The 225153-nt window shown below is 68.2% G+C and carries 217 protein-coding genes, 5 tRNA genes and 1 other RNA gene (2 of these 223 only partly in view); 118 read left to right on the forward strand and 105 right to left on the reverse strand.

What is annotated here, in order from left to right; translation table 11 throughout:
- The 5 genes from ACT54R_RS14345 to ACT54R_RS14365 form a co-directional block, all read left to right on the forward strand.
- Positions 1–246, forward strand: partial view of a formate dehydrogenase subunit gamma gene (locus ACT54R_RS14345; protein ID WP_476327353.1) — the 3' portion only. 249 nt of this gene lie to the left of the window's left edge; only the last 246 of its 495 coding nucleotides appear in the window; the start codon falls outside the window, past its left edge; it ends in the stop codon at positions 244–246.
- Positions 246–1808 carry a formate dehydrogenase beta subunit gene (locus ACT54R_RS14350; protein ID WP_476327355.1) on the forward strand — a complete coding sequence of 521 codons (1563 nt, stop codon included), beginning with the start codon at positions 246–248 and terminating at the stop codon, positions 1806–1808. Before ACT54R_RS14345 ends, ACT54R_RS14350 begins: the two co-directional genes overlap by 1 nt.
- An 18-nt stretch (positions 1809–1826) precedes the next feature.
- Positions 1827–4658: a formate dehydrogenase subunit alpha gene (gene fdhF / locus ACT54R_RS14355; protein ID WP_476327357.1), complete on the forward strand. Its 2832-nt coding sequence runs from the start codon at positions 1827–1829 to the stop codon at positions 4656–4658.
- 225 nt (positions 4659–4883) lie between these two features.
- The gene (gene fdhD, locus ACT54R_RS14360; RefSeq protein ID WP_476327359.1) at positions 4884–5750 is read left to right on the forward strand and encodes a formate dehydrogenase accessory sulfurtransferase FdhD; all 867 of its coding nucleotides are present in this window, start codon (positions 4884–4886) and stop codon (positions 5748–5750) included.
- Entirely contained in the window at positions 5740–5970 is a 231-nt protein-coding gene (locus tag ACT54R_RS14365; protein WP_168456475.1) for a formate dehydrogenase subunit delta, read from the forward strand. Before fdhD ends, ACT54R_RS14365 begins: the two co-directional genes overlap by 11 nt.
- Positions 5971–5973: 3 nt before the next feature.
- Here the strand turns inward: ACT54R_RS14365 and ACT54R_RS14370 are convergent, their stop codons facing one another.
- The 6 genes from ACT54R_RS14370 to ACT54R_RS14395 all read right to left on the reverse strand — a co-directional run bounded on the left by ACT54R_RS14370 (position 5974) and on the right by ACT54R_RS14395 (position 11583).
- Positions 5974–6969, reverse strand: a complete 996-nt coding sequence (locus tag ACT54R_RS14370) for a cation diffusion facilitator family transporter (RefSeq protein ID WP_476327361.1) — start codon at positions 6967–6969, stop codon at positions 5974–5976.
- An 82-nt stretch (positions 6970–7051) separates the two neighbouring features.
- A complete protein-coding gene (gene pcaD / locus ACT54R_RS14375) occupies positions 7052–7825 on the reverse strand; it encodes a 3-oxoadipate enol-lactonase (RefSeq protein ID WP_476327363.1) in 774 nt (257 codons plus the stop codon).
- A gap of 247 nt (positions 7826–8072) precedes the next feature.
- On the reverse strand, positions 8073–8459 hold the full coding sequence (locus ACT54R_RS14380) for a DUF3126 family protein (protein ID WP_024279618.1): 387 nt from the start codon (positions 8457–8459) through the stop codon (positions 8073–8075).
- 68 nt (positions 8460–8527) lie between these two features.
- Positions 8528–9427 (reverse strand): serine O-acetyltransferase, encoded by a 900-nt coding sequence (cysE, locus tag ACT54R_RS14385; protein ID WP_476327365.1) that lies wholly within the window; start codon positions 9425–9427, stop codon positions 8528–8530.
- A gap of 78 nt (positions 9428–9505) precedes the next feature.
- Positions 9506–10258, reverse strand: a complete 753-nt coding sequence (locus ACT54R_RS14390; RefSeq protein ID WP_476327367.1) for an alpha/beta fold hydrolase — start codon at positions 10256–10258, stop codon at positions 9506–9508.
- Positions 10186–11583, reverse strand: a complete 1398-nt coding sequence (locus tag ACT54R_RS14395; RefSeq protein ID WP_476327369.1) for a hypothetical protein — start codon at positions 11581–11583, stop codon at positions 10186–10188. Before ACT54R_RS14395 ends, ACT54R_RS14390 begins: the two co-directional genes overlap by 73 nt.
- A 166-nt stretch (positions 11584–11749) precedes the next feature.
- On the opposite strand from ACT54R_RS14395, the gene ACT54R_RS14400 reads away from it, so the two are divergent.
- A complete protein-coding gene (locus tag ACT54R_RS14400; RefSeq protein ID WP_476327371.1) occupies positions 11750–12385 on the forward strand; it encodes a glutathione S-transferase family protein in 636 nt (211 codons plus the stop codon).
- Positions 12386–12409: 24 nt separating this feature from the next.
- Here ACT54R_RS14400 and ACT54R_RS14405 read toward each other — a convergent pair whose 3' ends face one another.
- Both ACT54R_RS14405 and ACT54R_RS14410 read right to left on the reverse strand, forming a co-directional pair.
- Positions 12410–13159, reverse strand: a complete 750-nt coding sequence (locus ACT54R_RS14405; protein ID WP_476327373.1) for a sulfite exporter TauE/SafE family protein — start codon at positions 13157–13159, stop codon at positions 12410–12412.
- A gap of 137 nt (positions 13160–13296) precedes the next feature.
- The gene (locus ACT54R_RS14410; protein ID WP_476327375.1) at positions 13297–14004 is read right to left on the reverse strand and encodes an aspartate/glutamate racemase family protein; all 708 of its coding nucleotides are present in this window, start codon (positions 14002–14004) and stop codon (positions 13297–13299) included.
- A 252-nt stretch (positions 14005–14256) separates the two neighbouring features.
- On the opposite strand from ACT54R_RS14410, the gene ACT54R_RS14415 reads away from it, so the two are divergent.
- The 9 genes from ACT54R_RS14415 to ACT54R_RS14455 all read left to right on the forward strand — a co-directional run bounded on the left by ACT54R_RS14415 (position 14257) and on the right by ACT54R_RS14455 (position 23455).
- Complete coding sequence (locus tag ACT54R_RS14415) at positions 14257–15951, forward strand: ABC transporter substrate-binding protein (protein ID WP_476327377.1); 1695 nt, start codon at positions 14257–14259, stop codon at positions 15949–15951.
- 215 nt (positions 15952–16166) lie between these two features.
- Complete coding sequence (locus tag ACT54R_RS14420; protein WP_476327379.1) at positions 16167–17111, forward strand: ABC transporter permease; 945 nt, start codon at positions 16167–16169, stop codon at positions 17109–17111.
- A complete protein-coding gene (locus ACT54R_RS14425; protein WP_476329186.1) occupies positions 17108–18001 on the forward strand; it encodes an ABC transporter permease in 894 nt (297 codons plus the stop codon). The genes ACT54R_RS14420 and ACT54R_RS14425 overlap by 4 nt, the downstream gene beginning before the upstream one ends.
- Positions 17998–19059, forward strand: coding sequence for an ABC transporter ATP-binding protein (locus tag ACT54R_RS14430; RefSeq protein ID WP_476327381.1), 1062 nt, complete (start codon positions 17998–18000; stop codon positions 19057–19059). Before ACT54R_RS14425 ends, ACT54R_RS14430 begins: the two co-directional genes overlap by 4 nt.
- The gene (locus ACT54R_RS14435) at positions 19056–19271 is read left to right on the forward strand and encodes a hypothetical protein (protein WP_476327383.1); all 216 of its coding nucleotides are present in this window, start codon (positions 19056–19058) and stop codon (positions 19269–19271) included. Before ACT54R_RS14430 ends, ACT54R_RS14435 begins: the two co-directional genes overlap by 4 nt.
- The gene (locus ACT54R_RS14440) at positions 19268–20710 is read left to right on the forward strand and encodes an amidase (RefSeq protein ID WP_476327385.1); all 1443 of its coding nucleotides are present in this window, start codon (positions 19268–19270) and stop codon (positions 20708–20710) included. The genes ACT54R_RS14435 and ACT54R_RS14440 overlap by 4 nt, the downstream gene beginning before the upstream one ends.
- On the forward strand, positions 20707–21735 hold the full coding sequence (locus ACT54R_RS14445; protein WP_476327387.1) for an ABC transporter ATP-binding protein: 1029 nt from the start codon (positions 20707–20709) through the stop codon (positions 21733–21735). The genes ACT54R_RS14440 and ACT54R_RS14445 overlap by 4 nt, the downstream gene beginning before the upstream one ends.
- On the forward strand, positions 21735–22985 hold the full coding sequence (locus ACT54R_RS14450) for an allantoate amidohydrolase (protein ID WP_476327389.1): 1251 nt from the start codon (positions 21735–21737) through the stop codon (positions 22983–22985). Before ACT54R_RS14445 ends, ACT54R_RS14450 begins: the two co-directional genes overlap by 1 nt.
- The gene (locus ACT54R_RS14455; protein WP_476327391.1) at positions 22982–23455 is read left to right on the forward strand and encodes an ureidoglycolate lyase; all 474 of its coding nucleotides are present in this window, start codon (positions 22982–22984) and stop codon (positions 23453–23455) included. Before ACT54R_RS14450 ends, ACT54R_RS14455 begins: the two co-directional genes overlap by 4 nt.
- Positions 23456–23462: 7 nt before the next feature.
- Here the strand turns inward: ACT54R_RS14455 and ACT54R_RS14460 are convergent, their stop codons facing one another.
- The 11 genes from ACT54R_RS14460 to ACT54R_RS14510 form a co-directional block, all read right to left on the reverse strand.
- Positions 23463–24626 carry an acyltransferase family protein gene (locus ACT54R_RS14460; protein ID WP_476327393.1) on the reverse strand — a complete coding sequence of 388 codons (1164 nt, stop codon included), beginning with the start codon at positions 24624–24626 and terminating at the stop codon, positions 23463–23465.
- Positions 24627–24805: 179 nt separating this feature from the next.
- Positions 24806–25750 (reverse strand): NAD(P)H-dependent flavin oxidoreductase, encoded by a 945-nt coding sequence (locus tag ACT54R_RS14465; RefSeq protein WP_476327395.1) that lies wholly within the window; start codon positions 25748–25750, stop codon positions 24806–24808.
- 173 nt (positions 25751–25923) lie between these two features.
- Positions 25924–26841 carry an enoyl-CoA hydratase-related protein gene (locus tag ACT54R_RS14470; protein WP_476327397.1) on the reverse strand — a complete coding sequence of 306 codons (918 nt, stop codon included), beginning with the start codon at positions 26839–26841 and terminating at the stop codon, positions 25924–25926.
- A gap of 3 nt (positions 26842–26844) precedes the next feature.
- A complete protein-coding gene (locus ACT54R_RS14475; RefSeq protein ID WP_476327399.1) occupies positions 26845–28053 on the reverse strand; it encodes an acetyl-CoA C-acetyltransferase in 1209 nt (402 codons plus the stop codon).
- Between the two features lie 24 nt (positions 28054–28077).
- Positions 28078–29883, reverse strand: coding sequence for an AMP-dependent synthetase/ligase (locus tag ACT54R_RS14480; protein ID WP_476327401.1), 1806 nt, complete (start codon positions 29881–29883; stop codon positions 28078–28080).
- A 10-nt stretch (positions 29884–29893) separates the two neighbouring features.
- Positions 29894–30712 carry an ABC transporter ATP-binding protein gene (locus ACT54R_RS14485; RefSeq protein ID WP_476327403.1) on the reverse strand — a complete coding sequence of 273 codons (819 nt, stop codon included), beginning with the start codon at positions 30710–30712 and terminating at the stop codon, positions 29894–29896.
- Between the two features lie 147 nt (positions 30713–30859).
- Positions 30860–32041 (reverse strand): ABC transporter substrate-binding protein, encoded by a 1182-nt coding sequence (locus tag ACT54R_RS14490; RefSeq protein ID WP_476327405.1) that lies wholly within the window; start codon positions 32039–32041, stop codon positions 30860–30862.
- Between the two features lie 44 nt (positions 32042–32085).
- Complete coding sequence (locus ACT54R_RS14495) at positions 32086–33129, reverse strand: branched-chain amino acid ABC transporter permease (RefSeq protein ID WP_168456453.1); 1044 nt, start codon at positions 33127–33129, stop codon at positions 32086–32088.
- Positions 33129–34007, reverse strand: a complete 879-nt coding sequence (locus ACT54R_RS14500; RefSeq protein ID WP_029557956.1) for a branched-chain amino acid ABC transporter permease — start codon at positions 34005–34007, stop codon at positions 33129–33131. Before ACT54R_RS14500 ends, ACT54R_RS14495 begins: the two co-directional genes overlap by 1 nt.
- Entirely contained in the window at positions 34007–34861 is an 855-nt protein-coding gene (locus ACT54R_RS14505; protein ID WP_476327407.1) for an ABC transporter ATP-binding protein, read from the reverse strand. Before ACT54R_RS14505 ends, ACT54R_RS14500 begins: the two co-directional genes overlap by 1 nt.
- Before the next feature lie 126 nt (positions 34862–34987).
- Positions 34988–35749 carry a FadR/GntR family transcriptional regulator gene (locus tag ACT54R_RS14510; RefSeq protein ID WP_476329188.1) on the reverse strand — a complete coding sequence of 254 codons (762 nt, stop codon included), beginning with the start codon at positions 35747–35749 and terminating at the stop codon, positions 34988–34990.
- Positions 35750–36132: 383 nt separating this feature from the next.
- Between ACT54R_RS14510 and ACT54R_RS14515 the strand changes: the two genes are divergently transcribed.
- The 3 genes from ACT54R_RS14515 (at position 36133) to ACT54R_RS14525 (ending at position 38020) form a co-directional block, all read left to right on the forward strand.
- A complete protein-coding gene (locus ACT54R_RS14515; protein ID WP_476327409.1) occupies positions 36133–36831 on the forward strand; it encodes an alpha/beta hydrolase in 699 nt (232 codons plus the stop codon).
- Entirely contained in the window at positions 36800–37468 is a 669-nt protein-coding gene (locus ACT54R_RS14520) for a cysteine dioxygenase family protein (protein ID WP_476327411.1), read from the forward strand. The genes ACT54R_RS14515 and ACT54R_RS14520 overlap by 32 nt, the downstream gene beginning before the upstream one ends.
- Before the next feature lie 66 nt (positions 37469–37534).
- Positions 37535–38020 carry a YybH family protein gene (locus tag ACT54R_RS14525; RefSeq protein WP_476327413.1) on the forward strand — a complete coding sequence of 162 codons (486 nt, stop codon included), beginning with the start codon at positions 37535–37537 and terminating at the stop codon, positions 38018–38020.
- 20 nt (positions 38021–38040) lie between these two features.
- Here ACT54R_RS14525 and ACT54R_RS14530 read toward each other — a convergent pair whose 3' ends face one another.
- From ACT54R_RS14530 to ACT54R_RS14550, 5 genes are all read right to left on the reverse strand, one after another.
- Positions 38041–38250, reverse strand: a complete 210-nt coding sequence (locus tag ACT54R_RS14530; protein WP_476327415.1) for a hypothetical protein — start codon at positions 38248–38250, stop codon at positions 38041–38043.
- Positions 38219–38512, reverse strand: a complete 294-nt coding sequence (locus ACT54R_RS14535; RefSeq protein WP_476327417.1) for a BrnT family toxin — start codon at positions 38510–38512, stop codon at positions 38219–38221. The genes ACT54R_RS14530 and ACT54R_RS14535 overlap by 32 nt, the downstream gene beginning before the upstream one ends.
- A gap of 142 nt (positions 38513–38654) precedes the next feature.
- Positions 38655–39674 (reverse strand): ketol-acid reductoisomerase, encoded by a 1020-nt coding sequence (gene ilvC, locus ACT54R_RS14540; RefSeq protein WP_168456447.1) that lies wholly within the window; start codon positions 39672–39674, stop codon positions 38655–38657.
- A gap of 148 nt (positions 39675–39822) precedes the next feature.
- Positions 39823–40338 (reverse strand): acetolactate synthase small subunit, encoded by a 516-nt coding sequence (gene ilvN, locus ACT54R_RS14545; protein WP_168456446.1) that lies wholly within the window; start codon positions 40336–40338, stop codon positions 39823–39825.
- A 136-nt stretch (positions 40339–40474) separates the two neighbouring features.
- The gene (locus ACT54R_RS14550; protein WP_476327419.1) at positions 40475–42235 is read right to left on the reverse strand and encodes an acetolactate synthase 3 large subunit; all 1761 of its coding nucleotides are present in this window, start codon (positions 42233–42235) and stop codon (positions 40475–40477) included.
- A gap of 425 nt (positions 42236–42660) precedes the next feature.
- Between ACT54R_RS14550 and ACT54R_RS14555 the strand changes: the two genes are divergently transcribed.
- The 7 genes from ACT54R_RS14555 (at position 42661) to lpxK (ending at position 48410) form a co-directional block, all read left to right on the forward strand.
- Positions 42661–43146 (forward strand): hypothetical protein, encoded by a 486-nt coding sequence (locus ACT54R_RS14555; RefSeq protein ID WP_168456443.1) that lies wholly within the window; start codon positions 42661–42663, stop codon positions 43144–43146.
- A 10-nt stretch (positions 43147–43156) separates the two neighbouring features.
- Positions 43157–44122 (forward strand): 4-hydroxybenzoate octaprenyltransferase, encoded by a 966-nt coding sequence (gene ubiA / locus ACT54R_RS14560; RefSeq protein ID WP_476327421.1) that lies wholly within the window; start codon positions 43157–43159, stop codon positions 44120–44122.
- 85 nt (positions 44123–44207) lie between these two features.
- A complete protein-coding gene (locus ACT54R_RS14565) occupies positions 44208–45059 on the forward strand; it encodes a 3'(2'),5'-bisphosphate nucleotidase CysQ (RefSeq protein ID WP_476327423.1) in 852 nt (283 codons plus the stop codon).
- The gene (locus ACT54R_RS14570; protein WP_476327425.1) at positions 45056–45301 is read left to right on the forward strand and encodes a DUF4170 domain-containing protein; all 246 of its coding nucleotides are present in this window, start codon (positions 45056–45058) and stop codon (positions 45299–45301) included. The genes ACT54R_RS14565 and ACT54R_RS14570 overlap by 4 nt, the downstream gene beginning before the upstream one ends.
- Before the next feature lie 60 nt (positions 45302–45361).
- Positions 45362–46060, forward strand: a complete 699-nt coding sequence (locus ACT54R_RS14575) for a lysophospholipid acyltransferase family protein (protein WP_476327427.1) — start codon at positions 45362–45364, stop codon at positions 46058–46060.
- Between the two features lie 38 nt (positions 46061–46098).
- Positions 46099–47394, forward strand: coding sequence for a 3-deoxy-D-manno-octulosonic acid transferase (locus tag ACT54R_RS14580; protein ID WP_168456438.1), 1296 nt, complete (start codon positions 46099–46101; stop codon positions 47392–47394).
- Positions 47394–48410: a tetraacyldisaccharide 4'-kinase gene (gene lpxK / locus ACT54R_RS14585; protein WP_476327429.1), complete on the forward strand. Its 1017-nt coding sequence runs from the start codon at positions 47394–47396 to the stop codon at positions 48408–48410. Before ACT54R_RS14580 ends, lpxK begins: the two co-directional genes overlap by 1 nt.
- Positions 48411–48417: 7 nt before the next feature.
- Here the strand turns inward: lpxK and ACT54R_RS14590 are convergent, their stop codons facing one another.
- Complete coding sequence (locus ACT54R_RS14590; protein WP_476327431.1) at positions 48418–48789, reverse strand: DUF423 domain-containing protein; 372 nt, start codon at positions 48787–48789, stop codon at positions 48418–48420.
- Positions 48790–49067: 278 nt separating this feature from the next.
- Between ACT54R_RS14590 and acs the strand changes: the two genes are divergently transcribed.
- Complete coding sequence (acs, locus tag ACT54R_RS14595) at positions 49068–51020, forward strand: acetate--CoA ligase (RefSeq protein ID WP_476327433.1); 1953 nt, start codon at positions 49068–49070, stop codon at positions 51018–51020.
- 303 nt (positions 51021–51323) lie between these two features.
- Here the strand turns inward: acs and ACT54R_RS14600 are convergent, their stop codons facing one another.
- From ACT54R_RS14600 to ACT54R_RS14610, 3 genes are all read right to left on the reverse strand, one after another.
- Positions 51324–51596, reverse strand: a complete 273-nt coding sequence (locus tag ACT54R_RS14600; protein ID WP_024279661.1) for a hypothetical protein — start codon at positions 51594–51596, stop codon at positions 51324–51326.
- A 105-nt stretch (positions 51597–51701) separates the two neighbouring features.
- Positions 51702–52103 carry a TIGR02301 family protein gene (locus ACT54R_RS14605; protein WP_476327435.1) on the reverse strand — a complete coding sequence of 134 codons (402 nt, stop codon included), beginning with the start codon at positions 52101–52103 and terminating at the stop codon, positions 51702–51704.
- Between the two features lie 59 nt (positions 52104–52162).
- On the reverse strand, positions 52163–52627 hold the full coding sequence (locus tag ACT54R_RS14610) for an NUDIX hydrolase (protein WP_476327437.1): 465 nt from the start codon (positions 52625–52627) through the stop codon (positions 52163–52165).
- A gap of 185 nt (positions 52628–52812) precedes the next feature.
- Between ACT54R_RS14610 and ACT54R_RS14615 the strand changes: the two genes are divergently transcribed.
- The 3 genes from ACT54R_RS14615 to ACT54R_RS14625 all read left to right on the forward strand — a co-directional run bounded on the left by ACT54R_RS14615 (position 52813) and on the right by ACT54R_RS14625 (position 55265).
- A complete protein-coding gene (locus ACT54R_RS14615; protein ID WP_476329190.1) occupies positions 52813–53376 on the forward strand; it encodes an HD domain-containing protein in 564 nt (187 codons plus the stop codon).
- Positions 53373–53879, forward strand: coding sequence for a tyrosine phosphatase family protein (locus ACT54R_RS14620; RefSeq protein WP_168456432.1), 507 nt, complete (start codon positions 53373–53375; stop codon positions 53877–53879). Before ACT54R_RS14615 ends, ACT54R_RS14620 begins: the two co-directional genes overlap by 4 nt.
- A 201-nt stretch (positions 53880–54080) precedes the next feature.
- Positions 54081–55265, forward strand: a complete 1185-nt coding sequence (locus tag ACT54R_RS14625) for an MFS transporter (protein ID WP_476327439.1) — start codon at positions 54081–54083, stop codon at positions 55263–55265.
- 5 nt (positions 55266–55270) lie between these two features.
- Here ACT54R_RS14625 and ACT54R_RS14630 read toward each other — a convergent pair whose 3' ends face one another.
- Positions 55271–56200, reverse strand: coding sequence for a methyltransferase domain-containing protein (locus ACT54R_RS14630; protein WP_476327441.1), 930 nt, complete (start codon positions 56198–56200; stop codon positions 55271–55273).
- Between the two features lie 77 nt (positions 56201–56277).
- Between ACT54R_RS14630 and ACT54R_RS14635 the strand changes: the two genes are divergently transcribed.
- From ACT54R_RS14635 to ACT54R_RS14645, 3 genes are all read left to right on the forward strand, one after another.
- Positions 56278–57327 (forward strand): ligase-associated DNA damage response exonuclease, encoded by a 1050-nt coding sequence (locus tag ACT54R_RS14635; RefSeq protein ID WP_476327443.1) that lies wholly within the window; start codon positions 56278–56280, stop codon positions 57325–57327.
- The gene (locus ACT54R_RS14640; RefSeq protein ID WP_476327445.1) at positions 57324–57620 is read left to right on the forward strand and encodes a GIY-YIG nuclease family protein; all 297 of its coding nucleotides are present in this window, start codon (positions 57324–57326) and stop codon (positions 57618–57620) included. The genes ACT54R_RS14635 and ACT54R_RS14640 overlap by 4 nt, the downstream gene beginning before the upstream one ends.
- Positions 57621–57806: 186 nt before the next feature.
- Positions 57807–59438: a cisplatin damage response ATP-dependent DNA ligase gene (locus ACT54R_RS14645; RefSeq protein WP_476327447.1), complete on the forward strand. Its 1632-nt coding sequence runs from the start codon at positions 57807–57809 to the stop codon at positions 59436–59438.
- 148 nt (positions 59439–59586) lie between these two features.
- Here ACT54R_RS14645 and ACT54R_RS14650 read toward each other — a convergent pair whose 3' ends face one another.
- Complete coding sequence (locus tag ACT54R_RS14650) at positions 59587–60264, reverse strand: S24 family peptidase (protein ID WP_168456427.1); 678 nt, start codon at positions 60262–60264, stop codon at positions 59587–59589.
- A gap of 221 nt (positions 60265–60485) precedes the next feature.
- Here ACT54R_RS14650 and ACT54R_RS14655 point away from each other — a divergent pair, with 221 nt between their 5' ends.
- On the forward strand, positions 60486–60836 hold the full coding sequence (locus tag ACT54R_RS14655) for a DUF952 domain-containing protein (protein WP_476327449.1): 351 nt from the start codon (positions 60486–60488) through the stop codon (positions 60834–60836).
- A 3-nt stretch (positions 60837–60839) separates the two neighbouring features.
- On the opposite strand, the gene ACT54R_RS14660 is transcribed toward ACT54R_RS14655, so the two are convergent.
- Both ACT54R_RS14660 and ACT54R_RS14665 read right to left on the reverse strand, forming a co-directional pair.
- A complete protein-coding gene (locus ACT54R_RS14660; RefSeq protein ID WP_476327451.1) occupies positions 60840–62162 on the reverse strand; it encodes an MATE family efflux transporter in 1323 nt (440 codons plus the stop codon).
- A 4-nt stretch (positions 62163–62166) separates the two neighbouring features.
- Positions 62167–62436, reverse strand: coding sequence for a DUF6460 domain-containing protein (locus tag ACT54R_RS14665; protein ID WP_168456425.1), 270 nt, complete (start codon positions 62434–62436; stop codon positions 62167–62169).
- A 149-nt stretch (positions 62437–62585) separates the two neighbouring features.
- On the opposite strand from ACT54R_RS14665, the gene ACT54R_RS14670 reads away from it, so the two are divergent.
- Positions 62586–63155, forward strand: a complete 570-nt coding sequence (locus ACT54R_RS14670; protein WP_476327453.1) for a hypothetical protein — start codon at positions 62586–62588, stop codon at positions 63153–63155.
- A gap of 3 nt (positions 63156–63158) precedes the next feature.
- Here the strand turns inward: ACT54R_RS14670 and ACT54R_RS14675 are convergent, their stop codons facing one another.
- Positions 63159–64049 (reverse strand): alpha/beta fold hydrolase, encoded by an 891-nt coding sequence (locus ACT54R_RS14675; protein WP_476327455.1) that lies wholly within the window; start codon positions 64047–64049, stop codon positions 63159–63161.
- A gap of 388 nt (positions 64050–64437) precedes the next feature.
- Between ACT54R_RS14675 and ffh the strand changes: the two genes are divergently transcribed.
- The 3 genes from ffh to ACT54R_RS14690 all read left to right on the forward strand — a co-directional run bounded on the left by ffh (position 64438) and on the right by ACT54R_RS14690 (position 68173).
- Entirely contained in the window at positions 64438–65985 is a 1548-nt protein-coding gene (gene ffh, locus ACT54R_RS14680; protein WP_476327457.1) for a signal recognition particle protein, read from the forward strand.
- 89 nt (positions 65986–66074) lie between these two features.
- Positions 66075–66440: a 30S ribosomal protein S16 gene (gene rpsP, locus ACT54R_RS14685; protein ID WP_168456422.1), complete on the forward strand. Its 366-nt coding sequence runs from the start codon at positions 66075–66077 to the stop codon at positions 66438–66440.
- Positions 66441–66673: 233 nt separating this feature from the next.
- Positions 66674–68173 (forward strand): leucyl aminopeptidase, encoded by a 1500-nt coding sequence (locus ACT54R_RS14690; protein ID WP_476327459.1) that lies wholly within the window; start codon positions 66674–66676, stop codon positions 68171–68173.
- Positions 68174–68478: 305 nt separating this feature from the next.
- Here the strand turns inward: ACT54R_RS14690 and ACT54R_RS14695 are convergent, their stop codons facing one another.
- A complete protein-coding gene (locus ACT54R_RS14695; RefSeq protein ID WP_476327461.1) occupies positions 68479–68718 on the reverse strand; it encodes a hypothetical protein in 240 nt (79 codons plus the stop codon).
- Between the two features lie 80 nt (positions 68719–68798).
- On the opposite strand from ACT54R_RS14695, the gene ACT54R_RS14700 reads away from it, so the two are divergent.
- The 5 genes from ACT54R_RS14700 to ACT54R_RS14720 all read left to right on the forward strand — a co-directional run bounded on the left by ACT54R_RS14700 (position 68799) and on the right by ACT54R_RS14720 (position 74491).
- The gene (locus ACT54R_RS14700; RefSeq protein ID WP_168456420.1) at positions 68799–69251 is read left to right on the forward strand and encodes a DNA polymerase III subunit chi; all 453 of its coding nucleotides are present in this window, start codon (positions 68799–68801) and stop codon (positions 69249–69251) included.
- Positions 69252–69413: 162 nt separating this feature from the next.
- Complete coding sequence (gene leuS / locus ACT54R_RS14705) at positions 69414–72089, forward strand: leucine--tRNA ligase (RefSeq protein ID WP_476327463.1); 2676 nt, start codon at positions 69414–69416, stop codon at positions 72087–72089.
- The gene (gene lptE, locus ACT54R_RS14710; RefSeq protein ID WP_168456418.1) at positions 72076–72660 is read left to right on the forward strand and encodes an LPS assembly lipoprotein LptE; all 585 of its coding nucleotides are present in this window, start codon (positions 72076–72078) and stop codon (positions 72658–72660) included. The genes leuS and lptE overlap by 14 nt, the downstream gene beginning before the upstream one ends.
- A 4-nt stretch (positions 72661–72664) precedes the next feature.
- Positions 72665–73690, forward strand: a complete 1026-nt coding sequence (holA, locus tag ACT54R_RS14715) for a DNA polymerase III subunit delta (protein WP_476327465.1) — start codon at positions 72665–72667, stop codon at positions 73688–73690.
- 348 nt (positions 73691–74038) lie between these two features.
- On the forward strand, positions 74039–74491 hold the full coding sequence (locus ACT54R_RS14720; protein WP_476327467.1) for a hypothetical protein: 453 nt from the start codon (positions 74039–74041) through the stop codon (positions 74489–74491).
- A 6-nt stretch (positions 74492–74497) separates the two neighbouring features.
- Here the strand turns inward: ACT54R_RS14720 and ACT54R_RS14725 are convergent, their stop codons facing one another.
- The 3 genes from ACT54R_RS14725 to ACT54R_RS14735 form a co-directional block, all read right to left on the reverse strand.
- Positions 74498–75856, reverse strand: a complete 1359-nt coding sequence (locus tag ACT54R_RS14725; protein ID WP_168456415.1) for an AmpG family muropeptide MFS transporter — start codon at positions 75854–75856, stop codon at positions 74498–74500.
- 133 nt (positions 75857–75989) lie between these two features.
- Positions 75990–76664: a response regulator transcription factor gene (locus tag ACT54R_RS14730; protein ID WP_168456414.1), complete on the reverse strand. Its 675-nt coding sequence runs from the start codon at positions 76662–76664 to the stop codon at positions 75990–75992.
- A 105-nt stretch (positions 76665–76769) separates the two neighbouring features.
- Positions 76770–77249, reverse strand: a complete 480-nt coding sequence (locus ACT54R_RS14735; RefSeq protein WP_476327470.1) for a secondary thiamine-phosphate synthase enzyme YjbQ — start codon at positions 77247–77249, stop codon at positions 76770–76772.
- 100 nt (positions 77250–77349) lie between these two features.
- On the opposite strand from ACT54R_RS14735, the gene ACT54R_RS14740 reads away from it, so the two are divergent.
- Positions 77350–78306 carry an alpha/beta hydrolase gene (locus tag ACT54R_RS14740; protein WP_476327472.1) on the forward strand — a complete coding sequence of 319 codons (957 nt, stop codon included), beginning with the start codon at positions 77350–77352 and terminating at the stop codon, positions 78304–78306.
- A 260-nt stretch (positions 78307–78566) separates the two neighbouring features.
- On the opposite strand, the gene ACT54R_RS14745 is transcribed toward ACT54R_RS14740, so the two are convergent.
- Both ACT54R_RS14745 and ACT54R_RS14750 read right to left on the reverse strand, forming a co-directional pair.
- Positions 78567–79049: a hypothetical protein gene (locus ACT54R_RS14745; protein ID WP_476327474.1), complete on the reverse strand. Its 483-nt coding sequence runs from the start codon at positions 79047–79049 to the stop codon at positions 78567–78569.
- A gap of 99 nt (positions 79050–79148) precedes the next feature.
- Positions 79149–79790: a DsbA family protein gene (locus ACT54R_RS14750; protein ID WP_476327476.1), complete on the reverse strand. Its 642-nt coding sequence runs from the start codon at positions 79788–79790 to the stop codon at positions 79149–79151.
- Between the two features lie 190 nt (positions 79791–79980).
- Here ACT54R_RS14750 and ACT54R_RS14755 point away from each other — a divergent pair, with 190 nt between their 5' ends.
- The 3 genes from ACT54R_RS14755 to ACT54R_RS14765 all read left to right on the forward strand — a co-directional run bounded on the left by ACT54R_RS14755 (position 79981) and on the right by ACT54R_RS14765 (position 82328).
- Positions 79981–80232, forward strand: a complete 252-nt coding sequence (locus tag ACT54R_RS14755; RefSeq protein ID WP_168456409.1) for a hypothetical protein — start codon at positions 79981–79983, stop codon at positions 80230–80232.
- Positions 80229–80678 (forward strand): phage holin family protein, encoded by a 450-nt coding sequence (locus tag ACT54R_RS14760; RefSeq protein WP_168456408.1) that lies wholly within the window; start codon positions 80229–80231, stop codon positions 80676–80678. The genes ACT54R_RS14755 and ACT54R_RS14760 overlap by 4 nt, the downstream gene beginning before the upstream one ends.
- Positions 80679–80894: 216 nt before the next feature.
- The gene (locus ACT54R_RS14765) at positions 80895–82328 is read left to right on the forward strand and encodes a sodium:proton antiporter (protein WP_210254246.1); all 1434 of its coding nucleotides are present in this window, start codon (positions 80895–80897) and stop codon (positions 82326–82328) included.
- A gap of 260 nt (positions 82329–82588) precedes the next feature.
- Here the strand turns inward: ACT54R_RS14765 and ACT54R_RS14770 are convergent, their stop codons facing one another.
- The 6 genes from ACT54R_RS14770 to ACT54R_RS14795 form a co-directional block, all read right to left on the reverse strand.
- On the reverse strand, positions 82589–83863 hold the full coding sequence (locus tag ACT54R_RS14770; RefSeq protein WP_476327479.1) for a class I SAM-dependent methyltransferase: 1275 nt from the start codon (positions 83861–83863) through the stop codon (positions 82589–82591).
- A 346-nt stretch (positions 83864–84209) separates the two neighbouring features.
- Positions 84210–84791, reverse strand: a complete 582-nt coding sequence (rplI, locus tag ACT54R_RS14775) for a 50S ribosomal protein L9 (RefSeq protein WP_168456405.1) — start codon at positions 84789–84791, stop codon at positions 84210–84212.
- 40 nt (positions 84792–84831) lie between these two features.
- Positions 84832–85785: a YybS family protein gene (locus tag ACT54R_RS14780; RefSeq protein ID WP_476327481.1), complete on the reverse strand. Its 954-nt coding sequence runs from the start codon at positions 85783–85785 to the stop codon at positions 84832–84834.
- Positions 85786–85928: 143 nt separating this feature from the next.
- Positions 85929–86189, reverse strand: coding sequence for a 30S ribosomal protein S18 (gene rpsR / locus ACT54R_RS14785; protein WP_168456403.1), 261 nt, complete (start codon positions 86187–86189; stop codon positions 85929–85931).
- On the reverse strand, positions 86189–86641 hold the full coding sequence (gene rpsF / locus ACT54R_RS14790; RefSeq protein WP_476327483.1) for a 30S ribosomal protein S6: 453 nt from the start codon (positions 86639–86641) through the stop codon (positions 86189–86191). Before rpsF ends, rpsR begins: the two co-directional genes overlap by 1 nt.
- Positions 86642–87139: 498 nt before the next feature.
- Positions 87140–88210 carry a polysaccharide deacetylase family protein gene (locus ACT54R_RS14795; protein ID WP_476327485.1) on the reverse strand — a complete coding sequence of 357 codons (1071 nt, stop codon included), beginning with the start codon at positions 88208–88210 and terminating at the stop codon, positions 87140–87142.
- Between the two features lie 217 nt (positions 88211–88427).
- On the opposite strand from ACT54R_RS14795, the gene fabD reads away from it, so the two are divergent.
- The 4 genes from fabD (at position 88428) to ACT54R_RS14815 (ending at position 93711) form a co-directional block, all read left to right on the forward strand.
- Positions 88428–89414: an ACP S-malonyltransferase gene (gene fabD, locus ACT54R_RS14800; RefSeq protein ID WP_476327487.1), complete on the forward strand. Its 987-nt coding sequence runs from the start codon at positions 88428–88430 to the stop codon at positions 89412–89414.
- Between the two features lie 139 nt (positions 89415–89553).
- Positions 89554–90297, forward strand: coding sequence for a 3-oxoacyl-[acyl-carrier-protein] reductase (gene fabG, locus ACT54R_RS14805; protein WP_209488715.1), 744 nt, complete (start codon positions 89554–89556; stop codon positions 90295–90297).
- Positions 90298–90427: 130 nt separating this feature from the next.
- On the forward strand, positions 90428–92929 hold the full coding sequence (locus ACT54R_RS14810) for a hypothetical protein (RefSeq protein ID WP_476327490.1): 2502 nt from the start codon (positions 90428–90430) through the stop codon (positions 92927–92929).
- Between the two features lie 362 nt (positions 92930–93291).
- Complete coding sequence (locus ACT54R_RS14815; RefSeq protein ID WP_476327492.1) at positions 93292–93711, forward strand: hypothetical protein; 420 nt, start codon at positions 93292–93294, stop codon at positions 93709–93711.
- 6 nt (positions 93712–93717) lie between these two features.
- Here the strand turns inward: ACT54R_RS14815 and ACT54R_RS14820 are convergent, their stop codons facing one another.
- Complete coding sequence (locus ACT54R_RS14820) at positions 93718–94047, reverse strand: DMT family transporter (RefSeq protein ID WP_476327494.1); 330 nt, start codon at positions 94045–94047, stop codon at positions 93718–93720.
- A gap of 410 nt (positions 94048–94457) precedes the next feature.
- Between ACT54R_RS14820 and ACT54R_RS14825 the strand changes: the two genes are divergently transcribed.
- From ACT54R_RS14825 to ACT54R_RS14850, 6 genes are all read left to right on the forward strand, one after another.
- Entirely contained in the window at positions 94458–94916 is a 459-nt protein-coding gene (locus tag ACT54R_RS14825) for a PaaI family thioesterase (RefSeq protein WP_476327496.1), read from the forward strand.
- Positions 94916–95629, forward strand: a complete 714-nt coding sequence (gene sfsA, locus ACT54R_RS14830; RefSeq protein ID WP_476327498.1) for a DNA/RNA nuclease SfsA — start codon at positions 94916–94918, stop codon at positions 95627–95629. Before ACT54R_RS14825 ends, sfsA begins: the two co-directional genes overlap by 1 nt.
- Positions 95630–95687: 58 nt before the next feature.
- Positions 95688–96728: a L,D-transpeptidase gene (locus tag ACT54R_RS14835; RefSeq protein ID WP_476327500.1), complete on the forward strand. Its 1041-nt coding sequence runs from the start codon at positions 95688–95690 to the stop codon at positions 96726–96728.
- Positions 96728–97609: a penicillin-insensitive murein endopeptidase gene (gene mepA, locus ACT54R_RS14840; RefSeq protein ID WP_476327502.1), complete on the forward strand. Its 882-nt coding sequence runs from the start codon at positions 96728–96730 to the stop codon at positions 97607–97609. Before ACT54R_RS14835 ends, mepA begins: the two co-directional genes overlap by 1 nt.
- A 123-nt stretch (positions 97610–97732) precedes the next feature.
- The gene (locus tag ACT54R_RS14845; RefSeq protein ID WP_476327504.1) at positions 97733–98020 is read left to right on the forward strand and encodes an HdeA/HdeB family chaperone; all 288 of its coding nucleotides are present in this window, start codon (positions 97733–97735) and stop codon (positions 98018–98020) included.
- Between the two features lie 89 nt (positions 98021–98109).
- Positions 98110–99021 (forward strand): alpha/beta fold hydrolase, encoded by a 912-nt coding sequence (locus ACT54R_RS14850; RefSeq protein ID WP_476327506.1) that lies wholly within the window; start codon positions 98110–98112, stop codon positions 99019–99021.
- A gap of 5 nt (positions 99022–99026) precedes the next feature.
- Here the strand turns inward: ACT54R_RS14850 and ACT54R_RS14855 are convergent, their stop codons facing one another.
- Positions 99027–99470, reverse strand: a complete 444-nt coding sequence (locus ACT54R_RS14855; protein ID WP_476327508.1) for a nucleoside deaminase — start codon at positions 99468–99470, stop codon at positions 99027–99029.
- A gap of 79 nt (positions 99471–99549) precedes the next feature.
- On the opposite strand from ACT54R_RS14855, the gene ACT54R_RS14860 reads away from it, so the two are divergent.
- Both ACT54R_RS14860 and rsmD read left to right on the forward strand, forming a co-directional pair.
- Positions 99550–101523 (forward strand): pseudouridine synthase, encoded by a 1974-nt coding sequence (locus ACT54R_RS14860; protein ID WP_476327510.1) that lies wholly within the window; start codon positions 99550–99552, stop codon positions 101521–101523.
- Positions 101524–101539: 16 nt separating this feature from the next.
- On the forward strand, positions 101540–102091 hold the full coding sequence (rsmD, locus tag ACT54R_RS14865) for a 16S rRNA (guanine(966)-N(2))-methyltransferase RsmD (RefSeq protein ID WP_476327512.1): 552 nt from the start codon (positions 101540–101542) through the stop codon (positions 102089–102091).
- A 9-nt stretch (positions 102092–102100) separates the two neighbouring features.
- Here rsmD and ACT54R_RS14870 read toward each other — a convergent pair whose 3' ends face one another.
- Positions 102101–102376 (reverse strand): metal-sensitive transcriptional regulator, encoded by a 276-nt coding sequence (locus ACT54R_RS14870; RefSeq protein WP_024279715.1) that lies wholly within the window; start codon positions 102374–102376, stop codon positions 102101–102103.
- A gap of 141 nt (positions 102377–102517) precedes the next feature.
- On the opposite strand from ACT54R_RS14870, the gene ACT54R_RS14875 reads away from it, so the two are divergent.
- The 5 genes from ACT54R_RS14875 (at position 102518) to ACT54R_RS14895 (ending at position 107783) form a co-directional block, all read left to right on the forward strand.
- Positions 102518–105067, forward strand: a complete 2550-nt coding sequence (locus tag ACT54R_RS14875; protein WP_476327514.1) for a heavy metal translocating P-type ATPase — start codon at positions 102518–102520, stop codon at positions 105065–105067.
- 53 nt (positions 105068–105120) lie between these two features.
- Positions 105121–105912, forward strand: a complete 792-nt coding sequence (locus ACT54R_RS14880) for a ComF family protein (RefSeq protein ID WP_476327516.1) — start codon at positions 105121–105123, stop codon at positions 105910–105912.
- 64 nt (positions 105913–105976) lie between these two features.
- The gene (gene grxC, locus ACT54R_RS14885; protein WP_168456384.1) at positions 105977–106231 is read left to right on the forward strand and encodes a glutaredoxin 3; all 255 of its coding nucleotides are present in this window, start codon (positions 105977–105979) and stop codon (positions 106229–106231) included.
- 146 nt (positions 106232–106377) lie between these two features.
- Positions 106378–107295 (forward strand): carbon-nitrogen hydrolase family protein, encoded by a 918-nt coding sequence (locus ACT54R_RS14890; RefSeq protein WP_476327518.1) that lies wholly within the window; start codon positions 106378–106380, stop codon positions 107293–107295.
- Positions 107292–107783, forward strand: coding sequence for a DUF1178 family protein (locus ACT54R_RS14895; protein WP_476327520.1), 492 nt, complete (start codon positions 107292–107294; stop codon positions 107781–107783). Before ACT54R_RS14890 ends, ACT54R_RS14895 begins: the two co-directional genes overlap by 4 nt.
- Before the next feature lie 3 nt (positions 107784–107786).
- Here the strand turns inward: ACT54R_RS14895 and ubiG are convergent, their stop codons facing one another.
- From ubiG to tkt, 13 genes are all read right to left on the reverse strand, one after another.
- On the reverse strand, positions 107787–108530 hold the full coding sequence (gene ubiG / locus ACT54R_RS14900) for a bifunctional 2-polyprenyl-6-hydroxyphenol methylase/3-demethylubiquinol 3-O-methyltransferase UbiG (protein ID WP_476327522.1): 744 nt from the start codon (positions 108528–108530) through the stop codon (positions 107787–107789).
- An 81-nt stretch (positions 108531–108611) separates the two neighbouring features.
- Positions 108612–109646 carry a tryptophan--tRNA ligase gene (gene trpS / locus ACT54R_RS14905; protein ID WP_476327524.1) on the reverse strand — a complete coding sequence of 345 codons (1035 nt, stop codon included), beginning with the start codon at positions 109644–109646 and terminating at the stop codon, positions 108612–108614.
- A gap of 130 nt (positions 109647–109776) precedes the next feature.
- Positions 109777–111315, reverse strand: a complete 1539-nt coding sequence (gene murJ, locus ACT54R_RS14910; protein WP_476327526.1) for a murein biosynthesis integral membrane protein MurJ — start codon at positions 111313–111315, stop codon at positions 109777–109779.
- A gap of 154 nt (positions 111316–111469) precedes the next feature.
- Positions 111470–113392: an ATP-dependent zinc metalloprotease FtsH gene (gene ftsH / locus ACT54R_RS14915; RefSeq protein ID WP_168456378.1), complete on the reverse strand. Its 1923-nt coding sequence runs from the start codon at positions 113390–113392 to the stop codon at positions 111470–111472.
- A gap of 113 nt (positions 113393–113505) precedes the next feature.
- Positions 113506–114612 (reverse strand): tRNA lysidine(34) synthetase TilS, encoded by a 1107-nt coding sequence (gene tilS, locus ACT54R_RS14920; RefSeq protein WP_476327528.1) that lies wholly within the window; start codon positions 114610–114612, stop codon positions 113506–113508.
- Between the two features lie 50 nt (positions 114613–114662).
- The gene (gene ybgF, locus ACT54R_RS14925; protein WP_476327530.1) at positions 114663–115616 is read right to left on the reverse strand and encodes a tol-pal system protein YbgF; all 954 of its coding nucleotides are present in this window, start codon (positions 115614–115616) and stop codon (positions 114663–114665) included.
- Positions 115617–115814: 198 nt separating this feature from the next.
- Positions 115815–116306 (reverse strand): peptidoglycan-associated lipoprotein Pal, encoded by a 492-nt coding sequence (pal, locus tag ACT54R_RS14930; RefSeq protein ID WP_024279727.1) that lies wholly within the window; start codon positions 116304–116306, stop codon positions 115815–115817.
- 416 nt (positions 116307–116722) lie between these two features.
- Positions 116723–117757, reverse strand: a complete 1035-nt coding sequence (locus ACT54R_RS14935; protein WP_476327532.1) for a tetratricopeptide repeat protein — start codon at positions 117755–117757, stop codon at positions 116723–116725.
- A gap of 92 nt (positions 117758–117849) precedes the next feature.
- A complete protein-coding gene (locus ACT54R_RS14940) occupies positions 117850–118482 on the reverse strand; it encodes a thiamine phosphate synthase (protein WP_476327534.1) in 633 nt (210 codons plus the stop codon).
- A gap of 127 nt (positions 118483–118609) precedes the next feature.
- Positions 118610–119632 (reverse strand): class I fructose-bisphosphate aldolase, encoded by a 1023-nt coding sequence (locus tag ACT54R_RS14945; RefSeq protein ID WP_476327536.1) that lies wholly within the window; start codon positions 119630–119632, stop codon positions 118610–118612.
- A 222-nt stretch (positions 119633–119854) separates the two neighbouring features.
- Positions 119855–121048 carry a phosphoglycerate kinase gene (locus ACT54R_RS14950; RefSeq protein WP_476327538.1) on the reverse strand — a complete coding sequence of 398 codons (1194 nt, stop codon included), beginning with the start codon at positions 121046–121048 and terminating at the stop codon, positions 119855–119857.
- A 21-nt stretch (positions 121049–121069) separates the two neighbouring features.
- Positions 121070–122077 carry a type I glyceraldehyde-3-phosphate dehydrogenase gene (gap, locus tag ACT54R_RS14955; protein ID WP_476327540.1) on the reverse strand — a complete coding sequence of 336 codons (1008 nt, stop codon included), beginning with the start codon at positions 122075–122077 and terminating at the stop codon, positions 121070–121072.
- Between the two features lie 105 nt (positions 122078–122182).
- Entirely contained in the window at positions 122183–124189 is a 2007-nt protein-coding gene (gene tkt, locus ACT54R_RS14960; RefSeq protein WP_476327542.1) for a transketolase, read from the reverse strand.
- Between the two features lie 375 nt (positions 124190–124564).
- Here tkt and ACT54R_RS14965 point away from each other — a divergent pair, with 375 nt between their 5' ends.
- The 6 genes from ACT54R_RS14965 (at position 124565) to ACT54R_RS14990 (ending at position 127895) form a co-directional block, all read left to right on the forward strand.
- Complete coding sequence (locus ACT54R_RS14965; RefSeq protein WP_476327544.1) at positions 124565–124870, forward strand: DUF4164 domain-containing protein; 306 nt, start codon at positions 124565–124567, stop codon at positions 124868–124870.
- Positions 124871–124874: 4 nt separating this feature from the next.
- The gene (locus ACT54R_RS14970; protein ID WP_024279734.1) at positions 124875–125258 is read left to right on the forward strand and encodes a cell division protein ZapA; all 384 of its coding nucleotides are present in this window, start codon (positions 124875–124877) and stop codon (positions 125256–125258) included.
- A gap of 54 nt (positions 125259–125312) precedes the next feature.
- A non-coding RNA gene (gene ssrS / locus ACT54R_RS14975) (6S RNA) lies at positions 125313–125467 on the forward strand.
- A gap of 32 nt (positions 125468–125499) precedes the next feature.
- Positions 125500–126111 carry a 5-formyltetrahydrofolate cyclo-ligase gene (locus ACT54R_RS14980; protein ID WP_476327546.1) on the forward strand — a complete coding sequence of 204 codons (612 nt, stop codon included), beginning with the start codon at positions 125500–125502 and terminating at the stop codon, positions 126109–126111.
- 42 nt (positions 126112–126153) lie between these two features.
- Complete coding sequence (locus tag ACT54R_RS14985) at positions 126154–126975, forward strand: TIGR00282 family metallophosphoesterase (RefSeq protein WP_476327548.1); 822 nt, start codon at positions 126154–126156, stop codon at positions 126973–126975.
- A gap of 173 nt (positions 126976–127148) precedes the next feature.
- Positions 127149–127895, forward strand: a complete 747-nt coding sequence (locus tag ACT54R_RS14990) for a YebC/PmpR family DNA-binding transcriptional regulator (RefSeq protein ID WP_168457010.1) — start codon at positions 127149–127151, stop codon at positions 127893–127895.
- Positions 127896–127987: 92 nt separating this feature from the next.
- Here ACT54R_RS14990 and ACT54R_RS14995 read toward each other — a convergent pair whose 3' ends face one another.
- Positions 127988–128428: a MerR family transcriptional regulator gene (locus tag ACT54R_RS14995; RefSeq protein WP_476327550.1), complete on the reverse strand. Its 441-nt coding sequence runs from the start codon at positions 128426–128428 to the stop codon at positions 127988–127990.
- 594 nt (positions 128429–129022) lie between these two features.
- Between ACT54R_RS14995 and ACT54R_RS15000 the strand changes: the two genes are divergently transcribed.
- The 4 genes from ACT54R_RS15000 to ruvA all read left to right on the forward strand — a co-directional run bounded on the left by ACT54R_RS15000 (position 129023) and on the right by ruvA (position 133250).
- The gene (locus ACT54R_RS15000; protein ID WP_476327552.1) at positions 129023–131581 is read left to right on the forward strand and encodes a tetratricopeptide repeat protein; all 2559 of its coding nucleotides are present in this window, start codon (positions 129023–129025) and stop codon (positions 131579–131581) included.
- 66 nt (positions 131582–131647) lie between these two features.
- Positions 131648–132157 (forward strand): crossover junction endodeoxyribonuclease RuvC, encoded by a 510-nt coding sequence (ruvC, locus tag ACT54R_RS15005; RefSeq protein WP_476327554.1) that lies wholly within the window; start codon positions 131648–131650, stop codon positions 132155–132157.
- 30 nt (positions 132158–132187) lie between these two features.
- Entirely contained in the window at positions 132188–132619 is a 432-nt protein-coding gene (locus ACT54R_RS15010) for an anthrone oxygenase family protein (protein WP_374250242.1), read from the forward strand.
- 10 nt (positions 132620–132629) lie between these two features.
- On the forward strand, positions 132630–133250 hold the full coding sequence (gene ruvA, locus ACT54R_RS15015) for a Holliday junction branch migration protein RuvA (protein WP_476327556.1): 621 nt from the start codon (positions 132630–132632) through the stop codon (positions 133248–133250).
- 6 nt (positions 133251–133256) lie between these two features.
- Here the strand turns inward: ruvA and ACT54R_RS15020 are convergent, their stop codons facing one another.
- Entirely contained in the window at positions 133257–133787 is a 531-nt protein-coding gene (locus ACT54R_RS15020; protein ID WP_476329192.1) for a flavin reductase family protein, read from the reverse strand.
- A gap of 168 nt (positions 133788–133955) precedes the next feature.
- On the opposite strand from ACT54R_RS15020, the gene ruvB reads away from it, so the two are divergent.
- The 9 genes from ruvB (at position 133956) to ACT54R_RS15065 (ending at position 141737) form a co-directional block, all read left to right on the forward strand.
- Positions 133956–134987: a Holliday junction branch migration DNA helicase RuvB gene (ruvB, locus tag ACT54R_RS15025; RefSeq protein WP_029557872.1), complete on the forward strand. Its 1032-nt coding sequence runs from the start codon at positions 133956–133958 to the stop codon at positions 134985–134987.
- Positions 134988–135032: 45 nt separating this feature from the next.
- Positions 135033–135665, forward strand: a complete 633-nt coding sequence (locus ACT54R_RS15030) for a TetR/AcrR family transcriptional regulator (protein WP_168456362.1) — start codon at positions 135033–135035, stop codon at positions 135663–135665.
- 83 nt (positions 135666–135748) lie between these two features.
- Complete coding sequence (locus ACT54R_RS15035) at positions 135749–136156, forward strand: DUF2852 domain-containing protein (RefSeq protein WP_476327558.1); 408 nt, start codon at positions 135749–135751, stop codon at positions 136154–136156.
- A 133-nt stretch (positions 136157–136289) separates the two neighbouring features.
- Entirely contained in the window at positions 136290–136799 is a 510-nt protein-coding gene (gene ybgC / locus ACT54R_RS15040) for a tol-pal system-associated acyl-CoA thioesterase (RefSeq protein ID WP_029557870.1), read from the forward strand.
- A gap of 292 nt (positions 136800–137091) precedes the next feature.
- Complete coding sequence (gene tolQ, locus ACT54R_RS15045; RefSeq protein ID WP_476327560.1) at positions 137092–137895, forward strand: protein TolQ; 804 nt, start codon at positions 137092–137094, stop codon at positions 137893–137895.
- A gap of 3 nt (positions 137896–137898) precedes the next feature.
- A complete protein-coding gene (tolR, locus tag ACT54R_RS15050) occupies positions 137899–138357 on the forward strand; it encodes a protein TolR (protein WP_029557868.1) in 459 nt (152 codons plus the stop codon).
- A 12-nt stretch (positions 138358–138369) separates the two neighbouring features.
- Positions 138370–139314, forward strand: a complete 945-nt coding sequence (locus ACT54R_RS15055) for a hypothetical protein (RefSeq protein ID WP_476327562.1) — start codon at positions 138370–138372, stop codon at positions 139312–139314.
- A 190-nt stretch (positions 139315–139504) separates the two neighbouring features.
- Complete coding sequence (gene tolB / locus ACT54R_RS15060) at positions 139505–140797, forward strand: Tol-Pal system beta propeller repeat protein TolB (RefSeq protein WP_168457007.1); 1293 nt, start codon at positions 139505–139507, stop codon at positions 140795–140797.
- A 151-nt stretch (positions 140798–140948) separates the two neighbouring features.
- Positions 140949–141737, forward strand: a complete 789-nt coding sequence (locus ACT54R_RS15065) for an inositol monophosphatase family protein (RefSeq protein ID WP_476327564.1) — start codon at positions 140949–140951, stop codon at positions 141735–141737.
- Between the two features lie 35 nt (positions 141738–141772).
- Here ACT54R_RS15065 and mutL read toward each other — a convergent pair whose 3' ends face one another.
- On the reverse strand, positions 141773–143620 hold the full coding sequence (gene mutL, locus ACT54R_RS15070) for a DNA mismatch repair endonuclease MutL (RefSeq protein WP_476327566.1): 1848 nt from the start codon (positions 143618–143620) through the stop codon (positions 141773–141775).
- Positions 143621–143817: 197 nt separating this feature from the next.
- Here mutL and map point away from each other — a divergent pair, with 197 nt between their 5' ends.
- Both map and radC read left to right on the forward strand, forming a co-directional pair.
- Positions 143818–144645 (forward strand): type I methionyl aminopeptidase, encoded by an 828-nt coding sequence (gene map, locus ACT54R_RS15075; protein WP_168456357.1) that lies wholly within the window; start codon positions 143818–143820, stop codon positions 144643–144645.
- A 9-nt stretch (positions 144646–144654) separates the two neighbouring features.
- On the forward strand, positions 144655–145359 hold the full coding sequence (radC, locus tag ACT54R_RS15080) for a RadC family protein (RefSeq protein WP_476327568.1): 705 nt from the start codon (positions 144655–144657) through the stop codon (positions 145357–145359).
- Between the two features lie 23 nt (positions 145360–145382).
- Here the strand turns inward: radC and ACT54R_RS15085 are convergent, their stop codons facing one another.
- The 4 genes from ACT54R_RS15085 to petA form a co-directional block, all read right to left on the reverse strand.
- Positions 145383–145919: an adenine phosphoribosyltransferase gene (locus ACT54R_RS15085; protein WP_476327570.1), complete on the reverse strand. Its 537-nt coding sequence runs from the start codon at positions 145917–145919 to the stop codon at positions 145383–145385.
- Between the two features lie 189 nt (positions 145920–146108).
- Positions 146109–146954, reverse strand: coding sequence for a cytochrome c1 (locus ACT54R_RS15090; RefSeq protein ID WP_168456354.1), 846 nt, complete (start codon positions 146952–146954; stop codon positions 146109–146111).
- Positions 146955–146974: 20 nt separating this feature from the next.
- Positions 146975–148249: a cytochrome b gene (locus ACT54R_RS15095; protein WP_476327572.1), complete on the reverse strand. Its 1275-nt coding sequence runs from the start codon at positions 148247–148249 to the stop codon at positions 146975–146977.
- A gap of 37 nt (positions 148250–148286) precedes the next feature.
- A complete protein-coding gene (gene petA, locus ACT54R_RS15100; protein ID WP_168456352.1) occupies positions 148287–148814 on the reverse strand; it encodes a ubiquinol-cytochrome c reductase iron-sulfur subunit in 528 nt (175 codons plus the stop codon).
- Positions 148815–149277: 463 nt separating this feature from the next.
- Here petA and ACT54R_RS15105 point away from each other — a divergent pair, with 463 nt between their 5' ends.
- The 4 genes from ACT54R_RS15105 to ACT54R_RS15120 all read left to right on the forward strand — a co-directional run bounded on the left by ACT54R_RS15105 (position 149278) and on the right by ACT54R_RS15120 (position 152283).
- On the forward strand, positions 149278–150489 hold the full coding sequence (locus tag ACT54R_RS15105) for a beta-1,3-glucanase family protein (RefSeq protein WP_476327574.1): 1212 nt from the start codon (positions 149278–149280) through the stop codon (positions 150487–150489).
- A 42-nt stretch (positions 150490–150531) separates the two neighbouring features.
- Positions 150532–150996 carry a tRNA (cytidine(34)-2'-O)-methyltransferase gene (locus ACT54R_RS15110; protein ID WP_476327576.1) on the forward strand — a complete coding sequence of 155 codons (465 nt, stop codon included), beginning with the start codon at positions 150532–150534 and terminating at the stop codon, positions 150994–150996.
- Between the two features lie 66 nt (positions 150997–151062).
- Entirely contained in the window at positions 151063–152001 is a 939-nt protein-coding gene (gene hemF, locus ACT54R_RS15115) for an oxygen-dependent coproporphyrinogen oxidase (RefSeq protein ID WP_476327578.1), read from the forward strand.
- Between the two features lie 72 nt (positions 152002–152073).
- Positions 152074–152283, forward strand: a complete 210-nt coding sequence (locus ACT54R_RS15120) for a DUF2158 domain-containing protein (protein WP_168456348.1) — start codon at positions 152074–152076, stop codon at positions 152281–152283.
- 3 nt (positions 152284–152286) lie between these two features.
- On the opposite strand, the gene ACT54R_RS15125 is transcribed toward ACT54R_RS15120, so the two are convergent.
- The 4 genes from ACT54R_RS15125 to ACT54R_RS15140 are packed head-to-tail and all read right to left on the reverse strand — an operon-like array spanning position 152287 to position 155037.
- Entirely contained in the window at positions 152287–153525 is a 1239-nt protein-coding gene (locus tag ACT54R_RS15125) for a CCA tRNA nucleotidyltransferase (RefSeq protein ID WP_476327580.1), read from the reverse strand.
- The gene (locus ACT54R_RS15130) at positions 153522–153782 is read right to left on the reverse strand and encodes a DUF6111 family protein (RefSeq protein ID WP_476327582.1); all 261 of its coding nucleotides are present in this window, start codon (positions 153780–153782) and stop codon (positions 153522–153524) included. Before ACT54R_RS15130 ends, ACT54R_RS15125 begins: the two co-directional genes overlap by 4 nt.
- Positions 153782–154459 carry a CoA pyrophosphatase gene (locus ACT54R_RS15135; RefSeq protein ID WP_476327584.1) on the reverse strand — a complete coding sequence of 226 codons (678 nt, stop codon included), beginning with the start codon at positions 154457–154459 and terminating at the stop codon, positions 153782–153784. The genes ACT54R_RS15130 and ACT54R_RS15135 overlap by 1 nt, the downstream gene beginning before the upstream one ends.
- Complete coding sequence (locus ACT54R_RS15140; RefSeq protein ID WP_476329195.1) at positions 154459–155037, reverse strand: DUF1285 domain-containing protein; 579 nt, start codon at positions 155035–155037, stop codon at positions 154459–154461. The genes ACT54R_RS15135 and ACT54R_RS15140 overlap by 1 nt, the downstream gene beginning before the upstream one ends.
- Positions 155038–155546: 509 nt before the next feature.
- Between ACT54R_RS15140 and ACT54R_RS15145 the strand changes: the two genes are divergently transcribed.
- The 5 genes from ACT54R_RS15145 (at position 155547) to ACT54R_RS15165 (ending at position 162992) form a co-directional block, all read left to right on the forward strand.
- Positions 155547–156512, forward strand: a complete 966-nt coding sequence (locus ACT54R_RS15145; protein ID WP_371745107.1) for an AAA family ATPase — start codon at positions 155547–155549, stop codon at positions 156510–156512.
- 20 nt (positions 156513–156532) lie between these two features.
- On the forward strand, positions 156533–157495 hold the full coding sequence (locus tag ACT54R_RS15150; protein WP_476327586.1) for a DUF58 domain-containing protein: 963 nt from the start codon (positions 156533–156535) through the stop codon (positions 157493–157495).
- Positions 157495–160326, forward strand: coding sequence for a DUF4159 domain-containing protein (locus ACT54R_RS15155; RefSeq protein ID WP_476327588.1), 2832 nt, complete (start codon positions 157495–157497; stop codon positions 160324–160326). Before ACT54R_RS15150 ends, ACT54R_RS15155 begins: the two co-directional genes overlap by 1 nt.
- 16 nt (positions 160327–160342) lie before the next feature.
- Positions 160343–162409, forward strand: coding sequence for a hypothetical protein (locus ACT54R_RS15160; protein WP_476327590.1), 2067 nt, complete (start codon positions 160343–160345; stop codon positions 162407–162409).
- A 100-nt stretch (positions 162410–162509) separates the two neighbouring features.
- Positions 162510–162992 (forward strand): META domain-containing protein, encoded by a 483-nt coding sequence (locus ACT54R_RS15165; protein ID WP_476327592.1) that lies wholly within the window; start codon positions 162510–162512, stop codon positions 162990–162992.
- A 37-nt stretch (positions 162993–163029) separates the two neighbouring features.
- On the opposite strand, the gene ACT54R_RS15170 is transcribed toward ACT54R_RS15165, so the two are convergent.
- The 3 genes from ACT54R_RS15170 to ACT54R_RS15180 are packed head-to-tail and all read right to left on the reverse strand — an operon-like array spanning position 163030 to position 165938.
- On the reverse strand, positions 163030–163845 hold the full coding sequence (locus ACT54R_RS15170; protein ID WP_476327594.1) for an ABC transporter permease: 816 nt from the start codon (positions 163843–163845) through the stop codon (positions 163030–163032).
- Entirely contained in the window at positions 163842–164759 is a 918-nt protein-coding gene (locus tag ACT54R_RS15175; RefSeq protein WP_476327596.1) for an ABC transporter permease subunit, read from the reverse strand. Before ACT54R_RS15175 ends, ACT54R_RS15170 begins: the two co-directional genes overlap by 4 nt.
- Positions 164760–164771: 12 nt before the next feature.
- Positions 164772–165938 carry an ABC transporter ATP-binding protein gene (locus ACT54R_RS15180; RefSeq protein WP_168456339.1) on the reverse strand — a complete coding sequence of 389 codons (1167 nt, stop codon included), beginning with the start codon at positions 165936–165938 and terminating at the stop codon, positions 164772–164774.
- A 247-nt stretch (positions 165939–166185) separates the two neighbouring features.
- On the opposite strand from ACT54R_RS15180, the gene ACT54R_RS15185 reads away from it, so the two are divergent.
- Positions 166186–166260, forward strand: a tRNA-Thr gene (locus ACT54R_RS15185).
- A 347-nt stretch (positions 166261–166607) separates the two neighbouring features.
- Positions 166608–167012: a nucleoside diphosphate kinase regulator gene (gene rnk, locus ACT54R_RS15190; protein ID WP_476327598.1), complete on the forward strand. Its 405-nt coding sequence runs from the start codon at positions 166608–166610 to the stop codon at positions 167010–167012.
- Between the two features lie 67 nt (positions 167013–167079).
- Here rnk and ACT54R_RS15195 read toward each other — a convergent pair whose 3' ends face one another.
- Positions 167080–167496 carry a hypothetical protein gene (locus ACT54R_RS15195; RefSeq protein ID WP_476327600.1) on the reverse strand — a complete coding sequence of 139 codons (417 nt, stop codon included), beginning with the start codon at positions 167494–167496 and terminating at the stop codon, positions 167080–167082.
- Between the two features lie 267 nt (positions 167497–167763).
- Here ACT54R_RS15195 and ACT54R_RS15200 point away from each other — a divergent pair, with 267 nt between their 5' ends.
- On the forward strand, positions 167764–169587 hold the full coding sequence (locus tag ACT54R_RS15200; RefSeq protein WP_476327602.1) for an amidohydrolase: 1824 nt from the start codon (positions 167764–167766) through the stop codon (positions 169585–169587).
- 30 nt (positions 169588–169617) lie between these two features.
- A complete protein-coding gene (locus tag ACT54R_RS15205) occupies positions 169618–169956 on the forward strand; it encodes a hypothetical protein (RefSeq protein WP_476327603.1) in 339 nt (112 codons plus the stop codon).
- Between the two features lie 42 nt (positions 169957–169998).
- Here the strand turns inward: ACT54R_RS15205 and ACT54R_RS15210 are convergent, their stop codons facing one another.
- Positions 169999–171021: an LLM class flavin-dependent oxidoreductase gene (locus tag ACT54R_RS15210; protein WP_476327605.1), complete on the reverse strand. Its 1023-nt coding sequence runs from the start codon at positions 171019–171021 to the stop codon at positions 169999–170001.
- Positions 171022–171197: 176 nt separating this feature from the next.
- Here ACT54R_RS15210 and ACT54R_RS15215 point away from each other — a divergent pair, with 176 nt between their 5' ends.
- The gene (locus ACT54R_RS15215) at positions 171198–173231 is read left to right on the forward strand and encodes a YgiQ family radical SAM protein (protein ID WP_476327607.1); all 2034 of its coding nucleotides are present in this window, start codon (positions 171198–171200) and stop codon (positions 173229–173231) included.
- A gap of 6 nt (positions 173232–173237) precedes the next feature.
- Here ACT54R_RS15215 and ACT54R_RS15220 read toward each other — a convergent pair whose 3' ends face one another.
- The 15 genes from ACT54R_RS15220 to ACT54R_RS15290 all read right to left on the reverse strand — a co-directional run bounded on the left by ACT54R_RS15220 (position 173238) and on the right by ACT54R_RS15290 (position 192671).
- Positions 173238–174527 carry an RsmB/NOP family class I SAM-dependent RNA methyltransferase gene (locus ACT54R_RS15220; protein ID WP_476327609.1) on the reverse strand — a complete coding sequence of 430 codons (1290 nt, stop codon included), beginning with the start codon at positions 174525–174527 and terminating at the stop codon, positions 173238–173240.
- A gap of 109 nt (positions 174528–174636) precedes the next feature.
- Positions 174637–175125 carry a J domain-containing protein gene (locus tag ACT54R_RS15225; RefSeq protein ID WP_476327611.1) on the reverse strand — a complete coding sequence of 163 codons (489 nt, stop codon included), beginning with the start codon at positions 175123–175125 and terminating at the stop codon, positions 174637–174639.
- Between the two features lie 144 nt (positions 175126–175269).
- Positions 175270–176616, reverse strand: coding sequence for an APC family permease (locus ACT54R_RS15230; protein WP_476327613.1), 1347 nt, complete (start codon positions 176614–176616; stop codon positions 175270–175272).
- 172 nt (positions 176617–176788) lie between these two features.
- Positions 176789–180973, reverse strand: coding sequence for a DNA-directed RNA polymerase subunit beta' (rpoC, locus tag ACT54R_RS15235; protein ID WP_476327615.1), 4185 nt, complete (start codon positions 180971–180973; stop codon positions 176789–176791).
- Between the two features lie 103 nt (positions 180974–181076).
- Positions 181077–185153 carry a DNA-directed RNA polymerase subunit beta gene (gene rpoB / locus ACT54R_RS15240; protein WP_168456328.1) on the reverse strand — a complete coding sequence of 1359 codons (4077 nt, stop codon included), beginning with the start codon at positions 185151–185153 and terminating at the stop codon, positions 181077–181079.
- A 274-nt stretch (positions 185154–185427) separates the two neighbouring features.
- A complete protein-coding gene (rplL, locus tag ACT54R_RS15245; RefSeq protein ID WP_168456327.1) occupies positions 185428–185802 on the reverse strand; it encodes a 50S ribosomal protein L7/L12 in 375 nt (124 codons plus the stop codon).
- An 81-nt stretch (positions 185803–185883) separates the two neighbouring features.
- Entirely contained in the window at positions 185884–186402 is a 519-nt protein-coding gene (gene rplJ, locus ACT54R_RS15250; RefSeq protein WP_168456326.1) for a 50S ribosomal protein L10, read from the reverse strand.
- Between the two features lie 735 nt (positions 186403–187137).
- Positions 187138–187836, reverse strand: a complete 699-nt coding sequence (gene rplA, locus ACT54R_RS15255) for a 50S ribosomal protein L1 (RefSeq protein ID WP_024279834.1) — start codon at positions 187834–187836, stop codon at positions 187138–187140.
- Between the two features lie 5 nt (positions 187837–187841).
- Positions 187842–188291, reverse strand: coding sequence for a 50S ribosomal protein L11 (rplK, locus tag ACT54R_RS15260; RefSeq protein WP_168456325.1), 450 nt, complete (start codon positions 188289–188291; stop codon positions 187842–187844).
- Positions 188292–188470: 179 nt separating this feature from the next.
- Positions 188471–189001 (reverse strand): transcription termination/antitermination protein NusG, encoded by a 531-nt coding sequence (nusG, locus tag ACT54R_RS15265; protein ID WP_029557789.1) that lies wholly within the window; start codon positions 188999–189001, stop codon positions 188471–188473.
- Between the two features lie 14 nt (positions 189002–189015).
- Positions 189016–189213: a preprotein translocase subunit SecE gene (gene secE, locus ACT54R_RS15270; RefSeq protein WP_168456324.1), complete on the reverse strand. Its 198-nt coding sequence runs from the start codon at positions 189211–189213 to the stop codon at positions 189016–189018.
- A 276-nt stretch (positions 189214–189489) separates the two neighbouring features.
- Positions 189490–189566 (reverse strand) — tRNA-Trp (locus ACT54R_RS15275).
- Positions 189567–189744: 178 nt separating this feature from the next.
- Positions 189745–190287, reverse strand: coding sequence for an AAA family ATPase (locus tag ACT54R_RS15280; RefSeq protein WP_476327618.1), 543 nt, complete (start codon positions 190285–190287; stop codon positions 189745–189747).
- A 243-nt stretch (positions 190288–190530) separates the two neighbouring features.
- The gene (gene tuf / locus ACT54R_RS15285; protein ID WP_229645841.1) at positions 190531–191721 is read right to left on the reverse strand and encodes an elongation factor Tu; all 1191 of its coding nucleotides are present in this window, start codon (positions 191719–191721) and stop codon (positions 190531–190533) included.
- A 173-nt stretch (positions 191722–191894) separates the two neighbouring features.
- Positions 191895–192671: a substrate-binding periplasmic protein gene (locus ACT54R_RS15290; protein WP_476327620.1), complete on the reverse strand. Its 777-nt coding sequence runs from the start codon at positions 192669–192671 to the stop codon at positions 191895–191897.
- A gap of 257 nt (positions 192672–192928) precedes the next feature.
- Here ACT54R_RS15290 and ACT54R_RS15295 point away from each other — a divergent pair, with 257 nt between their 5' ends.
- From ACT54R_RS15295 to ACT54R_RS15320, 6 genes are all read left to right on the forward strand, one after another.
- Positions 192929–193765, forward strand: a complete 837-nt coding sequence (locus ACT54R_RS15295) for a helix-turn-helix transcriptional regulator (protein ID WP_476327622.1) — start codon at positions 192929–192931, stop codon at positions 193763–193765.
- A gap of 299 nt (positions 193766–194064) precedes the next feature.
- Positions 194065–196836: a xanthine dehydrogenase family protein molybdopterin-binding subunit gene (locus tag ACT54R_RS15300; protein ID WP_476327624.1), complete on the forward strand. Its 2772-nt coding sequence runs from the start codon at positions 194065–194067 to the stop codon at positions 196834–196836.
- Positions 196837–196849: 13 nt separating this feature from the next.
- Complete coding sequence (locus tag ACT54R_RS15305) at positions 196850–197365, forward strand: (2Fe-2S)-binding protein (RefSeq protein ID WP_476327626.1); 516 nt, start codon at positions 196850–196852, stop codon at positions 197363–197365.
- A gap of 10 nt (positions 197366–197375) precedes the next feature.
- Positions 197376–197990: an Isoquinoline 1-oxidoreductase subunit gene (locus tag ACT54R_RS15310; RefSeq protein ID WP_476327627.1), complete on the forward strand. Its 615-nt coding sequence runs from the start codon at positions 197376–197378 to the stop codon at positions 197988–197990.
- A gap of 58 nt (positions 197991–198048) precedes the next feature.
- Complete coding sequence (locus ACT54R_RS15315; RefSeq protein ID WP_476327629.1) at positions 198049–199146, forward strand: hypothetical protein; 1098 nt, start codon at positions 198049–198051, stop codon at positions 199144–199146.
- Positions 199147–199204: 58 nt separating this feature from the next.
- Positions 199205–200167, forward strand: coding sequence for a polysaccharide deacetylase family protein (locus ACT54R_RS15320; RefSeq protein WP_476327631.1), 963 nt, complete (start codon positions 199205–199207; stop codon positions 200165–200167).
- 12 nt (positions 200168–200179) lie between these two features.
- Here the strand turns inward: ACT54R_RS15320 and ACT54R_RS15325 are convergent, their stop codons facing one another.
- A complete protein-coding gene (locus ACT54R_RS15325; RefSeq protein WP_476327633.1) occupies positions 200180–201196 on the reverse strand; it encodes a helix-turn-helix domain-containing protein in 1017 nt (338 codons plus the stop codon).
- A 121-nt stretch (positions 201197–201317) separates the two neighbouring features.
- Between ACT54R_RS15325 and ACT54R_RS15330 the strand changes: the two genes are divergently transcribed.
- Both ACT54R_RS15330 and ACT54R_RS15335 read left to right on the forward strand, forming a co-directional pair.
- Positions 201318–202748, forward strand: coding sequence for a DUF1254 domain-containing protein (locus ACT54R_RS15330; RefSeq protein WP_476327635.1), 1431 nt, complete (start codon positions 201318–201320; stop codon positions 202746–202748).
- A 159-nt stretch (positions 202749–202907) separates the two neighbouring features.
- Complete coding sequence (locus ACT54R_RS15335) at positions 202908–203510, forward strand: hypothetical protein (protein ID WP_476327637.1); 603 nt, start codon at positions 202908–202910, stop codon at positions 203508–203510.
- 281 nt (positions 203511–203791) lie between these two features.
- Here ACT54R_RS15335 and ACT54R_RS15340 read toward each other — a convergent pair.
- Together ACT54R_RS15340 and ACT54R_RS15345 are read right to left on the reverse strand one after the other, a co-directional pair.
- A tRNA-Gly gene (locus ACT54R_RS15340) sits at positions 203792–203865 on the reverse strand.
- 133 nt (positions 203866–203998) lie between these two features.
- Positions 203999–204083: transfer RNA gene (locus ACT54R_RS15345), tRNA-Tyr, on the reverse strand.
- A gap of 300 nt (positions 204084–204383) precedes the next feature.
- Between ACT54R_RS15345 and rlmB the strand changes: the two genes are divergently transcribed.
- The 9 genes from rlmB to ACT54R_RS15390 all read left to right on the forward strand — a co-directional run bounded on the left by rlmB (position 204384) and on the right by ACT54R_RS15390 (position 212257).
- Positions 204384–205241 (forward strand): 23S rRNA (guanosine(2251)-2'-O)-methyltransferase RlmB, encoded by an 858-nt coding sequence (gene rlmB / locus ACT54R_RS15350; protein WP_476327639.1) that lies wholly within the window; start codon positions 204384–204386, stop codon positions 205239–205241.
- Positions 205242–205568: 327 nt separating this feature from the next.
- Positions 205569–207236 carry an MFS transporter gene (locus ACT54R_RS15355; RefSeq protein ID WP_476327641.1) on the forward strand — a complete coding sequence of 556 codons (1668 nt, stop codon included), beginning with the start codon at positions 205569–205571 and terminating at the stop codon, positions 207234–207236.
- Between the two features lie 126 nt (positions 207237–207362).
- Positions 207363–207437 (forward strand) — tRNA-Thr (locus ACT54R_RS15360).
- Positions 207438–207603: 166 nt separating this feature from the next.
- A complete protein-coding gene (locus tag ACT54R_RS15365) occupies positions 207604–208806 on the forward strand; it encodes a tyrosine-type recombinase/integrase (protein WP_476327643.1) in 1203 nt (400 codons plus the stop codon).
- A 4-nt stretch (positions 208807–208810) separates the two neighbouring features.
- A complete protein-coding gene (locus tag ACT54R_RS15370) occupies positions 208811–209392 on the forward strand; it encodes a hypothetical protein (RefSeq protein WP_476327645.1) in 582 nt (193 codons plus the stop codon).
- 108 nt (positions 209393–209500) lie between these two features.
- Positions 209501–209746, forward strand: coding sequence for a helix-turn-helix domain-containing protein (locus ACT54R_RS15375; RefSeq protein WP_203197057.1), 246 nt, complete (start codon positions 209501–209503; stop codon positions 209744–209746).
- A gap of 347 nt (positions 209747–210093) precedes the next feature.
- The gene (locus tag ACT54R_RS15380) at positions 210094–210396 is read left to right on the forward strand and encodes a hypothetical protein (protein WP_476327647.1); all 303 of its coding nucleotides are present in this window, start codon (positions 210094–210096) and stop codon (positions 210394–210396) included.
- Complete coding sequence (locus ACT54R_RS15385) at positions 210393–211016, forward strand: hypothetical protein (RefSeq protein ID WP_476327649.1); 624 nt, start codon at positions 210393–210395, stop codon at positions 211014–211016. Before ACT54R_RS15380 ends, ACT54R_RS15385 begins: the two co-directional genes overlap by 4 nt.
- Complete coding sequence (locus ACT54R_RS15390; RefSeq protein WP_476327651.1) at positions 211013–212257, forward strand: AAA family ATPase; 1245 nt, start codon at positions 211013–211015, stop codon at positions 212255–212257. Before ACT54R_RS15385 ends, ACT54R_RS15390 begins: the two co-directional genes overlap by 4 nt.
- A gap of 753 nt (positions 212258–213010) precedes the next feature.
- On the opposite strand, the gene ACT54R_RS15395 is transcribed toward ACT54R_RS15390, so the two are convergent.
- The 3 genes from ACT54R_RS15395 to ACT54R_RS15405 form a co-directional block, all read right to left on the reverse strand.
- A complete protein-coding gene (locus tag ACT54R_RS15395) occupies positions 213011–213481 on the reverse strand; it encodes a hypothetical protein (RefSeq protein ID WP_476327653.1) in 471 nt (156 codons plus the stop codon).
- Positions 213478–214089 (reverse strand): recombinase family protein, encoded by a 612-nt coding sequence (locus ACT54R_RS15400; RefSeq protein ID WP_476327655.1) that lies wholly within the window; start codon positions 214087–214089, stop codon positions 213478–213480. The genes ACT54R_RS15395 and ACT54R_RS15400 overlap by 4 nt, the downstream gene beginning before the upstream one ends.
- 603 nt (positions 214090–214692) lie before the next feature.
- Entirely contained in the window at positions 214693–215544 is an 852-nt protein-coding gene (locus ACT54R_RS15405; protein ID WP_476327657.1) for a LysR family transcriptional regulator, read from the reverse strand.
- Between the two features lie 102 nt (positions 215545–215646).
- Between ACT54R_RS15405 and ACT54R_RS15410 the strand changes: the two genes are divergently transcribed.
- Both ACT54R_RS15410 and ACT54R_RS15415 read left to right on the forward strand, forming a co-directional pair.
- A complete protein-coding gene (locus tag ACT54R_RS15410) occupies positions 215647–216627 on the forward strand; it encodes a quinone oxidoreductase family protein (RefSeq protein ID WP_476327659.1) in 981 nt (326 codons plus the stop codon).
- 347 nt (positions 216628–216974) lie between these two features.
- Positions 216975–218408 (forward strand): amidohydrolase family protein, encoded by a 1434-nt coding sequence (locus tag ACT54R_RS15415; RefSeq protein ID WP_476327661.1) that lies wholly within the window; start codon positions 216975–216977, stop codon positions 218406–218408.
- A 346-nt stretch (positions 218409–218754) separates the two neighbouring features.
- Here the strand turns inward: ACT54R_RS15415 and cynS are convergent, their stop codons facing one another.
- The 7 genes from cynS to ACT54R_RS15450 all read right to left on the reverse strand — a co-directional run bounded on the left by cynS (position 218755) and on the right by ACT54R_RS15450 (position 224493).
- Positions 218755–219243 carry a cyanase gene (gene cynS, locus ACT54R_RS15420; protein WP_476327663.1) on the reverse strand — a complete coding sequence of 163 codons (489 nt, stop codon included), beginning with the start codon at positions 219241–219243 and terminating at the stop codon, positions 218755–218757.
- Positions 219244–219277: 34 nt separating this feature from the next.
- Positions 219278–220789, reverse strand: coding sequence for an AMP-binding protein (locus tag ACT54R_RS15425; protein WP_476327665.1), 1512 nt, complete (start codon positions 220787–220789; stop codon positions 219278–219280).
- A gap of 110 nt (positions 220790–220899) precedes the next feature.
- Complete coding sequence (locus tag ACT54R_RS15430; protein ID WP_476327667.1) at positions 220900–221196, reverse strand: YciI family protein; 297 nt, start codon at positions 221194–221196, stop codon at positions 220900–220902.
- An 8-nt stretch (positions 221197–221204) separates the two neighbouring features.
- Positions 221205–221870, reverse strand: coding sequence for a DJ-1/PfpI family protein (locus tag ACT54R_RS15435; protein ID WP_476327669.1), 666 nt, complete (start codon positions 221868–221870; stop codon positions 221205–221207).
- A gap of 11 nt (positions 221871–221881) precedes the next feature.
- Positions 221882–222652 (reverse strand): ABC transporter ATP-binding protein, encoded by a 771-nt coding sequence (locus ACT54R_RS15440; protein WP_476327671.1) that lies wholly within the window; start codon positions 222650–222652, stop codon positions 221882–221884.
- Complete coding sequence (locus ACT54R_RS15445; protein ID WP_476327673.1) at positions 222640–223395, reverse strand: ABC transporter permease; 756 nt, start codon at positions 223393–223395, stop codon at positions 222640–222642. The genes ACT54R_RS15440 and ACT54R_RS15445 overlap by 13 nt, the downstream gene beginning before the upstream one ends.
- Positions 223396–223458: 63 nt before the next feature.
- Positions 223459–224493, reverse strand: a complete 1035-nt coding sequence (locus tag ACT54R_RS15450) for an ABC transporter substrate-binding protein (RefSeq protein WP_476327675.1) — start codon at positions 224491–224493, stop codon at positions 223459–223461.
- A 126-nt stretch (positions 224494–224619) separates the two neighbouring features.
- Between ACT54R_RS15450 and ACT54R_RS15455 the strand changes: the two genes are divergently transcribed.
- Positions 224620–225153, forward strand: the 5' portion of a protein-coding gene (locus ACT54R_RS15455) for a LysR substrate-binding domain-containing protein (RefSeq protein ID WP_476327677.1). The gene runs 372 nt beyond the window's last position; only the first 534 of its 906 coding nucleotides appear in the window; it begins with the start codon at positions 224620–224622; its stop codon lies off the right edge, out of view.

Raw genomic sequence — 225153 nt, forward strand, 5'->3', positions numbered from 1 at the left:
GCCGAGGCGTGCCAGTCCATGGGCAGCACCGCTCTCACCGCCTATGCGGAAGAGAAACTGGGCGTCGCCATGGGCGAGACCTCGGCCGACGGCCGGGTGACGCTCGAACCCATCTACTGCCTCGGCCTGTGCGCCTGCGCCCCCTCCGCCCTGGTGGACGGGCAGCTGGTCGGCCGCCTCGACCGCGCCACCGTCGACGAAATCGCCGAGTGCGTCGCCGCCGGCAAGCACTTCGGAGAGGTGTGATGAAGTCCCCCCGCATCTTCGTTCCCAACGACGCCACTGCCATCGCCTGCGGCGCCGACCGCGTCGCCAAGCGGCTTGAGGCCGGCCTCCTCGCCCGCGGCATCACCGCCGACATCACCCGCAACGGCTCGCGCGGCATGTTCTGGCTGGAGCCGCTGGTGGAGATCGAGACCGAGCGCGGCCGCATCGGCTACGGCCCCGTCACGCCCGCCGAGGTGGACGAACTTCTGCACGCCGGCTTCCTGCACGGCGCCGATCACCCCAAGTGCATCGGCGTGGTGGATGAGCTGCCCTGGCTGAAGAAGCAGACTCGCCTGACCTTCGCCCGCATCGGCATCATCGATCCGCTCTCCCTCACCGAATACGAGGCGCACGGCGGCTATCGCGGTCTCAAGCGCGCGCTGGAGCTGGGACCGTCCGGCACGGTGGAAGAGGTGTTCGAGAGCGGCCTGCGCGGCCGCGGCGGCGCCGGCTTCCCCACCGGCATCAAGTGGCGCACCGTCGCCGCTGCGCCGGCCGACCAGAAGTACATCGTCTGCAACGCCGACGAAGGCGACTCGGGCACCTTCGCCGACCGCCTCATCATGGAGGCAGACCCCTACTGCCTCATCGAGGGCATGACCATCGCCGGTCTCGCCGTGGGCGCGACCAAGGGCTTCGTCTACTGCCGTTCGGAATATCCCATCGCCTTCGTGGTGATGGAGAAGGCCATCGAGAAGGCGCGCATGGCGGGCCTGCTCGGCGACAACATCATGGGCTCGGGCCTTTCCTTCGATATGGAAATGCGCATGGGCGCGGGCGCCTATGTCTGCGGCGAGGAAACCTCGCTGCTGGAGAGCCTTGAGGGCAAGCGCGGCCTCGTGCGCGCCAAGCCGCCGCTGCCGGCGCACGTGGGCCTGTTCGGCAAGCCCACCGTCATCAACAACCTCGTCTCCCTCGCCACCGTGCCGATCATCCTCGACAAGGGCGGCAAGTTCTATCGCGACTTCGGCATGGGCCGCTCGCGCGGCACGATGCCCATCCAACTCGCCGGCAACATCAAGCACGGCGGCCTGTTCGAGACCGCCTTCGGCATCACGCTGGGCGAGCTTGTCGAGGAAATCGGCGGCGGCACGGCCTCCGGGCGTCCGGTGAAGGCGGTGCAGGCGGGCGGACCGCTCGGCGCCTACCTGCCGGTGCACCAGTTCGACACGCCGTTCGACTACGAGGCCTTCGCGGCCAAGGACGCGCTCATCGGCCATGGCGGCATCGTGGTGTTCGACGACACGGTGGACATGGCCCACATGGCCAAGTTCGCCATGGAGTTCTGCGCCCACGAAAGCTGCGGCAAGTGCACCCCCTGCCGCATCGGCTCCACCCGGGGCGTCGAGACCATCGACAAGATCGTCGCCGGCGAGAAGCGCGAGCAGAACCTCGCGCTGCTGGAAGACCTTTGCCACACCATGAAGCTCGGCTCGCTCTGCGCGCTCGGCGGCTTCACGCCCTACCCCGTCGTCAGCGCCCTCACCCATTTCCCGGAAGACTTCGGCGCCACGCCGAAGCTCCCGGCCGCGGCCGAATGACCGTAAAGGAACGCCCCCATGTCGCTCGTCCATGAAATCGACTACGGCACGCCGGCTTCCAAGTCGGAGAAGCTGGTCACGCTCACCATCGACGGCATGAAGGTGCAGGTGCCGGAAGGCACCTCCATCATGCGCGCCGCGATGGAGGTGGGGAACCAGATCCCCAAGCTCTGCGCCACCGACATGCTCGACGCCTTCGGCTCCTGCCGCCTGTGCCTCGTCGAGATCGAGGGTCGCAACGGCACCCCCGCCTCCTGCACCACCCCGGTGGCGGACGGCATCGTGGTGAAGACACAGACCGAGCGGCTCAAGAAGATCCGCAAGGGGGTGATGGAGCTCTACATCTCCGACCACCCGCTGGACTGCCTGACCTGCTCGGCCAACGGCGACTGCGAATTGCAGGACATGGCCGGCGTCGTCGGCCTGCGCGACGTGCGCTACGGCTACGAGGGCGAGAACCACACGAAGCTGGGCAAGGACGAGTCCAACCCCTACTTCACCTATGAAAAGTCGAAGTGCATCGTCTGCAACCGCTGCGTCCGCGCCTGCGAGGAAGTGCAGGGCACGTTCGCGCTCACCATCTCCGGCCGTGGCTTCGACAGCCGCGTCTCGCCCGGCATGGACGAGAGCTTCCTCACCTCCGAGTGCGTCTCCTGCGGCGCCTGCGTGCAGTCCTGCCCGACCGCGACGCTGAACGAGAAGGCCATGTACAACATCGGCACCCCCGAGCACTCGGTGGTGACGACGTGCGCCTATTGCGGCGTCGGCTGCACCTTCAAGGCAGAGATGCGCGGCGACGAGCTGGTGCGCATGGTGCCCTACAAGGATGGCAAGGCGAACCGCGGCCATTCCTGCGTCAAGGGCCGCTTCGCCTATGGCTATGCCGTCCACCAGGACCGCATCCTCAAGCCCATGATCCGCTCCTCCATCCACGAGCCGTGGAAGGAAGTGAGCTATGAGGAGGCGATCGCCTACGCCGCCTCCGAGTTCAAGCGCATCCAGGAGAAGTACGGCAAGCGCTCGGTGGGTGGCATCACCTCCTCGCGCTGCACCAACGAGGAGACCTACCTCGTCCAGAAGCTGATCCGTGGCGGCTTCGGCAACAACAACGTGGACACCTGCGCCCGCGTCTGCCATTCGCCCACCGGCTACGGCCTCTCCGTGACCTACGGCACCTCGGCCGGCACCCAGGACTTCGACAGCGTCGAAGAAACCGACGTGGTGCTCATCATCGGCGCCAACCCGACCGACGGCCATCCGGTGTTCGGCTCGCGCCTCAAGAAGCGGCTGCGCCAGGGTGCCAAGCTCATCGTGATCGATCCGCGGCGCACCGACGTGGTCCGCTCGCCCCATATCGAGGCGGCCTACCACCTGCCGCTGCGCCCCGGCACCAACGTGGCGATCGTGACGGCCATGGCCCACGTCATCGTCACCGAGGGGCTGGTGAACGAGCAGTTCGTGCGCGAGCGCTGCGACTGGGACGAGTTCCAGGAATGGGCCGCCTTCGTCGCCGAGGAGCGCCACTCCCCCGAGGCGGTTGAGAAGTACACTGGCGTGTCGGCCGAGGCGGTGCGCGGCGCGGCTCGCCTCTATGCCACCGGCGGCAACGGCGCGATCTATTACGGCCTGGGCGTGACCGAGCATTCGCAGGGCTCGACCACCGTCATCGCCATCGCCAACCTCGCCATGGCCACCGGCAACATCGGCCGCAACGGCGTGGGCGTGAACCCTCTGCGCGGCCAAAACAATGTGCAGGGCTCCTGCGACATGGGCTCGTTCCCGCACGAGCTGCCGGGCTACCGCCACATCTCGGACGACGCCACCCGCGCCTCGTTCGAGGCCCTGTGGGGTGTCGGCCTCGACGATGAGCCGGGCCTGCGCATCCCGAACATGTTCGATGCGGCCGTGGAAGGCACCTACAAGGGCATGTATGTGCAGGGCGAGGACATCCTCCAGTCCGACCCGGACACCAAGCACGTCTCCGCCGGCCTTGCCGCGCTGGAGTGCCTGGTGGTGCAGGACCTGTTCCTGAACGAGACCGCCAACTACGCCCACGTCTTCCTGCCGGGCTGCTCCTTCCTCGAGAAGGACGGCACCTTCACCAATGCCGAGCGCCGCATCCAGCGCATCCGCAAGGTGATGGCCCCGAAGAACGGCTATGCGGACTGGGAAGTCACCCAGATGCTGTCGAACGCGCTGGGCTTCCCCATGAACTACAGCCACCCCGGCGAGATCATGGACGAGATCGCGGCGCTGACCCCCTCGTTCGCCGGCGTGAACTACAAGCTGCTCGACGAGATGGGCTCGGTGCAGTGGCCCTGCAACGAGAAGGCGCCGGAAGGCACCCCCATCATGCACATCGGCGGCTTCGTGCGCGGCAAGGGCAAGTTCATGCTCACCGAGTATGTGCCCACCGACGAGAAGACCGGGCCGCGCTTCCCGCTGCTGCTCACCACCGGCCGCATCCTCAGCCAGTACAACGTGGGCGCCCAGACCCGGCGCACCGAGAACGTCGTCTGGCACGCCGAGGACGTGCTTGAGGTCCATCCCCACGACGCCGAGCTGCGGGGCATCCGCGACGGCGATTTCGTGAAGCTGGACAGCCGCGCCGGCTCCACCTCGCTGCGCGCGGTGATCTCGGATCGCGTGGCGCCGGGCGTCGTCTACACCACCTTCCATCACCCGGTCACCCAGGCCAACGTGGTGACCACCGACTATTCCGACTGGGCTACCAACTGCCCGGAATACAAGGTGACGGCGGTGCAGATCTCGCCTTCCAACGGCCCGACCCAGTGGCAGGAGGAATACGAAGACCTCAGCCGCAAGAGCCGCCGCATCGCGGCGGAGTGAGGGGCGGGGGCGTCCGCCTCCGGCTGATGGCCGCCCTAAACGTTCGCGCCCCCTCTCCCCTTGCGGGAGAGGGCCGGGGTGAGGGGTATTCCGCCGCTTAAGCTGGTGCCGGACGGATAGGCCCTGCCCCCCTCACCCCCAACCCCTCTCCCGCAAGGGGAGAGGGGAGCCTTGGCTGAACTGCCCCTTCCAGCCGTCCTCAGGTGCCCCCATCTAGATGAAACGATGACCGACGAGCCCGCCTGCCCGCTCCCCTCCGATCTCCCCGCGCCCCCTCCGGCGCGGCGGGTGGAGCGCGTGCAGTTGAGGGACGGCGCGCTCTCTTCCGGCACCCGGGCGGTGCCGGAGGAAGTGCCGGTGGCCCTCACCTTCAACGGCACCACCCATGCGGTGATGATGGCGAGCCCCACCGACATCGCTGCCTTTGCGCTGGGCTTCGCGCTCACCGAAGGCATCGTCGCGGCGAAGGAGGAAATCCTCTCCCGCGACGTGATCGTCGTCGATGAGGGCATCGAGGCGCGCATGTGGATCGCCGAGGAGAAGATGAAGCATCTCTCCGCTCGGCGCCGCGCGCTGGCGGGTCCCACCGGCTGCGGCCTGTGCGGCGTGGAGAGCCTGGCGGAGGCGGTTAAGCCGGCCGCCCATGTCACCGCGACATCCGTCTTCGCGCCGGACGTGGTGCTGGGTGCCATGGCCACCCTTGGCCCGCTTCAGGCGCTGAACCGCGAAACCCGCGCGGTGCATGCCGCCGCCTATTTCGAGCCCGGCCGCGGCATCCTCGCTCTGGCGGAGGACGTGGGCCGCCACAATGCCCTCGACAAGCTCGTCGGCATGGCAGCCGACGCCGGTTTCGACACCGCGCGCGGCCTCCTCCTGCTCACCAGCCGTGTCTCCATCGAGATGGTGCAGAAGGCGGCGGTGCTGGGCGTCGGCGTCATCGCCGCGGTGTCCGCCCCGACTTCGCTCGCCATCCGCACGGCGGACGCGGCGGGCATCACCCTTGCCGCCATCGTGCGCGATGACGGCTTCGAGATTTTCACCCATCCCGGGCGCATCGCGCCCGCGTCATCGGAACGGGACCATGTCGCATAACTCCACCGAGAAGCTGGTCTACATGGCCAACCAGATCGCCACCGCCTTCGCCGCGCAGAAGCACGAGGCGGCGGTCGAGGCGACGCGCACCCACATCCGGAAGTTCTGGGACCCGCGCATGCGCACCAAGATCGCCGAGCATGTGGCCCATGGCGGCGAGGGCCTTCTGCCCATCGCCCGCGAGGCACTGGAAGGATTGCAGGCGCCGAAGGCAGCCTGATCCCTACACCACGTCCTTCGGCGCGAGGGCGCACTTCATGCGCCCCTCCTCCACCTGGAGCACCGGGTGGATAATGCCGAAACGGGCCTTCAATCCTTCGCACGTCTCCGACAGGAAATCGTCGTCGAGGTCGGCCCCGGGCCGCACCAGATGGGCGCTGAGCGCCACCGAGGTGGTGCTGAGGCCCCAGATGTGCAGGTCGTGGACCTCGCTCACCCCCGGCCGCGCTGCGAGATAGGCCTCCACCGCCTCGGCGTCGATCCCCTCCGGCACCATGTCCATGGCGAGGTTCACGCTGTCCTTCAGCAGCCCCCATGTGCCGGCGATGATCGCGACGGAGATCGCCAGCGACACCACCGGGTCCAGCCACAGCCAGCCGGTCAGCGCGATCACCGCGCCGGCGATCACCACGCCGAGCGAGATCGCGCCATCGGCCACCATGTGGACGAAGGCGCCGCGCACGTTCAGATCGCCCTTGCGCCCGGCCATGAACAGCAGCGCCGTGCCGATGTTCACGCCGACGCCCACCAGCGCCACCACCATGACGATGCCGGTCTGGATGGGTTCGGGGTCGGCGATGCGGCCGAAGGCTTCCAGAATGATGCCGCCGGTGGCCACCAGCAGCAGCGTCGCATTGGCGAGTGCGGCGAGGATGGAGGAGCGGCCGTAGCCGTAGGTGCGCTTCGGCGTCGGCGCCCGGCGCGACAGCCACGCTGCGCCCCAGGCGAGCAGCAGGCCGAGCACGTCCGAGAGATTGTGCCCCGCATCCGCCAGCAGCGCGAGCGAGCCGGACATGAAGCCGAACCCCGCCTCGATGATGACGAAGCCGAGGTTCAGCCCCGCGCCAATGGCGAAGGCCCGGAGCGAGTCGGGCGGGGCGTGGGAATGACCGTGGCCACCGTGGGCATGGGAGTGGCCGGCGTGATCATGGCGACCGTGTTCATGATCGTGATCGTGGTCGTCGTGATCGTGGCCGTGACCGCTCTGAAAGGATGCCATGCCGCGCCTCCACGCATTCGCGCGGCATCTTCCACAAGCGAGGGGCGATGTCACGCGGGACCGGCGCGGCGTGAGCGCACGGCTATCCCAGAAAGGCGGAAACGGTCCTTGCAAACGCCTCCGGCTGCTCGATGGCAGAGAGGTGCCCGCCCGGCAGGCGCGCCAGTCTGGCGCCCGGAATGGCGGCGGCGATGGCCTCGCCCCAGGCCGGCGGCGTCGAGCGGTCGCCGTCGGAGACGATGACCAGCGTCTGGGTCGAAATGCGCGCCACGTCCGTGCGGAAATCCATGTCACGCATGGCGGCACTGGTGCCCATGTAGCCGGAGGGCTTCGTGCCCGTTACCATCGCCCGCACCTCCGCCACCCGCGCCGGACGCTGGGCCTTGAACTCGGGCGTGAACCAGCTGTCGATGACGGAATCGGCGATGGGCCCGGTGCCGTCCTTGCGCACCGCCTTGATGCGGTGATCCCAGAAGCGCGCCGGGCCGGCATGGGCGGTGGTGTTGGACAGGATGAGGCGGGTGAGGCGCTGCGGCGCGTTCAGCGCCAGCCACTGGCCCACCATGCCGCCGAGCGACAAGCCACAGAAATCGGCGGTGTCGAGGTTGAGCCGGTCCATGAGCGCCAGCACGTCGCGGCCGAGATCGCCCATGGAATAGACTTGGTCGGGCGCCGCGCTCTCGCCATGGCCGCGGGCGTCGTAGCGGATGAGGCGGCGGCTCGCGAACAGCGGCGCCACCTCGTCCCACATGCCGAGCGTGCAGCCGAGGGAATGGGAGAGGATGAGCGGCGGCGCGCCCTCCGGCCCCGTCACCTCCACCCTGAACCGCTCCCCGGAGACCTCCAGCAGCGCCACGGCGCCCTCCCCTCTGGATTCAATATGCCAGAGGTGTAGCGCGTTCGGGCCAAGGCGCAAGCAGGATGGTGGGAGCTATATATCAAGCCGTCGTCCTCCGGCTCGACCGGAGGACCCATCTCTCCCCCGCAGGGGCGCCCGGCCGCTCGATAGGCCCTCCGGTCAAGCCGGAGGGCGACGGCGGCAAAAGGGGCAGAGCTGCGGAAAAAGGACCTGGGGGTTTGCGTCAGAAACCCTTACCGAGCGCTCACTCGAGGTCGGTCTCGAAGATAGCCATGCGGAAGTTCTGCGTGGCCTTCCCCTTTTCCTCGTCCTTGGTGAGGGTGCCGATGGCATCATCGCCGAGATAGACCTCGGCCGTGTCCTTGGACTTGGCGAAGGCGACCACTTTGAACTTCGGGTTGCCGAACTTGGTGCGGAGGTAGCTCGGAGCGTCTTTATCGAGAACCGGCATGCGGAAATGATAGGAAAGCTCGCCGTCCTCCTCGTCCTTGTCCAGAGTGCCGATGGCTTCCTCGCCGAGGAACACCTCGGCGCTGCCCTTCGGCTTCGCGCGGGCCGCCACGTTAATTTGCGGATTGTTGAAGAGGTTCCGCATATAACGCTGCACCTGCTCGATCTCGGTCTTGTCCAAGGGGTGTCCTCCTGAGAGCGGATGGCCGCCTTATGGCCGCCATCGGGCGCGCGTTCAAGCCGGCCGGGTCAGATGTCCGCACCGGACCAGATGTTGTCCTCGAACATCTGGTCCATGGAGCGCGAGGGCTCGGCGCAGCCGGCCTCGCCCACCACCTTGGCCGGGATGCCGGCCACGGTTGAGTTGCGCGGCACCGGCTTCAGCACCACCGAACCGGCGGCGACACGGGCGCAGCGGCCGACCTCGATGTTGCCCAATACCTTGGCGCCGGCGCCGATGAGCACGCCGCGCCGAATCTTGGGATGGCGGTCGCCGCTCTCCTTGCCGGTGCCGCCCAGCGTCACGCCCTGGAGGATGGAGACGTCATCCTCGATCACCGCCGTCGCGCCGACGACGATGCCGGTGGCATGGTCGAAGAACACGCCGCGGCCCATGGGCACCTGCGGATGGATGTCCACGGCGAAGACGGACGAGGCGCGGCTCTGGAGGTAGAGCGCAAAGTCCTTGTGGCCGTTGTTCCACAGGGAGTGCGCCAGCCGGTGCGACTGGATGGCGTGGAAGCCCTTGAAATAGAGCACCGGCTCCAGCGTGCGGTCGGCGGCGGGATCACGGTCCACCACCGCCATCACGTCGGCGCGCAGGGCCTGGGGGATGTCTTTGTCGCGGGCCACCGCATCGAGCCAGGCGGCGCGGATGGCCGAGCCCGGGAGGTCGGTATCGCCGAGGCGGGCGGCGATGCGCTCGCCGATCACCGCTTCGAGGCTTGGCTGGCCGAGGATGGCGCTGGTGAAGAAGCCGGCGAGCAGCGGCTCGCGCTCGGCGGCCTCCTCGGCTTCGTTGCGCAGGCGCGCCCACACCGGGTCCACCACATCGTGCCAGCGCTCGGTGCCAAGGCGCGTCACGCGCGGCCCGGCGATCTCCGGAACCTGCGAAACCGGCGCCTGTGAAACCATCGGCAATTGCGGCATCTCTGCCTCCTCGGGGATCAAACTTGCCCCTGTTCTAGCACATGCTGCGGCAAGGCGAGAGGTTCCCGCCGGCCGGCGTCAGGGGCGCGCCTTCAGGAAGTCGAGAGCGCCCTGCTTGAACACCTTGTCGCCCACGGCGGGATTGTGGTCACGGTTGGGGATGTCGAGCTGTGTGCCGTCCGGGAGCAGCGCCACCAGCGGCGCGGCTGCGCCGGCAACCGTGTCGCGGGTGCCGATGGCCACCATCACCGGCTGGTAGATACGCCCCACCTCCTCCCGCGTCAGCACCTGCCGGGAGCCGCGGATGCAGGCGGCGAGGGCCTTGAGGTCCGCCTTGTTTGCATCGGCGAAGGCGCGGAACATGCGCCCCATGGCGTCCTTGACGTCATCGAGGCTCGGCGCCTCCAGCGCGTCCGCCACCGTCTGCGGCAGGCCAGCGCCTTCCACGAGATGGATGCCAAGGCCCCCGAAGATGGCCGAGCGCACGGCGTGGGGGAAATGCAGCGCCATCTGGGCGGCGACCCGAGCGCCCATGGAATAGCCGATCACGTCCGCCCGCTCGAGGCCGAGGTGCCGCAGCAGGTTGTGGGCATCCTCCGCCATCAGGCGGGTGTCGTAGAGCGCGGGATCGTAGAGCTTCTCGGATTCCCCATGGCCGCGATGGTCGAAGGCGATGACGCGGTACCCGGCCTCGGTGAGCGTCTTGGTCCAGGAGGGACCGACCCAGTTGATCTCCTTGGTGGAGGCGAAGCCGTGGATCAGGAGGACCGGCTCGCCGGCACCCTGGTCGAGATAGGCGATATCGACACCGTCGGAGGAGAAGTGGGGCATGAGGGACCTTCGCGGGGAACAAGAACAGGCGGGGGCTCACGCCGGTCGGGCGCGCGGGCCGGGAAACTAGAAGGTCCCTCCCCGCCTGCCAACTCCCCGCCGGTCTCGTCCTGTCCCAGCGCGCGCACCGCCTCCGTGGCCGCGAGCACGTCCCGCGTCGCGGCGGCGATGACATCGGCGGCGGCCGGGGCCGGAATCGCGACCTCCGCTGTGGGTACAACGGGCGGAGCGCGCCGCACGAACTGTTTTCCGCGCAACGTTCCGCCGTAAGGCTCCCGCCGGCGCCGCTTGCGCCGCCACGTCCGCCGGGCGCAGGCGACGCAGAAGGAATTGAAGCTCGACACCAGCGCGAAGAGATAGAAAACCGCGAGGAAGCCCCACCAGATGAGGTGGAACAGCAGGCTGGTGATGGCGATGGCCCCGCGCCCCAGCGTCTTCAGGATGGCAAGGGTTTGCACGCCCTTGGCATCGGCGAGCCGGGCGACGCGGGAGAGGTCGCGTCCGCCCTCGGCCACCTTCAGCCCTTCCAGCGCGGCGCGGGTCCCGGCCTTGGTCTCGATGCGGGCGGTATCGTCCAGCATGCGCGTGAGGGTGGCGAGGTGATCGGTGCGCACCACGCTCTTCACCGCCGCCCCGTCCACCGCCGTCGTGCCGGACAGGAGGCGGCGCAGGGCCACAAAGTCCACGCTCTCCCGTGCGGCACGGGTGAAGCTGCGCAGCAGGCCGGCGGAAAGGCGGCCCGTGCGCTTCGCCACCTTCACCAGCGAGATGCCCACGCGCACCGGCAGGCTCGCGCCCACGGTGGCGTAGGTGCCGGCCGTCACCGCGATGCCCACCGCCGACAGGCCGAGAATGAGCTGGTCCGGCTCCTCGCCGCGCGCCATTTTCAGACCCTCGCGGCCGGCGTCGCGGATGTCGCCCCAGACCATGAGGTCGCTGGTCGCCGCCCCCGCGAGGCCGGCGAGGTCTGTGGGCTGGCCGGTGAGGAAGCCCAGGCCGAACGCCTTGGCGGAATGCAGCGCCTGCGCGCCCGCGCCATTGGCTGCTTCCACCTGTTTGCGCAGCTCCGGGGGAATTGCGAGGTGCCGGGCATCGGCCAAAGCGAGATAGGAGGTGGCGAGCGCCGTGTCGTCCTCCGCCAATGCGGCCTCGATGGCGCGCGTCGCGTCCTCCCCCGTGAAGCCCTTGAGGCCGAGGGCGGCGAGGGCGGCGGGATCGTCGCGGGCAGCGATGAGCTTCGCGCTCTCCTTTGCCACCGGCACAAGCCAGGGCGCCGCGCCGAGCAGCGAAATGAAGACGACGAGGAAGGCGAAGATGCGGGCCATGGTCTTTCCGTGCCGTCATCCTCGCATCCCATTGTGGCGAAGTCGAAAGCATTCGCCGGAAACGCTTGAGGCTCGCACCCATGGCTCGTACCCATGGCTCGCACTCCTGGCTCGCGCCCGCCGGCGAACGGCGCTAGAAGCGCCCCGCACGAGGGAAGGACACCACATGCTCAAGGTCTGGGGCCGCATCAATTCGGTGAACGTGGAGAAGGTGATCTGGACCGTGCGGGAGCTCGGCCTGCCCTTCGAGCGGATCGAGGCCGGCGGTGCCTTCGGCGTGGTGGATACGGCCGAATTCCGGGCGAAGAACCCCGTCGGACGGGTGCCGGTGATCGAGGATGACGGCTTCGTGCTGTGGGAATCCAACGCCATCGTGCGCTATCTCGCCACCCGCCACGGGCTCGGCACGCTGATGCCCGCCGATCTCCAGGCGCAGGCCGAGGCGGGGCGCTGGATGGATTTCCAGCTCGGCACCGTCGCCGCGCCGCTGAGCGCGCTGACCTGGGGCATCGTGCGCACCGCGCCGGACAAGCGCGATCCGAAGGCCCTCGCCCCCGCCTTCGCCAATCTCGGCACGGCGCTGGCGATCGTGGACGCGGCGCTCGTCGGCCGCGATCATCTGGTGGGCGATCGCCTCACCGTGGCCGACATCCCCCTCGCCTGCTGCGCCCACCGCTGGTTCAACATGCCGCTGGACGGGACCGGGCTGGAACGGCCGGAGCTGCCCAACCTCGCCGCATGGTACGGGCGGCTCAAGGCGCGCCCGGCGCTTGAGGGGCTGATGCCGGTGCCGCTGACCTGAGCGGCCCCGATGGGGGACGTACGCTCAGAAGTGCGTCACCCCGTCATAGATCAGCTTCAGGCCGACCACGGCGAGGATCGTATAGACGAGGCCGAAGAAGCGGGCCGGCGAGACCCGCCGCACCAGCCAGACGCCGGCCATGGTCGATACCACGGCGATGGGAAACAGCACGGCCGAGGTGGCGAGGTTCTCGAATGAGACCTGCCCCAGCGCGAGGAAGAACGGCAGCTTCACCCAGTTCACCACCGCGAAGAAGGCGGTGGCCGTCGCCGCGAACTGCTGCACGGGCAGCGGCCGCCGCAGCAGGTAGATCATCAGCGGCGGGCCACCCGCGTTGGCGATCATGCTGGTGAAGCCGGAGACCACGCTCCACACCACGCCCGAGACCGGCCCCGCCACACCGGGTTCGCGCTTCAGCCGTCGCGACAGGAAGGCGCGCGCCGCTTCCGCCACCGAAAGCACGCCGATGCCGAAGGCCACCGCCGCATCGGACACCGAGGCCGCGAGCAGATAGCCGAGAATGATGCCCGCGACGGCGCCCGGAAGGGTCCGCAGCAGTTCCTTGCGGCTCCAGCGGCGCCAGTAGGCGTAGAGGCTGACCACGTCCTGCACGATGAGCACCGGCAGGATGATGGCGGCAGCCTGGATGGGCGACATCACCAGCGCCAAGATGGGTTGGCCCAGCACCGACAGGCCGGTGAAGCCGCCCTTGGAGAGCCCCACCACGATGGTGGCGGGAACGGCGGCGGCATAGAAAAGCGGATCGACGATCAAGGGGGAACTCGCTGCGGCAGCCGCCCCTCGCGCGGGACGGGCGCCGGTCGCGCGGAGGCGCCGGCCCGCCGCCTATAGCAGTCCGCCCGGTGCGGCACGACATAAAACGCCCGACAAGGCCAAGCCCCCGCTGTTCTTCAGCCCCTCTCCCTGCGGCACGGGCCGAGCCGCGCGAGGGCGAGCGCCTGCTCGAAGCCGGCTTCGAGGGAATCGATGATGGGCACCGGCGCCGCAACCTCGATCTCCGCCGCATAGCCGGCCAGCGCCGCCCCGCCGAGGATCACCACGTCCGGCGCCTGCGCCGCGATGGTCTCCTCCACCACCCGGGCCACGGCCCAGGTCTTGTCCGAGGAACCATCCGCGTGGCGTGCGGACAGGCCGAGGGCGTCGCCGGGGACCATGGCGATGCCTGCGCAGCGCCCGTCCAGATGGGTCCGGCGCATCAGCTCGCGCAGCATGGCGGGCCATTCGCCGTGGGGCACGACGATGGAGAACCGCTCGCCCAGCTGGAGCGCGGCGAGGATGCTCGCCTCGGCCATGCCGGCAAAGGGGAAGGTGAAGGTGCCCCGCAGCGCCTCAAGGCCCGGCTCGCCGAAGCACGCATAGAGGGCGGAATCGAACGGCGGACGTCCCTCCTGCGCCTCCTGCGCCACCGCCGCCGCTGCCGCATCGAGAGCCGCATGGCCGGCCACGGCCGCGGATTGGCGTGTGGTGACATAGGGCTCGCCGAAGGTGGCGGTGACGCCGGCAAGTTCGACTCCCGCCGGCGCGCGACGCTGGAGGGCCGCCACCATCCGGTCTGTGACGGCCGCGCTGGTGTTCGCATTCAGGACCAGAATCTTCAAAGCGCCCTCCCCATGCCCGCCCCAAAGGAAGCATCGGGGCGCCGCCGTGAAAAGCGGCAGGGTCGTCTTTCGACCCAAAAAGCATGCGCCCGACCCGACATGCCTAATTGGTGGGCATATATGCAATTCATCGATGATTTAACGATAAACTGTCCCTTCCATTCCCTAGCGGCATAAAGGATCGGGACGGCTCCGACCGCATGGCACAGGGGTTGCTAGCCAGCATGGGCATCCGCCGAAGAGGACTCGACGATGCCCATCACCCATCTGCGCAACAGCCCGGCCCGCCGCCTCCTGAGGACGGCCGCCTTTCTTATGGCCACGGGCGGCGCCTTCGCCGTGCCGGCCCTTCTGGCACCGGGGTTTGCCGCTGCGGAGACCACCCTGCGCATCGGCATGACGGCGGCCGATATTCCGCGCACCCTCGGCCAGCCCGATCAGGGTTTCGAGGGCAACCGCTTCACCGGCCTCACCATGTATGACGCGCTGGTGCTGTGGGACCTGTCCTCGGCCACCAAGCCCAGCGTCCTCGTTCCCGGCCTCGCCACCGAGTGGAAGGTGGACGATCAGGACAAGACCAAGTGGATCTTCAAGCTGCGCCCCGGCGTGACCTTCCATGACGGCTCGCCGTTCAACGCCGATGCCGTGGTGTGGAACGTGGACAAGGTGCTCAACAAGGAGGCACCCCAGTTCGATGCCAGCCAGGTGGGCGTCACCGCCTCGCGCATGCCGACCCTGCGTTCGGCGAAGAAGATCGACGACCTGACGGTGGAGCTGACCACCGCCGAGCCCGACTCCTTCCTGCCCTACAACCTCACCAACCTGTTCATGGCGAGCCCCGCCCACTGGCAGAAGCTCTATGAGACGGCGGAGGGCGCCGACGCCAAGGCGAAGGCCGCCGCGGCCTGGACCATCTTCGCCCGCAGTGCCTCCGGCACCGGCCCGTGGAAGATGGCCGCCTTCGTGCCGCGCGAGCGGCTGGAGCTGGTGAAGAACGCCGCCTACTGGGACAAGAACCGCATCCCCAAGACCGACCGCATGGTGCTCCTGCCCATGCCCGAGGCCAACGCCCGCACCGCCGCCCTCCTCGCCGGGCAGGTGGACTGGATCGAGGCCCCTGCGCCCGACGCCCTGCCGCAGCTCAAGTCGCGCGGCTTCAAGATCGAGGCGAACGAGCAGCCGCACGTCTGGCCCTGGCAGTTCTCCCGCATCGAGGGCTCGCCCTGGAACGACATCCGAGTGCGCAAGGCGGCGAACCTGTGCATCGACCGCGAAGGCATGAAGGAGGGATTGCTCGGCGGCCTGATGGCGCCCGCCACCGGCACGGTGGAGCCCGGCCACCCCTGGCGCGGCAACCCGACCTTCCAGATCAAGTATGATGTGAAGGAAGGCCAGAAGCTGATGAAGGAGGCCGGCTTCGGCCCCGACAAGAAGCTGACGGTGACAACGCAGACGTCGGCCTCCGGCTCGGGCCAGATGCTGCCGCTGCCCATGAATGAATACCTGCAGCAGGCGCTGGCCGAGTGCTATTTCGACGTGAAGCTCGATGTCATCGAGTGGAACACCCTGTTCACTAACTGGCGCAAGGGCGCGAAGGACCCCTCCGCCAATGGCTCCAACGCGGTGAACATCACCTATGCGGCCATGGACCCCTTCTTCGCCATGGTGCGCTTCCTCCAGTCCGGCATGGCGCCGCCGGTGTCCAACAACTGGGGCTACATCAACAACCCGAAGTTTGACGAGCTGGTGAAGAAAGCGCGCAACGCCTTCGATCCCGCCGCCCGCGACGCCGCCCTCGCCGAACTGCACGCCGCCTCGGTGGACGATGCCGCCTTCCTGTGGGTCGCCCATGACGTGGGTCCGCGCGCACTGAGCCCGAAGATCAAGGGCTTCGTGCAGCCCAAGAGCTGGTTCGTGGACTTCTCGCCGGTGTCCATCGGGCAGTGAGGTGATGCCCTTCGCCCCTTGCGGGAGAGGGGTGAAGGCGAAGAACCGTCATGCCCCGGCTTGTCCGGGGCATCCACGGGGCGGCCGGGGCAGACCTGGGGAGGCTTCTCCGGTGGCACGGTGGTTCCCCCGGACAAGCCGGGGGATGACGGCAGCGAAAGACCTAAGCGCGGAGCCGCCGCCCCGCGCTCTTCCGACACAAGCAAGGTGGCCCCGTGCTCCTCTATATCCTGCGGCGCATCGTCTATGTGATCCCCATCGTCGTCTCGGTGGCGCTGGTGTGCTTCCTGCTGGTCCACATCACCCCCGGCGATCCGCTGGTGGCGGTGCTGCCGCCGGATGCCTCCGCCGAGCTCGCGGCGCAGATGCGCGCGGCCTACGGCTTCGACCAGCCCCTGCCGGTGCAGTTCGGCATCTGGGTCTGGAAGGCGCTGCACGGCAATCTCGGCACCTCCATCGCCACCGGGCGGCCGGTGCTGAGCGAAGTGACGGCGGCGGTGGGCAACACCTTCATCCTCGCGGTGACGGCGGCCTTCATCGGCTTCGTGCTGGGCGCCTTCTTCGGCCTGATTGCCGGCTACTTCCGCAACACCTGGGTGGACAAGCTCGCCACCTCCATCGCGGTGGCCGGCGTCTCCGTGCCCCACTACTGGCTGGGCATGGTGCTCGTCATCATCTTCTCGGTGTGGCTCAACTGGCTGCCCGCCGTGGGCATGGGGCCGGGCGGCTGGGCGTGGAACTGGGAGCACCTGCGCTTCCTCATCCTGCCGGCCGTCACCATGTCGGTGATCCCCATGGGCATCGTGACGCGCACGGTGCGGGCGCTCACCGGCGACATCCTCTCGCAGGATTTCGTGGAGGCGCTGCGCTCCAAGGGACTGCGCGAAACACAGGTGTTCCGCCACGTGGTGAAGAACGCTTTGCCCACGGCCATCGCCGTGATGGGCCTGCAACTCGGCTACCTGCTCGGCGGCTCGATCCTCATCGAGACGGTGTTCTCCTGGCCGGGCACGGGCTTCCTTTTGAACTCCGCCATCTTCCAGCGCGACTTGCCCCTCTTGCAGGGCACGATCCTCGTGCTGGCGCTGTTCTTCGTCTTCCTCAACCTCGTGGTGGACATCGCCCAGGCGGCGATCGACCCGCGCATCAAGAGGGCCTGAGCGTGACCGCCACAAGCGACGCCGCCCTCGAGGCGGCCCCCGTCGAGAAGGCCCGCGGCTATTGGGCGACGGTCGCCCGCCGCCTTTCCCGCGACAAGGTGAGCATGGCCTGCGCGGCCATCCTCCTCCTCATCGTGCTCGCCGCCATCTTCGCCCCCTGGCTCGGCCTCGCCGATCCCTATCAGGGCTCCATGATCAGAAGACTGCGCCCCATCGGCACGCCCAACTATCCGCTGGGCAGCGACGAACTCGGCCGCGACATGCTCTCCCGCCTCGTCTATGGCGGGCGGCTCTCGCTGCTCATCGGCATCCTGCCGGTGATCCTCGCCTTCGGCATCGGCACCAGCCTCGGCCTGCTGGCGGGCTATCTCGGCGGCAAGGTCAACACGCTCATCATGCGTACGATCGACGTGTTCTACGCCTTCCCGTCGGTGCTGCTGGCCATCGCCATCTCGGGCGTGCTCGGGGCCGGCATCGTCAATTCCATCGTCTCGCTCACCGTGGTGTTCGTGCCGCAGATCACCCGCGTGGCGGAGAGCGTCACCACCTCGGTGCGCTCGCTGGACTTCGTGGATGCGGCGCGGGCGTCCGGCGCCTCGGCACTCACCATCATGCGCGTCCACATGCTGGGCAATGTGCTGGGGCCGATCTTCGTCTATGCGACGGGCCTCATCTCCGTTTCCATGATCCTCGCGGCGGGCCTCTCCTTCCTCGGCCTCGGCACGCGGCCGCCGGAGCCCGAATGGGGCCTGATGCTGAACACTCTGCGCACAGCCATCTATGTCAATCCGGGCGTCGCGGCGCTGCCGGGCGTGATGATCTTCGCCGTCTCCATCTGCTTCAACATGCTCAGCGACGGGCTGCGCAGCGCCATGGACATCCGCAATTGAGCACCATCGAACCTCTTGAGGATCTCGGCGGACCGGCCCAGCCGCTGCTCGCCGTCAAAAGCCTCACCAAGCATTTCCCCATCGGTGGCGGCCTGTTCGCCGAGAAGAAGACGGTGCGGGCGGTGGACGACGTGTCCTTCGCCGTCGCCAAGGGCGAGACGCTGGGCATCGTGGGCGAGTCGGGCTGCGGCAAGTCCACTACCGCGCGCCTGCTGATGCACCTGATGCCGCGCACATCAGGCGAAATCCTCTTCGACGGGCAGGTCGTCGGCTACAGCCTGTCCATGCGCGAGTTCCGGCGCGGGATGCAGATGGTGTTCCAGGACAGCTATGCGTCCCTGAACCCGCGCCTCACCATCGAGGAGAGCATCGCCTTCGGCCCCAAGGTCCACGGCATCGCCGACAAGGAGGCGCGGGCGCTCGCCCGCGAGCTGATGGGCAAGGTGGGCCTGCGGCCCGAGGTTTTCGCGAACCGCTATCCCCACGAGGTCTCCGGCGGCCAGCGCCAGCGCGTGAACATCGCCCGCGCCCTCGCGCTGAAGCCGCGGCTCGTCATTCTCGACGAGGCGGTCTCGGCGCTGGACAAGTCGGTGGAAGCGCAGGTGCTGAACCTGCTGACCGACCTCAAGCGCGAGTTCGGCCTGACCTATGTCTTCATCAGCCACGATCTCAACGTGGTCCGCTACATCTCCGACCGCGTCCTGGTGATGTATCTCGGGCAGGTGGTGGAGGTGGGTCCCGTGGATGCGGTGTGGGAGGCCCCCGCCCACCCCTATACGCGCGCGCTGCTCGCCGCCATGCCGGCCCTTGATCCGGACAAGCGGACCGAGACGCCGCCCTTATCGGGCGATCCGCCAAACCCCATCGATCCGCCCGCCGGCTGCCGCTTCCACACCCGCTGTTCCTTTGCGGAAGAGGTGTGCGGGCGCATCGGCCCGGCGCTCTCTCCGGCGACGCCGGGCGATACGGCGCCGGACGCCCATCTCGCCGCCTGCCACATGGTGATCCCGGGCTCCGGCCACAGCCGCGCGCCCGCCGCGACGGAGGTCGCCGCATGAGCCAGCATCTTTCGCCGGAAGACGCCGCCGCCATCATCCGCGCCGCCGGGCTCGATCTCTCCGCCGCCGATGCTGCGCGGATCGCCGCCGGCATCTCGCCCGGCCTTGCCGCCTTCTCCACCGTGGCCGGCACCCTGCCGTTCGATCTGGAGCCTGCGACCTTCCTCACGGTGCAAAGGCCCCGTGCGGAGCCGAAGGAGGGCGGCAAATGAGCCTGTCGCTCCGCCCCTCCGCCGGCGCCCCGGCCGATCCAGCGCTGATGACGCTGGCGGAAGCCGCCATGGCCATCCGCGCCGGCGTGCTCTCCTCCCGCGAGGCGACGGAGGCCTGCCTCGCGCGCATCGCGAGGCTCCAGCCGGCCATCAACGCCTTCATCGCCATCGAGCCGGAGGCAGCGCTGGCCGCCGCAGATGCAGCCGACGCGGCACTGGCGCAGGGTGAGGAGAAGGGCTTGCTGCACGGGCTGCCCCTCGCCCACAAGGACATGTTCTACGAGGAAGGCCGCGTCTCCACCTGCGGCTCAAAGATCCTGCGGGAAAAGGTGGCGACGACCGATTCCACCGCGCTCGCCCGCATCAAGGCGGCGGGCACGGTGCGGCTCGGCGCGCTTCACATGGTGGAATTCGCTTACGGCCCCACCGGCCACAACGCCCATTTCGGCGCGGCGCGAAACCCGTGGAACACCGCCCATGTCACGGGTGGCTCCTCCTCCGGCTCGGGGGCGGCGGTGGCGGCGCGGCTCACCTACGGCGCGCTCGGCTCGGACACCGGCGGCTCCATCCGGATGCCCGCCCATTTCTGCGGCGTCACCGGGCTGAAGACGACCGTGGGGCTCGTGAGCCGCTACGGCGCCATGCCGCTCTCCTTCTCCCTCGACACCATCGGCCCGCTGGCCCGCACGGTGGAGGATTGCGCCATCCTGCTCAGCCTCATGGCCGGGCACGACCCGCTGGACCCCACCACCGCCACCGCCCCGGTGCCGGACTATCTCGCCGCCGCCGAGGGTCGCCTGAAGGGCCTCACCATCGGCATCCCGGATGCCTTCTATGTGGACGATCTCGACCCCGAGGTCGCCCGCGTGCTGGACGAGACCATCGCCACCCTGAAGCGCGGCGGCGCGCGCATCGTCACGGTCTCGCTGCCCGACCAGACGAAGCTCTCCGGCGCCTCGCAGGTGGTGCTGAACTGCGAGGCCTCCGCCAGCCACAAGGCGTGGCTTCTGGAACGCCCGCAGGACTATGGCCCGCAGATCCGCTCCCGGCTGGAAAACGGCTTCGCCATCCCGGCAGTGACCTATCTGGAGGCGCTGCGCTGGCGCGGGCCGGCGCTGGCCGAGCATCTCGGCGCCGTGGCGGAGGTGGATGCGGTGCTCGCGCCCACTGCGCCCATGCCGGCCCCCACCATCGCCGAAACCGACACGGACGGCGGGCCGGGCGCGGAAGCGATGATCCAGCGCATCACCCGCTTCACCCGGCCGGTGAACTATCTCGGCCTTCCCACGGTGAGCCTGCCCTGCGGCTTCACCCGCACGGGGCTGCCCGTCGGGCTTCAAGTGATCGGCCGCCCGTTCGCCGAGGCGACGCTGATCCGCATCGGCGCCGCCTTCCAGCGCGAGACCGACTTCCACGAACAGATGCCGGAGGAAGCATGAGCGAAGCTGCAAGCGAAGCGACCGGCGCGAAAATCGTGGCTGAGGCAGCAAAGCCCCTCGTCGACATCCGCGACCTCACCATCCGCTTCACCGGCGAGCGCACCGTCCATGCGGTGAACGGCGTGTCCCTCTCCCTCGGCGAGGGCGAGGTGCTGGGGCTGCTGGGTGAGTCCGGCTCGGGCAAGAGCGTCACCATGCGCGCGCTCATGCGCCTGCTGCCCAAGCGGCGTTCGGTGATCTCCGGCAGCGTGCATGTGGCAGGGCAGGACGTGCTCGCCATGGACGACGCTACCCTCTCCGACTTCCGCGGTCGCACCGTTTCCATGATCTTTCAGGAGCCGGCTCTGGCGCTGGACCCGGTCTACACCATCGGCCGGCAGATCTCGGAATCCGTGATGCGCCACGAGGGCCTGAGCCAGCGCGATGCCACCGCCCGCGCGCTGGAGATGCTTGAGCTGGTGCGCATCCCCTCGGCCAAGCGCCGGCTGGACGCCTATCCCCACGAGATGAGCGGCGGCATGCGCCAGCGCGCCATGATCGCCCTCGCCTTGGCCTGCCGCCCCAAGATCCTGCTCGCGGACGAGCCCACCACCGCGCTCGATGCCACCGTGCAGATCCAGATCCTGCTGCTGCTGCGCGAGCTGCAGCGGGAAATGGGCATGTCGGTGATCTTCGTCACCCACGACATCGGCGTCGCCATCGAGATCTGCGACAAGGTGGCGGTGATGTATGCCGGCCAGATCGTGGAGACCGGCACGCTGGGCGAGATCGTGCGCACGCCGGAACATCCCTATCCGCGCGGGCTGCTCGCCTCCACCGTCCACGGCGCGGCGCGCGGGGCGCGGCTGGAGACGATCCCCGGCACGCCGCCCTCCCTCGACAAGGCGCCCGTCGCCTGCTCCTTTGCCCCCCGCTGTGCCTATGCCCAACCGCGCTGCACCGCCGCGCCGCCGCCCTACGTCCATCTCGGACCCGGTCGCGACGTGCGCTGCATTCTGGCTGAAACTTCCGTACCGGTGACTTGATGTCCGCGCCCGCCACCAACCTCACGATCAACGCCGACCGCCTCTGGAGCACCATCATCGAGACCGCCCGCTTCGGCGGCACCGAGAAAGGCGGCGTGCGCCGCCTGACGCTGAGCGAGGAAGACCGGCAGGTGCGCGACTGGTTCCGCGCCGCCTGCGAGGGGGCCGGCTGCACCGTGAGCGTGGACGGCCTCGGCAACATGTTCGCCCTGCGGCCGGGCAAGGACATGACGAAGCCGCCGCTCGGCATCGGCTCCCACCTCGACACCCAGCCCACCGGCGGCAAGTTCGACGGCATCCTGGGCGTGATGGCGGCGCTGGAAGTGGTGCGCACGCTCAACGACGCCGGCATCGAGACCGACGCGCCTCTCTGCGTCTGCAACTGGACCAACGAGGAAGGCTCCCGCTTCGCCCCGGCCATGATGGGCTCGGCGGGCTACGTGGCCGACCTGCCGGTCGCCGATATCCTCGCCCGGACCGATGCGGATGGGATCAGCGTCGGCGCGGCGCTGGATGCCATCGGCTATCGCGGGCCGGAGGCGGTGGGCGCGCAGAAGTTCTCGGGCTTCCTCGAACTCCACATCGAGCAGGGGCCGATCCTGGAGGCGGAGGGCCTTCCCATCGGCGTGGTGGAGCACGGCCAGGGCATCATCTGGTACGACGGCCGCATCACCGGCTTCGAGAGCCACACGGGCTCCACGCCCATGCACCTGAGGAAGGATGCGCTCGCCGCCTTGTCCGAGATCGTGCTCGCCATCGAAAGCCTCGCCAAGGCGCACGGGCCGAATGCGGTGGGCAGTGTCGGCGAGGCCGTGATCGCGCGGCCCTCGCGCAATGTGATCCCCGGCGAGATCGCCTTTTCAGGCGAGTTCCGCACGCCCGACGCCGCCATCCTCGACGCCCTCGACAAGGGACTTCAGGCGCAGGTGAAGGAGATCGCCGCGCGGCGGAAGGTGGAGATTCACCTCGACACCATCTGGCGCAAGGAACCCACCCATTTCGATCCGGCCATGACCGGTGCCATCGCCGCCGCCGCCGACCGGCTCGGCCTGCCGCACCGGCCCATCGTCTCCGGCGCGGGGCATGACAGCTTCCACCTCGCCACAGTGGTCCCCACGGCCATGATCTTCGTGCCCTGCAAGGACGGCGTGAGCCACAACGAGCTGGAATCCGCCAAGCCGGAGGAGTGCGCCGCCGGCGCCAACGTGCTGCTGCACGCGGTGCTCGCGGTGGCGGGCGGCGGCGCGTGACGCCTCTCGTTCCGCGCCCGCTGACGGCGGAGGCCTTCGCGCCCTATGGCGAGGTGTTCGCCGTGCCCGAAACGGTGGGTGTGCGCACCTCGTTCGACACCGGTCTCGCGAACCTGCGGCCGGGTGTGCCCGCGAGCCTCTCCCTCATCCTCGCCGCACCGGTGCCTCAGCCGGTGGCGGTTAGCGTGATCGAGCGGCACGTCTTCACCTCCCAGAGCTTCGTGCCCATGGCGCCCGCGCGCTGGGTGATCGTGGTGGCGCCGGGCACGGCCGAGGGCGGGCCGGACCTCGCGGCGGCGGAAGCCTTTCTGCCCGCGCCGGGACAGGGCATCACGCTGGCACCGGGCACCTGGCACGCGCCGCTGACTGTGCTCGATGCCCCGGCCCCGTTCGCGCTGCTCATGTGGCGCGACTACGGGCCGGACGACGAGGAGGTGATCGCCATGCCGCCGCTGGCGGTGGCGATCTGACCGGCGCTTACGCCGCGGCGAGCCGCGCCCGTCCCCATTTGCGCACGGCGTGCAGGCCATCGAGCACCGGCCGCTCCACCGCCGCGAGGAACACGCTGGCGAGGGCGAACGTCGCCAGCGCCGTGAGCGCGAAGAGGAGCGCGAGCCCTCCCACGCCGAGCGGCGCGAAATGCACGAAGGCCCAGGCCGCCGGCCCCACGATCAGCGGCACATGCACCAGATAGAGCGGGAAGGAGAGCGCGCCGAGATGCTGCAGCGCCGGCCGCTCGAACAGGTCGCGCAGCCAGGGCGTGGTGAGGAACGCGACGATGACGAGGAGCGCCCCCGCCTCCCGCCATCCTGCGCCGCCGAGGCGCGAGAGAACGGCATCGGCGAGGCCCGGCCCATCCGCATGGCCGGGATAGGTGGCGCCCAGCACGAGGCCGAGAAGCGCGAGCAGCGTGCCCGCCACCGGCATGGGCCGGAGCCAGCCACGCAGCTCGAACACCAGCGCGCCGCCGCAGAAGGCGGCGAGCGAAAAGTTGCCGGCGATGGCGAGGCCAAGGAGCCCCGCCACCAGCGCCGGCACCCGCGCCGGCCCTCGCACCAGGGCATAGCCGCCATAGATGAGGAACGAGCCCATCAGCTCGATGCGCATGGTCCAGAGCGGATTGTCGAACAGGGGCTTGCCGGTCCCCACGAACACTTGAACCGCCCCCTCCCAGGCCGCCTGCCATAAGGGCGGGATGGGCGGCTGGTGGGTCCAGCGGAACCAGGAACTGCCGGTGAGCGCCTGCGCCGCCTTGCCGGCCTCGGGAAAGCCGGCGATCCAGAACCACGCAATCAGCGAGCCGGCGAGCGCCGGCAGGGCGAGGCGGAAGTAGCGCAAGCCGATCAAGAGCGGCGCTTCCTTCAGCGTGCGCGGCGCCGAGGCGGCCAGCACGAAGCCGCTCAGAGCGAAGAAGACGGCGACCGAGAAATGCCCGTTCCACAGCACCGCCAGCGGCGTGTCGGACACCGAGAACCCCTCGCGCCCCCAGGAGCGGAAGGGGCCGGGCACGAAGGCATAGAAGAAATGGAAGATCGCGACGGTACAGGAGGCAAAGCCCCGCAGGCCGTCGAGGCTCGTCACGCGCCCCAGTGGAGGATCGGCGTGGGGCGGATCGATGAGGTGTGTTCCGGAAACGGGCATCAGGCGGGCATCGGGGCAGCAAGCAGAAGCCGGACCGTAGCGCCGTCATGGGCGCAGGTCCATGCCAGGCCGCCGTGCGCCCGGCTCGAACCGAGCCCTATTTCCGCCGTGTGGCCCGACCCCCGCATGGGCCCTCCGGTCGAGCCGGAAGGCGACGATGGACCAAGCCGCTTGCCCGCTCAGGCCCCTGCGAACGCGTCCGACGTCAGCGCCTTGAGCGCTGCGCGATATTCCTCCCTAAGCCGCGCGCACAGCTCGGCCGCGCCGGGCAGGTCGGCGATGCCGCCCACCCCCTGCCCGGCCGACCACACGGTCTTCCACGCCTTCGCCTCGTTGGACATGTCGAGCTTGGCATGGCCCTGGAGATTGTCCGGGTCGAGCCCGGCGGCGCGGATGCTGGGCTTCATGAAGTTGGCGTTCACGCCGCTGATGGCCGGCGTGTAGAGGATGTCCGCCGCCGAGGAGGACAGGATCATGTCCTTGAATTCCTGCGGCACCATGGCCTCGCGCGTGGCGATGAAGCGCGTGCCCATGTAGGCGAGGTCCGCCCCCACCGCGCGGGCGGCGAGGATCTGGGCGCCGGTGTTGATGGCCCCAGCCATCAGGATGGTGCCGGCGAACACCTGCCTTATCTCGGTGACGAGGGCGAAGGGGCTGATCTGCCCCGCATGGCCGCCCGCCCCGGCGGACACGGCGATGATGCCATCCACGCCGGCTTCCGCTGCCTTCTCCGCATGGCGGCGGCTGATGACATCGTGGAAGACGACGCCGCCATAGGAATGCACCGCCTTCACGAGGTCCGGCACCGCGCCGAGCGAGGTGATGATGAGCGGGACCTTCTCCTCGACGCAGATGGCGAGGTCCGCCTCCAGCCGCGGGTTGGACTTGTGGACGATGAGGTTGACGCCGAACGGCGCCGCATCCGGCGTGGCGGCGAGCCGCTCCTTGATCTCGCGCACCCAGTCGCGGAAGCCCTCGCTGGTGCGGGCGTTGAGCGCCGGGAAGGTGCCCACGAGCCCCGAGCGCGAGACTTCCACCACGAGATCCGAGCCGGAGGTCAGGAACATGGGTGCGGCGACCGCGGGGATTTTCAGGCGGCCCTCGAAGGCGGCGGGAAGCGGCATGGGTTGGTCCTTATCCTTGGGGCGGCGGGGCCGCCGTCTCGTTTGTGAATTTCGAACCGTCATGCCCCGGCTCGTCCGGGGCATCCACCGCGCCGCCCGGTCGGTGCTTCGCAATCGGGCACTCTTCTAGCGGCCAAGTGGATCCCCCGGACAAGCCGGGGGATGACAACCGCCTAAGGCGTCGCTCCGCCCCCCTTCGCGGCCTGGCGGGCGAAGAAGGCGGCGATCTTCTCCTGCGCCTGTGCGCTTTGGATAAGGCCGGCGCAATAATCGCGCTCCACCTTCAGCGCCGTGTCCATGGGCAGGCGCGCGCCCTCGAACACGCAGGAGAGGATGGCGCGCGGGGCGGGGTCTTCCCCCTTGGTGCGCGCCAGCACGCGGGCGTTCCAGAGGGCGAAAAGGTCTCCCGCGGCGGTGCTTGTAGGCGCGAGGCCGGGCAGGCGGAAGCCCTTCACATCCCATGCCGCGACGGCGCTCACCCGGCCCTCGCGCAGGGCCGCCTTCGCTGCGGGGATGAGATCGTCCGGCGCCACGACCGCATCGATCAGCCCCGCCGCCTGCGCCTCGGCGGCGCTCATGGGGCGACCCTCCAGCAGGATGGGCAAGGCGGCGGCCATGCCGAGGCGGCGCAGCACGCGCTGGGTGCCCCCCGCGCCCGGCAATATGCCGAGGGTCACCTCTGGCAGACCGAACAGCCCCTTCGGATTGGCGGCGGCGAGGCGGTGATGGCAGGCGAGCATCAGCTCCAGCCCTGCGCCTAGCGCGGTGCCCGGCGCGGCGGCGACCACCGGCTTGCCGCACGTCTCCAGCCTGCGGAACAGCGCGCCCATGCGGCCGATGCGGCGCGCCGCTTCCGGCAAAGTCACGTCCGGCGCCGCGAGGCCGTTCATGATCGAAAGGTCCGCCCCGGCGAGGAAGGAGGACTTTCCAGAGGTGACGATGACGCCGGAGACGGCGCCATCCGCCGCCAGCCGTTCCACCTCGGCCTCCAGCGCATCCACCAGCCCCCAGCCGAGCGTGTTCACCGACCGGCCGGGCTGGTCGAGGATGAGAATGGCGATGCCGTCGCCGTCGATCTCGGTGCGCAGCATGGCTCAGACCCGTTCGATGATGGTGGCGACGCCCATGCCGGCGCCGATGCACAGGGTGGCGAGCGCCGTGGCCTTCCCCGTTCGCTCCAGTTCGTCGAGCACCGTACCAAGGATCATGGCGCCGGTGGCACCGAGCGGATGGCCCATGGCGATAGCACCGCCGTTCACGTTCACCTGCGCGGGGTCGAGGCCCAAGGCGTCGGTGAAGCGCAACGCCACGGCGGCGAAGGCCTCGTTGATCTCGAAGAGGTCGATGTCCGCAACCGCCATCCCCGCCCGCTTCAGCGCCTTGTCGGCAGCGAAGGAGGGAGCGGTGAGCATGATGGTGGGCTCAGAGCCAATCTCCGCGAAGGCGCGGATGCGCGCGCGCGGCCTCAGGCCCGCCGCCTCGCCGGCCTCGCGCGTGCCGATGAGCACAGCGGCGGCGCCATCCACGATGCCGGAAGAATTGCCGGCGTGATGGACATGGGCGATCTCCCCGACTTCGGGATAGCGCAGGCGCGCGATGGCATCGAAGCCGGGGTCGGCGCCCATGGCGGCGAAGGCGGGCTTGAGACGGGCGAGATTCTCCACGCTGGAATTGCCCCGCACCGTCTCGTCGCGGTCCAGCATCACCTCGCCGATAGTGTCGGTGACGGGCACGATGGAGCGGGTGAAGCGGCCTTCCGCCCACGCCCGCGCGGCCCGGTGATGGCTCTCCACGGCAAAGGCATCCACGGCGGCGCGGTCATAGCCCCATTTCGTCGCGATGAGGTCGGCGCTGATGCCCTGCGGCACGAAGCGGGTGGCGAAGGCCACGTCCGGATCCTGGCTCCACGCCCCGCCGTCCGAAAGGATGGGAATGCGCGACATGGATTCACAACCAGCGCCGATCACCATGTCCGCCTGCCCCGCCATCACCTTGGCGGAGGCCATGTTCACCGCCTCCAGCCCGGAGCCGCAGAAGCGGTTGATCTGAACGCCCGCGACCTCCTCGTCATAGCCCGCACGCAGAGCCGCGATGCGCGGCAGGCACTGGCCCTGCTCGCCGATGGGCATGACGACGCCCATCACGATGTCGCTCACCTGCGCCGTGTCCAGTTGGCTGCGGTTGCGCAGCGCGGATAGCACGGTGGCAGCAAGATGCACGGGCGTTGCCGCATGCAGCGCGCCATCCGGCTTGCCGCGGCCGCGCGGGGTGCGCACGTGATCGAAGATGTAGGCGTCCGGCATGGAGAATCCTTGCAGCCCCGAAGGTCAGGCGTAGAGGCCTTCGATCTCGGTGGCGTATTTCTTCTGGATGTTGGAGCGGCGGATCTTCATGGTCGCCGTCACCTCGTCGTCGTCGTGGTCCAGCTCCTTGGTGAGGAGGTGGAAACGGCGGATGTGGGAGACCTGCGCCAATTCCCCATTGGCCTTGGCGATCTCGCCCTCGATCAGCGCGCGGACCTGCGGGTTCTCCACGAGATTGCGGAAATTGGTGTAGGAAATCGCCTTCTCCTCCGCCCATTTGCCCACCGTCTCGAAATCGATCTGGATGAGGGCGGAGACATATTTGCGCGCCTCGCCGATGACGATGCATTCCTTGATGAAGACGCTCGATTTCGCGACGTTCTCGATCTCCGACGGGCTCAGGTTCTTGCCGCCCGCCGTAATCATGATGTCCTTCAGGCGATCCACGATCTTCACCTGATCGCCCACCATCTCCACCACGTCGCCGGTGTAGAGCCAGCCGTCGCGGAGCGCCGCCGTCGTCGCCTCCTCATTGCGGTAGTAGCCGGCGAACACGAGGTCGCCTTTCACGAGCAGTTCGTTGTGCGGGCCGAGCTTCACCTCCACGCCCTCCGCCGCCGGACCGACGCAGCCGGGGCGGAGATCGGTGAGGCGCTGGCCGGTGCACATGCCGGTGGTCTCGGTGGCGCCATAGACTTCCACAAGAGGCACACCGAGCGTGCGGAAGAAGCGCACGATATTGGGCGAGATCGGCGCCGCGCCGGTCATCGCTACCTTGGCGCGCCGGAGGCCAATGAAATTCTGCAGGGCACGGAAGAAGAGCAGGTAGGCCACCAAGAAGATCGCCCGCTCCTTCAGCGAGCGCCGCGACGGATGCTTTTCGGCGAACGGCTCGCACGCCTTCACGAGGCGCTCGTACAGCGCCCGGCGCAGGCCGCCCGCCTCCATCATCTTGATGGTGATGGAGGCCGCGAGCTTCTCCCAGATGCGCGGCACGCCGAGGAACATGGTGGGGGCGACCTCGCGCAGGTCCTCCTGGATGGTGCGGATGCTCTCGCCGAAATTCACCTGGGAGCCGAGATAGATGGGCGCCATGGTGGTGAGCATCTGCTCGGCCACGTGGCAGAGCGGCAGATAGGAGACATGGGTGGTGGTTTCGTCGAGGCGAAGGCGCTCCGTGAGCGCGATCGCCTCGGCGCGCAGATTGCGATAGGTGAGCATCGCCCCCTTGGGCTTTCCGGTGGAGCCGGAGGTGTAGATCATCAGCGCCACGTCGGTGAGCGACTGGCGCGCCAGCGCGGCGTCGATCAGGCCGGGGTGCGCGGCGCGGTGGGCGGCGCCCATCTCGATCATGGTGTCGAAGGCGATCACCTCGCCGCCCACATAGGTGCGCAGACCCTTCTTCTCCACCACCACGATGCGCCGGAGCTTGGGCAGCTCGTCGCGCCGCTCAAGCACCTTGTCCACCTGCTCCTGGTCCTCGCAGACGACGATCTCCGCCTCCGCGTGGCCCAGCACATAGGCCACCTCGTTCGCCGGGCTGGTGGGATAGACACCCACCGTGACCGCACCGAGGAGGCCGGCGCCCAGCTGCGTCAGCACCCATTCGATGCGATTTTCAGAGAGCACCGCCACATGCCCGCCCTCCGGCAGGCCGAGCGCGCGCAGGCCGTGGCCGGCAAGTGCCGCGCGCTCGAAATAGGCCTGCCACGACACCGGATTCCAGATGCCGAAATCCTTCTGGCGGATGGCCGTGCGCGCGCCGACGCGCTCCGCGTTGAGACGCAGCATCTGCGGCAAAGTGAGGTCGGGAAAGGTGGGTGCGGTCATGGTCGCGCGCTCACGAAAGCCAGCGCTTGCGGCGCTTGTAGTGCTTGATGTCGCGGTAGCTCTTCGCCCCCGCCTCCCCGGCCATGCCGAGGTAGAATTCACGCACGTCCTGGTCGGCCATCAGCCGCTCGGTGGGGCCGTCCAGCACGATCTTGCCGGTCTCCATGATGTAGCCGTAGTGCGAGACGGCGAGCGCCACCGCTGCATTCTGCTCCACCAGCAGCATGGAGACGCCCCGCTCGCGATTGATGCGGGCGATGATGGTGAAGATCTCCTCCACCAGCTTCGGCGACAGGCCAAGCGAGGGTTCATCCAGCAGGATCAGCTTCGGCTCCGCCACCAGCGCACGGCCGATGGCGAGCATCTGCTGCTCGCCGCCGGAGAGATAGCCGGCGCGACCGTTGCGGCGCTCGTGCAGGCGGGGAAAATACTCGTACACCGCATCGAAGGAGGAGGGCTTCGCCGCCCGCCCGGTGAGGGCGTAAGTGGCGGCAACGAGGTTCTCCTCCACTGTGAGATCCTCGAAAATGCGCCGCCCCTCCATCACGTGGAACAGGCCGCGGCGCACAAGCATGTGCGGCTTCTCGGCTCCGCTCGCCGCCCCGTCGAAGGTGATGGCGCCGGAGGTGACGTCGCCGTCCTCCAGCGCGAGAAGGCCGGACACCGCCTTGAGGGTGGTGGACTTGCCGGCGCCGTTGGAGCCCAGCAGCGCCACAACCTTCCCGGCCTCCACCTTCAGCGACAGGCCGCGCAGCACCTGGATCGTCTTGTTGTAGACGACCTCGATGTTGGAGATGTCGAGGATGGGGGCGCCTGGAGTCTCAGTCATTGTTCCCCCCGCCCACCGCCGTCATGCTCCGGCGCGACCGGAGCATCCATGCCCCCGCCCCGCGCCAGCACCCGGAGGCCCGATGGGCCCTCCGGTCAAGCCGGAGGGCGACGGCGGGAGGAAAGATGAGCAGAGCGGTCATCGCCATCACTTCTTCAGGCTGATCCAGTCGGACGCCGGCTTCATCTGTTTTTCGGCGGCATTGAACTGGTAGATGCGGCCGACCGGAACGGAATTTCCGGGTACGGAGATCGGAACGCCGATGATGCCGCCGGTGTCGAAATCCTTGATGGAGTTGAGGGCGGCCTTCAGCGTCTTGCCGTTCAGCTCCTGACCGGCAGCGAGCGTGCGCTTGGCCGCCTCGCCCATGAGCATGGCGGTGAGGAAACCCTGCATGTAGCCCGTTGCCTGATAGGTCGGGCGCAGCTTGCGGATCTTCTCGAGGATCGGCGCGTCGGGCGCGGTGTCGTAATAATAGCGGTACGGCATCACGCCCATGAAGCCGTCCGCCGGGGCGCCCACATTGGCCCAGAGCGAATTGTCCATGGACCAAAAGGTGCCCATGAACTTGGTCTTGAGCCCGAGTTGCTTGGCCTGGGACATGAATTCCGGCAGCGGCGCCAGCACGTAGCCGTGGAAGATGGTGAAATCCGGATTGGCGCGGCGCAGCTTCAGCACTTCGGTGGAGACGTCCACGGCGGAGGGCGGGGTGACGATCTGCGCCACCACGTCGAGACCCAAGGCCTTCGCCCGCTTCACGCTCGCTTCGATGGGGTCGCGGCCGAACTCGGTGTCCGAATTCACGAAGACGAGCTTCGCGCCCGGCTGCGCCTTGGCGATGTATTCGAGCAGGATGGCGAACATTTCCACATAGTCCGGCCCGGCCATGAACTGGAACGGATACTTCGCGGGATCGTTCAGCTCGCTGCCGAAGGAGGCGCCAGCCATGAGGATGGTGCCGCGGCGGTTCAGCTCCTCGTTGATGGTCTTCGCGAAGCCGGTACTGTCGCCATAGTAGAGATGGATGTCGTTCTGCGTGGTGAGCTTGTTGAACACCGCAACGGACGTATCCACCTTGTACGCGGTGTCCTCATAGGCGAGGCGCAGCTTGCGCCCGGCGATGCCGCCGGCCTCGTTGGTGAGCTTCACATAGTCCGACATGCCCGCCTCGATGGCGACGCCGGCGAAGGCGAACACGCCGGTAAGCGGGATGGAGCCGCCGATGACGATCTCCTTCTCCTGCGCATAGGCGGTGAAGCCGGGGAAGGCCGAGGCGAGGCCGGCGCCGGCGGCGAGGCCCATGATCTGGCGTCTGTTGAGACTGGTCATTGGCGTTTTCTCCCTTGGATCTTTTTACTTGGTCTTTTCTGGTGTCACGTGCGGAACGGCCACAGATGGAAGAACCGGCGCGCACGGCGCACCATTTCCGCCAGCCCATGCGGCTCGAAGACGAGGAAGAGGATGATGAGCGCGCCGAACACGATGGTACGCACGGGCGAGAGCGCCGCGCCCGCATTGGGGAAGATGGGCGCGAGCCAGTCCACCACGTACTTCAGCAGCTCCGGCACCAGCGTCATGAAGGCTGCGCCCAGAACCGAGCCGATGATGGTGCCGAGCCCGCCCACGATGACCGCCGCGAGGAAGAATATGGAGGTGGCGAAGGGAAAGCTTTCCGGCGTCACCACGCGGAAGAAATAGGCCCACATGCCGCCCGCCACGCCCGCATAAAAAGACGAGAGGGCGAAGCTCATGAGCTTGTAGCGCAGCAGCGGAATGCCCAGCACCTCGGCCGAGATGTCCCGGTCGCGGATGGCGATGAAGGCGCGGCCGATGCGGGTGCGGAAGAGGTTCGCGGCACCCAGCACCATGAGGCACGTGATGGGCACGATGACGAAATAGAGCGCGAACGGGCTCGCCAGCTCCAGCCCGAACAGCCGCGCCGGCGCGACATTGATGCCGCGCACGCCGCCTGTCACCGACACCCAGTGGGTGAAGACGAAATGCAGGATCACCGAGGCTGCGATGGTGGCGATGGCGAGATAGAGCCCCTTCACCCTGAGGCTCGGAATGCCCACCAGCACGCCCACGAAGGCCGCGACGAAACCGGCCGCGAGGATGTTGAGAAGGAACGGCGTTCCGACCTGCCCCTCGAAGAAGGCAACCGTGTAGGCCCCCACCGCCATGAAGGCCGCCTGCCCGAGGCTGACGAGGCCAGTAAAGCCGGTGAGAATATTGAGCCCCGTCGCACTCGCCACGTTGATCGCGACAAGACAGGCCAGATAAAGCCAGTATTGGTTGAGCACGAAGGGCGCGAGCACCAGCATCGCGAGGAGCACGCCCATCCACGCCCGCTGCGTCGCGGTGACGAGCAGCCCCTCGTCGGCGATATAGGTTTCCTTGGCGGTCGCGATGCGCATCAGAGCCGCTCGATCTCCACGGTGCCGAACAGGCCGTAGGGCCGGATCATCAGCGCCGCGATGAGGATGGAGAAGGTGGTGACGAGCTTGTACTCGCCGCCGAGGAAGGTGCCGGCCCAGGCCTCCACGAGGCCGATGAGAATGCCGCCGACGAGCGCGCCGAGCACGCTGTCCAGCCCGCCGATGATGACCACCACCAGCGCCGAGAGGCCGAACACGCCCATGGTAGGCGAGATGCCCCCGATGGCGCCCACCAGCAGTCCCGCCCCGGCGGCGGTGGCGCAGGCCACCATCCAGGCCAGCGAAAAGACGGCCGGCACGTTGATGCCGCAGGAATAGGCCGCCGCCTGGTCGGTCGCCGTGGCACGCAGGGCGACGCCGCCGCGCCAGAAGCGGAACAGCAGCAGGAACAGGGCGATGACCAGCGCGGACACGACAAAGCCGATGGCGATCTTGCGCGACACATAGGCCTCGCCGATGAACACCGGCGCCTGCCCCATGAAGTCCGGCAGCGCGCGGGGGTCCGTGTTCCAGATCAGCTCCGTGGCGCCGATGAGCACCGAGCCGAGCCCCACCGTGAGCATCAGCACGGAGATGGAGCTCTCCCCCAGCATGGGCCGGATGAGCGTGCGCTCCACCACGAAGCCAAACAGCGCGCCGCCGGCGATGGCGAGCGGAATGGCAAGCCAGGTGGCGAGGCCGAAGGCGGTGACGAAGGCGAAGAAGAGATATCCCCCCAGCATCAAGATCTCGCCCACCGCGAGATTGATGACGCGCGTTGCCTTGTAGATGAGCACGAAGGACAGAGCCGTCAGCGAAAGCAACGCTCCGGAGCCCAGCCCCGCCAGCGTCACCTCGGTGAAGAAGAGCCAATCCATCAGGCCGCCTCCCCGACGCCCGAGAGCCGGCGCATCAGCTCGGCGGGATCGCCCGAGCCGAGATAGGCGGCGGCGACCTCGGGATTGGCCTGCACCTGCGCTGGCAGGCCTTGCGCGATGACCTTGCCGAAATTCAGCACCACCACATGGTCGGAGATGTCCATCACCATCCCCATGTCGTGCTCCACCATAAGGATGGAGATGCCCCACTCTTCCTTCACGTCGAGGATGAAGCGGGCCATGTCCTCGGTCTCTTCGCGGTTCATGCCGGCGACGGGCTCGTCCAGCATCAGGAGGCGCGGGCGCATGGCCAGCGCGCGCGCCAGCTCCACCCGCTTCTGGAGGCCGTAGGAGAGCGAGGCGACCGGCTTGTTGCGGATGTGGTCGATCTCGAGGAAATCGATGATCTGCCGCTCCACCTCGGCGCGCAGCTCCATCTCTTCAGCCCGGGCCGCCCCCCAATAGGCGAGCGCCTGCAAGAGGTTGGTCTTCATGTGGGCGTGCCGGCCGAGCTTGATGTTGTCGAGCACGGTCATGCCCTTGAAGAGCGCGATGTTCTGGAAGGTGCGCGCCAGCCCCGCCTTCGCCCGCTGCGGCGGGTGGGTGTGGGTGATGTCCGTGCCATCGAGCCGGATGGCGCCCGCGCGCGGACGGTAGAAGCCGGAAATGCAGTTGAAGAGCGAGGTTTTGCCGGCGCCGTTGGGGCCGATAAGGGCCGTGATGGAGCCGGGCCTCACCTCGAAGGACACATCGGTGAGCGCCTTCAGCCCGCCGAACCACAGGCCGAGGCCATCCACCGCCAGGTGCGCGGCGGCCGGCGCAGGCGTTGCCGCGGAGGCGGGCGCGGCGCTCATGCCCTCTCTCCCGGATGCGGGCCGGCGCACGCGCGCCGCCCGGCCGCAGGGACCGAGTTGACCTGTTCCAAGGCATTCCCTCCAAAGCCGCCGGTTTTCCGGCGGTCGTCTTGGCTTTACTTCACTTCAACTCTGCGACTTGCTCAGCGCGTAGCGCGCGAAGATGCGCTCCACCGGCTCGTCGATCTCGCGGCCCGCCCGCACGAAGCCCTTGCGCCAGTCGATCAGGTGCCGGCGCATCCAGGTGCGGGAAAGGTCGAGGTCGCGCGCCTTGACGGCGTCGATGATGAAGCGGTGCGCCTGCGCCATGCGCGCGGCGCCCTCCGGCACCCGACGGCAGATCATTTCCGTCGAGGGAAAGAACAGCAAGGCGGCGGGCTCGCGCGCCATCTCCAGCACACGGTTGCCGCAGGCGCGGGCGAGCAGGGCGTGAAACTCGGAATCCAGTTCCGCCACCACGACCGGATTGTTCACCGCCGCTTCCAGGCGCTCCTGATTTTCCTCCAGCGCGGCCAGCATGTCCGCGTCCGCATGGACCACCGCGCCTTCGACGACCCCCACCTCCAGCACCATGGCGGTGTCGAACAGCTCGCGGAACGTCACGTCCTGCAGCACCAGCGCGCGGCTGATGCGGGTGGAAAGCGCCGCCGGCCGGGGCTCGCAGACGAACAGCTTGCGGCTCGCCTCCCGCCGAACGAGGCCGCCCTGCTCCAGCACGCGGATGCCCTCGCGCACCGTGGAGCGGTTCACCCCGAACTGCCGCACCAGCGCCGCCTCGGTGCCGATCTCATCCCCCGGCCGAAGCCGGCCGGACACGATCTCGGCCTCGATGGCCTCGGCGACCATCTCGTAGGCGGAAGGGACCTTGATGCGGTCGAACCGTTCCATGAGCACCGGGAAATCCGCGAAAGGACACTTTGTCGGACAAAAGGCTATTTATGGGTCAGAGGGTTGTCAACGGGCATTTCGCGGAATGAATGGAGAATTTAAGTTGTTGAAAGTATTATGTTTTAATCGAAAAATATCGAAAGACCGACATATTGTGCATTGCGACATCGCAGGCGCACCAGGCGGACCGCCGGAGGCTGAAGCTCGCCCGGCCCTGTTCTTGCGTGGGCCACGGCTACGTGGCCGGAATTGCCCGGCGTGTGTCGGCGGCGGGTGAACATGCCCTTGATTTTCCGTGATGAATGCGAACGGGCCGGACGCCTTGGCGCCGCGTCGCAAACCCGACAGAGCGTCCCCCGCGACGGATTCCGGGCAACGGCAGGATGACGGCCGCCGTCACCGCCGGGCCGAAGATCGCCGCGCTGTCCTGCGGCAAGCCGGTCTATCTCGTGGTGCTGCTCCATGCCGAGGGCAGTTGCGGGCAGGAGGTGATCGACCTCGCGCTGAATTTCGCGCCCGAACTGCCCAAGGCGGATTTCCTCGCCGCCGAGGCCCCCTTCCCGGCCGCGACGGGCCGCCGGTGGTTTCCCGGCGAGGGCTTTTCCACCGAGGCCATCGTTGCCGGCCTCGCGACCAGCGCCCCGCTGCTCGACGCCTTTCTCGACGAGATGCTGGCGGCGCGGCGTCTGCCGGGCGACCACCTCGCCCTCGTGGGCTTCTCGCAGGGGGCCATGCTGGCTCTCGAGGTGGGCTTGCGCCGCGCCGTGCCGCCCGCCGTCATCATCGCCTTCGGGGGTGCCCTGCCCGAGGCGCGCGACATCGGTCCGCCGCGGGCGAAGCCGCCGGTGGTGTTCATCCATGGCGAGGACGATGCCGTGGTGCCGCTCGCGGACATGATTGCCACCCGCGACCGCCTGAAGGCCCTCGGCCTGCTGGTGAAGAGCATGCGCCGGCCCGGCCTCGGCCATGGCGTGGATGACGATGGCATCGTCGCCGCCGGCAGCGTGCTGGCCGCGACCCTCGTGAAGCCGAAGAAGGCGAGCGATGACCATGACCACGACGACCACGACCATGACCACTGAGACCGGAGCCGCCCCCGTGCCGGACGTCATCGCCCCCCCGCCCGAGCCGCTGCGCCGCTTCTCGTGGGACATCCAGTCCATGGTCGAGCTGGCGGACGATCCCCGCGAAATCCTGATGATCGGCCGCGACCTGATAGGTCGGCTGGTGGCGCAGGACGACTGGCTACCGGAGGTGTTCGCCCGGCTCGATGGCGCGCCGTTCCGCCAGTACCAGCTCTATGCGGACCAGATGACGCGCTTCACCGTCGTCGCCACCGTGCTCGCCCCAGGTGCCGCGCTGCCCCTGTGCGAGCAGACGGTGTGGGAGCTGGCCGGCGTGCTGCGCGGCGAGGTGGTGCGCCAGCGCCTTGCGCTGCCCGAAGGCGCATCGCCGGTCGTGCGGGCGCCGGAGAAGCGCCTTGGCGCGGGCGCGGTGGATGCCTTCTCGCCCAGGGACGGCGATGGACTCGCCATCGCCAACGGCTCGGCCACCGCACCGGCGATCCTGATCGAGGTGCATGGCGCCGAGATCGGCGGTGCGGCGCGCCGCACCGCCGCGCCGGATGGCAGCGTGGGCAGCTTCACCACCGTCTACGCCAACCCGCCCGAGGCGCCGGCGTGGGACATCCTGACCATTCAGGCGCGCATCACGGACTGACTGTTGCCGGGCGACATGCGCCGGTGGTCTAGTCGCCCTGCGCCCGCCGGCGCGGAGACCTGCAAAATGCTGCGCCGCGCCGTCCTGATCCTCGCCCTTCTGCTCGCACCGGCCATCGCACGCGCTGGGGACGGCGCCGCACCGGATCGCGCAGCAGAGGCCGCCATCCGCGCCCGCCTCACCGCCTGGGTCGAGGCGTTCAACCGGGGCGACGCCGCCGCCACCTGCGAACTGTTCTCCGATGATCTGCGGGCTGATGTGCAAGGCGCCCCGGCGGGCGACAAGGCGACCGTCTGCGGGCGCATCGCCAGGGTGCTGGCGAAGTCGGCCGGCAAGCTCGCCTATACTTGCGTGGTTCACGAAATCCTGGTGTCCGGCGACCTCGCCATGGTTCGCCTCACCTGGGTGCTCACCGGGCGGCCGGACGGCAAGGAGATTTCGCAGGACGAGGGCCTGGACATCTTCCGCCGCGACGCCGACGGCGTCTGGCGCATCGCGCGCTATATGGCGTTCACGGTGGATCAGACAGAGCGCGCGGCTCCGGGAAAATGACAGGGCGCGCTGACGGGTCGTTATTCCGCAGCTTCCTTGGGCGGCTTGCGGCGGCTCTTCGCCGGAATGACGAGATCGAACTCGGCAAGTTCCTCGTCGGTGGGCCAGGTCATGTCCTTATCCCACGCCCAGTGCGCGCGGATGTCTTCGTCGCTCATGGCGCGCAGCTTATCCCAGTCGACCTCCTTGATCGCCCGGTCAGCTTCCTCCAATTGCTTCTTGGTAGGCACGCCGCTCGCTCCGCTTCGCCATTCTGAGGGATATGGCCCGCCGCCTCCGGCCTCGCCACGTCCACACACACAATAGCACATCTTCGCCGATGGCAGCCACGGACTCGAAACGCAGCTCGGTCTGGGGCGGCTTGAGGGAACGGCGGTCGAGGCGCGGTCGCCCGTCGAACAGACGACCGGAAATGGAAAGCGGCAAACCATGCTTGGCACGGTTCGCCGCATCCTTGTCGTCATCCCATTCGAGGTCGTCTGTCTCGCCCATCGCGGCCCCCGTCGCCTTTAGATTCTGACATATCCTGGCTTCGCGGCCCAGACTTCGCTCCGGTGACAGTGTCACCGGCCCCGCCAAAAAAAAGCCCCGGAGCAGCGCGGGCTGCTCCGGGGCCTGCCTCAACGAAAGAGGATCAGTTCTTCGACTTGTCCACCAGCGCCTTGGCCTTGATCCAGGGCATCATGGCGCGCAGCTTCTCGCCGACTTCCTCGATGGGGTGGGCGTTGGCGCGGGCGCGGGTGGCCTTGAAGGAGGCCTGGTTGACCTTGTTCTCCAGCATCCAGTCGCGGGTGAACTTGCCGGACTGGATGTCGTTCAGCACGCGCTTCATCTCGGCCTTGGTCTCGGCGGTGATGATGCGGGGGCCGGTGACATACTCGCCGTATTCGGCGGTGTTGGAGATGGAGTAGTTCATGTTGGCGATGCCGCCCTCATAGATGAGGTCGACGATCAGCTTCACCTCGTGGAGGCACTCGAAATAGGCCATCTCGGGGGCGTAGCCGGCTTCCACCAGCGTCTCGAAGCCGGCGCGGATCAGCTCCACGAGGCCGCCGCAGAGCACCACCTGCTCGCCGAAGAGGTCGGTCTCGCACTCTTCCTTGAAGGTGGTCTCGATGACGCCGGCGCGGCCGCCGCCGATGGCGGAGGCGTAGGACAGGCCGAGGTCATGGGCGTTGCCCGAGGCGTCCTGGGCGATGGCGATGAGGGTCGGCACGCCGCCGCCGCGCTGGTACTCGGAACGCACGGTGTGGCCGGGACCCTTGGGGGCGACCATCAGCACGTCGAGGTCCTTGCGGGGCTCGATGAGGTTGAAGTGGACGTTGAGGCCGTGGGCGAACAGCAGCGCCGCGCCGTGCTTCATGTTGTCCGCGAGGCTCTCGCGATAGATGTCGCCCTGCAGCTCGTCGGGGGTGAGCATCATCACCACGTCGGCGATCTTGGCGGCCTCGGCGGGCGCCATCACCTTGAAGCCCTCGGCCTCGGCCTTCTTGGCGGACGCGGAGCCGGGACGCAGGCCGATGATGACATCCTTCACGCCCGAGTCGCGCATGTTGAGCGCGTGGGCATGGCCCTGGCTGCCATAACCGATGACGGCGACCTTCTTGCCCTTGATGAGGTTCAGGTCGGCGTCGCTGTCGTAATAAACGCGCATCGTGGTCTCCTTATGGGCGTTATCTCGAATTGGGGGATGGCCGCGGCTCCTTTGCACCGGATCGCGGCAAATGGAAACAGGCGTTTCGCCCGGCACCGCTGCCGGCGAACGCCTGTTTCCGATTGGTCACATTGTCAGGCCGCGGCCCTCACATGGCCTCCGGCCCGCGGGAGATGGCCACCACGCCGGTGCGCGCCACCTCCACGAGGCCGAGCGGCTCCATCAGCCAGGCGAACTGGTCGATCTTGTCCGACTTGCCGGTGATCTCGAACACGAAGCTTTCGCGCGTCGCGTCGATGACGCGGGCGCGGAAGGCCTCGGCGAGCCTGAGCGCCTCGCCCCTGGCATCGCCCACGCCGCGCACCTTCACCATGGCCAGCTCGCGCTCCAGCGCCGAGGCCTCCACGGTGAGGTCGCGCACCCGGTGGACGGGCACGAGGCGGTCGAGCTGGTTCTTGATCTGCTCGATCACCATGGGCGTGCCGGTGGTGACGATGGTGATGCGCGAGAGGTGGCCCTCGTGGCTCACCTCGGACACCGTGAGGCTGTCGATATTGTAGCCGCGGCCGGAGAACAGGCCGATGACGCGCGCCAGCACGCCCGGCTCGTTATCGACCAGGACGGAGAGGGTGTGGCGCTCGATGGGCTCTTGGGTGTTGGGCATGGATGTCTCGGATGGAAGGGCGTGAGGGCGGCGATGCGCCGAGAAGAGGCTCCCACTCCCCTTGCGGGAGAGGGTTGGGTGCGGGGGTTACGTCCGTCTGGCCAGCGCCGGGCGGCTCCGCCCGGCGCTTCGCGCCTCACACCAGCATCTTGCCCTCGTCGGTGATGGCCTCGTCGAGATCGATCGCCATGTCGCCGAGGATCATCTCGTTGTGGGCGCGGCCCGACGGGATCATGGGGAAGCAGTTTTCCTGCTGGTCCACGATGCAGTCGAAGATCACCGGCCGCTTGATGGCGATCATCTCCTCGATGGCCGCGTCGAGATCGGACGGCTTGTCGCAGCGGATGCCCACGCCGCCATAGGCGTCGGCGAGCTTCACGAAGTCGGGCAGCGCCTCGGAATAGGAGTGCGAGTAGCGCGCGCCGTGCAGCAGTTCCTGCCACTGGCGCACCATGCCCATGTACTTGTTGTTCAGGATGAAGATCTTCACCGGCAGGTCGAACTGCACGGCGGTCGACATCTCCTGCATGTTCATGAGGATGGAGGCCTCGCCGGCGATGTCGATGCACAGGGCGTCGGGGTGCGCCTTCTGCGCGCCGATGGCGGCGGGCAGGCCGTAGCCCATGGTGCCGAGGCCGCCGGAGGTCATCCAGCGGTTCGGCTCCTCGAAGCGGAAGAACTGTGCCGCCCACATCTGGTGCTGGCCCACCTCGGTGGAGATGTAGACGTCCTTGTCCTTGGTGAGATTGTAGAGCCGCTCGATGGCGTACTGCGGCTTGATGATCTCGTCCGAATGCCGGTAGGCGAGGCAGTTGCGCCCCCGCCAGCGGTCGATCTGCGCCCACCAGGCGTCCAGCGCCGCCTTGTCCAGCTTCAGGCCGCGGGCCTTCCAGGCGGCCAGCATGTCGGCGAGCACGCGGGTGCAGTCGCCGATGATGGGCAGGTCCACCTTGACGTTCTTGTTGATGGACGAGGGGTCGATGTCGATGTGGATCTTCTTCGAGCCCGGCGCGAAGGCGTCGAGGCGGCCGGTGATGCGGTCATCGAAGCGCGCGCCGATGCAGACCATCACGTCGCAGCCGTGCATGGCCATGTTGGCCTCGTAGGTGCCGTGCATGCCCAGCATGCCAAGCCACTGGCGATCGGCCGCCGGGAAGGCGCCGAGGCCCATGAGGGTCGAGGTGACGGGCACGCCGGTGAGGCGGGCCAGCTCGCGCAGGATGCGGCTCGCCTCCGGCCCGGAATTGATGACGCCGCCGCCGGTGTAGAAGATCGGCTTCTTCGCGCCCGCCAGCATCTCCACCGCCGCCGCGATCTGCGGCGCCTCGGCGTCGAGCTTGGGACGGTAGGTCTTGTGCTGGATGTTCTCGCGGCCGACATAGGTGCCGGTGGCGAACTGCACGTCCTTGGGGATGTCGACGACCACCGGGCCCGGCCGGCCGTTCTGGGCGACGTAGAAGGCCTCATGCAGTGTGCGCGCGAGGTCATTCACGTCCCGCACCAGGTAATTGTGCTTGGTGCAGGGGCGGGTGATGCCGACCGTGTCGCATTCCTGGAAGGCGTCATTGCCGATGAGGTGGGTGGCCACCTGCCCCGTGATGCAGACGATCGGGATGGAATCCATCAGCGCGTCGGTGAGGCCGGTGACGGCATTGGTGGCGCCGGGGCCGGAGGTGACGAGCACGACGCCGACCTTGCCGGAGGAGCGGGCATAGCCCTCGGCCGAATGCACCGCCGCCTGCTCGTGGCGCACCAGGATGTGCTCGATGTGGTTCTGGTGGAACAGCGCATCGTAGATCGGCAGCACGGCGCCGCCCGGATAGCCGAAGATGTGCTCGACGCCCTGGTCGGCGAAGGCCTGGATCACCATCTCGGCGCCGGTCATCTGCTTGCTCATGGTCCAACTCCCTGCGGGATGCTCTCGGTCCCGGCCGGCGCGCTTCGCCGGACTTTTATCCTTGTCTCCGCCCGGCCTGCGGCCCGGCTCGATCCCGAATTCCGCGCCGGCGCCCCGGCTCAGAAACGACGAAGGGGCCCGAAGGCCCCTCGTCACGCGCCACCTCGTTCGTCACGGCCTTCAGGCCGGACGGAAAGTGGCGCGCCACCCTACGAGAAGAATAATGATCTTGCGCATGTCCGCGCCGTCCCTTTCAAAAGTTGCGCGAAACTACCCATGCGCAGGGGGATCGTCAAGCGCCGATGCACTCCGTTAGGGAATGCGTGGTAGCTTTCCGCAGCTTCCGCCGTGATATTGCCCAAAGTTGGGGGTCTGTATATCAAACCTGCGGTCCCGAAGGATCCGATGAGGAGGGGCACTGCCTCATGAAGAAGTTCACGCTCGCGATTTCGGCCACTCTCCTCGCGACGGCGCTGTCTGCCGGCGCCGCGCTGGCGGATTGCCAGACGGATGTCGCCTCCGTGCGCGGTGAACTGGAAGAGAAGGGCAAGGCCCTGCAGTCGATCGTGAACAAGAAGGAGAAGAACCCGCAGGTCCTCTGCCCCGCGTTCCGCGCCTATGCCGCGGCCGAGCAGAAGTGGGTGAAGTTCCTGGCCGACAACAAGGATTGGTGCCAGGTTCCGCAGCAGGCCATCGATACGGCCGCCGCCTCCAACAAGAAGACCATCGATCTGCGCAACAAGATCTGCGAGGCCGCGGCCAACGGTGCGACCGGCGTCGAGGGCGGCGGCGGCAAGCCCCCGCCGCAGGGCTCCATGTCCAGCGCGCTCGGCATCACCACCGGCTACAGCATCGATGCCGGCAAGAACTCCGGCGTGTTCGGTACGCTCAACGGCAACGCCCTGAAGTGAGGCTGCCCGATTGAGTTCCAGCGAAGGGGCGTCCGCCCCGCCGATCGCCGATGCCCCACGCGGTAACTGGGTGGAGCGCCTGGCCCCTGGCCCGGTGCGTCCCTACCTGCGACTCGCGCGGATGGACCGGCCCATCGGCTCATGGCTCCTGCTCCTGCCCTGCTGGTGGTCCACCGCGCTCGCGGCCATCGCCAATGACGATCCCTACCCCTCGGTGAAGCTGCTGGTGCTGTTCGCCATCGGCGCCGTCGCCATGCGCGGGGCGGGCTGCACCTGGAATGACATCCTCGATCGCAAGATCGACCGGCAGGTGGCGCGCACCCGCGGCCGGCCCATCGCGTCCGGGCAGGTGAGCGTCCCCGCGGCCTTCGCCTTCCTCGTGTTCCAGGCCCTCGTCGGCCTCGCGGTGCTGCTGTCCCTGCCGCATTTCGCCATCGTCACCGGCATCGCCTCCCTCGGCGTGGTGGCGGTGTACCCGCTGATGAAGCGCGTCACCTCCGTGCCGCAGCTCATCCTGGGCATCGCCTTCTCCTGGGGGGCGCTGATGGGCTGGGCGAGCGTGATGCGCACCATCGCCGATCCCGCCTTGCTGCTGTTCGCCGGCTCGGTGCTGTGGGTGTTCGCCTACGACACCATCTATGCCCATCAGGACAAGGAGGACGACGCCATCGTCGGCGTGCGCTCCACAGCCCTCCTGTTCGGACGCAGCACCGGACTTGCGGTGTCGCTGTGCTACGCCATGGTGGTGTTTCTGTTCGCGGCGGCGCTCATGTCCGTGCCGGTGGGGCCGCTTGCGTATCTCGGCCTGATCGGCTTCGCCGTTCACCTGTGGCTGCAGGTGCGCCGGCTCGACATCGATGATCCCGAGCGCTGCCTCGCCGTCTTCAAGTCGAATCGCGACGCCGGCCTGATCCTGTTCGCGGGCCTCGCCCTCGACACCCTCCTGCCCAACACCATCGCGCCGCTGCTGCCGTAAGGACAGCCCGCGGGGCGGTCCGATTGACGCGGTGCAGCATCAGATGGCTTGCCTCGCGGCGTCCGCGCCCCTATTTGGCAGGGCAATGAGCACCGAACCGACGCGCGCCGGCGGCGGGGATCATCCCCGGTTCGCCATCGAAGACGCCTTTGCCCGCCGTATGGTCGATACGGTGGCGCAGGCCGGCGAGATGGCGCGCAGCATGTTCGCGGCCGGCGTGAAGACCTGGACCAAGGGCAACGATTCCCCCGTCACCGAGGCCGACATGGCGGTGGACGCCTTCCTGCGGCAGCATCTGACGGCGCTCGATCCCGCCGCCGGCTGGCTGTCCGAGGAATCGGCCGACACGCCCGCGCGCCTGTCCGCCCAGCGGCTGTGGGTGGTGGACCCCATCGACGGCACGCGCGCCTTCATGGCCGCCGGCAGCGACTGGGCGGTCTCCGTGGCGCTGGTGGAGGCGGGACGCCCCGTCGCCGCCGCCCTGTTCGCCCCGGCCACCGACGAAATGTTCACCGCCATGGCCGGCGCCGGCGCCTTCCATAACGGCCGCCGCCTCGCCGCCCCGTCACGCGCGCGGCTCGACGGCGCGCGGGTCGCCGGCCCGCCGGCCGATCTCGACCGCATCGCCCGCGCCGCCCGCGTGGAGCGCCTGCCGCGCATTCGTTCGCTGGCGCTGCGCCTCGCGCGGGTCGCCACCGGCGAGATCGACGTCGCCCTCGCCGGCGGCAATTCCAACGACTGGGATCTGGCCGCCGCCGATCTCGTGGTCACGGAGGCGCAGGGGCGCCTCACCGGCCACGACGGCGTGGCGCTGCGCTACAATGCGCCGGTCCCCAGCCACGCCCCCCTCGTCTGCGCCGGTGCCCCGCTGCACCCGGCCGCGCTCGAGGCCATGGGCGCACCCGTTTCTTTCAAAGCCGCATTGGATACGCCATGACCGACATGAAGAAGCAGTTGCCCCACCTGGTATTCGGCGGGGAGCTCACCGCGATCGACAGCTCCGAATTCAAGGATCTGAGCAAGCTCGACATCGTCGGCATTTATCCCGACTATGCCAGCGCCACGGCCGCCTGGAAGGCGAAGGCGCAGCAGACGGTGGACAACGCCATGATGCGCTACTTCGTGGTACATCTGCACCGCCTCCTCGATCCGGAAACCGGCAAGGTTCAGGGCGGGTGAGGATCAGGTCTCTCGTTCCGCATCCCCTGCGGGACGCAACAACAGTGGGCAAACCATAAGATGTGGCGGCGACTGAGGACCAACCGCGCCTTCAAGGTGGCAGCGGGGACGACGTTTGCGTCCTATTTCAAGCTGGTGGCGCATACGACGGATTTCGTCATCGAGCCGCCGGACGTCTTCGAGGCCATCGACGAGCACCTGCCGGTGATCGTCACCTTCTGGCACGGGCAGCATTTCCTGACGCCGTTCGCCATGAAGCCACACCACAAGGCCAAGGTGCTGATCTCCCGCCATGCGGATGCGGAGATCAACGCCATCGCCGCCGAGAAGCTGGGCGTCGGAACCATTCGCGGCTCCGGCGCCACCTCCAAGCGCGACTTCCACCGCAAGGGGGCGGTCTCCGCCACCTACCAGATGCTGGATACCCTTGCGGAAGGCATCAATGTGGCGATGACGGCCGATGTCCCCAAGATCGCGCGCAAGGTGGGGATGGGCGTCGTTACCATTGCACGCTACTCGGGACGCCCTATCATCCCGGTCGCCATGGCGACCCGTAATCGCATCACCCTGAAGAGCTGGGACCGCGCCAGCCTGAACCTGCCGTTCGGGAAGGGCGCCGCCGTGGCCGGCGCGCCCATCTGGGTGGCCCGCGACGTGGACGAGGCCGGCCTTCTCGCCGCCCGCGATCAGGTGCAGGCCGCCCTCGAGGACGTGACCCGCCGGGCCGAGGCTCTCGCCGCACGGACCTCGCGCCGATGAAGGGCCAGCCATGAAAGGCGAGCCATGAAGGCCGCGGCATGAAGGGGCGCAAGCTGCCTCTCACCCTCCGGGCCTACCGGCGGGCGAGTTCCGTGGCGGCGCTGCTGGCGCCGGCGTGGCTCTCCTATCGCGTCCGAAAGGGCAAGGAAGACCCGGCGCGCCTCGCCGAGCGGCGCGGCTATGCCAGCACGGAGCGCCCCCCCGGCCCGCTGGTGTGGGTGCATGGCGCCAGCGTGGGCGAAGTCATCTCCGTCCTGCCGCTGATCGAGCGGCTGACGCAGCGCGGCTTCCGCGTGCTGCTCACCTCCGGCACGCTCACCTCCAGCCGTGTCGCCGAGCGACGGGCGCCGCCCGGCGTCATCCACCAGTTCGTGCCGCTGGATGCCCGCGCCTTCGTCGCGCGCTTCCTGGACCACTGGTCGCCCGACCTCGTGCTGCTCGCTGAATCCGAGCTGTGGCCCAACCTCCTCGCGGAACTGGGGCGGCGCGGCACGCCCATCGTGCTGGTCAACGGCCGCCTCTCCGAGCGCTCCGCCAATCGCTGGAAGAAGCTGCCCAAGAGCGCGCGGGCGCTGCTCTCCCGCGTCGATCTGTGCCTCGCCCAGAGCGAGGAGGACGGAGCGCGCTTCCAGGCGCTGGGCACGCCGCGGGTGGAAGTCTGCGGCAATCTGAAGTTCGACGTGCCACCCCCTTCCGCCGATTCCGCCGAGTTGCAGCGGCTCGACAAGGCGCTGGGCAAGCGGCCCATCCTGCTCGCCGCCTCCACCCATGAGGGCGAGGAGGCGCTGATGCTGGAGGCGCACGAAATCCTCACCTCCAAGATCCCGGATCTGGTGACGGTGATCGCCCCCCGCCATCCCGAACGCGGGCTGGATGTGGCGGCCCTCGCCCAGGCGGCCGACCTCGGCACCCGCCAGCGCAGCCTCGGCGAACTGCCGGACCGGGAAACCGACATCTATATCGCCGACACCATCGGCGAGCTGGGCCTGTTCTATCGTATGGCGCCGGTGGTGTTCATGGGCGGCTCCCTGGTGGAGCACGGCGGGCAGAACCCCATTGAGCCGGCGAAGCTCGGCGCGGTGGTGCTGCACGGCCCCCATGTGTGGAACTTCGCCAACATCTACGAGCGGCTGGACGCCGACGAGGGCGCGGCGGAAGTCACCGACGCGCTGGGCATCGCCCGCGCCGCCTATGCCCTCATCAAGGACCCGCAGTTGCACGGCGAGATGGCGGACGCGGCCCATGCCGCCGTGACCTCGCTGGGCGGCGCGCTCGACCGCACGCTCACGGCCATCGAGCCTTATCTGGTCCACATCCGCCTGCAGGCCCGCTGATGCGGCGCGCGCCCGCCTTCTGGTGGCACGACCGGCCGGGCCTTGCCGCCGCCCTCCTCTCGCCGGTGGCGGCGGTGATCGGCGGCGTGGCGCTGCGCCGGCTCGGGCAGGCCGGCGGCACGGTGGACGTGCCGGTGATCTGCATCGGCAATCCAACGGTGGGCGGTGCGGGCAAGACCCCCACCGCCATCGCCCTTATCGAACGGCTCAAGGCGCGCGGCGCGCAGCCCTTCGCCTTGCTGCGCGGCCACGGCGGCAAGGCGAAGGCGCCCCTTCGCGTGGATCTCGCCGCCCACACCGCCGCGGACGTGGGCGACGAAGCCCTCCTGCTCGCCAATCATGCGCCCACCATCGTCGCCGGTGGCGACAGGCTGGGCGGCGCGCGACTGGCGGTGAAGGCCGGCGCGAGCCATGTGGTGATGGACGACGGGTTCCAGAACCCCTCGCTGCACAAGGATTGCAGCCTGCTGGTGATCGACGCCGGCGTCGGCGTCGGCAACGGCTGCGTCACACCCTCCGGCCCCCTGCGCGCGCCGCTGGCACCGCAGCTTGAGAAGGCCGATGCGGTGCTGGTGATCGGCGAGGGTGCCCCCGGCGAGCGGGTGGCCGGCGCGGCACGCGCGGCCGGGCTCGCCTTGCTGCGGGGACATCTTGCGCCGGAGCCCTCGGCCGTCGCGGCGCTGAAGGGCCTGCCACTGGTCGCCTTCGCCGGCATCGGACGTCCGGAGAAGTTCTTCGCCACGCTAGTGGGGGAAGGTCTCGACGTGGTCGCCCGCCACCCCTTCGCCGACCACCACCCCTACCGGCCCGACGAGATCGCCCGCCTCGCGTCGGAGGCGGCGCGCCTCGGGGCGCGGCTGGTGACGACGCAGAAGGATCTGGCGCGCCTTGAGCCCGAGATCGCGCGCGGGGCGAACATTGCCTCCCTGCCCGTCCGTCTCGCGCTGGACGTCGCGGATCAGATCGACGCCCTCATCGACCGCGCTGAAGCCCGCGCGGCCACGCGGCGGGCCTGACGCTCCCTCAGTGCCGCCGGGCGAGGAGCGCGGTCGCCGCCACCATCAGCCAGCCGAGGATCATCAGGCTGCCGCCGAACGGCGCGCTTCCGCCCAGGAGCTTGACGTCCATCAAGGCCCGCGACGCCAGATCGCCCGAAAAGAGAAGCGTGCCGAGCGCGATGGCGCTGGCCCCCACCTTCAGCAGCACGCCCCCGCGGGCGAGCTGGAGGGCAAGGGCGACCAGCGCCGCCAGCGCCGCGGCATTGAACAGCAGGAAGTGCGACGCGGTCTCGAGGTTGGTGCCCCCGCCCACGTGGGCCGCCGCAGCCGCGGCGCCGACACCGGCCGCACCGAACAGGCCGGCAAGAAGAACGAGAAGACGGGTCCAGAGGTCCATCGGGCGTTTCCTTGAAGCGCCCGCGGCCGATCGCGGGCAGCCCGTCTATACGCCCGCCGGAAGGGTCGCGGTGCATGACATCGCGGCGCAGGGTGTGGCAGCGCCCGACACGACCCCCGGGCATGCCCGGGGCCAACCAAGGGCTATGAGCCCAAAGTCTGGCTGGGCGGTGCCTTGTGGAGCGTCGAGGTGCTCAGCATAATCCGCCCCAACCAAGGCGGGTACCGCCATGAATGATGGACAGCGGCCAAAGCGGTCCGCGCGAGGGAGGCAGAAGAATGTCCGACAAGGTCTATGACGTTCCGTCCCAGTGGGCTCAGAAAGCCTATGTGGACGACGCGCACTACCAGTCCATGTATGCCGCCTCGGTCAACGACCCGAACGCCTTCTGGGGCGAGCACGGCAAGAGGATCGACTGGTTCACGCCCTACACGAAGGTGAAGAACACCTCGTATGATCCCGGCCACGTCTCCATCAAGTGGTTCGAGGACGGCGTGACCAACGTCGCCTACAATTGCGTGGACCGGCATCTCGAGACCCGCGGCGACCAGGTGGCCATCATCTGGGAGGGCGACAGCCCCGACGAGAGCCGCAAGATCACCTATCGCGAGCTCTCCTCCGAGGTGAACAAGCTCGCCAACGTGCTGCGCAACCGCGGCGTGGAGAAGGGCGACCGCGTCACCATCTATTTGCCGATGATCCCCGAGGCGGCGTTCGCCATGCTCGCCTGCGCGCGGCTCGGCGCCATTCACTCCATCGTGTTCGGCGGCTTCTCGCCGGACAGCCTCGGCGGACGCATCGCCGACTGCGGCTCGAAGGTGGTCATCACCGCCGACGAGGGCCTGCGCGGCGGCCGCAAGGTGCCGCTGAAGGCCAATGTGGACGCGGCGGTGAGCCAGATCGACGGCGGCGTGGACCATGTGATCGTGGTGCGCCGCACCGGCGGCAAGGTGGACATGGTTCCCGGCCGCGACGTCTATTACGACGAAGCCGCCGCCATGGTGACGGACGAATGCCCGGCCGAGCACATGAACGCGGAAGATCCGCTGTTCATCCTCTACACCTCCGGCTCCACCGGCAAGCCGAAGGGCGTGCTGCACACCACCGGCGGCTATCTCGTCTATGCGTCCATGACGCATCAGTACGTGTTCGACTATCACCCCGGCGACATCTACTGGTGCACCGCTGACGTGGGCTGGGTGACGGGCCATTCCTACATCGTCTATGGCCCGCTCGCGAACGGCGCCACCACGCTGATGTTCGAGGGCATCCCGAACTATCCGTCGGTCTCCCGCTTCTGGGACGTGATCGACAAGCATCAGGTGTCGATCTTCTACACCGCCCCCACCGCCATCCGCTCGCTGATGCAGGCGGGCGAGGAGCCGGTGAAGAAGACCTCGCGCGCCTCGCTGCGCCTGCTCGGCTCGGTGGGCGAGCCCATCAATCCGGAAGCCTGGGAGTGGTACTACCACGTGGTGGGCGAGGGCCGCTGCCCGATCGTCGATACCTGGTGGCAGACCGAGACCGGCGGCATTCTCATCACCCCCCTGCCCGGCGCGACGAAGCTCAAGCCCGGCTCGGCCACCCGTCCCTTCTTCGGCGTCCAGCCGGAAGTCGTGGATGCGGCCGGCGGCGTGCTGGAAGGCGCCTGCGAGGGCAACCTCGTGATCGCCGACTCGTGGCCGGGCCAGATGCGCACGGTCTATGGCGACCATGAGCGCTTCGAGCAGACCTACTTCTCCACCTATCCCGGCAAGTACTTCACCGGCGACGGCTGCCGCCGCGACGCGGACGGCTTCTACTGGATCACCGGCCGCGTGGACGACGTCATCAACGTCTCGGGCCATCGTATGGGTACGGCGGAGGTGGAAAGCGCCCTCGTCGCCCATCCGAAGGTGTCCGAGGCCGCCGTCGTGGGCTTCCCGCACGACATCAAGGGCCAGGGCATCTATGCCTATGTCACCCTGATGGACGGCGTCGAGCCCACCGAGGAGCTGCGCAAGGAGCTGGTGGCCTGGGTGCGCCGCGAGATCGGCCCCATCGCCTCGCCGGACCTGATCCAGTTCGCGCCGGGCCTGCCCAAGACCCGCTCGGGCAAGATCATGCGCCGCATCCTGCGCAAGATCGCGGAAGACCAGTTCGAGAGCCTCGGCGACACCTCGACGCTGGCCGATCCCGGCGTGGTGGAAGACCTCATCAGCAACCGCCAGAACAAGCGCGACGCCGCCTGAGGATCGCCGCACCGCGCCCCCCTCGTCACCGTCATGGCCCGGCTCGTCCGGGCCATCCACCGGGCCGATGGAGCGGTGTGAGCGACAAAGACCCGGCCCGGCCGCACCGTGGATCCCCCGGATGAACCGGGGGATGACGGCGGCAGGGGGCGGTGAAAGCGAAACCAAGACCAAGCCGGCGTCCCTCGGGGCGCCGGTTTTGTTATGGGCCGGGGCACAAAGAAAAACCGGGCGCTCGCGAGAGGCCCGGCGGGAGGAATGCGACGAAGATAAAGGCTCGGCGAGGGGGGCTCGCCGCGCTGCTCAGTGCGAGCGGCTGACCACGGTGTATTCGCCGGCGGCGACGCGCTCGGCGACGCGGGCCATATATTCGGAGCTGGCGGCCTCGCCATAGGTGGCGACGAGGCTGCGCAGGGCGGTGAAGAGCGCGGCCTGCACCAGACAATCCTCGTCCAGCCCTTCGCGCACGGCCTCGACCCACGCATCGTTCAGGTAGGTCAAAGCGGCGTGGCGGTCATCGGCGGCCATGTCCGAGATTTCCGGCAGGTCGATGACGGGGTTGGTCAAGGTGGACACGTTTGGCTGCCTCCGCGCCGCAGAACCGAACGGCGCACTGGATATCTAGCACTTCACGCTGGGGGATTCAGGCGAGTTCTGACCAAAAGGTTAACACGAAAGGGGTCAATTCCCCCCATACCGCACCACGATTTCGTGAGTGAGCCGCCCGCCCTCGTCGAGCTGGCGATCCACCGCCATCCGGGCGGCCGGCGTGCAGCTGCGGTAGACCTCGGCGTAGCTGGAATAGCCGCGGTTGAAGCTGGCGATGATCTTGGAGCGGCGGGCGTCCGAGGGCTGCTCGGTGTCGATGAGCGCCTGCATCTCGTTGCGCCAGCGCTGCGCCTCGGCGGTGACGCCGCACAGGGGCCGCAGGTAATGAAGGGCGCCGAGAATCTCCGCGAGCCGCATCAGATCGCCGTCATAGGGCGGCGGCGCGCCTTCCGTCGGACCGGCGGCGCGGGACGATGCGGGGCCGGCGAGCACGAGGCCGGCGGCGAGAAGGAGAGAAAGGGCGCGCTTCAGCATGGTTCCGCCCTAACTCCTGCGGCCCGCGGCGCGCCGGGTCAAGGGGGCGAAGCCGCGGCTCACATCTCGCCCATCAGCAGCGCGGCCTTGGCCACCACCTCGGCAAGCCCCTCGGTGGTGGTGAGGCTCGCGACCTCATTGGGACGGAACCAGCCCACCTCCGCCGCCTCCTCGCCCGGCATGGGCTCCCCGCCGCGCCAGCGGGCGGCATGGGCGAGCACCACGAAATGGGCCTTCAGCTCGCCGTCCCGGCTGCGGACGATGATGTCGCGGGCGGCGGCAAGGCCGACGATCTCGGCCTCCACGCCCACCTCTTCCATCACCTCGCGCACGGCGGCCTCGGCCACCGTCTCGCCCGGCTCCACCCGCCCGCCGGGCAGGCTCCACAGCCCGGCGCCGGGATTGGCGGCGCGGCGGGCGAGCAGCACGAGGGGGCCGCGGAACACGGCGGCGCTGGCGGCGAGCGTCGGGCGCACCTCGACGCGCGGGGTGGCCGGCGTCTCGCTCTCAAGGGTGTCGGACATGGCGAATCTCGGACCGAAATGGGCGGCGTCCACCCGTGACGGGCGGCTTGTGGCGTTTCGGCCGGAGCTTACCTTTCCCCGATCCGAGGAGCACGCGATTCGTGACCGAGCCTGACGTCCCCGCCAAACCTGTCCCCAAAGCCGCCCGCCCCCGCACCGGTGCCGCGCCGCGCGCGTGGCAGCGCATGCTCTCCGGCCGCCGGCTCGATCTGCTCGACCCCTCCCCCCTCGACGTGGAGATCGAGGACATCGCCCACGGCCTTGCCCGCGTGGCGCGATGGAACGGCCAGACCTCGGGCGCCAACATCTTCTCCGTGGCCCAGCATTCCCTGCTGGTGGAGAAGATTTCCCGCCGCACCCATCCGGATCTCGACGCCCGCTGGCGCCTGTGCGTGCTGCTGCACGACGCGCCGGAATACGTCATCGGCGACATGATCTCCCCCTTCAAGGCGGTGCTGGGGGGCGACTACAAGGCGGTGGAGGCGCGCCTCCTCGGGGCCATCTGCGTGCGCTTCTCGCTGCCGGTGGGGTGGCCCGATCAACTTTTGAAGATCGTCAAGGCGGCGGACCGCGCCTCGGCCTATTTCGAGGCGACGCGGCTGGCGGGATTCGCGGAGGAGGAGGCCAAGGCCTTCTTCGGCCGACCCGCCCGCCTCGACGCTGGGGTGGAAAAGGATTATCTCACCCCCTGGGAGGCGGAAACGGCGAAAGCCCGTTTCCTCAAGAGATTCGAGGAGCTTGCGCCATGATCCATGTCTGCTCCCTCGCCAAGCTGCACGAAACGGTGGAACAGACCGGCGCGCGGCATGTCATCACCCTCATCAATGGCGGCACGGTGCTGACCCGGCCGAGCAACGTCGACCCCACCAACCATCTCTTCCTCGGCATCAACGACATCGCAGAGGAGATCGAGGGGCTGGTGGCGCCGGGCGAGGCGCACATGCTCGAGCTGTTCGAGTTCGTGCGCGCCTGGCCGCGGCAGACGCCGCTGGTGATCCATTGCTACGCCGGCATCTCGCGCTCCACCGCGGCGGCCTATGCCACGCTCTGCGCCCTGCTGCCGGATCGCGACGAGATGGAGCTGGCCCAGCGGCTGCGCCATGCCTCGCCCACCGCGACGCCCAATCCGCGCATCGTCTCCCTCGCCGATGCCGCGCTGCAGCGCGACGGCCGCATGGTCGCCGCCATTCATGCCATCGGCCGGGGCGCCGACGCCTTCGAGGGCGAGCCCTTCGCCTTGCCGGTGGCCTGACGAGCGGGATCGCTCCTCTTAGCTCTGCATCGGACGCGCGGCATGGAGGCCGGCTGCGCGCGCCCGCCACTCGCGAGCGTGGCGGGCTTGGGCTATGTTGCGTCGCAACTTGCCCCCGACAGACTGAGCAGCGGGCCTCTGGCGCCTCTCCGCCAGCCCGCGCCGTCTCCCCGCCCCGGCCGGTCCGGCCAGAGACCATTCATGCCCGCTTCCGCACAGAGCCCCAACCAATTGGGCTTCGCCCGCATCTTCGCCATGGCCGCCGCCGCGGGCGTCGCCGTGGCGAACATCTATTACAACCAGCCGATGCTGGCGGTGATGGAAGCGGACCTGCCCGGCCCTCTGACGCCGCTGGTGCCCACCGTGACGCAGCTCGGCTATGCCGCCGGCCTCTTCCTGCTGGTGCCGCTGGCGGATCAGCTGGAACGGCGGCGGCTCATCGTCCTGCATTTCGTCGCCGTCGCCGCAGCGGCCGCCCTCTCCGCCCTCGCGCAGGGCGCGCTGGCGCTGCTCGCGGCTTCGCTCCTCCTCGGCCTCGGCTCCACGGTGGCGCAGCAGATCGTGCCCTTCGCCGCCCATCTCGCGCCGCCGGAGAAGCGGGGGGCGACGGTGGGAACGGTGCTCTCGGGCATCCTCGCCGGCATCCTGCTCAGCCGCACGCTGGCCGGCTTCGTCGCCGCCCATGCGGGCTGGCGCGCCATGTTCTGGCTGGCGGTGCCCATGGCGCTCGCCGCTGCGGCGCTGATGGCGGCCATGCTCCCGCGCAGCAAGCCGGAAGGGGGGCTGAGCTACCGAAGCCTCATGGCCTCCCTCGTCGGCCTGTGGATGGAATTCCCGACGCTCCGGCGCGCGGCGATCACGCAGGCGCTCATCTTCGCCTCCTTCATCGCCTTCTGGACCATCCTCGCCTTCCGGCTGGAGGGGCCGCCTTTCGGCCTCGGCTCGGAGGCCGCTGGCCTGTTCGGCATCCTCGGGCTCATCGGCGTGCTGGCGGCGCCCCTGTTCGGCCGCTTCACCGACCGCCGCGGTCCTGCCAGCGTGGTGATTCTGGGCGTCGTCCTGGCACTCGCCGCGTGGGTGTTCTTCTCGGCATGGCCGCAACTGGCCGGTCTGGGCGTTGGCGTGGTGTTGATCGACCTCGGTATCCAGAGCGCGCTGGTGGGCAACCAGCACCGCATCTTCGCGCTGCGGCCGGCGGCACGGGCGCGGCTCAATACCATCCTCGTGGGCACCATGTTCCTCGGCGGCGCCTTCGGCTCGGCCGTGGCGACGATGGCGTGGACCTGGGGCGGATGGGCCGCCGTCTGCGCCACCGGCCTCAGCCTGTGCGTCGCGTCGCTGGTCCTCACGCTGCTGGCCGGGCGCGCGGGGACGATGAGGGGCTGAACGCCTCAGCCGGCCGAAAGCACGCCCACGAGGCCCGGCACCGGCGCACCTTTCTCCGAGCGGGTGGAGGCCCGCTCCAGCAGCACGACGTCGAGGCCGGCGTCCTGCGCCAGCGCGCGGACATATCCCTGCTCATGGGCATAGCGCAGCGTCTCGCGCAGCAGCACGCGCGCGCCGTCGTGCGTCTCCAGCGTGAAGGCAATCAGGCCGCCGGGCGCCAGCGCGGCGCGGGCGGCGTGGAAGATGGGGGCGAGATCGCCCACATAGCAGAGCGCATCGGCGGCAAGGACGAGATCGAGGCTTGCGGCCGGCACCGCCCCCAGCGCCGCGCCCATCTCGCCGGCTTCGAGCGCCGCATAGAGGCCGAGGACCCGCGCCTTCTCCAGCATCGCGGGGGACAGGTCCACGCCATCCAGCCGATCCACCAAGGGCGCGAAGAGCACACCGGCGAGGCCGGTGCCGCAGCCAAGGTCCAGCGCCGCGCCGAAACGCAGCTCTCGGGCCTGCGTGGCGCAGGCGGCGCGCACCGCCTCCAGCAGCAGTTCGGGGCCGCGATAGGCCAGCTTCTCGCGCAGCGCCGTATCGAAGCGGTCGGCATACTGGTCGAATAGCGTGCGCACATAGGCCGCCGACATGGCGCCCTCGGTTGCCCCACCCCCGAGCCGGGCGCGCCTGAGCCCCGCCCCCAGCCGGTCGGCGGGATCGAGATTGAGCGCCCGGCCATAGGCTTCCCGCGCGGCGTCACCTTCCCCCTGCCCTTCCCGCGCCTCGCCCAGCAGGAACCAGGCGGCGGCGAAATGCGGCGCCGCCTCCACCGTCTCGGCCAGAAGCTCGGCGGCGGCGGCGAATTCGCCCTCGCCAAGGAAGGCACGCGCCCAGTCCAGCCGGCGGTCGAGGACGGGATCGCCTGATGTATCGAAGGCAGCAGCGGACACGTTCGATCTCGCAGTTTGGGAACCTCGCGCAGGCGCGCAAGTCTCCCCATATAGTGGTGAACCCGCCCGATAAAGTGATGCGCCCGGAAGACCTCCTCTGCCCCTCGCCCAAGGGCCTCTACAGCCCCATCGGCGACTTCTACGTGGACCCGACGCGCGCCGTGCCGCGGGCGGTGATCACCCACGGTCATTCGGACCATGCCCGCGCCGGCCACGCCCATGTGCTCGCCACCCGAGAGACGCTGGACATCATGGCCCTGCGCATGGGGCCGGGCTTCGCGGGTGGGACGCAGGCGCTGGCCTATGGCGAGGCGATCACCATCAACGGGGTGAAGGTGAGCCTCCATCCCGCCGGCCATGTGCTCGGCTCGGCGCAGGTGCGCCTGGAGAAGGACGGCCTCGTGATCGTGGTCTCCGGCGACTACAAGGACGCCGCCGACCCCACCTGCGCGCCGTTCGAGCCCATCCGCTGCCACGTCTTCGTCAGCGAGGCGACCTTCGGCCTGCCGGTGTTCCGCCATCCCCCCGCGGCGGGAGAAGTGGACAAGCTGCTCGCCTCGGTGCGCATCTTCCCCGAGCGCACGCACATCGTCGGCGCGTACTCACTCGGCAAGGCGCAGCGCATGATGGCGCTGATCCGCCGGGCAGGCCACGACGCGCCCATCTACGTCCACGGCGCGCTCATCAACATCACCGATTATTATCAAAGCTGCGGCATGGATTTCGGCGAGATCCTGCCGGTGAAAGGCGCGCCGAAGTCGGCCTTCGCGGGCGCCATCGTCATCGCCCCGCCCTCCTCCATGACGGACCTCTGGGCGCGCCGCTTCGCCGATCCCATCACCTGCTTCGCCTCCGGCTGGATGCGCGTGCGCGCCCGTGCCAGGCAGCGCGGGGTGGAACTGCCGCTGGTGGTGTCGGACCACGCCGATTGGGACGGCCTCTGCGCCTCCATCCGCGCCACCGGCTGCGAGGAATTGTGGGTGACGCACGGTGCCGAGGATGCCCTCGTCCACTGGGCCCACACCCATCAGCTCCGCGCCCGCCCTCTCCACATGGTCGGCTATGGCGAGGAGGACGAGGAGGTCGCGACAGCGGCGCCGGAGGGGGAAAAGGAAGCGGGGGGATGAGCGCCGCCTTCTTCGTCTACATCCTCGCCAGTGAATTCAACGGTACGCTCTACATCGGGATGACGAACGATCTCGTGCGCAGGGTTTTCGAACACCGGAGCAAAGAAGCAAAAGGCTTTACGAAAACTTACGGCATCAAGCGGCTCGTCTATTTCGAACTGCATGACACGGCCTACGCTGCCATCACACGGGAGAAGCGACTGAAAAAATGGCCGCGCGACTGGAAAAAGAATCTCATCGAGCGAGAAAACCCGCACTGGCTGGATCTATACGATGACATTGCCCGGCCTTGAGCGCGATCTCTCCAGCTGTCATCCCCCGGCTCGTCCGGGGGATCCACCGCACCCCAATAAGCGTGCCCGAAATGCTGGCACCCCACCAGCGGAGGCGTGGATGGCCCGGACGAGCCGGGCCATGACGGCGGAGGGGGTGGTGCGTCAGGGAGCGACGTCGGTCGCGTTTGGACAAGGCAGGCGCCTATGAACCGCTTCGCCGCGCTGCTCGATCGCATGTCCTACGAGGCCGGGCGCAATGCCAAGATCCGGCTCATGGCGGACTATTTCCGCTCGACGCCGGACCCGGAGCGCGGGCTCGCGCTGGCGGCGCTCACCGGGGCGCTGTCGTTCGCCAATGCCAAGCCCGGCGTGGTGCGCGCGCTGATCGCCGAGCGGGCGGACCCGGTGCTGTTCGAGATGTCCTACGATTATGTGGGCGATCTCTCCGAAACCGTCGCCCTCATGTGGCCCCGGCCGGAGGGCGCGCGGCCCCACGCGCCGCTTTTGTCCGAGATCGTCCACGGCCTCTCCACCTTCTCCAAGGTCTCCCTGCCCCGGCATCTGGCCGAGTGGCTGGACGGGCTCGATGAAACGGGCCGCTGGGCGCTCCTGAAGCTCATCACCGGCGCCATGCGGGTGGGCGCCTCCGCGCGCCTCGCCAAGACCGCCGTCGCCAGCCTCGGAGAGGTGACCCCGGACGAAGTGGAGCTGGTCTGGCCCGGGCTGGAGCCGCCTTACGAAGAGCTGTTCGCCTGGGTGGAGGGGCGCGGGCCACGGCCTCAGACCTCCAATCCCGCCCCGTTCCGGCCGGTGATGCTGGCGCACGCCATCGAGGAGACGGATTTCACCGCCCTCGACCCGGCCGATTTCCGCGCCGAATGGAAGTGGGACGGCATCCGTGTGCAGGCGGTGGCCGGCACCGGGCCGGATGGCGCCCGGGTGGCGCGGCTCTATTCGCGCACCGGCGAGGACATCTCCGGCGCCTTCCCCGACATGGCGGAGGCCATCGCCTTCGACGGCGCCATGGACGGCGAACTGCTCATCGTCCGGGACGGCCGGGTGGAGCCGTTCAACGTGCTGCAGCAGCGGCTGAACCGCAAAACGGTGACGGTGAAGATGCTGGCGGAATTTCCCGCCCACATCCGCGCCTATGATTTGCTCGTGGACGGCACGGACGATTTGCGCGACCAGCCCTTCGCCACCCGCCGCGCCCGGCTGGAAGCGCTCGTCGCCCGCCTCGACACCCCGCGCATCGATCTCTCCCCCATGGTGCCCTTCTCGACCTGGGACGAGCTGACCGCCGCCCGCCGCGATCCCGCCTCGGCCGGCGCGGGCGCGGATGCCGGGGCGGTGGAAGGAGTGATGATCAAGCGCGCGGATAGCCTCTATCTGCCCGGCCGGCCCAAGGGGCCGTGGTGGAAGTGGAAGCGCGATCCGCACACGGTGGATGCGGTGCTCATGTATGCCCAGCGCGGGCACGGCAAGCGCTCGTCCTTCTATTCGGACTACACCTTCGGGGTGTGGACGATCGGCGATGAGGGCGAGGATGTGCTGGTGCCGGTGGGCAAGGCCTATTTCGGCTTCACCGACGAGGAATTGAAGCAGATCGACGCCTTCGTGCGCCGCGCCACCATCAACCGCTTCGGCCCGGTGCGCGAGGTGGTGCACGAGAAGGACGAGGGGCTGGTGCTGGAAGTGGCCTTCGAGGGCCTCGCCCGCTCCACCCGCCACCGCTCCGGCATCGCCATGCGCTTCCCCCGCATCGCGCGCCTTCGGTGGGACAAGCCGCCGGGCGAGGCGGACCGGCTGGAGACGCTGGAGGCGCTGCTGGGGTGAGGCGGCGGCACGCCCAGGGATTGTTGCGCGCCGTCGCCCTCCGGCTCGACCGGAGGGCCCATACCGCCGCCGGGTCAAATGTCGAAATGGGTGCTCCGGTCGAGCCGGAGCACGACGGCCCTGTCTCTCGTCGAGCGTTCTTCCGCCCCTACTGGCTCGCCCACACGATCCGCGCGATCCAGTCCACCTGATCCAGCGGAATCTGCCGGTCCTCGTGGGCCGGGTTGAGAGAGCGCAGCTCGATGTGGCGGGTGGTCTTGCGCACCAGTTCCTTGGCCAGCACCTCGCCCTCCTTGGTCTTCAGCACCACCCGGTCGCCGCGGCGCGGCTCGGAGGCGGGGGAGACCACCACCACGTCGCCGTCGCGATAGACCGGCTCCATGGAATCGCCGGCGATCTCCAGCGCATAGGCGTGGGCGTCGTGGACATCGGGAAAGACGACCTCGTCCCAGCCGCCGCCCACCGGAAAGCCCGCATCGTCGAAGAAGCCGCCCGAGCCGGCCTGGGCGAAGCCGATCTGCGGAATGGCGTTGAGCGGCCGCGTCGGGGGCGCGGGCGCCTCTTCGGCAAAGCCGCCGCCGTGGGCCGGGCGCCCGGACTCGTCCAGCAGGGAGAAGAACTGCTCCGGGCTGGTGCCGGTGGCGGCGAGGGCCTTGGCGATGCTCTCGGTGGAGGGCCAGCGGGGCCGGCCGTCGATGGTTACGCGCTTGGAGCGGTTGAAGGTGGTGGGGTCGAGCCCCGCCCGCCGCGCAAGGCCGGAGGTGGACAGCCCGTGCTGCTCGGCGAGCTCGTCGACGGCACGCCAGATCTTACCGTGGGTCAGCATGGGAAAGACGTTCCTTGCTCGACGTGCCCTCGACAGCGATATGCGGACCGGACTCCCGTGCCACGCCGCGCCCCCCGACCGGATGAAGATATGAATTTGTTCCCCCTTTGTACAGGACTTCAGTCCGCATGCAACCATAAGGCGAACACAGTTGCCCTTTCGTTCGTCCGGGCCTATGTGCGCGCCGTGCCCGTTCAAAGTCCCCGCGAGGAGCATCGCCCGTGACCGCCGCCACCCTCATCTACAAGATCGCCCCCGCCGCGCTCTGGGCGGCGGCCGAACAGGCGGGCGTGTTCACCGGCGCGCCGGTGGATCTGGCGGACGGCTACATCCATTTCTCCACCGCCGCGCAGGCGCGCGAGACGGCGGCGAAGCACTTCGCCGGGCAGGCCGACCTGAAGCTGGTGGCGGTGGAGGTGGCGGCGCTCGGCCCGGCGCTGAAATGGGAGCCCTCGCGCGGCGGCGCCCTCTTCCCGCACCTTTATGCACCGCTGCCGCTCACCGCCGTGCGCTGGGCGCGCGACCTGCCGCTCGGCGCGGACGGGGCGCATGTCTTTCCGTCCCTCGACTGAGGCTCACCCGAAGGTGCGCCGCACCAGCGCAGGCAGGCGCAGAGCCTGGAAGCCGCCGCGCGCCAGCAGGAAGGCGAGCATGGCAAGCCACAGGCCGTGATTGCCGAGCGGGCGCAGCGCCAGGAAGACGCCGAGATAGACGACGAGCGACGCGAGCATCAGGTTGCGCATGTCGCGCGACCAGAGTGCGCCGATATAGACGCCGTCGAAGGCATAGGCCGTCACCCCCGCCACCGGCAGCAGCGCGGCATAAAGGAGATAGATGCGCGCCTCGGCCCGCACCTCGGGGCTGGTGCTCATGGCATCCACGATGGCCGGGCCGGTGACGAGATAGACCACCCCCGCCAGCGCCGCGAAGACGAACCCCCACACGATGGAGAGCCGCACCCCGGCGGAGAAATCCGATTTGCGCCGCGCGCCCACGGCGGAGCCGCAGATCTGCTCGGCGGCGGTGGCGAAGCCGTCGAGGAAATAGGCCGCCACCATCACCATGTTCTGGAGCACGGCATTGGCGGCCAGCGTCACGTCTCCCGCCCGCGCGCCCTGCGCGGCGAAGAAGGAGAAGGCGAACATCAGCGCCGCGGTGCGGATCATGATGTCGCGATTGAGCATGACGGTCTGGATGAGGCGCGCCTTGTCGAGCAGCACCGCCTTCGCCACCCCGAGCCGCCCGCCGAGCAGGCTGGCGCACACCAGTACGCCCGCCACCGCGCCGGCGATCTCGGCCACCAGCGTGCCCGCCGCAGAGCCGGCGACACCCCATCCGGCGCCGAGCACGAGGGCGGCCGAGAGCACCATGTTGAGGGCGTTGATGCCCACCTGCAGCGTCAGCGCCCGCCCGGTGCGGCCGAGCCCCACCAGCCAGCCCAGCACCACATAGTTGGCGAGGGTGAACGGCGCAGCGAAGATGCGAATGGCGTAATAGTCGCGTACCGCCGCATTCACTTCATCGCTCGCCCCGGCCAGTGACAGGGCCGCGCTCTCGATGGGCGTGCGCAGCAGAACGATGAGGAGGCCGAGCGCCCCGGCCACCAGCAGGCCGCGCGCCAGCACCGCCCGTTCCTCCACCGCGTCCCGCCGCCCCACCGCCTGCGCGGCGAGGCCCACGGTGCCCATGCGCAGGAAGCCGAACACCCAGAACAGCATGTCGAAGATGACGGCGGCGAGCGCCACGCCGCCGAGCAGCGAGGCGCTGCCGAGCCGGCCCACCACCGCCGCATCCACCACGCCGAGGAGAGGCGTGGTGAGGTGCGCCAGCGTCATGGGCAGCGCGATGGCGAGCACGCGGCGGTGTGTGACGCCCCCCGAAACGGCCGCGAGCGACACGGCCTCAGCGCCGGCCGAACACGCGCATCAGAATCCAGAGCGGGATGACGATGACGGCGCCGAGCAGGAAGTAGCGCCACATGCGCTCCACCGCCTCGAAGCTGAAGCTGAACAGGTTGCGGATGAGCCGCTGCAGGCTGTTGAGGATGTTCATCGGGTCGAGCCCGAGGGCGGCGAGAATCACGCCCACCACCACCGAGAGCAGAACGAGGCGCACCAGCACCCAGGCCGGCGAACCGCCGAAGAAGCGCGTGAGCTCGTTGTTCTCGGACATGGGTCCTCTCTCCTCTTGGTCCCGTCCTTTAACATAGCTCAAGGCGCGCCGGGAATGGCGCGGCTAGCAGGGTGGATGCGACGCCGGCGGGGATCGACTCGGCCGGCAAGGTCTTTCAGAAGCCATTCCGCAACGGAATTTTCTCGCCCATGGGCACCGCCGCCTTCCTGTTCGCCATCTGGGGCCTGCTGCTCACGCCGGGGCCGACCAACACGCTGCTGGCGCTCTCCGGCGCCTCGGTGGGGCTCAAGCGGTCGGTGCGGCTGATGCCGGCGGAGCTTGCTGCCTATCTGATGGTGACGGTGCCCCTCGCCACGGCCGGCGCGGACCTCCTCGCCGGCGCACCGTGGGCGGCCACCGCCGTGCGATTGGCGGCGGCGGCATGGATCGCCTATCTGGCGGTGCGGCTGTGGCGGCTACCCGCGCCAGGGCAGGCGGCGGGCGAGGTCACGCCCGGACGGGTGTTCACCACGACGCTTCTGAACCCCAAGGCCCTCATCATCGGCCTGACCCTGTTGCCGCGTGGCTCCGAGCCCGATTTCCTGCCGCATCTGGCGCTCTTCGCCGGCTCCGTCCTCGCCGTGGCGACGATCTGGGCGGGTGGCGGCGCGCTCGCGCAGAGCGGGGATGGCGCGCCGCGCCCCCTCTACCGGCGCGCGGCCGCGGTGTGGCTCGCCTTCCTCGCCGCCGCGCTGGTGGGCGCGGCGATCCGGGCCTGAGCCTTACTTCCCGTCGAGGAAGTCCGTCACCAGCGCGATGGTGGCGGCGGGGTTCTCCTCCATGATCCAGTGGCCGCTGCCGGGCACCACATCGCCTGTCACGTCGCTGGCGGCGAAGCGCATCACCTCGGCCATGGTCAGGCCGAACGAATGCTCGCCGCCGAGCGCCAACACCGGCATGGCGAGCTTGCCGGCCTTGAGGAATTCAACATTGTCGACGGCGTCCTGGTCGAAGGCCGCGAACTGGGCAAAGCCCGCATGCATGGCGCCGGGCTGGGCATAGAGCGCCGCGTAATGCTCCCGCGCGGCCTCGGAGAAATGGCTCGGATCGGCGGAGAATTCATTCCAGAAGCGGTCGAGATAGATGCGCTCGCGCCCGGCGACGAGGCGCTCCATGTCCGGCCCCCCGAAGCGGAAATGCCAGAGCAGCGGGTTCTTGAGAATCTCCTCCCACGGGCCGACGCCCGGCAGCGGCGCATCGATGAGGACGAACTTCGTCACCCGGTCGCGGTGGAGCGCGGCGAAGGCGAAGCCCACCATGTTGCCGATGTCGTGGGTGACGAGCGCTGCCTTGTCGATGCCGAGGGCATCGAGCACGCCGGCCATGTCGGCGCCCTGGGTCTTCTTGTCGTAGCCACCCTCCGGCTTGGCCGAGAGGCCCATGCCGCGCAGGTCCGGCACGACAACCGTATGGGTCGGCGCCAGCGCCTGGGCAAGCGCGCCCCACATGTCGCCGGTCTCGCCATAGCCGTGGATGAGCAGCACCGCCGGCCCCTGCCCGCCCGTGCGGACATGGAGGGTGGTGCCGTTGGTCGCGATTTCCTCAACGCGGAAATCGGCGGGAAAGGGAACGATCTGGCTTGCCTCGGGGGCAGTCGAAGGCGTTTGGGGCATGGTTTCCTCCCCGCCAGTGGTCGGCGGATGCGCGAGATGCGCTAAGGGAAACATGCGCTCTTCCGATGACGCCTAGTAGTGGCGCTCTCCGCAAACTTCGCGTGCAGGGCGAAACTTGCCGCAGCGGCGGCCCCGGCGCGGGATGCTGGTGCGCGATGGCATTTCCGCCGGGAAATTTGCCTCGCGGGACCAAACCTGCTAACAGCCCCAGCTTCACACGGACGGCCATGCCGATCCCGCCGACCGGACCGAGAGCCCGGAGGCCCCCGCCCGACAGCGCGATGCGCCCTCGGGCGTGCTTTGCGTTGGCTTGATGCAGCGTCATCGGGTTCCGCGCAGCGCGGGAGATCATAGCGGTCCGGTGTGAACCCTCAACGCATGGGTGCCCATGTTCGACAACCTTTCCGACCGCCTCGGCGGCATACTCGACAAGCTGAAGCGGCGCGGCGCTCTCACCGAGGCCGACGTCGGCGAGGCCATGCGCGAGGTGCGCCGCGCGCTGATCGAGGCGGACGTGGCGCTGGACGTGGTGCGGTCCTTCACCGACCGGGTGCGCCAGCGCGCCGTGGGCGTGGAGGTCATCAAGTCCGTCACCCCCGGCCAGATGGTGGTGAAGATCGTCCACGACGAGCTCGTGGCGACGCTCGGCTCCGACGCCGACCCCATCGACCTCAACGCCCCCGCCCCGGTGCCGATCCTGATGGTCGGCCTGCAGGGCTCGGGCAAGACCACCTCCACCGCCAAGATCGCCAAGCGCCTCACCGAACGCGGCAAGCGCAAGGTGCTGATGGCTTCGCTCGACACCCGCCGTCCGGCGGCCATGGAGCAGCTGGCCACGCTGGGCAAGCAGGTGGAGGTCGCGACCCTTCCCATCGTCGCCGGCCAGTCTGCCGTGCAGATCGCCAAGCGCGCCATCGAGGCGGCGAAGCTCGGCGGCTTCGACGTGGTGATGCTCGACACCGCCGGCCGCGTCACCCTCGATGAGGGGCTGATGGCCGAGGTGGCCGAGGTGAAGGCCGTGACCAAGCCGCACGAAGTGCTGCTGGTCGCCGACAGCCTCACCGGCCAGGACGCGGTGAACACCGCCAAGGCCTTCGACGGCCGCGTGGGCCTCACCGGCATCGTGCTGACCCGTGCGGACGGTGATGGCCGCGGCGGCGCCGCGCTCTCCATGCGCGCCGTCACCGGCAAGCCCATCAAGCTGCTCGGCACCGGCGAAAAGATGGACGCGCTGGAGGATTTCGATCCCCACCGCGTGGCCGGCCGCATCCTCGGCATGGGCGACGTGGTCGCCCTGGTGGAGCGGGCCGCCGAGAATATCGACATCGAGAAGGCGAAGATCACTGCCGAGCGCATGCGCAAGGGCACCTTCGACCTCGACGACCTGCGCGGCCAATTGGAGCAGATGTCCAAGATGGGCGGCCTCGGCGGGCTCATGGGCCTCATGCCCGGCGTCGCCAAGGTGAAGAACCAGATCGCCGCCGCCAATCTCGACGACAAGGTGTTCAAGCGGCAGGTGGCCATCATCAATTCGATGACCCCCAAGGAGCGCCGCGCCCCGAAGCTGCTCGACGCCTCGCGCAAGCGCCGCATCGCCGCCGGCTCCGGCACCAAGGTGGAAGAGATCAACCGCCTCCTGAAGATGCACCGCCAGATGGCCGACGTGATGAAGGCCATGGGCGGCGCCGCCGGCAAGCGCGGCCCGCTCGCCGGCCTCGCCGGCATGATGGGCTTCGGCGGCGGCGGCCCCTCGCCCGAGATGCTGCAGGAGATGGCGGAGAAGATGGGCAAGGGCGGGCCCGGCAGTGCCGGTGGCGGCCTCCCGCCGAACTTCCCCGGCCTGCCCGGCGGCGGCCTGCCATCCAAATTCCCCGGCGGCCTGCCCGGCCTGCCCAAGGGCTTTCCTGGAGCGGGAGGGCCCGGCAAGAAGAAGTAACGCCAACGCCCCCTGCCTGCCCGGGCGCCGGCAACAGCAATCACCCCGAATACCAAACGCAAGACACTGACTTAAAAAGGAAGAAGACCATGTCCCTCAAGATCCGTCTCGCCCGCGGCGGCGCCAAGAAGCGTCCCTACTACCGCATCGTCATCGCCGACGCCCGCGCCCCGCGCGATGGCCGCTTCATCGAGAAGATCGGCACCTTCAACCCGCTGCTGGCGAAGGATGCCGCCAACCGCGTGGTGCTCGACACCGAGAAGGCGAAGGCCTGGCTCGAGAAGGGCGCCCAGCCCACCGACCGCGTGGCCCGTTTCCTCGACGCCGCCGGCCTGCTGAAACGCGAAGCCAAGAACAACCCGAAGAAGGCCGAGCCCGGCCAGAAGGCCCAGGAGCGCGCCAAGGAGAAAGCCGACAAGGCCGCCGCGGCCGCCGGTGGCGAAGCTGCCGAGTGAGGCTTCCCTTTCGGGAGCATGAGGAACGGGGGCGCCTGGCGCCCCCTTTTCTTTTTGGGACAACGGTTCACAACCGCGCTCCGGCACCTATCTAAGCCCCAGCCCCGAAAGCTCGGGCGCGGCGGCACCAGCGTGACGCTGCGGGCGGTTTCCCCTGTCCGCCGGCCGGGCTAGAGAAGGGCGACGCATCTTTTGAATCCATTCTGCCCCCTTTGCTGCTTCTGGAGCGCCTGATGTCCGATCCCGTCACCGTCTCGTTCGCCCGGCTCACCGCCGCCGCCAAGGGCGTCCTCGTGGTGCTCACCGACGAAAGCCTCGCCTTCGGCACGCAGGCGCAGAAGCTGGTGAAGGGGGCGGACAAGGCGCTGACCCGCGCGTTCGATGCGGAGAAGTTCAAGGGCAAGGCCTGGAGCGCGCTGGACCTGCTCGCCCCCGCCGGCATCGAGGCGCCGCGCCTCATCGTCATCTCGGTCGGCAAGGCGGCGGACCTGAAGCCCAAGGACTTCCTGAAGCTCGGCGGCCTCATCGCCGGCAAGCTCCCCGCCTCCGCCCGCGAGGCGAGCGTGGTGCTCGATCTGCCCGGCACCAAGATTTCCGCCGATTCTGCCGCCGAGGTGGCGCTTGGCATCTCCCTGCGCAGCTACAGCTTCGACCGCTACAAGACGAAGAAGAAGGACGATGCCGCCGAGCCGGCCGCCCGCGCCGTGACCCTCCTCGTCTCCGACGAGGCCGGCACGAAGCGCGCCTATGCCGCCCGGCAGGCGGTGGGCGACGGCGTGCTGTTCGCCCGCGACCTCGTGAACGAGCCCGCCAACGTGCTCGACCCGCCGGAATTCGCCCGTCGCGCCGAGGAGCATCTTTCCGGCGTGGGTGTCGAGATCGAGGTGCTGGACGATGCCGCCCTCGCGGAAGCCGGCCTCAAGGCGCTGCTCGGCGTCGGCCAGGGCTCCATCAAGGAAAGCCGCGTCGTGGTGATGCGCTGGAACGGCGGACCCAAGGACGAGGCGCCGGTGGCCTTCATCGGCAAGGGCGTCACCTTCGACACCGGTGGCATCTCCATCAAGCCCGCCGCCGGCATGGAGGACATGAAGGGCGACATGGGCGGCGCCGCCTGCGTCACCGGCCTCATGTATGCCCTCGCCGCCCGCAAGGCGAAGGTGAACGCGGTGGGCCTCATCGGCCTCGTAGAGAACATGCCCGACGGCGCCGCCCAGCGCCCCGGCGACATCGTCACCTCGCTCTCCGGCCAGACCATCGAGATCATCAACACCGATGCCGAGGGCCGGCTCGTGCTGTGCGACGTGCTCTGGTACGCCAAGGAGCGCTTCAAGCCCAAGTTCATGATCGACCTCGCCACCCTCACCGGCGCGATCCTGGTGGCGCTGGGCTCGGAATATGCCGGCCTCTTCTCCAACGACGACGAGCTGTCGGCGCGCCTCACCCAGGCGGGCCAGGAGACCGGCGAGCGGGTGTGGCGCATGCCGCTGGGCCCGGAATACGACAAGCTGATCGATTCCAAGTTCGCCGACATGAAGAACACCGGCGGCCGCAATGCCGGCTCCATCACCGCCGCCCAGTTCCTCCACCGCTTCGTGGACAAGACCCCGTGGGCGCACCTCGACGTCGCCGGCACGGCCATGTCCTCGCCGGCGAGCGACATCAACAAGAGCTGGGGCTCGGGCTGGGGCGTGCGCCTGCTCGACCAGCTGGTGAAGGATCACTACGAGGGGTGAGGGCCTAGCTCTCGTCCGTCGCCTCTCTCGGACCCGTTGCTCTCTCATAACCGTCGCCCTCCGGCTTGACCGGAGGGCCCATCCCTCCGCTTGAGCTGCCGCGGGGAGTGAGGGGCAAACGGCACCATGGGTCCTCCGGTCAAGCCGGAGGACGACGGCGACTGCAGGCGATGGAATGCGGAAACGGCCCTATTCCGCCGGCCCGGCGTGCGGCGGGTGCTTGGGCTCGGTCAGGCGCACGGCGGCGTAGCCCATCGCGATCACGACGAGCGGCATCACCACATATGCGTAGAGCCAGAGGCCGGTCATATCAGTCGTCCAAGCACGCTTCTTGCCATGAAATGTAGCACACCCGCAGCCGCCAGCCAAAAGACGCTGCCGAGGGCGATGAGCAGGCCATGGGACGGCCCCGCCGCGCCGATGCCGCCGAGCCCGTAGAGCGAAGCGACGGCCGGCCCCAAAGCACCCACCGTCAGGCAGGCGGTCGACGCCCGGTCTAGGGCGTTGGCGGTCAGCTTGGTGCGCTCGTTCTGGATGAGGCTCATGGCCGGCATATGGAAGGCGCGTCCGCGCCGGTCAAGCCGGAGCGCGACGCGGTGCGAGCCCGCGTGCTAGCCTTGCCCCGATGACCGAAATCCTCTTCTACCACCTAGAGCGCCGCCCGCTGGAGCAGGTGCTGCCGATGCTGCTGGAGAAGTCGCTGGAGCGCGGCTGGCGGTGCGTGGTGCAGTGCGGGTCGGCGGAGCGGCGGGATGCGCTCGATTCCCATCTGTGGACCTATAGCGAGGCCTCCTTCCTGCCCCACGGCACGGAGGCGCAGCCTTTGCCCGAGCGCCAGCCGGTGCTGATCGCGACGTCGGAGGCGAACCCCAATGGCGCGCAGGTGCGTTTTCTCGTCGATGCGGTGCCGCTCGCCGATGCCTCGCCCTATCAGCGCGTGGTCCACCTCTTCGACGGGCGTGACGACGAGCAGGTAGCCAAGGCCCGCGAACGCTGGCGCGAGGCCAAGGCGGTCGCCGGCAACGAACTCACCTACTGGCAGCAGGACGAGAACGGCCGCTGGGTGCGCAAGGCCTGAGGCCGGGAGGGCGGAGGCCGCACGGACAACGGCGCAGGATAGGCGATGGCGGACCTGCCGCACGCCGGTTCCGGGCAGAGCTTCGCCTTCGGCGGTGCGGGAAGGTTGACCGCAGGGCCTGTTTCTGTCCTAGTCCCGGCCGTTTCGACCCCTGACGGATCCATGACCGAAGATCGTATGCCGGAGCGTGCCGCCGAGCGCGCGCAAGATCGCTACAACGCCCGCGAAGCCGAGCCGAAGTGGCAGAAGACCTGGGCCGAGCGCGGCATCTTCCGCACGCGCAACGACGACCCGCGTCCGAAATTCTTCGTCATGGAGATGTTCCCCTATCCGTCGGGGCGCATCCACATCGGCCACGGCCGCAACTATGTGATGGGCGACGTGCTCGCGCGCTACAAGCGCATGCAGGGCTTCAACGTGCTCCATCCCATGGGCTGGGACGCCTTCGGCCTGCCGGCGGAGAATGCCGCCATCGAGCGCGGCATCCACCCGAAGGCCTGGACCTACGAGAACATCGCCTCCATGCGCGAGCAGCTCCAGCTGCTCGGCCTGTCGCTCGACTGGAACCGCGAGATCGCCACCTGCGACCCGTCCTATTACGTGGAGCAGCAGCGCATCTTCCTCGATTTCCTGGACAATGGCCTCGCCTATCGCAAGGAAAGCGAGGTCAACTGGGACCCGGTGGACAACACCGTGCTCGCCAACGAGCAGGTCATCGACGGCCGCGGCTGGCGCTCCGGCGCCATCGTGGAGCGGCGCAAGCTCTCCCAGTGGTTCCTGCGCATCACCCAGTTCGCCCAGGAATTGCTCGACGCCATCGACACGCTCGACCGCTGGCCCGACAAGGTGCGCCTCATGCAGCGCAACTGGATCGGCCGCTCGGAAGGGCTCGAAGTGCTGTTCGAGTTTGCCAAGGCGGGCGCCCAGAAGCTGCCGGCCGGCACCAAGGCGGTGAAGGTCTACACCACCCGCCCGGACACCCTGTTCGGCGCCTCCTTCCTCGCGCTCTCGCCCGACCATCCGCTGGCCAAGCACCTCGCCGGCACGGACGGGCAGCTCTCCGCCTTCATCGCCGAGTGCAAGCGCGGCGGCACCTCGGCGGAAGAGATCGAGACGCAGGAGAAGAAGGGCTACGCCACCGGCCTCAGTGTCGTCCACCCGCTGGACGCCACCCGCACCGTACCCGTCTATGTCGCCAATTTCGTGCTGATGGACTACGGCACCGGCGCCATCTTCGGCTGCCCGGCCCACGACCAGCGCGATTTCGACTTCGCCACCAAATACGGCCTGCCCATCACCCCCGTGGTGCTGCCCGAAGGCGCGGACCCCGCCACCTTCTCGGTGGCCGAGGGGCCCTATGACGGCGACGGCACCCTGTTCAATTCCGCCTTCCTCGATGGCATGAGCGTGCCCGAGGCGAAGGAGGCAGTGGCCCGCCAGCTGGAGCGCTTCCGCGTCGAGGGCGAGCCGCAGGGCACGCGGCGGGTGAACTTCCGCCTGCGCGACTGGGGCATCTCGCGCCAGCGCTATTGGGGCTGCCCCATCCCGGTCATCCATTGCGATGACTGCGGCCCGGTGGGCGTGCCCCGCGACCAGCTGCCCGTGGAGCTGCCCGACGACGTCACCTTCGACCGTCCCGGCAATCCGCTCGACCGCGCCAAGGCGTGGCGCGACGTGCCATGCCCCAAGTGCGGCAAGCCGGCCCGGCGCGAGACGGACACCATGGACACCTTCGTGGATTCGTCCTGGTACTTCCTGCGCTACGCCTCGGACAATGTGGAGAAGCCGCTGGACAAGGCGGCGGTGAGCCACTGGCTGCCGGTGGACCAGTATATCGGCGGCATCGAGCACGCGATCCTGCACCTGCTCTATTCCCGCTTCTTCACCCGCGCGCTGAAGCATTGCGGCCGGGTGGACCTGGAGGAGCCGTTCGCCGGCCTCTTCACCCAGGGCATGATCGTCCACGAGACGTACAAGGATACCGAGGGCAAGTGGCTCTTCCCCGAGGAGGTGAAGCTCCTCGGCAACGGCAAGGCGGTAAGGATCTCGGACGGCTCGCCCGTTACGGTCTCCCCGCCGGAGAAGATGTCCAAGTCCAAGCGCAACGTGGTGGCGCCGGAGGTGGTGGCGGATACCTACGGCGTGGACTGCGCCCGCTGGTTCATGCTCTCCGACACCCCGCCCGAGCGCGACAGCGAGTGGACGCAGGGCGGCATCGAGGGCGCCTGGCGCTTCGTGCAGCGCGTGTGGCGCCTGGTGAACGAGGCGGTGGAGCTGGGCGCCAAGCCGGGTGCTTCGCGCCCGGAGACGTTCAGCGAGCAGGCCCTCGGCCTGCGCCGTGCCGCCCACGGCCTCGTCGCCACGGTAGCCGAGGACATCGAGCGGCTGCGCTTCAACGTGGCCGTGGCCCATGTCCACGAGTTCGCCAACGTGTTCGGCTCGGCCATCGCCGCCGCCCGCTCGTCGCCGGAGGTGCCGGCAGACCTCGCCTTCGCGCTGCGCGAAGCCGCCGAGATGCTGACCGGCGTGGTGGCGCCCATGACGCCGCATCTGGCCGAGGAATGCTGGGTCGCGCTCGGCCACGGGTCGGAGGGCACGCTGGTGGCGGAGGCCCGCTGGCCGGCCACCGAGGCCGAGTTGCTGCGCCGTGACACGGTCACACTTCCGATCCAGATCAATGGCAAGAAGCGTGACGATATCGTCGTCCCGCGCGCGGCGACCCCCGCCGAGGTCGAGGCCGCCGTGCTCGCGCTGGAAAGCGTCCAGCGGGCACTCGACGGACGCGCGCCGAAGCGTATCATCGTGGTGCCGCAGAGGATCGTGAATGTCGTTGCCTGATCCTGCCCTTCCCATGCGCCCCGCCGGCCTTCTGGCTCGGCTGATGCTGGTGTGCGCCCTCTCGGGGGCGCTCGCGGGCTGCTTCCAGCCGCTCTATGCCGAGAATTCGACCACCGGCGGCCCGGCGCTGATGGACAAGATGCGGGATGTGGAGATCGTCCAGATCCAGGGGCGGCTCGGGAACGACCTGCGCAACGACCTGATCTTCGCGCTCACCGGCGGCGAGGGGAATCCCAAGGGCGCCCCGCTGCAGATGATCATCACGGTGGATTCCTCCACCTCCACGGCGCTCATCAATTCCGCCTCGGGCCTGCCCGAGAACCAGATCGTCCGCGTCACCGCCAACTGGCGCATCATCAAGGCGGACGACAAGAAGAAGGCCACGGTGACCGAAGGCGCGGCCACCGGCTCCGCCACCATCGACACCAGCGACCAGCGCTTTGCCAATTACAGCGCGCAGATCGACGCCGAGAAGCGCGCTGCCCGCTCCGTGTCGGACCAGATCAAGGCGCAGCTCGCCGCCTGGTTCATCCGCACCGGCAACGCGCCGCCGGCCCGCTCGGCGAGCTAAGCGGATGGTCGCGGTCCGGCCCGGCGACGCCGACGCGGCGCTCGCCCGGCGCGACCGGTCCAAGAGCGTCGTCCTCATCTTCGGCCCCGACATGGGCCTCGTGCGCGAGCGCGCCGAGGGGCTGGTGCGCCGCGCCGTGCCCGACGCCCATGATCCCTTCGCCCTCGTGCGGCTGGAGGGCGACGAGATCGCCTCCGACCCCCGCCGGCTGATCGACGAGACCTCCACCATCGGCCTGTTCGGCGGCGAGCGGGTGGTGTGGGTGCGCGCCGGCTCCAAGAACATCGTGCCCGCGCTCCAGCCCGTGCTGGCCACCGGTTCCGACACTTTGGTGGTGGTGGAGGCCGGCGACCTGAAGAAGGGCGCGCCGCTGCGCACCCTGTGCGAGAACGCCCAGAACGCCCTCGCCATCGCCTGCTATGCCGACAGCGAGCGCGACCTCGCCCGCCTCGTGGACCAGATGATGGCCGAGGCGGGCCTCGCCATCGACCGCGATGCGCGCGAACTGCTCGTCTCCCTCATCGGCGGCGACCGGCTGGCCTCGCGCGGGGAGATCGCCAAGCTCATCCTCTACGCCATGGGCACCGAGCGGGTGACGCTGGACGACGTGCGCCTCATCGTCGGCGATGCCTCGGCCCTCGCGCTGGACGACGTGGTGGATTCGGCTCTGGCGGGCGAGACGCGGGAGGCGCTGGCCGCGCTCTCCAAGGCCTTCGGCGCGGCCACGCGGCCGGATGCCGTGCTCGGCGCGCTGCTGCGGGCGCTCACGGCGCTGCATCCCATGACGCTGGCGGTGGCCGGCGGATCGAGCGCCGAGAGCGTGGTCGGCTCCGCCCGCCCGCCGGTGCATTTCTCCCGCAAGCCCAAGCTGGAGAAGGCCCTGCGCGGCCTCGACCCCGACCGCTGCATGAAGGCGCTGCTCGCCGTGGACGACGCGGTGCTTGCCGCCCGCCGCAACGCGACGCTCGCCCCTGCCATCTGCGAGCGGGTGGTGCTGCAAGTGGCCCAGCAGGCGGGGCGGCGGCGGTAAAGGGCCGCTCTTTGCAGCGGTCGTTGGGGGCTTGTCCCAGCCATCACGTCCCAAAACAATCGTCATGGCCGGGCTTGTCCCGGCCATCCACGTGGTTGGGCCGGGCACAGCTCTGCGCGCGCTGGCACCATCGGCCCGACGTGGATGCCCGGCACAAGGCCGGGCATGACAGCGGAGAGAGGCGAGGGGCTCGGTCACGGGCGACTGGGGACGGTGCGGGGAGCGGCCGCCCTTCGGGCCATTTTCCGCCATCCGGTCCGGACGCGAGCGGTGCCATAAATCAGGATGGCGGCTTTGTCCCGCGTGCCGCCGTCCACGTCGCCCGTCCTCGCCTGCCCGGAGCGCCGCATGAGCTGGATCCTGCCGGACCGCATCGACAATCACTTCCCCGGACACCGCGCGGTGGTGGGGGTGTTCGCGGTCATCACCGCCATGACCATCGGGCGCAGCCTGTTCCACATGCTCGCCCCGGATGGCGGGGCGCAGTCGGTGGCGCACATTCCGCTCGACACCTTCTCGCCGGTGCAGGCGGGTCAGGCGGTGATCTTCGTCTTCGCGCTGTGGGGCCTGTCGCAGCTCATCATGGGGGTGCTCTATGTGATCGCCCTGGCGCGCTATCGCGCGCTCATCCCGCTGCTGCTGGTGCTGATCGTCGTGGAATATGCGGGCCGCTACCTGCTCGGCCACATGCGGCCGCTGGAGGTCACCCACGCGCCGCCGGGCAAGATCCTGGACCACATCATGATCCCACTGGCGCTGGTGCTGCTGGTCTTCAGCCGGCCCGCCTTCGGCCGGCGCTGAGGCGCATCAGGCCCTGTCCCGCGCCAGTTCGGCGAAGTGCCCCTTCATCTGCAGCCAGCCGAGGGCGGCGAGGCCCGGCAGGCCGGCGACGGCGGTGAGGACGAAGAACAGCGGCCAGCCCGACGCCTCGGCGATGGCGCCGCTGGAGGAGCCGAGCAGGGTGCGACCCACCGCCGTCAGGGCCGTGAGCAACGCATACTGGGTCGCGGTGTGCTCCCGCGCGCCGCACAGGGCGGAGAGGTAGGCCACGAAGATCACCGTGCCGATGGCGCTGGTGAAGTTCTCGATGAGGATGACGCCCGTCAGCACCGCCTCGTTCGGCCCCACATAGGCCTGGAGCGTGAAGCCGAGGTTGGAGGTGATCTGCAGCACGCCGGAGATCCACAGGCAGGTCACCAGCGGGCGCTCGCGGGCGATCCACGCGCCCACGAAGCTGCCGGCGATGGTGCCGCCGAAGCCCACCACCTTCACGATCTCCACGTAGGTCGCCTTCGAGAAGCCGATATCGAGCACGAACGGCCCGGTGAGCACCCCGGCGAAGGCGTCGCAGAATTTGAACAGCATCACGAACAGCAGGATCATCACCGCCTGGTTGCGGCGGAGGAACTCGCCGAACGCGCCCATTGTGGTGGCGACGAGCCGGTGGCCGGTGCCTTCCTCCGGCGCGCGCACCGGCGCCGTCGGCTCCCGCGCGAAAAGGGTGGCGCCGACGCCGATCAGCACGCAGCCGGCAGCGATCATGTAGCCCCAGAACCAGCTGGTGCCGCGCGGCAGGTTCAGAGCCGTTTCCAGATAGGCGACCAGCGCGATGACGCCGGCGCCGGTGGCCAGCATGGCGATGCGATAGCCGGTGACATAGCCGGCCATGCCGGCCGCCTGTTCGCTGGCGCTCTCCAGCCGCTCCACGCGGAAGGCGTCCACCGCGATGTCCTGCGTCGCCGAGGCTATGGCGACGGCGAGTGCGCAGGCCGCGACGCCGAACGGCGCGGCAATGGGATCCTGAAGCGCCAGCGCGGCGATGGCGGCGATAAGCACGATCTGGCAGGTGAGCAGCCAGCCGCGCCGCCGGCCGAGCAGGCGGGAGAGGAGCGGCACGTCCACCGCGTCCAGCACCGGCGCCCAGAGGAATTTCAGCGTGTAGGGCAGGCCCACGAGGCTGAACAGGCCGATGGCGGTGAGCGTCACCCCCACGTCCTTCATCCACAGCGAGAGCGTGCCGCCCACCAGCGCCAGCGGCAGGCCGGAGGAAAAGCCGAGCAGGCTGACGGACAGCACGTCGCGCTGGGTATAGAGCGCGACCGCCTCGCGGATGGTGCGGCGGCGGGGGGCCTCGGTGCCGTTGGCGCTCAGGCTTTGCTCGGTCATCTCGATCCTTCCGCCGCTCCCGCGCGGGGAGCGTGCCGCTGCGGGATGCTGCGCGCGGCATCCCGGTCCTCGCTCTTCCTTATGAGCGTGACCGGTGAAGAGGTCCCTACCGTGGCAGAACGAGCCAGCGCGCTCAGGCCTGCGGGTGGCTCCACAGGCCCTGTTCCACCTTGGACACCGCGATCACGGCCTGGGTGCGGCTTTCCACGCCCAGCTTCTGCAGGATGGCGGACACGTGCGCCTTCACCGTGGCCTCTGAGACCGACAGCTCGTAGGCGATCTGCTTGTTGAGCCGGCCTTCGGCCAGCATCATCAGCACCCGCACCTGCTGGGGCGTGAGGGTGGAGAGGCGGGCGATGATGGCGTCGGTCTCGGCGTCGGCCTTGGTGGTCACGCTGGTGTCGGGCGGCAGGAAGGTCTCGCCCTTCAGCACCTGCGCCACCGCATCGCGCATGTTGCCGACGCTCATGCTCTTGGGGATGAAGCCGGAGGCGCCGAGATCGAGGCAGCGGCGGATCACCGCCGGCTCCTCGTTGCCGGAGACCACCACCACCGGGATCGCCATGTATTGGGCGCGCAGATAGATGAGGCCGGAAAAGCCCCGCGCGCCCGGCATGGTGAGATCGAGCAGGATCAGGTCGAACTCGGGGTCGCGCTCCAGCAGCGCGGTCAGGTCATCGAAGGTGCCGACCTCCTCGATCCTGGCATCGGCGCTGCGGCCGAGCACCGCCTCGCGCAGGGCACCGCGGAACAGGGGATGGTCGTCGGCGATGACGAGGCGCAGTCCGTTCCCGGCATCTTCCACCATGCTTCCTCCCCCGCAAGGCTTGTGCCTCTTGTCGCGCGGCCGCCGCAAGGCGCGCGCGAATCGATCCTGCGATCATCAATCCGTGGCGAAGCGGTGACAAGCCGATCAGGGAAATTGACCAAGCGTTCCGGTGAAAGTCAAAACAACCTCGCGCCGATGCGGCCGGTCGCGATGCTCCACGAGATAGAGTCCCTGCCAAGTGCCGAGCCCCGGCCGCCCGCCGCGCACGGGAATGGAGAGGCTGGCGTCGCTCAGCATGGTGCGCACATGGGCCGGCATGTCGTCCGGCCCCTCGGTGTCGTGGACCCATCGGAAATTGCGCGGCGCGAGGGTGCGCAATGCGGTGAGGAGGTCGGTCTGCACGTCCGGGTCGGCATTCTCCTGGATGGTGAGGGAGGCCGAGGTGTGCCGGCAGAAGACGGTAAGCACCCCGTCGCCGGCGGCGATCTCGCCGAGAAAGGCGGTGGCCTCGCGGGTGATGTCGGTGAAGCCCTCGCCGGGCGTCTCCACCTGAAGCGTCGCCTCGGCGTGGCGCACGGCCCCTCCGAGGCGCGCCGGGGTGCGGCTGGTGCGCGCCATGGTCATCTCTCCTCCTGCTTGCACGGCTCAAGCCTGCCACGTACGAGTTGGAACCTGTCGCACGGCGCATTCCGGGCGTTTATTCCCGAACCATCAGGGTCGTTCAATGTCGAAGCTGGTTCTCGATCCCGCCGTGTTCTCTGCTGCGGCCGTCGCGCCCGACACGCGCATGGTCAACGATGCCATCGTGAAAGCCCTCTCCGCGATCCCGGACCGCTGGGCGCCGCCGCTGGCCGAGATCCGCGCCGCCCGCCTCGCCGGCAAGGGCACTTTCCCGCTGGCGCCGGAAAGCCCGCGCGCCTCGTTGGAGACCATCCCCGGCCCGCGCGGCCCCGTGCCGGTTCGCATTTTCATGCCGGATGGCGCGCCGAAGGGCGTCTATCTCCACATCCACGGCGGCGGCTGGACGGTGGGCTCGGCGCGCGAGAACGAGGCGCTGCTCGACCGCATCGCCGCCAATTGCGGCCTCGCGGTGGTCTCGGTGGACTATGCGCTGGCGCCGGAAGAACCCTATCCCGCCGGCCCGGACGATTGCGAGGCGGCGGCGCTCTGGCTGGTGAAGGAGGGCAAGGCCCGCTTCGGCACGGAGCGCTTCGCCATCGGCGGCGAATCGGGCGGCGCGACCCTCGCCGTCGTCACCCTCCTGCGCCTGCGCGACCGCCACGGCATCGCGCCCTTCTCCGCCGCCGTGCTCACCGCCGGCTGCTACGACCTGCGCCTGACCCCCTCCGCCCGCAACTGGGGCGACCTGCCGCTGGTGCTGAACACGCGGGACATCACCTTCTTCGTCAACAACTACCTGCGCCTTCAGGGCAAGGCGGACGATGCGGACGTCTCGCCCCTCCTCGCCCCCCTCAAGGGCCTGCCCAAGGCGCTGTTCATCGTCGGCGGCCGCGACGCGCTGGTGGACGATACGCTGTTCATGGCCAATGCGTGGGTCGCGGCGGGCAACGACGCCGAGCTGGAGGTCTACCCAGGCGGCTGCCACGTCTTCATCGCCTTCCCCGGCACCATCTCCGACCAGGCGCTGAAGCGCATCGACGGCTATCTGACGGATTTTTGAGGGGGGCATCCCAGCGGTTTTCGACCTTCCCGCTCCTTCCAACCGTCGCCCTCCGGCGTGACCGGAGGGCCCATCTGCTCACCCGCGAACGCTTCCGAGGCCGGGGCAACGATGCCATGGGTCCCTCCGGTCAAGCCGGAGGACGACGGCGGTTGGGATATGTCAGCGCTCGCAGGTTTTGCCCCGCTGCGCGGGGACCCTCCCCTGGGCCCCGGATCAGCGCTCCGGCTCCGCCGTCGCTTGTCCGGGGCACACTCCCCTCAGAGCTTCTCCTGCCCGTTGGGGGCGCGGAATTCGTCGATCATTCCCCTGAGGCGGCGATAGAAGCGCTCTGCATAGGCGAAGGCGCGATCCATGTCGGACGTGTCGGGGCTGGCGTTGGGGCCGGTGCTCGGCGGAAGCGGGGGAATGGGCGGAAGCTGGGCCGAACGGCGCAGGCTCTCGTTTTCCGCCTGGAGCCGGGCGATCTCCGCCTCGTAGGCATCGCGCGAATCCGGAACCGCCTCGCAGGTAAAGGCGGTGCCCCGCTTGGCGCACAAGGAGACGCGGCCGGTCTCCCGGTCGAGCTTCAGCGCGCCGCCCTCCACCGGGGCGAAGGAAAAGCGCGGCGCAACGGTGTCGCCGGGCGGCACCGGCACCTGTAGCGGCCCCTGCGCGAGGGCAGGCGCCGCCAGGAGAGTCGCGGCGAGGGCCGCCGCGAGGGGAAGCCCGGCCGAATGCGCCGGGGCTGCCGGGAAGACCATGCGCGCCTCCAAATCCAGCGTCCGCGTCCCGCGGCCATTCCGCGGCGTCACATCCGCTAGATAAGCACGCCGATCGGGGCCGGAAGGGGGCGGGAGCCTTCAGACCACGTCCGGACGGTAGGGCGCCCGCCCGGAGGTGAGCGCCTCGTCCAGCAGGTCGATGCGGTCCTGGCCCCAGAACACCTCCCCGTCTAGCAGGTAGGACGGCGCGCCGAATACGTCGGCGGCAAGCGCCTTGGCGCGGTTCTCCAGATAGAGCGCGGCGATCTTCTCCTCGCCCGCGGCGGCCACCAATTCGGCACCGGGCAGGCCCACGGCGTCGGCGCAGGCGGCGATGACCTCGGGCAGGCCGAGATTTTCCTGCCGCACCCAGACGCCTGAGAAGATGCGCTCCATCAGGTCGCCGGGGGCGTGGCCGGCCTCGATGGCGGCGATGATGGTGTGATCGGCCAGCGTGCCGTCGAACGGCCAGTGGACAGGATGGACATTCAGCGCAACGCCGCGCTTCTCGCGCCAGCGCTGAAGCTCAAGGATGCGGTAGCGCTGGCGCGGCGGGGCGCGCTTCGACAGCGGCAGCCCGCCGGTCTCGGCGAAGACCGGGCCGAGGGACACCGGGTGGAACCGCACCTCCACCCCGTGGCGGGCGGCGACCGCCATCACCGGGCGATGGCCGAGGAAGGTCCAGGGGCTCACGCTGGAGAAGAAATAGTCGAGGGTGCGCGGCGCGGCGGTCGGGCTCATTGGGGGCAGGCCTTCTTTGGGGGATCGTCCTTGGGCGGGAGGCGGATGCTAAAGCCTCTTTCCACCGCCTTGAAGCCGCGCACGCGGATCAATCGACCGATCCGGCAGTTGTTGCTTGCGCAGGGCGGCTTGACAGGGACGCGCACGGTGCTTCCCTCTCAGGCGGCCCGGAGACGATCCGGGAGGCGGCATGGGCGACGAACGGGAATCCGAGCTGGTCGGGCTCCAGAGCGAGCTGGCGGGGGTGGCGCTGAAGGCGGCCATGGCGAAGGACCCGCCGAGCGGACCTGAGGCGGCGGCCGCCGCCGGCGGCAGGACCGCCCGGCGGACGGTGCGGATGAACCCCTTGATGTGGATGGCGGTATCGTTTCTGGCCGGCACGGTGGCAGGCTCGCTGCTCCAGCCGGTCCGGTGGGTGCGCAGAGGAAGGGACGCGGGATGAACTTCGACCAGCTTTCGCGGAATCTGAAGATTCTGCTGCGCACCAACACCATCATCGCCGAAATCCACCTGCGCCACATCGCGGCGCGCACGGGCCTGTTCGCCTTCGCCGCCTTGGTGGCGAGCTTCGGCGTGGTGATGCTGGGCGTGGCGCTGTTCCTGGCGCTGGAGCAGTCCATGGGGCCGATCTGGGCGGCCGTGACGGTGGGCGGCGGTGGGCTGGTGCTCGCCCTCATCGTGGCCATCATCGGCGCCTCGCTGAAGCCCTCGCGCGAGCTGGCGCTGGCCAACCAGGTGAGCCAGTCCGCCATGGACGCGGTGGCCGCCGACCTGCGCGCCACCCAGGCCAACGTCGCGTCCTATGCCTCGCTGGCCGCCGTGCCGGGCCTGGTGGTGCCGGCGCTGACCCTGCTGACGCGGCTGTTCCGCCGCCGTCCGCGGGCGTAGGCATCAAGGCGGCTTGATTCCGGCCCCTCGGGCCGCAGAGGGCTGCGGCAGGGAACGGCGGCGGCGCGGATGCCCGCGCGTCTGGCCCTGACCACGGTCTGCGGGTGGGACGCGGACCGTGCTGGCCGGTTTGGCCTTGCCACGTGGCAGCCCATCGTCCATCAAACTCCAGGCACAGCAATCTGGAGGGTGGCGATGATGGCGCGGGGTCGCGGGATGAGGGTCGCTTCGGGAGTTGCCGCAACACTCCTCCTGACCACCCTCACAGCCGCGCCGGCGCTTGCGGCGGACGGCGTGCCCAGCCTCAACGGCGCCACGCTGCCGCTGCTCTGGGGCATCCCCTTCGCCGGCATGCTGCTGTCGATCGCCCTTTTCCCGCTGCTCGCGTCCCACTTCTGGCACCACCATTACGGCAAGGTCGCGCTGTTCTGGGCGCTGGCCTTCGCGGTGCCCTTCTCGCTCACCTACGGCCCGTCCGCGACGGCGCACGAGGTGGTGCATACCGCGCTGCTCGAATACATCCCCTTCATCATCCTGCTGTTCGCCCTGTTCACCGTGTCCGGCGGCATCCTCGTCACCGGCAATCTCAAGGGCACGCCGCTGGTCAACACGGTGATCCTCGCCATCGGCACGGTCATCGCCAGCCTGATCGGCACCACCGGCGCCTCCATGGTGCTGATCCGCCCGCTGCTGCGCGCCAACGACAACCGGCGGCACAATGTGCACACGGTGGTGTTCTTCATCTTCCTGGTGTCGAACATCGGCGGCTCGCTGACGCCGCTCGGTGACCCGCCCTTGTTCCTGGGCTTCCTGAAGGGCGTGAACTTCTTCTGGACCACCACCCACCTGCTGCATGACACGGCGGTGATCGTGGCCATCCTGCTCGTCGCCTTCTACCTGCTCGACCGCTTCTTCTATTCCCGCGAGGACGAGATCATCCGCCATCCGCCGGACCCGACTCCCTCCACCGAGGGCCTCGGCCTGCGTGGCGCGCAGAACGTGCCGCTGCTGGGCGGCATCATCGGCGCCATCCTCATCTCGGCCCTGTGGAAGCCCGGCATCAATTTCGACGTCTACGGCACCCATGTGGAGCTGCAGTGGGTGGTGCGGGACGTGCTGCTGATCGTGTTCGCGCTGATCTCGCTCGCCATCACCCCGGCGCTGGTGCGCGAGCGCAACGGCTTCGACTGGGAGCCCATCCTGGAAGTGGCAAAGCTGTTCGCCGCCATCTTCCTCACCATCATCCCGGTGATCGCCATCCTCAAGGCCGGCACCAGCGGCGCGCTCGCCCCGCTGGTCAACCTCGTCACCGGATCGGACGGGCAGCCGGTGAACGTCTGGTATTTCTGGCTGACCGGCGCGCTCTCCGCCTTCCTCGACAACGCGCCGACCTATCTCGTGTTCTTCAACCTCGCCGGCGGCGATCCCCACCAGCTGATGGGGCCGCTGGCGGTGACGCTGGAAGCCATCTCGGCCGGCGCGGTGTTCATGGGCGCGCTCACCTATATCGGCAACGCGCCGAACTTCATGGTGCTCTCCATCGCCCGCCACCGCGGGGTGAAGATGCCGAGCTTCTTCGGCTACATGGCGTGGTCCTTCACCTTCCTGCTGCCGCCCTTCGCCTTCATCACCTGGCTGTATTTCGTCTGAGGGGCGGGCCAAGGGCCAAGACCGCCGTCGTGCTCCGGCTTGACCGGAGCACCCATCCCGCCAGATGCGCCGGCGGCACCATGGGCCCTCCGGTCAAGCCGGAGGGCGACGGCCACACACCTGGGCGCCGCGCACTTGGGCGCTGCGCACTTGGGCGCCGCGCACTTGGGCGCCGCGCACTTGGGCGCTGCGCACTTGGGCGCCGCGCACTTGGGCGCCGCGCACTTGGGCCCTACCTCAGCGCGGCGCCGCAACGCCCCCTATTCCCCCGCCAGCCGCAGGGGCATGCCGTGGGCGGCTTCCGCCCTTCTGAGCCGTGCTTCCGCCTCGGCGATGTAGCCGCGCGTGAGGGGCACGGCATCCTGCCGGCGGGCAAGCTGGATCTGGAACACGTTCAGGCCCTGGTGGCGGAAGCCCATCTCGCTGGCGGCGAGATAGAATTCCCACATGCGGCAGAAGCGCTCGTCGGTGAGCCGCGCCGCCTCCTCCCAGCGGGCGCGGAAGCGCTGGCGCCAGGCCTTCAGCGTTTCGGCATAGTGCAGGCGCAGCAGCTCGATGTCGGTGACGACCAGCCCGCTCTTCTCGATGTGCGGCGTGACTTCCGACAAGGCCGGGATGTAGCCGCCCGGGAAGATGTATTTGGCGATGAACGGGTTGGTGACGCCCGGCGGGTCGGAGCGGCCGATGGCATGCAACAGCATCACCCCGTCGTCCTCCAGCAGGCTGTGCGCCTTGCGGAAGAAGGCGCCGTAGTGGTCCACGCCCACATGCTCGAACATGCCCACCGAGACGATGCGATCGAACGGCCTCTCCACGTCGCGATAGTCCTGCAGGGCGAATGACACCTGTCCCGCCATGCCCCGCTCGTCCGCGCGGGCGGTGGCGAGCGTGAGCTGCTCCTGCGAGAGGGTGACGCCTGAGACCTCCGCCCCCGCCATCTCGGCGAGATAGAGGGCGAGCCCACCCCAGCCGGAGCCGATGTCGAGCACCCGGAGCCCCGGCCGGTCCAGCACGAGCTTGGCCGCCACATGCCGCTTCTTGGCGAGCTGGGCATCGTCGAGGCTCTGCCCCGCATGCTCGAAATAGGCGCAGCTGTATTGCCGGTCGTGGTCGAGGAAGAGGGAATAGAGCCGGCCGTCGATGTCGTAATGGTGCGCCACGTTGCGGCGTGCCGTCTCGCGCGGGTTGAACTGGGCAATGCGCCGCCCGAGCCGCCGCAGCACATGGAACGCCTTGGCCGGCACGCTCGGATTGAAGGCGGCGGGCTGGGACATGAGCAAGGCGAGGAGATCGGCGATGCTGCCCTCCTCCATCACCAGCGTGCCGTCCATATAGGCCTCGCCGAGCCTCAGCTCGGGATCGAGGACGATGCCGCGCTCGGCTTCCGCGCAGGTGAAGCGGACGGCAAGCGGCGTTCGGGGCGGGCCGGCGCGGGTCGTGCTGTTGACCGTGAAGCTCTGGCCCGAGGCCGTCGTGACCTTCAGCGCGCCATCAACGATGACGCGTCGCAGCAGTGTTTCCAGCAACCGGTCCATCGGCCGCCTCCACGCTCGCCCGCTCGATCCTTTCCCGCTTCCCGGCAACGCCTGCGCTGGTGCTTGGATACAAGGGGACAGAGCACCAACGCGCGGCGCAAGGATAAGTTCGGGCCACCCCCTGCGACCCGAAGTTCCCTGCCTGAAGCGCCGCAACGGAGAAATGAAACCACCAAGCGTGCGGCACCGCAATACGGCACGCGGCGATTTGACCGGCGGGGGCGGTCCCGCCCCTCTCCCGCCCTGCCCCAAACGAAAACGGCGCCCCGGCGGGTAAGGCCGGGACGCCGTAGGGAACGCTGACGGCCGGCGCCGGGGCGCCGGTGCCGCTGGCCTCAGGCCGAAATCAGGCTTCCTCGCCTTCCTCGGCGGCGACTTCGGCGGCCACGGCGGCGCGCTCGATGGCGAGCTCGGCCTCGATCTCGGCGTCCTCGTCACGGGCGGTGCGCACGTCCTCGCCGCGGGCCTGGCGCTCGGCCTCTTCCGCGTTGCGGGCGACGTTGACCTGCACGGTCACCTCGACCTCGGGGTGCAGGCTCACCGGCACGGTGTGCAGGCCCAGGGTCTTGATGGGGTGGTTCAGCACGATCTGGCCGCGGTCCAGGCTGAAGCCGGCGGCGGTGAAGCCCTCGGCGATGTCGCGCGTGGACACCGAGCCGTAGAGCTGGCCGCTCTCGCCCGCCTGACGGATCATGATGACGGCCTGGCCGGCGAGCTTCTCGGCCACCGCCTCGGCGTCCTTGCGACGCTCCAGGTTGCGGGCCTCGAGCTCGATCTTCATGGTCTCGAAGCGGTCCTTGTTCGCCTTGGTGGCGCGCAGGGCCTTGCCGTTGGGCAGCAGGAAGTTGCGGGCGAAGCCGTCCTTGACCTTCACCACTTCGCCCATCTGGCCGAGCTTGGCGACGCGCTCGAGAAGAATGACGTCCATTTTGTTTCTCCTGTCTCTGATCGTTGGATTTCGTTGAATTTCAGCGGTCGTTCGCGGCGGGCGGGCTTTGCCCCGAGCCCATCCGCGAGCGGAAGTCGAACATGGCGTCGGCGAAGCCGAGCAGCGCCATGGCGAGGATCGGCCAGCTGAGCGCGGCGGCGGTGAGCCACAGCCCGGCGAGGATGAGGAAGCGGGCCGAATGGCCGATGGTCACCGCATGGACCACGGCGAAGCCCGCCAGCGCGTAGGCGCACACCAGTGTCGCGGCCGCGGCGGAGGCGGACAGCCCCAGCATCGCCCCGGCCATGGACAAGGCGATCGCCACCGCCAGCACCAGCGAGGTGACGGGCGGCAGGCGGAAGGCCGACAGGGTCGGCCACGGACGCCTGAGGCGGCCGGAGATCAGCGCGGCGCGGGCCGCGAGATAGAGGCAGACGAGCTGCGAGACCATGGACATCACCGCCGCCATGCCCGGCAGCAGGCGCGCCACGAGGGCGCCCACGGCGGCCGGATCGGTCGGCTGCGCGCCCGGCAGCACCTGGCCCGAGAGCAGCGCCTCGAACGCGGCGATCACCGCGCGGCGGTAGGTCTCGTAATCCCCCGCCACGGCGAACAAAGCGATGATGACCGCGATCGTCGAAAGCCCGGCGGAGAGCAGCACCAGCCCGCCCACCGGGAACCACACCAGCCCGTCGCGGCCGGCCGGATCGGGCCGTGCGAGCATGGCCGCATAGGACAAGGCGAAGGCCGGTCCGCCGATGCTGACCGCGTAGGTGAGGACGAGGCTGCCGCCGAAGGCGAGGCCGATCCCCGCCCCGCCCACGAGAACCGCCACCAGCGCCGAGAGCGGCGAGAAGGCGATGCCAGCGATCATCACCGGAAGCGGCGAGAGATAGAACAGGGGCACGGCCAGCGCCGATCCCGCCGCGGCTCCGGCGGCAAGAACGGCGGATGCGAGGCCGGCAGCCACGCCTGTGAGAAGAAGGTACACCATCTCGACAAGCTGTCCCGCGGGTGCGGTTAGAGGCGGGTCATCCCGCCCCAGCAGACGTTCCGGGGGTCATTCCCCGAAGCGCGTCTTCTAGAAACAGGTTCGCCCTCCCGGAGGAGGGCGAACCGGATCAAAGGATCACGCGATCAGCGGATCACGAAGGGCAGCAGGCCCAGGAACCGCGCGCGCTTGATGGCGGCGGACAGCTCGCGCTGCTTCTTGGCGGAGACCGCCGTGATGCGCGAGGGCACGATCTTGCCGCGCTCGGAGATGTAGCGCTGCAGGAGACGCACATCCTTGTAGTCGATCTTCGGCGCGTTCGGGCCGGAGAAGGGGCAGGTCTTGCGACGGCGGAAGAAGGGACGGCGCTGACCGCCGCCGGCGCCACCGGACGATGCGAAAGCCATCAGTTCTCCTCCTCGGCCTGCACTTCTTCAGTCGGACGCGGACGGCGCGGGCGATCCTCGCGGCCGCCGAAGCGGTCACCACGATCACCGCGGTCGCCACGCTCTCCGCGCTCGCCACGATCGTCCCGGTCACGCTTCTGGAGCATGGCGGAGGGACCCTCCTCGTGCTCCTCGACGCGCAGGGTGAGGACGCGCAGGACGTCCTCGTCGATGCGCTGCTGACGCTCCAGCTCCTGCACCGCCGCCGCGGGGGCGTCGATGTTGAGCAGGGTGAAGTGGGCCTTGCGGTTCTTGTTGATGCGATAGGTGAGGGACTTCACGCCCCAGTACTCGGTCTTGCCGACCGAGCCGCCATTCGCCTCGATGACACCCTTGAAACGGGTGGTGAGTTCCTCGACCTGCTGCGCCGTAACGTCCTGGCGCGCGAGGAACACGTGCTCGTAGAGCGGCATGTGTTCACTGCCTTTCGGTTTCACTCTTCCGCCCACCGGCGCCAAGCCCTTCTTGCCTTTCGGAAAGGCGCGAAGCTCGGAAGGCGGGGACACGGGACGACGGGCTCTCGCCCTGCCCTCCTCGACCTTGGCCAACCCCGTGGGATGGGCCGCGACAAAAGAAGACCGTCCGTTCAGCCCCCGGCCGGGTGCGACGGAAGCGGGGCGTATAGCAGGTTTCGAGGGAAAGGCAAGGTGGCGAGGGGAAGCCGTCGAGGTTCGCAGGACCAGCGACGGCGCAGCCGGAGCGCCGAGCCGGGGTGCAGCGTAAACCGCTCTCCACGTCGCCCTCCGGCTTGACCGGAGGGTCCACCTGCCCACCCGAGTACGCTTCCGATGGCTGGGACAAACGCCACCATGGGTCCTCCGGTCAAGCCGGAGGACGACGATGGTGGCGGAGCACGAAGGGGGTGCCGGAGGACGAAGGGGGTGGGAGGCTGATTATCCCGCCCCAGCCCCTCAATACAGCCCGACGCTGGCCGGCGGGCGGGGCGCGGTGGAGGCGGGCTTGGCGCTCACGGGCTTGGCCGTCGCGGTGGCCGCCGGCTTCGTGCCGGTGGAGCCGGTGGTGTTGGCGGCGGCGGCCGCGCCCTGGGGCTTCGGCTTCTTCTTCGGCGCCGGGTTGAGCGAAGCGACCTTGGGCTCGGGCATCGCCTTGTTCATGGCGATGAGCTGGGAGACGGTGACGAACTTGTAGCCCTTGGCCAGAAGGTCATCGAGCGTCTTCGGCATGGCGTCCACCGTGGTGGGGTGGATGTCGTGGGCGAGGATGATCGCGCCGGAATGCACGTTCTTCAGGATGCGGTCGTGGATGACCGTCGGGTTGCGGTCCTTCCAGTCCAGCGGGTCCACGGACCAGTAGATGAAGGTGGAGCCGAACTTCTCGCGCAGGTGCGCGCGCAGCGCCGGGGTCATCGCGCCGTAGGGCGGGCGCACATTGTGGACCTTGAGGCCGGTGATCTGCTCGATGGCGGCGTTGGTGTCGCCGATCTGCTTGTCGGCGGCGGCCACGGGAATCTTGGGCAGCTGGGGGTGGTCCCAGGAATGGTTCGCCACCTCGTGCCCCTGGGCGATCATCTGCTTGATGATGTTGGGCGAGGCCACGGCGCGGCTGCCGAGCACGAAGAAGGTCGCCTTGATGCCCCGCTGCTCCAGCATCTTCAGAAGACGCGGCGTGGTCTCGGGATTGGGGCCGTCGTCGAAGGTGATGGCGATGTAGGGGCCATCCACCGTCGCCGAGGAATAGGCGACAAGATTGTGCGGGTTCGTGCCGTTGGCCTCGGCCGCGGGGACGGCCATGCCGGTGCTCGACGGCAGGCCGGCCGGGGCCGACTCCATCATGGAAGAGGGCACCGGCCCGGTCATCAGTGCCGGCTTCGGCGGGGTGAAGGTGGCGGTGGGCGGCGCGGAAGGCGCGGTGCCGGACGGCGTCAGCGTCTGCGCGCAGGCAGGGACGATGACGGTGGCGGTGAGGAGAGCGGCGGCAAGAAGCGCCGGAAATCCCCGGATGGCCTTCACTTCAGGCTTCACGGCGGAACCACTTTCTGATGCGGACGTACCTATCGGCGCCCAATGTCCATCGCTCGTTATGGATAAATTGTGAAGCGGGCATGGCCAACCCCCAGTTTCCTTATCGTAAGGCCGGGTTGACAATCGCGCCGCCGTGCCCTCGCTGCTGGCCTTGCCTTGACTCGCCCACAATCCCGGTGTCTCTCCGCTCCCCAATTTCCAGCCGGAGGGCCGCCCAATGACCGAAGGGTCGCGCACAACACCCCAGACCGCCTTCATTTTCCCCGGTCAGGGCAGCCAGGCCGTGGGCATGGGCAAGGCCCTGGCCGACAATTTCCCCGCCGCAAAGGCCGTGTTCGAGGAGGTGGACGCCGCCCTCGGAGACAGCCTGACCAAGGTGATGTGGGAAGGTCCCTCCGACGCGCTGACCCTGACCGCCAACGCCCAGCCGGCGCTGATGGCGGTATCCATTGCCGCGCTCCGGGTTCTCGAATCGGAAGCGGGCCTTGATCTCGCCCGCGAGGCGGCCTTCGTTGCCGGCCATTCGCTGGGCGAATATTCGGCCCTCGCCGCTGCCGGCGCCCTCACCGTCACCGAGGCGGCGCGGCTCCTGCGCATCCGCGGCCGCGCCATGCAGGATGCGGTGCCGGTGGGCGAAGGCGCCATGGCCGCCCTGCTCGGCCTCGACTACGACCAGGCCGTCGCTGTGGCGGCGGAAGCCGCCGGCGACGACGTGTGCGAGGCGGCCAACGACAACGCCCCCGGGCAGGTGGTGGTCTCCGGCACCAAGGCCGCCGTGGAGCGCGCCATCCTCATCGCCAAGGAGCGCGGTGCGCTGAAGGCGGTGCTGCTGCCGGTGTCCGCCCCCTTCCACTGCCGCCTCATGGGCCCCGCCGCCGAGGCCATGGAAGTGGCCCTCTCCGGCTCCACCGTGATGACGCCGCGCGTGCCGCTGGTCGCCAACGTGCGCGCCTCTCCGGTCACCGACCCCGCCGAGATCGTCCGCCTTCTGGTGGAGCAGGTGACGGGCACCGTGCGCTGGCGCGAAAGCGTGATCTACATGGCCGGCGCGGGCGTCACCCGCGTGGTCGAGGTGGGCGCCGGCAAGGTGCTCTGCGGCCTCGTGAAGCGCATCGACAAGCAGATCGCGGCGAGCGCGGTGGGCACGCCCGAGGACGTGGCGGCCTTCATCGCCGCCCGCAACGCAGCCGCTTCCGCCGCCTGACTTCTTCTCACCTATGGGCGCCCTCCCCGGAAAAAATCCGGGCGAGGGCGTCCGCGCGTCGGGACACCACCCGGCCAAGCCGATACAACCGGCGGCGCAAAAGCCGCGACACCCGAAAGAAACTGAACTGGGGGCTGACATGTTCGATTTGACCGGCAAGACCGCGCTCGTGACCGGCGCCACCGGCGGCATCGGCGGCGCCATCGCCAAGGCGCTGCACGCCCAGGGCGCCACGGTCGCCGTCTCCGGCACCCGCCGCGAGGCGCTCGATGCCATCGCCGCCGAGATGGGCGGCGAGCGCGTCATCGTGCTGCCCTGCAACCTCGGCAACACCGAAGAGGTGGAAAAGCTCATCCCCGCCGCCGAGGAGGCGCTGGGCGGGCATGTGGACATCCTCGTCAACAATGCCGGCATCACCCGCGACAACATCTTCATGCGCCTGTCGGACGAGGCGTGGGACCAGGTGATCGCGGTGAACCTCACCGCCGCCTTCCGCCTCTCGCGTGCCGCCGTGCGCACCATGATGCGCCGCCGCTCCGGCCGCATCATCTCCATCACCTCCATCGTCGGCGTCACCGGCAATGCGGGCCAGGGCAATTATGCCGCCGCCAAGGCCGGCATGATCGGCATGTCCAAGTCACTGGCGCAGGAAGTGGCCTCGCGCGGGGTCACGGTGAACTGCATCGCGCCCGGCTTCATCGCCACGCCGATGACCGACGCGCTCAACGAGAAGCAGCGCGAGGGCATCCTCAAGGCCGTGCCGGCCAACAAGCTCGGCACCCCCGAGGACATCGCCGCCGCCTGCGTCTACCTCGCATCCAACGAGGCCGCCTACGTCACCGGCCAGACGCTGCACGTGAACGGCGGCATGGCGATGATCTGATCCGGCGATGATCTGACGCCTTCCGATACCGCTTTTCGGCGTCCGCTCGGCTCCTTCAACCGGGCGGACGTTGTAAGCGGGACGGGAACTATTCTATCCTGCGTGTGCGTGCGGGGGACGGGAGGCACGCATGAGGATAGAGCGTGTGGGCGCTGGCTCCGAGCCTGCGCCGGGTCTGTCACTGCGGCAGAAGCCGCGCAATATTCTATCGCGCTTCTGGAGCCGCATCCTCGATCTCACGCTTGTCCTGTGGGTGGTGCGGGTCCCGCTTCTCAGCGTGCTCCTCGGCCTCGCCATGATGGCCGGGGTGACGCAGGCGCAGGACGTGATGCTCGACGTCGCCATGGCCGGCGCGCCCGTCGGCGCCGCGGCCGGCCTCTCGCGGGCGATTCTTTCCCTTGTCCTCGCCGTCTTCCTGCTGTGGGCCATGCCGGTCCACTATGCCGCGCGCCTGCTGGTGGAGACCGACAACGGCCTTGCGGTGCTGGTCGCCCGGCGCAATGCCGCGGCTGGCCGGCGCGGTGTCGCCGGGCGCGACCGGCTGACGGCGGCCATGGTGCGGGAATTGCCGCGCCTCATCGGCGTCATGCCCTTCCTGATCTTCGCCATCGGGGCGGACGCGGCCATCTCCAACCTGCCGACGCTCGCCGACCGCCCGGCCATCGAGGCTGCCCACCACCAGCTCGTGGTGCTTGTCTGGGCGATGGTGGCGGCGGTGCCGCTCTTCTATCTCTATTGCGTGCTGCGCGGGCGGCTGACCCAGGTCGGTGTGCTGGCGGCCTTCGACCGCGCCCTGGGGCACTGGCTGAAGCCGGTGTTCGGCCTGCTCGGCATCGCGCCCCGGCGGGACGACGCGGACGGCCAGCTCCACGCCACCGGCCGCCTCGTGCTCCTGTTCTACGCCTTGCTGGTGGTGGCGGTGCTGGTGGCGAGCCCGCACTGGCTGGCGGCGCGGCTGCCGCTCGCCTATGCGGTGCCGCTGATCTTCGGCGGGTGGGTGCCGATCCTCGCCTATCTCTCCTCCGTGGGGCGGCGCTTCCATGTGCCGATCCTGACCGGCCTGTTCCTCGCCGGCGCCATCGGCGTCTACGTGTTCGGCGACAACCACGCGGTGCGCACCGTGACCGCCGACGAGCCGGCCTATCGGCGCACCAGCCTCGTCCAGGCCGTCCACCTGTGGATGCGGGCCAATGGCTGCGCCGAACAGCCCTCGTCCTGTCCGCGCCCCATCATCGTCACCGCCGCCGGCGGAGCGAGCCGGGCGGGCTTCTTCATCGCCAGCGTGATCGGCCATTTCCTCGACTACAACCAGCAGAAGCAGGCCTTCAGCTTCACCCGCGCGGACGGCTCCAAGGTGAGCCGCGCGGCGCGGGACGACGGGCGCTTCACCCCCGCCATCCAGAGCGCGCTCGACGGAAAGGACATCGCCACCCGCCTGTTCGCCATCTCCGGCGTCTCGGGCGGCTCCCACGGGGCGGCGGTGGTGGCGGCCGCCCTGTCGGCCCGCACCGGCAAGGCGCCCCCCTGCCCGGACGAGGCGCCGGCCCACTGGTTCGGCGGCGCCATCAACGGCTGGCGCGACTGCCTGGAGAGCATGACGGCGGACGATTTCCTCACCGCCACCTTCTTCGGCCTCGCCTTCCACGATCAGGTGCAGTTGTTCCTGCGCGATCGCGCCGCGCTGCTGGAGGAGGCCTGGGAGGCGAGCTTCGCCCGCCATGTGGGCGCGGCCGGCGCCCATGCCGGCCCCGGCGCCGCCCGCCGCCTCTCCGAGCCGTTCCTCAGCGCCCCGCGCGATCCCGAGCACTGGGTGCCCTATCTCGTCCTCAACGGCACGTCGGTGGAGACCGGCCAGCGCATCATCACCACCGACCTCCTGCCGACCTACGCTGCGGCGAGCCGCTGCCCGAGCGGCGGCCCCAATGCCGAATGCCCCATCTTCACCCACGCCATCGACTTCCACAGCCTCGTGCGCTCGGACCTCGACGTGCGGCTCTCCACGGCGGCCACCAACTCCGCCCGCTTCCCGGTGATCTCGCCGCCGGGCTCCATCTACCAGGTGGACACGGACGTGGTGGACCGCATCGTGGACGGCGGCTACTTCGAGAATTTCGGCGCCGAGAGCGCGCTCGAGCTGGCGCAGGCCATCGTGGACGTGGAGCCGGCGCTGGCGCCCTTCATCCTCGTCGTCTCCAACGATCCCCAGAGCGTGCTCACCGAGGAGCGCACCGCCCGCGGCGTGGTGGTGCCGGATGCGGCCGACCACAGCCTCCTGCCCGAGGTCGCCGGCCCGCTCGGCGCCATCGGCGCGGTGCGCAGCGGCCGCGGCCGGCTCGCCGTCGCCCATGCCGCCGCCTGGCTCGATACGCGCTTCGGCGGCCGCTGCCCGGTCAGCCTCGTGCAGATCAAGGTCTGGCCCGAGGACAGCGCCGGCCACTGCCCGGTGGGCACCGCGACGCCGGAGAAGATCCGGCAGGTCTCAATGAGCTGGTGGCTCTCCAAGCCCGTGCAGATGAACCTGCACGAGCAATTGGAACCCACCCCCGACCGCTGCAACAACCGCACGGCGGTGGAACAGGTCTGGACCGCCCTCGCCACCCGCTCGGAAGCCTGCACCGGCCCCACGCCTTGAGGGGTGGGCGCGACGTGCCGGCCCGCGCCGTCACTACTGGTCGGGGGAACGAGGCCGCCGAGATCGTCCGTCATCGCCCGGCTTGTCCGGGCGATCCACCGAACCGCCTGCGCGATGTCCGGGAAGCCGACACGGCCCAACCGTGGATCGCCCGGACAAGCCGGGCAATGACAAGCGACTTTGACGGCCCCCGCGCCCCGGACGCATGCGCTGTCAGCGGAATGCGTCCGGCGCTTGGCCCAGGGCACGGCGGCAGCGCCCATGGGGATGCCGCGCCGGCGCGAAATCCCGTAAACTGCTCCCGTTTCATTCGCCGCCGGCCAGACCGGCATTGATATTTCAAGACTTGGAGGCAGCCCGCCATGGCGCGCGCCCGTACCGCCTATCTCAACCGGGCCGATGTGCCCGACCGCGCCGCCCTGCAGGCGGCGCTGGACGCCTTCAAGCTCAAGCTGGTGCTGGACGACGGCTATCTGCCGCTGGAAACCTCCGGCTATCTGCCCTGCACCCTCCAGGGCGAGGATGCCGGCTTCACCCTCAGGTTTCGCGACGTGGCGGAGGACGGTGGAAAGTACCCGGCCCTCGCCCCGGCCCTGGGTGGGCGGGACGTGGCCGCCGACATCAAGTGGACCGGCGACATCCGCGAGGAGGTGAGCGCCATGGCGGTGCTCGCCGCCCTCGCCGGCTCTTTCGGTGCCGTGGTCCACGACCCGGAGAAAGATGCGCTCATCGAATCGAAGAAGCTCCTCGCCCGCGCCCGGGAGGGCGCCGAGGAACTTTGAGCGCGCCTAGTGCGCGACGCTCTTCGACAGGAGATTGATGACGATGACGCCGGCGATGATGAGCCCCAGGCCGATCAGCGCCGGCAGGTCGAGCTTCTGGCCGTAATAGACCCAGGCGAATCCGGTGACGAGCACGATGCCGACCCCGGACCAGATGGCATAGGCGATGCCCACCGGCAGGGTGCGCAGTGTGAGCGACAGGCAGAAGAAGGCGACGCAATAGCCCACCACCACGATGGCGGACGGACCAAGCTTGGTGAAGCCCTCCGCCTGCTTCAGCGCTGAGGTGGCGATGACCTCGGCGACGATGGCGATGAGAAGATAGATGTAGCTCATGTGACCGGCCCCGCTGACCTGCGCCAAAGCCGCGGTATTCCGCAGCCCCCCGCGCAGAAGAGGCGCCGGCCCGGCCGCTGTCAACGTGGGGAAAGCCCGCCCCATCACGGGCCGCCGCCCCACCCGCCATCGCGCCCCGGGCACTTACTGTCCTGCCGCCATCAGCCCCGCCGCCCCGCCGCCTCCACCCCAACCGCCGTCGCCCTCCGGCCTGACCGGAGGGCCCACCCCTCCACCAGCGCCCGCGTGCAGAGACCGAGACAAACAGCGCCATGGGTCCTCCGGTTGAACCGGAGGACGACGGCGGAATGGGTTGCCCGCCATCACCCCACCATCGCCCCCCTCCGCCGCTTCCAGCGCCGGCCCCGCCCCGCTATGGTCGCTCTTCCCTCCGCAGCACGACGGCGCCCGTGACCGAGCCCTTCACCCCCCGCGATCCCGCGTTTGAGACCAAGGTGCGCGACAGCTTCGCTCGCCAGCCCTTCATGACCCTCATCGGCGCCACCCTCGGCGCGGTGGCGCCGGGACGGGTGGAGATCGTGCTGCCCCATGCGGAGAAGGTGACCCAGCAGCACGGCTATTTCCACGGCGGCTCCATCGGCGCCATCGCCGACACCGCCGGCGGCTATGCCGCCTTCAGCCTGTTTCCGCCGGAGTCGACCGTGCTGACGGTGGAGTACAAGATCAACATCATGGCCCCCGGCAAGGGCGAGCGGCTGGTCGCCGTGGGCGAGGTGACGCGGGCGGGGCGCACCCTGACCGTGGCGAAGATCGAGGTCTATGCCGAGACGGGCGGCATCCGCACCCATTGCGCCACCGCCACCCAGACCCTCATGTGCCTCGCCGGCCGCGCCGACGCACGCGCCTGATGCTGTTCGCGTCTCCCCTGCTCCCGGGCCGGCTGGTCCGGCGCTACAAGCGCTTCCTCGCCGACGTGGTGCTGGACGACGGCACCGAGACCACCGCGCATGTGGCCAATTCCGGCGCCATGCTGGGGCTCGATGCCCCCGGCAGCCGCGTGCTGCTTTCCCGCTCCCTCAATCCCGCGCGCAAGCTGGCCCTGAGCTGGGAACTGGTGGAGGCGGATTTCGGCGCCGGGCCGGAATGGGTGGGGGTGAACACCATGCATCCCAACCTTCTGGTGGCCGAGGCCATCGCCGCCGGGCAGGTGCCGCCCCTCTCCGGCTATGCCCGCATGCGGCGGGAGGTGAAATACGGCAAGGCCAGCCGCGTCGACATCAAGCTGGAGGACGACGCCCGCCCCGACTGCCTCGTGGAGGTCAAGAACGTCCACCTCATGCGCGCGCCCGGCAAGGCCGAGTTCCCCGACTGCGTGACCGCCCGCGGCGCGAAGCATCTGGAGGAGCTGGCCGGCGAGGTCGCGGCCGGGCGGCGGGCGGTGATGGTCTACATCAGCCAGATCGGCTCGGCGGATTCGATCGCCCTCGCCCGTGATCTCGACCCCTTCTATGGGCGCGCCTTCGACCGAGCGCGGGCGGCCGGGGTGGAGGCCATCGGCCTCGCCTGCCGGATCACGCCCGGAGGTATTGAGGTGGCGCGCGAGGTGCCCATGCTGGGGTGAGAGGCCGGTTCGGGAGCTGACACCATTGGACAGGCACCGAACCCCGGGTGAAAACGTGGTGAAACCCGATTCGGAAACCTGGGGTGAATCGCCGATGGTCGTCCCGTTCAGCCTCTCCCGCCGCGGAACCCTGAAGCTCGCCGCCACCTTCGCCGGGGCGATGATGGCCGACGCCCTGCTGCCGGCCATCGCCGCAGACGACCCCGACCTCGCCGAGATTAAAGCCCTGAAACCAGGTACTTACGTGTGGTATCCGGAGCGCGCGCCGGACGGCTTCGTCGCCATCGTGGTGAATCTGACGGACCAATTGTGCTTCGTCTATCGCAACGGTGTCCGGATAGGGGCATCCACGGTCTCCACCGGCAAGGACGGGCATGAGACCCCTACCGGGGTATTCACAATCCTGGGCAAGGACGTGGACCACCACTCCTCGCTTTATAACGACGCTTCAATGCCTTACACGGAGCGCCTGACGTGGTCCGGCGTGGCGCTGCATGCGGGTGGCCTCCCTGGATACCCCTCCTCCCACGGCTGCGTCCACCTGCCGCTGGAATTCTCCAAACTGGTCTTCGGCATCACCCACCTGGGCACCCCGGTCATCATCGCCGACCGGCATTCAGCGCCAGAAGATGTTTTGCATCCGGGACTTATCATGAGCGAGGGTCTGGAGCAGCAGCTCGCCACCTCCGCCACCGGGCAGGGCGCCCCGCAGGATGCGACGGCCACCCCGGAGCCGGTCTCCATGGTGGTCAGCCGGGCCGACAGCACCATCACCGTGCTGAAGGGCGCGCAGACCGCGGTGCAGGGTCCGGTGAGCATCCGCGATCCGCAGAACCCCTTGGGAAACCTCGTCTATGTGCTCATGAGCAAGGACGGGAGCGCCCCCCGCTGGAGCGCCGTTTCCTACGAGGGCCGCGGCGTCGCCCCGGGTCAGGCGCAGGATGCATTGGCCCGGATCAGCGTCGCTCCTTCCATCAACAAGCAGGTGGCGGCGCTGGTGACGCCCGGGACCACCCTGTTCCTCACCGACCTCCCCGCCCATCCGGGCACCCGAAGCGACGGCGGATTTGTCGTTCTCGCACAGAAGGTTACGAGCTGATGCGCCGGCTCGCCGCCGCGGCGATGCTCGCCCTCGTCGGCACGGCCGCCCACGCCCAGCCGGCAGCCAAGCCCGCGGCTGCGGTTCCCGCCAAGGAACTGTTCGGCCGCGCCACCCAGCCAGCCCCCATGGCCGCGCGCAGCATCGGATTCTATTCCAAGGGCTGCCTCGCCGGCGGCGAAGCCTTGCCGGTCAACGGTCCGAACTGGCAGGTCATGCGCCTGTCCCGCAATCGAAACTGGGGCCACCCGGATCTCGTCGCCTTCCTCGAGCGCTTCTCGGCGAAGGTGCCGCAAGTCTCTGGCTGGCAAGGCATTCTCGTCGGCGACATGGCTCAGCCGCGCGGCGGCCCCATGCTCACGGGCCACGCCTCCCACCAGATCGGCCTCGACGCCGACATCTGGCTCACTCCCAGCCCCGGCCGGGAGCTCACCCGCGAGGAGCGCGAGAAGCTCTCCGCCTCCATGATGGTGCGCGCCGACCGCAAGGACATCGACCCCGCCAACTGGCGGCCGGACACCTGGAAAGTCATCCGCGCCGCCGCTGTCGAGCCGCGGGTGGAGCGCATTTTCGTCAATGCCGCCATCAAGAAAGCGCTGTGCCGGGAGGCGACGGGAGACCGCTCCTTCCTCGCCAAGGTCCGGCCCTACTGGGGGCACGACTACCACATGCACATCCGCCTCACCTGCCCCGCCTCCAGCCCCGAGTGCCGGCCGCAGGAAGCCCCGCCCACCGGCGAGGGGTGCGGATCGGAGCTGGACTGGTGGTTCTCCGATGCAGTTCTGCACCCCAAGCCGGAGAAGGAGCCCTCCAAGCCCAAGCCGCCCCTCACCCTCGCCGATCTCCCGGATGCCTGCGCCGTCGTGCTCGACGCGCGCTGAAGGATCATTCGGGCTCGCGAGAACGTGCGGGGCCGGGATGCCGGCCTCCGGCTGGTGCCGCTGCGCTCCCCGGCGCATCATGCCAGCGCAGGCCGAAGGGCCGCAGCACCATGGGAGGGCGCGATGCTGAAACGTCTGGGTGTCGGTGCAATCGTTCTGTTCGCGGCCCTGAGCCCCGCGGCGGCCGAGAAATGGGACCTCTCCACCATGACCTGCCAGCAGTTCCTGCAGGCGGACAAGGATACGATCACCATCATCCTCACGTGGCTGGATGCCTACTACAAGGACGACGACGCCCCGCCGGTGATCGACACGGACAAGTTCGTGAAGAATGCCGAAAAGCTCGCCGCCTTCTGCGCCAAGTCGCCAAGCCTCGGCCTCATTACAGCGGCGGACGAGGTATTCGACTGAGCGCGGAACCCGCCGCTCCAGTCCCGTCTTGAAGAGTTGCCCGCTATTGCGGCCGCTCCGGCCCACCGGGCGGCAAAAGGGAGGTTCGCGTGTCCGATCTGTCTGATCTTTTTCCGGGATTTGCCTCGCACTACGTGGACACGAAGGCCGGCCGCATCTTCCTTCGGCAGGGAGGAACGGGCACCCCCCTGCTGCTGCTCCACGGCTTCCCCGAGAGCCACGTGATGTGGCACCGCATGGCGCCGAAGCTCGCCGAGCAGCATACCCTCGTTATTCCGGACCTCCCCGGCTACGGCTGGAGCGCGGCGCCGGAGGGAGGGACCGATCATTTCCCCTATTCCAAGCGCGCCATGGCCGCCGCCATGGTGGAGGTGATGGAAAGCCTCGGCTTCGCCCATTTTTCCGTCATGGGGCACGACCGGGGCGCGCGAGCTGCCTACCGGCTGGGGCTGGACCATCCCGGCAGGCTGGACCGGCTGGTCCTGCTGGACATCGTACCCACCTATGTCATGTGGCACAAAATGGACCGGGCCCGCGCACTGCAGGTCTATCACTGGGCGATGCTGGCCCAGCCCAAGCCCCTGCCCGAGAAGCTGGTGGGCGGGAACCCCGCATGGTTCCTCGATTGGACCATGGCGAGCTGGACGGCGCACAAGGACCTTTCGGCCTTCGATCCGCGCGCCATGTCCGCCTATCGCGCAGCCATTTCGTCCCCGGATCGCCTCCACGCCATGTGCGAGGACTATCGAGCCGGCGCCACCATCGATCTCGCCCACGATGAGGCGGACATTGCCGCCGCGCGCACCCTCTCCTGCCCGACGCTCGCGTTATGGGGCGCAGCTGGCATTCCGAGCCGGGGCGCGAGCCCACTGGAGGCTTGGAAGGCGCTCGCGCCCCAGGTGGAAGGCCAGGCGATCGAGGCCGGCCATTTCCTGGCGGAAGAGGCGCCGAAGGCGACGCTTGATGTAGCGATGCCGTTTTTGGCCCAGGGACGGCCGTAGACCGGCTACCGGCGTTCCTGGAAGAAGGCCCGCAGAACCTCAGCCGCCTGCCGCTCGGCGATGCCGCCATAGACCTCAGGCGTGTGGTGGCAGGTTGGCTGGGAGAAGAAGCGCGGGCCGTGCTCCACGGCACCGCCCTTGGGGTCCGGCGCGCCGAAATAGAGCCGGCGGATGCGCGCGAAGGAGAGCGCCGCCGCGCACATGGCACAGGGTTCCAGCGTCACGTAGAGATCGCAGTTCATCAGCCTCTCGGATTTGAGCTGCGCGCCCGCCGCGCGAACCACCAGCATCTCCGCATGGGCGGTCGGGTCGTTCAGCTCTCGCGTGCGGTTGCCATTTCGGGCGATAACCTCCGAGCCGCGCACGAGAACCGCGCCCACCGGAACCTCGCCCCGCTCGGCCGCCGCGCGCGCCTCGTTGAGCGCCATCTGCATGAAGGTTCCGGACATGGTGCCTTTAGCCGCCCCCGATCTCACCCGACTCATCGCCGCGCTCGCCGCGCAGCCTGCGCTGTGCTAACTCCCCCTCATGCCGCGCACATCACCGCCCCGCAAGGACAAGAACCGCGTTCCGCGCCAGAAGCGCGAACTTCCCGCCGCCCCCCAGAAGGAGGCAGAGCGCGTCGCCAAGGTCGTCGCCCGCGCCGGCCTCGGCTCGCGCCGCGAGATCGAGGACTGGATCGAGGCCGGCCGCGTGGCCGTCAACGGCGAGGTGCTCACCAGCCCCGCCGTCACCGTCACGCCCGCCGACGCCATCACCATCGACGGGGAGCCGCTGCCCGAGCGCGAGCGCACCCGCCTCTTCCTTTACCACAAGCCCAAGGGCGTCGTGACCACCAACCGCGACCCGGAAGGCCGCACGACACTGTTCGAAATCCTCCCCAAGGGCCTGCCGCGCCTCGTCAGCGTGGGCCGGCTCGACCTCAATTCCGAAGGCCTGCTTCTTCTCACCAACGACGGCGGCCTGGCCCGCGTGCTGGAGCTGCCGGAGACCGGCTGGCTGCGCCGCTACCGCGTGCGCGCCAATGGCGAGATCGACCAAGCGAAGCTCGACACGCTCCTCAAGGGCATCACCGTGGACGGTGTGGAGTACGGCCCCATCGAGGCCGAGCTCGACCGGGTGCAGGGCGCCAATGCCTGGATCACCGTGTCCCTGCGCGAAGGCAAGAACCGCGAGATCCGCAACGTGCTGGGCGCGCTGGGCCTTGCCGTTAACCGGCTGATCCGCGTGTCCTACGGCCCCTTCCAGCTGGGCGAGATTCCCGAGGGCAGCATCGAGGAAGTGCGCACCCGCGTGCTGCGCGACCAGATCGGTGCCGACCTCGCCGCCGCCGCCGGTGCCGATTTTGCCGGACCGCTGGTGGAGCGGGAGATCGAGGAAGTCCCGGTGCGCCCGGCCTACCGTCCCGCGGGACGCAAGCAGGCTGCGGCCGACAAGACCGGGGGGCTGAAGACGCCGGCCCGCCGCGCCAGCCGCGAGCGTGAGGAGTTCGACGCACCGGTGGAGGACGTCATCCGCCCCGCCGCCCCGCGCGTGCGCCGTCGCGCCAGCGAGGAGCACGGCACCGAGCGGGTCGGCACCGTCGCCGACCGCAAGGGCCGCTCCGTGAAGGTCGAGCGTGTACGCGCCCCGAAGGACGAGGCGCCGCGCCGAGCCCGTCCCGCCGCTGGTGAGGGCGAAGGGCGTCCCTTCCGCCGCAGCCGGGACGAGGGCGCGGCCGAGCGTCCGCGCCGCGAGGGGCGCCCCTCCTTCCGCGATGACACCCCCCGTGGGCGCGGCCCGCGCGAGGAGAAGGAAGATTTCCGTCGCCGTCCCACCCGCTCCGGCGGCGGCGACGAGCGTCCGCGCCGCTACGAGGACGACGGCGGCTTCAAACGCTCCGGCCCCCGCCGCGAGGGCGAGCGCCCGCAAGGCGACCGCCCGTTCCGCTCGCGTCCGGAAGGGCGCGGCGGCGATTTCGGGGATCGGCCGTCTCGCAGCCGCAGCTTCGGCGGCGAACGGGCGGAAGGCGAACGCCCCGCCCGTTCGCGGCCCCGGCCGGAAGGGCGCGGTGGCGATTTCGGCGACAAGCCCGCCCGTTCCCGCAGCTTTAGCGGCGACCGGCCCGAGGGCGAACGCCCCGCCCGCGCCCGGACCCGGCCGGAAGGACGTGGCGGTGACTATGGCGACAAGCCTGCACGCAGCCGCAGCTTCGGTGGTGACCGTACGGAGGGCGAGCGCCCGGCGCGCGCCCGGCCGCGCCCGGAGGGTCGCGGTGACTTCGGCGACCGGCCGCCGCGTGAGAGCAGCTATGGCGATAAGCCAGCCGGCCGCACCCGTTCATTCGAGGATCGTCCCGGGGGTGGCAAGCCCGCCGGCCGGCCGGGCGGAAAGCCGGGCGGCTTCGGCGCGAGGGGTGGCGGCAAGCCCGGTGGCCGGCCTTCTGGCGGAAAGCCGGGGGGCAAGCCCGGCGCGGGACGCTCCGGCGCCGGCAAGCCGGGCGGTCCGCGCGGCAAACGCTGACGCGGGCATGTGACTTATGCGCATCGTGGGGGGCCGACTCAAGGGACGGGCGCTAAAAGGCCCGTCCTCCAGCCTCACGCGGCCGACCTCCGACCGGCTGCGTGAAAGCCTGTTCAACGTGCTTGCGCACGCCTACGGCGACCCGTGTGAGGGCGCGCGCGTGCTGGACCTGTTCGCCGGCACCGGCGCGCTGGGCATAGAGGCGCTGTCCCGTGGAGCGCGCTTCGCGCTGTTCGTGGAAGAGGCGGCGGAGGCGCGCGGGCTGATCCGCGACAATGTGGAGACGCTGGGCCTCACCGGCGTCACCAAGGTGTTCCGCCGCGATGCTACCCGCCCCGGTCCCATGGGGCCGGGCGAGCCCTATGGCCTCGTCTTCTGCGATCCCCCGTATGGAAAGGGCCTCGCGGAGCAGGCCATCACGGCGGCGGTGGAGGGCGGCTGGCTCGCCGCCGATGCTCTGCTCATCATCGAGGAGCGCACCGGCCTGTTCGTGACGCCGGAAGGCTTCTACGAGATCGAGCGGCGCGCCTATGACGAGAGCGAACTGATCTTCCTGGAACGGGCCTGAGCCCTTCCCTCACCGCTCGCTGCGGACGATGACCTCCATCAGTTCCGCCACCTTGCGGCGCTGATCCTCGGCGTCGCCCGAGCGGATCGCATGCTCGACGCAATGCCCCACATGATCCTTCAGCACCTCCTCCTCCACGCGCCGCAAGGCGGCGCGGACCGCCGAGAGCTGGGTGATGATGTCGATGCAGTAGCGATCCTCCTCCACCATGCGGGAGAGGCCGCGCACCTGGCCCTCGATCCGGCTCAGGCGCTTCTGGACTTGCTCTTTGGTCGGGCTGCGCATGCCTTGCCATATACCCCCTACGGGTATATTGGACAAGAGACGATACCCCCAGGGGGTTTATTGCCGCCTTGAACATGAGCCAGCGCAAGGCCACCTGCCCATATGCGGCCTAACGCTGGCAAACGGATTTGCGGAGCCGCCATGGCACACGACCACTCATCACACGACCATTCCTCGCACGGCGGCGATTGCTGCGGTGGCAAGGCCCCGCCCCCGCTCGACCTGTCGGGTGCCGCCAAGCCGGCGCTGGCCGAGACGGTGAAGGATCCGGTCTGCGGCATGGACGTGAAGACCGACCCGGCCGCCGGCAAGCCCACGACGGAGCATGGGGGGCGTACCTATTTCTTCTGCGGCAACGGCTGCAAGACCAAGTTCGAGGCGGCGCCCCAGACGTATCTCGCGCCGGTGAAGGACCCGGTGTGCGGCATGATGGTGTCGCCCGGCACGGCCAAATACTCCGCCCGGCACGAGAAGAAGCCCTATTTCTTCTGTTCCTCCTCCTGCGAGACCAAGTTCAAGGCTGATCCCGTGCGCTACGTGGGCGGCAGCGCTCCGCCACCGCCCGTCGAAGTGCCGGCGGGCACCATCTACACCTGCCCCATGGACCCGGAGATCCGGCAGATGGGCCCCGGCATCTGCCCCATCTGCGGCATGGCGCTGGAGCCGGAGGTCGTCACCCTCGACGAGGGGCCGAACCACGAGCTGGTGGACATGACCCGCCGCTTCTGGATCGGCCTCGCACTCACCCTCCCGGTGTTCGTGCTGGAGATGGGTGGCCATCTCTTCGGCTGGTCGCCGTTGCCCCAGCAGATCTCGAACTATGTGCAGTTCGCCCTAGCGACACCTGTCGTGCTGTGGGTGGGCTGGCCCTTCCTTCAGCGCGGCTGGCTGTCGCTGAAGACGCGGCATCTCAACATGTTCACCCTCATCGCCATGGGCACGGGGGTGGCCTATCTCTATTCGCTGGTGGGCACGTTCGCGCCCGGGCTGTTCCCGCATGACTTCCACGCCCATGGCGGCGGCGTGCCGGTCTATTTCGAGGCGGCGGCAGTCATCACCGTGCTGGTCGCGCTCGGGCAGGTGCTCGAGCTGCGTGCCCGCGATCAGACCTCCAGCGCCATCAAGGCCCTGCTCTCTCTCGCCCCCAAGACCGCCCTGCGCATCCGGCCCGATGGCACCGATGAAACCATCGACCTCGGCCTCGTCGCCCCCGGCGACGTCCTGCGCGTGCGCCCCGGAGAGAAGGTGCCGGTGGACGGCACGGTGGCGGACGGTCGCGCCGTGGTGGACGAAAGCCTCGTCACCGGCGAGTCGCTGCCCGTCTCCCGCGAGCCGGGCGAGAAGGTCATCGGCGGCACGGTCAACGCTTCCGGCGTCTTCACCATGGAGGCGGAGAAGGTCGGGCGCGACACCCTGCTCTCCCAGATCGTGCAGATGGTGGCGCAGGCGCAGCGTTCCCGCGCACCGATCCAGCGGCTGGCGGATCAGGTTTCCGGCTGGTTCGTGCCGCTGGTGTTCGGCGCCGCCGTCGTCGCCTTCGCGGTGTGGATGGCCGTTAGCCCTGAGCCCCGGCTCACCTTCGCGCTGATGGCAGCGGTGAGCGTGCTCATCATCGCCTGCCCCTGCGCCCTCGGCCTCGCCACCCCCATGTCGGTGATGGTGGGCGTCGGCCGCGGCGCCCAGCTCGGCGTGCTGGTCCGCAACGCCGAGGCTCTGGAGCGCATGGAGAAGGTGGACGTGGTGGTGGTGGACAAGACCGGCACCCTCACCGTCGGCAAGCCCAAGGTGATCGCCGTGCGCGCCTTCAACGGCCGCCGCGAGGATGAAGTCCTGCGCCTCGCGGCCGCCCTGGAGCGGGCAAGCGAACACCCGCTCGGCACCGCCATCGTCCACGAGGCGGCGGCGCGTGAGCTTGTCACCTCCGAGCCGTCCGCTGTCGAGAGCCCGGCGGGCAAGGGCATCGTCGGACAGGTGGAGGGCCACGCGATCGCCGTCGGCCACGCCGCCTTCATGAGTGAAATCGGGGTTCATACCGACCATCAGACCGCGATCGCCGAGAGCTTCCGCCGCGAGGGGGCAACGGCGGTGTTCGTCGCCATCGACGGCAAGGCCGCCGGCCTCGTTGCCATCGCCGATCCGGTCAAGGATACGACCGAAGCCGCGCTGAAGCGCCTCCAGCAGGACGGCGTGCGCGTGGTCATGCTCACCGGCGACAACCGCACCACGGCGCTGGCTGTCGCCAAGCGCCTCGGCATCATCGAGGTGGAGGCGGAAGTGCTGCCGGCGCGCAAGGCCGAGGTGGTCGAGCGCCTGCGCAAGGAAGGGCACGTCGTGGCCATGGCCGGCGACGGCGTGAACGATGCCCCGGCCCTCGCCGTGGCGGACGTGGGCATCGCCATGGGCACGGGCACGGATATCGCCATGGAAAGTGCCGGCATCACCCTGCTGAAAGGCGATCTCGCCGGTATCGCCCATGCCAGGGCTTTGTCCCGCGCGACCATGGCCAACATCCGGCGCAACCTGCTGTTCGCGTTCCTTTACAATGCGGCCGGCGTGCCGATTGCGGCCGGCGTGCTCTATCCCAGCCTTGGCCTGCTCCTGTCGCCCATGGTGGCGGCGGCGGCCATGGCCCTCTCGTCCGTCAGCGTCATCGCCAACGCCCTGCTGCTGCGGACCTTCACGCCGCGCTGAGGCGCGGCTTTACAGGCATGGCCCCCGGACGGAAGATCGATCCGGGGGCATGCATGGACCTTTCGGCGGCAGGCATTTCGGAGCGGATCGGCCGGGCGGGCGCCGTCGCGCGCGGCGTCGGGTCCGCACTGCTCGGCCTCGCTCTGCCGCCCACCTGCATCGCCTGCGGAAGCATCACGGGCGCGGCGGGGGGATTGTGCGGGCCCTGCTGGGGCCAGCTCTCCTTCATCAGCCGGCCCTATTGCGAGCGGACCGGCGCGCCGTTCAGCCATGATCCAGACCGCGTGTTCGGAGATGGCTGGATCTCGGCCGAAGCTCTCGCCGACCCTCCGGCCTATGATCGCGCCCGCGCGGCCGTGACCTTCGACGACGTAGCCCGCGGCCTCGTCCACAAGCTGAAATATGCCGACCGCCTCGACCTCGCCGCGCCCTTGGCCCGGCTGATGCTGCAGGCCGGTACAGACCTCACGGCCACGGCCGAGATCATCGTGCCGGTGCCGCTCCATCCCTTCAGGCTCTGGCGGCGCAAGTTCAATCAGGCGGCGCTGCTCGCCCGGCATGTGGCGGCTGCCACGGCGCTGCCGGTCGATGCGGGCGCGCTGGTGCGGCAGCGCCGGACCCCCTCGCAGACCGCGCTGGGGCGCAACGCACGCCGCGCAAATGTCGCCGGGGCTTTTGCGGTGCCGCATGCTGCAGCGCATCGGATCGAGGGGCGGCGCGTGCTGCTGGTTGACGACGTCTATACCACCGGCGCGACGCTTGATGCCTGCGCGCAGGTGCTCCGGCGCGCAGGCGCCACGGGCATTGACGCCCTCACGTTTGCGCGGGTTGTCGAATTCGGCTGACCCCTTATGATGCGACGCTTTCGTGACGGCACGCCCCCTGCGCCGTCCCACCAGTCGTGACATCATGAAGCCCATCGAAATCTATACCAAGAGCTGGTGCCCCTACTGCCATTCCGCCAAGGAATTGCTGCGGCGCAAAGGCTTGACCTTCACCGAGATCGACGTGACCACCGACGCCGAAGGCCAGCAAGAGATGATCCGCCGGGCTGGCGGGCGCACGTCCGTCCCGCAGATATTCATCGGCGAGACCCATGTGGGCGGCTGCGACGACCTGTATGCTCTGGAGGAAGCCGGACGGTTGGACGCCCTGGCGGCCTGACCCTGGGTACGGCCCACTTGGCGCGGGGGCGCGCAAGCGGCGGCCCCCGTGCATTCCGGTCAGGAAGGGCCTATCTGTCTGAAATCGCGCCGCGCCGGGCGCGATGCGGCGTTCCCGGCTCCGGCGGCAGCGAGAGATCAAGCCCCATGACCACCTCGGAACCGACCCCGGCCAAGCCCGCTCCCGCCGTGCGGGCCGGCAATACCCTCCGCGTCGGCCTGATCCAGTTGCGCAGTGGCCGTGAACCGGCAGCGAACCTCGATGCCGCCGCCGCCCTCATCCGCGAGGCTGCGCGGGATGGCGCCCGCTATGTCCAGACGCCCGAAGTCACGAACATCATGGAGCTGGACCGCAAGGTCCTGTTCGAGAAGCTGCAGGAAGAGGGCAGTGACGCGACTCTTGCCGCTCTTCGCCAGCTGACGCGCGAACTGGGCATCACGCTGCATATCGGCTCCCTCGCCCTGAAGGTCTCCGATGCCAAGGCCGTGAACCGCGGCTTCGTCATCGATGCGGATGGCGAAATCACCGGCCGCTACGACAAGATCCACATGTTCGACGTGGACCTCGGCAATGGCGAGAGCTATCGCGAGTCCAACGCCTATCGGCCGGGGGAGCGGGCGGTTCTGACCGACGTGGACGGCATCCGCCTCGGCATGACCATCTGCTACGATCTGCGCTTTCCCGCACTCTACCGGGCCCTCGCCGAGGGCGGCGCCAAGGTGCTCACCGTGCCCTCCGCGTTCACCCGACCCACCGGGGAAGCCCACTGGCACGTGCTGCTGCGTGCCCGCGCCATCGAGAATGGCGCCTACATTCTCGCCGCCGCCCAGGGCGGCCGGCACGAAAACGGCCGCGACACCTACGGCCATTCGCTGGTTGTCGACCCCTGGGGCCGCGTCATCGCCGAGGGCGGTACCGACCCGGGCGTGATCCTCGCCGAGATCGACATGGCGGAAGTCGCCGCGGCGCGCGCCCGCATTCCTTCCCTTGCCAACGGCCGCCGGTTCGAGGTCGCCGAGCCGGGACAGATCGGCCACCTTCACGTGGTACGTGCCTCCTCATGATCCGCTACACCCTCAAGTGCGACGATGGCCACGAGTTCGAAAGCTGGTTCCCTTCGTCGGCCAGCTACGACACCCAGCACGCGCGTGGCCTCGTCACCTGCCCGACCTGCAACTCGGCGAAGGTTGAGAAAGCCGTAATGGCCCCTTCCGTCGCGCGTACCGACAAGGGGGCCTCAGCGAAGGAGCCGGCCGCGGAAGCCACGAGCGCTCCGGCCGCCGAAGTCCCTCCCGCGGAGGCGACGCCCCTGGCCATGATGGCGCGGCCCGACAGCGAATTGCGCACGCTCATGCGCCAGTTGCGGGACCACATCGTCGCGAACTCGGATGACGTGGGAGACAATTTCGCCGATCTCGCCCGCAAGATGCACGATGGCGAAATCGAGCACCGCCCCATTCGCGGCGAAGCGACGGCGGAAGAGGTGAAGGCCCTGCACGAGGATGAGGTGGAGGTGTTCCCCCTGCCCGTGCTGCCGGAAGACCGGAATTGAGGCTCAGGCCTCGCGCGCGGCGACCATGAAATAATTCACCGAGAGATCCTCCGTCAGACGGAAATCGCCGGAGAAGGGCTCGTACGCGAGGCCCACCTTTTCCCGCGCGGCGAAGCCGGCTGCAGCGAGCGTCGCCTCAAGCTCCTCCGGCGTCACGAACTTCTCCCAACGATGGGTGCCGGGCGGCAGCCATCGCAGAATGTACTCGGCGCCCACGATGGCGAGGGCAAAGCTCTTGGACGTGCGGTTCAACGTGGAGAGCACCAGCACGCCGCCCTCCGCCACCAGACGGCCGGCGGTGCGCACGAACAGGCCAGCATCGGCCACATGCTCCACCACTTCCAGCGCCACCACCACGTCGAACCGGGCGCCGCGCTCGGCCAGCGTCTCCGCAGTCTCGGCCTCATAGGTCACGGCAAGGCCCGATAGCGCGGCGTGGGCGCGGGCGATGTCCACGTTGCCGGGGGCCGGATCAATGCCGGTCACATCGGCGCCCATGCGGGCGAGGGGCTCGCTGAGCAGGCCTCCGCCACAGCCGATGTCGACGAGGGACAGGCCCTTCAGCGGTCGAAGCGACCGGGCGTCCCGGGAGAAGTGGCGCACCAGCGTGTCACGCAGGAAGGCGAGGCGTGCCGGGTTCATGGCGTGCAGCGGCGCCATCTTGCCCTTCACGTCCCACCACTGGGCACCGAGCGCATCGAAGCGCGCAACCTCTTCCGGATCGACCGTGGCGTTCATCTGCGGCATCACGGCCTCCTGTGCGTCGGGCGACATGCCCCACACTTAGGCGCCGCACCCGACGCGGGCAAGGCCGCGCCGGGGCTCAACTCAGCGCACCATGCCGACGATGTCCTTCACGTCGCGGATGGTCTGATCGGCGATCACCCGCGCGCGGTCGGCGCCGTCGACAAGAATCGCGTCGATGGCGGCTTGATCGGCCATCAGGCGCTGCATCTCGGTGCCGATAGGGCCGAGCTTTGCCACGGCGAGGTCCACCAGCGCGGCCTTGAAGACCGAGAACTGGGCGTTGCCGTAGTCCGCCAGCACCTGTGCCTTGGCGGTGTCTGACAGGGCGGCGAAGATCCCGACGAGGTTGTCCGCCTCCGGCCGCCCCTTCAACCCCTCTTCCTCTGAGGGCAGCGGCTCCGGATCCGTCTTCGCCCTGCGCACCTTGCCGGCGATGGCGTCAGCATCATCGGTGAGGTTGATGCGGGAGAAGTCGGATGGCTCCGACTTCGACATCTTCTTGGAGCCGTCGCGCAGGCTCATCACGCGCGTCGCCGGCCCGGCGATGAGCGGTTCGGTGATGGGGAAATAACCTTCGCCATGGCCGTTGGCGGCGATGGAGGGCGCGAAGTCCGTGTTGAACTTCTGGGCGATATCGCGGGTCAGCTCCAGATGCTGCTTCTGGTCGTCGCCCACCGGCACATGGGTGGCGCGATAGAGCAGGATGTCGGCGGCCATCAGGGTCGGATAGGCGAACAGGCCCACGGATGCGTTCTCGCGGTCCTTGCCGGCCTTCTCCTTGAACTGCGTCATGCGGTTCAGCCAGCCCATGCGGGCGACGCAGTTGAACACCCAGGCGAGTTCGGCATGGCCGGACACCTGGCTCTGGTTGAACACGATGTGGGCCTTGGGGTCGATGCCGCAGGCGATGAAGGCGGCCGTCACCTCGCGGGTGTGACGCTTCAGCTCTTCCGGGTTCTGCCAGACGGTGATGGCGTGGAGGTCGACCACGCAATAGATGCACTCGTGGCTCTTCTGCAGCTCCACGAAGCGCTTGATGGCGCCGAGATAATTGCCGAGATGCAGGTTGCCCGTGGGCTGCACGCCGGAAAATACGCGTTCTGCGACCGCCGCCATGGCGAACTCCCCAAAGAGCGGCGCGCCGCTCAACCTGAATACGGGCAACGGCCCGCGAAAGTGAATGCGGCGCGTCATGCCACCTGGGGCGGCAGGGCGCAAGGGCGCGGCCCGCAACGCTGCCCCCGGCTCAGACGCGCTCCGTCCAGGCCTTCGAGACAGCCGCCTTCACGGCGAGCGCCCCGGCGCCGTAGACAAGTCCGCCGCTGAGAACCAGGGCGATCAGCCGCGCGATGCCGGAAAGCGTCCCCATCGGCGCGGGCCACGCTGCGGCAAACAGGTCCACAGCGAAACCCATGGCGAGGCTCGCCGCCGCGAGGCCCGCTGACGAGAGCAGCACGGGGAGCGAGAACCGCAGAGCGCCGCGGACAATGAGGACGCCCCCCAAGCCCAGGATGGACGCGGCGGAGGACAGCACCACGCCCCCCGCCGCGGCCAAGGGACCGCTGATGGTTCCGAGCCCGGCGGCAGCGACAACGCAGATGAGCAGTGAGCCGAGCGCGATTCTCTCCGCCGCCTTTATCTGTCCGGACGTGGAGGCGGCGGCGGAGAGAATGCGCTCCAGCCCCTGCGCCGGCAGCGAGAGCGAGAGCACGGCCAACAGGGCCGCGGTGAGCCGTGCGTCTTCGCTATCGAAGCTGCCGCGCTGGAACAGCGTGACGACGATGGGCTCGGCAAGAACGGCAAGCCCGACAGCCGCTGGCAGGGCGAAGGCAAGCGCCGCCAGCACCGCCCGGCCGGCATCGTCCGCGGCCTCGTCCTTCCCCCTCCGGAGCAGCGCCGGCACGAGGACGGCACCGGCGCTGGCGCCGACGAGACCAAGGGGAAGGTCCATTAGCCGCTGCGCGTAGTTCAGTGCCGCCACCGCTCCGGGGCTGGCGGACACGGCTGCCACCACGATGATGAAGCGGAGCTGGCTCAGCCCGGCAAAGAGCAGCGCGGGCGAGGCCGCCCGCAGCACCCCAAGCGCCGCCCGGAGATCGTGAGGCCTCAGCACACGGAACAGTGGCAGCGCCGGGCAAGCCCTGGCCGCCCGCCGCATGATGGCGAATTGGGCGGCGCCTGCGCCCACCTGCGCTGCTGCGATAGCAAAGGCGGCCGTGTCGCTTTCCATCAGCCCCTTGGCGAGCAGCACGCCGATGACCGCGAGCACCGTGACATTGGCTGCTGCGGGAGCCAAGGCCGGCAGCAGGACGCGATGGGCTTCATTGGCGATCCCGCCGTAGATCGCCGCGAGCCCCGCAAGCGGGAGATAGAGAACCACCACCCGACCGCAGAGGATTGCGACGTCCGCCCGGTGCCCGCCCGCCTCGAAGCCTGGCGCCATCAGACCGATCACCTGCGGCATAAAGAGCGCGACGACGGCCGCGAAGACCAGAAGGAGGCCGCAGAGCAGCACCAGGGTCGCGCCCGCGAGGCGGCCGGCCGCCGCATCGTCGGCTCCCGCGGCTTCGCGTGTTCGGGCGAGCGCCGGAATGAAGGCGAGATTGAAGGCGCCTTCCGCCAGCAGCCGGCGCGCCAGCAACGGGAGCGCCATGGCCGCGGCCAGCGCGTCAGCCACCGGCCCGACGCCGAGCACGGCGGCCGTGGCCGCATCCCGCGCAAAGCCCAGCACGCGGGACGCGAGGGTTGCCGCCGAAACAATGGAAGTGCGGGCGAGGAGGGACATGAGCCCTGCCTATGACTCGCGCCGCCGGTTGTGTCGATGGATTCTGCGCATAACCCGCCCTCCGAGTCTTGCCTGGGGAGCGCACAGGAAAGGAGGGGGCCCGACACAAACGAAAAACGCCCGCTTGCGCGGGCGTTTTCCTGTCCTACAGACCTCAAGCCTGGGGCTGAGGCTCTATGGAGCCGCCGGCGCCGCCGGGACGAGGGCGCTTGGTGGTGGGGATGGCCGACCCGCGCGGGTTGGACGGTTCGATCACGCTCTCCCGGTTCGGCGTCTTGCCGTCGAGGAGGTCGACGATCTCGTCGCCCGAGAGGGTCTCGTATTCGAGAAGGCCGCGGGCCAGCGTCTCGAGGTCATCGTACTTCTCGGAGAGAATGCGCTTCGCCTCGGAATAGCCCTCATCCACCAGCCGCCGGACCTCCTTGTCGATGGTCTGGGCGGTGGCTTCGGACACGTTCTGATGGCGCTGCATGGACATGCCGAGGAACACGTCCTCGTTGTTCTCGCCATAGGCCACCTGGCCGAGCAGGTCGGAGAAGCCCCAGCGCGTCACCATCATCTTCGCGAGGCGGGTCGCCTGCTCGATGTCGGAGGCGGCGCCGGACGTCACCTTGTCGTGGCCGAACACGAGTTCCTCGGCCACGCGTCCGCCCATCATGATGGCGAGGCGCGAGGTCATCTGCTCATAGCTCATGGAGAGCTTGTCGCGCTCCGGAAGCTGCATGACCATGCCGAGCGCGCGGCCGCGCGGAATGATGGTGGCCTTGTGGACCGGGTCGGTCGCCGGCACGTTGAGCGCGACGATGGCATGGCCACCCTCGTGATAGGCCGTGAGCATCTTCTCTTCCTCGGTCATCACGAGGGAGCGACGCTCGGCGCCCATCATCACCTTGTCCTTGGCGTCCTCGAACTCGGACATGGTGACCATGCGCTTGTTGCGCCGGGCCGCCATCAGCGCCGCCTCGTTGCAGAGGTTGGCGAGGTCCGCGCCCGAGAAGCCGGGGGTGCCGCGGGCGATAGTCTTGAGGTTCACGTCGGGCGCAACGGGAATCTTGCGGGCATGCACCTTCAGGATCTGCTCGCGGCCGACCACGTCCGGGTTCGGCACGATGACCTGACGGTCGAAACGGCCGGGACGCAGCAGCGCCGGGTCGAGCACGTCCGGACGGTTGGTCGCGGCGATGAGGATGATGCCCTCGTTCGCCTCGAAGCCGTCCATCTCGACCAGCAGCTGGTTGAGAGTCTGCTCGCGCTCGTCGTTGCCGCCGCCGAGGCCGGCACCACGGTGGCGACCCACCGCGTCGATCTCGTCGATGAAGATGATGCACGGCGCATTCTTCTTCGCCTGCTCGAACATGTCGCGCACGCGGCTGGCGCCGACGCCCACGAACATTTCCACGAAGTCCGAGCCAGAGATGGTGAAGAACGGCACGTTGGCCTCACCCGCAATGGCGCGGGCGAGCAGCGTCTTGCCGGTACCGGGCGGGCCGACGAGCAGCACGCCGCGCGGGATGCGACCGCCGAGGCGCTGGAACTTCTGCGGGTCACGCAGGAATTCCACGATCTCGGTGAGGTCGCTCTTGGCCTCGTCGATGCCGGCCACGTCGTCGAAGGTCACGCGACCGTGCGCCTCGGTGAGGAGCTTGGCGCGGCTCTTGCCGAAGCCCATGGCCTTGCCGCCGGCACCCTGCATCTGGCGCGACAGGAAGATCCACACGCCGATCAGCGCCAAGAAGGGCAGCCACGAGAGCAGCAGACTCACGAACCACGGGACATTGTCCGACGGCGCACGCGCGGTGATCTGCACGCCCTTGCCATAAAGGCGCTGCACGAGCGAGGGGTCGTTCGGCGCGTAGGTCTGGAAGGAGCCGGAGCGGTCGGAATAGGTGCCGGTGATGTTCGGCCCCTCGATCACGACCTCGCGCACCTTGCCGGCATCCACGTCGTTGAGGAGCTGCGAGAAGGAGATTTCGTTCGCATTGGTGCGCTGGCCCGGGCTGTTGAACAGCGAGAACAGCGCCAGCAGCAACAGGACGATGATCACCCAAAGGGCGAAATTGCGTAAATTGGCGTTCATTGAACCCTCGTGGGGACAGAAGGGCGGTCCCGTCTCGACGCCTCACCATACGGAAGGGATACCTCCGCACGCACCGCCGCCGCTGGAACCTCCCGCACCGTCCAGCGCCTAATTTAGGAGCGAGGCCCCGTCTTGCCAAGGACAGCCGCCTTCTCCGCACTTGAATTCGTCGCGATCCCTTCGGCGGAGCGCCGGGGTGGTGCGGTCGATACGAGCACCTTTCCCCTTCGGACGGCCACACTCGCACCTGCCAGGGTGCGGCGAAATGGAGCAGGCGGCAGCGCCAGCGCGGCCAGAAGCGCCTCCAGCAAAAGCTCGAGCTTGGCCAGCTCCACTGGCCCTTCCCTGCCCTGCGCCGCGACGCAGCGGCCCAGCAGCCTCAGGGCGATCTCCTCCGGCAGAGCCGCGAACCGAGCGCCATCGATCGTGGAGCCCGCGCTCCCGACGGTAACAAGCTCCGCCTCCGCCCGGTCGGTCCCCACCTCAAGCGCCAGGTCCGCACGGGCGAGGCGCCTGGCGAGACGGGTAAGACGGCGCGCATCGAGGCCTTCGCGCTCCAACGCCGGAGCCAGCGCCCTCAGGCGCGGACGGGCAAAGCGCGCGTCGAGGTTCGATGGGTCGCTCGCATAGGAAATGCCCGCGCTGTCCAGAGACGCCACGAGGCGCGCCTTTGGCAGGTCGAGGAAGGGTCTTAGCAGTGCTAGGTCACCGCGGTCCGCTCTGGCACTCATACCGGAAAGGCCGGTCAGGCCGGACCCTCGCGCCATCCGGAACAGAACCGTCTCGGCCTGATCGTCGCGTGTATGCGCAAGGACGAGCGCGGACGCGCCGATCCGGTGCGCCTCGGCGGCGAGCAGCGCATAGCGTGCGTCGCGGGCCGCTTCCTGGAGGCCACGATCAGGTTTTTCCCCCTGCCAGCGAAGCGTCCGATGGGGCACCTTCGATCCGGCAGCCAAGCGCGCGACCTGGGCGGCCTCGTCGGCTGCCGCGGGCCTCAAGCCATGATCGACCGTCGCCGCAAAGAGTCGCGGACCACCCGGGCGCCGGGCGCACCAGCGGGCGGCGAGATGGAGGAGAGCCGTGGAATCGGGACCGCCGGAAACGGCGAGGAGGACGGCGGAGTGGCTGGCAAGGCTGGAAAAGAGAGCGTCGAGCTCGTTGTCGGAAACCGTGCCGGATTCGGGAGAGAGGCGCGCGGCCGCGCCGGCTTCTGGATCCATCGATCCGGATGACCCGCGCGGGTGGTCTGCGGGATCCGATGCCATTGGCCTCAGCAGCCGACCCGCTTCTGCTCGCGTTCCACGGCCTGACGGACGGAGGAGGCGGTGCGGGGATATTTGCGGTCCACCTCCTGGAAGGTGGCGCAAGCGGTCTCCTTCTCGCCGAGCCCCGCGAGGGACTGGCCGAGCCGCAGCAGAGCCTCGGGGGCGCGCGCAGAGTTCTGGTACTTGGTGGAGACTTCCAGGAAGGAAGCGGCGGCGTCGGAATAGTTCTGCCGCAGGAACAGGCTCTCGCCGAGCATGAAAGTCGCGTCGGCGATCAGGCGGTCATTCGGCGAGGACTGGATGATCTGGCGGAAAGTCTGCTCCGCCCCCGCGTAGTCCTGGCGCTGAAGCTGCGCCTGTCCGGAATCATAGAGCTCGCGCACCGTAGCGCCAGCGGATGGCAGCGCCGCGACTTGCTGACCGGCGGCCGGGCGAACGGGGCCTGCATCCGCTGTGCGCGCCGGAGGCGCGGCGCTCCCGGCAGAACCCAGCGGCTGGGGCGCACCCGGTGCGGCGGGGTCCATGTTGGGATCGAACGCATCGGAACGGCGGACGGGCGCTGCGGGGGAGGCCGCCGGGCGGCCGGAGGGCAGCACCGCCGGCGCCTGAACCGGAGCAGCCGCAGGGGCGGCAACCGGTGCCGCTGAGGAGCGACCGCCGCCGGCCTCTTCCAGCCGGCGCACCTGCGCCTCGAGCTGCTGGTTACGGTATTGGAGCTGCTCCACCTGACCGGTGAGCTGACGCAGGGTCGATTCCAGCCGTTCCATCCGCCCCATCAGCTCGGGGTCCTCGCGCGGGGCCTCCTGCGCGGGCTGGGGCGGCTTGAAGAGGTTGCCGAAGAGATTGCCGTCGTTCTGCGCGGCCGCAGGGGACGCCGTGCTCAGGGCCGCACCGAAGGCAAGGCCGAAGAGAACGGCAGAGGCGACGAGAACACCGACCGGGCGCAGGCGCATCTTCATGTGACTTTTGCTTGGGGCTGGTGGCGGGGAACACGGCCGAAAGACTGCCGGTTCGACCAGTTGGACTTTACCCCACTGATCGCGTCCAAAGTGTGACCCGGCAACGACTTGCCGTGGGCCGACCGAGGTTTTGCGGGAGCTGGACGCACGAAGGCCGGCACCCGTGGGCACCGGCCTTCATGACGTCTGGAAACAGACTCAGGCGCCGCCGCCGTTGAGCACCGTCACCGCGCGGCGGTTCTGCGACCAGCACGAGATGTCGTTGCACACCGCCACCGGCCGCTCCTTGCCGTAGGAGATGGTCCGCATGCGGGCCGGGTCGATGCCGCGGGAGGCGAGGTAGTCACGCACGCTCTGAGCGCGCTTGGCCCCGAGCGCGATGTTGTATTCGCGGGTTCCGCGTTCGTCCGCATGGCCTTCGATGGTGAAGGTGTAGCGGTTGTACTGCTGGAGCCACTGGGCCTGACGGTCCAGGGTGGCGCGGGCCTGCGGGGTGAGATCGGTCTGGTCGCTCTCAAAGAACACGCGATCGCCCACGGCGACCACGAACTCCTGAGGGGAACCGGGAGGGCCACCCGCGCCGCCGACGCCGGCATTCTGGTTGGGATTGTTGGCGCACGCGGCAAGAGCCAGCGCGAAGCCAAACAGAGCCGCGAACCGGAAGCCGCGAGCAAGGCTGAGGAAACGCATCCGGTAACTCCCTTCTCAACGCTGCACCGGAGGCTTCGGGTCTAAAGCCGTCCGGTTAAGCGAACGTTCCGCACGCGGCCGGAGGGCCGCCCGGAGGTCCGAAAACCGGAGGATGCGGGCAACTCCCGCTCGCCATGGTTTCCGGGCCGTTATCATCGCCCTCCGGGTCGCGTCGGCACCGCTCGGTCCTGCAGGCCTCGATGAAGCGCAGCAAGCAGTTCAAACCCGTTCCAGAAGGTCCGGACGAGGCCGTTCAGCCGGTGTCCGGTGTGTCCTTCACTGATGCCGCGACGTGGCGTCATCATGGCGCGGAGGTGCAGGGGTGAAGGCAGCGGCAGGGCGGCGGCGCGCGTGGCAAAAGGGCCACAACACGACCTGAGGCCAAGGCGCGCGCGTCGCGCCCCCGACACGCTGTTTCAGGCGCGCCCCGATTCCCAGCGCGCCGCCTGCGTCTGCGCCTTCTTGCGATCCGCCTCGGGCAACTTGGCCACCACCTCGTCAAGCATGGGATCGCCGAGGCCGCGGCTCTTCGCGACCAGGTGCCAGACAGCCGCCTGCACCTTGTCCTGCGGCACCCCACGACCGACCGCGAGAAGCCGCGCATAGCGGTTCTGGGCGATGGCGTTGCCGGCCAGCGCCGCTTTGCGGAACAATGCGGCGGCGGCGGCCTCGTCCTTGGGCACGCCGTTGCCGTTGAACTGCATGATGGCGAATTCCACCTGCGCCGTGATGTGACCAAGCCGGGCGGCAGCGCCGATCATGCGGGCGGAGGCGGCGATGTCCTTGTCGACACCGTTGCCCTCCTTCAGCAGCACCCCAAGGGCATACTGCGCATCTTCCACGTCCTTGGCGGCGGCGACCTCGAACCAGCGCGCGGCCTCGGAGGGCTCCTTGGGGATCTTCCGCCCCTGGAGATACAGCAGGCCGAGATTGTAGGCGGCGCCCGCGCTGCCCTTCTCTGCCGCCCGCCGGAACAATTGCGCCGCTGCTGGCTCATCCATGGGAACGCCGCGACCGGCGAGGGTCATGTTGCCGAGCGCAAACAGCGCTCCGACCGAGCCGGCATCCGCGGCCTTGCGATACCACTCGACGGCCTTCTTGGGGTCGAGCGGGACACCGAGGCCATCCGAATACAGCTCGCCGAGCAGCGTCATGGCCGCCGGATCGTCGCCGGCGCGGGCGCGCTTGAGCGCCTCGTTGAAGGCGGTGATGTAGTAGCCGCGCTGGTAGGCCCCGTAGGCGATATCCCCTGTGCCGCCGGGGGTGTCCAGGCTGGGATAGCTGATCTGCGGACCCAGCAGCGGCATGGGCGCCGGCTCGCGCGGACGCTGGGCGGCGTTGGGGTCCGGCTTGGCTGCGGGCTTGTTGCCAGCCTTGTCGGCAGGCTTGGCGGGCTTCGCGGCCGGCTTGGGCGTCGCGCCCGACTGCGGCTGAGCCTGCGCATGCGCCACGGAAGGCGCAGCCGCCAGCGCAACCGCGAGCAGGACCGCACGGCCTGGGACGACAAGCCCCGGCCTGCGCCGGGATGCGCGGACTGGCGACCTCATTGCGCGTCGTCGCCCGCAGCAAGATTAGCCTGCGCGGCCGCGACGGCCTTCGCCGCTCCGCCGCCAGAGGCCAGCAACGACTCGGCCAGGGCGATGAAGTCCGCGCCGGCCTCGGCGAGCGCCGTCACCTCGTCGAGGGTCGACGCAACACCGACACAGGGCACTTCGAACAGTTCAGCCCACCATCCCACCAGATCGAGCACGCGGAAGAACTCGCCCGGCTCGGGCGCCAGAGCGCCGAAAGCCACGTAATCCGCGCCGCTTTCGCCGGCCACCATGGCTTCGTGGCGCGTCACCAGCCCTCCGGCTCCGACGATGGCAGCGGGCTTGAGCAGCCGCAGCGTCGCGTCGAGGGCCGGTCCGCCCGCCACATGCACGCCATCCAGCCCCGCGGAGGCGACGAAGCCCTCCGGCCCCTCCAGAAGAACGGCCGCGTCGTGCCGCTGGGCCGCGCCGGCGATCTCGGCAAGGCGCGCCGCATCGACCGTCTCCCCCCGAGACACGCGCAGTACCACGCAGGCGATATCGCCCGCGCGCACCGCCGCCTCCACCGTGCGCGGGTCGAGCGCGGGCGTGACGGTGAAGACGAGCATGAGGCGGGCGCCGGGGGCGGGCGGAGGATTGGCCATGGTCTGATCGGTCTGCCAAGAAATCGGCGAATTGGGGGCACGGACGCGGATTGTCGCCAGCTTTCGCCAGACCATAAGAAAAGGGCCGGCGCAAGCCGGCCCTCTCTGAACGTGATGTGCCCGATGCTCAGGCGGCCTTGCGCTCTTCCTCGGCCGACCACTTGCCGAGCGCTGCGAGGGAGTTCATCTGCGCGCGGTGGGCGAAGGCGGCCTGCGCCTTGGCGACGTTCTCCGGCTTGCCGGCCCATGCCTTCTGCGGCGCGGCCTGAAGGGCGCGGCCGTAGGAATAGGTGAGCTTCCACGGCAGACCGCCGAGCTTCACCATGGCATCGAGATGGGCGGTGGCATCCTCGTCGGACTGGCCGCCGGAGAGGAAGGCGATGCCGGGCACGGCGGTGGGCACGCAGGACTTCAGCACGCGCACGGTCTTTTCCGCGACCTCGGCGACCGAGGCCTGCACCGGGCTCTTCTTGCCGGGCACGATCATGTTGGGCTTGAGCACCATGCCTTCCAGGCGGACGCGCTGGTAGTACAGCTCCTCGAACACCGTCTTCAGCGCCCATTCAGTGACGCGGTAGCAGGTGTCGATGTCGTGCGCGCCATCCATGAGCACTTCCGGCTCGACGATCGGGACGATCTTCGCTTCCTGGCACAGCGCCGCATAGCGAGCGAGCGCGTGGGCGTTGGCGCGGAGCGAGGTGTAGGACGGAATGTGCTTGGTGGTGTCGATGTCGATCACCGCGCGCCACTTCGCGAAGCGGGCGCCGAGGTCGTAATATTCCTTGAGACGGCCGGCGAGGCCGTCGAGGCCCTCGGTGATGGTCTCGCCCGGGCAGAAGGGCTGCGGCTTGGCGCCGGCGTCGACCTTGATGCCGGGGATGGCGCCGGCCTTCTCGATGACGGAGACGAGCGGGGTGCCGTCTTTCGCCTTCTGGCGGATGGTCTCGTCATAGAGGATGACGCCGGAGATGAAGTCCATGCCCTGCGAGCGGAACATCAGCTCGCGGTAGTCGCGACGGTTCTCCTCGGTGGATTCGACCCCGATGGCGTCGAACCGCTTCTTGATGGTTCCGCCGCTCTCGTCTGCCGCGAGAATGCCCTTGCCGTCGGCCACCATTTTCTGCGCGATCGCGTCGAGCTCCGCCGTCATGTTCTTCACCTGCCTTGTTGCCGCCCCTCGGCGGGCATGGACGCCGGAGCGTGGCACTCCGGCAGATTGATCGTTTGGAACGCCCCGAACCGTGGCGCTTCTCTGCGCGCCTGCAAGTCCTGGAGCCGGCACCGGGTTCCCGACCGGTGCCCTACCTGAAAAGCGCCCGCCGCGGAGGGCCGGGCGGGCGCAATTCTCGTCATTTTATCCCGCAGCGCAACATCAGCGCCGCAGGGCCTCCACGCCCGGAAGCGCCTTGCCCTCGAGCCACTCGAGGAAGGCACCGCCGGCGGTGGAGACGTAGGAGAAGCGCTCCGCCGTCCCCGCGTGGTTGAGCGCGGCCACCGTGTCGCCGCCGCCCGCGACCGAGAGCAACCGCCCCTTGTGGGTGAGGTCGCCGACAAAGCGGGCCACGGCCACCGTCGCCGCATCGAACGGGTTCAGCTCGAACGCGCCGAACGGCCCGTTCCAGACCACCGTCTTCGCCCCGTCGAGCTTCTGCTTGACGATGCCGACCGTCTCCGGCCCGGCATCCAGCATCATCTCGTCGTCCTTCACGTCATCGACGCTGGCGACGCGGTGCGCGGCATTGGCCTTGAACTCGGTGGCGACCACCGCGTCCACCGGCAGGACGATCTCGCATCCGGCCGCCTCGGCCTTCTTCAGGATGTCCCGGGCGGTATCGGCGAGATCGTGCTCGCACAGCGACTTGCCAACCTTCTTGCCGAGAGCGGCGAGGAAGGTGTTAGCCATGCCGCCGCCGATGACGAGGATGTCCACCTTCTTCACGAGGTTACCGAGCAGCTCGAGCTTGCTGGAGACCTTGGAGCCTCCAACCACGGCGAGCACGGGGCGCTTGGGCGCCTCGAGGGCCTTCGTCAGCGCCTCGATCTCGCTCTCCATGGAGCGGCCGGCATAGGCCGGCAGCTTGCGCGCCAGCCCCTCGGTGGAGGCGTGCGCGCGGTGGGCGGTGGAGAAGGCATCGTTGACATAGACGTCGCCGAGGCTCGCGAGAGCGTCGATGAAGTCCGGCGCGTTCTTCTCCTCGCCCGCATGGAAGCGGGTGTTCTCCAGCACGATCACCTCGCCGGAGGCGAGGCGGGAGACCGCGCTCTTCGCCTCGTCGCCGACGCAGTCGGAGGCGAACGCGACCTTGCGGCCGAGTTCACCCTCGAGGGCCTTGGCGACCGGGGCGAGGGACTGGCTTTCGTCGCGGCCCTTGGGCCGCCCGAAGTGCGCCAGCAGGACGGCCTTGCCGCCCTTGCCGGTGATGTCCCGAATGGTGGGCAGGATGGCCTTGAGACGGGTCGCGTCGGTGACGCGCCCGCTCTCCATGGGAACGTTGAGGTCGACACGGACGAGGACCCGCTTGTCGGCGAGGTCCGCGGCGTCATCGAGGGTGCGGAAGGCGATCATGATGGCGCCCCCTTTTCCCGGTCAGCCCAGCTTGCCCATGGCGACGGCCGTGTCGCTCATGCGGTTCGAGAAGCCCCACTCGTTGTCGTACCACGACAGCACCCGCACCAGCGTGCCTTCCATGACCTTGGTCTGGTCGAGGTGGAAGGTGGAGGAGTTGGGATTGTGGTTGAAGTCGATGGAGACGTTGGGCTGGTCGGTGAAGCCGAGGATGCCCTTCAGCTCCTGCGCCGCCGCGGCGATGATCGCCTCGTTGATCTCTTCCTTGGTGGTCGCGCGCTTGGCGACGAACTTCAGGTCGATCACGGAGACGTTGGGCGTGGGCACGCGGATGGACGTGCCGTCCAGCTTGCCATTCAGCTCCGGCAGCACCAGGCCCACCGCCTTGGCGGCGCCGGTGGAGGTGGGGATCATGGACATGGCCGCCGCGCGGGCGCGGTAGAGGTCCTTGTGCATGGTGTCCAGCGTGGGCTGGTCGCCGGTGTAGGAGTGAATGGTGGTCATGAAGCCCTTCTCGATGCCGACGGCATCGTTGAGGACCTTGGCCACGGGGGCGAGGCAGTTGGTGGTGCAGGAGGCGTTGGAGACGACGAGGTGCTCGCTCGAGAGCTTCTCGTGGTTCACACCATAGACCACGGTCAGGTCCGCACCGTCGGCCGGGGCGGAGACCAGCACGCGCTTGGCGCCGGCGGCGAGATGCGCCGCAGCCTTGTCACGCGCCGTGAAGATGCCGGTGCATTCCAGCGCGATGTCCACGCCCAGCTCCTTGTGGGGCAGCTCGGCGGGGTTGCGCACTGCAGTGACCTTGATGGGGCCGCGGCCCACGTCGATGGTATCTCCGGCGACCTTGACCTCGCCGGGGAAGCGGCCGTGTACGCTGTCGAAGCGGAAGAGGTGGGCGTTCGTCTCCACCGGGCCGAGGTCGTTGATCGCCACCACCTCGATGTCGGTGCGGCCCGATTCGATGATGGCGCGCAGCACATTGCGACCGATGCGACCGAAACCGTTGATGGCCACCTTGACGCTCATGTTGGGTCCTCCTGAGCCGGCTTGAAGCCCGGCCTCCCTGAATTGCGATGCGCGCTCGCGGTTCACCCGCGGCGCGGTCCTCTCGCGCCCGCCGTGCGCCGAACCTCAGGCCTGCCGGAGCTGGTCGAGCGCGCGCGCCGCGACCTGCTGGGCAGTAATGCCGAAATGGGCGTAAAGCTCCTTTGCGGGCGCGCTGGCGCCGAACGATGTCATTCCCACGAAGGCGGCATCCGAACCGACGATGGCGTCCCACCCCATGCGGATCGCGGCTTCCACCGCGACCTTGGCCGGAGCGTCCCCGATCACCTTTGCCCGCTCTGCGGCGGGCCTTTCGAGGAACAGTTCGAACGAGGGTATGGAGACGACGCGGGTGGGTACACCCTGCGCCTCCAACAGCTTGGCGGCTTCAACCGCCAAGGACACTTCCGAGCCGGTGGCGAACAGGCTCGCCTGCGCCGGCCCGGACGCAGCGAGGATTTCGTAGGCGCCTTCCGCCGACCGGTTTTCGGCCGTGGCGTCGGTGCGCAGGAGTGGCAGGTTCTGGCGCGACAGGATGAGCGCCGAGGGCCTGTCGGTGGACTGTAGCGCAATCTGCCAGCATTCCGCCGTCTCCACCGTGTCGCAGGGGCGCATCACGAGAAGGTTGGGAATGGCGCGGAGCGCGGCGAGGTGTTCCACCGGCTGATGGGTGGGGCCGTCCTCGCCGAGGCCGATGGAATCGTGGGTAAGCACGTGGATCACCCGCTCCCCCATCAGCGCCGCAAGGCGGATGGCGGGGCGGCAATAGTCCGAGAACACCATGAACCCGCCGGAGAAGGGGATGAGCCCCTTGTGCAGCGCCATGCCGTTCATGGCGGCGGCCATGCCGTGCTCGCGCACGCCGTAATGGATGAAGGAACCGGAGAAGTCGTCCGGCGTCACGGACTTGGCGCCCTTGGCCTTGGTGTTGTTCGAGCCGGTGAGGTCGGCCGAGCCGCCCACCATCTCGGGCACCGCCGGGGTGATGAAGTCGAGCACCAGTTCGGACGATTTGCGGGTGGCGATCGCGCCGCCGTCCTTCACCGCCTTCTCCTTGACGGCGACGATGGCGCCTTCCAGCGCCGCGGGCAGCGTGCCGGCGACACGGCGCTCGAATTCGGTGCGCTCCTCGGCCGGACGGGCGGCGAAGCGGGCTTCCCACGCCTCGCGGGCGACACGGCCGGCGGCGCCGGCGGCGCGCCAGCCGTTGAGCGCATCCTCGGGCACCACGAAGGCCGGCGCTTCCCAACCGAGGGCGGCGCGGGTGGCGGCGATTTCCTCGGCGCCCAGCGGCGAGCCGTGGACCTTCTCGGAGCCGGCCTTCTTGGGCGAGCCGAAGCCGATGGTGGTGCGGCAGGAGATCAGGGTCGGCCGGTCGGACGCCTTCGCGGCCTCGATCGCGGCGAGGATGGCCTCGGGATCATGCCCGTCCACGGCCGCCGTCGCCCAGCCGGAGGCGGCGAAGCGCGCGAGCTGGTTGGTGGAACCGGAGATGGAGGTGGGGCCGTCGATGGAGATCTTGTTGTCGTCCCACATGACGATGAGCTTGGACAGCTTCAGGTGGCCGGCAAGGTCCGCCGCCTCCTGGCTGATGCCCTCCATCAGGTCGCCGTCGGAGGCGAGAACGTAGGTGTAGTGGTCCACCACATCCGAACCGAAACGGGCGGCGAGCAGGCGCTCAGCCATGGCCATGCCGACGGCGGTGGCGATGCCCTGCCCCAGCGGGCCGGTGGTGGTCTCGATGCCCTCGGTGACGAAATTCTCGGGGTGGCCGGGCGTCAGCGAGCCGAGCTGCCGGAAACGCTTGATCTCGTCGATGGTCACCTTCTCGTAGCCGGCGAGGTGCAGCACCGAGTAAAGCAGCATGGAGCCGTGGCCGGCGGAGAGGACGAAGCGGTCACGATCCGGCCAGAACGGACGCGAGGGATCGTACTTCAGAACCTTCGTGAACAGCACGGTGGCGATGTCCGCCGCACCCATGGGCAGGCCCGGATGGCCGCTGTTGGCGGCCTCGACGGCATCGATCGCGAGAAACCGGATGGCGTTGGCCAAGCGGTCATGACTCGTGATGCTGTCGCTCGTGCGGCTGGACATATTCCCGTATCTCCGGTGCCGGCGCTCTCGGCAGCCGGCCGGCTAGAGGCACTCAGGGGTTCACGGGCCCGGCGATCGGGTCCGTCGGCGAAGCTGGCACGGCCCGCCCGGACGCAGCGTCCGGCATTTGAGCCGCCTTGTACCAAGGCTCACCGCGCTGTCAAACCTGCCCCATCCCGCCGCGTCAAGGCGGGCATGGCACCGCCGGCCGCGCTGCATCGTCGCGGCGACGCAAGATCGCGCTTTGAACACGGTGCACCGCAACATCACGCTCGCGCCTCGGTTGCGGGTTGCCTCCTCATGGCGCCGCATTCATGTTGACAGACTGGAAAGAGCGGCGTTCCGCCGCCCGTCCGACTCGGCTAAAGTCTGCCCATGTACGCGCTGAAGCAACGCCCGCCGCTGCAGGACGCCCCCATCGAGGGGGCGACGCGGCGCCTCCATGCCGCGCTCGACGCGCTGACCGATGCCATCGATCGCCGGCGCGAGGCCGATCGCCACCAGGAGGCGCTGCTGGCCCAGCTTCACGCCCTCGGCAACGACCGCGCCCGCCTCGCTGCCGAGCTGGACGTGGCCCAGGCGGAGGCCGGCGAAGTGGAAGAGGCGGGGCGCGAGATCATCCGCCGCCTCGACGTGGCCATGAGCACCATTCGCGACGTGCTCGCGACCCACGGCGGCTGAGGCGATGCCGCACGTCTCCGTCACCATCGCGGGCCGGCAATACAGGATGGCCTGTGACGAGGGGCAGGAGGAGCACCTCATCCGCCTCGCCCGGGACATCGATGACCGCATCACGCAATTGCGCGGCGCTTTCGGCGAGATCGGCGACCAGCGCCTGGTCGTCATGGCCGCCATCACCATCGCGGACGAGCTGGCCTCGGCGCGCGGCCGCATCCGGGCTCTGGAAAGCGATATCGAAAGCCAGCGTGACGCCCGCGCCTCCGCCATGGCCCGCATCGAAGCCAGCGAGGAGGAAGTGGCCCGCACCATCGACGCCGTGGCCGAACGCATCGAGCGCCTCGTTGCGGAACTCGCCCCGAAGGAACGCGGAACGGTGGGGATGGGCTGAAGCCACAGGTCGAAGGGGCTGGCGCACCGCACCTTTCGTCCCTACATTGGCATTGCGGGGCTGCGGGGCTCGTTAGGAGACATTTCCCCGGGGCCTTATCGATCCTTAAGGGAGCTGTCCCTGACCTCGCCTCCGGGCTTGGACATATGGCGCCCACCTACGTTGTAGGTTTCCCGGGATCGACCTCCGACGGCTTTTGTGGCTCCGCACGTCTTCCTGTCATCGATACGCTTCAAACGACATGGCCTCTGAAGATGCGGCCGGCGAAAGTCTGGCCGCCGAGAAGAAGCGCCTGCGCCTCCTGGCCCTCGGACGGCGCGCGGCCATGGGCGAGGACGCCCGCAGGGCGGCCTCCGATCGCGCGGCACAGCACGCCATTGCCGCGCTCGGCACCGTGGACGGCCTGACCGTCTCTCTCTTCTGCGCCTTCCGCGACGAAATCGACACCGCCCCGCTCGCCGAGGCGCTGCGCGCCCGAGGCGCGCGCCTCGCCCTGCCCGTCATTCTCGGTCGCAACCGGCCGCTGCTGTTCCGGCTGTGGCACGCCGGCGATGAACTGGTGCCGGCTGGGGCCTTCCGCATTCCCGAGCCGCCCCTTCATGCCGAGGAGGTGGTGCCCGACGTTCTGATGGTGCCGCTCGCCGCGTTCGACCGGCGCGGCTACCGGATCGGATACGGTGCCGGCTTCTATGATCGCACGCTTGCGCTGCTGCGCGCCCGGCGTCCCGTGCGGGCGCTGGGATATGCCTTTGCGTGCCAGCAGGTGGACGCGGTTCCGGTCGAGCCCCATGACGAGCCGGTGGACATGATGATAACGGAGATGGAAGCTTGCAGCCTGATGGCACGACCCTGACGCCTGCCCGCTGCCCCTCGTCTCTGCCCGCCGGAAGAGTTCATGCGCATTCTGTTTCTTGGCGATGTGGTCGGCCGCTCGGGCCGTGACTGCGTCGCGTCCCACCTGCCGGGCCTCGTCGCCCAATGGTCTCTCGACCTTGTTGTGGTGAACGGCGAGAACGCCGCCGGCGGCTTCGGCATCACCGAGGCGATCTATGACGACCTGCGCACTGCCGGCGCCGACGCCATCACCCTCGGCAACCACGCCTTCGACCAGCGCGAGGCCCTTGTGTTCATCGAGCGGGCCCCGGCCCTGGTGCGGCCGCTGAACTATCCGCCCGGCACGCCCGGCCGCGGCGCGGCGCTGGTGGAAGCGCGCAACGGCGCGCGGGTGCTGGTGGTGAACGTCATGGGCCGCATCTTCATGGACCCGCTGGACGACCCCTTCGCCGGCCTCGACCGGGCGCTGGACGGTGCCACCCTGGGCGAGATGGTGGATGCCATCGTGGTGGACGTTCACGCCGAGACCACCAGCGAGAAGCAGGCCATCGGCCATTTCTGCGACGGCCGCGCCTCCCTCGTGGTCGGCACTCACACCCATGTGCCCACCGCCGATTACCGTATCCTCTCCGGCGGCACCGCCTACATGACGGATGCAGGCATGTGCGGCGCCTATGACGGCGTGATCGGCATGGACAAGGAGGAGCCGCTGCGCCGCTTCACCCGCAAGCTCGCCTCCGGCCGGTTCGAGCCGGCGTCGGGCCCCGCGGCGCTGTCCGGCGTCGCGGTGGAGACGGACGACCGGACGGGCCTTGCGGTGAAGGTCGCGGCCGTGCGCCTCGGCGCCGGGCTGGAGCCGTCGCGTCCGACCTTCTGGGACTGACGCCCTCCCTGCCCTTGCGGCAGGGAAAGCGCGGTCGCGCCATGCTGCACCCGCTTCCTTGCCCTTTTCCCTTCGGCCCGCCTATAAGGCCGGCTCCAGTCAACAGGATCGGTCCGGGCGGCGCCGCTTGCGCGGGGCGCGGGACGGGTCCGCACAACGGGACGGTGGCGGCCATGGCCGGGCATTCACAATTCAAGAACATCATGCACCGCAAGGGGCGGCAGGACGCGATGCGCTCCAAGCTGTTCTCCAAGCTGGCGCGCGAAATCACGGTCTCGGCCAAGATGGGCCTGCCGGATCCCAACATGAACGCGCGCCTGCGCGCCGCCATTCTCGCGGCCCGCGCGGAAAACATGCCCAAGGACAATATCGACCGGGCCATCAAGAAGGCGGCCGGGGCGGACACCGAGAATTACGACGAGATTCGCTACGAGGGCTACGGCCCGGGCGGCGTCGCGGTGATCGTCGAGGCGCTGACCGACAACCGCAACCGCACCGCCTCGGAAGTGCGGTCCTACTTCACCAAGTCGGGCGGAAACCTCGCCGAGACCGGCGCGGTGTCCTTCATGTTCGACCGGGTGGGGCGGATCGAGTACGCCGCCAGCAAGGCGGACGCCGATACCATGATGGAAGCGGCCATCGAGGCCGGCGCTGACGACGTGACCTCCAGCGAGGAGGGTCATGAGGTGATCTGCGCGGCAGACAATTTGGCCGAGGTGCAGCGGGCGCTGGAGCAGAAGTTCGGCGAGCCGAACAAGGCGGCGCTGATCTGGCGGCCGCAGAACACCGTCGCGGTGGATGACGAGACCGGCGAAAAGCTCATGCGCCTCGTCGAAACCCTTGAGGACAATGACGACGTCCAGACCGTCACCGCCAATTTCGAGCTGTCCGACGCCTTGCTGGCGAAGCTGAGCGCCTGATTCGGAGACAATACCCGAAGTGAGCGCCCGGCTCGGCCGGGCGGCTCGCATTCAGGTTTCGCGAGAGGCGGCCTCACCGCCTCTCTTCGGCCTCAGGCGGCGAACGCCGTGGCCATGGATTTCAGCTCGGCGATGGCGGTGTCGATCTCGCCGCGCTGACGCTCAAGCTGGGCGATCTGCGACAGGCAGCGATCGCGCGACAGGGACAGCTCGCTCTCGCCACCCTCGTGGGCCGCGACCAGCGCCCGGATTTCCGCCAGGGTGAAGCCGAGGTGCTTGCCCTTCAGGATCACCGCCAGACGCTTGCGATCGGCCTCGGAATAAAGCCGGGTCATACCGTCGCGACGGGGCGAGATGAGGCCCTTGTCCTCATAGAAGCGCAGCGCGCGCAGGGTGATCCCGAATTCGCGGGAAAGGTCGCCGATGGTGAAGACCACGCCCTCACGGTAGCTCTCGCCAGCCACAGGAGCCTGCGGCGGGATGACGGAGCCTAGCCCCTGGTCGAACGACTTCTCGAACGTGTTGGCGTCCATGCCTCTATTCCCCTTATCGCGATCCTGTCCATGACGCGGACGGATGACCTGTGGCGGCCTGTCGTGAGTGCAGCGCCCCCCAACGCACCAAGTGCGCTTCCCCAGGGCGGAACCGGCTGTCTCGGGCGGGCCGGATATGACCAGACCCGACCGGAGGTGCCGCTGCGCCACTATGCCTACCGTTGTGCTGGCGGCATGGGGAGGTTCCGAGGGATACCGTAGGGGAAAGTAACAGTTACAAGCTCATAAAATCAGATGGTTATGAGAAGCATGCGATTTCGATAATGGCCAAGGCCAGGCTTCGCGAGGTTGCCGCAGCGGAGGGTGAAGCAGATGTTCGGGGCACGTTAGGGAGGGCTACGTGACCGGGAAGGGACCCGCCGGCGTCAGTCCCGGCAGAGGGCAACCGTGATTCGCGCCGTTCGGCGATCGCCTCGGCCCGGCGTTCCCTCCCATTCAGCGCTCCCGCACCGCAGCGGCGATGATTAACCGGCGATTTACCTTGATCCCAAATTCTGTGCTGAGGACATCACCGAATCGGGGCATGGTACTTTGACACCTCAAGGTCGTCCGTTCGCCCCGCGGGAGGCCGGAATGGAGCGTTTTGAGCGCACGGCCCGGACGCGCACAGGCTCCGAAGCCCACCTAGGCTTCGAGACTTATGCGCAGGCCGATCAGACGGACGTCCCCGCCTGGGACGTGTTCGATCTTCCCGCTTCGGCGATCGAAGCCCTGCGCGGGGAAATCGGCGTTCTGCGCGAGCGTCTGGCGACGGCGGCTCCGAAGCGGGCGGTCACCGAGATGGACCGCGCCATCACCCTTCTGTCCCGACGGGTCGACGACCTGCGCGAAGCGGGAGCGACCCGGGACGGATCGGACCAGTTCATCCTCGACGAGCTGGCATCCATCCGCGACAGCCTCGACCATGTGAGCCGGAACGAGCGGGTCGGCGAGCGGTTCAAGGTGGTCGAATCGGGCATCGACGCCCTCGGCCGAAAGATCGACCTTCTGGGCGCCCGGGCCGTGGACCCGGTGGAGGTCGCCCGGCTGCAGAGCCAGATGAGCGAAATGCGCGAACTGGTGCATCGCCTCGTCACCGGTGGGCCGGGGCAGGATGCCATGGCGCAGCTCGCCCAGCGTCTCGGCGCCTGCGCAGGGGAAGTTGCCCTAGCAGGCGAGCAGGCCGCGCGTCGCCTCACCGAGGCGGCCGGCGATTTCGAGCGCAATGCCGATGCCCTGCTCCGGCGCATCGCGGAGGTCCAGGCCCGCGGCCGTGCGGGGGACGCAGAAGCGACCGAGCACTTGCGCGCCTCCCTTCTTGATTCTCTCAATGGCGTTCATGCCCGCCTCGATCGGATGTCGGGCCAGATCGCCGATCAGGCGACAAGCATTTCGCCCGCCCTCGGCCTCGAAATCTCCCAGCGGCTCGGCGCGCTTGCGGCGCGGCTCGCCGCGGCGGAAGAGAGCGGCCGGTCGGCGAGCCCTCTCGTCGACGCCATGGAACGCCACCTGTCCGGCCTGTCGGAGCAGTTGCGCCAGGCCCATGATCGGCTCGATCGGCTCGACGACATCGAAACGGGTCTCCGCCGCCTCAGCGAGGAAGTCCGCAACGTCCGCGAGGATACCCGCTCGGTTGCCGGCGAGGCCGCCGCGGCGGTGGCCGCCAAGGTCTCGGACAACCCGGATGGCGCCGCCGTCCTCGGGCTGAAGCGCGGCCTCGCCGCCCTCGAAGCCCGCCAGGACGAAATGGAGCGTCGGGCCGGCGATTTCTACGTGAGCGAGCTTGAGCAGCAGCTCGACAGCATCTCCGTGGCCCTTGCACAGGACGGTGACGGCACCTACGCACCGCGCGCCCCTCGGGCCGCTCCGGCGCAGGCCGGCGAGTACCAGGAAGAGGCGTACCAGGAAGCCCCCTACCCGCAGGCCGCCTATCCGGAGGAACCTCATTATGAGGAAGCTCCCCGCCAGCACGCCGCCCATCAGGAGCCGGAGCACCACGCGGCTCCCCAGCCGCAGCCTCGTGCACCGGCGGACGTCGCCGATGCCGATCCGCTCGATAGCGCCCTGCGCGCCGCAGCGAGCGAGGTTCCCTGGCCACGCACCAACCGCCGTGTCGACTGGGGCACACCGCCCGCCGTGGGAGCCGACGCCAACGAGGAGCGCCCGCGCGTGGAGAAGCGCGCCCGCAAGCCGGAGAAGGTTCGCGAGCGCCGCCCTCATGCGCCGGGAATCCTGGCCAGCCTGTTCGCACGGCGCCGTCACATTGCCATGGTGGCGCTGATTGCCGGGGCGACCACCGTCTTCACCGGTCTCAGCGTCGGCATGGCCGTGCGCAACGGCCCTGAGCTTTTGACCAGCCTGACGCAAACCCTGCGCCGGCTCGCCGCGCCCGCCGTTGCCGGCGTGACGCCGACCGAGCTGCCGCCGGCCATTGGCCCGTCCGCCTTGCAGACCGCCGCCCGCGACGGCGATCCCGCCGCCGCCTTCCTCGTGGCCGGCCGCTATGCGGAAGGCCGCGGCACCGACGTCGATCTCGATGCCGCCACCAAGTGGCTCGGCTATGCGGTGCAGCGCGGGTCCGCCCCCGCCGCGCTGAGGCTCGGCGCACTCTATGAGTCGGCCGGCAAGGACATGGGCGAGGCACGTCGCTTCTATACCTGGGCCGCCGAACAGGGGAACGTGCGCGCCATGCACGCGCTCGCCATGCTGCTGTCCGAAGGCACCCTGCCGGGCCTCAACGGAAAGCCGGACTGGTCCGGCGCACTCAAGTGGTTCCGCACCGCCGCCGACCTCGGCCATCGCGACAGCCAGTACAATCTCGGTGTGATCTATGCCCGCGGCCTCGGCGTAAGCGCCGACGCAACGGAAGCCTGGAAGTGGCTCGACCTCGCCGCTCGCCAGGGCGACGAGGACAGCGCCCGCAAGCGCGACATCCTGAGCCGAGACGCCGATCCCGCCGTGCTGGCCAAGGCCCAGCAGGCCTCCGCCGCTTTCGTTCCCGCGACGCCGGTTGCCGCCGCCAACGTCGTGACCATCAAGCCGGAATGGCAGGAGCAGGCCCCGGACGTGGTGGCAAGCGCCGCCCCGGCCAAGTCCGAGGCGGCCGCCAAGGCCGGCACGCGGGTCGCAAGCTCCTCCGGCACCACGCGCTGAGGCTGAGGGGATGCCGGTTCCCGGCCTCCCCTTTCCCCGGTCCGCCCGCTGGCGCACCTTCCCCCCATGGACCTGAACGCGATTCGCATCCTCGGCCTTGATCCCGGCCTGCGCCGCACGGGCTGGGGCGTCATCGACGTCCTCGGCTCGCGGCTCTCCTTCGTCGCCTGCGGGACCATCCTTCCGCCCGAGACGGGTGAGATGGCCGAGCGGCTGGCCTTTCTGCATCGGGGTCTAGTGGACGTACTCCTGCGCTTCGCCCCGGCCGAGGCGGCGGTGGAGGAGACGTTCGTGAACATGAACCCGTCATCGACCCTGAAGCTCGGCCAGGCGCGCGGCGTGGTAATGCTCGCCCCGGCGCAGATGGGTCTTCCAGTCGCCGAATACGCGCCGCTGCTGGTGAAGAAGAGCGTGGTGGGCGCGGGCCGGGCGGAAAAGGCTCAGGTGCGGATGATGATCGGCATCCTACTGCCCAAGGCGACACCCGAGACCGACGATGCCGCCGACGCCCTCGCCATCGCCATTACCCATGCGCATCATCGTGGCGCGGCTGCGCGTGCGCGCGCGGCGCTGTAAACTCCCCGGCGACCTCGGGGGATGTTCGCCATGATCTATGGACAGCTGGCGCTCGTGACGGCGGCCGTCTTCACCGGCGCCGCCTTCTATATCAATGCGGTGGAGCAGCCGGCGCGGCTCATGCTACCGGACGGTGCGGCGCTCGCCCAATGGAAGCCGGCCTATCGGCGCGGCTTCGCCATGCAGGCAACGCTGGCCCTGGCCGGTGCCCTTCTGGGGGCCGCCGCGTTTGCCACGGACAACGATTGGCGCTGGCTCGGCGGCGCGGTGCTGATGCTCGCCAACTGGCCGTTCACTTTGGTCGGCATCATGCCCACCAACCGGGCGCTCATGGGCGCGCGGGAAGAAGAGGCCGGGCCGCACACGCGCCGGCTCATCGCCAACTGGGGCCAGTTGCACATGGTCCGAACCGGTCTCGGCGCCCTCGCCACCTTCGTCTTTTTCACCGCAGCCACGGGCTGAAGGGTCGCACATGATCGGGAAGCTCAAGGGTGTGGTGGACGAACTCGGCGAGGACCACGCCATCATCGACGTGCACGGCGTGGGCTACCTCGTCCACTGCTCCGGCCGCACGCTCTCCGCTTTGCCACGGACCGGCGAGGCGGCGGCGCTGTTCATCGAGACCCATGTGCGGGAGGACGCGATCCGCCTCTTCGGCTTCGCCTCGGCGGCGGAGCGGGACTGGTTCCGCCTGCTGCAGGGTGTGCAGGGCATCGGCACCAAGACCGCGCTGGCAGTGCTCTCCACGCTCAGCGCGTCCGAACTGACGCAGGCCATCGCGCTGGGTGACAAGACGACCGTCGCGCGCGCCCCGGGCGTCGGGCCTCGCGTCGCCACGCGCATCGTGACCGAGCTGAAGGACAAGATGCCAGGCTTCGGCGCGGGCTCCGTTTCCCTCGCCGACATCGGCGGCGCCCCGGCGGCGGCCCCAGTCGCCGGCGGTGCGGCAGCGGATGCGGTGTCGGCCCTGGTCAATCTCGGCTATGGCGCGCCCCAGGCCAACACGGCAATTGCCGCCGCCCTGCGATCGGCCGGAGAGGATGCCAAGACGGAGACTCTGATCCGCCTCGGGCTCAAGGAACTGGCCAAATAGCGCGGCTCAGGGCATCCGCGAGGCGATCTTCAGTTCTTCGCCATCCACGGTGAAGGTGCCGTAGCCGCGATGGTGAACGGTGCGCGGGGCCTTCTGCGCCCCATCGCGCCACGCCTTCACCACTTCCAGGACGAAGAGATTGAAGCGGTTCACGAGCCGCGTCTCGACCACACGGCATTCCAGATTGGCGAAGCATTCCGCCACCAGGGGCGCCTGAACCAGCGCCGCCGCAACGGGCGTGAGCCCGACGGCGGCGAACTTGTCCATTTCCTCGCCGGAGCAATTGCCCACGGCCACCACCTTCTCCGCGAGGTCCACGGCGGGAATGGCGATGACGCATTCCTTGGTGGCGCGCAGCGCCCTGAAGCTGAAGTCGGCGGACGAGACGACGCAGGCGATGAGCGGCGGGGTGAATTCCACCATCATGTGCCAGGACATGGCCATGACGTTGGCCCGCCCCCGCGCCGCCGTCGTGAGCAGGACCACCGGCCCCGGCTCGATCAGCTTGTAGACCTCCGCGAGCGGAAGCTCCTTCATGGCACGGCCCATGGCGACCTCCTGAGCTGGAACTGGCAGGCTTTCACACACGACATGCGGCCGCATTAATCCAGATCACGCGCGGCGCGTCCGTTCCCCTTCCGTACCCGGCCGGCAGGCACTACAGTCGCGCGAGTCGCTGGTCCCGAGGCGCGCAAGGCTCTCGTCATGAACACCCGCCTCCTCTCGGGCGAAAAGCGCGGCGATGATGCCGCCGATTCCACCCTGCGCCCGCAGCTCCTGTCGGAGTTCGTGGGCCAGGCGCAGGCGCGCGCCAATCTGGAAATCTTCATCAAGGCGGCGCGGGCGCGCGGCGAGGCGCTGGACCACGTGCTGTTCGTGGGGCCGCCCGGCCTCGGCAAGACCACGCTGGCGCAGATCATGTCGCGGGAGATGGGGGTCGGATTCCGCTCCACCTCCGGCCCGGTGATCGCCAAGGCGGGCGATCTTGCCGCCATTCTCACCAATCTCGAAGAGCGCGACGTGCTCTTCATCGACGAGATTCACCGCCTCTCCCCCGCCGTGGAGGAGATCCTCTATCCGGCCATGGAGGATTACGAGCTCGACCTCGTGATCGGCGAGGGGCCGGCCGCCCGTTCGGTGAAGATCTCGCTGCCGAAGTTCACGCTGGTGGGCGCCACCACCCGCTCCGGCCTGCTGACAACGCCGCTGCGCGACCGCTTCGGCATTCCCGTGCGCCTCCAGTTCTACACGGTGGAAGAGCTGGAGAAGATCGTGGTGCGCGGGGCGCGGGTGATGGGCATCGCCATCGCCCCCGACGGCGCCACCGAGATCGCCCGCCGCGCGCGCGGCACTCCGCGCATCGCCGGCCGGCTACTGCGGCGGGTCCGCGATTTCGCGCTGGTGGCGGAGGCGGAGCGGATCGACCGCAAGATCGCCGACCGCGCCCTACTCGCCTTGGAAGTGGATGCCGCCGGCCTCGACGCCATGGACCGGCGCTATCTGACGGTAATCGCCGAGTTCTACGGCGGCGGGCCGGTGGGCGTGGATACGCTCGCCGCCGCTCTGTCCGAGCCGCGCGACGCCATCGAGGAGATCGTCGAGCCCTTCCTGGTGCAGCAGGGTTTCATCCAGCGCACGCCACGCGGGCGGATGCTGACCGGTGCCGCCTTCCGGCATCTCGGGCTTGCGGAGCCGCCCTCCGTCAAGCAAATGCCGCTCTTCGACGAAGGCGATTGACGAACGAGTCGACGGCGGCCCGCGCGGAATGTAAAGCACATTGACATGAGCTGGACCCGGAACGGCGAAACGCGCTCCTACCATCATGGCAACCTGCGGGAAGCCCTGATGCAGGCCGCGCTCGACCTCGTGGCGGAGAAGGGCGTCGCCGGCTTCACTTTCGCCGAGGCAGCCCGCCGCGCGGGGGTGAGCCCCGCCGCCCCTTACCGCCATTTTCGCGACCGGGACGAATTGCTCGCAGCCGTTGCCACCGCAGGGTTCGAGCGGCTGACCGAGACTTTGCAGGCGGCGTGGCAGGGCGGGCGCCCCAAGGCTTCGGAAGCGTTCGAGCGGGTCGGCCGCGCCTATCTCGCCTTCGCCCGAAGCCGCCCGGCGGAGTATGTGGCGATGTTTGAATCCGGCCTCTCCCCCGACCGTCACGAGGGTTTGAAGCAGGCCGGCGACAAGGCCTTCGGGGCCCTGCGCGAGGCCGCCGAAGTTCTGGTCTCTCACATTCCCGGGCCCGGCCGCCCGCCGGCGCTGATGGTGGCGCTGCACACCTGGTCCCTCGCCCATGGCATCGCCTCGCTGTTTGGCCGCGCGGACGGCGGCCGGCGCAAGCTGCCCATGGACCCGGACGACCTTCTTGAGGCCGGATTCCTTGTCTATCTGAAGGGCCTCGGCGCGCCCGACGCGTAAGGCGCCGCGGGCGTGCCATTGACAAAAGAACGGCTCACCCCTATCTATGTGAATGTTATTTACATTAACCGGGAACGACAGCCATGGAGCTCGCTTACAAGCTCGACAGCTACGGTAAACCGGCGTGGATCGCGCTCACGGTACTGGGCTTCATGGCCTGGTGGCCGTTGGGCCTCGCCATCCTCGCCTTCGCCATCGGCAGCGGACGGTTCGGATGCGGCAAGCGCAGCTTCGCCCGCTGGCAGGAACAGGGAGGAGACAAGATGAAGGGTTTCGGATGCTGGACCCGCTCCGCCCCCTCCAGCGGCAACCGCGCGTTCGATGAATATCGCCAGGACACGCTGCGCCGCCTCGAGGAGGAGCAGAACGAGTTCCGCGACTTCCTCGACCGCCTGCGCCAGGCCAAGGACAAGGCCGAGTTCGACCAGTTCATGGCCGAGCGCCGCCACCGCGCCGACGAGCCGCAGCCCGACACGTCCAACAACGGCTGACCGCCGCTGACGGACGCCGGCGGATGATGCCGGCGGGACTGTCGGTACGGTTGCCAACGCCCCCCAGGTTCCGTGCCGGCCGAACCGCGCCCTTTGTTCACAAGGGGCGCGGTCTCGTTTATGGGAGGGCGCCATGATCGAGCGTCCGACCCCCTCCCCGTCCGACAAGAACCTCCACCTCGCGGGCCGCCTCATTCCCGGCGGCCATGCGCTGGACGTCCGCGTCTACTACGAGGACACGGATTTCTCCGGCATCGTCTATCACGCCAACTACCTGCGCTTCATGGAGCGCGGCCGCTCCGACTACATGCGGCTCCTGGGCGTGGTGCAGGGCGAACTGTTCGCCCAGGCCGCCGAGGAAGCCCCCGGCTTCCACTTCGTCGTGCGCGCCATGCAGATCGACTTCCTGAAGCCCGCGCGCATCGACGACGTGCTCCAGATCGTGACCCTCTCCAAGGATGTGGCGGGCGCCTCTATCACTCTGCTGCAGCAGGTGAAGCGCGGCGACGAGCTGCTGGTGTCCGCCACCGTGCGGGTGGCCTTCGTCTCCGAGGGCCGCGCCAAGCGCATCCCCGATTCCCTGCGGCAGGCGACCCTCGCCGACGCCCGCGAGGCGGAGGCGCTCGGCGAAATTCGCCGCTGACGCTTGGGAAGACGCGACTTTCGTACCGCCACGGCCCTGCGCTAACGCAGCATTAAGCGTGTTCATGCACAGCTTCATCCGGCTGCGGCGCTTTCGCACCGCAGCGCAGACCGGCACGCCCGTCAAAGTTTGGACAGTTTCGCCCGTTCAAAGGGCCGGCGAACTTTGAATGCGACGTCCGGTGCTCGAAACCCGCGCGGCTTCAAGCCGAAGCGGGAGCCGGATGCTCCGGGCGGGCACACCCCTCCCGAGCGCAGAAGCGGTTGCCTCAATGAGCGCCGCGGAGCCGAGGATGATTGATGTGACGAGCCGCACCGGCACCGTTTCCCGCCTGACGCCGGCGATCGCCACGGCGGCGGGCCTTCTTCTGCTCGGTACCCTGCCCGCGCTCGCCCAGGATCCGATCGGCGCTGCGGTACCCCCGCCGGCCGACTTCTCCTTCCTCGGCCTGTTCCTTCAAGCCCACATCGTGGTCAAGCTGGTGATGATCGGCCTGATCGTCTCCTCGGTCTGGGTCTGGGCGATCATCATCAACAAATGGATGCTGTTCTCGCGCAACAAGCGCGAGATGGACCGCTTCGAGCAGGTGTTCTGGTCGGGCCAGAGCCTCGAAGACCTCTACCGGACCTTGGCCGGGCGCTCCAACCACGGCATGGCAGCCATCTTCGTCGCCGCCATGCGCGAATGGAAACGCACCTACGAGGGCGGCGCCCGCTCCCTCGCCGGCCTCAACCAGCGCATCGACAAGGTGATGAACGTCACCATCGCCCGCGAGGTGGAGCGGCTGGAGACGGGTTTGCTGGTGCTGGCCACCGTCGGCTCGGCCGGCCCGTTCGTCGGGCTGTTCGGCACGGTCTGGGGTATCATGACCTCGTTCCAGTCCATCGCCGCGTCCAAGAACACCTCGCTCGCCGTGGTGGCGCCGGGCATTGCGGAGGCGTTGTTCGCGACCGCGATGGGCCTCATTGCCGCCATCCCCGCGACGATTTTCTACAACAAGTTCATCTCCCAGACCGGGCGTCAGGCCCAGCGGCTGGAGGGTTTCGCGGACGAGTTCTCCGCCATCCTCTCGCGCCAGATCGACGAGCGGGGCTGAACCATGGGCATGTCAGGCGGAGGGGCGGCAGGATGGCAGAGCCGGCGCTCGCGCCGGCGCGCCGCCCCGGTCATGGCCGAAATCAACGTGACGCCCATGGTGGACGTCATGCTGGTGCTACTCATCATCTTCATGGTGGCGGCGCCGCTGCTGACGGTGGGCGTGCCCATCGACCTGCCGCAGACGCAGGCGAGCGCGGTGAACCAGGACAACAAGGAGCCGATCACCCTCTCGGTGCGGCCCAACGGCCAGATCTATCTCGGCGACAGCGAGATCAAGTACGAAGATCTGGTCTCGAAGTTGCAAGCGGTGACGCAGGCGCGCGGCGGCTTTGAAGAGCGCATCTTCGTGCGCGGCGACAAGAACGCCAATTACGGACAGATCATGAGGGTCATGGGCCGCCTTTCGGGGGCGGGTTTCAAGAAGGTGGCACTGGTCACCGAAGTTGAGCAGGGGGGCTGAACCATCAATCCCATGCGCAGCAGCCTCGCGGCATCGACGGCGCTCCATGTGGGCGTGCTCGCTTTGACCCTGGTGTCCTTCTCCGGGGTGAAGACGCTTGACCCGATGACCGAGACGGTGCCGGTGGATGTGATCTCGGCCTCCGACTACACCAAGCTCACCCGCGGCCTCACCAGCGGCCAGAAGACCGAAAAGCCCAAGCAGGTGGCCGAGAAGGTCGCTCCGCCCACGCCGGTGGAAGACCCCAAGCTCAAGGCCTCCGAGAAGCCGCCGGTGGAGGCCACCACCCCTCCCCCGCCGCCCCCGCCGCCGCCACCCCAGAAGGCGGAGCAGCCGACGCAGCAGAAGGCTGAGCCGGCGCCGCCGCCCAAGGAGACGGCGGAGGTCGCCCTCAAGTCCGAGCCTAAGAAGCAGGAGCAGCCGCAGGATCAGGCGAAGGCGGAGGCCGCCCCGCCGCTGCCGCCGAAGAAGCCTGCGCCGCCGCGCGAACAGCCGAAGCCCATCGAGGCCAACACGCCGACGCGCGACTTCAACACCGACCAGATCAAGCAGCTCATCGACAAGCGCACGCCCACCCGCCAGGTGGCGAGCGCGGGCGAGATATCGAACACCTCCTCCATCGGCGTGCCGAGCGGGCAGGCCGCGACGCTGAGCGTGAGCGAGATCGACGCCTTCAAGCGCCGGCTGCGCGATTGCTGGACCGAGATTCCCGGCAACCTGAACGCGCCGACGCTGGTGGACGTGGATATCTATTTCAACCAGGACGGCACGCTCTCGGCGGCTCCGCGGGTGGTTCCGGGGCAGTCCGGCGCCTCGAACCCCACCTTCCAGAACGTGGCGAGCATCGGCGTGCGCGCCATCACCCAGTGCCAGCCCTACAAGATGTTCCGGCCTGAGAAATATGCCCAGTGGAAGACCCTCGGCATCACCCTCAGCGACAAGATGTTCAGCCAATAGCAGGGCCGGCGCCCCCGGTTCGCCGGCAGGCGGCGCCGCCCGGCCCCAAGAGAACGAGGATAAAATGACGCGGTCCGGACGCCCGGAAGTCTCCCAGCGCCCACATGATGACGTTCACGCCGGCCCCTCCCCGGCCGACGGTGGGATCGCGCGCGGCCTTGCTGGAGGCCTTGGCCGCCGCGCCTTCCTGATGACGGGAATGGCCGCCGGTGCCGCCGGGATGCTGCACGCCGGATTCGGCCCGGCCCATGCGCAGGCGGCGCGCATCGAAATCACCCCCGGTGCCTTCAAGCCTATTCCCATCGCCATCACCGACCTGCTCGGCGAGCCGGAGCTGGGGCGCAACATCTCCGGCGTCATCACCTCGGATCTGCGCCGCTGCGGCCTGTTCGCGCCCATCGATCCGAAGGCGTTCGTCGAGCAGATCACCAATCCCGATACGCCCCGCTTCCAGGACTGGCGTGTCATCAACGCCCAGGCCCTGCTCACCGGCCGCGTCACGCGGCAGGCGGACGGACGGGTGCAGGTGGTGTTCCGCCTGTGGGATGTGTTCGCCGGCCAGCAGCTCGCCGCCCAGCAGTTCGTGGCCCAGCCGGAGAACTGGCGTCGCATCGCCCACATCGTCGCCGACGCCATCTATGAGAAGATGACCGGCGAGAAGGGCTATTTCGACACCCGCATCGTCTTCGTGGACGAGAGCGGGCCGAAGGAACGCCGCATCAAGCGCCTCGCCATCATGGACCAGGACGGCGCCAACGTGAGCTACCTCACGCGCGGCGACAGCCTGGTTCTGACCCCGCGCTTCTCGCCCACCAGCCAGGAAATCACCTACATGTCCTACGGGCAGGGTGATCCCCGGGTGTTCCTGCTCAACATTGAGACCGGCCAGCGGGAAATCGTCGGCAACTTCCCCGGCATGAGCTTCGCGCCGCGTTTCGCGCCGGATGGCCAGAAGGTCATCATGAGCCTCCAGCAGGGCGGCAACTCGAACATCTTCGTCATGGACCTGCGCTCGCGCGCCACCACCCGCCTCACCGACACGGCGGCCATTGATACCGCCCCCTGCTATTCGCCGGACGGGCGGCAGATCTGCTTCGAGAGCGACCGTGGCGGTACCTCGCAGATCTATGTGATGAACGCGGACGGCTCCGGCGCCAAGCGCATCTCTTTCGGAAACGCCCGCTATTCGACGCCGGTCTGGTCTCCGAAGGGCGACTGGATCGCCTACACCCGGCAGGCGGAAGGCCGCTTCGCCATCGGCGTCATGCGCACCGACGGCTCCGGTGAGCGTGTGCTGACAGAGGGTTATCACAACGAAGGGCCGACCTTCTGCCCCAACGGCCGCGTGCTCATGTTCTTCCGCGATCCGGGCGGCGCCTCCGGCCCCTCGCTCTATACCGTGGACGTGACTGGCTACAATGAGCAGCGCCTGCCCACCCCGAGCTACGGCTCGGACCCGGCCTGGTCGCCGCTGCGTTCCTGAGCTTAACTAGCTACCTCCGGTTTCTGTCGGGGCGCGGCCGAACGCGCCTTGACGGGGGCAGCCAAGGCGGGCAAACGCAGGTTCAATCGCTTTCCCTGCCCGCTGCCCCGGCGCCGGGCGCGCCGGCTTTCGGCCTCACGTCAGGTTTTTCATGATCCGCTCGCCCCTCATCACCGTCATGGTCCAGGCCGTCCGCAAGGCCGGGCGCACGCTCGCCCGCGATTTCGGCGAGGTGGAGCAGCTTCAGGTCTCCATGAAGGGTCCCGGAGACTTCGTGTCCGCCGCCGACCGCAAGGCTGAGGACACCCTCTTCGCTGAACTGTCCCGCGCCCGGCCGAACTACGGCTTCCTGATGGAGGAGCGCGGCGCGGTCGAAGGATCGGATCCGGCCAACACCTGGGTGGTGGACCCCCTCGACGGCACAACCAATTTCCTGCACGGCATCCCGATCTTCTCCATCTCGCTGGCGCTGGTGCGCAACGGCGTGCCGGTGGCGGGCGTGATCTACAATCCAGTGAGTGACGAGCTTTACGTGGCCGAGAGCGGTCAGGGCGCCTATCTGAACGAGCGGCGCATCCGCGTCGCCGCGCGGCGCAAGCTCGCCGAGTGCGTTGTGTGCTGCGGTGTGCCCCACATGGGCCGGGGCGACCACGCCCAGTTCAACCGCGAACTTGAACTCGTACAGCCGCAGGTCTCGGGCATCCGCCGCACCGGCTCCGCCGCCATCGATCTCGCCTGGACCGCGGCCGGCCGCTTTGACGCCTTCTGGGAGCGCAACCTGTCGCCGTGGGACATGGCGGCGGGCATCATCCTGGTGCGCGAAGCGGGCGGCTATGTCTCGGACATGGACGACAACGACAAGATGCTGGACAACGGCCACATCGTCGCCGGCAACGAACTGATCCGCCGCGACCTGCAGAAGCTGCTGAAGAAGGCCTGAGGCGCGCGCGGGTTCCTGCCCGCTCCCTTCTGGCCCTACCGCCGCGCGAACAGCTTCTCCACGTCCTTCAGCGAGAGCGTGACGAAGGTCGGCCGGCCGTGGTTGCACTCGCCCGCATTGGGCGTCTGCTCCATCTCCCGCAGCAGCGCGTTCATCTCCTCGACCCTGAGGCGACGCCCGGCCCGCACCGAGCCGTGGCAGGCCATGGTGGCGGCGACGTGCAGCAGGCGCCGTTCCAGCGGCAGCGCATCGTCCCACTCGGCGGCATGCTCGGCGAGGTCGGTAACGAGGCGGGTCACGTCCGCGTCCTTCAGCAGGGCCGGCACCTCGCGCACCAGCACCGCGCCGGGTCCGAAGGGTTCCAGCACCAGCCCCAGAGCGGCGAGGTCGGCCGCGCGCTCGGTGAGGCGGTCGGCGTCGGCCGGGTCGAGGTCCACCACGGCCGGAATCAGCAGCCCCTGCCGCGCCACGCCATCGCGCTCCATGGCCGCCTTGAGCTTCTCGTAGACCAGGCGCTCATGGGCCGCGTGCTGGTCGATGAGGACGAGCCCCTCGCGGGTCTGGGCGACGATATAAGTCTCGTGCAACTGCGCGCGGGCTGCTCCCAGCGGCCGGTCGAGATCGACCGCCGAGACGGGCGCAGCATCGGCCCGCGCATCGGCCGAAGGCTCGGCGATCTCGAGGCGCACCTGCTCCTCGCTGGATCGGAAGGCCTCGGGCCGGGCCGGCGATTGCCGCCAGTCGTAATCGAGCCGCGGCGCCGGACGGAAGCCGGCGAAGGCCCCGCCGCGCTCGGGCTCTGCAAGGCCGGAAGCGGCGCGGGAGGGAAGGCTGGGCGTCTGCGCCAACGCCACGAGGCGGTCCGCCATGCTGGCGGCGGTGGAGGGGATGCGGGCGGCCAGCGCATCGGAGAGGGTCCGCACGATGAGGGCCCGCACGTTGCCGCCGTCGCGGAAGCGCACCTCGGTCTTGGCGGGATGGACGTTCACGTCCACGTCGCGCGGATCAAGGGTGAAGAACAGCGCCAGCACCGGGTAGCGATCGGACGGCAGGAGGTCCGCATAGGCCGCGCGCACCGCGCCCATGAGCAACTTGTCGCGCACCGGGCGGCCGTTGACGAACAGATACTGGCTCAGCGAATTGGCCTTGGAGAAGGTCGGCAGGCCGGCGAGGCCATTGAGCCGCACGCCTTCGCGCAGGCCGGATACGGCGATGACATTGCGCCCCGCATCGGCGCCCAGCACGTCCGCGAGCCGCTGCGCACGACCAGCCTCGTCGTCCGGGCGAGCGGGGAAAGTGACCGGCGCGCGCTCATCGGTGGCAAGTGTGAAGGCGACGTCCGGTCGCGCCAGCGCTAGGCGCCGCACCACGTCCGCAGCGGCCGCGCCCTCTGCGCGATCCGACTTCAGGAACTTGAGACGGGCGGGCGTCGCATAGAAGAGGTCGCGCACCTCCACCCGCGTGCCCCCACCCAAGGCCGCCGGACGGGGCGGCGTCACCACACCGCCATCCACCCGCACCTCGAAGGCATGGGCAGCCCCCGGCGGGCGGCTTGCGATGGAGAGGTGGGCCACGGCGCCGATGGACGGCAGGGCCTCCCCCCGAAAGCCGAGGGTGGCGATGGCCAGCAGGTCCTCGCCGGACAGCTTGGAGGTGGCGTGGCGCTCCACGCACAAGGCGAGATCGTCCGGCCCCATGCCCGAGCCGTCGTCCGAGACGCGCACGAGCCGACGTCCGCCGCCCTGGATCACCACCTCGATGCTGCGCGCCCCGGCATCGAGCGCGTTCTCCACCAGTTCCTTCACCACGGCAGCCGGCCGCTCCACCACCTCGCCGGCGGCAATGCGGTCGATGAGCACGGGCGGTAGGCGGCGGATGGACATGGCACTCATCACGATTCGGATGGGCCGATCTTACCGGCTGGCGCCAGCCGCGCGAAATGCCCGCAAACCGGCCCAAGGGCACGCTTCCGAAGGGCGCGCCCCACGGTCGAGCTTGCTTTGACGCCGGCAAGGACTAATTGTGTAGTTTGAATTCAGAGATTGGGACGGCTCCGCGCGCCGTCCCCGAAGGCAGTGTCATGAACTATGTTGAGGCGGCCAATGCGCCGCTGCGCAAGACCGGCCACATCAAGCTCTACGGGCCGGCAGGCTTCGAGGGCATGCGGCGGGCCGGCGCGCTGACCGCCCAGGCGCTCGATGCCGTAGCGGAAATGATCGGGCCGGGGGTGACGACCACCGCCATCGACCAGCTCATCTTCGACTTCGCCATGGACCATGGCGCCTATCCCGCCACCCTCATGTACCGCGGCTACCGCTATTCGGTCTGCACTTCGGTGAACCACGTGGTGTGCCACGGCATGCCCAACGCCCGGCCGCTGCGCGACGGCGACATCGTGAACGTAGACGTGACGCTGGTGCTGGATGGCTGGTACGGCGATTCGAGCCGCATGTTCCCCGTGGGTGCCATCCCGCGCCGGGCGGAGCGGCTTTTGGACGTGACCTATGAATCGATGATGCGCGGCATCCGCGCCATCCGTCCCGGCGCCCATGTGGGCGACATCGGCGCGGCCATCCAGGAGTTCGTGGAGCCGCAGCACATGAGCGTGGTGCGCGACTTCTGCGGCCACGGCGTGGGCCAGGTGTTCCACGACGAGCCCAACATCGTGCACGTGGGCCGGCGCGGCGAGGGGCCGAAGCTGGTGCCGGGCATGATCTTCACCGTGGAGCCGATGATCAACCTCGGCCGCCCGCATGTGAAGGTCCTCTCCGACGGCTGGACCGCGGTGACGCGGGACCGTTCCCTCTCGGCCCAGTTCGAGCACGCGGTGGGCGTGACGGAGACCGGCGTCGAGATCTTCACCCTGAGCCCCAAGGGCTATCACAAGCCGCCTTACGTCACCGCCTGAGGGAGCCGGATGGCCGAAGCGCCGGAAGACGGCCTGAACGAGGCGCCCCACTTCCATGGGCATCGCGACCGGCTTCGCGCGCGTTTCCGCTCCGCCGGCGCGCAGGCGCTGGCGGACTATGAGCTTCTGGAGCTGGTGCTGTTCCGCGCCGTGCCGCGACGGGACGTGAAGCCCCTCGCGAAAGCCCTCGTGGACCGCTTCGGCTCGTTCGCGGAGGTGGTCGCCGCGCCGGTGCAGCTGCTGGCCGAGGTGCCCGGCGTGAAGGACGCCATAATCACCGAGCTGAAGGTGGTGGAGGCCGCGGCCCAGCGCCTCGCCAAGGGGCAGGTGAAGCGGCGCCCGGCGCTCTCATCCTGGAGCGCGGTGATCGACTATTGCCGCACGGCCATGGCCTATGCCGACCGCGAGCAGGTGCGGGTGCTGTTCCTCGACAAGCGCAACCAGCTGATCGCCGACGAGGTGCTGCAGACTGGCACCGTGGACCACGCACCCGTCTATCCCCGCGAGGTGGTGAAGCGGGCGCTGGAGGTCTCCGCCTCCGCCCTCATCCTCTGCCACAATCACCCTTCGGGCGACCCCACCCCCTCGCGCGCCGACATCGACATGACCCGGCGCATCATCGATGTGGCCAAGCCCCTCGGCATCGAGGTGCACGACCACATCATCGTCGGCAAGGACGGACACGCGAGCCTCAAGGGCCTGCGGCTGATCTGAGGCAGCCGGATCCATGGATCGGATCAGTGCCCCTCGAAGGCCACCAGCGTGCGCACCGCGACGCCCAGCCCCCGCAGCTTCTCGGCGCCGCCGAGATCCGGCAGGTCGACGATGAAGCAGGCGGCCTCGACCACGGCACCGCAGGTCTGAAGCAGCTTCACCGCGCCGGTAGCGGTGCCGCCTGTGGCGATCAGGTCGTCGACCAGCAGCACCCGCTGGCCTGGGTCGATGGCGTCCACGTGCATCTCGATCTCGTCCTCGCCATATTCGAGGGCGTAGGCCATGCGGACGGTCTGGTGGGGCAGCTTGCCCTTCTTGCGGATGGGTACGAAGCCGGCCGAGAGCTGATGCGCCACCGCGCCGCCGAGGATGAAGCCGCGGGCCTCGATGCCGGCCACCTTGTCGATCTTCGCACCCGCCCAGGGCTGCACCAGCTCGTCCACCGCCCGGCGGAAGGCGCGGGCGTCTCCCAATAGGGTGGTGATGTCGCGGAACAGGATGCCGGGCTTCGGATAGTTCTCGATCGTACGGATGGACGCGGCGAAATCGGCAGGGGTCATGACAGGCTCCGGTTTGGCGGAGAAGCTAAGGCGCCATCGGTGCGGGGGAAAGCGGCGTGGCAGCTGAAAGCGCGGATGCCGCGCAGTCGTGATCGCCAGGGGCTGGCACGAACCAGGGGCCGGCACGAAAAAGGGCCCCTCTCGGGGCCCTTGATCGTTCGATCAGGAGATCGTGCCGACGCGCGCGGTTCAGTGCGCGACGTTCGACCAGACCTTCTTCTTGGTGAAGTACAGCAGGCCGCCAAGCACGATCAGGAAGATCATGACCTGGAAGCCGATGCGCTTGCGCTGGTCGAGGTGCGGCTCAGCCACCCACATCATGAAGGCCGCCACATCCTGGGAATACTGGTCCACCGTCTGCGGCGAGCCATCGGTGTATTCCACCTGGCCGTCGCTGAGGGGCTTCGGCATGGCGATCTGGTTGCCGGGGAAATACTCGTTGTAGTTCAGGCCCGGCTGCACATGAACGCCGGCCGGCGCCTCTTCGTAGCCGGTGAGCAGCGCGTGGATGTAGTCCACGCCGTGCTCCTGGTACTGAATGAAGGCATCGGTGATGAAGCCCGGGAAACCGACGTGGTAGGAGCGGGCCTTGGCCAGCACCGAGAAGTCCGGCGGCAGGGCGCCGCCGTTCGCGGCGCGGGCGGCGTTGTCGTTCGGGAACGGCGCCGGCCAATGATCGGACAGGCGCCCGGGACGCTGGAACATGTCGCCGGAGTCGTTCGGTCCGTCGGTGATCTGGTACTCGCTCGCCACCTGCTTGGCCTGCGCCTCGGTGAAGTGCGGGCCGCCCTCCTGGGCGAGGTTGCGGAAGTACAGGTAGTTGGCCGAGTGGCACGCGGCGCAGACTTCCTTGAACACCTTGAAGCCGCGCTGCAGCTGGCCCTGGTCATACATGCCGAACGGGCCGGCGAAGGACCACGACATGCGATGCGGACGCGGCTGGGCGTGGGCATTCTCGGCCTGGGCGCCGGTGGCGCCCAGCGTCATCAGCAGGGCCGCCGCGACGGCACCGAAGAGAGAGCTACGAATGGTCATTGCTGTTCTCTCCGCGCCGATCACTTGGTCTCGGGACCGGCCGCCCCGGCGACCACCACCGCTCCGCCCTTGGACTTCGCGAGCACGGCATCCGCGATGGACGCCGGCACGGGCTTGGGGCGCTCGAACAGGCCGAGCAGCGGCAGGATGACGAGGAAGTGGATGAAATAGTAGGCCGTCAGGATGCGCGAGACGACGAGCGCGCCACCCTCGGCGGGCTGGGAGCCCATATAGCCGAGGAGGACGGCAACCACCGCGAACACCCAGAAGAACTGGCGGAAAAGCGGACGATACTTGGCCGAGCGCACCTTGGAGGTGTCGAGCCAGGGCAGGAAGGCCAGCACCGCGATCGCCGCGAACATGGCGAGCACGCCGCCGAGCTTGTCCGGGATAGACCGCAGGATCGCGTAGAAGGGCAGGAAGTACCATTCAGGCACGATATGCGCCGGCGTGGAGAGCGGGTTGGCCGGGATGTAGTTGTCCGAGTGGCCGAGGTAGTTCGGGATGTAGAAGATGAACCAGGAGAAGAAGATCAGGAACACCACCATCGCGAAGATGTCCTTGATCGTCGCGTAGGGGGTGAAGGGCACCGAGTCCTTCGACACGTTCTTGATGTCCACGCCGTCCGGGTTGTTCTGGCCCACGTGGTGGAGCGCCCAGATGTGGAGACCGACCACGCCGGCAATCATGAACGGCAGGAGATAGTGCAGCGAGAAGAAGCGGTTCAGTGTGGGATCACCCACCGAATATCCGCCCCACAGCCACTCCACGATCGTGGTGCCGACCCAGGGGATGGCCGAGAACAGGTTGGTGATGACGGTCGCGCCCCAGAACGACATCTGGCCCCAGGGGAGCACGTAGCCCATGAAGGCGGTCGCCATCATGAGGAGGTAGATGATGACGCCGAGGATCCACAGCACTTCGCGGGGGGCCTTGTAGGACCCGTAGTACATGCCGCGGAAGATGTGGATGTAGACCGCGATGAAGAACATCGAGGCGCCGTTGGCGTGGATGTAGCGGATCAGCCAGCCGTAGTTCACGTCGCGCATGATGTGCTCGACGCGGGCGAACGAGACCGGAGCGTAAGCCACATAGTGCATGGCCAGCACGACGCCGGAGACGATCTGGCAGACGAGCATGAAGCTCAGGATCGCGCCGAAGGTCCACATGTAATTCAGATTCTTCGGCACCGGATAGGCGATGGCCGAGGAATGGATCAGCCCAACGATCGGCAAGCGGCTCTCGAACCACTGCGCGACCTTCCCCTTGGGCTGGTAGGTGGAATGTCCTTCCATGAGTCCAACCTTTTTGAAAGCGGCGACGATGCGCGCGTCAGCCGATCACGATCTTGGTGTCGGTGGTGAAGGCGTAGGGCGGCAATTCGAGATTGAGCGGTGCCGGTCCCTGCCGGATGCGGCCGGAGGTGTCGTACACCGAGCCGTGGCAGGGGCAGAACCAGCCGTTGTACTGGCCCTGGTGGCCGAGCGGCACGCAGCCGAGGTGCGTGCAGATGCCGATCACCACCAGCCACTGGTCCTTGCCGGCCTTCACACGCGCCGAATCGGGCTGCGGATCCTTGAGGTCGGACAGGGGGGTGTCCACGGCCGCCTTGATCTCCGCCGGGGTGCGGTGGGAGATGAAGATCGGCTTGCCACGCCACTGCACCGTGACGATCTGGCCTTCGGCGATGGGGGAAAGGTCCACCTCGGTGGTGGACAGCGCGAGCACGGACGCGTCGGGCTGAAGCTGGGAGATGAAGGGCCACGCCATGGCGGCGGCACCGACGGCGCCAACGGCACCGGTTGCGATGTAGAGGAAGTCCCGACGCGTCGTCGTGTCCGACGTCTCCGTATGTGCCACGGCGCAGTCCCCGATAATGTTGTCGTCCCGATGCACGAACCCTAGCCGCCGGCCTCAGAAACCGCCGGCTACAGGCCGCACGCAACAGCGCGGCCGCATGGACATGCGCGCCGCCAATTTCAAGCGCCTCTAATTGCACCCTAGCCCCATCTTGTCCAGATCATGGCGATGCGGCACGCGGTCCTGCACTGCGACAGATCCGTGTCGTTGCGCAACGTCAGGCTGGAGACCTGACCCGTCAGGGGCATGACCGAGGTGCTCTACGGCCGCGCGTGCGAATTCCGGCGGTCCAGCCACCGACTTATGGTTAAGATCAAGCATTGCACTACCTTCCTCTGATCGCTAGCTTTGCAGTGCTTTCTTTTGGCGCATTCTGCCTCGTCCCGCCCGCGTCGGCCCCACCCGCCCGGACCGCGAAAGGGAGTGTGCCGCACGCACAACATCGACCTGGGGGAGATACTCGATGGCAAAACGCGTTCTGGCCTGCCTCGCGGCAGTGGCCGGCATCGGCGCGGCGGGGGCCGCCCATGCCCAGACCGTCCCGGTTACGATCGTCAACAACACCGGCATCACCGGCAAGATGTACATCACGGTCTATGGCCAGGACCCGTCCAACGTGACGTCCTATCTTGTCAGCGACGCGACCGGAAAGACCAAGCCGCTGAACACGCAGAACAACACGCCGACCGACTATGGCTTCAATACTGCGTCGACAAGCACATATACGTTCAACGTTCCGCGCCTGAATTCCGGGCGTATCTATATTTCCTTCTGCCAGCCATCCTATCTCACGGTCACCCCGACAGGTGGCGGCACCGGCCCCCTTGCGCCCAATTCGCCGGCGCCCTGGAGCCCGTCGAGCAAGAACCACACTTCGGTGATCGACTTCGCCGAATACACCTGGGGCCCTGACAACAACTTCAACGTCAATACGACGCAGGTGGACTCTCTGGGCATCCCCATGAAGATGGTCCTGCAGAATGCGTCGCAGACGGTGACGGCCGGCTTCACGGACTCCAACTCGTCGCAAACGGTCGTCAAGACGCTTGTCGCGACGGCGCCCTGGAGCACGCTGCTCATCACGGATGGCAAGGGGCGCCCGACCCAGGTCCTCAGCCCCAATCACGGGATGGAGTCCGGGTACAAATTTCCCACCAATTATTGGGACAGCTACATCAATCTGGTCCTCACCACCTATTCCAAGGCCGGGAAGAGCTTCACCCTGAACAACCAGATCGGGAGCGTCACGACCCCGTACATTGGAACGACCTCCGCCACCACGATCTCGCTGACGCCGAAGGGGAGCACCAATGGTACGACCTTCAACAAGCCGACGTCCAAGGACCTCTGGGGGAATGGCCCTTCCTATAAAAGCGGCGACAAGGGGCCCGTGCCCAGCCTGCAGAGGTGGATGCAGGCGGCGTTCCTCCGCTCGACCTTCATCAACAGCACCAACAGCATCTCCAACTGCTCGGTGAAGCCGTATCAGGGCCTGCCCCAGAACCTCTATTCCCAGACCATCCATTCCGCGTCGATCAACGGCAAGGCCTATACCTTCCCGTATGACGATGTGTGCGAGCAGAGCAGCTACAACTCCGTCCCCGCTCCGACGAAGCTGACGCTCACCCTGTTCCCGCTCAGCTCGACGTGGAACAAGATGACCTGCAGCAACTGACCTTAAGACCCGCTCCGGCGGCGTCCCCGCCGGAGCTTCGCCTTGACCCTGCGCATCGCCCTTTACTGCCCGGACATCGCGCAGAATGCCGGTGCCATCCTGCGCACCGGCGCCTGCCTCGGGGCGGAGGTGCATATCATCGAGCCGGCTGGCTTCCCGGTGGGGGATGCCGGGTTTCGCCGGGCGGGGATGGACTATATCGACCAGGTGGTCTGGCGACGGCACGCCTCGTTCGCCGCCTTCGATGAGAGCCGGCGCGCCGAAGGCTGCCGCCTCGTGCTCCTCACCACCGCCGGCGCCGAGCCGCTGTTCGGCTTCTCCTTCCAGAGCGACGACGTGATCCTGTTCGGCCGCGAATCCGCCGGCGTGCCGCCGGACGTGCATGCCGCGGCGGATGCGCGCGTGCGCATTCCCATGCGGCCGGGCGTGCGTTCGCTCAATGTGGCGGTCAGCGCCGGCATCGTCCTCGCCGAAGCCCTGCGGCAGACCGGCGGCCTGCCCGCCTGAGCTTTCTTCCGCCTCAGGGAGGCGATAGAAGCGCCGCCACGACAGAACACCGAAGGCGGAACGCCCATGGAAAATCCCGTGCCCCCCGCTTCCGCCGCCTCCGGGTCCGGCACCGCGGCGCTCGACGCCCGCCGTGCCGAGGCGCGCGCCTGGTTCGAGGACTTGCAGGGCCGCATCATCGCCGCCTTCGAGACGCTGGAAAATGAGGCCGATCCTGCACTTTACGGCCCCTCCGCCGCCCGCTTCGTCCGTACACCCTGGGCGCGCACCGACCATACCGGAGCGCCGGGCGGGGGCGGCACCATGGCGCTCATGCGCGGGCGTCTGTTCGAGAAAGTGGGGGTGCATACGTCCACGGTGTTCGGCGAGTTCGCCCCCGAGTTCCGCGCCCAGATTCCCGGGGCCGCCGAGGACCCGCGATTCTGGGCCTCGGGCATCTCGCTCATCGCCCACATGGCGAACCCCCACGTGCCGGCCGTTCACATGAACACGCGCTTCGTCGTCACCACCAAGGCTTGGTTCGGCGGCGGCGCGGACCTGACCCCGGTTCTGTCACGGCGGCGGACGCAGGAAGACGCGGACACCATCGCCTTTCACAAGGCGATGGAAGCGGCCTGCACCGCCCACAAGGTGGCGGACTATCCGCGCTACAAGGCGTGGTGCGACGACTATTTCTTCCTCAAGCATCGCAATGAGATGCGCGGCATCGGTGGCATCTTCTACGACTATCTCGACTCGGCCGCGGCCGGCACCGGCCGCTGGGAGGACGATCTGGCCTTCACCCGCGACGTGGGCCTCGCCTTCCTCGACGTCTATCCCCGCCTCGTGCGCGCCAACATGTCGACGCCGTGGACGCAGGAGGACCGCGAGGAGCAGCTGGTGCGCCGCGGGCGCTATGTGGAATTCAACTTGCTGTACGACCGGGGCACCATCTTCGGCCTCCGGACGGGCGGCAATGTGGATTCGATCCTCTCCTCCATGCCGCCGGTGGTGAAGTGGCCGTGATCGGGCCGTCATGAAGGCCCATTATGGCTGCTGCTGCGCCGGCCCATTCACGGCCGGCCCGGAGACACAGCCATGGCGTTCGCCCCCGGAGACATCGTTCAGCTCAAGTCCGGCAGCCCCGCCCTCACCGTCGTCACCGCCTCCGAGACGGAAATCTCGGTGGTGTGGTTCGCTGAGGACGTGAGCGAGTTCCGTAGGGAAACCCTGCCCGCCGTCGCGGTGGAGAAGCTCGAAATCGCCGATTTCGAGGAAGAGGACGAGGAAGAAGACGAAGAGGACTGACCCTTAAGAAGGCTCGTCATCCAAGGCGATCGCCGCCCGCAGCAGGGCGGCGATACGGCGCGGCTCGTCGGGAAAGCCGGCGGCGATCCAGTCCGCCTCGGCGCGCCGCAATGCGGCCCCGAGTGCCGGTCCCGGCTTGAGGCCCAGCGCCAGCAGGTCCCCGGCACCGAAAGGTGGCCGCGGCACGGCCCAGTGTGCGGCCAACCGGCCGATCCTCGCCATGTCCGGACGTCCGTGGGCTGCGGCCAGAAGCGCGCGGTCTCGCGCGGCTTCCACGCCCATCCTGTAGATGAAAGCCTGCGCCGCCGCGTCGTCGCTTATCTCCGGCACGGGGCCGGCCATGGGGGCGAGCCGCCGCCCCTCGGCGTTGGACAGGCGCAGCTTTCCGCGCAGTCGCTCGGCATCGTCGGGCACCCGCACCGCGAGGGCGGCGAGGCGCCGGATGGCATCCGGCGGCACGTTCCAGCCTTCCGCCCGCCATTGCGCCTCGATCTCCACCAGCCGGGCCAAGGCGTGGGCATCGGCGATGCCGCCGATCAAGGGCTGGATCAGCCCTGCATCGCTCATGACCCCAACCGTTTCCGCCGCCCGGGGAGCCAAGAGCAGCTTCAGCAATTCGGCGCGCACCCGCTCATGGGAGAGAGCGAGCAGCCCCTGCCGAAGCCGCACGGCGCCGGAAAACGCAGCCTCATCCACGGCGCCAGCGCCGTAGGCCGCATGGAACCGGAACAGGCGCAGGATGCGCAGGTAATCCTCGCGGATGCGCGCTTCCGGCGAGCCGATGAAACGCACCTTGCGCGTCTCGAGGTCGGCGAGCCCCCCCACCAGGTCCACCACCGCGCCGTCCGGCGCTGCATAGAGCGCGTTCAGTGTGAAGTCCCGCCGCTCCGCATCGTGCTGCCAGCTCCGGCCGAAGCGCACCACGGCGCGGCGGCCATCCGTCTCCACATCCTCCCGCAGGGTGGTGACTTCATAGCCGTGATGGCCGGAGACCACCGTCACCGTGCCATGCTCGATGCCGGTCGGCACCGCCTTCAGGCCGGCGCGGGCGGCACGGGCGGCGACCTCTTGCGGCAAGGCGGTGGTGGCGATGTCCACGTCGATCACGGGCAGGCCGAGCAGGGAGTTGCGCACGGCCCCGCCGACCACCCGTGCCTCCTCCCCGTCACCGTTCAGCGCGGCTAGGAGCGGGGCAAGTCCCGGCGTCGTCCAGAAGGGTGCGCCGGCGACGCTGGCGGTCATTCGAAATGCCCCGGCACGAACACGCCGTCCTTGGTCTGCGCAGGAACATAATGGGCGCCGGGCGGCGCCACGCGGTCATGCTCGAACAGGAACAGGCCGAGCACCACAAGCGCCACCGCCGCAGTCGCAGCGATCCCCAGGGCGCGGGGCGACCAATGCGCGGGAATCGCAGAGCCCTTGGTCGCGATCAGCAGGGCGACGTAGATCAGGAACGGCGTCAGGAACAGCGCCATCTCGATGAGCAGGCTGCGCGCCATCAGGCATAGACCTTCTCATAGAGGTTGCGCAGCATGCCCGCCGTGGCACCCCAGATGTTCCGGCCCTCGAACGGCATCACGTAGAAGTGCCGCAGCGTGCCATTCCAATCCCGCGACTGGCGCTCGTGGTTGCGCGGACTCATCAGGAAGCCGAGCGGCACCTCGAATGCCTCATCCACCTCGGCGGGATTGATCGTGAGCGTATAGGCGGGATCGACGAGCCCCACCACCGGGACGATCCAGAAGCCGGTGCCGGAGAGATAACCATCGAGAAAGCCGAGGGGCCGAACCAGCGCCGAATCGAGCCCCACCTCTTCGCGTGCCTCACGCAAGGCGGCATCGACCTCGTCCTTGTCGCCGGGATCGATGCGCCCCCCGGGAAAGGCCACCTGCCCCGCATGCTGAGAGAGATGGGATGATCTGAGGGTGAGCAGGATGGTCGGCTCCGGCCGCGCGATCACCGGCACAAGCACCGCTGCATGGCGTGGGCGCTCCTGCGGAATGAGGCTCACCTTCTCCGGCTGGAGGGCGTGGTCGCCGTTCAACGCGAGGAAGTCGCCCTCCGAATAAAAGGGAGGTGCCACGGGCGAGAGGCGCTCGCCGGCGCGGCGGAGGAAATCATCGAGGCCTCCGCCTGCGCCTTTGGCCTCGGAAAACGCGTCGTCTGACACCCGCATCAGTCCAGTCCCAGTTCGGCTGCCGGAAGGATGGGGAAGAAAAGTCCGCCCGACGCCACTCCGAACATGGGAACGCCACCGTCTTCCCGCACCTCCCCCAGATCCATCAGGTCGAGATGAACCGCCCGCGACAGCCGCGCCTCCAGACCACGCCGAACATGCAGGTAGGGAACCACCTCGCCCTCCCCCGCTCCCCGGGCGAACCGCAGCGCGTGGTCCGGCCCGCAGCGCACCACGTCATCCAGATTGGTGCGGAAGACCAGGGTGCGATGCGCGGTGCGGCCGACGGCCGCATTCGGCTCGGGCACCGCCTCCACGGCCAGATCCACCGCGAGAAACGGCGCATCCTCCACCCGAATGCCCACCTTCTCCACTGGCGTCTTCAGGACGAAGCGCTCGCCCTCCCGTGCCAGCACGGAAGCGAACAGCTTCACCAGCGCTGGGCGGGTGATGGGGGTGCCCATGTAGGTCCATGTGCCGTCGGCGCGGATCACCATGTCCATATCGCCGCAATCGGGCGGGTTCCACAGCTCCACCGGGGCCGGCCCCTTCCCGCCACCGGCGCGCGCGGCCGCCATCAGCGCCTCCAGCCGGCCCGACGGCGCAGGAGCGTCGGAGGCGGTGGCCGGCGGGACGGGGGGCGTGTCTGGCGCAGGGGCAGGCATCTGGTCTCCTTGGCCCGGTCGCACCGCGAACGCGGCAGGCTCGCGATGACGTGAGTTCGCCGCACACGCACTGCGTCCGCGGGGGCTCGACGGACGCGCATCATATCGTAAGCTCTCTGTCCGGGTGGCGCGACGTTTGCAAGACTTCGCGAGACGGGCGTTGGGTCCGGGGGCTGCACAGTCGCCCCCGCGACTCGGGCTTCGTCCCAGGCCGGCACATGGACCGGCCCGCCCGATGCCCGGTAAACAGGCAAAGGGCGGAACGGATCGGCGGATGAAGGCCGGAGGCGTTTTGTTGCCGCTTTTGGCAGCAAGCTTGCGGGACGTGTCCGGCGTGCAGGCCATTCGGGCGTGCGGTTCGTATTTGGCGTGTAGGAGATGAGCATATGTCGGCTGCCGGCGAGACCTTCGACCTCGACCAGATGATCATCCGCAACGCGGAAGCCGCCGCCGCCCATGTGAAGGCCGCCCGCGCGGCCATCTCCAACGTCATCTTCGGCCAGGAAACGGTGGTGGAGCGCGCACTCATCACCATCCTCGCCGGCGGCCATGCGCTGCTGGTCGGCGTGCCCGGCCTCGCCAAGACCAAGCTTGTGGACACCATGGGCACTGTCTTGGGCCTCGACGCCCGCCGCGTGCAGTTCACACCGGACCTCATGCCGTCCGACATCCTCGGCGCCGAGGTGCTGGAGGAATCAGCCGGCGGCCGCCGCGCCTTCCGTTTCATCAAGGGGCCGATTTTCGCCCAGCTTCTGATGGCGGACGAAATCAACCGCGCCTCGCCGCGCACCCAGTCAGCCCTGCTGCAGGCCATGCAGGAATACCATGTCACCGTCGCCGGCGAGCGGCATGACCTGCCCAAACCCTTCCATGTGCTCGCGACGCAGAACCCGCTGGAGCAGGAAGGCACCTATCCCCTCCCCGAGGCGCAGCTCGACCGCTTCCTGATGGAGATCGACGTCGATTATCCCGATCGCGACGCCGAGCGGCGCATCCTGTTTGAGACCACCTCGGCGGAGGAGCAGAAGCCCCGCGCGGCCATGACGGTGGACGATCTCATCGCCGCCCAGCGCCTCGTGCGCCGTCTTCCCGTGGGTGAATCGGTAGTGGAAGCCATCCTCACGCTCGTCCGCTCCGCCCGTCCCGGCGCCGAGGGGCCGGAGCAGGCCTACATCGCTTGGGGCCCTGGCCCGCGTGCCAGCCAGGCGCTGATGCTGGCGGTGCGCGCCCGTGCCTTGCTGGACGGGCGCTACGCTCCCTCCCTCGACGACGTGGTGGCCCTCGCCGAGCCGGTGCTGAAGCACCGTATGGCGCTGACCTTCGCGGCCCGCGCAGAGCGCCAGAGCGTCACTGACATCATCCGCCGCCTCACCGAGCGGCTCGGGTGAGCGCGGACCGGCCCGCGCCCATGGCCAACACTCAAAAAGGCTCGCCCGAGGACAGGCAGCGTCACGCCGTAGAGACGTCCGCCCTCGCAGCCGCAGACCTTGCCGCGGCCATGCCGCGCCTCGTGCTGGAGGCGCGCCGCATCGCCATGAGCGTGCAGCACGGGCTGCACGGGCGCCGCCGCTCCGGCACGGGCGAGAATTTCTGGCAGTATCGCCGCTTCGTGGATGGCGAGCCGGCCAACCGCGTGGACTGGCGCCGCTCCGCCCGCGACGATCATCTCTATGTGCGAGAGCGCGAGTGGGAGGCCAGCCACACCGTGTGGATCTGGCCCGACCTCTCCGCCTCCATGGACTACGCCTCCCGCGGGCAGGCGCCAAAGCGCGAGCGCGCGCTGGTGGTTGCGTTCGCCCTCGCCGAGCTTCTGGTGAAGGGCGGCGAGCGCGTGGGCATTCCCGAACTGATGCGTCCCTCCGCCACCCGTCGCATCGTCGAGCGCATGGCCGAGGCTGTAGTCCTGGCGCCCCGCCTGCCGGGAAGCTTGCCGCCCGAATTCGGCCCCTCGCCCCTGTCCGAGATCGTGCTTCTGGGCGATTTCTGGAGCCCGGCAGAGGAGGTCTCGGCCCGCCTCCATGCGCTGGCCGCCTCCGGCGCCCACGGCCATCTGGTTCAGATCGTGGATCCCTCGGAGGAGACCTTTCCCTTCTCGGGCCGGATTGAGTTTCACGAGCCGGAGGGCGGCGACCGCCTCACGGTCGGCCGCGCCGAGAGCTGGAAGTCGGATTATGAGCTGAAGCTGGCGGATCATCGCGCGCGCCTTCGCGCCGCCGCCGAACGGCTGGGCTGGAGCTTCGCCATCCACCGCACCGACCGGCCGGCCAGCGAGCTGCTGCTCGCCCTGCACCAGCGCATGGGCGCAGGCGGCGGCCCGTCCGCCATGCCCAAGGGCGGCGGACATGCCTATGTTTCCGGAGGGCCGGCCTGATGTTCGGTCTTCCCCTGGCCTTTTCCGCGCCGCTGCTGCTCACCGCCTTCCTTGCTCTGCCCCTGCTGTGGTTCCTGCTGCGCGTGGTGCCGCCGAAGCCGCGTGAGGTGAGCTTTCCCCCGTTGCGCCTGCTGCTCGGCATCACGCCCAAGGAGGAGAGCGCGGCCCGCACGCCCTGGTGGCTGACCGCCTTGCGCCTGCTGCTGGCGGCGCTGGTCATCCTTGCCGCCGCCGGCCCCATCTGGAACCCGCCGGCGACAGCCCCGGCCGGTACCGGACCGCTTCTCATCGTGATCGACCAGGGCTGGCCCGCCGCCGCGAGCTGGGAAGCGCGCCGCAGCGTTGCAGCCGCCCTCATCGACGAGGCGGAGACCAACGGGCGCGGCGTGGCCCTCATCCCGACAGGCGACGTGCCGCGCGAGGCGACCCTCTCCACCCCCGCCGCCGCCCGCGACCGCCTGCGCTCGCTGGAGCCGGTGCCCTATGCGCCCGCCCGCAAGGAGGCGCTGGCGCTGGCCGGGCGCCTCCTCGGCACCGAGCCCGCTGCCGGCGTGGTCTATATTTCCGATGGCGTGGACCTTGGCGCCGATCCCGACACCGCCCGCGCCTTCGCTGATCTCGGCGCCGGAGCGCGGCTGCTGGTGGTGGGCGGCGGCGTCGCCGAGCCGCTCGCCCTTGCCGGCGCGGAAAATGCTGCCGAGGCGCTCACGGTGAAGGTGCTGCGTCCCACCACCGGCGCCCCGCGCGCCGGGCGGGTGACGGCCCGCGACATGCGCGGCCTCGTGCTCGCCGAAGCGCCTTTCACCCTGCCCGAGGGTGCGAGCGAGGTGGACGCGCGCTTCGACCTGCCGGTGGAACTGCGCAACGAAGTGGCGCGGCTGGAGATTGCCGGCGAGCACTCGGCCGGCGCCGTGCAACTGCTCGACAAGCGCTGGCGGCGGCGCTCGGTGGGCGTCGTCTCCGGAACCTCCACCGATACCGGCCAGCCGCTGCTGGCGCCGACCTATTACCTCTCCCGCGCCCTCGGCCCCTTCGCCGACCTGCGCGTGGCGGAGACGGGCTCGGCCACGGAGAACATCAACCGCTTCCTCGACCAGCGGCTGCCTGTGCTGGCGCTGACCGACGTGGGCACCATCCCGCCCGCCACCCGCAACCGCCTCGCCAAGTTCGTGGAAGACGGCGGCGTGCTGATCCGCTTCGCCGGGCCGCGACTTGCCAATGCGCAGGACGATCTCCTGCCCGTGCGCCTGCGCCGGGGCGGTCGTGTTCTGGGCGGCTCGCTTTCGTGGGAAACGCCGCAGAAGCTCGGCTCCCTGACGCCGGAAGGCCCCTTCCGCGACATCAAGGCGGCCGACGACGTGACGGTGAACCGGCAGGTGCTCGCCGAGCCGGACGGCACGCTCGGCGACCGCACCTGGGCGACGCTGGCGGATGGCACGCCCCTCGTCACCGGCACCCGCCGGGGCAAGGGCGCGCTGGTGCTGTTCCATGTCACCGGCGACACCTCCTGGTCGAACCTGCCCCTTTCCGGCACATTCGTTGAGATGCTGCGCCACGTGGTTGCCCTGTCCGACGCCCCGCCCCCGCCCGAGACGGCGCCCGCCGGCACCGCGGTTCCGTCCGCCGGACGGCCGGATGTGGCGGCGCTGCCGCCCGCCCGCGTGCTCGACGGCTTCGGCGCCTTCCGTCCCGCCGGTCCCACCGCCCGCGCTTTGCCCGCCGATTATCGCGGCCGCTCCACCGCCGACCATCCGCCCGGATTCTACGGGCCGCCGGACGGCCTCGTGGCGGTGAACACTCTGCTCCCCGCCGACCGGCCCAAGGCGCTCGACCTTGCGGCGCTGGGCGGGCGCACGGAGCCGTTGCAGGAGAGTGCGCCGCGCGACATGCGCGGGCCGATCCTTATCGCTGCCATGCTGCTGCTGCTGCTGGATGCGCTGGCGGTTCTCTTCCTCGCTGGCGGGCTCTCCCGCATGGGCGGCGCACGTGGCCGGCGCGGTGCCGCCGCCGCCCTGCTCGCCGCCGCGTTGCTGGGCGCGACCGCGGGCGCCTTCGTGCCGGCGCCTGCCCGCGCTGACGACGCCTTCGCCCTGAAGGCCACCACGCAGACCCGCTTCGCCTATGTGGTGACGGGCGACAGCGAGGTGGATGACATCTCCCGCGCCGGCCTCGACGGCCTCGCCACCTTCCTCGGCCAGCGCACCGCGCTGCAGGCGGGCGAGGCCATGGGCGTGGACATCTCCAAGGACGAACTCGCCTTCTTCCCAGTCCTCTACTGGCCCATCCTCGCCAACACACCGGTGCCGGCGCAGCCGGTGCTGGCGCGCATCGATGCCTACATGAAGCAGGGTGGCACGGTGATCTTCGACACCCGCGACGCCATCGAATCCCCTGGCGGCCCCGGCGCACCGCTCACCCCGGCGCAGGCGCGGCTAAAGGAGATTCTCTCCCGCCTCGACATTCCGGAGCTGGAGCCGGTGCCACGCGACCACGTGCTGACCAAGGCTTTCTATCTGCTGAAGGACTTCCCTGGCCGCTTCACCGGCGGCACGACATGGGTGGAAGCGCTGCCCGCCGCGCGTGACGATGCCGACCGTCCCGCCCGCGCCGGCGACGGCGTGTCACCCGTCATCATCACCTCGAACGATCTGGCCGGCGCTTGGGCCGTCTCGCGTTCCGGCGAGCCCATGCTGCCGCTCACCCCCGGTGAGCCGCGCCAGCGGGAGATCGCCTTCCGGGCCGGCGCCAACATGGTGATGTACGTGTTGACCGGCAACTACAAGGCGGACCAGGTCCACGTGCCTGCGCTTCTGGAACGGCTGGGGCAGTGAGGAAGACATCCATCCGATGAGCTACGGCCTCACCTTCTCCCCCTTCCTACCGCTGCCGGCGCTGATCGGCGTGGCGGTCGCGGCCGCGCTGCTGGCGGGGCTGCTGATCTATTCGCGCACCCGCGGCTCGGTGTTCCGCGCGCTGGCTCTGGCGATGGGCCTGCTCGCCCTCGCCAACCCTTCCTTCACCCGCGAGGAGCGCGAGCCGCTGTCTTCCGTGGTGGCGCTGGTGGTGGACAAAAGCCAGTCGCAATCCTTTGGCGAACGCACCCAGCAGACCGAGGCGGCGCGCGCCCAGCTCGCCGAGCGGCTCGGCAAGCTCTCCGGCGTCGAGGTGCGCACTATCGAGGCCGATGCGGGCGACGGCTCGGCGGACGGCACGCGCCTGTTCTCTGCGCTCTCGGCCGGCCTTGCCGACGTGCCGCCGGAGCGGGTGGCCGGCGCCATCATGATCACGGACGGCCGCGTCCACGACACGCCGGAAAATGCCGGGGCGCTCGGCTTTTCCGCCCCCATCCACGCCCTCATCACCGGCCGGGCCGGCGAGCGGGACCGCCGCGTGGCGCTGGAAAAGACGCCGCGCTTCGGCATCGTCGGCCAGAAGCAGACCATCACCTTCAAGGTCACGGACGAGGGCGCGCCCGCCGGCGCCCGGGTGCCCGTCACCATCCGCCGCGACGGCGAGGTGATCGGCCGACCGACCGTCACCACCGGCCGCAGCGCCAGCATCGACGTGGACATCACCCACGCCGGCCCCAACATCGTCGAGTTCGAGGTGCCCCCGCTCGAGGGCGAGCTGACGCAGGTGAACAACCGCACCGCCGTCGCCATCGACGGCGTGCGCGACAAGCTGCGGGTGCTGCTCGTCTCCGGCGAGCCGAACGTGGGCGAGCGCACCTGGCGCAATCTTTTGAAGAGCGATGCCAATGTGGACCTCGTCCACTTCACCATCCTGCGCCCGCCGGAGAAGCAGGACGGCACGCCCATCAATGAACTTTCGCTGATCGCCTTCCCGACCCGCGAGCTGTTCCAGACCAAGATCAAGGATTTCGACCTCATCATCTTCGACCGCTACGCCCAGCAGGGCGTGCTGCCGCAGATCTATTTCGACAACATCGTGCGCTACGTGCGCGCCGGCGGTGCCGTTCTGGTGGCGGCGGGGACGGACTTCCTCGACACCGGCTCGCTCTACAACACGCCGCTGGAGGAGATCCTCCCCGGCGTGCCGCGCGGCGAGGCCACCGATGCGCCGTATCACGCCAAGCTCACCGACCCCGGCAAGCGCCATCCCGTCACCCGCAACCTGCCGGGCTCGGAGAGCGATCCGCCCCACTGGAGCCGCTTCTTCCGCGTGATCGACGCGCAGGCGCGCTCCGGCACCAGTCTGATGTCCGCGCCCGGCGACAAGCCGGTGCTGCTGGTGGACCGCGTGGGCGAGGGCCGCGTCGCCCTCCTGCTCTCGGACCACATCTGGCTGTGGGCGCGCGGATATGAGGGGGGCGGCCCCCACATCGACCTGCTGCGTCGCCTCTCCCACTGGTTGATGAAGGAACCGGACCTGGAGGAGGAGCGCCTCAAGCTCACCGTCTCCGGCCGCGATCTCGTGGTGGAGCGCCAGACCATGGCGGATCAGGTGCCGGCCGCCACCGTCACCACGCCCTCGGGCGCTCTGCGCACCCTCACCCTCACGCAGGTCGAGCCCGGCCTGTGGCGCGCGAAGACGCCGGCCGATGAACTCGGCCTGTGGCGGGCACAGAACGGCACCCTGAACGCCCTCGCCAATATCGGCCCCCTGAACCCCAAGGAATTCGCCGAGGTGACGAGCACCCGAGACGTGCTCGCCCCCATCGCGGCGGCCACCGGCGGCGGCGTGTGGCGCCTCGCCGACCTCAACGGGCAGGTACCACGCCTCGTGCAGGTCTCCGCCTCCGACCGGCTGGCCGGCGAGGACTGGATGGGGCTGAAGACGCGGGATGTCTCGGTGGTGCGCGGCATCGGCCTGTTCCCGATGTTCGCGGGCCTCTCCGGCCTGCTCCTGCTTTTGGGCTTCATCACCGCCGCGTGGGTGCGGGAAGGCCGCTGAGGCGGCTTTTCGGGATGGATTCCGGGACGGCCGACGCTTACGGCCAACGCCTTCCCGCCGGTTCCCGCATCTCGTGTTTGCCTTCAGGGGAACCCGCATCATGACCCGCGTCGCGCTCGCGTCTGCCCATCGCCGCCTTGCCCCGACGCGCCGGGTGGGCTTCGCCATGTTGGCTGGAGTGATGGCGCTCACGATCGAGACAGTCACCACCATCGGCGCCTTTGCCGGACCAGCTGCGACCGTCGGCGTTCCGCCTGCCGGAACCTGGCTGGCGGAGGACATCGCCGGAGGTGGCGTCATCGACAGGGCGCAGACCACCCTCACCATCGCAGCGGATGGCACCGTCTCAGGCTCGGGAGGCTGTAATCGCTACCACGGCAAGGCCGTCGTGTCGGGTGCCGCCATTCAGTTCGGGCCGCTCGCCGCCACGCGTATGGCCTGCTCGCCGGCGCTGATGGATCAGGAGGCGAAACTCCTGGGTGCCCTCGCCGCCGCCAGGAGCTGGCGCGCGGACGACATGCGCCACAAGCTGGAATTGCTGGGCGTCGACGGCAGCGTGGTTGCACGATTCGCTGCCGTCTGAGGTGACCGCTCTGAATCGGGCGTCTGTCCCTGACGCCCTATTGCAGCGCCGCCCGTTCCTCCGCCTGCCGCTGATTCTCGGCCCGCTTGGTGACGATGGAGGCGATGATGACCACCACCGTCACGATGGCGATGAGGATGGTGCAGACCGCGTTGATCTCCGGCGTCACGCCGAGGCGCACCTGCGAATAGATGCGCATGGGCAGCGTCGTGGCGCCGGGGCCGGTGGTGAAGCTCGCGATCACGAGGTCATCCAGCGACAGGGTGAAGGCGAGCATGAAGCCGGACACCACCGCCGGCAGGATCAGCGGCAGCGTGATCTTGAAGAAGGTCTGGAAGGGCGGGCAGCCGAGATCGAGGGCCGCCTCCTCCAGCGTGCGATCGAAGGTGACGAGGCGCGACTGCACCACCACCGCCACGAAGCACATGGTGAAGGTGATGTGGGCGAGCAGCACCGTCCAGAAGCCGCGATCGAAATTCACCGCCACGAACAGCAGCAGCAGCGACAGGCCGGTGATGACCTCCGGCATGACGAGGGGGGCATAGATCATGCCCGAGAACAACGTCCGGCCGCCGAACCGCCCGTAGCGGGTGAGCGCCAGCGCAGCCATGGTGCCGAGCACGGTCGCCACCAGCGAGGAGAAGAAGGCGATACGCAGTGTCACCCACGCGGCGTCGATGAGTTGCTCGTTCTCCAGCAGCGACCAGTACCACTGGGTGGAGAAGCCCGCCCACACGGTGACGAGCCGCGAGGCGTTGAAGGAGTAGATCACCAGAAGGATGATCGGAATGTAGAGGAAGGCGAAGCCGAGCACGATGGACGTGACGTTGAACCAGGTGAGGCCTTTTCTCATTTGCCCGCCTCCAGTTCGCGCTGCTGGACGTTCTGGTAGATCACGATGGGGATCACCAGCACGAGCAGCAGCAGCACCGCCACCGCCGATGAGACCGTCCAGGAGCGGTTCACGGTGAATTCGGTCCACAGCGACTTGCCGATCATGAGCGTGTCGGAGCCGCCGAGCAGATCGGGGATCACGAACTCGCCCACCGCCGGGATGAAGCACAGGAGAGCGCCAGCGGCGACGCCGGGGAGGGAGAGCGGGAAGGTGATCTTCCAGAAGGCCTTCACCGGCGGGCAGCCGAGGTCCGCCGCGGCCTCAAGGAGCGTGAGGTCGAGCTTCTCCAGCGCCGAGTAGAGCGGCAGCACCATGAATGGCAGGTAGGAATAGACGATGCCGATATAGACCGCGAGATTGGTGTTCAGGATCTCCAGCGGCGTATCGATGACCCCCAGCGCCATCAGCCCCTGATTGAGCAGCCCCTCAGGCGAGAGGATGCCGATCCAGGCGTAAACGCGAATGAGAAACGAGGTCCAGAACGGCAGGATCACCAGCATCAGAAGCGTCGGCTGAATGGAGCGCGGCGCCCGCGCCATGGCGTAGGCGATGGGGTATCCAACCAGCAGCAGCAGGATTGTCGAGATGGAGGCGATGACGAGGCTGGAGCCGTAGGCGGCGAGGAATTCGTTCGAGAAGTCCAGCACGTAGCCGTAATTGGCCAGGGAGAGCTGTGACAGGAAGTCGGTCAGCCCTGCGAAGCCGTTGGAGAGATCGAGCTGCGGGGCATAGGGCGGCTGTGCCACCACGTCCTGCGACAGCGAGATCTTGAACACGATGAGGAAGGGCGCCAGGAACAGCGCCAGAAGCCACAGATAGGGAACCGCGATCACGAACCAGCGGCCCCTGCCCTTCTCGCCCGCCATGGCCATGTCCGGTTCTCCTCAGCGGGTCAGAAGGACGCCGGCGTCGGGGTCGAACGTGACCCACACCTCGTCTTCCCAGGAAATCGGGCGTGCCACCCGGCGCGACAGGTTCGGCTGGGACACCTTCAGCCGCTGACCGCAGGCAAGCTCCACATGATAGATGGAGAGATCACCCAGATAGCCGATGTCCCAGATCTTGCCTGCGAAGACATTCTCGCTCCCCTCCGGCGGGGCATCGAGGGAGATCCGCAGCTTTTCCGGCCGGATGGCGATGCAGGCATTCCCCCCCGCGGCCACCTCGCACGGATGGGCCACGCTCAGGGGCGAAGGCGTCACCTCGGAGGTCAGCCGGGTCATCTCGCCCTCGCAGGCGGTAACGGTGGATTCGATGAGGTTCACCTCGCCGATGAAGTCGGCGATGTAACGGGTGGCGGGCTGCTCGTAGATTTCCGCGGGCGGGGCCACCTGCACCAGAACGCCGTGGTTCATCACTGCGATTCGGTCGGCCACCGTCATCGCCTCCTCCTGGTCGTGGGTCACGATCAGGAAGGTCATGCCGAGGGACATCTGCAGATCCATCAGCTCGAACTGGGTCTCCTCGCGCAATTTCTTGTCGAGGGCACCCAGCGGCTCGTCCAGCAGCAGCACCTTGGGCCGCTTGGCCAGAGAACGGGCGAGCGCCACGCGCTGGCGCTGGCCGCCGGAAAGCTGGTGCGGCTTGCGCTTGGCGAACTGCTCCAGCTTGACGAGATGCAGCATCTCCTCGACGCGGGCATCGATGTCGGCTTTGGGCATCTTGTCCTGCTTCAGGCCGAAGGCGATGTTGTCCGCCACGTTCATATGCGGGAACAGCGCGTAGGACTGGAACATCATATTCACCGGCCGCCGGTAGGGCGGCACCCCCGCGAGATCCTCCCCGGCCAAGGTGAGGCGGCCGGAGGTGGGCTCCTCGAAGCCAGCCAGCATGCGCATGAGGGTGGTCTTGCCGCAGCCCGACGGGCCGAGGAGCGCGAAGAATTCCCGCTCGTATATGTCGAGGCTGACGTTGTTAACGGCGGTGAAGTCGCCGAACCGCTTGATGACGTTCTCGAAGCGGATGAGCGGGGTCTGGCTGGGGTCTTTCCACGGAGCGAATGTGCGCCGGACGGCGCCGATGGTTTCCTTGCGCGCCTTGTCCGCTGCCATGACTTCCCCCATCCAGGCCACGTAGCGTGAAGGCTAGCTGGGCAGAAGGAAACGCTCAAGCCGCAAGCAGGCGCATTTTTTCGGCGAACAGCGCCGACGGTTCGGGCAGGTGCGCCCTTGTGCGCGCGTCATCCACCGCCATCGGTGCCGAGCCCCTTGCACCGCAGCGCCGCATGTACTAGAGGAGCGCTCCTGACGACGGCACACCCGTCGCCGCGGTCTCCGCTTCCGTGCGGTCCGCCGGCACGCTGCGGTAGCTCAGTGGTAGAGCACTCCCTTGGTAAGGGAGAGGTCGAGAGTTCAATCCTCTCTCGCAGCACCAGTTCAAGACAGAAATCCAGAAATAGCGCGGCCACGGCCTGTCCCGCAGGCGGGTCCGGGGGCGCTTCACTGCTGCGCGCCGCGGGCTCCCGACTTGACATTACGTAAGGTGCCGGGCCTGATGACGGGATGACCGGCGCTCCATACCAATTCTGCCGCCCCTGCCCCATCGCAGGAGAGTAGCCCCGCGTCCGGCGTTTGCGCCCCGGGCGCCGGGGTGACGCGACGCCGTGCCCAGATCGCACGCGGCGGCCAGAGAGAGCGCAGACCAGCCCCCATTACGTCTTGAGCCCTCGGTCGCTGAACCGACGGCAGCGCCGACGCGCGCCTTTTAGAAAGTTTATTCAGATGACAAAGCCTTCCCGTCGCGAGCGCCTGCCGGCGCTTGTCCTCAACCGCGCTGACCACGAGCGCCTTACCAGCCTTGCCACCGCCGCCCTCGACAGGATCCCGGACGTGGCAGAAGAGTTGCTGTCCGAGTTGGAGCGGGCGCGGCTGGTGTCGCCTGAGCGCGCACCAGTGAACTCTGTCCAGATGGGCGCCACCGTCACCTACCGGTCGGCGGACTCCACCCGTACCGTGCGGCTCGTCTATCCCGAGGATGCGGATATCGCGGACGGCAAGGTGTCCGTGATGACGCCCATCGGCGCGGCGCTCATCGGACTGTCCGAAAACCAGTCCATTTCTTGGACCGCCCGGGATGGACGGCGCCACCAACTGGAAATCCTCGCCGTCGCGCCCACGCCGCGCTGATATCCTCCCGAGCCTCCGCAACAGAGGACGCCGCGGCGCCGGTTCGCACCAGCACCGCGCCGACGCATCACGCGTTCACGTCGCTCACCGGCACCAGCCGCAGAACGGTACCGGTGCCGCTGCGCGGAGGTGGACCGCCCTTCACCCTTCGCCGGGCTTTCCGCCATGGCGGGAAAACGGGCCGCTGGCGCCGCTCGGCAGCGGTCCAGCCGGCGGCGGCCCCGTCCGGCGGGGACGGATCGGCGGGAAGCGCCGCCAAGGCGGCCAGAATGTCGTCCACGGAAACGACAGCGCCGCTATCGAGACGCCGGAGCGCCGGCGCATTCTCGACCGCATGGCGATCCGACGCCCAGGACGACAGCAGCGCCCGCTTCTCCCCGTCGCTCATGGACGGGTGATCGAGCACCTGATCCGGGTGGACCAGGACGGCTTCCGATTGAAGGGACGGCGGCGTCTGCGGCCGCTCGCCTCGCGTGGGTCTCATAGCCACATCCTCCTTCGAGCAACATGGGTACAAGCACCTCGCACGCATGGTGCGATGTCTTTGCCGGCACGGTGGCCGGCGGTGGTGATTTGGGTGCGTCTTCGCGTCCGTCAAGGGATCGGCGGGGCAGCGGCGACAGGTGGCACAATTCACGAAAAGAAGTCGTTTTTACCGTCGCGGGATCACGCTACCCTATCGGAAGGCGGGTGATCTGCGATGCTCCGGGCATGCGCAATCAGTACATCGCCACTCACGGGAGGGGACGGCATGTGCATCGCGTGTGAATGGGCACCCCATTTCGAGGCGTTCGGCCGGGTGGGCGGGCTCAACCGACGCTCGGTGCTCGGCGCCGGCATGGCCATGACGGCAGCGGCTGCCATGGCGCCGGTCTTCCGCGCGAGCGAGGTGCGCGCGCAGGGGACACAGGCCGCCGCGGCCACGACCGGCCCGGCCGATTTCGTGTTCCGCAACGGGCCGGTCTACACCGTCTCCGGCGCGCAGCCCTGGGCGAAGGCTGTGGCCGTGCGCGGCAAGACCATCGTCCATGTGGGCGACGAGGCCGCGGCCATGGCCCTCGCCGGCCCAAAGACGCGGGTGATCGACCTCAAGGGCCGCCTGCTCATGCCGGGGTTCGTGGAGGGACACACCCATCCCCTGCTGGGAGCCTTCCTCACGTCGGGCATCGATCTTCAATTGCCGACCCTGAAGGATGCGCTGGCGGCCATCGAGCGATATGCGAAGGAGAACCCCACCGGCCCCATTCGCGGCTTCGGCTGGCGGGTAGACATGTTCCCGCCAGAAGGCCCGACCCGCGCCGAGCTCGACCGCATCCTGCCCGACCGGCCCGCCTTCTTCTTCGCCATCGACGGCCACAGCCTGTGGGTGAATTCCAAGGCGCTGGAGATGGCCGGCGTGAACCGCGACACGCCCGACCCCATCCCCCGCTTCAGCTATTACGCCCGCGACGAGAAGGGCGAGCCCACGGGCTATGTGCTGGAAGTGAATGCCGTGCTCGCCCTCGTCAACGCGGTCGAGCCGATCACCGCCGCCAACCTGGGCAAACTGCTGGACGGCTGGCTGCCCAAGGCCGCCGCCGCTGGCATCACCGCGCTCTTCGATGCCGGCGTGCCACCGATCGGCTCGGATCAGGGGGCGGTCATCAACCTCTATGTGGATGCCGAGAAGCGCGATGCCCTGCCCTTCCGGGTGTCGGCCTCCTATTCGGTCAAGAGCCTGCCCATCGACGATGTGGTCGAGAAGCTCAAGGATGTCAGCAGCCGGGTGTCGAGCGAGTTGGTCCATGTGGACATCGTGAAGATCGTCGGCGACGGCTCGCAGGGCGGTTACACCGCGTGGCTGATCGAGCCCTATGCCGACATGCCCAACTCCATCGGCGCCTCGCCCTTCACGGAAGCGCAGTGGCACGCGTTGATCGGCGCAGTGGATGCTGCGGGCTACGACGTCCACGTCCATGCCTGCGGCGAGCGCACGGCGCGGGTGGCGCTGGACGCCATCGAGAAGGCGATCGCGACCAACCCCAGGCGCGAACGCCGCAACGCCATCGCCCATCTGGTCTATGTGGAGGACGTGGACAACCCGCGCTTCGCCAAGTTGAACGTGACGGCGCAATTCTCGGCCAACTGGTCGTCGGCCGATCCGGACACGATGATCAACATGGTGGCGCGCTACGGCCAGCCCCGCGCCAGCAAGATGTACCGCACCAAGACGATCCTGCGGGACGGCGGGCGCGTGTCGTTCGGCACCGACTGGCCGGCGGCGGGCTATTTCTCCACCTACAAGCCGCTCGATTCCATCGAGGTGGGCGTCACCCGCCAATTGATCGGGAAGCCGGATGCCGCCGTGCTCGCCCCGGCCGACGAACGGTTGACGGTTGCCGAGGCGATCCACGCCAACACGCTGGGCGCTGCCTACCAGATCCGCATGGACGACAGGATCGGCTCGCTGGAGACGGGCAAGCTTGCGGACCTCATCGTGCTCGACCGCAACATTCTTGAGGGCGATCCGCGCGACATCCACAAGGCGAAGGTCGAGCTGACCATGATGAACGGGAAAATCCGCCACAAGGCATGATGTCCCGGCCTGAGCCAACAACACCCACGAATGGTGGACACGATGAAACGGCTTATCGGACTTCTGGTGCTTTTCGCGGCGCTTGGCGGGCTTTCCGCCCAGGCTCAGCCCCTCCCCGAAATCTGCTCCAAGAAAAAATCCTGCTTCATGACCTTCGACGGCCCGAACCGCGGATTCTGCCAGGCCTATGTCGAAGGGAAATCCTGCTTCATGTCCTTCAACGACGCGGCCGATCGCGGCTGGTGCCAGCACCTGCGCGAGGGCAAGTCGTGCTTCATGGCGCTCGATGGCGAGGCGAGGCGCGCCTGTGAGGCAGGCCGCATCCCGCGCGAGCACAGGCACTGGATGCGGCTCTGCAGCGGCTGGTAGCCAGCGGGGCCATGGCCTCGCCGGTCGGTAGCGGGGCCCGCCTCAGCGCCAGCCGAGGGCCGGGGCCACGTGGGTCAGGATGGCCTCAATGACATGGGCGTTGTAGTCGACGCCCAGCTGGTTCGGGACCGTCAGGAGCAGCGTGTCGGCCTCGGCGATGGCCTCGTCCTCGGCGAGCTGCTTGATAAGGGCGTCCGGCTCTGCGGCGTAGCTGCGGCCGAAGATGGCGCGGGTCTTCTCATCGATGAAGCCGATGGAATCCTCCTCCTTCCCGCCCCGGCCGAAATAGGCGCGGTCGCGGTCGTCCACGAGGGCGAAGATGGAGCGGCTCACCGAGACGCGGGGCGTGCGGGTGTGGCCCGCCTCGGCCCATGCGGCGCGGTAGGCACGGATCTGCGCGGCCTGCTGGACGTGGAAGGGCTCACCCGTCTCATCGTCCTTCAGGGTGGAGCTTTGCAGGTTCAGCCCGAGCTTGGCCGCCCACACGGCGGTGGCGTTGGAGCTGGCGCCCCACCAGATGCGCTCGCGCAGCCCTTCCGAATGGGGCTCCACCCGCAGCTTGCCGGGCGGGTTGGGGAACATGGGCCGCGGATTGGGCTCAGCGAAGCCCTCGCCCTTCAGCACCTCCAGGAACACCTCCGCATGGCGGCGGGCCATGTCGGCGGCAGTCTGGCCTTCCGGCGGGCCGTAGCCAAAGTAGCGCCAGCCATCGATCACCTGCTCCGGCGAACCGCGGCTGATGCCGAGCTGAAGCCGTCCGCCGGCGATGAGATCGGCCGCGCCGGCATCCTCCGCCATGTAGAGCGGGTTTTCGTAACGCATGTCGATAACGGCGGTGCCGATCTCGATGCGCTTGGTGCGCGCGCCCACCGCCGCCAGCAGCGGGAACGGGGCCGCAAGCTGGCGGGCGAAGTGATGGACGCGGAAATAGGCGCCGTCCGCGCCGAGTTCCTCGGCCGCCACGGCAAGCTCGAGGGATTGCAGCAGCGCATCCGCCGCCGAGCGGGTCTGCGACTGGGACGAGGGCGTCCAGTGGCCGAACGAGAGAAAGCCGATCTTCTTCAAGGCAGACACTTCTGGGCTGTGAAACGTTGCCGCCAACCTAGCCCGGCACGCCGCCCGGCGCACCTTTCACCTCCGCAAGCGCGCTTTGCACGCGAAGGGGAGCCGCACGAGAAGATGTGTTCCCCCAAGGGCCGGGATCGGTTGAATTTGCCGCTTTTGATCCCTATTCGTCACCCATGGACACACAGGTCTGCCCCACGAAGCCTTTGACTTTCCTGCCCTGGCCCGCCCCGGCCAGACGGCCGGCTCCCTTCCTGCCCATGAGCCGCGCCGAGATGACGGCGCTCGGCTGGGAGGAGTGCGACATCGTTCTCGTCACGGGCGATGCCTATGTGGATCACCCGAGCTTCGGCATGGCCATCATCGGCCGGCTCCTGGAGGCGCAGGGTTTTCGCGTCGGCATCATCTCCCAGCCGGACTGGCAGTCGGCGGAACCGTTCAAGGCGCTGGGCAAGCCGCGCCTGTTCTTCGGCGTCACGGGCGGCAACCTCGATTCCATGGTCAACCGCTACACGGCGGACCGCCGGCTGCGCCATGACGATGCCTATACCGCCGGCGGCGAGGGCGGGAGGCGGCCGGACCGCTCCACCATCGTCTACACGCAGCGCTGCCGCGAGGCATACAGGGATGTGCCGATCATCCTCGGCGGCATTGAGGCTTCCCTGCGCCGCATCGCCCATTACGACTACTGGTCCGACAAGGTGCGCCGCTCCATCCTGGCCGACGCCAAGGCAGACCTGCTGATCTACGGCAATGCCGAGCGTGCCGTGGTGGAGGTGGCGAACCGCATCGCCGATGGCGAGGCGCCGCGCGACATCGACGACGTGCGCGGCGTCGCCCTGTTCCGCCGCGTGCCCGAGCATTACACCGAGCTTCACGCCGACGATCTCGACGCTTCGGACGAAGGCGCCGCGCGCCATCCGGGCGACGTGGTGATCCGGCTGCCCGCCTACGAGCAGGTGGAGGTGGACAAGGAGGCCTATGCCCGCGCCTCCCGCGTGCTGCACCGGGAGAGCAATCCCGGCAATGCCCGCCCCCTCGTCCAGCGCCACGGCGACCGCGACCTGTGGCTGAACCCGCCGCCCATTCCGCTCACCACGCAGGAGATGGACGCGGTCTATGACCTGCCCTACGCCCGCGCGCCGCACCCCTCCTATGGCGACGCAAAGATCCCGGCGTGGGACATGATCCGCTTCTCGGTGACGATCATGCGCGGCTGCTTCGGCGGCTGCACCTTCTGCTCCATCACCGAGCATGAGGGGCGCATCATCCAGAACCGTTCGGAAGGCTCGATCCTGCGCGAGATCGAGCTGATCCGCGACAAGACCCCGGGCTTCACCGGCGTCATCTCCGATATCGGCGGCCCCACCGCCAACATGTACCGGATGGCCTGCAAGGACCCGAAGATCGAGGCGGCTTGCCGCCGCCCGTCCTGCGTCTTCCCCGGCATCTGCCCGAACCTCAACACCTCCCACGACGACCTCATCCGCCTGTATCGCAAGGTGCGCGAGGTGGAGGGGGTGAAGAAGGTGATGGTCGCCTCCGGCGTGCGCTACGACCTCGCCGTGGAGAGCCCGGAATATATCAAGGAGCTGGTGACCCACCACGTGGGCGGCTACCTGAAGATCGCCCCGGAGCACACCGAGCGCGGCCCGCTCGACAAGATGATGAAGCCGGGCATCGGCACCTATGACCGCTTCAAGGAGATGTTCGACGCCGCGGTGAAGCAGGCGGGGAAGAAATACTACCTGATCCCCTATTTCATCGCCGCGCATCCGGGCACGACCGACGAGGACATGATGAACCTCGCGCTCTGGCTCAAGAAGAACCGCTATCGGGCCGATCAGGTGCAGACCTTCCTGCCCTCCCCCATGGCGACCGCGACCGCCATGTATCACACCGGCGTCAACCCGCTCCGGGCGGTGCGGCGTGGCGGCAGTGATCGGGTGACGACCGTGACGGGGCTGCGCCAGCGCCGGCTGCACAAGGCCTTCCTGCGCTACCACGATCCGGACAACTGGCCGCTGCTGCGCGAGGCGCTGAAGAGCATGGGCCGCGCCGACCTCATCGGCCCGCGCCCCGACCAGCTCGTGCCGGCCCACCAGCCGCCCGGCACCGGCAAGGCCGCCGGCACGCGACGCCCGGTGCGGCCCGCCCCTGCGGGCGCGCAGCGCTTCACCACCAAGGGCGTGCCGCTGCGCAAGAAGTGAGGCTGCCTATTCGGGGTCTGCGTCCGTCTCGGTCGCAGCCGCCTCGCGCTGAAGCACGGCGGCGAAGAAGCCGTCCGTGTCGTGCCGCGCGGGCGTGAGCGCCAGATAATCCGGATGCGCGGAGCCGACGATCTGCGGCGCCACCTCGCTCAGGGGAACGACGCGGAAGGCGGGGTGTGCCGCAAGGAAGGCGGCCACCTGATCCTCGTTCTCCTCGGCCAGCAGCGAGCAAGTCGCGTAGACCAGCCGCCCGCCCGGCTTCACCAGCCGCGCCGCGCTGGCGAGGATGCGGGCCTGCAGCGGCAGCAGCGCATCAAGCCCAGGTCCCAGCACGCGCCAGCGCGCATCAGGATTGCGCCGCCATGTGCCGGTGCCGCTGCACGGCGCATCCACCAGCACGCGGTCGAAGCTTGCCTTGTGGCGCTTCACCCAGCGGTCGGTCTCGCTGGCCAGCGGCCTCGTCTCGATATTGTGGAGGCCCGCCCGCCGGAACCGCTCGGCGGCGCGCTTGAGGCGGCCGTCCAGCACGTCGCACGCGATGACGTGGCCCTTGTTCTTCATCTGCGCGGCGATGGCCAGCGTCTTGCCGCCGGCACCGGCACAGAAGTCCACCACCCGATCACCGGGCTTGGCATCCACCACGACGGCCACCATCTGGGAGCCCTCGTCCTGGATTTCCACCTCGCCGGTCTTCAGCATGGGCAGGCGATTGAGCGCCGGTCGCTCGCTGACCCGGATGCCATAGGGCGACAAAGGCGACAGCTCGGCCGGCAGGCCGAGGGCGCGCAGAGCCTCCAGCATCTGGACGCGATCGGCCTTGATGGGATTGACGCGCAGGTCGAGCGGCGCAGGCGTGAGCGTCGCTGCCATCTCATGGGCGAAGGCCTCGCCGAACCGGCGGTGGAGAGCCTCCGCCGCCCAGTCGGGGCATTCGAAGCGCACGTCGTCCGGCATGGAGGCGTGATCGATCCGCGCGCCTTGCAGCTTCACCAGCAGCGCCCGCTCCTGATCGGTGAGGGGGGCGGGGCCGAACTTGACGCCGTTGAACAGGGCCTGCATCTGGTCGCGCGTCTTGCCGCCGCCGAGCATCAGCCAGGCCAGAAGCCGGTTGCGGGGCGTGTCCGCTCGTCCGTGCCGCTTCAGCCACCAGCCGAGGCGGGCGTGGTGGCGCAACAGGATGTAGAGCAGTTCGGAGATCGGCCCCCGCTGCACCGCCGGAATGTCGCGCCGGGTGTGGAAGAAGTCGGAAACGACGGCGTCGGCCGGACGCGCGACGGCGTCGACCTCGTCGGTCAAGTCGAGGGTTGCTTGGAGGACTGCGGCGAAGCTCACTGAGGCACGATCAGGCTGGAAACGGGGCGGCACCATAGGCGAAGGCTTAAGCCTTGGCCATCGCGGGTGCTCTTCAGACCGTCGCCAGCATCTCCAGCAGGGCGTCCCGGGCCTCCGCGATGCGACGGTATTCCACATCGCTGCCGCCGGCGTCAGGATGGGCGGTCTTCGCGCGGCGGCGGAAAGCGGCGTTGATGTCGGTGGCGTCGAGGCGCCCATCCGGCGGCAGGCCGAGGGCTTCGCGGTGCGCGCTGTCGTCCTCGCCGCCCTCGAACATGGACATGAGCGCCCGGCGGGCCTTCTGCGCGGCGAGGCGCAGTTCCACCTGTTCCTCCTGCCAGCGCCGGCGGGACATGACGAAGCAGGCACCGAAGGCGATGCGACCCGTCTCCTCCAGCTCATCCAGGCTGAACGGACCGACGATGCCATAGGGCGCATCCAGCCAGGCCTGCCGCGCGCCGGCGCCAGTCTCGACACGGCCGATGGTGACCATGTCGAGCACGCCCAGCGAGCCGTTCCAGACGACCCATTGCTCCGTCCCGCTCGAACCCATGTCGGTCATGCGACGCGCCTTGTGCCTGCCCGCGCATGTGTCTGACACGAGCCGATCCCGGATGCGCGTCCGCGCCCTCTCCCTGTCGGAAAGGCGCCGCGGCCGCACGTCCGCAGGCTCGACATGCAGGACTGGAGCCAGATCGGGCGTGCCCTACGGTTCCGCGTTGCGGATACCCGGGCGCAGCATCGCCAGCGCCGCGCCGAGGGCGATCCACGCGCCCACCACGTAGGGCCAGAGGTTCCCGGGGAAGGCGGGGACGGGATAGATCGAATTGTAGAGCGGCCAGAGCATGGCCAGCGTCCCGAGCAGCCCCAGTGCCAGCCACACGAGGCTCTTCGCCTTCACCGCGTGGGAGACCGCGGCCAGCGTGACGCCGAGATAGGCGAAGATCAGCGCCAGCACGCCGATGGTCCCCACATCGTCGTAATAGTCCGCCGGACCGATGAAGGGCGCCCAGGCGAGGAGCCCGGCGAGCATCAGCAATCCCACCACCAGCACGGACACGGAGGGCGTGCCGTGGACCGGGTGCACCCGCGCCGCCGCCTCCGACAGGCCGGCGCGGCCGAGCACGAACAGCATGCGCCCGGCGGCGGAGAGCGTGCCGAGCACGGCGGAGACGGCCGACACCGCGGCAGCGATATCCAGCGCGGTCGCCATGCGCACCGTGCCGTATTTCAGCGCCAGCGTGTTGAGCGGCGCCTCGTCGGCGGCGAGGGCCTTCATGTTGTCCACGCCGAACCCGACAACCTGGATGTAGGAGGCGAAGACGAAGAACAGGCCGGCAAGCACCACCGAACCGAGCAGCGCGATGGGAATGGCGCGGCCCGGCTGGCCGGTCTCCTCGGCCAGCGTCGCAGCCGCCTCGAAGCCGGCGAAGGAAAGCACGGCGAACACCACGGCATAGCCCACGCCCCACCAGCCCATGGCGGGGTCCGGCCGGAACGGCGCGGCGGTGAGGCCGCCAGTGGCCCCGACGGCCGTCAGGATCTTCACGCCGAGATAGACGATGACGCAGATGGAGCCCAGCTCCAGTAGCAGCATGAGCCGCGCGGCGACCGCCATGTCCCGGTAGGCGAAGAGCGTGCCGATGAGCAGCGCCGCGACGCCGAGCGCCAGCCACCAGCCGCCGATGTGGATGCCGTGATCGGCGAAGGCCGCCCGCAGGAAGTCCCCCACCAGCGCCGCGCTGCCCGAGCCGCCGGCGATGTAGAGCAGCAGCATGCACCATCCGGCGATGAAGCCGGCGCGGGGGCCGAAGGTCTGGCCAATGTAGGAATAGGCCGAACCGGCGCGCGTCGTCTTCCTGGCAAAGAAAACAAAGGAGAACCCGACGATGGCCACGAGCAGCGTGCCCACGGCAAAGCCAAGAGGCGCGGCCACCCCGGCGGCGCCGACCGCCAGCGTCACGTTCAGCGCCATGGACATGGTCGGCGCCATCACCGAGACGGAAAGCCCCACCGCCTCCACCGGCCCGAGGTTACGCCTGAGCTTGACCATGATCCGCGCCCCGATTCCCCAAGGAAACCATGGGCAGTGTCCGCTTGCGACCGTCGCCTCGGCAATGCCGGAGATCGACCCGATCGGCGACGCACGGCGCCGGGCCCACCGGTAAAAGAAAAGGCCGCCCGGGGGGCGGCCTTTCCGATGAATGTGGGCGTGGGCCCCGGGGTCACTCCGCCGCGTCAGCGGGGCCTTCCACGAGGGGCTGGCCCTCGCCCTGCTCGTCGCGGGTCGCGACGATGAGGTCGTCGCGGTTGGTCGCGATGGTCCGCAGGCGGTTCATCTGGGCGCCGGTGCCGGCCGGAATGAGGCGGCCGACGATGACGTTCTCCTTGAGGCCCTCCAGCGGATCGATCTTGCCGTTGACCGCCGCTTCCGTGAGGACGCGGGTGGTCTCCTGGAACGAGGCCGCCGAGAAGAACGAGCGGGTCTGCAGCGACGCCTTGGTGATGCCGAGCAGCACGGGCCGGCCGGTGGCGGGCTTCTTCGCCTCCTCCGCGGCCTTCTCGTTCGCCTCGATGAACTCGAGACGGTCGACCTGCTCGCCATCGAGGAAGTCGGTCTCGCCGGCGTCGTCGATCTCGATCTTCTGCAGCATGTTCCGGACGATCACCTCAATGTGCTTGTCATTGATGTTCACGCCCTGGAGCCGGTAGACCTCCTGGATCTCGTTCACGAGGAAGGCGGCAAGCTCTTCCACGCCCTTGATCGCCAGGATGTCGTGCGGCGCCGGATTGCCGTCGACGATGAAATCGCCCTTCTCCACCACGTCGCCGTCCTGGAGATGGATGTGCTTGCCCTTCGGGATCAGGTACTCGACCGGATCTCCGCCGTCCGCCGGCTCGATGGAGAGGCGGCGCTTGTTCTTGTAGTCGCGGCCGAACCGGATGGTGCCGGAAATCTCCGCGATGATGGCCGCGTCCTTGGGACGACGCGCCTCGAACAGCTCCGCCACGCGCGGCAGACCGCCCGTGATGTCGCGCGTCTTGGCGCTTTCCATGGGCACGCGGGCCACCGCGTCGCCGGCCTTCAGATGCTGGTTCGGGTCGACCGAGATGATCGCCTCCACCGGCAGCGGATAGCGGGCATCGCCGCCGCGCGGCAGCTTGGAGACCTTCCCGTCCTTCCCCTTGATGAGGATGGCCGGGCGCAGCTCGGGGCCGCGGCCGGAGCGGCTGTCGGTGACGACTCGCTTGGCGATGCCGGTCGACTCGTCGACCGTCTCGTTCATCGAAGCGCCTTCCATCAGGTCCTCGAAGGCCACCGTGCCGTCCACCTCGGTGAGGATCGGACGGGTGTAGGGGTCCCACTCGGCGATGCGCTGGCCGCGCTTGATGGTGTCGCCCTCGTCCACCTTGAGGCGGGCGCCGTACTGCACGCGGTTCACCGCGCGCTCGGTGCCGTCATGGTCGACGATGACCACCGCGAGATTGCGACCCATGACCACGAGGTCACCGTCCGAGTTCCGCGCCACGTTGCGGTTGCGGATGCGGACCGAGCCCTCGAAGTTGGATTCCACGAAGGAGGAGTCGGCGAGGGTCGCCGCGCCGCCGATGTGGAACGTGCGCATGGTGAGCTGGGTGCCCGGCTCGCCGATGGACTGGGCGGCGATGACGCCCACCGCCTCGCCCATGTTTACGGGCGTGCCGCGGGCGAGGTCTCGCCCGTAGCAGGTGCCGCACACGCCGTTGCGGGTCTCGCAGGTCAGCACCGACCGGATCTTGATTTCCTGGATGCCGGACTTGTTGATCCGCTCGACGTGCGGCTCCTCGATCATCTGGCCCTTCGGCACGATGATGTCGCCAGTCGCCGGCTCCACGATGTCTTCGGCCGCGGTGCGGCCGAGGACGCGCGAGGCGAGCGAGGCCACGATCTGGCCCGCGTCGATGATGGCGCGCATGTGGATTCCCTTGTCCGAGCCGCAATCGCGCTCGGTGATGATGGAATCCTGCGCCACGTCGACGAGACGACGGGTGAGATAGCCCGAGTTGGCCGTCTTCAGAGCGGTGTCGGCAAGGCCCTTACGCGCGCCGTGGGTGGAGTTGAAGTACTCCATCACGGTCAGGCCTTCCTTGAAGTTCGAGATGATCGGGCTCTCGATGATCTCGCCCGACGGCTTGGCCATGAGGCCACGCATGCCGGCAAGCTGCTTCATCTGAGCGGGCGACCCACGCGCTCCGGAGTGGCTCATCATGTAGATTGAGTTGATCTGCTTCTCACGGCCGGTCTTCGGGTCCTTCTTGACCGAAGAGATTTCCTTCATCATCTCCTCGGCGACGCGATCGGAGCACTTGCCCCAGGCGTCAACGACCTTGTTGTACTTCTCACCCTGGGTGATGAGGCCGTCGTTGTACTGCTGCTCATACTCCTTGGTGAGCGCGCGAGTCTCTTCGACCAGATCCCACTTCTTCTTCGGCACCACCATGTCGTCCTTGCCGAACGAGATGCCGGCGCGGAACGCGTTGTAGAAGCCGAGCGCCATGATGCGGTCGCAGAAGATCACGCTCTCCTTCTGACCGCAGTGCCGGTAGACGGCATCGATCATGTTGGAGATTTCCTTCTTCGTCATCAGCTTGTTGACGACGTCGTAGGAGAGCTTCGGGTCCTTGGGCAGCAGCTCGCCGATCTTCATGCGACCGGGCGTGGTCTCATAGATCTTGGAATACTGCTTGCCGTCCGGGCCGATGCCGATGTAGCGGCCCTTGATCTTGGTGGCGAGGGTGATCGCCTTGGCATTCAGCGCGTGGTCGATCTCCGCCATGTTGGCGAACATCATGCCCTCGCCGGGCTCCTTCTCCTTCATGATGGAGAGGTAGTAGAGCCCAAGCACGATGTCCTGCGACGGCACGATGATCGGCTGGCCGTTCGCCGGGTGCAGGATGTTGTTGGTGGACATCATCAGCACGCGCGCTTCCAGCTGGGCTTCCAGCGAGAGCGGGACGTGGACGGCCATCTGGTCGCCGTCGAAGTCGGCGTTGAACGCCGAGCAGACGAGCGGATGCAGCTGGATCGCCTTGCCTTCGATGAGCACCGGCTCGAACGCCTGGATGCCGAGGCGGTGGAGCGTCGGCGCGCGGTTCAGCATCACCGGGTGCTCGCGGATCACCTCGTCGAGGATGTCCCAAACCTCGGGACGCTCCTTCTCCACCAGCTTCTTCGCCTGCTTGACGGTCGCCGAATGGCCCTTCGCGTCGAGGCGCGAATAGATGAAGGGCTTGAACAGCTCCAGCGCCATCTTCTTGGGCAGGCCGCACTGGTGCAGCTTCAGCTCCGGACCCACCACGATGACCGAGCGGCCGGAATAGTCCACGCGCTTGCCGAGCAGGTTCTGGCGGAACCGGCCCTGCTTGCCCTTCAGCATGTCGGCGAGCGACTTCAGCGGACGCTTGTTGGCGCCGGTGATGACGCGGCCGCGGCGGCCGTTGTCGAACAGCGCGTCAACCGCTTCCTGAAGCATGCGCTTCTCGTTGCGGATGATGATGTCCGGCGCGCGCAGCTCGATCAGCCGCTTGAGGCGGTTGTTGCGGTTGATGACGCGGCGATACAGGTCGTTCAGGTCGGAGGTCGCGAACCGGCCGCCGTCCAGGGGGACGAGCGGACGCAGGTCCGGCGGGATCACCGGGACGTGCGTGAGGATCATCCACTCCGGCTTGTTGCCGGAGAGCTGGAAGGCCTCGACGATCTTCAGGCGCTTGGCGAGCTTCTTGGGCTTCAGCTCGGTGGTGGCCTCGGAGATCTCCACGCGCAGATCGGCGGCGATCTTCTCGAGGTCCATGGAGCGCAGCAGCTCGCGGATGGCCTCGGCGCCGATCATGGCGGTGAAGCTCGACTCGCCATACTCGTCCTGGGCGCGCAGGTAGTCGTCCTCGGAGAGGAGCTGACGGTACTTGAGCTTGGTGATGCCCGGCTCGATGACGACGAAATACTCGAAGTACAGGATGCGCTCGAGATCCTTGAGCGTCATGTCGAGCAGCAGGCCGATGCGGCTCGGCAGCGACTTCAGGAACCAGATGTGCGCCACCGGGGCGGCGAGCTCGATGTGGCCCATGCGCTCGCGGCGCACGCGCGACAGGGTGACCTCGACGCCGCACTTCTCGCAGATGATGCCCTTGTACTTCATCCGCTTGTACTTGCCGCACAGGCACTCGTAGTCCTTGATGGGACCGAAGATGCGCGCGCAGAACAAGCCGTCACGCTCGGGCTTGAACGTGCGGTAGTTGATGGTTTCCGGCTTCTTGATCTCGCCGTAGGACCAGGACTTGATCTTCTCCGGGCTCGCGATCGAGATGCGGATCTGATTGAAGCTCGGGGCCGGAACGGTCGGATTGAAGACGTTCAGGATTTCCTGATTCATGAGCTGGCTCCCAAACGAAGTGGGCCTTTAACTTGAGGCCCGGCCGGCAGAAGCGCCGGTCGGGCAATCCGCTTTGCGCGGGGCGACGGGCTCAAAGCGCCCGTCAGGTGTTCTCGAGATCGACGTTGAGGCCGAGCGAGCGCATTTCCTTCACGAGCACGTTGAAGCTCTCGGGAATGCCGCTCTCGAACGTGTCCTCGCCGCGCACGATGGCCTCGTAGACCTTGGTGCGGCCGGCCACGTCGTCCGACTTCACGGTGAGCATCTCCTGCAGCGTGTAGGCGGCGCCGTAGGCTTCGAGCGCCCACACCTCCATTTCGCCGAAGCGCTGGCCGCCGAACTGCGCCTTGCCGCCCAGCGGCTGCTGGGTCACGAGCGAGTAGGGGCCGATGGACCGGGCGTGGATCTTGTCGTCGACCAGGTGATGCAGCTTCAGCATGTAGATGTAGCCGACCGTCACCTTACGATCGAACGGCTCGCCGGTGCGTCCGTCGAACAGCGTGGACTGGCCGGAGCGGTCGAGGCCCGCCCGTTCCAGTTCGTGCTCGATGTCCGCCTCGTGGGCGCCGTCGAAGACCGGAGTGGCCATCGGTACGCCCTTGCGCAGGTTCTCGCCGAGTTCGGGCAGCTCCGAATCCTTGAGCTGCTCGATCTCTTCCTTGCCGTAGATGGTCTCCAGCCGATCGCGCAGCGGCTTCAGATCCTGCTTGGCATAATAGGCTTCCGCCGCAGCGGCCACCTGCCGGCCGAGGCCCGCGCAGGCCCAGCCGAGATGCGTCTCGAGGATCTGCCCGACGTTCATGCGCGAAGGCACGCCCAGCGGGTTGAGCACGATGTCCACGTTCGTGCCGTCCTCGAGGAACGGCATGTCCTCCACCGGCACGATGCGCGAGACGACGCCCTTGTTGCCATGGCGGCCGGCCATCTTGTCGCCCGGCTGGATCTTGCGCTTCACCGCGACGAAGACCTTGACCATCTTCATCACGCCGGGGGGCAGTTCGTCGCCGCGCTGCAGCTTCTCGACCTTGTCGAGGAAGCGCTGCTCGAGCCGCTTCTTCGAGTCGTCGTACTGGGCGCGGATCGCCTCCAGCTCGGCCATGATGGCGTCGTCGGCGACCGCGAACAGCCACCACTGCGAGCGGGGATACTCACCGAGGATCTCGCGGGTTACGGCGGTCTCCTTCTTGAAGCCCTTCGGCCCCGCGATGGCGACCTTGCCGTCCAGGATCTCGGTCAGGCGGCCGTAAACGTTGCGATCGAGGATCGCCTGCTCGTCGTCACGGTCCTTGGCGAGACGCTCGATCTCCTCGCGCTCGATAGCGAGCGCGCGCTCGTCCTTGTCGACGCCGTGGCGGTTGAACACGCGCACCTCGACGATGGTGCCCGTGGTGCCCGGCGGCAGGCGGAGCGAGGTGTCGCGCACGTCAGCGGCCTTCTCGCCGAAGATGGCGCGGAGGAGCTTCTCCTCCGGCGTCATCGGGCTCTCGCCCTTCGGCGTGATCTTGCCGACCAGGATATCGCCCGCGCGGACCTCGGCACCGATGTAGACGATGCCGGCCTCGTCGAGATTCTTCAGCGCCTCTTCCGAGACGTTGGGAATGTCGCGGGTGATTTCCTCAGGCCCGAGCTTGGTGTCGCGGGCCATGCACTCGAATTCCTCGATGTGGATCGAGGTGAACACGTCTTCCTTGACGATGTTCTCCGAGAGGAGGATCGAGTCCTCGAAGTTGTAGCCGTTCCACGGCATGAAGGCGACGAGCACGTTGCGGCCGAGCGCGAGCTCGCCCAGTTCCGTGGACGGGCCGTCAGCGATGATGTCGCCCTTCTTCACCTGGTCGCCCACGCGCACCAGCGGACGCTGGTTGATGCAGGTCGACTGGTTGGAGCGCTGGAACTTCATCAGCCGGTAGATGTCGACGCCCGACTTGGAGGGGTCGGACTCTTCCGTGGCGCGGATAACGATACGGGTGGCGTCCACCTGATCGATCACGCCGGTGCGGCGGGCGGCGATGGCGGCGCCGGAGTCGCGGGCGACCACGGCTTCCATGCCGGTGCCGACCAGCGGCGCCTGCGAGCGCACCAGTGGAACCGCCTGGCGCTGCATGTTGGAGCCCATGAGCGCGCGGTTGGCGTCGTCGTTCTCAAGGAACGGGATAAGCGCCGCGGCCACCGAAACGAGCTGCTTCGGCGACACGTCCATGAAGTCCACGCGGTCGGGGCTGACGAGCAGCACGTCGCCCGCATGGCGGCAGACGATGAGGTCTTCCTCGAAGCGGCCGTCCTTGTCGAGCGGGATGTTGGCCTGCGCGACGTAGTACTTCCCCTCCTCCATGGCGGAGAGATAGACCACCTCGTCGGTGACCTTGGAATCCACCACGCGGCGGTAGGGCGCCTCGATGAAGCCGTACTTGTTCACGCGGGCGAACGTCGCCAGCGAGTTGATGAGGCCGATGTTCGGGCCTTCCGGCGTCTCGATGGGGCAGATGCGGCCGTAGTGGGTCGGGTGCACGTCGCGCACCTCGAAGCCGGCGCGCTCGCGGGTCAGACCGCCCGGGCCAAGCGCCGAGAGACGCCGCTTGTGCGTGATCTCGGAGAGCGGGTTGGTCTGGTCCATGAACTGCGACAGCTGGGACGAACCGAAGAACTCGCGCACCGCAGCCGCCACCGGCTTCGCATTGATGAGGTCCTGCGGCATCACGGTGTCGATGTCGACGGACGACATGCGCTCCTTGATGGCGCGCTCCATGCGCAGCAGGCCGACGCGGTACTGGTTCTCCATCAGCTCGCCGACCGAGCGGACGCGCCGGTTGCCGAGGTGATCGATGTCGTCGATCTCGCCCTTGCCGTCGCGCAGCTCCACCAGCGTCTTGATGACGGAGAGGATGTCGTCGCGGCGCAGCACCCGCACCGTGTCGGGGCAGTCGAGGTCGAGACGCATGTTCATCTTCACGCGGCCGACCGCGGAGAGGTCGTAGCGCTCCGGATCGAAGAACAGCGAGTGGAACATGGCCTGCGCCGAATCGAGCGTCGGCGGCTCGCCCGGGCGCATCACGCGGTAGATGTCGAAGAGCGCGTCCTCGCGGGTCACGTTCTTGTCGGCCGCCAGCGTGTTGCGGATGTAGGCGCCGGTGTTGACGTGGTCGATGTCGAGGATCGGGATCTCGTTGTAGCCCGCTTCCTCAAGCAGCTTCAGCGTCTTCTCGGTAATCTCGTCGCCGGCCTCGGCGTGGATCTCGCCGGACTGCAGGTCCACGAGGTCCTCGGCGATGTATTGGCCGACCATCTCCTCGTCGGAGATGCGCAGGGCCTTGAGGCCCTTCTCGGCGAGCTGGCGCGCGGCGCGGACGGTGAGCTTCTTGCCGGCCTCGAGCACGACCTCGCCGGTGTCGGCATCGATCAGGTCGGCAACGGCCTTGTAGCCCTTCATCCGCTTGGGATCGAACGGCATGCGCCAGCCGCCCTTGGCGCGCTCGTAAGGCACCTTCTCATAGAAGGTCGAGAGGATTTCCTCGTTGTCGAGGCCGAGGGCGTAGAGCAGGCTCGTCACCGGAATCTTGCGGCGACGGTCGATGCGCGCATAGACGATGTCCTTGGCGTCGAACTCGATGTCGAGCCAGGACCCGCGATAGGGAATGATGCGCGCCGCGAACAGGAGCTTGCCCGAGGAGTGGGTCTTGCCCTTGTCGTGGTCGAAGAAGACGCCCGGCGAACGGTGCATCTGGGAGACGATGACGCGCTCGGTGCCGTTGACGATGAACGTGCCGTTCATGGTCATCAGCGGGATGTCGCCGGTGTAGACGTCCTGCTCCTTGATGTCCTTGACGGACTTGGCGCCGGTGTCCGGGTCCACATCGAACACGATGAGACGGAGCGTCACCTTGAGCGGAGCGGCAAACGTCATGCCGCGCTGGCGGCACTCGTCCACATCATACTTCGGCGGCTCGAACTCGTAGCGCACGAACTCCAGCATGGCCGCGCCGGAGAAGTCGGAGATGGGGAACACCGACTTGAACACCGCCTGCAGGCCGTCGTCGTCGCGTCCACCCTTGGGCTCCTCGATCTGGAGGAACTGGTCGTAGGACGCCTTCTGAACCTCGATGAGGTTCGGCATCTCGGCCACTTCCTTGATCTTGCCGAAGAACTTGCGGATCCGCTTACGACCGGTGAACGTTTGCGCCATCTCGATCCTCGTCCGTCCTGGTCTCTCGGGCCGGCCCCTGTCCTCCCGAAGGAGGCGGGCTCGCCGCGCCGGCACCGGAACCTCAATCTGCCATCATGCCGTCAAGGGTTGGGGGCGAAACGCCATCCCCTTTCAGCACCATGACGGCTCTCCCGGCAGCCCCCGAACCGTGTCCGGACCGGCTGCCGGGAGAACCGTCTCTCTCCCTCTCCGGCCCTGAGGCCGGCTATGGAACGGGTCCCGGCACGAGGCCGGGACCCGAAACGTCAAAGGCTCACTTGAGCTCGACCTTGGCGCCAGCCTTCTCGAGCTGGGCCTTGAGCTTCTCGGCCTCGTCCTTGGCCACGCCTTCCTTGACGGGCTTCGGAGCGCCTTCCACCAGGTCCTTGGCTTCCTTGAGGCCGAGGCCGGTGATGGCGCGGACTTCCTTGATGACCTCGATCTTCTTGTCGCCGGCGGAAGCCAGGACAACGGTGAACTCGGTCTGCTCTTCCACCGCAGCGGCGGCAGCGCCGGCCGGGGCAGCGGCCACGGCCACGGCGGCGGCGGCGGAAACGCCCCACTTCTCCTCGAGGAGCTTCGCCAGCTCGGCGGCCTCGAGCACGGTGAGGGAGGACAGCTCGTCGACGAGCTTGGTCAGGTCAGCCATGGGATATTCCTTAAGATAGGTTCGGATTTTGGAATTGCGAGATCAGGCCGCCGGGATGCGTGATCCCCCGCGGCCGCGGCCTCACGCTGCTTCGTCCTGCTTGGCATAGGCCCCGAACACGCGGGCGAGCTTGGCCGCCGGTGCCGTGGTGAGCTGCGCAATCTTGGTCGCCGGGGCCTGGATAAGGCCGACGAGCTTGGCACGCAGTTCGTCCAGGGACGGGAGTGTGGCAAGCGCCTTCACACCGTCCACGTTAAGGGCCGTCTTGCCCATCGCGCCGCCGAGGATCACGAACTTGTCGTTGGCCTTGGCGAACTCGACGGCAACCTTCGGCGCCGCCACCGGATCGCTGGAATAGGCGATCACGGTGGGTCCCTTCAGCAGGGACGCCACATGGGCGACGTCGGAGCCTTCCAGAGCGATTTTGGCGAGGCGGTTCTTGGCCACCTTCACGGTCGCACCCTCGGCCTTCATCTGTCGACGGAGCTTCGACATCTGGGCCACGGTGAGGCCGGAATAGTGGGCGACCACGACGACGGAAGTGGTCTTGAACACTTCCGTGAGCGTCGTGACGAGCTCTTGTTTTTCCGCTCGATCCACGTCTGGCTCTCTTTAAGCCTTGGCGGCACCATCCGCCTCCCAAGGGAGGCATCCAGTCCCGCCGGTTGCGCCTTGCCGCGTCCTGCGGCCAACCTGTCTGACGACATGGAAGGCCGCGATCCGCGACGCTCTCATGCCCTGTCCCCTATTGCCCCGGCACGGAAAACCGTGTCGCGAAGCGCAAGGCGCTGGTTCCGAACCGATCTTCATCTCCGCCGACTCAGCGCCGGGCGGAGGGCAAATTCCGGTCTTCCCCGTCTATGCTGGCTCCCCATTAACCACCCGTTAGGGCGGATGTCGGGAATTAAGCCTTGATCCTCGGCCGGATTGAGCGAACATCCCTTTCGGGGCGCATCTCCATCAGGCCGGCACCTCGGCACCGGCAGTCTCGGACAGGACTTTGCCTGCTGGTTCGCCCGAAAGCTCCCGAGGGAGCCACCCGAACGCCTGACAGACGACAAGGCCGGGCGGGCGAACCCTCCCAGCCCTTCCACCCGGTCAAGGGCGAAAGCCACAATACCTGATCCGGGCGGCGAGCCACCCGGAAACAGCCCATATAAAGGCTGGTGCCAGCCTTGTCACGCCCCGATCACCATCGTTGCGCACTTTTTGCATATGGCAACCGCCCGTCTGCCATGCAGCATGGGAAGGTCACGGCCTCACACGAATGCGTGATCAAAACGGAAAAGGCCGGACCCTGCGGCCCGGCCTTTCCTGAAGCTTGACCTCTGCCGATCAGGCGGTGAGCACGGTGGACGGCTCCACCTTGATGCCCGGGCCCATGGTGGAGGAAACCGCCACGCGCTGCAGGTAGGTGCCCTTGGCGCCCGCGGGCTTGGCCTTCACCACCGCATCCACGAAGGCGCGGATGTTCTCGGCCAGCTTGTCGGCCGGGAACGAGGCCTTGCCGATGCCGCCGTGGATGATGCCTGCCTTCTCGACGCGGAACTCCACCGCGCCGCCCTTGGCGGCGGCGACGGCGCCCTTCACGTCCATGGTCACGGTGCCAACCTTCGGATTGGGCATCAGGCCGCGCGGGCCGAGCACCTTGCCGAGACGACCGACGAGGGGCATCAGGTCCGGGGTCGCGATGCAGCGATCGAACTCGATGGTGCCGCCCTGGATGGTCTCCAGGAGGTCCTCGGCGCCCACGATGTCGGCGCCCGCTGCCTTGGCCTCGTCGGCCTTGGCGCCACGGGCGAACACCGCCACGCGCACGGTACGGCCCGAGCCGTTGGGCAGGTTGCACACGCCACGGACCATCTGGTCGGCATGACGGGGATCCACACCGAGGTTCAGCGCGACCTCGATGGTCTCGTCGAACTTGGCGGTGGTGCGCTCCTTGAGGAGCTTGAGGGCGTCGTCGAGGCCGTACAGCTTGTTACGGTCGATGCCCTCGTTGATGGCGCGGATGCGCTTGCCTTCCTTCGCCATGGCGCTCACCCCTGAACCTGCAGGCCCATGGACCGGGCCGAACCTTCGATCATCTGGACGGCGGCCTCAACGGTATCGCAGTTCAGATCCTTCATCTTCTTCTCGGCGATCTCCGCGAGCTGGGCGCGCGTGACCTTGCCGACGAAGGCGCCCTTGCCGGGCGTCTTCGAGCCCGAGCCGGGCTTCTTCTTCGTCTCGAGACCGGCGGCCTTCTTGAGGAAGTAGGAGACCGGGGGGGTCTTCAGCTCGAAGGTGAAGGAGCGGTCCTGATAGGCCGTGATCACCACCGGGATCGGCATGCCCTTTTCGAGCTGCGCGGTCTGGGCGTTGAACGCCTTGCAGAATTCCATGATGTTCAGGCCGCGCTGACCGAGCGCGGGACCAATCGGCGGGGCCGGATTGGCGCTGCCGGCGGGCACCTGCAGCTTGACGTAACCGGTAATTTTCTTCGCCATTTCAACAACTCCCAAAAATCGCCGCCGTCCGGTGAGGGAGCGGCGGGCGGGATTGCGTGGTGCGGATCAAAAGGGCGCTTGGCGAGACGCCCCCTCCCCTCCCACGCCGGCGTGCGACCCTCAGGCGGCGCGCCAGACTTCGGACCATTGCCCCACGAGGGAGAAACGGCCCGCTCCGGTCAGACCTTCTCGACCTGACCGAATTCGAGTTCCACCGGCGTCGCGCGGCCAAAGATGGACACCGCCACCTTCAGGCGCGAGCGACTGTCGTCGACCTCTTCCACGATGCCGTTGAAGGAGGCGAACGGGCCGTCCGATACCTTCACCGTCTCGCCGACCTCATAAGAAATCGACGGCTTCGGACGCTCGATGCCCTCCTGCACCTGCTGCAGGATGCGCATGGCCTCCGATTCGGAGATCGGCATGGGCTTGTTGTCGGCGCCCAGGAAGCCGGTGACCTTCGGCGTGTTCTTGATGAGATGGAAGGCCTCGTCGGTGAGGTCCATCTTCACCAGCACGTAGCCGGGGAAAAACTTGCGCTCGGTGTCGACCTTCCGGCCGCGGCGCACCTCGACCACCTTCTCGGTGGGGACGAGGATCTGCTCGAACAGGTCGGTCAGGCCACGCTGGTCAGCCTGCTCGCGGATCGAGTCGGCCACCTTCTTCTCGAAGTTGGAATAAGCGTGAACGATGTACCAGCGCTTCGCCATGTGGGCCTCCCGCCTCAGTGCCCGAGGGTCAGCAGCGTGGAGACGCCGAACCGGATGACCTGGTCGGAGACGAGGAAGAAGATGGAGGCCAGGAAGACCATCACGAACACCATGGCGGTGGTGATCAGCGTCTCGCGGCGGGTGGGCCAGGTGACCTTGGCCGTTTCCGCGCGGACCTGCTGATAGAACTCCATCGGGCTGTTCTTCGCCATGGCGTCTCGCCGTCCGTTCCTGTTGCCGCCCGTTCCCGCGCCGCCGGTTGCCACGCACCGGACCTTCCGATGACGCGGATGCGGCACATGCCGCTCAAATCCTCTTCCCGCCGGCTTCGGCTCTCGCGAGACGCTGCTGCGGGCGTGCCTTCGGCGGGGCCGGACCGCGCCTGATATGGGCTGTCCGAAACGCGCCTTCAAGCCGTGCCATTCCGGCGTCGTCGTCTCGCCTGACCTGCCATCCCGCATCAGCCCGGATCGAGGGCATCCCGAAGATGGCAGGAGTGGAGGGACTCGAACCCCCAACCCCCGGTTTTGGAGACCGGTGCTCTAACCAGTTGAGCTACACTCCTAAGGCCTGCGCCCCGAAGCCCGGCAGAATCAGCTTTTCAGCGATTGTCCTGCCTCGAGGGTAGACTCCGCCGCGCCGGGAAGTGACCCAGCGCATCGGCCGGGTGTGTTTAGTGGGATGCCACGCGGCTGTAAAGGGGGACGGGCGCGCGAACAAGCCTGTCCACCGCAAAGGCGCGGCTAGAGGTGATCGAGGATGAAGGCCGCTCGTGCCGCCACGTCTGTCCGTGGCAGCTCCACCGTCTCGTAGCCGAGGCTGCGATAGGTGTCGACCATGACCGCATGGGTACGCACGGCTTCGTCCCAGTCCTGCCGACGCTCGGCATCGTTTGCGTAGATTTCGCGCCATGGCGGGGCAACGAACACGAGGGAATCGTATCTGAACACCGCGCAAGCCCGGCTGATGTGCCGAGGAATGGGCAGGCCGCAAAGCGAAAGGTATCCAGCCACGTCTGGAATGCCGCGGTCAAAGAAGACCGGGCCGGCCCGCCCTTCCTGCTCCTCGTAGGAACGCAGGTCCCAGGCGAGCATCGCCTCGGCGAACGCCGCCCGGTCCCGCCACGGGAGGGCTGGACCGTCAATGGCCATCTGCTGCCGGATGACGGCCCGGCCCGCCTCCGGCGCGATGGAACGTCCGGCGGTCGCAAGAGCATCCAACAGCGTGCTCTTGCCTGAACCCGGACCGCCCGTGAGCACGATCAAGCGTGTAGAGCCGCGCGCCATGGCCGCCTGCCTCTGCATTGTCGAGTTTTGGGGATGCACCCGGACGCGCCGCGCATGGCTACGTCAAAAGGGGAGCCCACGCAGGATGCCCGGCGCGAACAGGGAGCGCAAGCCACCGGGACAGTGGGAGGCATCATCGATCTGCGGGGTGTGCGGGATTCGGGACGGGCCAAAAGAAAAAGGCGGCGCCCGGAGGCGCCGCCCTGTTCCGTCACGCTGCGGACGCGAGGTCCGAAAGCGCGATCACTCGATGATGGCGGCGACGACGCCGGCGCCGACGGTGCGGCCGCCTTCACGGATGGCGAAGCGCAGCTTCTCCTCCATGGCGATCGGAACGATCAGGTGCACGTCCATCGACACGTTGTCGCCCGGCATCACCATTTCGGTGCCTTCGGGCAGCGTGCACACGCCGGTCACGTCCGTCGTGCGGAAGTAGAACTGCGGGCGGTAGTTGGTGAAGAAGGGGGTGTGACGGCCACCCTCTTCCTTCGTCAGGATGTAGGCCTCAGCCTTGAACTTGGTGTGCGGCTTCACCGAACCCGGCTTACACACGACCTGGCCACGCTCCACGTCCTCGCGCTTGGTGCCGCGCAGCAGGATGCCGACGTTGTCGCCGGCCTGGCCCTGGTCGAGCAGCTTGCGGAACATCTCGACGCCGGTGACGGTCGTCTTGACGGTCGGACGGATGCCGACGATCTCGACTTCTTCGCCGACCTTGATGATGCCGCGCTCGACACGGCCGGTCACCACGGTGCCACGGCCGGAGATCGAGAACACGTCTTCGATCGGCATCAGGAACGGCAGGTCGATGGGACGCTCGGGCTGCGGGATGTAGGCGTCGACCGCCTCCATCAGCTTCAGCACCGCGTCGCGGCCGAGCGCCGGATCGCCGTTCTCGAGCGCAACCAGCGCCGAGCCGCGGATGATCGGGATGTCGTCGCCGGGGAAGTCGTACTTCGAGAGGAGCTCACGCACCTCCATCTCCACGAGCTCGAGCAGCTCGGGATCGTCGACCATGTCGCACTTGTTCAGGAACACCACCAGCGCCGGCACGCCGACCTGACGGGCGAGCAGGATGTGCTCACGGGTCTGCGGCATCGGGCCGTCGGCCGCCGAAACCACCAGGATCGCGCCGTCCATCTGCGCCGCGCCGGTGATCATGTTCTTCACATAGTCGGCGTGCCCGGGGCAGTCGACGTGCGCGTAGTGGCGGTTGTTGGTCTCGTACTCAACGTGAGCGGTCGAGATCGTGATGCCGCGCGCCTTCTCTTCCGGCGCCTTGTCGATCTGGTCGTACGCCGTGAACGTCGCGCCGCCAGACTCCGCAAGGATCTTCGTGATCGCAGCCGTCAGAGACGTCTTGCCGTGATCAACGTGACCGATCGTGCCGATGTTGCAGTGCGGCTTCGAGCGGTTGAACTTCTCTTTGGCCATTTCTCTCTCTCACTCTCGGTCAGCGCCCCGCGCGGGCCGCCGAAAAATCCGCCGTGGGATAGGGGGTTTCAGAAGCGGATGCAAGAGGCGGGACAATCGCGCGCAAACCGTCCGCTCGCGCGCGCACGCGCGAAAGCCGGTCCGGCAAGGCCGCGGTGCGCCTCCCTCCCCGCCTATCCACCTTCGCCGGGACAAGCCTCAGAGCCACGCCCGACGCCATAAGGCGTCGCGGCGATGAAGGCGTTCAGCGCGTCAGCAACGCCCGTCGATTTCGCGCGGACGATGAACGAGAACGGCTCGTTCCGCACCTTTCCGTCCGGCGTCATCATGCAGTGCGGCCAGACCGGGACGAGGCCCATCTTCTGCGACAGGTACTGAACGGTGCCGAGCCCCGAGCCGAAGGCGAACGGGCCTTCTCCCTCCCCCGCGTCACGGACCCGGCGGGCATTTTCCACATCGTCCGATGTGCCGATGATGGTCACGTTGGCGATTTGATCGTGCGCGATGCGGCTGCGGGCATCGACATCCGCCGTCGAGCCGGCGATGACCATGATGGTCCGCCCGGCAAGGTCGGCCGCACGTGTCAGCTTCCCGGCGTCGGCCTTGCGCACGCCGAAGGCGCGCAGCACGAAATAATAGTGATTGGACCACACGCCCGCCGCGCCCGTCTCTTGCCGGCGCGTGGCGAGGTCGGCGATGCCCGAGGCGGCGATGTCGCAGGCGTCGGCGCCGGGGCGTGTCCACAGCCCGTCGAAATCCGCCACCTCCACTGGTTGGAACCGGAGCCCCTGTGTCGCGGCGAAGGCCTTCAGATAGTCCACGTCCCATCCCTCCCAGACGCCGGCGTCGGACTTGCCGACGAAGGGCGGGAAGGTGGCGAACATGCAGACCGAAAGCGTGCCGGCCGCCAGCGTTTCGACCGGCGCGGCTGCGAGCGGCGGCACGGCCATAGCCGCCAGAATCATCCCGGCCGCAAAACCGACGGCCCCACGTCGAGCTGCCCGCACGCACGTCTCCCCAAAGCTGTGCCGGGACAATAGTCGAGCCGGCCGAACGCGCAATGCGGCGGTATCGACAGGCGCGAGAGATCGCCGCCACGCTGGCGCCTTGCCCCTGCGTCCGCGAACCGTCACAGTGCGACGGTCTTTGCTGACCTCAAGGAAATGCAGGGGCCCACCGCCAGCACGGGTGCGACATGAGCCCTGACATGTCCCCTCTATCCAGTTCTCCTCTTTCCTGCGCGCCGGACGACCTGCTGTCCGCGTCCGACGTGCGCGATATTGTAAGGCTGCTGGGCGATGTCATCGTCTCGCGCGCGGACTTCTCCTGCGTGAAGCGGCAACTCATAGACGGCATCTCGACGCTGGTCGGCGCCGACGCATGGACCTGGAGCCTCGGCTGCTTCGCGGAGCCGGGCGCGCAACCGGTCTATCTGGGAATGGCCCATGGCGGCTTCGACGAGGCGCGCTATGGCCGCCTCCTGCTCGCCGCCGCCCATCCAGACATGGCCTGGACGTCGGCAAAACTGCTCGGCGAGATGCGCGCGTGCAACGCCCATGTCACGCGGACGCGCCAGCAGATCGTGGAGGAAGCCACCTTCGTGGCATCGGGCGTCGGCAACCACCTGGCTGACGCGGATATCGGCCCCTTCATCTTCTCGCTGCGCCCCATCGACGAACGCGCCGTGAGCACCATCTCCATCTTCCGGCGCCGGGAAGCCGCTCCGTTTTCCGAGCGGGAGGCGCGGATCGCCCACATTCTCCTCAGCGAGTTGCCCTGGCTGCACGAGCAGGGATGGCCGAGCGACCGCGGCGCCAGCGTGCCCCGCCTCTCTCCCCGGCTGCGCCTGGTGCTGAACCTCCTGCTCGACGGCCGCACGCGCAAGGAAATCGCCGTCGGCCTCAACCTGTCCGAATACACCGTCGCGCAATACCAGAGGGCGGTCTATCGCCACTTCGGCGTCCGCTCGCACGCCACTTTGCTGAGGCGGTTCCAGATGGGCGACGGCGGCGACCGCCGGCCGGCCGCGCAGGAAGCGGGCTGACGACCGCAGTTCCGGCCCCATCCCTCAAATGAGGGAATAGGAAGAGGTCCGGCGTGTTTGGTATGCAGGGATTCAAGCTTCAGCGTCGGCGGGACGCCGGTGTTGAGCGCAGACCGTTTCGCGCGCCAGCACGTGCCTCCGGTGGGAGCACGCAGTCCTGCACGTTCAATTCAAATTGAACGCTTGCTTTTATAGTTACATCATACCGTTATCGTCGAATTTTGATTATTTATACAGCGTAGCAGCAGCGATAAATTGCTGATACGTTGCTTATTTACTTGTCCCGGGGAAGAAAAGACATGCGTCCATCGCGGCGTGAGTTCGTGACCTGGGTGGCCGCCAGTGGGATCACGCTGGCCATGAGCCGCATTGGTACGGGGCGGGCCGCCGGCTTCAACGCGAGCCAGACGCTCCCCGGCACGGTCGCGTCCCGCCTTTCCGGCTCCGCGGCTGGGCGGATCGACGCCTTTGCCAAGGTGACGGGCGCCAAGCTCTACGCATCGGATTTCCGCGCGGCGGACATGGAGGGCTGGCCGGCGACGACCGCCCATGCCCTGCTGCTGCGTGCCGCCGACGCCACCCATGTCTTCACGGGCCTCGATTTCTCCGCTCTGGAGACCGGCGCCCGGCCGACGCAGATCGTGACGGCGCAGGATCTGGAGCGCGCCGGGATCCGCGTGCCGCCCTTCTATGCCGGCGACCTGCTCTGCCCGGCGGGCAAGACGCCGCTTTATCTCGGCCAGCCGCTGGCGCTGCTCTTGTTCGAGAGCTTCGACGCCTATGACCGGGCGCGATTGATCCTGCGCGAGAAGAATCCCGCCCGCTTCGGCACCGAGACCGGCCCCGTGGCGCAACCGAACTACGCGGCCCTGCGCTTCACCCGTGTGGCCGGCGACACGCCCGGCGCGCCGGATGTCTATTCGCCGCTGATCGAGGGCTGGATCAGCCCCGGCGTCTTCGAGCCCGGCGGCCGGCCCATCTGGCGCCCGCTGCCCACCGAGGACGGCGGGCAATACAAGAAGGGCGCCATCCATGGCGAGGCCATCCGTGCCCTCATCGCCGCCGGCGGGCCGGGCATGCTGGTGCTGGACCAGCGCTTCCGCACTCAGTCCGTGGACCCCATGTTCCTGGAACCGGAGGGCGGCCTCGCCTGGTACGATCCGCAGGCGAAGGCGCTCAGGCTGGTGATCGGCGTCCAGTCGCCGCTGGAGGCGAACGAGGAGCTGGCCCACCTTCTGGGGGAGGCGACCACGGGGTTCCGCCCCGAGCGGATCGAGAGCCATTTCGCCCATTTGGGTGGCGGGTTCGGCGGCCGTGACCATACTCCGTTCCCGCTCTACGTGGCGCTGGCCGCCTTGTTCCTTCCGGGACGGCCCATCCGCCTCGCCCATGACCGGTTCCAGCAGTTCCAGGGCGGCATCAAGCGCCACGCCTTCGACATGCACACGCAGGTGGCGTTCGACCGTGCCACGGGGCGGATGCAGGCGTTTGCAGCCGACCACATCCTCGACGGCGGTGGCCTCGCCAATTACTCGGCCAGTGTCGCCGCCGTTTCGGCCACCTCCGCCATTGGCATCTACGACATTCCGAAGGTGGATGTGACCACCCTTGCCGAACACACCCGCGGCGTCACGGCCGGGTCCATGCGCGGCTACGGTGTGCTCCAGACCACCACCGCGCTTGAGACGCTGGTGGACGAGGCGGCGCAAGCGCTGTCGATGGACCCGATCGCCCTGCGGCGGCGAAATCTGCTGAAGGCCGGCGATCTCACCATGACCGGCAATCCGTGGACCGTCTCGATCCGCACGCCGGAGATCCTCGACAAGCTCGAAGGCCACGCCCTGTGGCGGGGCCGTGATGCCGCGCGGAAGGCGGCACCGGGCGGAACGCTGGTCGGCACCGGTGTCGCGGTCTGCGCGAAGGACTACGGGACTGGGGCGGACTGCTCCCTCGGCCGGGTGGAGATCGATCCGCAGGGGCGCATACACATCTATTGCGACGCGGTGGAGATGGGCAACGGCATCGGCACAGCGGTGGCGAACCGCGTGGCGGGGCTGCTGGGGCGGCGGGCGGACGCGGTCTCCGTCGCCCGCATCGATGCGTTCGATGAACTCGGGCTCGTGACCTCCGGCGATCCATATACCATCACGCAGAAGGAGCAGGATGAGGCCGCCCGCAATCCGCGCTGGGTGCCGGCCATCAGCTCGGCCACCAGCGCCTCCATCGGTGCCCATGTGGGCACCCAGGCCGCGGCCGAGGCGGCGCGCCTCATCTTTCGCTTCGGCCTGTGGCCGGCGGCGCTCAGCCTGTGGGGCATCGGCCAGGACGATCCGCGCCGCTTCCTCTGGCAGGAAGCGTTCTGGCACGAGGACGTGCTCATCCTCTCCGGCCTGCCGCCGCTGAAGCAGGAGAAGGTGGCCGCCCGTGCCCACGAGATGGGCGGCCTCACCGGCGCCATGGCCCACGCCTTCTCCCGCTGGGCATGGGCGCAGGCCGCCTTTCCGCTGGACGGGTTCGACTGGGTGGTCGACCTCGATGCGCTCGCGGTGCGGCGCGGCGGTGGCGCATTCAAGGTGCTGGACCGCAGCTTCATCGCCTTCCCGCCGGCGAGCTACAACCGGATCGGCACCTCGTTCACATCGAGCTGCGGCACGCTGGTCAAAGTCGAGATCCAGAAGGCGAGCGGCGCCGTGCGGGTGTCGCAGGCGTACAGCGTGCTGGAATGCGGCGAGGTGCTCACGCCTGAGGTGGTGGTCGGCCAGGCGCAGGGCGGCTTCGCCATGGGCCTCGGCTACGCCTTGCTCGAAACCCTGCCGCCGTTCGAAAACGGACCCGGCAATGGCCGCTGGAACCTCGGCGACTATGTGGTCGCGCGCGGCTCCGATCTGCCCCTCCACGCGCTGGAGGTGGAAGTCTTGCCACGCGTTGCGCCGAACGAGCCGCCCAAGGGCATGGCCGAGGTGGTCATGATCCCGGTGGTGCCCGCCATCCTCAACGCCATCCACGATGCCACCGGCCATCGTTTCCGTGCCTTGCCCGTCACGCCGGACGATGTCCGGCGGGTGCTGTGAAGGGAGACGCCCGTTGCCCCCGGTCTCGCTCACCATCAACGGTCGCAGCCACGGACCCGTCGAGGTCCGCGAGAGCTTGAGCATGAACGACTTCCTGCGGGAAGTGCTGGGCATGACCGGCACCAAGTTCGGCTGCGGCGCCGCCCAATGCCTCAGTTGCGCGGTCATCGTGGATCATGCGGACGGCACCAGCTCCACCACCCCCACCTGCATCGCGCCCGCCACCGACTTCGACAAGCTCGCCATCCGCACAGTCGAAGGCCACGCGAAGAATGGCGAGCTGACGCCCCTGCAGAAGAGCTTTGTCGCCCACTTCGCTTTCCAGTGCGGCTATTGCACCCCCGGCTTCCTCAACGAGGGGCAGGTGCTGCTGGAGCGGCTGGAACGGGCCCCCATTCCACGGGCTGATCTGGAGCGCACCATCGCCGAGGCCCTCGACGGCCATCTGTGCCGCTGCTCCGGCTACGTCAAATACCACCAGGCGGTGCGCGATGTTGTGCTCTCCGACCCCAAGCGCTTCCTGACCTGAGGGGCTTTCGATGCTGTTCGACAGGCGCCTCGCAACGATCCTGCCCGCGGTGGCCCTCGCCGGGCTGCTGGCGGCGGCCGGGATCGCGCTTTCCGCACCTGCCAAAACGCTGGCGCCCCCAGAAGCCTTCGCCGCGATCGCCGATCCGGCGCAACGCTCGGCGGCGTATTTCAGCGAGTTGAGCAAGGTGCTCACCCATCCGCGCTGCACCAATTGCCACCCCGCCACTGATCGGCCACGGCAGGGGGACGCAGCACGTCTTCACCAGCCGCCGGTGACACGCGGCGCCGACGGGTTCGGCACCGCGAGCCTCAGGTGCGGCATCTGCCATCGCGGCGAGAATTACGCACCCGCCGGCGTCCCCGGCCATCCCGAATGGCATCTCGCGCCCGCCGAAATGGCCTGGGAGGGCAAGAGCCCGGCCGAAATCTGCAACCAGATCAAGGACCCGCGCCGCAACGGCGGTCGGTCTCTCGCCGATCTCGTCACGCATATCGGCGACGACACGCTGGTCGGCTGGGCCTGGCATCCGGGCGGCACGCGGACACCAGCACCGGGCTCGCAACGGGAAGCGAAATCCCTGGTCAAAGCGTGGGTCGAGAGCGGCGCCGCCTGCCCCGAATGATCTGCCCCGGACGGTCTGCCAAAGCGGCCCGCGCAAAGAGCATATGGAGGAGGAAACGATGAAATACCTTCCAGTCGGATTGGCCGTGGCGGCCGCGCTCGCCGCAATGCCGCTACCCGGCGCCCTGGCGGCCGAGCCACCGGCCTATCTCAAGCCCATTGCCGGACCGCCGCAGCCACCCTCCGCACAGGATCTCGCCACCCGCAACGTCCTCCAGCTCAACACCACCATGTTCTCACTCTACGAGAACGCCGGCGCCGCCTTCCGCCGCAACATCCTCGCCAACCATCCGGTCATTCTGGCGCTGTTCTCGGGCGCGGGCGGGCGCATGATCCTCTACCGGCCCGGCCAGCCGCCGCTGGAGGCGCCGTCCGTGCCGAAGGCCTATCAGGTGATGAAATCGCTGGGCCACAGCGCCATGGCCATCTCCGAGGTCGTGCTGCCCTATGTGGACACGCCGACCGACACTTCCTGGGTCGCGCCCATGCGTGCCTATCTGAGCGAGATGAAGAGCGCGCTGGAGACGATCGGCGCGGCGGAGATGCCCGATGCTTGGCGCGCCAATTCCCGTGCCATCCTTGAGAACAACATCGCCTTCATGGAGGACAGCCTCGCCAAGGGTGTCGTCACCCTCGATGCCGTGCAGGCCTATGCCAAGACGCAGGCGCCTGTCCTGCGCAACGCCATCGCCTGGGCGGCCCAGACGCAGGTGAAGCACTGGATGGGCGTGCTGGACGGTTGGAAGAAGGAGCTGGGCGGCAGCTTCGATCAGGTCTATGGCGCCAGCAATACCATCTATGTGGCGCGCCAGAACAACGTGCTCTACAGCGTTCTCGCGCAATACTTCGGCGAGAAGGCCATCAACGACCGCCTGTTCCTGATCGAGACCGTCTCCTTCACCACCACGCCGGAGGACATGCTCACCGCCGTGGTGCGTATCATCTCCGACCGCTCGGTGGGCGGGCTGTTTTTCAATAACGACCGGCTGATGGACTACGAACTGATGGGGGGCGACGCCCGCAAGGCCATCATCGCGGAGATGAAGGCGCGCGGTCAGGAGCCGTTCCTGCCACCGCAGGTTCCGTTCGGCTCGAAGCAATGGCCGGCGCTGATCTCCGGCGGATCGGGCGCAGCGTCCCTCGACGATCTCCATTGAGCGGCGCCCCGGGCACGGAATGCCCGTGCCCGGGGCCATCCACACAGGAAGGTGAGACATGCGCGCACCGATCTTCGCCCTCCTCCTCGCCGCCGTCGCGGCACTCACACCCGCCCGCGGGTCGGCGGGCGAGGCGGCAAGCACGGACTGGATCACCGGCCTGCCACGGCAGGACATTCCCGTCGCCGCATGGCCGGGCGGCAGGAAAGTCGCCGTGTTGTTCGTCCTTTACGTGGAGACGTGGGGGCACGGACAGGGCCCGAACTTCCGCCCGGACATGACCGGGCGCACGCCCGATCTGGTGGATGAGGGTTTTCGGCAATATGCGATCAATTTTGGCCTGCCCCGCACCGGCCGGCTGTTCAAGGAGATGGGCGTTCCCCTGAGCCTCGCGCTCAACGCCCAGTTCCCGAAAGCGCAGCCGCAGGTGTGGTCGGCACTTCGGGCGCTTGTTCCATCTGCGCCGATCATCGCCCACGGGCTGAACAATTCCACTGATCTTCTGCCCCTGTCTGAGGGGCCTGCGGCGCAGCGGGCCTATATCCGCAGGACGCTCGACATGATCGAGGCGGACACGGGCGTGCGCTCCAACGGCTGGTCCAGCCCGAGCGTCTATCCAGATGCGCAGACGTTCGAGGCGACCGCCGCCGAAGGCATCCGCTACACCCTCGACGGCATGGATTCCGACGTGCTGGCGCGGCTCGACACCAAGCCCACACCGCTGGTGCTGGTGCCCTACCCGCCCAGCGTGGTGGACATGGGCCAGTATCTCTCCCGCTTCAAGGAAGCCGACGACCTCGCGCGGCTCTGGATCGATTATGTGCGCGAGCTGGCGCGCGAGGCGAAGGCCGATCCGGCCCGGCCGGCGACCGTGGTCGCCATCGGCATCCACCCCTTCGTCGTCGGTACGCCGGCCGGTGCTGCCGCCCTTCGGCGGGTGCTGGAGGCGCTCAAGGCCGAGGACCAGGTCTGGCTGGGCGACACGGACGCCCTGATGCGGGCCGCCGGGCAGCCCTTCTGAACCGCCCTCCCCTCAGACGGCAGCCCGACTCGTCAATCCCGCGCGCCACTGGGTCGGTGTCATCCCCGCCCAGCGACCGAAGGCACGCACGAAATTGCTGTGCGCGGAGAAGGACAGGGCGAGCGCGATATCGCCCACCGGCAGGTCGGTCAGCGCGAGCAACTCCTGCGCGGCGCGGAAACGCACCTCGGCGCGGATGGCGACGAAGGATGATCCCGTCTCCCGCAGGCGCCGGTTGAGCGTGCGGGGATGAAGATCGAGACGCCGTGCCACGGCCTCAAGGGAGAAGGCGTCCTGCATCAGAAGCGGCTTCATCTGGTGCAGCAGCGTCGCCGCCGAATCCGCCGTATCGATGTGCATCATGGAGGCGAGCTGCGCCAGGAATGCCTCGTAGCGGGCCGCGTCGGCGCCGGGATTGGGGAGCCGGAGGTCGGCGCGGGGAAAGACCACGCACGACTGGTACTGATCGAAGCGCACGCGCGCGCCGAGAAGGGTCTCGAAGAGGCTCGGGTCGGCCGGCGCGCGATGGCAGAGCAGCACTTCGACGATGCGTCCCCGGTTTCCGGTCAGCGCCCGGACGATGTTGACGCCACAGCCCATCGCATAGCCATAGGCCTGGCGCGCGCCGGGATCATGCCGGGCGTAGATGCCGTAGCCCAGCACAACGTCATCTCCCAACGGATAGAAATAGACAGAAGCGCCGCGCGACAGGCCGATCTGGACTTGAACATAGCTGCGCAGCGCGTCGCCCAGCGTCGGGCTCGCATCCATCAGCCGCCCGATCCGGCCCAGCGAAAGATGGTCGTAGCGAGTCCCGAGCAAGAGGCCGAAGTGCTCAAACCCGGTCGCGCGCGCACAATTGGCGAGGAACTGCAGGCCTTCACTGTAAGGAATGAGGGTATCCGGCTCCAGCTCTTCCGCATTGAAGGACAGACCGGTGCAGGTATCCCGGGGATCGGCGCCAAGTTCGCGCAGCAGGTCCGCCGCGCCCGATAGACCCCCAACCCTCTGCATCGGCACATGCGTCATGCCATCACCTGATTGTGTGCTGTCGCGAAAAGATAAACGTCACGCTTTCGCTTCGTATAGCGTCCGGCCGCGCCGCGCGAGGGGTGATTTGCGACGGCTGTTCGACACGGGGGGATTCGCCATGACGGTTTCGAGGCGTTCAGTTTCTTTGGGCCTTGGCGTTCTCGGCGCTGGCGCCGCCTTGGGGCCTGCCGCAGCCGAGGGCTTGATCCATGAATTGACTGCAGACGTCGAAGATCTGCGTGCCGCATCGGAAGCCTATATCTACGGCTACCCGCTGGTGACCATGGAAATTACGCGCCGGGTCATGACGAATATCGCCGCGCCGGAGGGCACCCGAGCCCCCATGGGGCAGCTGGTGCGTATGCGGTCCTATCCCGATGCGAGCTTTCGCGACGTCACCGCCCCCAACGCCGACACCCTCTACACCACCGCCTGGCTCGACGTGGGCAAGGAGCCGTGGATCGTCAGCATCCCCGACATGAAGGGACGCTACTTCCTCTTCCCCATGCTCGACGGCTGGACCGACGTATTCCAGGTGCCCGGCACGCGCACCACCGGCACCGGCGCACAAACCTATGCCATCACCGGCCCGGGCTGGAAGGGCACGCTGCCGGCCGGCGTCGTCCAGTACAAGTCGCCGACGTCCATCGTCTGGTTGCTCGGCCGCATCTACTGCACCGGCACGCCGGAGGATTACGCAGCGGTTCATGCGCTACAGGACGCCTGCAAGATCTATCCCCTCAGCGCCTGGGGCAAGGACTACACGCCGCCGGCTGGTACAGTGGACCCGGGCATCGACATGAAGACGGCGGTGCGCGACCAGGTGAACGGCCTGAGCGGCGTTGAATATTTCAAGCTGCTGGCGGACCTGCTCAAGACCAACCCGCCCGCCGCCGCCGACGCGCCCATCCTGCCTCGGCTCGCCGCCATCGGCATCGTGCCCGGCAAGGATTTCGATCCCAAGGCGGCCGACCCCGCGGTGCTCAACCGGGTGCCGAAGTTCAGCTTCGACCGCATCATGCTGCACTTCGTGACCGGGCCCGAAATCAAGAACGTGAACGGCTGGCGCTTCACCACCGCCACCGGCATCTACGGCACGGACTACATCCAGCGCGCCCTCATCACCGCCATCGGCCTCGGCGCCAACCGGCCGGAGGATGCAGTCTATCCGACCTCGCTGAAGTCCGGGGGCGGCCTGCTGGCGCGCAAGTATGACGGCTCGAAGAAGTATGTCATGCACTTCCCCAAGGGACAGTTGCCGCCGGTGAAGGGCTTCTGGTCCCTGACCATGTATGACGAGAACTACTTCTTCGTCGCCAATCCGCTCAACCGCTATTCGATCAGCGCTCGGCAGAACCTCAAGACGAATGCCGACGGCTCGGTCGATCTCTACATCCAGCACGACTCGCCCGGCGCGGACAAGGAATCCAACTGGCTTCCGGCGCCCTCCGGCGCGTTTGTCCTCATGCTGCGCATGTATTGGCCGAACCCGAAAAAGCCTTCGATCCTCGACGGAAGCTGGAAAATTCCCGCCGTCACGGCGTCCTGATGTCACCGCCGCATCAAGCGGCAGTGGTCAAACGCAGGCGATGCGCGAGGACGACCGGTGGCAGCAGCGTCACCTGTCGTCTCGCGCGCATCATTGAGCAATCGTGAGCAGTTCCCATCGGCCCGGCTGGGTTGCCGGATTTACCAAAAGGAAGACGATATGACGTTTCGCACCCTGAAGCTGGCCATCGTTGCCGCCAGCCTCGCCGCCGCCCTGCCGGCGGCCGCCCAGACGCCCGACGGGCCGAAGCCCGAGGCGATTGACGTCGTGACCTTGCCGGGCCTCGGCAGCGCCACCATCCTCTCCTACAAGGTCCGCTTCGTCTCCGCCGACCCCGCGACCCGCAATGTCGTGCTCGAGACCCCGGCCGGCAAGCGCTGGGCCGTCGTCGCCCCGCCGCTGGTCGGCGACCTGCGCGCATTCCGCAATGGCCAGAGCCTGCTGATCCGCAAGCTGCCCGGCGTGGTTACCGCCATCGCCAAGGCCGGCAAGGAGCAGCCCGCGGTGATCAACGAAGTCGTGGTCAATGACGGCCTGCCGGGCCTGCCCGAGGGCTTCGGCCTGCGCGAGGTGACCATCGTCGCCCCCGTCGTCGCCACCGATCCGGCCGCCGGCACCGTGAGCTTCCCGGGCCCCGACGGCTACCTGCGCACCCTGAAGGCCGCCAACGGCAAGGTCCTCAGCGACCTCCAGACGCTGCAGCAGGGCACCAATGCGAAGTTCACCTTCGTGGAGGGCCTGGCGATCAACGCGCTGCAGTGATCGTCCGCGCGATCGTTTGACCGATTGAGACCTCGACCTCGGTGGGGTGTGCGATGACGGCCCCGGGCCGGAGCGCAGCGAGGCGAGGTCTCAGGCCGTCAGGGGCTCCGAACGCCCCTGACGGCCGCTTTCGTTTTGGAGCTGGCGCTTGGCGCGGTCCTCGCGGGCGAACTGCGCTCGCCAGGCGAATCACGCATCCGTCAGTCACAGCCCCGGCAATGGGAAGGCCGCGGCCGCAGTGGTGCGAACCGGAACTCGGGAAGAGCATTCTGAAAGAAGGCTGGAGCGGGTGAAGGGAATCGAACCCTCGTATTCAGCTTGGAAGGCTGCTGCTCTACCATTGAGCTACACCCGCATTCCGGCTGGCTTACCATGCCGGTCCGTAGGGCGGAAGAGGTGGCGGGTGGCCGGCGCGGCCGGCCCCGTCCTGCTTCCGCGGACCGGCTGACACCGGCCCCACGCCCTTTCGAGCGCATTGCGACGACGGGTGGTGGAGGGGGTTGGATTTGAACCAACGTAGGCAGAGCCAACGGATTTACAGTCCGTCCCCTTTAACCACTCGGGCACCCCTCCATGACGACGCCCGTCATCGCGGACCTTCATGCCGGAGCAGGAAGGCTTCGAGCCGGACTGGTGATGCAGGAAAGCCCCAGCGGCCCAAGGTGACGCAGAGCGCAAGCTCAAATCGCCATCCGAGGCCGGGTTTATGTGAAAACGCCGTGCCGAAGTCAACCGGAAATCGCCCCACCATGCGCTGCAATCCGCGCACCTGTGGACGGCTTGGCCGGGCATGCCGCAACATGGCGCACCGAAACGCCTCTGCGAACCCCGTCGCCCCTTGCGCGCGGCTGCGGGGTCTGACAAAGCCACGGCATGTCTGATCGTCCGCCCCGCGAACCGCGCCGCCCCGGCGCCCGCCCGCCCTTCGCCGGCCGCGGTGGCCCACGCCCCTCCGGCGCGCCCTTTCCCCCGCGCAAGGGCAAGGGCGGCGGCAAGCCGCCCCCGTGGGCCGGCGCCGACGACGTCGCCCTGCTCTATGGCTGGCACACGGTCGCCGAGGCCATCGGCAATCCCAAGCGGCGTTTCCGCAAGCTGATGGCGACGGAAAACGCGATCAACCGCCTGGCCGAGGAGGGTCTCGTGCCTCCGGTCACGCCCGAGGTGGTGCGCCCCGGCGACATCGACAAGCTGCTGGGGCCGGATGCCGTGCATCAGGGCCTCCTCGCGGAGGTCGATCACCTGCGCTCTCCGCCCCTGAAGGACCTCGCGCAGAGCGAACTGCTCCTCGTGCTCGACCAGATCACCGACCCCCACAATGTCGGCGCCATCGTGCGCTCGGCGGCGGCCTTCGGGGTCAGCGCCATCGTCACCACAGCCCGCCACAGCCCGGCCGCCACCGGCGTGCTGGCGAAGAGCGCCTCGGGCGGGCTGGAGCATGTGCCGTTCTGCCTCGTGCAGAATCTCTCCCGGGCCCTCACCGAGCTGAAGGACAACGGCATGCTGGTGGTCGGCCTCGACAGCGAGGGGCCGGCGGACATCGAGGATACACGGTTGCGGGCGCCCCTCGCCCTGGTTCTGGGTGCCGAGGGCAAGGGCCTGCGTCAGCTCACCCGCGAGACGTGCGACGTGCTCGCCCGCATCGACCTGCCCGGCGCGATCAAGAGCCTCAACGTCTCGAACGCGGCCGCCCTGGCGCTGGGCATCGCCCGACGCGCGATGAAGAGAAGCTGAAGCGGGGCGGGCCGCCGGCGGTGCTGCGATGCTGCGGCGCACGCATTTTTCGCCTTGCACCTAAGACCAATGACCAATCGTAAGGTGGCCACACCTTCGCCATGATACCGCTCGGCGCGCCGTGCGCGCCCAGCCCTGCGGGATATCCGCGCGCCAACAATGACGCGGAACCCAGAGGGTCTACCGGAGGAACGCCCTGAGAACCGTCGCACCCCCGCGTGCGCACGGCGCTGTGGGCTTGCGCCGAAAAGACCCTCTCTCGCAGGACCTGTTGGGTCCGACATCCGCCGGCGGCGGAGCCCCGAAGCGATGGGAGGGAGTGGTTCCATGAGCGTGACAACAGCGGGGGCGGCAGCAAAGCCTCGTCCCATGAGCCGGGAGGAGAAGAAGGTTATCTTCGCCTCGTCCCTCGGCACCGTATTCGAGTGGTACGACTTCTATCTGTACGGCTCGCTGGCCGCGATCATCGGCGCGCAGTTCTTCTCGGCCTATCCGCCGGCCACCCGAGACATCTTCGCCCTGCTGGCCTTCGCCGCCGGCTTCCTGGTGCGCCCCTTCGGCGCCATCGTGTTCGGCCGCATCGGCGATCTCGTCGGGCGCAAGTACACCTTCCTCGTCACCATCCTCATCATGGGCCTGTCGACCTTCATCGTCGGCATCCTGCCCAACGCGGCGTCCATCGGCATCGCCGCTCCGATCATCCTGATCGGCCTGCGACTGCTGCAGGGCCTTGCGCTCGGCGGAGAGTATGGCGGCGCCGCGACCTACGTGGCGGAGCACGCCCCGCATGGCCGCCGCGGCTTCTACACCTCGTGGATCCAGACCACGGCGACCCTCGGCCTGTTCCTGTCGCTGATCGTGATCCTGTTCACCCGCACCATCGTGGGCGAGCAGAATTTCGCGGCCTGGGGCTGGCGCGTGCCGTTCCTCGTTTCCATCGCGCTGCTCGGCATCTCGGTCTGGATTCGTCTCCAGCTCTCCGAATCGCCGACCTTCCAGAAGATGAAGGAGGAGGGCACCACCTCGAAGGCGCCGCTCTCGGAGGCCTTCGGCCAGTGGGGCAACCTCAAGGTCGTCCTGATCGCGCTGTTCGGCCTCGTCGCCGGCCAGGGCGTGGTCTGGTACACGGGCCAGTTCTATGCCCTGTTCTTCCTGCAATCGATCCTCAAGGTCGACGGCTACACCTCGAACCTGCTGATCGCGTGGTCGCTGGTGTTCGGCACGATGTTCTTCGTGTTCTTCGGCTGGCTGTCCGACAAGATCGGCCGCAAGCCGATCATCCTCGCCGGCTGCCTGATCGCTGCGGCGAGCTACTTCCCGCTGTTCAACATGATCACCACCTACGCCAACCCGGCGCTGGAAAAGGCGATCCAGAACATCCGGGTCACGGTGGTGTCTGATCCGGCGAACTGCGGAAGCCTGTTCAACCCGGTGGGAACCCGCATCTACACCCAGCCTTGCGACCTTGCCCGCGACTTCCTCGCGAAGTCCTCGGTGAAGTACTCGACCGAGGCCGGGCCCGCCGGCTCCCCGGTGCAGCTGAAGATCAACGATACGGTCGTGCCCTACTCGCCGGACTTCAACAAGACGGCCCTCGCGGCGCTCCAGGCGGCGGGCTACCCGTCGGCGGCGACCAACAAGGACGTGGTGAAGATGGCGCATCCGTTCGACATCTTCCGCCCGCAGGTGGCGGCGGTGATCGGCCTGCTGTTCATCCTCGTGCTTTTCGTGACCATGGTGTACGGCCCGATCGCGGCAGCTCTGGTGGAGCTGTTCCCGGCCCGTATCCGCTACACCTCCATGTCGCTGCCCTACCATATCGGCAACGGCTGGTTCGGCGGCCTGCTGCCGGCCACCGCCTTCGCCATGGTGGCCGCCACCGGCGACATCTACTACGGCCTCTGGTACCCGATCGTGATCGCGCTGATGACCTTCGTCCTCGGCCTTCTGTTCGTTCCCGAGACCAAGGATCGCAATATCGATCACTGGCACTGAGGACACGCGCGGCCCGCCGCGCGTCACTCACCGATCGAACGGCTCCGCCCCCGGGCGGGGCCGTTTTCATTTCCCCCGGCCTCCGGCTTGTTCAGCCATCGAGGCGCTGGTAGATCATGGGCCGTAGCCGGGTTAGCACAGCGGTAGTGCAGCGGTTTTGTAAACCGAAGGTCGGGGGTTCGATCCCCTCACCCGGCACCATTCCCCCCTTCGCCGACATTCATCGACGTAAATAAAATGGCGCCAATACAGGATTTTCAGCGGGATCGGCGTTAGCGGGCGTAAGCCTACAGGTGTTGGCATTCAGTGGATTTGTTGGCATGATTGTTGGCATCGTCAGGTGCCAACAAATCCGGATGCCAACAATATGGCGCTTTCTGATGTCGCCGTTCGTTCCGCCAAGCCCCAGCCGCGTCCCGTGAAGTTGTCTGACGGAGGCGGCCTCCACCTGCTGGTCACCCCCACGGGCGGCCGTCTTTGGCGCCTGGCTTACCGATTCGAAGGGAAACAGAAGCAGCTCGCGCTCGGCGCCTACCCGGCAGTTGGGCTCGCCGACGCCCGAAAGGCACGGGACGCGGCAAAGGCGGCTTTGGCGGGGGGCGTCGATCCAGCCGCGAAGGCAAAGGCGGAGAAAGCTGCGCGTCAGACGGCGGCAGCGAACACGTTCAATCTCATCGCCGACGAGCTTCTGGAAAAGCTGGCTCAGGAAAATCGGTCCGCCACAACGCTGGACAAGGTCGCTTGGCTGTTGGGGTTCGCCAGGGAGGAACTTGGAAATCGTCCAATCTCGGAGATCACCGCAGCGGAGGTGCTCTCGGTGTTGAAAAAGATGGAGGCACGGGGCCGACATGAAAGTGCCGGCCGGCTCCGATCGACTATTGGACGCGTTTTCCGATATGCGGCTGCGACAGCTCGCACGGATCGAGATCCGACCCTCGCCTTGAAAGGGTCTCTCGTCACCCCGACGGTCGTGCATCGTCCGGCGGTGACCGACCCGAAAGCTTTTGGCGCCCTGCTTCGGGCCATTGCCGGCTTCGACGGGCAACCCACGACAAGAGCTGCACTGCAGCTCATGCCGATCCTCTTTCCGAGGCCTGGCGAACTCAGGATGGCGGAATGGAGTGAGTTCGACCTCGAAAAGGCCGAATGGACCATTCCGGCGGCGCGCATGAAGATGCGACGTCCGCATCGGAGCCCCCTGCCCCGACAGGCAGTAGCGATCCTCAAGCGGCTGCACCAGATCACAGGACGGGGAAGGCTCGCCTTCCCCTCGATCCGCACCGTGCTCCGCCCGATCAGCGAAAACACGATGAACGCGGCCCTGCGACGGCTAGGCTATGCGAACGACGAAGTCACCCCTCACGGCTTTCGGGCCACCGCGTCCACGCTGCTGAACGAGAGCGGCCTATGGCACGCGGACGCCATCGAGCGCCAGCTTGCCCATCTCGACGGCAATGCAGTTCGAAAAGCATATGCCCGCGGCGAGCACTGGGATGAGCGCGTCCGGATGATGCAGTGGTGGGCGGATCACCTCGACGCATTGGCGACCAAGGCATTGGAAAAGGATTAGGGCAATGGTCAAGTTTAATTTGAACGCGACCTATCCGCCCTACGCTGGTGACCTAGCTACACCGATCGCTCCTGTACCCGAGCGAATTCCCCTTTCTTCGAGCGAGGGCGTTCAGAATTTAATCTCTGATATGCATAAAATTCAGCTGTCCGAATACGCGCGAAAATTGGGTCTTCTTCTGGACTTCTACGGCATCCCGCGGGATGCCGATGGGGCAAGAGATCTACTTTTGTTAAAACTTGTCGACCACCACGTTCCCGGCATGAGAGTGGAGAAAAAAACGAGAAGTGGGCCAAGTCAAAAATGGACGGCGGAAGCCCGTCTTTCACTATTCACAACCGTGCAGGCGCTGTTGGCCGAGGGGCGGTCTGAGGCCGCGGCATGCAGGGCCGTCCATCAATCGGGAGCCTTTGGATCCAGATCTGCTGTGAGCTTGCAGCGCCGCTACGCCGAGGCGCGCGATGAGCCAGCTGCACAAGGATTGCTGTCTATATTCGCCCAACTACCAGAGGGAAGCGACGCTGTGGACTTGTGGAAAAAGGCCGCTGAGGCGTGGCTTCCTCCCCATGCAAAATCCGCGGATTGAATTTCGCTATAGCAAATTTGCACGGCCTGATTTTGCAACATTGATTGCCGGCGCCCCCGCTGGCCTGCTCACGAAGCATTCATGGTTCTAAATGCTCGTGAGGTTAAGATGTCGATCGGCAGCACCGAGCCCGCGCTCCAGACGAACGAGGCCGCGAGCGGTCGCCCGCGCTTCCAAGAGATCAAGCACTTCTGCGCGGAAAACAACGTCAGCCATGTGACCACCTACAAGCTTATCAATGAGGGCGCCATCGAAGCGGTCAAGCTCGGGCGGAAAACGCTGATTGTTGTGGAATCGGCGGACGCCTGGGCAGCATCGCTCCCGCGGATGAAGCCTAAGACGCGGGCGGCTTGATCGATGGCCGCAACGAAAAACCCCGCGCCGGGGTGGGATCGGCGCGGGGCTCTTGGGACTGCGGTTCGGGCGAACGGCGACCATGAGCTTCCCTCTTCCACCTCCCTGCCTCAACGCACCGCGCCTCCGCGCCGGCCCGTCCGGCCGCGCGTAGTGCTGGATAGCGGGCTCGTTGCCGGGTCGGGCGACGGGTCTTTGGGCCGGCGCTTGTTCTGGCTCGAAGCGACTGACGAGAACGGCCAGAGCACCGTCGTGGCAGATTCCTTCTCGCGTCGCGATCTTCACTGGCTTGCCCTGCAGTACCAGCGCGCCGGCTGGCTCGTGGTCGATCGGACGGGAGGCGCGTCATGACAGCTCCTCCCGAAATGGACGACCACGTCGCGCTCGCCAATCAGATTGCACGCGAGGCCGCAGTGTCCCTGCTTGCGCAATGCTTACGCCCTCACGGCGAGCTGTCGGGAATGACCGACCAAGAGGTGTGCGATCGCGCCTTGCTGGCGGTTCGCAACTGCGCCGGGGCCGTTTACCCGCGCGGCGAGGCCGGCGGAGGGGATCTCGCTGGAGGCTTTCGAGATTTCGTCGGCCTGCTCTTCCTCCGCGAGTTCAATCGGCTCTGTGCGGCTTGGCGGACCGAGGGAGGTCGGGCATGACGGCCGCCCATCCCGACCACGCCATCGCTCGCGACCTCGGAGACCTCATCCTCGCCGGCTGCGGTGTCGGCGAGGCAGCGGCTGACAATTTCGCGCAGCTTCGCGACTTCATCGCCCATGAGGCGCTCGACCTGCGGCTCTTCGATACGTTGGCCGGTTCATTGACGCTGGCCCGCTGCGCATTCTCTCCGCCGCCTCGGCGGTTTCTCATCGATCCCGCTGGTGAACTGGCGGTGGTTATCGAAGCGCTGGAGATCGAGCACGGCGAACGCTGGATCGTTGATCACGTCGCGTGGCCCGTCGATCGACCGTCCGAGTTCGCGATGGCGGCCGGCCGCGCCGACTTGCTGGGCTCCGATCAGGTGGACAATCCGGCGTCGTTCTTCGGCGGACGGCCGCTGTTCGTCCACCGGCACCCGCTTTCCTGGCTCCGCGCTGGCTGCTGCGGCGTCGTCGTGCTGGACGAGCGGCGCGCCGGAGCCCGGCTGGCCGGAGCACTGGGCAACCTGCTGGCAGAGGATCTGGACCACGCTCGCGAGCTCCACCGCCTCATGGGCCGGGCGTTCCCGACGAGCCGGATCCGCGTGCCGGCTTCCTCCATTCACCGGGGGGCCGCGTGACCCACGACCTGTCGCTGGATGAGGCCGACGATCTGGAGCGGCGGGAACGGCGGCGCAGCAGTGCGCAGAGCCGCTCGGAGCAGGCAGCAGATCCTCGGTTCGGCGCAGCGCCCATTGATGCACGACATCCCGACAGTAGCGGGGAGCTGACGGCCGATGATATCGCACGCTTGGCGCCGATGCTCGATGCCTCAGTTTTCGATGGGGTCGAGGTGCCGGAGCGCGAGTGGCACGTCGAGAACTACATCCCAAGAAAGACGGTGACCATCCTCTCCGGCGATGGCGGTACCGGGAAATCCACCCTGGCGATGCAGCTTGCGGTGTGCACCGTCTTGGGGCGACCGTGGCTTGGCATGCCGGTGGAGAAGGGGCCGGTTATTTACGTTGCTGCCGAAGATGATCTCGACGAGCTCCATCGCCGGTTCGCGGCAATCGTCGACGATCTCAGTTTGAACTTCAGCCACTTGGTCGGAGCTGGGCTCCAAATTATTCCGTTGGCCGAGTGCGAGGATGCTTTGCTGGCGGTGCCCAATAAGGCCGGCAATCTTGAACCGACGCCGCGTTTTCACGCTTTGATGAAGCGAGTGGAAATGGTTCGACCCTCGCTTCTCGCGCTCGATACCAAGGCAGACCTCTTCGGTGGTGACGAAATCAAGCGTGCGCACGCCCGGCAATTCATCGGGCTCCTGCGGTCGCCCTCGATCCGGCTGCAGTACACCACGCTGCTGCTTGATCATCCTTCCGCCAGCGGCCTCGCGCGCGGCGACGGCGGTTCCGGCTCTCTCGGTTGGGGGAACTCGGTTCGCAGCCGGCTCTATTTCGAGCGCATGAAGGGGGAAGATGGCGGTGAGGCCGACCCGGACGTGCGCCGGCTAGCCACCATGAAGGCGAACTATGCTCAGAAGGGCCTCGAGCTGCGGGTTCGCTGGCAACGCGGCGTCTTCGTGCCGATCCCGGTACAGGGCACGGCAGCATATGGTGCGCAGGCTGCTGCGGACCACGCCGAGGAGGTGTTCTTGCGGATGCTTACGACGTACATCGCCGAGAAACGCGACGTGAGCCATAATCCCAGCAGAACGTTCGCTCCGGCCGTCTTCGCGAAAGACCACCGAGCAGAGGGATTGAAGAGCGTCACCCTGAAGCAGGCCATGGACCGTCTGTTCGAGAAGCGGAAAATCGCGGTGCATGTGGGCGGATCGCCCTCGCGCCCCCGCCATCGGATCGTCCTCGCCGGAGCCTGATCGAAGATCTTCCAACGCCTTCCAACGCGGCACATTTCCCTTCCAACGCCTTCCAACCCCTTCCAACGTCCCCCTCTGCGCCTTCCAACAGGCGGCGAAAACGGTTTCCAACGCCCTGCTTCTGCCTTCCAATGGGGCTCGAAACCTTCCAACGCCCCTGTCTTCCAACCCCCCATACCCCCTGCGCCCATAGAGGGCGCTGCGCTGCCCCTCTGGAGAGGGCGCTACGCCCTCGGGCGGGATGCTCATCTATCGATGCACTGTCATCATCCCTGAGAAAGGGGAAGCGGGTCGAGCACGGCAGCAGCTACCAGAATGTCCGGAAACAAGGTGTGGATTATGGTGGATCGCTCCTGAAGCCGGGGGAATTGGGGGTGTGGGAGTGAGGTAGGTTCACCGCGCAACACCTCCGAAACAACCCCGCCGCTGACCTCCGGAGCCCGCTGGCGCCCATTCAGCGCGTCCGGCGAGGTCAGGGCCGTCCGGCGCCGCGTTTGACTCTGAGCGGCCCTCCTAGGCGATTTGCACGCGCGCCTTCATCCGGCGTCGGCAGGAAGCGCTTGGCAGGCGGAGCGGTGGGCGGAGCGCCGGGATCAGCCGGGGCCAGGCGCTTGCGGAGCCGGGCGACGCCGGCAGCGGTCCATCCTTCGGCGCCGTTGACGCTCGGAACGCCCTCGGCTTCCAGTGCTGCGGCCACCGCGCGGAGGGACCGGCTGCCGTCGGGATCGATGCGGGCAGATGTCGAAGCCCCTGCTAGAGGCCTTCGAGCCAGATGACCCCCTGGGCCCATTCCAACTCATCGCTCGGCTTGACCTTCCAAGCGACCACAGCGGTCATCGGATGCACGAGCAAACCGCCGCCATACTGCTGAAACATCGCGCGATGGATCGATGCATCATTCTCGCACGGGGTCAGTCTGTCGAAGCCTTGAGCGAGCAGCACCCCCTCCAGCACCGTGGCCGAACTGCCCGGCGGAAAACGAGCCGCTAGGCGATTGGTCAGTTCACCATGCCTCTCCAACGGCTCCGCGGCGCCCCGCTTGCGATAGTCGTAGATGAGGATGCATCCGCCGATCCGCCAGTCGCCTCCTCCGCCGTCCCCGCTTCCGTCCCTCTGAAGTAGCGGAGGCGTAGGCGGGGACAGCGGGAGCCCGAAGGCGGCCAGGTAGAGCCACAGGAAGCCGGCTCCGACGAAGACCAATCCAGCGATATTGAGCGCTTTCATGCTTCGGCGCTCCGCTCGCCGTCCACCCGCTGCACCGCCGAGACGCCGATGCCGAGGGTGCGCGCCACCTTGAGCACGCCCATCCCGTCGGCCCGAAGCTGACGGATGCGCGCTTCGACCGCCGGTCCGACTGTCGGCCGGCCCAGACGTTTGCCCTGTGCCTTCGCCCGGGCAAGGCCGGACTTCACGCGCTCTTGGATCATCGCGCGTTCGTACTCGGCGAACACGCCCATCATCTGAAACATGGCCCGGCCAGAGGGCGTCGAGGTGTCGAGAGCCTGCTGGTGCAGGTAGAGATCGGCGCCGCGGGCATGGAGCTCGCCGAGGAACGCGATAAGGTCGGCCATTGAACGGCCCAGGCGGTCCACCGACCACGCGGCCACCATGTCCACCTCCCGGCGGGTCACGGCCTTCAGCATTGCATCGAAGCCTGGCCGCTTGTCGCGACCCTTGGCGCCGGAGATCCCCGCGTCCTCGAAAGTAGTCATCACCTGCCAGCCGGCCTTTTCAGCGACGGCTTCCAGTTCGCGGCGCTGGTTCTCGGTCGTCTGACCGTCGGTGCTGACGCGCAAGTAAAAGGCAACGCGACGGCGGGGTTTCGGAGACATGGAAGCGGCTCCAGAGTGGGCGCGGTGAACATACCGATTATGATTGATTACGGTATGTGCGCAAGGGCCTTCGCAAAGCATTGCGGCGCAAGGGCGCACACGGCCCAATTCCGCCGGCCTTTTCGGTATGGCCTCGAATGCGTCACGCCCGTGGCAGACGAGCGGCCACGCGCTGCCCCCACGATCCGCAGATCGCACCGAAGCTCGGCGTCGCTCAACCCATCCGCCCAGCCAGTGCTTGGGAGGCCGTGCATCTCCGCGCCGGTCCACGGTCAGGCTGCTGGCGCCGGCCGCAGCGCACCTGCCCAGCGACCAAGGGACCGGTGCGCAGGGACGCGCCTCTCATCCTGACCCGAACTGGCTGCCCCGCTACGGCCGTGCCTAGCCGGCGATCGATGACTGCGCGGGTCAGTTGCCCGCGGTCGGCGAGGCACCCCCTACCCCGGGCACTTCGCACGCGAGAAAGCGCGGGAGGGGTGGGGGGCAAAAACCGGGCGCGCCTTCGGGGCTCCTGCTTCGCCCACGCAACAGACCCGAAAATCATCCGGGTTCAGGATTTTTCTGGCTCGGAAATCGTCCCGGAAAAGTCCGCGTCGCCCCTGCTCAGCGGTGGTTCAGTTCGCGGCACACCTCGATGACATGGTTCATGACCGCCCGCACGCGGGCTGCGCGCCTAAGGTCCGGGTGAACCACGAGCCAGAGCTCCCGCGAGACCTCGCCCTCCATCACGCAAGTGAGGTCGTCCTGCCTTGCCAGCACGTGAGGGAGAGCGGCGAGGCCGATGCCCGCGCGCACCGCCGAGATGAGGCTGGAGAGATCGTTGCTCTGAAACACGACGGGGCGACCTTGCGCCACCGTTTCGAGCCAGATCTGCTGCGGGGAGCGAGCCAGTTCCTCGTCATAGCCCAGATAGACGCGGCGCGGCTCCGGCGTCGCCTCCACATAGCCCCGTGCGCCATAGAGTCCGTAGGCGAGGCTGCCCAGGCGTCGGGCGACCAGCCCCTTCTCCTGCGGTCGCGACAGGCGAAGTGCAAGGTCCGCCTCGTTCCGAGACAGGCGCGCGGCGGCAGGTGTGCCGGAAACATCGACTTTGAGGTCGGGATGGCGAGCGAGCAGCGGCGCGAGGCGTGGCACCAGCCAGTGGCTCGCAAGCGTAGGCGGCGCGCTGATCCGGACCCGCCCGACGATCCCCGGTGCGGCGCCGGATGCGAAGCGCTGCACCCCGTGCACCGCCTGTTCTACGAGGCCTGCGCGATCCAGCAGCCGCTCACCGTCGTCGGTGAGCGCATATCCGCGTGGCAGCCGGTCGAAGAGCTTCAGGGCAAGCGCTTCTTCCAACGCGGCGATGCGCCGGGCGACGGTGGAATGGTCGGCATCAAGCTGCCGCGCGGCCTTGGACAGGCTCCCGGACCGCGCCAGCTCGACAAAGAAGCGAAGGTCGTCCCAGTTCAGCATCGGCACGTCTGCGCAAAAATCACCAGAGAGTGCGCATTTATCAGGAATTTCTGCCCAGAACCATCGCGGCTAGGGTTCCAGCGACCTCACAGGGGATCCGCAATGACCACCACCTTCGCCATAGAGTTGACCGCGCCCGGCGGGATCGAGTGCTTGCGCGCCGCAAACCGCACCCTTCCCGCTCCAGGGCCCGGAGAAGTCCGCATCCGCCATACCGCGATCGGCGTGAACTTCGTCGACATTTACCAGCGCAGCGGCCTCTATCCGGTCGGCGAAATGCCAGCCGTGCTTGGTGTGGAGGGCGCAGGCGTGGTCGAGGAGATCGGCCCGGATGTGCATGAGGTGGCTGCAGGCGAGCGCGTGGCTTATGCCGGCTTGCCATTGGGGGGATATGCGCGGGCCCGCAACATTCCGGCGAGCCGGCTCGTTCGCATTCCAGATGGGATCGAAGACCGCATCGCCGCAGCGGCCATGCTGCGCGGCGTCACCGCCCACATGCTATTGCGGCGCGTGTTTCCGGTGGGATCTGGCACAACCATCCTTCTCCACGCGGCTGCTGGCGGGCTGGGGCTGCTGGTGACCGCATGGGCGAAGCGGCTTGGCGCGCGCGTGATCGGCACCGCCGGCTCGCACGCCAAGGCGGAACTGGCCCTCACCCAAGGCGCCGACCATGTGATCCTCTACAGAGAGCAAGATTTCGTCGCCGAGGTTCGCCGTCTGACCGATGGATACGGCGTGGACTTTGCGATTGATGGCATCGGGGGCGAGACGCTCGTTCGAACGCTAGATACCGTGCGCCCTTTCGGAATGGTGGCGAGCATCGGCCAGGCTTCCGGCTCGCTGCCGCAACTGCCTCTGACGGAGCTTGGCGCGCGCCGCTCTCTGGCCCTTAGCCGGCCGAGCGTGTTCACATATGCAGCCGATCTCTCAGCCTACCGGCCGGCAGCGGAAGATCTGTTCAGCGAGATCACCGCCGGGCTGCCTGTGACCATTGGGACCGAATTGCCACTCGCTCGCGTCGCCGACGCCCACGTCATGCTCGAGCGGGGTGAAACCACGGGATCGCTGCTCTTGGTGCCGTAGGCTTCATCGGAACGAAGCACCAGCTTCGGCGAGCTTCGGACCGCAGTCGTGTCCTCCGCCTCCCGGGCCAGCGCGGCGGCGGCCGGCCCAGAGCGAGAGAGGGGGAAACTGGCGATCGAACGACGCGCCGTGCCTCTCCCACGCAACTGAGCCCAAAAAGCTCCCGGGTCGGAAATTTTTCAGGCTGGAGAAATGTCCGGAATATCGATGCTGCCTTGTTCCTTCTCAGGGCCGGCCCGAGCGGAGCGGCAGGGCGGCGTTTGCTCGCGCCCTACGAAGAGGCCACTCTCGCGCCAGCGTACCGGCGGGATGGCAGCCATCCTGCGCGAGGCGAGGGAGCAAGCGTCATGCTGCGACTGGGCAAGAGATACGGCCACCTCGCGGGTTCGAACGGGTGCGGCTGCTGCGATCCTGCGCTTCGGCAAGCCACGCGGCGTCTCGACGCCTTCTCGCGGCGGCACTTCCTCGCCGGGGCCATAGCCAGCGTTGCCGGCTTGGCCAGCGGCACGGCTTCAGCGCAGGCGCCGCGTCGCATCCTGTTCCGGGGCGCAAGGGTGTTCGACGGACGCTCAGGCACGGGCCTCGTCCTGGCTCAGGTTCTGGTAGAGGGAAATCGCATCTCGGCGGTCGACACCGCCATGAACCCGGCTCCGCACGGCGCGCAGATAATCGACTGCGACGGCCGCGTCCTCATGCCGGGCCTGATCGACGCGCACTGGCACGCGATCTATGCGGCCGTCCCGCTGAACGTCCTTTTGGCCGGCGACCCCGGCATCATCTTCGCGTCCGCAACGGCGGAGGCCGGACGGACACTGTTGCGCGGCTTCACCACTGTGCGCGATATGGGCGGACCCGTCTTTTCCTTCAGGCAGGCGATTGACAGCGGGATCATCGTCGGCCCGCGCATCTTCCCCTCGGGCGCGATGATCACGACGTCGGGCGGTCATGGCGATCTGCGCCTGCCGTCGGAGATTCCCCGCGACGGCGACCGGCTTTCCTTGAGCGAGCGCATGGGCGCTGCGGCGATCGCGGATGATGCCGGTAGACTGCAGCAGCGGATCAGGGAGCAACTGCTGCAAGGCGCCTCTCAGGTGAAGGTGGTGGGCGGTGGTGGGGTGTCCTCGCCTCGCAGCCCGCTCGACACTTCCACCTTCAGCGAGGACGAACTGCGCGCCGCGGTGGCGGTGGCGCGCGACTGGAACACCTATGTCGCGGTGCACGCTTATGCGCCCGAGACCGTCCAGCGAGCGCTGCGGGCAGGCGCCGCCTGCATCGAACATGGGCACCTGATGGACGAGCCCACGGCGCAGGCCATCGCCGAAAAGGGCGTTTGGCTTTCCATGCAGCCCTTCCTCACCCCGGCCGATACTGGCGTGCTGACAGGCCCGGCGGCGGAGCGCGCCGAGCGGCTCTTCGCCGGCACGCCGAAGGTCTACGACTTCATCCGACGCTTCGGCATCAAGGCGGCCTGGGGTTCGGACCTGCTGTTCTCTTCCGAGCTCGCTCCACGGCAGAGCGTGATGTTGACCCATCTCGCCAACTGGTACTCGAACGCGGAGGCGCTGCGCATCGCCACGGCCGTGAACGCGGAACTGCTGGCGCTCTCCGGGCTGCGCTCTCCCTATGACGGCAGGCTGGGTGTGATCGAGGCCGGAGCGCTGGCGGACATCCTGGTAGTGAACGGCGATCCAGTCGCCGACATCCGGCTGCTTGAGGATCCGGCCCGGAACCTCGCCGTGGTGATGAAGGACGGGCGAGTCCACAAGAACATCCTGCCGTAGCGCTGGAAATTCCCGGAGGCTGTCCGGTTGAGGGCAAAAACGGCGTCCGACTGAGGCGCAGGTACCTCATCCGCGCAACAGACCCGAAAACGATCCGGACCCGCGATTTTTTTTGGATCCCAAATCATCCGGTATCGCGTAACTGGCGCGTGGGGATGAGAGATCACCAATCGGCGGCACTCGACGTTGCCGCCCTTTGCTTTAGATGGTCAGATCACCCTGCATTTTGAGGGCAGGCGGCGGCCTCGAAAAAACGTGCATCGTCCGCCACGAGCCCCCTCCATCACAGGGCGCATTTACAACTCGAAGCCGCTGCTCAGGAGCAGGCACACAGGTTCATGCTGAATCATCCCTCCTTGAAGCCGTAGTCTGGAATGCCCTGCTCGTTGCCGTAATATTTGAAGGGCAGGAACTTGCCGGACATGGTGATCTGCACGCGATCGCCCTTGGGGTTCGGCTCGCGCACCATCTCCATGTTGAAATCAATGGCGGACATGATGCCGTCACCGAACTCCTCCTCGATCAGCGCCTTCCAGGCCGGCCCGTTCACCATGACGAGCTCGTAGAAGCGGTACATCAGAGGGTCGGTGGGCGGCATTGGCGTGCCGGCGCCGCGCATGGGCACTTCGTTGAGCATCCGTTCTTCCACCTCGGAGAGGCCGAACAGATCGGCGGCCTTCTTCGCCAGCGGCTTCACCAGCTTCATCTGGCCCAGCAGCGCGCCGACGACCAGCACCGGCGACATGCCGCCGATCTCCTCGCAGATGTATTTCCAGGTCCAGCACTTCTCGCGCTTGATGTCGAGAAGCTTCTCGGTCAGTTGCTCGCGCTTCATGTCTGTCTCCTCAGTGCTTGGTCTGGATGAGGCATCAACCCGCTGGCGCCTTCGTGCTGAGCGCCAGGTCCGCTTTCAGCGTGCGCTTCTGCACCTTGCCGCTGGGCGTGCGCGGCAGTGCAGCCGGAAACGCGATGACGAGCGGGACACCGCGGATCTCCGGCAGATCCGCGATCGCGTCGGCAATAGTCGACTCGTCGAGAATGGCGTCGGCGTCTGCGACAATGGCTAGGAACAGACCAGGAGCACGGTCGGCACTCCTATCCTCCACCGCTACCGCTTCGACTACCCCGTCCAACCGCTCGATGCGCCGTTCGATCATGGCGGGTGCGATGGGCCCGCACCCGAGGTCCATCAATTCGCTGGCGCGGCCGAGATATTCGAGTGTCCCATCGGCGTTGAGACAGCCGAGGTCGCGGGTGCGAAAGAACCCGTCCGGCTGGAAATCGCTTCGATCCAATCCGCCGGCGCGCGCATAGCCGCGGAAGACGCCTGGCCCGCGCACCTCAATTTCCCCGGCGCAGCCCTCGGGCAGTGCATCGCCGGTCAACGGATCGCAGATGCGCACGTCGGTGCCCCTCAGGGGGCGACCCAGATTGCCCACGCGCCGCTCACCTTCTGGCGGCGCGCTGGTCATCATGCCGCCCTCGGTCATGCCGTAGCGTTCCACGATGCGGCGGCCGGTGCGCCCCTCGAACGCCGCATGCGTAGCGCGGCTAATAATGGCGCCGCCCGAGATGAAAAGGCGCATGCGCGGTAAGGCCGCGACGATGAAGTCGGATCGCGCGAGAAGGCTCACGTAGTGGGCTGGGGGCGCCATCATGATGGTGGCCTCGCGCGCCTGCTCCATCGTCTCAGCCGTATCGAACTTGGGCAGCATGACGATCCCGCAGCCGCTCGCGAGGGCGACGTTCGTCGCCACCACAAGGCCGTGGATGTGGTAGAGCGGCAAGGCGTGGAAGATCACGTCGTCACGTCCGATGCCCCACGCCTCCACCAGAGCCTGCGCGTTCGCCCGCATGCCGCCGTGGGACAGGGCGGCGGGCTTTGGTGTTCCGCTGGTGCCGGTGGTGAAGAGGATGAGGGCCGTATCCTCCCCGGCAACGTCAGCAATGGCGGCGTGCTCCGGCGCGCCTGCTGCCAATGTCACTAGACTTTCCTCGCCGCCCGCTGCGCCAAGCACCGGAACGCCCGGCATGAGGGCGACGAACGCGGTAACCATCTCGGCACGACACACGACGATGCGCGGTGCCATGTGACCCGTGAGGTCGGCCACCGTGCGTGCGGAAAAGCCCGGGCTCGTCGGCACCATGACGGCGCCGAGCCTGAGGCACGCCTGGAACAAGGCGAGTACCAGCGGCTGGGTCTCCAACTGCACCAAGACCCTGTCGCCGGCTGCGATGCCGTGGGCGGCGAGCACATGGGCAAGGCGCGCGGTGAGGCCGACAAAGTCGCCCTCACTAAGGATGTCATCGCCCATGCGGACGAAGGGGCGATGGCCGCCACTGCGGGGCAGCAGGAAGTGGTCAATCAAAGGGTTGGCCAAATCTTTCTCCCGGCGGGTTGGTGCGGCTCCCGTCGCCGGATGGGCCGATAGGGGCGAGGGGATGGGACCGACGCAGACGTGCAAGTTGCGCAAGCGACCGCGTCGGCCCGTCAAAGCGTTGCAGTCCGGTCCTTGAGCACCTTGTTCCAGACGAAGAGCCGATAGCTGCGATATTCCGGGACGAAGTAGGGATCGCTCTCCACGATTCGCTTCGCCTCCTCCCGGTCGGCGGCCTCCATCACCCAGAGGCCCCCGTCAGGCGGCAGGCCATCCTCGCGGCTGAGGCCGCCTGCGATCAGGATGCGCCCCTCGTTTGCCCTGAGGTAGGCATGGTGCAGGGCGCGCCGCTCGTTCCTCACTTCGAGCATCTGCGGCGTGTCCTCGAAGATGCAGACCCAGCGAGCCATGGCGCGCGTCAGGCCGAGAGGGCATATTCGACATCGTTCTTGTAGGCTGCCCAGCCGGTCTCATACTCCATGATCTGGGCGACCTCCGCGACGGTGTCCTCGTCCATGCCGGCACGCCGCAGAAGATGGAAACCGAGTTCCATCCCGGAGGCGATGCCGCCAGCGGTCACGATCCGGCCGGTATCGACAATGCGGGCGCGGCTGATGCGGCAGGTGGGAGCCATCTCCGCCAGTTGCTCGATGGGGAGCTTGCCGATGCCCTTGCGCTCCAGCCGGTCGGGGTTCTTCCGGTTGGTGGCGGTGCGCCCGTCGAGCAGCCCCATGCGAGCGTAGACCCACGAGCCGGTGCAGACGCTGGTGAGGAGGCAGCTTTCAGGCAGCGAGCGGATATAGGCGTGCAGGCCACCATTGTACTGCTCCGGCCTCAGGCCGGGACCGCCGGGAATGAGGAAGGCGTCCACAGCCGGCACATCGCGGAAGCTGTAGTTGGGATACACCGTGAAGCCCGACGCCGCCTGGGTCGGCCGCAGGGTCTCGGCGATGAGGAAAACGTCGAGATCCGGCTGGATGCGTCGCGCCACCGAGAAGACGCCGTAGGGCGAGGAAAAATCCACCACTTCTGCGTCCTTGCACACATAGATGCCGAGGCGGAATCCACTTTTTGCATTGCTCACGGGACTGGTCCTTATCGTTTCGAGTTGAAGGTCTTGTAGAGAAAGCCTGCGAAGTCGCCCTCGGCGTGGGCGGCGCGCAGGCGCGGGCGGGGCTCGTCCACGAGGATGTCGTGGACGATGGTGGCGGGCTTTCCGCCCAGCACGATGACGCGATCGCCGAGGTAGGTCGCTTCGTGCATGTCGTGGGTGATGAACATCACCGAGGTGCCAGTCTTCTCCCAGATGGCGAGAAGCTCATCCTGCAGCGCCTCGCGGGTACCGGGGTCGAGCGCTCCGAACGGCTCGTCCATCAGCAGCAGCGAGGGCTGCACCGCCAGCGCCCGGGCGATGCCCACACGCTGGCGCTCGCCACCGGAGAGGGCGTTGGGCCATTTCTTGGCGTGGCCTTCGAGCCCCACCAAGGAGAGGGCTTCGAGCGCCCGGTCACGGCGCTCGGCACGCGAGGGGATCAGCCCCTCGAGGCCCAACTCGACGTTCTTGAGAACCCGACGCCAAGGCAAGAGGAGCGGATCCTGAAACACGAAGCCAAGGGCCCGGCTCTCGCGACGAGTCTGCGGCTGCACGTAGACGTCGCCCTTCTGCGGCTTGACCAGCCCCGAGACCACACGAAGCAACGAGGACTTTCCGACCCCCGACGGACCCACGATCACCAGAAACTGGCCTTGGCGCACCGAGAAGCTCACGTCGGTAAGGATGGGCTCCGCCCTTTTGCCGTAGCCGAGGCTGATGTCGAACAGCTCGACGACGACGGGCGGCATCGGAAGGGTGTTCACGCGAGCCATTGCAGCATCCGCTTGCTGGCCAGGGCCATCGCCGTGTCACATGCCGTGTAGCAGAGCGCGATCGTGGCCATGTAGAGAAGCACCACGTCGGTTGCGAGCACACCCGAGGCCTCCTGCATCCGCTGGCCGATGCCAGGGATGCCGAACAGTTCCGCCGAGAGCACGGCGAACCAGCCGATGCCGAGGCCGGAACGGATGCCGGCCAGAACGCTCGGCGCCGAGCCGGGAATGACCACCTTGGACACCCGCGCCCACCATCCCCCTTGGCCGAAGGTGGCGCACACCTCGAACAGGCGCTTGTCGATGGCCTGGACGCCGGAATAAGCGGAGAAGTAGTTCACCCAGAACGCTCCGATGGCGATGATGAAGGCGGCGGCCAGCTCGGTGATGCCGAACCAGATGATGGCGAATGGTACCCAGGCGAGCGGCGGGATCGGCCGCAGGAGCCGCGCGACGCCCTCTTGGCAGGCCTCGACCACCGGCGACAGCGCCGCCGCATAGCCGAGCGCGATGCCCAGAAGCGTGCCCACGATGACGCCCCATCCGTAGTGGGAGACCGTCGCCGTCACGTTGGTGAGCCAGGTTCCGTCAGCCTGCTCGCGCTGGAACGCGAAGAGCACGCTGGAGGGCGGGGGGATCAGCGAGGAGACGGCGTGGGTGCGAGAGGCCGTTTCCCATACCGCCAGGAAGCCGAGGACGCTGACCATCTGGATGAGCGTGTTGGTTGCGAGGGGTGATTTCATGACCGCTCCTTGCGCGCCGCCCTGCCTGTCTCGAACCTGACGGGTGGAGGGCTGCGCTCAAGCCTACTTGGAGGTGCTGCTCTGGGTGAGCGCGGGTGCGTAGAACAGGGCGTCAATGTCGACGGGTTTGGCCTGCGAGCCGATCTTCACGAGGTAGTCCTGCAGGCTCCTGGAGCCGCTGACGATGTCAGACAGGCGATCGAGCGGAGGATTGTAGGGCGACTTCAGGGCAGCCACCATGATGTCCTTGTCGATCAACCCCTTGCCAAAGAAGGCGAAGATGTCATCCGCAGCCTTCTCCGGATCCGCCTGGATAAAGGCCGCGGCGCGGGTGTTGAGAGCCGCGATCCTTGCCGCAGCGTCAGGGTGCTGGTCAATGAAGGACGAGCGCAAGGCCAGCACGAACCCGGGATGGCCCGCCATCAGCGCGTGGCCGTCGGCGACCACCTTGGCCGTCGGCATCTTTCGTTCGAGGATGGTGATGATCGGCTCGGGCATGAGCGCGCCGTCTGCGGCACCCGCCAGCACTGCTTGCCGCACCTGCTCCTCGCCTTGGCTCAGGATTTGGACATCCTCGGCTGTCAGGCCGTTCTGCTCCATGTAATAGCGCAAAAGCGTGTCGGGCATGCTGCCGCGTGGCAGCGAGGCGACCTTGGCGGGACGGCCGTTGACCTTGGCAAAAGCTGCAAATGCGGCCTTGGGCGACGGCGCATCCTTGAACGCGTCCGCCAACTGGCCGGCGGCGAGAAAAGCGTGGGATTCCCGACCACTGGCGGCGATGATCTTGAGATCGACTCCGGCACTCTTGGCCACCAGCACCGGCGACACCGCCATGTACACGCCGTCGAACTTGCCCGAGCCCAGCGCTTGGATGATGGCCGGGCCGGATGAGAATTTGGTGAGCTTGAGGTCGACACCGGCCTGCTTCGCCCATCCCTCCTGGTCCATCACGAACAAGGGGGCGATGCCCATGAGCGGCAGGTAGGCCACTTCAACGCTGACAGTCTCTGCCCGCACCGGCAGGCTTACCCAGGGAAAGGCGGCGGCGAGGAGTGTAAATGCTGCTGCGGCTCGAGTGCGCCAGGACGTGCGTGCCATGATCCGGTCCCTCTGGTTCTTCTGTAGTGCTGCAGTGCGATCCTTGAGCCGATTACGCACCCGTTCCCGGTGAATGGCGAACGCAAACTTCTGTCCCTGAGGGTAAGCTATGCTTATGCTCCCGGTATGATGAACCCTTCCCTCCGCACCATTCCCCTCGATGCTCTGCCCTTTTTTGATGCCACCATGCGCCAGATGAGCTTCAGCGGCGCTGCACAAGAACTCAACGTTAGCGCCTCGGCGGTGAGCCAGCGCATCAAGTCCCTTGAGCAAATCCTCGGCGTCAGCCTGTTCGAGCGCCTGCCCCACGGCCTTCAGCCGACCGAGGCGGGGCGGCTGTATCTGCTTGAGGTGCGCCCAGCCCTGCGCCGCCTGCACGCCGCATCTAGCCGGCTCGCGACGCGCGGCGCGCGGCGGCCGGCGGGGCGCGAGCGACGCCTGTCTATCGATGTCCTGCCGGCACTTGCCTCGATGCGAATGGCGCCGCGCCTGCGCTCATTTGCGGAGCGGTTCCCCGATGTGGAGCTGCGCATGTCCTCTTCGCCCGCTCTGTCCGATCCAGAGCGCGACGGCTTCGACTGCTGCATCCGCTACGGGGCCGGTGGCTGGACCGGCGTCGATGCCCAGTTCCTCGCCGACGAACATGCCCTGCCGGTGTGC

The organism is Xanthobacter sp. DMC47, assembly GCF_056313845.1.

Bases quoted from the DNA above. Each gene is read 5' to 3' on its own strand.
- ACT54R_RS14350 (WP_476327355.1), top strand. From the start codon at position 246: ATGAAGTCCCCCCGCATCTTCGTTCCCAACGACGCCACTGCCATCGCC.
- fdhF (WP_476327357.1), top strand. From the start codon at position 1,827: ATGTCGCTCGTCCATGAAATCGACTACGGCACGCCGGCTTCCAAGTCG.
- fdhD (WP_476327359.1), top strand. From the start codon at position 4,884: ATGACCGACGAGCCCGCCTGCCCGCTCCCCTCCGATCTCCCCGCGCCC.
- ACT54R_RS14365 (WP_168456475.1), top strand. From the start codon at position 5,740: ATGTCGCATAACTCCACCGAGAAGCTGGTCTACATGGCCAACCAGATC.
- ACT54R_RS14370 (WP_476327361.1), bottom strand. From the start codon at position 6,969: ATGGCATCCTTTCAGAGCGGTCACGGCCACGATCACGACGACCACGAT.
- cysE (WP_476327365.1), bottom strand. From the start codon at position 9,427: ATGCCGCAATTGCCGATGGTTTCACAGGCGCCGGTTTCGCAGGTTCCG.
- ACT54R_RS14390 (WP_476327367.1), bottom strand. From the start codon at position 10,258: ATGCCCCACTTCTCCTCCGACGGTGTCGATATCGCCTATCTCGACCAG.
- ACT54R_RS14395 (WP_476327369.1), bottom strand. From the start codon at position 11,583: ATGGCCCGCATCTTCGCCTTCCTCGTCGTCTTCATTTCGCTGCTCGGC.
- ACT54R_RS14400 (WP_476327371.1), top strand. From the start codon at position 11,750: ATGCTCAAGGTCTGGGGCCGCATCAATTCGGTGAACGTGGAGAAGGTG.
- ACT54R_RS14415 (WP_476327377.1), top strand. From the start codon at position 14,257: ATGCCCATCACCCATCTGCGCAACAGCCCGGCCCGCCGCCTCCTGAGG.
- ACT54R_RS14435 (WP_476327383.1), top strand. From the start codon at position 19,056: ATGAGCCAGCATCTTTCGCCGGAAGACGCCGCCGCCATCATCCGCGCC.
- ACT54R_RS14440 (WP_476327385.1), top strand. From the start codon at position 19,268: ATGAGCCTGTCGCTCCGCCCCTCCGCCGGCGCCCCGGCCGATCCAGCG.
- ACT54R_RS14445 (WP_476327387.1), top strand. From the start codon at position 20,707: ATGAGCGAAGCTGCAAGCGAAGCGACCGGCGCGAAAATCGTGGCTGAG.
- ACT54R_RS14450 (WP_476327389.1), top strand. From the start codon at position 21,735: ATGTCCGCGCCCGCCACCAACCTCACGATCAACGCCGACCGCCTCTGG.
- ACT54R_RS14460 (WP_476327393.1), bottom strand. From the start codon at position 24,626: ATGCCCGTTTCCGGAACACACCTCATCGATCCGCCCCACGCCGATCCT.
- ACT54R_RS14465 (WP_476327395.1), bottom strand. From the start codon at position 25,750: ATGCCGCTTCCCGCCGCCTTCGAGGGCCGCCTGAAAATCCCCGCGGTC.
- ACT54R_RS14470 (WP_476327397.1), bottom strand. From the start codon at position 26,841: ATGCTGCGCACCGAGATCGACGGCGACGGCATCGCCATTCTCATCCTC.
- ACT54R_RS14475 (WP_476327399.1), bottom strand. From the start codon at position 28,053: ATGCCGGACGCCTACATCTTCGATCACGTGCGCACCCCGCGCGGCCGC.
- ACT54R_RS14480 (WP_476327401.1), bottom strand. From the start codon at position 29,883: ATGACCGCACCCACCTTTCCCGACCTCACTTTGCCGCAGATGCTGCGT.
- ACT54R_RS14485 (WP_476327403.1), bottom strand. From the start codon at position 30,712: ATGACTGAGACTCCAGGCGCCCCCATCCTCGACATCTCCAACATCGAG.
- ACT54R_RS14490 (WP_476327405.1), bottom strand. From the start codon at position 32,041: ATGACCAGTCTCAACAGACGCCAGATCATGGGCCTCGCCGCCGGCGCC.
- ACT54R_RS14495 (WP_168456453.1), bottom strand. From the start codon at position 33,129: ATGCGCATCGCGACCGCCAAGGAAACCTATATCGCCGACGAGGGGCTG.
- ACT54R_RS14500 (WP_029557956.1), bottom strand. From the start codon at position 34,007: ATGGATTGGCTCTTCTTCACCGAGGTGACGCTGGCGGGGCTGGGCTCC.
- ACT54R_RS14505 (WP_476327407.1), bottom strand. From the start codon at position 34,861: ATGAGCGCCGCGCCCGCCTCCGCGGCAACGCCTGCGCCGGCCGCCGCG.
- ACT54R_RS14510 (WP_476329188.1), bottom strand. From the start codon at position 35,749: ATGGAACGGTTCGACCGCATCAAGGTCCCTTCCGCCTACGAGATGGTC.
- ACT54R_RS14515 (WP_476327409.1), top strand. From the start codon at position 36,133: ATGACGGCCGCCGTCACCGCCGGGCCGAAGATCGCCGCGCTGTCCTGC.
- ACT54R_RS14520 (WP_476327411.1), top strand. From the start codon at position 36,800: ATGACCACGACGACCACGACCATGACCACTGAGACCGGAGCCGCCCCC.
- ACT54R_RS14525 (WP_476327413.1), top strand. From the start codon at position 37,535: ATGCTGCGCCGCGCCGTCCTGATCCTCGCCCTTCTGCTCGCACCGGCC.
- ACT54R_RS14535 (WP_476327417.1), bottom strand. From the start codon at position 38,512: ATGGGCGAGACAGACGACCTCGAATGGGATGACGACAAGGATGCGGCG.
- ilvC (WP_168456447.1), bottom strand. From the start codon at position 39,674: ATGCGCGTTTATTACGACAGCGACGCCGACCTGAACCTCATCAAGGGC.
- ilvN (WP_168456446.1), bottom strand. From the start codon at position 40,338: ATGCCCAACACCCAAGAGCCCATCGAGCGCCACACCCTCTCCGTCCTG.
- ACT54R_RS14550 (WP_476327419.1), bottom strand. From the start codon at position 42,235: ATGAGCAAGCAGATGACCGGCGCCGAGATGGTGATCCAGGCCTTCGCC.
- ACT54R_RS14555 (WP_168456443.1), top strand. From the start codon at position 42,661: ATGAAGAAGTTCACGCTCGCGATTTCGGCCACTCTCCTCGCGACGGCG.
- ACT54R_RS14565 (WP_476327423.1), top strand. From the start codon at position 44,208: ATGAGCACCGAACCGACGCGCGCCGGCGGCGGGGATCATCCCCGGTTC.
- ACT54R_RS14570 (WP_476327425.1), top strand. From the start codon at position 45,056: ATGACCGACATGAAGAAGCAGTTGCCCCACCTGGTATTCGGCGGGGAG.
- ACT54R_RS14575 (WP_476327427.1), top strand. From the start codon at position 45,362: ATGTGGCGGCGACTGAGGACCAACCGCGCCTTCAAGGTGGCAGCGGGG.
- ACT54R_RS14580 (WP_168456438.1), top strand. From the start codon at position 46,099: ATGAAGGGGCGCAAGCTGCCTCTCACCCTCCGGGCCTACCGGCGGGCG.
- lpxK (WP_476327429.1), top strand. From the start codon at position 47,394: ATGCGGCGCGCGCCCGCCTTCTGGTGGCACGACCGGCCGGGCCTTGCC.
- ACT54R_RS14590 (WP_476327431.1), bottom strand. From the start codon at position 48,789: ATGGACCTCTGGACCCGTCTTCTCGTTCTTCTTGCCGGCCTGTTCGGT.
- acs (WP_476327433.1), top strand. From the start codon at position 49,068: ATGTCCGACAAGGTCTATGACGTTCCGTCCCAGTGGGCTCAGAAAGCC.
- ACT54R_RS14605 (WP_476327435.1), bottom strand. From the start codon at position 52,103: ATGCTGAAGCGCGCCCTTTCTCTCCTTCTCGCCGCCGGCCTCGTGCTC.
- ACT54R_RS14610 (WP_476327437.1), bottom strand. From the start codon at position 52,627: ATGTCCGACACCCTTGAGAGCGAGACGCCGGCCACCCCGCGCGTCGAG.
- ACT54R_RS14615 (WP_476329190.1), top strand. From the start codon at position 52,813: ATGCTCTCCGGCCGCCGGCTCGATCTGCTCGACCCCTCCCCCCTCGAC.
- ACT54R_RS14620 (WP_168456432.1), top strand. From the start codon at position 53,373: ATGATCCATGTCTGCTCCCTCGCCAAGCTGCACGAAACGGTGGAACAG.
- ACT54R_RS14625 (WP_476327439.1), top strand. From the start codon at position 54,081: ATGCCCGCTTCCGCACAGAGCCCCAACCAATTGGGCTTCGCCCGCATC.
- ACT54R_RS14635 (WP_476327443.1), top strand. From the start codon at position 56,278: ATGCGCCCGGAAGACCTCCTCTGCCCCTCGCCCAAGGGCCTCTACAGC.
- ACT54R_RS14640 (WP_476327445.1), top strand. From the start codon at position 57,324: ATGAGCGCCGCCTTCTTCGTCTACATCCTCGCCAGTGAATTCAACGGT.
- ACT54R_RS14645 (WP_476327447.1), top strand. From the start codon at position 57,807: ATGAACCGCTTCGCCGCGCTGCTCGATCGCATGTCCTACGAGGCCGGG.
- ACT54R_RS14650 (WP_168456427.1), bottom strand. From the start codon at position 60,264: ATGCTGACCCACGGTAAGATCTGGCGTGCCGTCGACGAGCTCGCCGAG.
- ACT54R_RS14665 (WP_168456425.1), bottom strand. From the start codon at position 62,436: ATGTCCGAGAACAACGAGCTCACGCGCTTCTTCGGCGGTTCGCCGGCC.
- ACT54R_RS14670 (WP_476327453.1), top strand. From the start codon at position 62,586: ATGGGCACCGCCGCCTTCCTGTTCGCCATCTGGGGCCTGCTGCTCACG.
- ACT54R_RS14675 (WP_476327455.1), bottom strand. From the start codon at position 64,049: ATGCCCCAAACGCCTTCGACTGCCCCCGAGGCAAGCCAGATCGTTCCC.
- ffh (WP_476327457.1), top strand. From the start codon at position 64,438: ATGTTCGACAACCTTTCCGACCGCCTCGGCGGCATACTCGACAAGCTG.
- rpsP (WP_168456422.1), top strand. From the start codon at position 66,075: ATGTCCCTCAAGATCCGTCTCGCCCGCGGCGGCGCCAAGAAGCGTCCC.
- ACT54R_RS14690 (WP_476327459.1), top strand. From the start codon at position 66,674: ATGTCCGATCCCGTCACCGTCTCGTTCGCCCGGCTCACCGCCGCCGCC.
- ACT54R_RS14695 (WP_476327461.1), bottom strand. From the start codon at position 68,718: ATGAGCCTCATCCAGAACGAGCGCACCAAGCTGACCGCCAACGCCCTA.
- ACT54R_RS14700 (WP_168456420.1), top strand. From the start codon at position 68,799: ATGACCGAAATCCTCTTCTACCACCTAGAGCGCCGCCCGCTGGAGCAG.
- leuS (WP_476327463.1), top strand. From the start codon at position 69,414: ATGACCGAAGATCGTATGCCGGAGCGTGCCGCCGAGCGCGCGCAAGAT.
- lptE (WP_168456418.1), top strand. From the start codon at position 72,076: ATGTCGTTGCCTGATCCTGCCCTTCCCATGCGCCCCGCCGGCCTTCTG.
- holA (WP_476327465.1), top strand. From the start codon at position 72,665: ATGGTCGCGGTCCGGCCCGGCGACGCCGACGCGGCGCTCGCCCGGCGC.
- ACT54R_RS14720 (WP_476327467.1), top strand. From the start codon at position 74,039: ATGAGCTGGATCCTGCCGGACCGCATCGACAATCACTTCCCCGGACAC.
- ACT54R_RS14725 (WP_168456415.1), bottom strand. From the start codon at position 75,856: ATGACCGAGCAAAGCCTGAGCGCCAACGGCACCGAGGCCCCCCGCCGC.
- ACT54R_RS14730 (WP_168456414.1), bottom strand. From the start codon at position 76,664: ATGGTGGAAGATGCCGGGAACGGACTGCGCCTCGTCATCGCCGACGAC.
- ACT54R_RS14735 (WP_476327470.1), bottom strand. From the start codon at position 77,249: ATGACCATGGCGCGCACCAGCCGCACCCCGGCGCGCCTCGGAGGGGCC.
- ACT54R_RS14740 (WP_476327472.1), top strand. From the start codon at position 77,350: ATGTCGAAGCTGGTTCTCGATCCCGCCGTGTTCTCTGCTGCGGCCGTC.
- ACT54R_RS14745 (WP_476327474.1), bottom strand. From the start codon at position 79,049: ATGGTCTTCCCGGCAGCCCCGGCGCATTCGGCCGGGCTTCCCCTCGCG.
- ACT54R_RS14750 (WP_476327476.1), bottom strand. From the start codon at position 79,790: ATGAGCCCGACCGCCGCGCCGCGCACCCTCGACTATTTCTTCTCCAGC.
- ACT54R_RS14755 (WP_168456409.1), top strand. From the start codon at position 79,981: ATGGGCGACGAACGGGAATCCGAGCTGGTCGGGCTCCAGAGCGAGCTG.
- ACT54R_RS14760 (WP_168456408.1), top strand. From the start codon at position 80,229: ATGAACTTCGACCAGCTTTCGCGGAATCTGAAGATTCTGCTGCGCACC.
- ACT54R_RS14765 (WP_210254246.1), top strand. From the start codon at position 80,895: ATGAGGGTCGCTTCGGGAGTTGCCGCAACACTCCTCCTGACCACCCTC.
- ACT54R_RS14770 (WP_476327479.1), bottom strand. From the start codon at position 83,863: ATGGACCGGTTGCTGGAAACACTGCTGCGACGCGTCATCGTTGATGGC.
- rplI (WP_168456405.1), bottom strand. From the start codon at position 84,791: ATGGACGTCATTCTTCTCGAGCGCGTCGCCAAGCTCGGCCAGATGGGC.
- ACT54R_RS14780 (WP_476327481.1), bottom strand. From the start codon at position 85,785: ATGGTGTACCTTCTTCTCACAGGCGTGGCTGCCGGCCTCGCATCCGCC.
- rpsR (WP_168456403.1), bottom strand. From the start codon at position 86,189: ATGGCTTTCGCATCGTCCGGTGGCGCCGGCGGCGGTCAGCGCCGTCCC.
- rpsF (WP_476327483.1), bottom strand. From the start codon at position 86,641: ATGCCGCTCTACGAGCACGTGTTCCTCGCGCGCCAGGACGTTACGGCG.
- fabD (WP_476327487.1), top strand. From the start codon at position 88,428: ATGACCGAAGGGTCGCGCACAACACCCCAGACCGCCTTCATTTTCCCC.
- fabG (WP_209488715.1), top strand. From the start codon at position 89,554: ATGTTCGATTTGACCGGCAAGACCGCGCTCGTGACCGGCGCCACCGGC.
- ACT54R_RS14810 (WP_476327490.1), top strand. From the start codon at position 90,428: ATGAGGATAGAGCGTGTGGGCGCTGGCTCCGAGCCTGCGCCGGGTCTG.
- ACT54R_RS14815 (WP_476327492.1), top strand. From the start codon at position 93,292: ATGGCGCGCGCCCGTACCGCCTATCTCAACCGGGCCGATGTGCCCGAC.
- ACT54R_RS14820 (WP_476327494.1), bottom strand. From the start codon at position 94,047: ATGAGCTACATCTATCTTCTCATCGCCATCGTCGCCGAGGTCATCGCC.
- sfsA (WP_476327498.1), top strand. From the start codon at position 94,916: ATGCTGTTCGCGTCTCCCCTGCTCCCGGGCCGGCTGGTCCGGCGCTAC.
- mepA (WP_476327502.1), top strand. From the start codon at position 96,728: ATGCGCCGGCTCGCCGCCGCGGCGATGCTCGCCCTCGTCGGCACGGCC.
- ACT54R_RS14845 (WP_476327504.1), top strand. From the start codon at position 97,733: ATGCTGAAACGTCTGGGTGTCGGTGCAATCGTTCTGTTCGCGGCCCTG.
- ACT54R_RS14855 (WP_476327508.1), bottom strand. From the start codon at position 99,470: ATGTCCGGAACCTTCATGCAGATGGCGCTCAACGAGGCGCGCGCGGCG.
- ACT54R_RS14860 (WP_476327510.1), top strand. From the start codon at position 99,550: ATGCCGCGCACATCACCGCCCCGCAAGGACAAGAACCGCGTTCCGCGC.
- rsmD (WP_476327512.1), top strand. From the start codon at position 101,540: ATGCGCATCGTGGGGGGCCGACTCAAGGGACGGGCGCTAAAAGGCCCG.
- ACT54R_RS14870 (WP_024279715.1), bottom strand. From the start codon at position 102,376: ATGCGCAGCCCGACCAAAGAGCAAGTCCAGAAGCGCCTGAGCCGGATC.
- ACT54R_RS14875 (WP_476327514.1), top strand. From the start codon at position 102,518: ATGGCACACGACCACTCATCACACGACCATTCCTCGCACGGCGGCGAT.
- ACT54R_RS14880 (WP_476327516.1), top strand. From the start codon at position 105,121: ATGGACCTTTCGGCGGCAGGCATTTCGGAGCGGATCGGCCGGGCGGGC.
- grxC (WP_168456384.1), top strand. From the start codon at position 105,977: ATGAAGCCCATCGAAATCTATACCAAGAGCTGGTGCCCCTACTGCCAT.
- ACT54R_RS14890 (WP_476327518.1), top strand. From the start codon at position 106,378: ATGACCACCTCGGAACCGACCCCGGCCAAGCCCGCTCCCGCCGTGCGG.
- ACT54R_RS14895 (WP_476327520.1), top strand. From the start codon at position 107,292: ATGATCCGCTACACCCTCAAGTGCGACGATGGCCACGAGTTCGAAAGC.
- ubiG (WP_476327522.1), bottom strand. From the start codon at position 108,530: ATGCCGCAGATGAACGCCACGGTCGATCCGGAAGAGGTTGCGCGCTTC.
- trpS (WP_476327524.1), bottom strand. From the start codon at position 109,646: ATGGCGGCGGTCGCAGAACGCGTATTTTCCGGCGTGCAGCCCACGGGC.
- murJ (WP_476327526.1), bottom strand. From the start codon at position 111,315: ATGTCCCTCCTCGCCCGCACTTCCATTGTTTCGGCGGCAACCCTCGCG.
- ftsH (WP_168456378.1), bottom strand. From the start codon at position 113,392: ATGAACGCCAATTTACGCAATTTCGCCCTTTGGGTGATCATCGTCCTG.
- tilS (WP_476327528.1), bottom strand. From the start codon at position 114,612: ATGGATCCAGAAGCCGGCGCGGCCGCGCGCCTCTCTCCCGAATCCGGC.
- ybgF (WP_476327530.1), bottom strand. From the start codon at position 115,616: ATGAAGATGCGCCTGCGCCCGGTCGGTGTTCTCGTCGCCTCTGCCGTT.
- pal (WP_024279727.1), bottom strand. From the start codon at position 116,306: ATGCGTTTCCTCAGCCTTGCTCGCGGCTTCCGGTTCGCGGCTCTGTTT.
- ACT54R_RS14940 (WP_476327534.1), bottom strand. From the start codon at position 118,482: ATGGCCAATCCTCCGCCCGCCCCCGGCGCCCGCCTCATGCTCGTCTTC.
- ACT54R_RS14945 (WP_476327536.1), bottom strand. From the start codon at position 119,632: ATGACGGCGGAGCTCGACGCGATCGCGCAGAAAATGGTGGCCGACGGC.
- ACT54R_RS14950 (WP_476327538.1), bottom strand. From the start codon at position 121,048: ATGATCGCCTTCCGCACCCTCGATGACGCCGCGGACCTCGCCGACAAG.
- gap (WP_476327540.1), bottom strand. From the start codon at position 122,077: ATGAGCGTCAAGGTGGCCATCAACGGTTTCGGTCGCATCGGTCGCAAT.
- tkt (WP_476327542.1), bottom strand. From the start codon at position 124,189: ATGTCCAGCCGCACGAGCGACAGCATCACGAGTCATGACCGCTTGGCC.
- ACT54R_RS14965 (WP_476327544.1), top strand. From the start codon at position 124,565: ATGTACGCGCTGAAGCAACGCCCGCCGCTGCAGGACGCCCCCATCGAG.
- ACT54R_RS14970 (WP_024279734.1), top strand. From the start codon at position 124,875: ATGCCGCACGTCTCCGTCACCATCGCGGGCCGGCAATACAGGATGGCC.
- ACT54R_RS14980 (WP_476327546.1), top strand. From the start codon at position 125,500: ATGGCCTCTGAAGATGCGGCCGGCGAAAGTCTGGCCGCCGAGAAGAAG.
- ACT54R_RS14985 (WP_476327548.1), top strand. From the start codon at position 126,154: ATGCGCATTCTGTTTCTTGGCGATGTGGTCGGCCGCTCGGGCCGTGAC.
- ACT54R_RS14990 (WP_168457010.1), top strand. From the start codon at position 127,149: ATGGCCGGGCATTCACAATTCAAGAACATCATGCACCGCAAGGGGCGG.
- ACT54R_RS14995 (WP_476327550.1), bottom strand. From the start codon at position 128,428: ATGGACGCCAACACGTTCGAGAAGTCGTTCGACCAGGGGCTAGGCTCC.
- ACT54R_RS15000 (WP_476327552.1), top strand. From the start codon at position 129,023: ATGGAGCGTTTTGAGCGCACGGCCCGGACGCGCACAGGCTCCGAAGCC.
- ruvC (WP_476327554.1), top strand. From the start codon at position 131,648: ATGGACCTGAACGCGATTCGCATCCTCGGCCTTGATCCCGGCCTGCGC.
- ACT54R_RS15010 (WP_374250242.1), top strand. From the start codon at position 132,188: ATGATCTATGGACAGCTGGCGCTCGTGACGGCGGCCGTCTTCACCGGC.
- ruvA (WP_476327556.1), top strand. From the start codon at position 132,630: ATGATCGGGAAGCTCAAGGGTGTGGTGGACGAACTCGGCGAGGACCAC.
- ACT54R_RS15020 (WP_476329192.1), bottom strand. From the start codon at position 133,787: ATGAAGGAGCTTCCGCTCGCGGAGGTCTACAAGCTGATCGAGCCGGGG.
- ruvB (WP_029557872.1), top strand. From the start codon at position 133,956: ATGAACACCCGCCTCCTCTCGGGCGAAAAGCGCGGCGATGATGCCGCC.
- ACT54R_RS15030 (WP_168456362.1), top strand. From the start codon at position 135,033: ATGAGCTGGACCCGGAACGGCGAAACGCGCTCCTACCATCATGGCAAC.
- ACT54R_RS15035 (WP_476327558.1), top strand. From the start codon at position 135,749: ATGGAGCTCGCTTACAAGCTCGACAGCTACGGTAAACCGGCGTGGATC.
- ybgC (WP_029557870.1), top strand. From the start codon at position 136,290: ATGATCGAGCGTCCGACCCCCTCCCCGTCCGACAAGAACCTCCACCTC.
- tolQ (WP_476327560.1), top strand. From the start codon at position 137,092: ATGATTGATGTGACGAGCCGCACCGGCACCGTTTCCCGCCTGACGCCG.
- tolR (WP_029557868.1), top strand. From the start codon at position 137,899: ATGGGCATGTCAGGCGGAGGGGCGGCAGGATGGCAGAGCCGGCGCTCG.
- ACT54R_RS15055 (WP_476327562.1), top strand. From the start codon at position 138,370: ATGCGCAGCAGCCTCGCGGCATCGACGGCGCTCCATGTGGGCGTGCTC.
- tolB (WP_168457007.1), top strand. From the start codon at position 139,505: ATGACGGGAATGGCCGCCGGTGCCGCCGGGATGCTGCACGCCGGATTC.
- ACT54R_RS15065 (WP_476327564.1), top strand. From the start codon at position 140,949: ATGATCCGCTCGCCCCTCATCACCGTCATGGTCCAGGCCGTCCGCAAG.
- mutL (WP_476327566.1), bottom strand. From the start codon at position 143,620: ATGTCCATCCGCCGCCTACCGCCCGTGCTCATCGACCGCATTGCCGCC.
- map (WP_168456357.1), top strand. From the start codon at position 143,818: ATGAACTATGTTGAGGCGGCCAATGCGCCGCTGCGCAAGACCGGCCAC.
- radC (WP_476327568.1), top strand. From the start codon at position 144,655: ATGGCCGAAGCGCCGGAAGACGGCCTGAACGAGGCGCCCCACTTCCAT.
- ACT54R_RS15085 (WP_476327570.1), bottom strand. From the start codon at position 145,919: ATGACCCCTGCCGATTTCGCCGCGTCCATCCGTACGATCGAGAACTAT.
- ACT54R_RS15090 (WP_168456354.1), bottom strand. From the start codon at position 146,954: ATGACCATTCGTAGCTCTCTCTTCGGTGCCGTCGCGGCGGCCCTGCTG.
- ACT54R_RS15095 (WP_476327572.1), bottom strand. From the start codon at position 148,249: ATGGAAGGACATTCCACCTACCAGCCCAAGGGGAAGGTCGCGCAGTGG.
- ACT54R_RS15105 (WP_476327574.1), top strand. From the start codon at position 149,278: ATGGCAAAACGCGTTCTGGCCTGCCTCGCGGCAGTGGCCGGCATCGGC.
- hemF (WP_476327578.1), top strand. From the start codon at position 151,063: ATGGAAAATCCCGTGCCCCCCGCTTCCGCCGCCTCCGGGTCCGGCACC.
- ACT54R_RS15120 (WP_168456348.1), top strand. From the start codon at position 152,074: ATGGCGTTCGCCCCCGGAGACATCGTTCAGCTCAAGTCCGGCAGCCCC.
- ACT54R_RS15125 (WP_476327580.1), bottom strand. From the start codon at position 153,525: ATGACCGCCAGCGTCGCCGGCGCACCCTTCTGGACGACGCCGGGACTT.
- ACT54R_RS15130 (WP_476327582.1), bottom strand. From the start codon at position 153,782: ATGGCGCGCAGCCTGCTCATCGAGATGGCGCTGTTCCTGACGCCGTTC.
- ACT54R_RS15135 (WP_476327584.1), bottom strand. From the start codon at position 154,459: ATGCGGGTGTCAGACGACGCGTTTTCCGAGGCCAAAGGCGCAGGCGGA.
- ACT54R_RS15140 (WP_476329195.1), bottom strand. From the start codon at position 155,037: ATGGCGGCCGCGCGCGCCGGTGGCGGGAAGGGGCCGGCCCCGGTGGAG.
- ACT54R_RS15145 (WP_371745107.1), top strand. From the start codon at position 155,547: ATGATCATCCGCAACGCGGAAGCCGCCGCCGCCCATGTGAAGGCCGCC.
- ACT54R_RS15150 (WP_476327586.1), top strand. From the start codon at position 156,533: ATGGCCAACACTCAAAAAGGCTCGCCCGAGGACAGGCAGCGTCACGCC.
- ACT54R_RS15155 (WP_476327588.1), top strand. From the start codon at position 157,495: ATGTTCGGTCTTCCCCTGGCCTTTTCCGCGCCGCTGCTGCTCACCGCC.
- ACT54R_RS15160 (WP_476327590.1), top strand. From the start codon at position 160,343: ATGAGCTACGGCCTCACCTTCTCCCCCTTCCTACCGCTGCCGGCGCTG.
- ACT54R_RS15165 (WP_476327592.1), top strand. From the start codon at position 162,510: ATGACCCGCGTCGCGCTCGCGTCTGCCCATCGCCGCCTTGCCCCGACG.
- ACT54R_RS15170 (WP_476327594.1), bottom strand. From the start codon at position 163,845: ATGAGAAAAGGCCTCACCTGGTTCAACGTCACGTCCATCGTGCTCGGC.
- ACT54R_RS15175 (WP_476327596.1), bottom strand. From the start codon at position 164,759: ATGGCCATGGCGGGCGAGAAGGGCAGGGGCCGCTGGTTCGTGATCGCG.
- ACT54R_RS15180 (WP_168456339.1), bottom strand. From the start codon at position 165,938: ATGGCAGCGGACAAGGCGCGCAAGGAAACCATCGGCGCCGTCCGGCGC.
- rnk (WP_476327598.1), top strand. From the start codon at position 166,608: ATGACAAAGCCTTCCCGTCGCGAGCGCCTGCCGGCGCTTGTCCTCAAC.
- ACT54R_RS15195 (WP_476327600.1), bottom strand. From the start codon at position 167,496: ATGAGACCCACGCGAGGCGAGCGGCCGCAGACGCCGCCGTCCCTTCAA.
- ACT54R_RS15200 (WP_476327602.1), top strand. From the start codon at position 167,764: ATGTGCATCGCGTGTGAATGGGCACCCCATTTCGAGGCGTTCGGCCGG.
- ACT54R_RS15205 (WP_476327603.1), top strand. From the start codon at position 169,618: ATGGTGGACACGATGAAACGGCTTATCGGACTTCTGGTGCTTTTCGCG.
- ACT54R_RS15215 (WP_476327607.1), top strand. From the start codon at position 171,198: ATGGACACACAGGTCTGCCCCACGAAGCCTTTGACTTTCCTGCCCTGG.
- ACT54R_RS15225 (WP_476327611.1), bottom strand. From the start codon at position 175,125: ATGACCGACATGGGTTCGAGCGGGACGGAGCAATGGGTCGTCTGGAAC.
- ACT54R_RS15230 (WP_476327613.1), bottom strand. From the start codon at position 176,616: ATGGTCAAGCTCAGGCGTAACCTCGGGCCGGTGGAGGCGGTGGGGCTT.
- rpoC (WP_476327615.1), bottom strand. From the start codon at position 180,973: ATGAATCAGGAAATCCTGAACGTCTTCAATCCGACCGTTCCGGCCCCG.
- rpoB (WP_168456328.1), bottom strand. From the start codon at position 185,153: ATGGCGCAAACGTTCACCGGTCGTAAGCGGATCCGCAAGTTCTTCGGC.
- rplL (WP_168456327.1), bottom strand. From the start codon at position 185,802: ATGGCTGACCTGACCAAGCTCGTCGACGAGCTGTCCTCCCTCACCGTG.
- rplA (WP_024279834.1), bottom strand. From the start codon at position 187,836: ATGGCGAAGGAAGGCAAGCGCATCCGCGCCATCAACGAGGGCATCGAC.
- rplK (WP_168456325.1), bottom strand. From the start codon at position 188,291: ATGGCGAAGAAAATTACCGGTTACGTCAAGCTGCAGGTGCCCGCCGGC.
- nusG (WP_029557789.1), bottom strand. From the start codon at position 189,001: ATGGCGAAGCGCTGGTACATCGTTCACGCTTATTCCAACTTCGAGAAG.
- secE (WP_168456324.1), bottom strand. From the start codon at position 189,213: ATGGCGAAGAACAGCCCGATGGAGTTCTATCAGCAGGTCCGCGCGGAA.
- ACT54R_RS15280 (WP_476327618.1), bottom strand. From the start codon at position 190,287: ATGGCGCGCGGCTCTACACGCTTGATCGTGCTCACGGGCGGTCCGGGT.
- tuf (WP_229645841.1), bottom strand. From the start codon at position 191,721: ATGGCCAAAGAGAAGTTCAACCGCTCGAAGCCGCACTGCAACATCGGC.
- ACT54R_RS15290 (WP_476327620.1), bottom strand. From the start codon at position 192,671: ATGGCCGTGCCGCCGCTCGCAGCCGCGCCGGTCGAAACGCTGGCGGCC.
- ACT54R_RS15295 (WP_476327622.1), top strand. From the start codon at position 192,929: ATGTCCCCTCTATCCAGTTCTCCTCTTTCCTGCGCGCCGGACGACCTG.
- ACT54R_RS15300 (WP_476327624.1), top strand. From the start codon at position 194,065: ATGCGTCCATCGCGGCGTGAGTTCGTGACCTGGGTGGCCGCCAGTGGG.
- ACT54R_RS15310 (WP_476327627.1), top strand. From the start codon at position 197,376: ATGCTGTTCGACAGGCGCCTCGCAACGATCCTGCCCGCGGTGGCCCTC.
- ACT54R_RS15315 (WP_476327629.1), top strand. From the start codon at position 198,049: ATGAAATACCTTCCAGTCGGATTGGCCGTGGCGGCCGCGCTCGCCGCA.
- ACT54R_RS15320 (WP_476327631.1), top strand. From the start codon at position 199,205: ATGCGCGCACCGATCTTCGCCCTCCTCCTCGCCGCCGTCGCGGCACTC.
- ACT54R_RS15325 (WP_476327633.1), bottom strand. From the start codon at position 201,196: ATGACGCATGTGCCGATGCAGAGGGTTGGGGGTCTATCGGGCGCGGCG.
- ACT54R_RS15330 (WP_476327635.1), top strand. From the start codon at position 201,318: ATGACGGTTTCGAGGCGTTCAGTTTCTTTGGGCCTTGGCGTTCTCGGC.
- ACT54R_RS15335 (WP_476327637.1), top strand. From the start codon at position 202,908: ATGACGTTTCGCACCCTGAAGCTGGCCATCGTTGCCGCCAGCCTCGCC.
- rlmB (WP_476327639.1), top strand. From the start codon at position 204,384: ATGTCTGATCGTCCGCCCCGCGAACCGCGCCGCCCCGGCGCCCGCCCG.
- ACT54R_RS15355 (WP_476327641.1), top strand. From the start codon at position 205,569: ATGAGCGTGACAACAGCGGGGGCGGCAGCAAAGCCTCGTCCCATGAGC.
- ACT54R_RS15365 (WP_476327643.1), top strand. From the start codon at position 207,604: ATGGCGCTTTCTGATGTCGCCGTTCGTTCCGCCAAGCCCCAGCCGCGT.
- ACT54R_RS15370 (WP_476327645.1), top strand. From the start codon at position 208,811: ATGGTCAAGTTTAATTTGAACGCGACCTATCCGCCCTACGCTGGTGAC.
- ACT54R_RS15375 (WP_203197057.1), top strand. From the start codon at position 209,501: ATGTCGATCGGCAGCACCGAGCCCGCGCTCCAGACGAACGAGGCCGCG.
- ACT54R_RS15380 (WP_476327647.1), top strand. From the start codon at position 210,094: ATGACAGCTCCTCCCGAAATGGACGACCACGTCGCGCTCGCCAATCAG.
- ACT54R_RS15385 (WP_476327649.1), top strand. From the start codon at position 210,393: ATGACGGCCGCCCATCCCGACCACGCCATCGCTCGCGACCTCGGAGAC.
- ACT54R_RS15395 (WP_476327653.1), bottom strand. From the start codon at position 213,481: ATGAAAGCGCTCAATATCGCTGGATTGGTCTTCGTCGGAGCCGGCTTC.
- ACT54R_RS15400 (WP_476327655.1), bottom strand. From the start codon at position 214,089: ATGTCTCCGAAACCCCGCCGTCGCGTTGCCTTTTACTTGCGCGTCAGC.
- ACT54R_RS15405 (WP_476327657.1), bottom strand. From the start codon at position 215,544: ATGCTGAACTGGGACGACCTTCGCTTCTTTGTCGAGCTGGCGCGGTCC.
- ACT54R_RS15410 (WP_476327659.1), top strand. From the start codon at position 215,647: ATGACCACCACCTTCGCCATAGAGTTGACCGCGCCCGGCGGGATCGAG.
- ACT54R_RS15415 (WP_476327661.1), top strand. From the start codon at position 216,975: ATGCTGCGACTGGGCAAGAGATACGGCCACCTCGCGGGTTCGAACGGG.
- cynS (WP_476327663.1), bottom strand. From the start codon at position 219,243: ATGAAGCGCGAGCAACTGACCGAGAAGCTTCTCGACATCAAGCGCGAG.
- ACT54R_RS15430 (WP_476327667.1), bottom strand. From the start codon at position 221,196: ATGGCTCGCTGGGTCTGCATCTTCGAGGACACGCCGCAGATGCTCGAA.
- ACT54R_RS15440 (WP_476327671.1), bottom strand. From the start codon at position 222,652: ATGGCTCGCGTGAACACCCTTCCGATGCCGCCCGTCGTCGTCGAGCTG.
- ACT54R_RS15445 (WP_476327673.1), bottom strand. From the start codon at position 223,395: ATGAAATCACCCCTCGCAACCAACACGCTCATCCAGATGGTCAGCGTC.
- ACT54R_RS15450 (WP_476327675.1), bottom strand. From the start codon at position 224,493: ATGGCACGCACGTCCTGGCGCACTCGAGCCGCAGCAGCATTTACACTC.